Below are 229,355 nucleotides of genomic sequence, written 5' to 3' on the forward strand. Positions count from 1 at the left end.
CGGTGCGCCGAAAGTCAATGGTTCCGGATATTCAGGCGCAACTTCCCATTATAGGGAGTTGCGCGCCCGTGGGGCGCCCGCGAGGCGGCCGTACGGCCGCCCGGGCAGGTCCACCCGCTTCGGGCCAGTACCGGCAGGCCACGAATTGCGGCGCCGGAACCGTTTTCTGCTGCGAAGTAGACCCGCCCCCTGGGGGTGCCCGTGGTCATGACCAAGTAAAGCTCCCGCGGGTGCGGCAACCTGGGAAGGACCGGGGACTGCCGGAGTCTGCGCGGTACGCAACCCTCCGTTGCCCCTCAATGCTACGGGGGCGGGCCGATCTGTCAACCGAGCCGTGACCTGCCGTTTCGTCTGTCGGCGCAGTTCAGGGCGGGGGCGCGGGTGGAAATGTTTCCGCTCCGTCCGCTGGATGACGGGCCGGATCAGGCGCCAGGTGTTCAGGCGTGGAGGGCGCCGCTGGCATAGAGTTCCTGGCCGTTCCGTACCGTCAGGAGGCAGGCAGGATCGCTGCCGGTGTCCAGCGCCGGCAGCAGCGGGGTGCGGGCGCGCGGGTCGGTGCTCCACGACTGCACGCGCCCGTCGGCCACCTGGACCATGAGCTCCTCGACCTCCCAGACCGCAAAGCTGGCCGGAGCGCCCGGCACCAGTTGCCCGGCCATGGGGTTGGGGTAGCGGGCTGCCCGCCAGCCGGCCCGCGTGTGGCCGAGGAACGCGGCGCGGGCGGAGATCTGTTCGGCGGGATTGGTGTGCTGCAGGCATGCGCGCACGCTGGACCACGGCCGGAGCGGCGTCACCGGACTGTCGCTGCCGAAGCAGATCGGCACACCGGCCGCGTAGAGGCTGCCAAAGGCATTCATTCCCAGCCGGCGGGAGCCGAGGCGCTGCTGGTACAGGCGGTCCCCGCCACCCCACAGGGCGTCGAAGACCGGCTGCGCGCTGACGCTGACCGAATAGCGGGCCAGCCGGCTGATGGCCGCGGCATCGGCGAGTTCGACGTGCTCGAACCGGTGCCCCGCGGCACGGACGCGCTGCTCCCCCACCTCAGCCGCGGCGAGGTCGAGGGCGTCGAGGGCCGCGTCCAGGCCGGCGTCGCCGATCACGTGGAAACCCGCCTGGATCCCCAGGAGGGAGCACGCCGCGAGGTGGGCGGCTGCCTCGGCCACGGAGAGGTACAGGCTGCCGCGCTCTCCGGGCGCGTCGGTGTAGTCCGCACGCAGGGCGGCAGTCCGTGAGCCGATCGAGCCGTCGATGTTCAGGTCACCGGCGAGGCCCAGTACAGGCAGGCCCAATTCGTCCAGGATGGACTGGGCGTGTTCGGCGGATCCGGCGAGCTCGCCCCAGTACGGCAGGATCTCCGGCACTGCCACGCCGTCCACCCCGTTCGGTCCGCCGCCGGAGGTGCTGTTCCAGGCCACCGCGAGCCGCAGGTCCTCGATGCTTCCGATATGCGGCGCGGCCATCTCGGCGAGGGCCACGTAGCCGTTGGCCGCTGCCTCGGCGAGGGCGCGCTGCTGGTATGCGCGCAGGGCGTCCGCCGGCAGCCGGCGGGCCGCCAGGCGGGCCGCGGTGTGGGCGTCGCGTTTGACCTGGCTTCCGGCGCCGCCGCCGTCGAGCCCGTCCAGTCCGGCCGACGCGGCCAGGGAGTTCGATACCAGGGCCGAGTGGACATCGACGCGGGACAGGTAGACCTGGCGGCCGCCGGCCGCGCGTTCGATTTCGTCCCGGGAGGGCAGGGCGGGATCGGCCCAAGTGGTCTCGTCCCAGCCGTGGCCCAGGACGGGACCGCCCGCGCTGGACGCGGAGGCGGCGGCGACGGCGTCGAGGAGTTCAGCGGAGGAGCGCACCCCGGCCAGCTGGAGGCCCTCCAGCGCGATTCCGGTTTCCGTCAGGTGGAGGTGGGAGTCGACGAAACCGGGGGCCAGGAGCGCGCCCTGCAGATCGATCACCTCCATGGAGGCATCGGCGATGGATGTGGCGGCCTGCTCGGAACCAACCCAGGCGACGGTGTCGCCGTCGACCAGCATCGCAGTCGCAAAGGGATCGGCAGCTGTGTAGACCGAGCCGTTGCGGTACAGCGTGACGTTGCGGGGGGCGGGGGCGGCCGGCGAATCGGTCATGGGGCGGGAACTCCTTGTTGCTGGGGGCCGGCCGAGCGCCGGCGGGTTCGAAAATCTGGGAGGCCGCGGTAGCGGGCCAGCGAGTGGTGCAGGGAGCGGGCCGGTCCGGCCCGCTCCCTAGGCCACGGAGGAATAGGCGACGACGCCGCGTTTGATGAGCTTGATGGCCTCCGCGCACAGCCGCGCAATCCGGGGGTCGAGGTTCGGGATGTCGGCGAGCTGGTCCAGGAGGTCGATCACCTGCTTGACCCAGCGGACAAAGTCGCCCGCGGCCAGGTCGGTGCCGCTCAGCACGTCCTGGAGGTGCCGGCCCTTGGCCCATTTGAAGATCGGCCACACAAGGCCGAGCTCGGGCTCGCCAGTGAGGGGCAGCTTGTTGGCTTCCTCGACGTCCTCCAGCGCGGACCATTCGCGGACCACGGTGTCTACCGCGGATTCCAGGGACACGCTCGGCATCTTGGGCCGCAGGCCGCGGTCCTCACGCTTGGCCTGGTAGACGAGCACACTGGCCAGCGCGGCGATCTCGGCGGCGTCGAGGTCGTTGAAGGCCCCCATCCGCAGTGACTGCGAAATCAGCAGGTCCTTTTCGCCGTAGATCCGCCGCAGGCGTTGCCCGTCCGGGCTGATGGACAGCGCGCCCGTGTCCGAGGTTTCCAGGTAGCCGTAGCCCGTCAGGACGCCGCACACACGGTCGAACGTCTTGGCGATGGTGTTGGTCCGGCCCTGGATCTGGCGGATGAGCCCGTCCGTTTCCTGGCGGAGTTTCCACCAGCGTTCGGACCACCGGGCATGGTCCTCGCGTTCACTGCAGCCGTGGCAGGGATGGGCGCGCAGTTCCCGGCGGAGCTCGGCGATCCGCTTCTCCTGGTTGGGTGCAGCGGAGGCCCGGCCGAAGTCGTCGTCGCGGCGCGGCGGCGCCGGCGGCCGGTTCTCGCGGATGGCGTTGCGCACCGAGGACGCCAAGTCGCGGCGGGACTTGGGAACCTTGGCGTTGAAGGTCTTGGGAATCCTGATCCGCGTGATCGGCGACAACGGACCTTCGACGTCGTGCAGGCCAATCCGGCGGAGCTGGTTGTCCAGCGTCATGACGGCGGGGCGGGGCTCGCGGGATTCGTGGTCGGAGCTGAGCACCACCGCGAGCCCGGGCGACTTCCCCGCCGGAACATCCACTACGTCGCCGGGAAGCAGCCTGCTCAGGGAGTCCTCGGTCAAGGACTTCCTGGCCCGGGACGTGCTCCGCGAGGCCATGGTTTCGGCATCGCCCAGGGCCCGCCGCAGCCGCGCGTATTCGGTGAAGTCGCCCAGGTGGCAGGTCATGGCCTTGCTGAACCCGGCAATGGATTCTTCCCGGCTCCTGACCTGCCGGGCCAGTCCCACCACGGATCGATCCGCTTGGAACTGGGCAAAGGATGATTCGAGGATCTCCCGGGCGCGCGGCCGGCCGAACTGCGCCAAAAGGTTGATCGACATGTTGTACGTGGGCCGGAAGCTGGAGTTCAGCGGGTAGGTCCGCCGTGAGGCCAGGCCGGCGACGGCGGCCGGATCCGTTCCGGGCTGCCACAGCACGACGGCGTGGCCCTCGACGTCGATGCCGCGGCGGCCGGCGCGGCCCGTCAGCTGGGTGTACTCCCCCGCCGTGATGTTGACATGGGCCTCGCCGTTGAACTTGTCGAGCTTTTCGAGCACGACGCAGCGGGCCGGCATGTTGACGCCCAGGGCGAGTGTTTCGGTGGCGAAGACGGCCTTGACCAGCCCGTCGACGAACAGCTTCTCCACAACCTCCTTGAAGGTCGGCAGCATGCCGGCGTGGTGCGCGGCGAGCCCGCGGAGCAGGCCGTCCCGCCAGCTCCAGAAGCCGAGCACATCGAGGTCATCCGAGGGGATGTCCTGGGCGGCCTCGTCGACGCGCCGGGCGATGATCTGCTGTTCGGCCTCGCTGGTCAGCCAGAGTCCGGCCGCGACGCACTGGGCCACGGCGGCATCGCAGCCGGCGCGCGAGAAGATGAATGTGATGGCCGGCAGGAGGTCCTGCCGGTCCAGGCTGGCGATGACCTGCGGCCGGCTGGCCTTCCGCACCGGGCTGCGCTGGGCGCCCTGCGGTTCGTCCCGCTGGCTGCGTTGCTGGCGGCGCTGGTTCCGGCCGCCGTGGCCGAAGCGGCCACGGAAATTCATCTGGCTCTCGGCCCGGGCCATGGACAGCAGTTCCGGGTTGACCTCGAAGCCGGCCCGCCCTGGCGCTTCCGAGGTGACGGCGGCCGCCGGGCCGCCGACAACAGCATCGGCTACGGCGGATGCCTCCCCGGCAGTTGCCTCACTGGCAGTTGCCCCACCAGGCAGGGCGATCTCGTCAAAGCTCGTGTCGCCGGCAAACAGGTCCACGATCTTCCGCCCCACCATGACGTGCTGCCACAGCGGCACCGGGCGGTGCTCGGAGACGATCACATCGGTCTGCCCGCGGACGATGTCGAGCCACGCACCGAACTCCTCGGCGTTGGAGACCGTGGCACTCAGGGACGCCACCTGGACCTCGCTGGGCAGATGGATGATGACTTCCTCCCACACGGCGCCGCGGAAGCGGTCGGCGAGGTAGTGGACTTCGTCCATGACCACGAAGCCGAGATCATCCAGGGTGTCCGAATCCGCGTAGAGCATGTTGCGGAGCACTTCGGTGGTCATGACCACCACCGGGGCGTCGCCGTTGATGCTGGTATCTCCGGTGAGCAGTCCCACCTGGGCGGCGCCGTACTTGGCGGCCAGTTCGGAGTACTTCTGGTTGCTCAGGGCTTTGATGGGGGTGGTGTAGAACGCCTTGAGCCCACGCTGGAGGGCCAGATAGATGGCGAACTCCCCCACAATCGTCTTCCCGGCGCCGGTGGGGGCGGCCACCAGCACGCCCCGGCCGGCCTGCAGGGACAGGCATGCTTCGCGCTGGAAGTCATCGAGTTCAAATTCGAGCGAGCGGATGAACCCGCCCAGATAGGTCTTGGCTTCAGCAGCCCGCTCGACGCTGGCGCGGTAACGTTCGGACGGTGATTCCGGCCCGGGGTGTGAGGACATGTTTCCAGCCTAGTGCGCGAAAGGCTAGAGATTCTCCAGCTCGGAGCTGGGGGTGGCGTGGTCGGCGGTGGCTTCGGTCTCGGCGTCGCGTTTGACGGCGCGCCGCTCGCGCCGGCGATCGTTGAGCAGGCACAGCCCGATCGCGGCGAAGAACAGCGCCAGCATGGGTCCGGCCAGGTAGAACATGCTCATGGCGTCGGCGCCGGGAGCGGCCATCGCGGCGAACAGGCAGACCAGGAAGACTGTGATCCGCCAGCTCTTGAGCAGCTGCTGGCCCTTGATGAGTCCGGCCAGGTTCAGCCCGAACAGGACCACCGGGAGGAGGAAGGCGATGCCGAAGGCGAGCAGCAGCCGCAGCACAAAGGACAGGTACACCTGGGCGCTGATGAAGTTGGAGCCGCCCGACGGCGTGAAGTCGGTCAGGACGCGGACCGCGTTGGGCAGCACGAGCCAGGCCAGCAGGACGCCGCCGACGAAGAGCGGCACGGCCGCCGCCACGAAGGACAGGGCCAGGCGGCGTTCCTTCTTGTGCAGCCCCGGCACGATGAAGGCCCAGAGCTGGTAGAGCCAGACGGGGCTGGCGATAATCAGGCCCAGGAATACGGAGACCTGGATCATGAGGTCGAACGAGCTCGCGACGCCGTCGAAATTCAGGGTGGCCTGGCGGCCTTCATGTTCATTCAGGTCGCGGATCGGCTTGATCAGCGCCGCCAGCATTGGCTGGTAGACAAGGAAACCCACTACCGTCCCAAGGACGACGGCGATTGCCGCCTTAAAGAGCCGGTTGCGCAGCTCTTTGAGGTGGTCGAGGAGCGCCATCCTCCCCTCGGGGTTCGATCGACGGCTCATGGTTACTGCCATGCGGTCTTAGGCGCGGGTCGACGGCGGAACGTCGGTTCCGTCGCCCGTGCGGCTTTCCGCTGCGCCGGTCTGCGGGTGGTTGATGACCCGTCCTTCAACCGGCTCGGAGCCATCCTTGGCATCGGTGGTGCCGTCTTTCTTCATTTCCCGGACTTCCGACTTGAAAATGCGCATCGACTGGCCCAGGCTGCGGGCCATGCCCGGCAGCTTCGGCGCAGCGAACAGCACCAGTGCCAGAACGATGATGATGATGAGATGCCAGCCTTCAAGCCTCATGGGGAGAGGTCCTTTCGTTTGAATACATCCTATGTCTAACGCGTTTCGATGTCGCGCAGCGCCTGGGGTTGCCCGCGGTCCTTCTTGCGTTGGATGCGGCGCAGCCGGCGGGCGTTTTGCCGGGCGAGCTTGGATGCGTGGTAATCATGTCGCATCCGCGCGGGCGAGGCAAAAATGGCGTCGCCGGGCGCCGGCCGAAGGGATTCGTCCGCGCTGCCCGGGTCACCGGCGCCGGTCGCTGTCGAACCGGCCGCTGAAACGGTGCCGGTGCCCGCTGGTGAAGGAAGGGTGGAAAAGCGGTCCGCGGCTTCACCCAATTCGGTGAGCGTCGTCGTGGCTTGCCGGAACAGCCGGAAGCCGAGCACGCCGAAGAACAACAGCGACAACGCGACAAGCGCTATCCAAATAACGATCCAGGACCACCAAGGCATGCTGATCAGTCTATCGGGCGATCCGGGAAGGCTTCGTATTGCGTCAGGGCCGCGGCGAGCCACTCCCGCGACGCGGCCGCGAGGGCCTCTGGCTGCAGGATCCGCACCATCCCGCCGTGCTGGGCCACGAACATCGGCAGCCAGTCCGTGCTGCCAAACCGGATTTCGGCGAGCATGCCGCCGCCTGGCAGGGCCGCGGTCCGCTCGGCGTAATAGTCGTCAGCAAGGCCGGTGCCGCGGGGCGCGAGTTCCACCAGGACCACCGTGTCGTCGTCGTTTGGGGTGAACAGTTTCACCGGAAAGCTGTCCGCCGGCTTTGCCGTCGCGGCCGCCCGCCGGCCGTTGGGCTCAAGGGCTTCGATCCTGTCCAGCCGGAAGTTGCGGAGGCCCTGGGCGGAGTGGCAGTAAGCCTCGAGGTACCACGTGTTGTCCAGCGAATAGAGCCGCAGGGGGTCCACGTCACGTTCGGACACGGCGTCGCGCTGCGCCGAGAAGTACCTCAGGTGCAGCTGCGCGCCGGATTCGAGGGCGGCGCGGGCGGTGTCAAGGATGGCGGAATCGCCGGGGGCCACCTCGGGGCCGGAGAGCGCGGCCGCTTTGACGCCTTCCTCCCCCGCCGCGGCCATGAGTTTGAGCGTCACCGATTCCAGGGCGCCGCCTTCGGCGAGCTCGGGCAGGCTGTTGAGCGTCTCCAGGCCGGTCAGGAGCGCACAGGCCTCGTCCACGGTGAACCGTACGGGGCGGGTCAGGTCCAGGGCCTGGGTGATGAATACGTGGTCATCGTCCCACTGGATGTCCAGCAGATCGTCGGGGTAGCCCTCAGGGAGGCCCGAGCAGATCAGGATCCGCAGGTCGTCCTCGAGTGCCTTGCGGGTGATGCCAAACCTGGCGGCGACCTCGCTGATGTGCAGTCCCTGGTTGTGGACAAGGAACGGGACGAGTTGCAGCATCCGCTTGAGCTGGTCCTCCGAGGTTCGTTTCCGGGTGTGGCCGGCGCGGCCCGCCGCCGGGAAGGCGACGACCGGCAGGGGCCTGTCGGCGAACTCGGCGGCTGCCGCGAGGCGGCGGTGGACGGCGCCGGCGAGTTCGGGGGGTGAAATCACGGTGACGCGGGGACCGTAGGAGGCCAGCTCCTCGCCCAGGGTCTCCGCATCGCGGAAGGGCACCGCGAGGCGGTCCGTCCCGGCCGGGCGCCCCGGTGTTCGGGCTTCCGGCGCTGCGTCCGGAAGCGGCTGGGCGCGTTTGCGGAGGCCCAGGAGCCGCCCGTGTTCGACGTCGACCACGGCGCTCTGCACCGGCAGCTCGGCCAGGCCGGCCAGCTCGGCGCGGACGTTGAACCCTGCCGGCGGCGTGAAGGTCTCCTTCTCCAGGACGGTCACGGCGGACGTCAGGCGGGACAGGCGGAAGAACCGTTTGTCCCCCCGGCCCCGGTCGTGGCCCACGAGGTACCATTGGGCGAAGCGGCTGCCCAGGCCCCAGGGCTCCACCAGGCGTTCCTGCTCCTGGCCGGTGCTGCCGGCGAGGTAGCTGAACCGGACCGGGTGCTGGGCGTGTATCGCGGCGACCAGGTCCTCGAAGGCCTGGCCGGCGGGGCGGATGCGCGGCTGGACGCCGGTGGGGAGTTCGGCGTCGACCAGGCCGCCGGCGGCCTGCAGCTTCCGGACCGCGTCGACGGCGGCGGAGCCGAGGGCGGCGTGCTCCCAGAGCTGGGCCGCGAGGATCAGGACCGTGCACTCTTCGGGGGTGAGGCTGACGTCGGGCAGCCGGTTCGATTCCTTACCGATCCGGTAGCGGGTGGTTGCCGGGTCGTCGGAGCCCCAGCCCGTGTCCGTCACGGTCTCCACGTCGAAGCCAAACTGGCGCAGCTCGCCTTTGTCGCGTTCGAACATGCGGCCGAAGGCGACGTCACTGCTCGTCGTGTCGTGATAGACCTTTTCGCGCAGCTCGCTGCGGCGCAGGCCGTACTTGGTGTTGAGCAGGGCGATGAGCAGGTTCAGGAGGCGTTCTGTACGTGAGGCGGACACCCCGCAAGGGTACTAAAGCCGGTCCCGGAAAATGACGAAAGCGCGGCAACAGCCGGAAGAACTTTTCCGATTGTTACCGCGCTTCCTGCATGTCGGCAGCATATTCAGCCTGCTGGTACCACCGGCCGGTGGGCCCACGACCGCCGGGTTCCCTGTCCGAGCTTGCGAGGATAGGGGGCGGGTGGGGACTAGCGGACGGCGACGAGGTCCACGACGAAGATCAGGGCCTCGTTGGGGCCGATCGCCCCGCCGGCGCCACGGGAGCCGTAGGCAAGCTCGGACGGGATCTCGAGCCGGCGGCGGCCGCCGACCTTCATGCCCAGCAGGCCCCGGTCCCAGCCCTGGATGACCTGGCCGACGCCGACCCGGAAGTCCAGCGGCGCGCCGCGGCCCCAGGAGGCGTCGAATTCTTCACCGGTGGACCAGGCGACGCCCACGTAGTGGGTGGATACGGTGTCGCCGGCTTTGGCCTCGGCGCCGTCCCCTTCGATCAGGTCGGTGATGACCAGTTCGGTGGGGACGTCTCCTTCGGGGAAGTCAATTTCCGGCTTCTCGCGGTCGAGGTTGCGCTGTCCAAATGACATGGTTGCTCCTTTGAGGTGGCGTGTAGTGGTTGCAGGTGTAGCGGTGGGTTACTTGACGCCGAGGATATCGACGACGAAGACGAGGTCGCCCTTCGCGTCGCCCTGGCCCTGATCTCCGTAGGCGAGGTCCTTCGGGACGACCAGAAGGACACGTGAGCCGACCGTCTTGCCGGTCAGGCCCTGGGTCCAGCCCTTGATGACGCCGGTCAGCGGGAAGGTGGCCTTCTTGCCACTCTCGAAGCTGGAGTCGAAGACCTTGCCGGTGGCGAGGGCGACGCCCACGTAGTTCACGGTGATGGTGTCGGTCTGCTTGAGGGCCTGGCCCTTGCCGGTGATCAGGTCCTGGGAGACGAGCGCGGTCGGCGCCTTGACGCCGGCGACGGAGATTTCCGGGACGCCCTTGTCGTTTTCCTTGACGGTCGGCAGTCCGGCCGGCGGGGTGACGGCGTCGCCCTCGGGCTTGTCCAAAACCGGCGGAGCGTCCTTGGCGGAGAGCACCTTGACGATCAGGAGCTGGGTCGGCTTGGCCGCGGTACCCTCGGCTGCGGCCTGGCCGGGAACGGCCAGGGCGAGGTGCGAGCCGATCTTGGCGCCCACGAACGCGTTGTAGATGACGGGGCTGCTGCCCTTGAGCTCGTCGTTCAGCTCCAGCGGCTCGGGATCGTTCGGGAACGTGTCTTCGAGGGTGGAACCGTCGGTGCCGTTGAAGGCCACGATCGAAATGTTGGCGATCTGGTTGGCCTTGACCCGCTCGCCACCGCCCTCGGTGACCACCTTGACGGTGGGTTCCTTGACGTCGAGCGGCTTGGTGAAGTTGACGCCGGGGGCTTTCTTGTCACCGTTCTCAGTCAATTTGACCGAGTCCAGCTTGGCGGTCTCACCCGCGGACTGGCTGGTGGGTTCCGGAGCCGGAGGCGCTTCGCTGCCGCCGCAGGCGGTCAGCAGCAGCAGGCCGGGCAGAAGAATTGCTAGTAGTCGGCGCAATTGGAAACTTTCGTCGAGGCAGGGTGGACTCAGTGCCGTTCGGTTTCCCGTGGCAAAGAAAGCGGCGGCCGCAGGGCGGCCCTACCCCAGAATAACGTGCGAAGCTGGGTATCAGCCCATCGAGTCCAGCAGCGCATCCACCCGGTCGTCCACGCTCCGGAAGGGATCCTTGCACAGAATGGTCTGGTGGGCGCGGTCGTTCAGCTTCAGATGGACCCAGTCCACGGTGTAGTCGCGGCCGAGTTCCTGGGCGCGCCGGACGAAGTCGCCGCGGAGTTTGGCGCGCGTTGTCTGCGGCGGGGCATCCACCGCGTCCTTGACCGCGGTGTCGTCCACCACCCGGCGCACGGCCCCGCGGGCCTGGAGCAGGTAGAAGAGGCCGCGGCCACGGGAAATGTCGTGGTAGGTCAGGTCCAGCTGCGCAATCCTGGGAGCGTCAAGGCCCAGACCATGCCGTTCCCGGTAGTTGTCCATGAGCTTCTTCTTAATGGCCCAGTCCACTTCGGTATCGATCGTGCTCGTGTCGCCGCTTTCGATGGCGTCCAGCGTGCGCTCCCAGAGGTTCAGGATCAGCGGCACGTGGGGGTTGTGCGCGCCGTGTTCGGCCACGAACGCGGTCACCTTGCCCAGGTATTCGCGCTGGATTTCCAGGGCTGTGAGCTGCCGGCCGTTGGCGAGCCGGACCAGGGCCCGGCCGCTGAGGTCGTGGGATATTTCCCGGATGCTCCGGATCGGGTTCTCCATCCGCATGTCGCGCATGATCACCCCGGCCTCGATCATCCGCAGGATCAGGTCCACCGTGCCGACCTTGAGCAGCGCCGTCGTTTCGGACATGTTGGAGTCGCCCACGATCACGTGCAGGCGCCGGTAGAACTCGGCGTCCGCGTGCGGCTCGTCCCGGGTGTTGATGATGGGCCTGGAGCGGGTAGTGGCGGAGGAAACGCCTTCCCAGATGTGGTCGGCCCGCTGGGAGAACGCGAAGGTCGCCCCGTGCGGGGTCTTGAGGATCTTGCCGGCCCCGGCGATCAACTGGCGGGTCACGAGGAACGGGATGAGGATTTCGGCGAGCCGGGAAAATTCGCCGCGCCGCGGGATGAGGTAGTTTTCGTGGCTTCCGTAGGAGTTCCCGGCCGAGTCCGTGTTGTTCTTGAACAGGTATACGGTGCCGTTGAATCCCTCCGCCGCCAGCCGTTCCTGGGCTTCGTCCACGAGGTCGCACAGGATCAGTTCCCCGGCACGGTCATGGGCGATCAGCTGGGCCAGGTCGTCGCACTCGGCGGTGGCGTATTCCGGGTGCGACCCGACGTCCAGGTAAAGGCGCGAGCCGTTGGTCAGGAAGACGTTGGAGGACCGTCCCCAGCTGACCACCTTGCGGAAGAGGTAGCGGGCTACTTCCTCCGGTGCCAGCGGCCGGGACTCCGGGCTTGAATAGGAAATTCCGAATTCGGTTTCGATGCCGAATATGCGCTTGTCCATCTCAGTTCTCCTCAGCCAGCAATGCCACGATGTCCGGGTCCTCGAGCCGGCGGAACGCCCGGCGGGTGCCGCGGCCGCTTTCCGATCCCCGGTCCAGGACCGCAACTTCCAGTGCGGATACGGGCAAGGTGGTGGTTTCCTTGTCCGCCACGAGCCCGGCGAGGGCCAGGCGGATGGCGCCCGCGAAGTCGAGTTCGCCCTGCCAGCCCGCCGCGACAGCCTCGGAGACCTTGTCCGCCTGGCCGCCCATCACAATAAAGCCGTGCTCGTCGGCGATGGACCCGTCAAAGGTCAGCCGGTACAGATGGTCCGCCTCCTGGGCCTGGCCGACTTCGGCCACGGCCAGTTCGACCTCGAAGGGTTTCTGTTCGGCCGTAAACACCGCGCCGAGGCTTTGTGCGTACACACTGGCGAGGCCGCGGGCCGTGACGTCCTCGCGGTCGTAGGAATAGCCCCGGACATCGGCATACCGCACCCCGGCTTGCCGCAGGCTTTCAAACTCGTTGTACTTCCCGACGGCCGCGAACGCGATTTTGTCGTAGATCTCGCCGATCTTGTGCAGCGACGGGGACGCGTTCTCCGCCACGAGGGCAATCCCGTCCCGGCAACTGATGACCACCACCGAACGTCCGCGGGCGATGCCCTTCCGTGCGAAATCCGCACGGTCCTTCATCAGCTGTTCGGGAGATACATAGAACTGCTGGGTCATCTCAGGCCTCCCGCTGGGCGACGGTGCGGGATTCGATGACGCGGCCGGCCACGGCAGCAAGGTCGCGGTCCGGGACCCGGAAGGCGCCTGTCCGGTTCACGATATACACCACCGGCCATAGCTGCCGGACGGGGTCCGGCCCGCCTGTGGCGGAGTCGTCGTCGGCGGCGTCGTACAGGGCCTCGACGGCGACTGCCACGGCGTCCTGTTCCGAGAGGCCGGGACGCCAGAGTTTCTTCAGCGCGCCGCGGGCGAACATCGAGCCGGAGCCCACCGCGTGGTGCTCCTGTTCCTCGTAGCGGCCGCCCGTGACGTCGTAGGAGAAGAGCCGGCCAAAACCTGCGGGTCGGTCGAATCCCGCGAACAGGGGCACGACGGCGAGGCCCTGCATGGCCATGGGCAGGTTGCCGCGGACCATGGCGCCGAGCCGGTTCGCTTTGCCGTCCAGGCTCAGGAGGGTGCCCTCGATCTTCTCGTAGTGTTCGAGTTCAACCTGGAACAGCCTGGTGATGTCCAGGGCGATGCCGGCGGTCCCGGCAATGCCCAGCACTGAGTACTGGTCGGCGGGAAAGACCTTCTCGATGTGCCGGCTCGCGATCACGTTGCCCATGGTGGCGCGGCGGTCCCCGGCCATCAGCACTCCCCCGGCGTAGGTCATCGCCACGATCGTGGTCCCGTGCGGGGCCTGCAGCGGTGCTCCTGGCTGGCCGGCGTGCCCGCCGGCGGGCAACTGGCTGAAAGGCACTTGGCCGAACGGCATCAAATCGGGCCGTTCGCGCTGCAGATGCTCGGTGAATGAGGACGTCGCGTTGGCTGCTACTCGGTTGGCTGTTGTTTCCTGCACTAACGCTCTCCCTCAACGTGGTGGATCAACGACTCTTCCGGCCCTTAGCCCCTCCCGCCGCCCTCATCCGGCGGCCGGCGGCGCTCCTACTGGCCGCCCTTTTGGACGAATGCGCGCACGAATTCCTCGGCGTTGGACTCCAGCACGCCGTCGATCTCATCGAGGAGATCATCGACGCCCTGGGTGGCTGCCGACGCCTGGGCGTCCGCCGGGGCCGGCGGCGCGGCGGGGACGTCCTCGTCAACCTCGGTGTCCCGCGACTGCGGCTGCTGCTGCTCCTGGCCTGCCATTGTTTTCTCCTTCATGTCCGTCCCTTTTCTCCTAAGGGACATCCTGTAGCAATAGTGCCACGCCCGGGGCGCCCGCGGGGGGCTTTGTTTTCAGGAACCGGGGCTGAGTCCGAGCAGTTCTGCCAGGAACGTCCCGGCCTCCCTGTGCCGGGCAAACAGGCCGCCGGTGAGGGCTTCGGTCCCGCGCAGCGGCTCGCGGGTTGGGACTCGCTGGAGCCTGCCGCGGCCGGGGACATCGAAGATCACCGAGTCCCAGCTGGCCCCCGCGAGGTCTGCACCGAACCTGCTGACGCAGCGCCCGCGGAAGTACGCCCGCGTGTCCGACGGCGGTTCGGTCACCGCACGGGCAATCGCGGCGTCGTCGACGATTCGGTGCATCCGGTCGCGGGCCAGCAGCCGGTAGTAGAGCCCTTTTTCGGGGCGGATGTCGGCCCACTGCAGATCCACGAGGCCCAGCCGCGCGTTGTCCCAGCCCAGGCCGTCACGCTGCCGGTAGCCCTCGAGCAGGGACAGTTTGGCGAGCCACTCGACTGACGATGCGGCCGCCGCCCGGTCACCGCCGAGTTCGCTCAGCGTGGCGGACCACCGCTCCAGGACCTCGTGGGTGTGGCCGTCACCGTCCACGGCGTCCGCGACGCCGGTGTCCTGCGCGTGCTTGGAGGCGGCCTCGAAATAGATCCACTGGAGGTCCAGGGCGCTGATCCGCCGGCCGTCGCCCAGGCGCAGCAGCCCGGTGAGCGAGGTGTCGTGGCTGACGGCCTGCAGCGCGGCGACGGGCTCATGGACTTCGATCCGCGGCGCCAGCCCGGCCTCGATCAGGCTCAGGACCATCGCGGTGGTGCCGAACTTGAGGAAGTTGGACGCCTGGCTGAGGTTGGCGTCGCCGATGATGACGTGCAGCCTGCGGTATTTGTCCGCGGTGGCGTGGGGCTCGTCCCGGGTGTTGATGATGGGGCGGCGGATGGTGGTTTCCAGGCCCACTTCGGTTTCGAAGAAGTCAGCGCGCTGGCTGATCTGGTAGCCGGCCCGGGCGCTGTCCTGACCGAGGCCCACCCGCCCGGCACCGCAAATGATCTGCCGGGTGACGAAAAACGGCGTGAGGCCGCGCACGATTTCGCCGAAGGGCACCGAGCGGGGCATCAGGTAGTTCTCGTGCGAGCCGTAGGAGACCGATTTATTGTCCGTGTTGTTCTTGTACAGGTTGATCGGCGGCAGTTCGGGATCCGCGGCGAGGCGCCGGACCGCGGCCAGGGCCACGAGGTCGCCGGCGGCGTCCCACGTGACGGCGGCGCGGGGGTTGGTCACCTCGGGGCTGGAATACTCCGGATGGGCGTGGTCCACATACAACCGTGCGCCGTTGCCCAGCACCATGTTCATCAGCAGCGTGCCGGACTCGTCCTCGCCGTCGGCCTCGAGTTCCTGCCGCCCGTAGGCGAGGGCGATCGCCTCGGCGTCGAGGACGGGAGGCTGGTCGGTGAGTTGTTCCGGGTCCGCGCTGCTCCGCTCCAAGGTCCAGCCGCGGGCGTCGTGCAGCGGTTCCTCGTCCGTGTAGTCCCAACGGGTCTCGGCGCCGCCGGCGGCCCGCTGGCGGGTCACCTGGGCATACGCCTGAATGACCCGGGCTGACATCATCGTGGCGTTTGCTCCCGGGGCCGAGGGCGCGTGGATGCCGTATTCGGTCTCCGATCCCATGACCCGCATCGCCCCGCCGACCGGCAGCCCGCCCGCAGTGTCGGCGGGCTTGCCGGGGACAACAGCCGTCACAGGTACTGGCCTGTACTGGGCATCGTCTCGATGGACTTCCCGGGCTCCTGGCCGGCCTTGCCCTGGACGATGGTGCGGATGTACGTGATGCGCTCGCCCTTCTTGCCGGAGATGCGTGCCCAATCGTCCGGGTTGGTGGTATTGGGCATGTCCTCGTGTTCACGGAACTCGTCAACGACCGCCCGGAGTAGATGGTCGATCCGCAGGCCCTTCTGGCCGATGGTCAACAGGTCCTTGATGGCGTACTTCTTGGCCCGGTCCACGACGTTCTGCACCACGGCGCCGGAGTTGAAGTCCTTGAAGTAGAGCATTTCGGTGTCGCCGTTGGCGTAGGTGACCTCGAGGTATTCGTTGGACTTCTCGGTGGAGTACATCGCCTCGACGGTGCGTTGGACCATGGCGTCCACGGTCGCCTGCACGTCGCCGTTGTGCTCTCCGAGGTCGGACTCGTGGAAAGGCAGGTCCGTGGTGATGTACTTGTTGAAGATGTCGGCCGCGGCCTCGGCGTCGGGGCGCTGGATCTTCACCTTCACGTCCAGGCGGCCCGGGCGCAGGATCGCCGGATCGATCATGTCTTCCCGGTTCGAGGCGCCGATCACGATCACGTTGTCCAGCCGTTCGACGCCGTCGATCTCGCTGAGGAGCTGCGGGACGATGGTGGTTTCGACGTCGGAGGAAATGCCGGTGCCACGGGTGCGGAACAGCGAGTCCATTTCGTCGAAGAACACCACCACCGGGCTGCCCTCGGACGCCTTTTCCCGGGCGCGCGCGAAGATCAGGCGGATGTGGCGTTCGGTCTCGCCGACGTACTTATCGAGCAGCTCTGGTCCCTTGATGTTCAGGAAGTAGCTCTTCATGTCCGTCTTGCCGGCGCGCTCGGCGGCCCGGGCGGCCAGCGAGTTGGCCACGGCCTTGGCGATCAGGGTCTTGCCGCAGCCGGGCGGGCCGTACAGCAGGATGCCCTTGGGCGCCTTGAGCCCGTGCTCCCGGTACAGGTCCGGGTGCAGGAAGGGCAGTTCGACGGCGTCGCGGATCTGTTCGATCTGCGGGCCCAGTCCGCCGATGTCCTGGTAGGTGATGTCCGGGACTTCCTCGAGCACGAGGTTCTCCACCTCGGAGCGCGGGATCTTTTCCAGCGCGTACCCGGTCCGGGAATCAATCGAGAGCGCGTCGCCGACCCGGAGCCGCTGGGCGAGCAGGGCGCCGGAGAGGCGGATGACCCGCTCCTCGTCGGCGCGGCCCACCACCAGGGCACGGTCGGGCCCCAGCATTTCCTTGAGCGTGACCAGGTCCCCGGCCCGCTCGTAGCCGAGTCCGGCGACCACCATCAGGGCCTCGTTGAGCAGGACTTCCTGCCCGACGGCGAGCTGGCTGATGTTGACCAGCGGGCTGATCCCAACCCGCATCTTGCGGCCGGCGTTGAAGATATCCACGGATTCCTCCGTGGCCGCCTGGCCGCTGTTCCCGGCCGTCGGCTGCCGTTTCGGGTTGAGCTGCAGGACGGTGCCGAAGCTGTACGGCGGCTGTCCCTCCTGGTCGAGGGCGTTCTTCAGCCGCAGGATCTCGGCCTTGGCCGTTTCCAGCATGCTGACCAGTTTGGAGTTGTTCTGCGTCGCGGCGGCGAGCTGGCGGTCAATGTGGCGGAGCTTGTCCCGAAGGATGTTGACCTGCCGCTCGGCGACGGACAGTTCATTGGCGGCATACCGGTCACCCTCGCCGGCTGCGGCGCGGGCCGCATCCGTGCGGGCGGCAGCATCCGCTGCGTCCTCGGCCGGTGTGCGGCCCGGGTCAGTATTCGGAGTCTCCATCGTGCATCAGCCCCTTCCTGCTCTTCTGTTAAGACCATAGCCCTAAGAAGGCGGGTGCCGCTGGAGACATCCGAAATATGCTGCCTAGTTCGTTATCTCCGGGGCGTCGACGACGTTCGTTCCGGCAATTGCGTCGCGGGCGGCGCGGCGCAGCTTTTTGTCCGAGACCGCACGCTCGCCCACAGCGCCCGGGGTCCAGGCGTTGACGTCTTCTTCGTTAAAGTCGGTCTTAGAGGGGCGGCGCTTTACCGAAATTCCCGTGACGCCGTCGGCGAGGCGGCGGGTTACCAGCAGGAAGCCCGTGTGGGCGACCATGCGGTGGTCCGGGCGGACGGCCAGGCCTTCGAGATGCCAGCCGCGGACCATGGATTCCCACGCGTCGGGTTCGGTGAAGCGTCCGTCCGCACGGATGGCTTCGGCTGTCCGCGAAAGTTGCGTCACAGTCGCGACATAATTGATCCACACGCCGCCGGGGGCCAGGACGGTGGCGACGGCGTCGAGGCATTCCCACGGCGCGAGCATGTCCAGGACCACGCGGTCCACGGAGCCGGGTTCCTCGGTGCGCACCACTTCCTCCTGGAAGTCGCCAAGGGAGATCTTCCAGGCCGGGTGCGGGCCGCCGAAGATGGTCTCGACGTTGCCGCGGGCGATGTCCGCGAACTCCTGGCGGCGTTCGAAGGAATGCAGGTAGCCGTTGTCCCCCACCGCGCGCAGCAGGGAGATGGACAGGGCGCCCGAGCCGACGCCGGCTTCGACAACGCGTGCGCCCGGGAAGATGTCCGCCATCGTCACGATCTGGCCGGCGTCCTTCGGGTAGACCACGGCCGCGCCGCGGGGCATCGAGAGCACGAAGTCCGAGAGTAGCGGACGCAGGGTTTGGTACTGCTGTCCGACGTTGTTGACCACCACTGAGCCGTCGGGCTTGCCGATGATCTCGTCATGGTTCAGGAAGCCCCGGTGGGTGTGGAACGCCCCGCCGACTTCGAGGGTGATCGTGTTCATGCGGCCACGCTCGTCCGTGAGCTGGACGCGTTCGCCTTCACGGAAGGGTCCGCGGCGGCGCGCCGCGCCGGTGGCACCATTCGCGCCGGCGGCACTGCTGGCCCCGGCGGTGGGAGTGTCAGTGCCTGCGGCGGCGGTGGTGTTGGCAGTGTTAGTGCCTGCGGCGGTGTCGCTGCTCATGAAGATGTTCCTCGCTCCTGTAAAGCTGTGTGGCCGCGGACATGCCGGCGGGCACCGGTCCTTGCGCGTGGGGGCCGGAAATTCACGACCGCCCAGTAACTCTACCGGTTCTGCCCCTGGTTCTGGCGTTCGTTCCGGTACTTGCCCGTTATGGCCCGGACGACGGCGGCCTGGCGCAGCAGCCCGGTGACGGCGCCCTCGCGGTTCACCACCGCGTACTCCTGGCCCTCGAGCTGGGCCAGGTACTGGACGAGCTCCTGGCCCTTGGACCATTCGGGGACATAGGCGCCCGCGCCAAGGGGGTAGGAGACCGCGGTCAGGGCGGTCGCTGCGGCCAGTCCGGCAGGCACGCTGGCGGCGGCGCCGGCGTCGACGATGGCCACGGGACGGCCGTCCCGGTCGCACAGCACCACGGCGGGCTTTCCGCCCGGCGCCCGGTCCAGGAGGTCCGCGACCGTCGCGGTTTCCGGAAGGCCGAGGGCGGGTTCGGCGAGGGCCGCGGCGTCGACGAGGTGCAGCCGGCCCCGCAGGCGGGCCTGCTGGATCGAGGCCGACGCCCCCATCCACAGGAAGCTGCCCACCAGGGCGGTGATGAGGGTGAAGGAAATATCCGGCCGTGCGCCGCTGACCAGCGGCAGGACAATGAACCACAGGGCGAGGGCGATCACGATGATCCGGCCCGCCCAGCCTGCCGCAATTGTGCCCTTCTCCTGGCTGCCGGTGGCTTTCCACACGGCGGATTCGACCAGCCGGCCGCCGTCCAGCGGAAGGCCGGGAAGGACGTTGAAGATGCCGATCAACAGGTTGGCCCAGACGAAGATGTTGGCCAGGATGTCGGCCACGCCGTTCAGGTCGCCGTAGGCAAGCGGGAGCCAGCCTGCGCCGGCAAGGACGAAGTTCGCGGCCGGGCCGGCCATCGCCACCAGGACGGAGCGGCCGGGTGAGGCCGTGAAGCTCTGGAACTGGGTGTGGCCGCCCCAGAGGTTGAGGACAATTTTCTCCGTGGGCCAGTGGAACAGCTTCGCGGTCAGCGCGTGCGCGAGTTCGTGGGCCAGCACGGAAATCAGGAGCAGCAGCGCGTAGGCGAAGGCGACGAAGAAGGCGGTGACGCCGAGGCGCGGATTGTTGCTCTGCAGGACCGGCCCGTAGGCGATCACCGTGAAGGCCGCGATGATGAACCAGGAATACGCCAGAAATACCGGAATGCCGGCGATCCGGCCCAGCGGGATCCCTTCCCGGCGGTTAGCCGGAGTCTTGCCGCGTTCCCCCTGGCTGCCGGTGTCAGCCACGGGAGCGGCCCGCGGTCGAGAGCGTGGTCGAGACCGTACTTAAGCGGCCGGTTGGGTCCGCGGCGGCGCCGAAGGTGGCGTCGGGGAAGTCGTGCCGCAGGGCCACGAGCTCCTCCAGGTCAGCGACTGTCCGGCCTTCCAAGGTGTTCCAGGTGGCGCGGCGGGGATCGTGCGGTAGGGGCAGGATGTGCGGGATGGCGACCGTGACGACGCCGGAGGCCACGGCAGCGGCGACACCCGGCACGGAATCTTCCAGGGCCACGCAGTGGTGCAGGCCGAGCTCGGGATCCTGCTGCTGCAGGAGCTCGACGGCCGTGAGGTAAGCCTCCGGGTGCGGCTTGCCCTGGGTCACAGTGTCTCCCGTGACCAGGAACTCGAAGTAGGGCTCGGGCAGGCTCGCAACGATCTCCCGGGCCAGCGGGGCCTCGGACATGGTGACGAGGGCGCAACGGACGCCGGCGTTGTAGAGTTCGTCGAGCAGTTCGCGGGCCCCGGGGCGCCAGGGAATGGAACTCCGGACCTGGCTGATCACGTGGCCGGTGAGGGTGTCGATGATCTCGCGCCGTTCCAGGGCCACGCCGGCTTCCTGCAGGATTCCCGCGGAAAACATCAGGGACTGTCCCACGAGCTGCATGGCCTGTTCGTGGGACCATTGTCCGCCGTGGGCTTCGACGAGTGCGTGTTCGGCTGCGATCCAGTAGGGCTCGGTGTCGACAATGGTGCCATCCATGTCCCAGAGCGCTGCTTTAAGGAGGGGCCGGGAAGCTGAGGATCGCATGCCTTCCAGTCTACGGGGAAGCCCGCGGCCGGGCGCCCGCGCTACGCCTACGGCGAATTCCACGCGCCCGACCGTGGGATTCCGGGCGGAAATTGCGGTCCCTTGGCGCTCGATTGCCTGCGCTCGGCGGGTTCTTGGACGTAGGGTGATGGCATGAACAGCTTCGAGGCAGACCCCACCGAACCAGGCGCCGTCTCCGAGCCGGAGCGGCTGCTGCAGCCAGTCCCCGAGGGCCGGCGCATCACCGTCATGCTCGCGGCCTTCGAAGGCTGGAACGACGCCGGAGAGGCCGCCAGCGATGCCCTGCGCTACCTGAACAAGCTCTGGGGCGGCAAGAAGGTCGGGGCGATCGACGCCGACGAGTACTACGACTTCCAGTTCACCCGGCCCACGATCCGGCGGACAGCGGCCGGTGAGCGGAAGATCAAGTGGCCGTCCACACGGATCTTCAAGGCCAGCGTCCCCGACTCGAACGTGGACGTCATCTTCGTCCAGGGCACCGAGCCGTCCTACAAGTGGCGTGCCTACACCGCGGAACTGCTGGTGCACGCCGAGGCCCTGCATGTCGACTACGTCATCCTGGTCGGTGCGCTGCTGGCTGACGTGCCGCACAGCCGGCCCATTCCGGTCAGCACCTCCACGGACGACGCCGCACTGCGTGAGCGGATGGACTTGGAGGCCTCGCAGTACGAGGGCCCGGTAGGGATTGTGGGCGTGCTCGGCGAGGTGGCCCTGCTGGCCGGGCTCCCGACCGTGTCGCTCTGGGCGGCCGTGCCGCACTATGTAGCCCAGGCCCCGTCGCCGAAGGCGCAGCTGGCCCTGCTGCACCGGGTCGAGGAGCTGCTCCAGGTCCCGCTGGACACCACGGAACTCGTGGAGGAGGCCGACGCGTGGGAACGCGGCGTGGACGAGCTCGCTACAGAGGATCCGGAAATTGCGGCGTATGTGCGCCAGCTCGAGGAGGCCAAGGACACCGCCGACCTCCCGGAGGCCAGCGGTGAATCGATAGCCCGCGAATTTGAGCGCTACCTCAAACGCCGGGGCAAGGACAAGCCCTAGCCCGCGTCCCGCTTTCCCCGGACCAGAGTCTTATGACCCTGACGGCGGGCGCCCGTCGCGGCGAGAGTTGGACCTGGCCGCGACGCCGGCCAACACCGAGTGGAGGGCACACCATGACAGATCACAACTACATCTTGTTCGTGTCGTCGTACGCCGACGAGGACTCGGCGGCAGAGGATTTCAAGGCCATCAAGGGCATGGACGACGCGGCCGTCGCGGCTGCCGTCGTCCTGTCGCGTGACTCCTCGGGCAAGAGCGAGGTCAAGGAGCACGGCGGCGGACTGGTAGCCGGCGGCACTAAGGCCGGCGCAGTCGGCGGGCTGGTGGTCGGACTGTTCGCTCCGCCGCTGCTGCTGTCCGGCGTGATCGGTGCCGGGATCGGCGCTGGTGTGGGTGCCATCAGGAAGCGGCATGAGGAAAAGTCCATCGGCGTCAACGCGGAGGAGTTTCTGCCGCCGGGCTCCTCGGCGATCGTTGCCATCGTCGAGGACCTCTACCTCGACCGCGTCGACAAGGCGATCAGCAAGGCCACCAAGAAAGTCAGCAAGGCTGTCGAAAGTGGTGACTACGACGCCGTCGTCAAAGCCGTGAACGAGGGCGACGAGAAGATCATCGAGGCCGCTTCGTCCTGACCGGCCGACGCAGCCACCGTGGAGACGGCCGCTGGGATTTGGGATCTGCTCCGGTCGGGGCCGATCGAAAACCGGTTAGAGTTCGACGCCGAGCAGGGCGTTGACGGCGTCGCTCACCAGCGCGGCGTCCGTGGCCGATGCCTCCCCAGGGGCTGCCAGGGCGGCCTTCGCCCAGGCATCGACAGCGGCGAGTGCGCCGGGCGCGTTCAGGTCGTTGGCGAGTTCGGTCCGCAGCCCGCCAAGCAGGGCCGCGGCGGAGCCTTCCGGCGCCACGGCGAGGGCCTCGCGCCAGGTGCGGAGCCGGTCTTTGGCCTCGGCGAATCCGGCGGCGGTCCAGGACCAGTCCGTGCGGTAGTGGTGGGCCAGGATCGCGAGGCGGATCGCGGCAGGTTCTTCCCCGTCAGCCCGGAGCCTGGAAACAAGGACAAGATTGCCCTTGGACTTGCTCATCTTCTCCCCGTCGAGGCCCACCATGCCCGCGTGCGCGAAGTGGCGGGCCAGCGGCACGCCCGCCAGCGAGTACGCGTGGCCGGCGCCCATTTCGTGGTGCGGGAATATAAGGTCCGAGCCGCCGCCCTGAACGGTAAACGGCTTGGGCAGGTACTCCTGGGCGATCACGGTGCATTCGACGTGCCAGCCGGGCCGGCCCTCCCCCAGCTCGCCACCGGGCCAGCTGGGCTCGCCCTCGCGGGCAACCCGCCAGAGCAGCGGATCCAGCGCCTGGCGCTTCCCGGCCCGGCCAGGGTCGCCGCCGCGTTCGGCGAAGAGTTCCAGCATTTCGGCGTCGGAGAGTCCGGAAATGGATCCCAGGGTCCAGGCGTCGACGTCGTCCGTCGAGTGCTTCCCGGCGGCTTCGACGTCGTAGTAGACGTCTCCGTCGGGCTCGCCGCCGGTGCCGGGGACGCGGTACGCGAGTCCGTTGCGCAGCAGGCGCTCGATGGCGGGAACGATCAGGGGAACGGCCTCGACGGCACCGATGTAGTGGTCCGGGGCGAGGACGTTCAGGGCCTCCATGTCGGTCTGGAACAGCTCGATTTGGCTCGCGGCGAGATCGCGCCAGTCGACGCCGGTGGCCGTGGCGCGCTCCAGGAGGGGATCGTCGACGTCGGTCACGTTCTGGACGTAGGCGACGTGCTGGCCGCCGTCCCGCCACGCGCGGTTGAGGAGGTCGAAGGCGACATAGCTGGCCGCGTGGCCCATGTGCGTGGCGTCATAAGGGGTGATGCCGCAGACATACATGGACTGCTCACCCGTGGCCTCCAGGGTGACAATTCCGCCCTTGGCGGTATCGAAGAGGCTCAGGGCGGGCATGCTGCCGGGGAGCTGGGCAACAGGGCGGGAGGTCCAGGATTTCACAGACCAAGCCTAGTGCTAGGCGCTGATGACATTGAAACCGAGGAGCAGGAACAGCGACATTCCCAGGATGATCCGGTACCAGACGAAGAGCCGGTAGCCGCGGGTGGAGACGTATTTCAGGAACCAGCCGATGATGACGTATCCCACAATGAAGGCGATCACGGTGGCCAGGGCAGTTTCCGGGAGCCCGTACGGGCCGGTGATGCCTTCCTTGGAGACCACTTTGTACAACTGGTAAAGTCCGCTGCCGAACACGGCGGGGATGGCCAGCAGGAAGGAGTAGCGGGCCGCCGCCTCACGGGTGTAGCCCATCAGGAGCCCGGCGCTGATCGTGCCGCCGGAGCGGGACACACCGGGGAACAGGGCCAGGGCCTGCGCCAGTCCGTAATAGAGGCCATGTCTGTAGGTCAGCTGCGTCAGTTCACGGTCCTGCCGGCCGATGGTGTCGGCTACCGCGAGGACCATGCCGAAGATAATCAGCATGGTCGCGACGCCCCACAGGCTGCGGAGTACCGATTCGATCTGGTCCTGGAACAGCAGGCCCAGGACGATGATCGGGATGCTGCCCAGGATCACCAGCCAGCCCATGCGCGCATCCGGGTCCTGCCGGGAGACTTTGCCGGTCAGCGAACCGGACCAGGCGCGGATGATCCGCAGGATGTCGCGCCAGAAATAGACGATCACCGCCGTCTCGGTGCCCAGCTGCGTGATGGCCGTGAAGGCGGCGCCGGGATCGGACGCTTCCGGGAGGAAGGCGCCGACAATCCGCAGATGGGCGCTCGAGGAAATCGGGAGGAACTCGGTCAGCCCCTGTACCAGGCCCAGCAGAGCCGCTTGTATCCAGTTCACGTTTATAGACCCTACGTTACGAAGCAGCCCGACCCCGTAAGCTAGCTGACATGCAGCAGCGTTATGTCGGCAACAGTGGGTTGCGCGTGTCCGCCCTATCCCTCGGCACCATGTCCTGGGCCAGGGAAACCGAGGAACAGGATGCCGCCGCCCTGGTGCGCTCCTTCGTCGATGCCGGCGGAACCCTGATCGATACGGCGGCGTCCTACGCCGACGGGCAGGCCGAGGCGATGCTCGGCGGAATACTGGGCGACGTCGTGGCGCGCTCCGAAGTGGTGATCTCCACAAAGGCCGGACTGACGACGGCGGACGGTCGCCGCAGCGTCGACACATCCCGCAACGGCATGCTCTCCGGGCTGGACGCGAGCCTGGCCCGAATGGGAACCGATTACGTGGATCTCTGGTTCGCGCACGCCTGGGATCCGAATGTTCCGCTGGAGGAAACCCTGTCAGCGCTGGACCACGCGGTGCGGTCCGGCCGGGCGCGTTACGCCGGTGTCTCCAATTTCAACGGCTGGCAGACTGCAAAGGCCGCCGCAATCGCGGGCTTCCCCCTCGTGGCCAACCAGTCCGAATACTCGCTCCTGCAGCGCAACGCGGAGATTGAGCTCATTCCGGCCATCGAGGACGCGGGGCTGGGCCTGATGGCCTGGGCTCCGATGGGACGCGGCGTCCTGAGCGGCAAATACCGCGGCCACATCCCGGCTGATTCCCGGGCCGCCAACCAGCGGTTGGCGACGTACGTGGAACCCTATCTCGAGGGACCGGCGTCCAGCGTGGTGGAAGCCGTCGCCATGGCGGCGAAGGGGCTCGGCCGGACTGCCCTGGATGTGTCGCTGAGCTGGCTGTTGTCCCAACAGGGGGTGGCAACCGCCGTCGTCGGTCCCCGGACACCGGTTCAACTCAAGGAGATCCTGGATTCGGCGCTCGCGCCGCTGCCGCCGGAGATCGCGCAGGCGCTCGAAGACGTGTCCGACCCCGGCTGAGGCCGCGGAGATCCGCAGGTCCCCTTAGTTCTCGGAATTCTCGAGGATCTCGAGGTCCTCTTCGTCGTCGACATCGTCTTCGTCGCCGTCTTCGTCGCCGTCGATCACTTCGAGCGGCGTCACTTCCCCATACGCCTCATACAGGGCATCGTCGTAGACTTCAAAGGCATCGGCAACGGCGAAGAACGCCGCCTCGACCGCGGGATCCCCGTCACTTCTGCGGGCGGAGGCCGCCGCCAGGTGTTCTTCCAGTGCAGAGGTCAGGGACTGAAGCGCGACACGCGGATCGATGCTCATGACTTCACGTTAGTCGGAAAAAGACGAAAATGGAGAGCAATGAAAGAACATTTTCTGAGCAGCTCGGTCCGGCGGGAACGGGACTATGTCAAGCAGTACGAGTACCTCGTTCTGACGGTCGGTCCTGAGGATTCGCTCCCCGAGGCCCGCCGCCGGCTCGTGGAGCATTCCGAGTACGGCAAATGGGAACTGGAACGCAGCCGCCTCTACGTGGGCGGCGGGCGGCGTTTCTGGCTGCGCCGGAAAGTCATCCAGGTCCAGCGCACCGTCTAGGCCGCACACGGATCCCGGCCGCGCATCAGCTGGGATCGGCAGCCGCGAACGCCGCGGGGAGTCCTGGGCCCTCTAGGGTGTCTCCAGCGGGCCCAGCCAGGCGTTCGCCACGGTATTGTGCGCCGATTCGTCATCTGATGGGTGGAACATGCCGGCGAGCACGTCCCGGTACAGCCGCTCGAGCTCGGAGCCGCGGAAGTAGCTGGAGCCGCCGGATACCCGGATGGCGAGGTCCACCACGGTGCGGGCCGTCTCCGTGGCCCGGACTTTGAGCCCCACGAGCCGGGGGAACCATTGGCTGCCGTGGTCCGCGAGGCCGTCGACGTCGGCCGCTACGGAGGAGAGCTGCGGGTAGAGCGCATCCATGGCCATCGCCGCTTCCGCCACCTTCCAGCGGATGTCCGGGTCCTGGGCGTAGCTGCGGCCGCCGTTCTTGAACGATGTCCGGCGCTGCACGGCTTCCACCCCGAGCGTGAGGGCCCGTTCGCCGATTCCGGTGTACACCGCGGCGAGGAGGGTCTCGAAGCAGGCGAAGATCGCGAAGATCAGCGGGTCTGCGTTGGGGCCCACCGGCAGTTTCCGGAAGATCCGTTCGGCCGGGACGACGGCGCCCTCCAGCAGGGTCGTGTTGGACTGGCTGGCCCGCATGCCGAGCGTGTCCCAGTCGGGCAAAATCTCGTAGCCGGGGGTTTCCCGGGTGATGAACCCGTGGACCAGTTCCCCGGCGCCGTCCGCGGCGTGGGCGTCCTTCCCGAAGATGCCCAGCCGTGTCCACGCCGGTGACAGGCTGGTGAAGATCTTGCGGCCCGTGAAGCTGTAGCCGCCGCCGGGCAGCGGGACGGCCTCCGTGCGGGAATCGAACAGCACGGAGTCGTTGCCTGCCTCCGAATTGCCGAAGGCGAAGACCTCACCCTGTGCCGCCTCCTGGAGGATGAAATCCAGCGAGGAGTCACCGCGGGCGGCAAGGACGTGGGCGACGCCGGTCCACACCAGGTGCATATTGACGGCCAGCGCGGTGGCCGGCGCCGCGGTCGCCAGCCTGCGTTGCAGCTGCGCCGCTTCCGCCAGCCCGAGTCCGAGTCCGCCGTCGATCACCGGGACGAAAAGTTTCAGGTAGCCGGCCGCCGTGAGGTCCGCCAAGTCCTCGTGGAAGAAGGCGTTGTCGCGGTCGTAGCCGGCGGCGCGGCCGCGGATCCGTTCCAGCAGCGGACCGCTCAGGATGTCCTCGGGCGTCATGGCAGGCGGTCTCCGCTCAGTAGTTGGTGAGCAGGGTGTCCAGCACCCGTGCGCCGAATTTCAGGGAATCCGCCGGGACCCGTTCGTCGACGCCGTGGAACATGCCGGTGAAGTCGAGCTCGTCCGGCAGCATCAACGGGGCGAAGCCGTAGCCGGTGATGCCGAGCCGGCTCAGGGACTTGTTGTCGGTCCCGCCGGAGAGCGTGTACGGCAGCACCTTGGCGCCCGGATCCTCGGAATGCAGGGCATCGATCATCGAATCGACGAGGTTGCCGGCGAACGGCACCTCCAGCGAGACGTCGTTGTGCACGTAGCTGATGTCCACTCCGGTGCCGGCGAGTTCGCGCACGATTTCCAGCACCTGCTGTTCCTGCCCGGGCAGGGTGCGGCAGTCGATGAGGGCCTCGGCCGATTCCGGAATGACGTTGTGCTTGTAGCCGCCTTTGAGCAGGGTGGGGTTGGTGGTGTTCTGCAGTGTGGCGCCGACGAAGCGGGCCACCGTGCCGAGTTCCTTCAGGATCTTCTCCGGATCGTCGGGATCGAATTCGACCCCGGTGAGTTCGGTGACGCCGTCGAGGAACTGCCGCGTGGTGGGCGTGAGCTCGATCGGCCAGTTGTAGGCACCAATCCGGGAGACCGCGCCGGCAAGCCTGGTCACGGCGTTGTCGGTGTTGATCTGGGAGCCGTGGCCCGCGCGGCCGTGGGCCACCAGGCGGAGCCAGGAGAGGCCCTTTTCCGCCGTCTGGAGCAGATAGGTGCGCTGGCCGCCGATGGTGGCGGAGAAGCCGCCGACTTCGGAGATCGCCTCCGTGGCGCCCTCAAAGAGTTCGGGCCGCTTCTCGACGGCGTAGCGGGCGCCGTAGGTGCCGCCGGCTTCCTCATCGGCGAAGAACGCGAAGATGAGGTCGCGCTTGGGTTTGCGTCCCGTGCGGGCGAAATTGCGCAGCACGGACAGGATCATGGCGTCCATGTCTTTCATGTCCACGGCGCCGCGTCCCCAGATCAGGCCGTCCTTCAGTTCGGCGCCGAAGGGGTCAACCGACCACTGTTCGCGCAGGGCCGGGACGACGTCCAGGTGGCCGTGGACCACCAGGGCGCTGGCGGAGGGGTCCTCCCCCGCCAGCCGGGTGACTACGCTGGCTCGGCCGGGTGCTGCTTCGAAAATTTCGGCGTCCAGCCCGACTTCGGCCATGAGCCCGGCGGTGTATTCGGCGGCCGCGCGTTCACCGGGGCCGGAGCCGTCGCCGTAGTTGGACGTGTCGATCCGGATCAGCTCCTGGCAGATCCTGACGACCTCATCCTCTGGCCTGGTTTCGGTCCGGTTGTCAGTCATAGCGGCTCCTCGTGGCGGGTGGCTCAATTGCTTGCTTCAGCCTACCCACACCACCCCCGCGGACCCCGATTATTTGTTTCCGGAAAAGTCGTGCTAGAGTCTTTCTCGCTGCTTCCGAGAAAAGCAAAACGCTGAAAGGCGAAACGAACTCGGAATTACCACCTGCGCGGGTGGCGGAATGGCAGACGCGCTAGCTTGAGGTGCTAGTCCTCGAAAGGGGGTGGGGGTTCAAGTCCCCCTCCGCGCACAAGGGAAAACCCTTGGAATCCACGGATTCCAGGGGTTTTTTTCGGCTTCCCCGCAGACGGGCTACGGCGTCGCCCCCGCTGCCGCTGAGTAGCAATACCCGCTGCCCCGGCCAGGAGCCCACCGGACGTGCCCGCCAAAGGATGGCCGCACAGCGTTCTCGCCTCGTGGTCGCCGGCGTAGAGTCTGCGCAAGAGACTTGCAAGCAAATCGAGGGATGACAAATGACAGTTAAAGGCTGGAACCCGCTGGTGCTTTTGCCCGTCGCGTTCATCGTGGTCTTCGTGGTTTGGGCAGCTCGACGGGCCCGAGGCCGGACGTCCAAGGACTAGCGACCCGCTGAGCGGGGAGCGCATCGTCTCCCGCGGCGGCCGCCGTCGACAGGAACACTGGGACCTCACGCCGCCGGGCCAACCAAAAGACCGCATCCCTGCCGGCCCCCCAAAAGCTCCTGCAGGAATGCGGCCGTCGTGGCGTCAGCCGGAGCGCGGCTCCCCTGACGGGCAACTCTTAGGCTGCGTGCCTCCACTATGGAGGCGGTACCGGAGGCGTGGCCCGGCTCCCCTCCGGTGCAGAAATAGACATGTCCAATTCTGTTTTCAGAGGGTAATGCAAAATTATTGGACATGTCCAATCGGATGATATTGTCTTCTGGTTCCACCCTTCGACCTCAGAAAAGGAGCCGCGCGATGAACGACGCGTCAGTCGATTCCGGGCCGGGCGCGGCACTCGCAAGGAAGCTGAACCTTCTCCTTGATTCTTCGGAAGCCGCCGGGAAGAAGATCACCTTCAACGACGTCAGCGCCGCCATGAAGGCGGCCGGTACTCCGATCTCCCGCGCCCGCTGGCACTACATGCGCACCGGGTCCGGGCCCGAGGTGAAGAAGACCGAGCTCCTGCAGAACCTCGGAAAGTTTTTCGGCGTGAACCGCGACTACCTGCTGCACGACCAGGACGAGCTGCCCCAGAAAGTCGAAGCCCAGCTCGACCTCCTGGCCAGCATGCGGGCCAACAAGGTCCGCAATTTCGCTGCCCGGCAACTCGGCGGCCTGTCACCCGAGACGCTCCTTCAGATCCGGGACCTCATCGACGAGCAACTGGCGGAGACGAACGTCACTTCTTCCGACACGCCGGGCGCCGGAAAGGCCCCTGAACAGGGCTGATACGCTCCTCCTTGGAGTCGGAGGGACTCCGGCCCCTTATCGGACCATCCCAAGGATCAGCTCCATGGATTACAGCGTCGCCCGAGCGCGGGCCCGGACTGCGGAAGAAGGCCTGCGGCTGCAGGTACCGGTCTCCATGGGTTCCATCCAGACCCACCTGGAGACCGCGAGCGGGCGTCCGATTGTCATCAAGCCGATCGAGAACACCCCCACCGACAAGGTCTGTGGCCTGTGGTTCGGCATGGACGGCCTGGACCTCATCCTCCACGCCAAGGCGGCGTCAGAGGTGCACCGCCAGCAGATCGTCCTGCACGAGTTCGCCCACATGATCCTCCGCCACGAGCAGGAAGTCCTCTCGCACGACTACGCCCAGGTCTTCTTCCCGGACCTCGACCCGGAGCGCGTCGTCTCGGCCCTGAAACGCACCGACTTCGCCGACGAGCTCGAGGTAACGGCCGAACTCCTTGCCGACCGGCTTGCCTCCCGCATCCGCCGCTCCTACCAGCAGCCGGACGCGGAGCCGGGCAACTTCGGGGCGGTCTTCGGATGATGCAGTTCCTGATGGCCGCGGCGCTGTTCCTGTTGGCCGGTGCCCGCATTCCCGCCCTGCTTCGCAGCCGGAGCGACCTGGTGTTCACCTGTGCCGTGTACGGAGGCGTGGGCTCTTTGCTCATGTCCCCGGTTGTCTACGTCCCCGTCGATACGGCCCTGGGCGGCATGAACCTGGTCAAACTGGTTCTGAACTCCCTGATGATTGTCTCTCTCTGGTATCTGCGCCTCGCCGCATACGCCGCCATCGCCCCGGAAGCCGGCGGCCGCCGGTCCTGGTGGACACGCACACTTCCGTTGACGCTCACGCTGAGCCTGCAGACCGCGTTCTTCCTCCTCGCAGGACCCACCGTCACGACCCCCGCCTGGGGCATCTACGAGGACCGTTTCCCGGCTCTCCTGTTCTCACTGATGCTCACCCTCTTCATCTGTTCGATGAGCGCGGAAATTGCCGTGATCTGCTTCCGCTACGTCCCGCGGATGAGCCGCCCGTTCCGCGTCGGTTTCTCCATGCTGGGCGCCGGCTGCATCATGGGCTTCCTGGTGATGGCCGAGATGTGTCTGTCCCTCTTGGCCCGGCACCTGACATTCCTGGCCGTACTGGTCAGGCCTGACTTCCCGTACCATCAGCTGGAACTGGTCGCGACCGTCCTGGCCGGCGCCGGACTCACGATCCCGGCGGTTGCCGGCAGGGCTGCCCGCAAAAACCTGCACCGCCGGAACACCGAAACCCTCGCACGCGTCGAGGCCATCTGGTCCAAGGCGCTGCAGAGCACGTCGCTTGACCGGACCCTTGAGGCCGACCCCCAGGCGCCGGTACAGGACAGGCTGCACCGGATGGTTGTCGAAATCCGGGACGCTGAACTCGCTGCGGGCACTTCGGCGACCTTCCTGACCGCGGAGGAGCGCAGCTACCTGCTCTCCGTTGAAGCAAAGCTCCATAACTCCCCTGCCCCGGCATAGCTTGCGACAGCTACGGAAAGCCCCCATGCAACTCCTCACGCACCCGACCCGCCGAACACGCCCGAGCGGTAAGGACATGTACGGGATCTACCGGAACATGGTCCTCTTCGATTTCAAGACTGAAATCCATTCGGGCTTCTTCGTCGCCTACTACCGCAACTTCGCCATCCCCTCCACAGCAAGGACCCTGGCGGCGACCGGGGAGATGAAATCCCGGCCGATGAAGCGCTCCTACGACACCGGCATCGTCCTCCACGAGATCATCGCCAACGGGTTCGAGCACGAACGCAGCCAGGCCATGATCAACCTGCTCCGCCGGGTCCACAAGGGGGTGCCCGGTACCCCGGACGACTTCGCCTACGTCCTCATGACCTTGCTTGTGCTGCCGCTGCGCTGGACCGAACGTCACGGCTGGCGCCGGCTGACGGAGCTGGAGAAGCGGGCCGCCACGGACTTCTACGCCGAACTGGGCCGGCGGATGGGGCTCGAGGGCATCCCGGCCACCTTCGCGGAGGCGGAGCGGTTCCTGGACGAATACGAGGACCGGAACATGGGCCCGAGCCCCGAGGGTTCGATGCTGTTCAATGCGACCGTCGCGGCCTTCGCCAGCCGTATCCCCGCCCTGCTTCGCCGGTTCACCCCGACCATCCTGGCGCTGATGATGGACAAACCCCAGGTCGCTGTGGCCCTGGGCCTGAAACCTGCCCCGGCAGTGCTGCGCGTGCCGTTCAATGCGGTGCTGCGGTTCCGCTCCCTCAAGGCCAGGCTGCGTCCGTTGCCGACCGAGCCCATATTCGTGCCGGGAAGGATGAACGTCGTGGCATACCCGGACGGATACACCCTGGACCAGATCGGCCCTTGGGGGAAATCAGCCAACGTCTGAGGCCCGGGGACCGGGTGTGAGCTTAGACACGGGTCGCAGGACACGGACAGCCCCGCCGGAATCGGAACTGCTCAAATCCCGGCGGGGCTGTTCGTTGTGGTCAGAGTGCGCTCTGCCTACCCCACGTGGATGGCGGGCCGGAGTGCCTGGTCGGGCTCTGTCTCGCGGAGGATTTCGCGCACCAGCGGCGCGGTGTCGCCCTCACCCAGGAACAGGTACCGCATGAGGTGGCCGACGGGGTTGCCCTCGGACCACTCGAAATAGCACTGGGGCTTCGTGCCGGTCGAGTCGCGCATGGCCAGCAGGACGGCCGCGATCGCGTTCGGCACGGCCGGGGACTTCACCCGCAGGACCCTGTAGCCGTCCACTTCGACGCCTTCGACCCGGAGCGTGTGGCTGAACGCCGAAGGATCGGAGATTTCCACTTCCAGGAAGATGACATCCGCCGGGCCCGGGACGGGGTTCAGCCCGCGCTGTTCGTACTCTTTGTCCGCGTATTCAGCCTTGTCACCGGCCTGGCGTTTGTTGGCGATGACGTTCAGTTGCCCGTCGAAGGCAATCGAATCGGTGATGAACTGCCGGGCTGCCTCGTCGAACTCGATGGTTTCCAACCGCAGTTCGGTGGTGCGCTGGACCCGGGAGATGAGCGAGACGACGATGATGCCGGCGATGAAGAACGCCGAGATCGCAATGCCGTCGGGCTTTTCGATGACATTGGCGGCCAGCGCGTACAGCAGGACCAGGGTCAGCGCACCGAAGCCGATGGTGCCGGCGCGGCTGTGCCGGCGGATCGCGGAGACGGTCACGGCGACGGCTCCGGAAACCATCATGGCCAGGATGCCGGTGGCGTAGGCACCTGCCTGGGCGTTGACGTCGGCGTTGAAGGCGATGGTGATGCCGACGCTCAGTACGGTGTAGACGATCACGACCGGGCGGACGGCCCGGCCCCATTCCGGCGCCATGCCGTAGGCCGGCAGGTACCGGGGCACGATGTTGATGAGCCCGGCCATGGCGGAGGCTCCGGCGAACCAGAGGATCAGGGCGCTGGAAATGTCGTATACGGTGCCGAACCCGGCGCCGAACAGGTCGTGGGCGAGGAACGCCAGGGCGCGGCCGTTGGCCTGTCCGCCCTCCTCGAACTCCTTGGCCGGGATCATGACCGTGGTGAGGAAGCTGGTGGACATCAGGTAGACGCTCATGATGGCCGCCGCCGTGGTGAGCAGCTTGCGGGTGTTCCTGACCCGGGACGCCATGACCTGCTCGGGGCTGTCGCCGGTGGCCCTGATCAGCGGCATCATCGAGACGCCGGTCTCGAACCCGGACAGGCCCAGGACCAGCAAGGGGAAGGCGATGACGGCCGGGCCGATCAGGTCCATGGGGCCGCCGCCGGCGCTGGCGAGCAGCCGGTCGGTCCAGCCGGCGATCAGGGACGGATCGGAGAAGACGTGCATGAACCCGGCGGCGACGACGGCGGCGTTCAGGAGCAGGTAGACGGCCACAAGCGGAATGGCGACGCCCACGGCCTCATTGAAGCCGAGCAGGAACACCCCGCCCAGGATCAGCAGCAGGATCACCGTGATGATCACGGCACTGCCTTTCAATCCCGCAGGGACGATCGGGTTCTCCAGCAGGTGCACCGTCGCGTCGGCTCCGGAGAGGGTGATGGTGATGATCCACGAGGTCGCCACGAACCCGAGCAGCAGCAGCACGAAGAACTTGCCGCGCCAGAACGGAAGCAGCTTCTCCAGCATGGCAACCGAGCCCTGCCCGTGCGGGCTCTCCTGCGCGACCCGGCGGTACATGGGCAGCATGCCCAGCAGGGTCAGGGCCACAATGAGCAGGGTGGCCAGCGGCGACAGGGCACCGGCGGCCAGGGCGGCGATACCGGGAAGGTAGGACAGGGTTGAGAAATAGTCGACGCCGGTCAGGCACATGACTTTCCACCAGGCGTTGGGCTTGTGATCTTCCTCGGCTTCGGGGCCGGCGGGTGCGACCTGGTTGGCCAGTAGCCAGCGGACCAGGGGCTTGTGGTCCGGGCGTTCGGCCTGCTTCAGGTCAACTTGGGCCGGGACGGCGTGGTCAGAAGTGGTCTGCATCGGATCTTTCTGTTGGTGGCCGGGCGTGTGCCGGGCAGGAGCAAGTCCTGGGAACCGGTCAATTGTAGTGCCGGGCCCCCCTTGCAGCGGCCAGCTGCAGGCAGCGTCCGGAACGGCGAGGCTACCGCGGCTCTGGTCCGGGCAGCTCTGGTCCGGGCAGCTCCGGCCCGGGCGGCTCAAGTCCGGGCAGCGGGTCCTTGCCGGTCCATGTCTTCACGACCGTCCACGTGACGGCGGTGATCGGCACGGCCAGCAGCGCGCCGACAATGCCGGCCAGTATGGTGCCGGCAGCCAGGACGAGCAGTATCGCCAGGCCGTGGATGCTGAGGACCCTGCCCATCAGGACCGGCTGCAGGAAGTGGTGTTCGAGCTGGTTCACGCCGATGACCACGGCCACAACAATGAGCGCCTGGACCAGTCCGTTGGAGACCAGCGCGACGACAATGGCGAGGGTGCCAGCGACGGTAGCGCCGACGATCGGGATGAATCCGCCGATGAAGATGAACACTCCCAGCGGCAGGGCCAGCGGCACTCCCATGATGGCGAGGGTGATCCCGACGACGAGACCGTCAACCGCGGCCACCATGGCCGTGCCGCGGACATACCCGCCCAGTACGACGGTACTGCGATCCGCCGCCAGCCGTGCCTTGGCGCGCTGGTCGGCCGGCAGCATGCCAATGAGAAAGGCCCGGATTTCGGGCCCGTCCTTGAGGAAGAAGAACAGGGTGACGGCCATCAGCACCGCGCCGGTGAAGATTTCCACCGCGGTGCGGGCACCGGTGAGGGCTTCTGCACTGAACGTGCTCGAGGTGAAGAACTCCCGCACCGAGTCCATGACGGCGGTGATCTGTTGGTCGCTGACAGGGACAGGTCCGTGGTTCAGGAATGAGTGCAGTTGTTCGACCCCCGCAGCGGCCCGGGCCGTGAGCTCGCCCCACTGGTTGGAGACCAGAATGACGATGCCGGCGATGACGCTGCCGAAAACGGCGAGAATGGCCACGAACGAGGCAACCACCGCGAGGGCGCGCGGCCACGCGTGCCCGGTGAGCCAGCGGACCAGCGGGGAGATCGCTGCGGCCAGGATAACGGCGATGAGGACGGGGATGATGACGAGCGGGATGCGGCTGGCGGCCCAGATGATCGCCCATGCGAGGGCGGACACGGCGAGGACCTGCACGGAGCGGATGCTGGCGCGGCCCAGTCCGTCCGACCAGATGGCCGGCATTGCGCTGCGGGGTTCGATCATAGGGGTTCTCCCGGCGTTCGGACGCGGTGGCTAGGCCCAGCGCAGGGGTTTCGGCCTGGACTGTTGCCACGCATCGTAGAACCGCAAGCGGGCTTCGTTGCCGCGCTGCTGCTCAAGGGCGTGCAGGCGCCCGAAGGTAAATCCGGCGCCGGGGCCAGCCGCGGCTTGCCCCGCCAGCACCAGTAGGGTTTCCCGGGTGACGACGCTGTCCTGGAAGTCTCCGAGGATCTCCTGGATGCCCTCCGCGGCCCGGGCAACGTTCGTTGCTTGAGTGCCGAAAATGGGGGCAGCCGCCTCTGCGGCATAGCGCAGCCGCTTCGCAGCCTTCCGAACTTCATGCAATGCGGCATCCTGCGGTGTCCCGCCTGCGCCGCCGTCAAGGGACCGGACCGCCGCCTTGAGGCGTTTTCGTTCCGCGGAGACGAGCCGGCCAACCGTCCCCGGCGCATCGTTGCCTGCCCCGCCGTTCAGCGGAGGTACCGCAAGGAAGGCATCGAGGGCATCGAGGAGGCGGAAGTAGCGGGTGCTGTCCAGCGCCGCCAGGCCGGCGGCAAGGCCCTGTTGCTGGACGGTGCCGAGGTGCTCCTGGATCTGCTGCGCGACTGGTCCGATTAACAGCTCCGGAGGTTCGGCACTGATCATGTCCTTTAGCCGGGCACGGATGACCTCGGCGTCCCGGGCCTGGCCCACGTTGCCGGCGAGCCACTGGAGCTCGCCCCTAAGAAACCTCGCCGACGTCGTATCTGTGAGCGTTCGAAAGGTTGCCAGTGCCGACCGCAACCGGCGGGCGGCCACCCGGAATTGATGCACGGCATCGGGCGCATTGACCCGGACGCGAGGATCATTCAACTTCACGGCGCGTACCTGTTGGGATACGTACGAGAGCATGACGTCCGAGGCCGGCCCGTCCCGGCTCGGCTTTGGAGCCGTGGCCGGATTCTCCGGATAGTCCGGTCCGAGGGACCGGGCGAGCTTGGACGGATGCGTGGCGATGGTGACTCCCTCTGCGGCGCACAGAGCGTCAGCGTCCTGCAGCAGTCGACGGGGGCCGTCGGCGAGTTCCAGTTCCCATTCCCGCCACCGCGACGGTCCCGCGCGGGTTAGCAGGGATTGGGCCTCGACACGGTCGTCACTGAAGTTGGCAAGGACTGCGCCGTCGGCGGCGTATAACGGCGTCAACCTCCGGCTGGTCCGGATATGTGCAACCGGAATCAGCGGGTGGCAGCGGGTGTGGACGAGGACCAGCTGCCGCAAATATTCCGGCACGGCATCCTGATCGCCGCCAAGCGGCTCCCGTATAGCCCGGCGCTCCCCCACGGCGACCGGCAGTTTGAGGTGCCATCCTGCATCCGGACCGCCGGACCGCCGGCACAGGGTGATCCGGTGCCTGGCCAATGCCAGTGCTTCGGTATCAAAGTAGACGGCGTCCAGCATTTCGTTCACGGGCTGCCCGGCGCGATCCACCCCTGGGATGGATGCCAGTGGCGGGAGGGCGTCGGATTCCGAAGGGCTGTACTTGCGTTCCACCTCGATCGCGTCGGCGGCCATGCTTCATTTTAGGAACTCCTGCACGCGCCGGGCGTGTGCCCAAAGGCCCCTATCGGGGGAGATTGTCACTGGAACCGGGTGCTGGGGGTCGGGCGGCCGCCCAGTTCAGGGCCACGGCCCTGCGGAAGGCGCACAGACGCGGCGGTATGAGGCTGGAAAAATGACTTGCCCGGACATGCGGCGGCGAGTAACTTTCGGAGCAGTGGGCCGCCGGACCGCTGGCCCCCTGCGAGAGGAACGCCATGCCAACCATAATCGGCCACCACGATGTCAAGGACAAGGATCATTGGCTTGCCTCGCCGAAGCGCGAAGAGGTGTTCGGCCCACTGGGGATCACCAACATTCGTACGTTCGTCAACCCCGGGAACCCGACGCAAGTCGCAGTGATGATGGATGTCCCTGACCTGGATGCCCTCATGGCCGCGATGCAAAATGAGGTAACGGGCGAGGCGATGGCCAGCGACGGCGTACTGCCCGAGACGCTGGTCATCCTCGTCGAGGCCAAGCCCTAGCTTCACCCGGGCGGACACCGCCGGCGGTGCAGGGGGATGTGGCGAAGCTCCGGTCAAATAGCGGTTGACCGGAGCTTCGGGTCCATTATGGGCAGTGGTTCCTGTGTATTGGCTGGGAATAGGCTGACCGCTAGTGGTTCAGCAATTGGCCCATGAGGGGCGCGTTGCGGACATCGTCGGTCAGGGGGCTCAGCCCCCACACGTCCTCGATGGTGTGCAGCAAGGAATAGTGCGAGTAGGCGGCATTGGATGTGAAGTGCTTCCGCGCCGCGGGGCCGGCAAAAACCGTAGCCACCCGGTTGTCGTCTTTGCTGCCTTCATCCCACGTGAGCACCAGCAGGGAGTTCTGCGCCGTGAAGGCCGGGGACCCCAGAATCCTGGGCACTTCGCGGGCGAGCCAGTCGTCTCCGGTGCCGATGGAGCAGTCGTGGGTGTCGTGGCACATGTCCGGGCTGATGAAAGCGTAGTCCGGCAGGGTCGACGGCGACTGCAGGTCCTGTCCCAGCCGGTCATACGGAACAACATGGTCCGAGCAGGAGGCCACGTCGTCCGTCACGGCAGGGTAATACATGAACGGATTATGCTTCACCGCATACCGGCGGGAGTCATGCGCGGCGCAGGGCGCGGGCATGCCCTCGGCATACATTTTCCAGGTCCGTCCGGATTGGGTGATCTCATCGGCGATCGAACGCACATCGGCGGTGCACGAGTCCGGTTTGCAGTCGCTGGTGATCCCCGCGCTCGTTCCGCTCGTGAGGGCGAGATAGTTGGGCAGGCTCGGGTGGGTGATGGCCCGGTAGTTGGCGGCCACCGAGAATTCCGCCGCAAGCTTGTTGAAGTAGCCCGCTTCGCTGGCGCCCATGATCTGCGAGGCCGCCTTGTTCTCCTGGACGATGACCACGATGTGCGCGATTCCGCTGCTGGCCTGCCCGCCCGGGGCGGGGTGCGGGGCCGGCTGCGCGAAATACGGGGATGGTGGTGGGGCCGCGGCGGTCGTGTCCTGGCCGGGGGACGCGGGCGGCGATTCGGTCCCCGCCGGCCCGGCAGGCAGGGACCCGGCCGGTGGGGACTCGGCAGATGAGGACTGAGAAGGCGGGCCGGCCTGGAAGGGGTGCACCGACGTGCACCCCGCCAGCAGCATCGCCAGCGCCCATCCGCCGGCCAGGGAGAGTCGGCCGATCCGCGTCATCGGTCCATGCTAGCGGCCGGTATTGGTGCGGCCAATGCTGTCTGCATTCCCGGCCTCAGGCCAGGCTCAGGTCAAGAAACTACCCGCACCCGGTCCAGGGCCCGGCTCCCCCGTGTCCGGTCACCCTCCGGGATGCATCGCGCCGCGGACGGTGCCCAGCAGGGACAGGAACCGCTCGTTGTCCGGCAGGTCATCGATCAGCACCACACCCTCAGGAGCGGCCAGCGGAATGCGCCAGTTCGGGTATTCGGTGCTGGTGCCCGGCTGGTTCTGGGTCCGGGTCTCCCCCACGGCGTCGACCAGCGCCACCCCCAGCAGCGCTGACGGGGCCAATGCCGTGTAGGCGTACAGCGCCTCCACCGTGGTCCGGACGTCTGTGCCGTTTTCTGCCAGCAGGCCGCGTGCCCGGACCCGGGCCAGCACGGCCTCCTGCTCGGCCGCAGCCTCGGCGCGTTCTTCCGCCACGGGCCGCCGCAACAGCCCGAGCGATTCGCGCAAGGTGACGTGTTCACCGGCGAGGTAGCCCGCCGTCGGGGGGAGATCGTGGGTGTTGACGCTGGTCAGGCACTGCTCGCGGTAGTGCTCCGGCGGAATCGGGCCATCGGCGTCGTGTTCGAACCAGAGAATCGACGTGCCGAATATCCCCCGCTCAGCCAGGTAGCCGCGGACCCACGGCTCGAACACCCCCAGGTCTTCGCCAATCACGATCGCCCCGGCCCGTTGCGCCTCGAGGGCAAGGATGCCGATGAGCGCCTCGTGGTCGTAGTGCACATAGGTGCCGCTCTCCGGCCCCCCGCCCTCGGGGATCCACCACAACCGGAACAGGCCGAGGATATGGTCCACGCGGATGCCGCCCGCGTGCCGCAGCACGGTACGGAGCATGTCCCGGTAGGCGGCATAGCCGGATTCGGCGAGCCGGCCCGGATGCCATGGCGGCTGCGACCAGTTCTGGCCCAGCTGGTTGAACATGTCCGGGGGCGCACCAACGCTCACGCCCCGGGCAAGAACGCCGGAGAGGGTCCAGGCGTCGGCACCGCCGGGTTTTACCCCGACAGCGAGGTCATGGACGACGCCGATCCCCATCCGCGACTGGCGTGCCGAACGCTGGGCCGCCTCGAGCTGCTGGTCGCAGAGCCACTGCAGCCAGCAGTGGAATTCGATCCGGGCTGCCAGCCTCGGCCGCTGCTCGACACAGTACGGCGACGCCGGGGATGCCGCCGCTCCGGCCCATTCCGGTGCCGACGGCGGCAGCTCTTCGGCGAGCGCAGACCACAGCGCAAAGTCCTCGAGCCCCTGCCCCTGCTCGGCGCAGAAGTCGGCGAACTGCCGGGTGCGCGCCGGCCCGCGGCGGACCGCAAACACGCGTTCCAGCGCCGAGAGCTTTGCCGCGTAACTGGCGTTGCGGTCCAGGAGGTCCCGGGAACGGTTGGCCGCCTGCTGGCCTTCGGCCAGGCGTGCCACCTCGGCCCGGCCGGCTGCGTCCAGGTAACCGTATTCCGGGATTTCCTCCACCCGCAGGTAGAGCGGGTTGAAGAAGCGCCGTGTGGTGGGCAGGTACGGGGAGTCCTCGACCGGCGGCACTGGTTCGGCGGCATGCAGCGGATTGACGAGCACAAAGCCGGCCCCCTGCTCCCCGGCAACCTCGGCGAGGTCCCCGAGATCGGCGAAGTCGCCAATCCCCCAGGACCGGGAGGACCGCACGGAGTACAGCTGGGCCGTCAGTCCCCAGGTGCGGCGTTCCTTGAGCAGGGCCGAGGCCCGGAGCCGGCCGGGCGTAACTACCAGCGGACACTGCGCCGCCGTGCCCGCGGCGTCGGCTCTCAAGGTATGCCAGCCGAGACCGAGGCCGCCGGGTATCGCGAACGTGGCACGTCCCGTGAGGACGCCGTCGACGTCGACCGGCTGGTCCCAGTTCTCCCGCTGGGCGGCCTCATAGCTGCTGCCGTCCTCGGCGTCGATCCAGACGCGGACTTCGCTTCCGTGCGGGACGTGGACCTCGACGCGGGACTCCTGTCCCTCCCTCACTACAAGGACCGGGGGCAGGATGCGCCGCCAGGGTGCCAGCCGGGACTCGGCCAGGGAGCGTTGCTGCTCCTGGGGCCCGTTGGCGGGGACCCCGAGGGCCGCCAGCACGTCCTGCAGGGTCCCGGCGGCCACGGAACGCTGCACTCCGTCCCAGCCCCAGTAGCTGGTGTCGACGCCATGGGCTGCGGCGAGTTCGCGCAGGAGCGTGTCGGCCGTATTAGTGTCCCCGGTCTGCCCGGGACTTTCGGGGGCCGCGGCGTTGCCGGCGTCTGCAGGATGATTGGGGTTTGGACGGTCGGGGTTTGGGCGGCCCTCGGGCGTTGCGGGGGTCTCGGGGTGCGTCTGGTCCACCATGCGCCCACTCTAGACGCTGCCCCCACCGCCCGCGCCCGTTCCGTGGATGTGGGAATCATCTACCAGTTCGTTGAGTCCTTGGCCGGCACCCGGCGCGGACGGCTCCTTCAGCCCGTTTAGGCGCCGCTACAGCGGCCGCGCTAGCCTTGAAGCCTATGGTTGACGTCGAACGGTTCCGGATCCTCCTGCGCGAGGAACGTGACCGGAAGCTTGCCCTCCTGCCCGCCCTCCGCCGGGACATCACCTCGGTCAATGCCGCCCGCCTCGACTCCAACGTCGACGACGAACACGACCCCGAGGGCACGACGATCGCCTTCGAACTATCCCAGGCCTCCGCGCTCCTGGAACAGAGCAGGGCTTCCCTGCTGCAGATCGATGCCGCCCTTGCGCGGATGGACGAGGGCACCTACGGAATCTGCGCTGTCTGCGCCACCCCGGTCCCCGAGGACCGGCTGGAGGCCAGGCCCTGGACCGCGTACTGCATCGCGCATGCCTCGGGCAAGGCATGACTCCGCCCGGCCTGCTGGGGGAACCGAACCTCGCCCTGACATGGTGGGAGCGGATCGTTGCCGGATTCACCCACGCCCCCAGCCCGCACGTGAGCAGTATTGAGCTCGTGGCGGTGATCCTGCTGGCAGTGGCCGTCTCCCTGCCCCGCCTGTCCTGGCGCTACTTTGGCCTGCTCGCCACCGTGACCCACGAACTCGGCCACGCGTTTGCCGCCCTCACCACCGGCCAGCGGATCGGCGGCATCCGGCTGGGCATGGACCACTCCGGCACCACCACGACGTACAGCAGGAGCCGCCTCTCCGCCGCCTGGTCGACGTTCTGGGGCTACCCCGTGCCCGCCGTCGTCGGGGCGGCGATGGTCTGGTGCGGTTTCAACGGCTGGGGGCCGGCCGCGATGTCGGTGGGCACGCTCATCCTCCTGGCGTCCTTCCTGTTCCTCCGCAACGGCGTGGGGCTCCTCATCACGGCCGCCGCCGTACTGGCCGCGGCGCTCCTGGTGCTGTTCGTGCCGCCGGTGTTCAACGGCCACGTGATGATCGTGCTGGGCCTGGCGCTGCTGGTCGCTGCCGTCAGGGACCTCGGCAAACTGGCCAACGTCCATTTGCGGCACCGGGACAGGCTCCCGACGTCGGACGCGTACCTGCTGGCCCGGGCCACCTCCATCCCCGCCGCGGTGTGGATTGCCCTCTTCGCCGTGGTTGTGGCCGGGGCATGGTGGTTTGCCTGGCAGCCGATGGCCCCTGTGTTCACGGCCGCGTTCGGGCCGTTCCCTTCCCGGCCTTAGGCTGGGACCATGAGCCTGAGTACCCACACCGACGATCCGGGATTCAGCACCAAGGGCGCGTATGTGACCGGCGGCGAGGAATTCACCCGGGATACCAACTACATTGAGGACCGAATCACCCGGGACGGTGCCACGGGCGCCCACGGCGAGCCCGGCTGGCCCGTGGAACCTGGCCGCTACCGCCTCATCGCAGCGCGCGCCTGCCCGTGGGCCAACCGCACGGTGATCGTGCGCCGGCTCCTCGGCCTGGAGGCAGTCATCTCGCTCGGCCAGCCCGGCCCCACCCATGACGCCAGGTCCTGGACGTTCGATCTCGACCCCGACGGCAGGGATCCCGTCCTCGGAATCGAACGCATCCAGGACGCCTACTTCCGCCGCTTCCCCGACTACCCCCGCGGGATTACCGTCCCGGCAATCGTGGACGTCCCCAGCGGGCAGGTAGTCACCAACAATTTCCCCCAGATCACGCTCGACTTTTCCACGGAGTGGACCCAGTACCACCGCGCCGGCGCGCCGGAGCTGTACCCGGAGCACCTCAGGGAAGAAATCGACGCCGTCAACAAGCGTGTCTTCACCGAGGTGAACAACGGCGTCTATCGCTGCGGCTTTGCCGGTTCCCAGGAGGCCTACAACGCTGCCTACGATCGGCTCTGGACGGCCCTGGACTGGCTCGAGGAACGCCTGGCGGCCCAGCGGTACCTGGTGGGCGACACGATCACGGAGGCCGACGTCCGCCTGTTCACCACACTGGCCCGCTTCGACGCCGTGTACCACGGCCATTTCAAATGCAACCGGCAAAAGCTCAGCGAGATGCCGGTCCTGTGGGCCTACGCGCGCGACTTGTTCCAGACGCCAGGGTTCGGCGACACCACCGACTTTGTGCAGATCAAGCAGCACTACTACATCGTGCATGAGGACATCAATCCCACCGGAGTGGTCCCGCGCGGACCGGAACTGGGCAACTGGCTCTCGGAGCACGGCCGCGAATCCCTCGGCGGCCGGCCGTTCGGCGACGGCACGCCGCCCGGACCGGKCCGGGCCGGCGAAGAGGTCGCCCCGGGACACGGCGCGGCCTGATGCCGACGGCGGCCGTCTCGGCCGGGTTTGCCGCCCCCGGTTTCGCGGGTGTGCGTGAGCTCTTCGACTCTTTCCTTTCCGAGGATCCGGGCTACAGCGCGCAGCTGTCGGCCTACCACCACGGCACCAAGGTGCTGGACCTCTGCGGCGGACCGGGATTCGTCCCCGGCGACATCACGGGCACCTACTCCTGTTCCAAGGGAGTCGCCGCCTTCGTCATCGCCCTCCTCGTCCAGGACGGCCGGCTCGACCTTGACCGGACCGTCGCGTCCTACTGGCCCGAGTTCGGCGTCCACGGCAAGGACCGGCTCACGGTGCGGCAGGCCCTATCCCATCAGGCGGGGCTGCCCGGCGTCGCCGGCGGGTTTCCCCTGGCGGAGTTCGCCACCCCGGCCGCGGCGCGGCGTCTCGCGGCCTCGGCGCCGTTGTGGCGCCCGGGCACGGCCTTCGGCTACCACGCCCTGACCATAGGGATCCTGATGGAGGAGCTCTGCCGCCGCGTCACGGGGATGACGCTGCAGGGGCTCTACGACGAACGCATCCGCCGCCCGTGGGGCATCGACTTCTTCCTGGGCCTGCCCGAGGACCAGGAACCCCGGTACCGCGAGGTGCTCTACGACCCTGACCCGGCCCAGCCGTGGCTGGACCCGCTCAGCCTCGACGKGCTGAACAGCAACGCGCCGGTCAGCACCATCATGGAACTGCCCAACCACCGCTTGGTGCGCGCCTCGGGCATGAGCAGCGCAGGTGGTGTGGGGTCAGCCGAGGGGCTGGCCAGGCTCTACGCCGCCGCCACCACCGGAGTGGACGGCGTTCCCGCTTTCCTCAACCCCGCCACCATCGAGCTCATGGCCGCTGAGCAGGTCTGGGGACTGGACCGGTGCTCCGGGCAGGACAACGCCTTTGCCGTCGTGTTCATGAAACCCCAGCCAGGGCGGAACTTCGGCAGCCAGCTGGCCTTCGGGCACGAGGGAGCGAACGCGGCCCTCGGCTTCGCGGATCCCGGCTACGGCCTCGGGTTCGGGTATGTGCCCCGCCGCAGCGAGGAAGGCCGGACAGGGGGGCGGGCCCAGCGACTGTCCGCGGCGGTGCGGCGGGCCGCCCMCGCGGCGTCCTGACCGGCCCCGTTTCGGCTTGGGCGGCCCGCTCCGGGGTTCGTCCAGTTGTCGCACGAGCCTCCCGGCCCTAGGGTAAGCCGAATGGCCATTCCAGAAAAGCAAGCCGGCAACCCGCCCTCCCTGCTGCGCCGATGGACCCGCACCGCGGGCAGCGCTGTCGCCGCGGCGGTGCTGTGGCCCCGGCTGCAGCTGGCCCTGAAAGCCGGGCTGGCCGCGGGCGTCGCCTTCGCGATCGCACCCTTCATGCCGGGCTCAGCGGCCGACTATCCGTACTACGCCCCGCTGGGCGCCTTGGTGGCCATGTACGAGAACGTTGCCGGCTCCATGCGGCAGGGCGTCCAGACGCTCGTCGGACTGGCGATCGGGGTGGGCCTTGCGTTCATGCTGTTCAGCCTCGGCTCGCCGTCGCCGTGGACGGTCGCGGTGGTCATGGGACTCGGCGTTATCCTCGCCGGCCTGCCCAAGATCGGTTCGGGCCGGGACTGGATCCCGACGGCGGCGCTCCTGGTGCTGTTGGTCGGCGGCCATAATCCGGACACGTTCTCCTTCGGATACCTGTTCCAGATGGGCGTCGGCGTCACGGTGGGCATCGTCGTGAACCTGCTGGTCTTCCCGCCGCTGCACTTCCGGGCGGCAGAGCTAAGTATCGCGGAACTGCGCCAGGCCCTCGCCCAGCAACTCTGGGACATGGGCAAGGCGCTGAAGGAAAGCTGGCCGCCGGAACATGTTGACTGGTCCCGCCGCTCGGAAGCGCTCGCAGCCCACGCCCGCTCCGTGCGGCTCGCCGTCGAAAAAGCCGACGCCAGCCGCCAGGCAAATCCCCGACGCCACCTGCATCCGCGCGACCTGAACCTCGACTACCGGAACCTGCGGGATCTCGAGCGCCTGACCTTCCACGTCCAGGACGTGACCCAAGTGCTCTCGGATGTCATCTGGGCCGAGGACACCCCCTTTGTGGTCCCCGACGAATACGCAGTGCCCCTCGGGGACGCCATGGCTTCCGTCGGCGACGTGCTGCGGGCTCTGGAAGAGGAACAGCCCGAACGCCAGACCGAGCTGGCGGCTGCCGCCGATGCGGCGATCAGCGAACTGACCGCCCGGATTGGCTCCGAGCAGCACAGCACGGACGCCCCGAGCGCGGTCGAATCCATCCTCTTGAGCCTGCACCGCATGCTGCGCGTGGCCACGCCCGGGCGGCCGGAGGCCAAACCGGCCACGGCGCCGGCAGACTAGGAAATACTCTCCGTCTGCCGGCGGGGCGGCCCGGTCTGACCCGGTCGGTCTGTCTGTCCTGCCCGGCTGTGGCAGCGCCGGCTATGGCAGCGCCGGCTGTGGCAGCGCCGCGACAGAGCCGCTGAAGTGCCGGCGCCCGGACAGCGGGTTCCATGCCACGTAGTCCGAGCGCTCCCACCCGCCGCCGTCCGCCTGCACGGTGCTGATGTCGAGCGCCACGCGGGCCGGCAGGAACACGGGGGCCTCGAAGGCCACCTCCCAGGTGAACGAATCCCCCCGGACGGCACCGACGTCGGCCAGCGCCCGGGACGCCAGGTACATGCCGTGGGCAAGGGACCGCCGCTGCCCGAGGGCCTTGGCGGTCAGGACGCTCAGGTGGATGGGGTTGAAGTCCCCGGACACAGCCGCGTAGGCACGCCCGGTATCGACGCCCAGCTGCCACAGGGCCGTGGGATCCGGCACGGAGAATGGCGGCGGCGGCACGGCCACCGAGGCCTTGTCGATCCCCGGAAGGAACACCCCCTTGGCCAGGTAGGTCGACACCCCGCGCCAGCGGACCTCTTCCTGCCCGGCGGCGCGGACCTCGGCGACGACATCGAGCTGCGTGCCGGCGCGGTGTCCGCGCAGGTTCTCCACCCGGGCCCGGATATCCAGGGCCTGGGTGAACAGGACCGGCGCGGACTGCACCACGGTGTTCGTCAGATGGATCATGCCCAGCAGGGGCAGCGGAAAATCGTCCCGGTTCATCACGCTCATGGCCAGCGGAAACGCCAGGGCATGGATGAAGCCGGCGGGCAGGACGTCGCTCGCGCTCTCGCCGATCAGGTGCTGGAAGGCGGTCAGGTTGGCGACGTCGGCCTTCACGCCACGGACCTCGTGGGTGTAGGCCGGCAGTTCGGTGCCGCCATGGGTGCCCAGGACCCGGCGCCGTGCCGCGGCGGCCGCCGCGTTGACGTAGAGCTTGGACAGTGCGGGCATCTCGCCCAGGATGACGGTCTGGGATCCGCTCATGCGCCGACCAGGTTCTGCCCGCAGACGCGCAGCACCTCCCCGGAAATCCCACCCGCGGCGTCGCTGGCCAGGAACGCGATGGCCTCGGCGACGTCGCCCGGCCGGCCGCCCTGCTGCAGGGAGTTGAGCCGGCGCGCCACTTCGCGGGTGGCGAAAGGGATCCTGGCGGTCATCTCCGTTTCAATGAAGCCGGGCGCGACGGCGTTGATGGACCCGCCGCGTTCGCCGATCAGCGCCGCCGTGGCGCGGACCATGCCGATCACGCCGGCCTTGGACGCGGCATAGTTGGTCTGGCCGCGGTTTCCGGCGATCCCGCTGGTGGAGGCCACGGACACGATCCGCGGCGAGTCGCGGAAGTGCTCCGAGGCCAGCAGGGCTTCATTGATCCGCAGCTGCGCGGCGATGTTGACCGCGAGCACGGCGTTCCAGCGGCCGGCGTCCATGTTGGCCAGGAGCTTGTCCCGGGTGATCCCTGCGTTGTGGATCATGATGTCCAGCCGGCCATGCCGTGCCGCGGCGTGGTCGATGATCCGCTGGCCGGCGTCGTCGCGGCTGATGTCCAGCTGCAGGGCCGTCCCATGGACCTCGTTGGCCACTGCCGCCAGATGCTCTCCCGCCGCCGGAATGTCGACGAGGATGAGCGTGGCGCCGTCGCGGTACAGGGTGCGGGCAATTGCGGCCCCGATGCCGCGCGCTGCGCCGGTCACCACAGCCACCTTGCCGGCCAGCGGCTTCTCGACGTCGTCGGGCAGCTGGCCGGCGCCGGAGCTGACGGCCAGGAACTGCCCGTCCACGAACGCCGAGCGGCCCGAGAGGAAGAACCTCAGCGCCCCCAGTGCTGCCGGGCTCGTGGTCCGGGTGCCGTCGGCGAGCAGGATGCCGTTGCCGGTGGCGCCGGCACGGAGTTCCTTCGCCAAAGACCGCAGGAGACCGTCCACGCCCTGCCTGGCAGCCGCCGTTGCCGGTTCCGTGGCCGAGCCCGCCGTGCGGGACATAGTGATGACGCGGGCGTTCGGGGCGAGGTCACGCAGCGACGCGGCGGCGGTGAGGACCGGCTTCTCAAGATCGCCGGGGTGGGCCAACTCGTCCAGCACCAGGATGATGGCGCCGAGCTTCTCCTTGGGTATCGCGTGGCGACGGACATCGAGGTTCCAGTCCAGCAGGGTGGCGGCGAGCTCGTCGGCGCCGCCGGTTGATCCCTGGACCAGGACCGGTCCGTCGATGAGGGGGCGGCCGGGCTCGTGCCGCCGGAGGACCACTGGCTGCGGGAGGCCGAGCCGCTTGGCGAGGTCCTTGCCGATTCCGTGGCTGACCAGCCGGGTGTACTTGTCGCTCATCCGGTTCTCCCTAGAGTGCTTCGAGGATTGCGACGACGCCCTGGCCGCCGGCGGCGCAAATGGACACGAGGCCGCGGGCCGGACGCCCGTTGACGTCGCCCTTTTCGTGCAGCATTTTGGCCAGCGAGGCCACGATCCTGCCACCCGTGGCCGCAAACGGGTGTCCGGCGGCCAGCGAGGAGCCGTTGACGTTCAGCTTGGCCCGGTCGATGCTGCCGAAGGCGCCGTCCAGGCCCAGGCGGGTGCGGCCGAATTCGTCGTCCTCCCATGCCGCGAGGGTGCTCAGCACCGTGCCGGCGAAAGCCTCGTGGATCTCGAAGAAGTCGATGTCCGCGAGGCTGAGATTGTGGCGTGCGAGCAGCCGGGGCACCGCGAAGGCGGGGGCCATGAGCAGCCCGTCCTTGCCGTGGACAAAGTCGACGGCGGCAGCCTCGCCGTCGATCACCGCGGCGAGCTTGGGGAGGTCGTGGGCGTCGGCCCATTCCTCGGACGCCAGTAGAACGGTGGAGGCGCCATCGGTCAGCGGGGTGGAATTGCCGGCCGTCATGGTCGCCTCGGCGCCCAGGTTCTTGCCGAAAACGGGCTTGAGGGTGGCCAGTTTCTCCGGGCTCGTGTCGGCGCGCAGGTTGGAGTCGCGGCTCAGTCCCCGGTAGGGGGTCAGGAGGTCATCGAAGAAGCCTGCGTCGTAGGCCGCGGCCAGGTTCCGGTGGCTGTTGAAGGCCAGTTCGTCCTGGGCCTCGCGGGTGATCGTCCACTGCGCCGTGGTCAGCGCCTGGTGCTCGCCCATCGACAGACCGGTGCGCGGCTCCCCCGTGTTCGGCGCATCGGGAGCCAGATCCTTGGGACGGAGCCGGCTGAGGACCTGCAGTTTCCGGGACATTGTCTTGGCGCGGTTGAGGTCAAGGAGCACCTCGCGGAGTCCTTCGCTGACGGCAATGGGGGCGTCAGAGGCCGAGTCCACGCCGCCGGCGATCGCGGAATCGATCTGGCCCAGCTTGATCTTGTTCGCCAGGCCGAGCACCGTTTCCAGGCCGGTGGCGCAGGCCTGCTGGAGGTCATACGCCGGGGTCTCGGCGGAGAGGGCCGAGCCGAGCACCGCTTCCCGGGTGAGGTTGAAATCCCGGGAGTGCTTGAGGACCGCCCCCGCAGCCACTTCCCCGATCCGTTCGTCCTGCAGGCCGAAGCGGGCGATCAGGCCATCAAGGGCGGCCGTGAGCATGTCCTGGTTGGAGGACTTCGTGTACGCGCCTCCGGTCCGGGCGAACGGGATGCGGTTGCCGCCCACGACCACGGCCTTGCGGAGTTGTGCCGGGCCTGCGCCGGCGTGCTGTGTCTTCCCGGCGGCGGATGCGGCGGCTGGCTGGGGGCGGGGCACTGACTGTCCGTTGACGGACATGGGCTGTCTCCTTCGATCAAAGCGATTACCGATACCCAGCGTACCTGATACGCTGGGTACCGTGAACATCCCCAAAGCTACCGTGCCCGCCGGGCAGGCCGCCGTCGACGGCCGCGCTTCCCGCTGGCAGTCCCACCGCGAGGAACGGCGGCGGGAGCTGATCAAGTCCGCCCGGAAGGCGGTGCATGCCCTCGGGAGCGACGCGTCCATGGAGGAGATTGCCGCTGCCGCGGGAACGTCGAAGTCGGTGTTCTACCGCTATTTCGGCGACAAAGCCGGACTCCAGCAGGCCGTGGGCGAGGTGGTCCTGAGCCAGATGCAGCGGCGCATTCAGGAGGCGGCCCAGAGCGCCCAGACGCCCCGCGAAGGCCTGTTCGCCATGGTGTCCGCGTACCTGCAAATGGCCGAGACCAGCCCGAATGTCTACACGTTCGTGACACGCCATGCTTCCGGCGAGGCCGAAACGGCCGGCCCGTCCATCTCCACGGCGGGAGCCTTGAGCCACTTCTTCGCCGCCATCAGCGACATGATTGCCCGGCCGATGCGCAGCCATCTGGGCGGCGGCCAGGACAAGGAAGCCGTGATCGGCTACTGGCCCAACGCCGCGATCGGCCTGGTCCGGAATGCCGGCGAACAGTGGCTCGCCAGCCCGCCCGGACCGGCCAAGCCCGGCCAGGAGGCCATGGCGCGGCAGATCACGGATTGGCTCTGCTTCGGCATCGCCCCCGAGCTGCAGGCACCTCGTCCCGACGAAGCAGCACAAACGGAACGAACGGACCCGGCAGGCCAGGTCGCGCCGTAGCAGCGGCACGCCGGCCCCCGCCCGCGACCTGAACTGTCAGCACTAAAGATTGTCAGAACCACAGAAGGAAACGACATGACTGAACTAGCCGACCGCACCACCGGCAACGCACCCCGCCGCCGGCCGCAACCACAACAGACGGCGGCAACCACGGCAGCCGGCCGTTCCGGCCAGCCCGGTTCCCCTGGGGCGCCCGCCGTCGACGTCGCGGCCCTTGGCGAACAGCTGCTCGGCAAGTGGGCCGACATCCGGCTGAAGTCCAGGGGCCTCGCCGGCCGCCCGGAACTGAACAAGATCGAGGGCCAGACCCACACAGAACACCGCCAACGCGTCTTCGGGCAGCTCAGGATCCTGGTGGACAATGGCGCCGTCCACCGCGCATTTCCGGAGTCCGTGGGCGGCTCCGATGACCACGGCGGCAACGTGGCCGGCTTCCAGGAGCTGGTCATCGCCGACCCGTCGCTGCAGATCAAGGCCGGCGTGCAGTGGGGCCTGTTCGGCTCCGCAGTGAACCACCTCGGCACCGCGGAACACCACGAGAAATGGCTGCCCGGCATCATGAGCCTGGAGATCCCAGGCTGCTTCGCCATGACCGAGACCGGGCACGGCTCGGACGTGGCCAGCATTGCCACCACCGCCACCTACGACCCAGCCGCCGGAGAGTTCGTGGTCCACACACCGTTCCGGGCCGCGTGGAAGGACTACATCGGCAACGCCGCCACCGATGGCCTGGCCGCCGTCGTGTTCGCCCAACTGGTGACAAAGGGCGTCAACCACGGCGTGCACGCGTTCTACATGGACCTCCGGGACCCCGGGACCAAGGAGTTCCTGCCGGGCATCGGGGGCGAGGACGATGGGGTCAAGGGCGGCCTGAACGGCATCGACAACGGCCGGCTGCACTTCACGAACGTCCGGATCCCGCGCACCAACCTCCTGAACCGCTACGGCGACGTCGACCCCGAGGGCAACTACACGTCCCCCATCGCCAGCCCGGGCCGCCGCTTCTTCACCATGCTCGGCACGCTGGTCCAGGGCCGGGTTTCCCTCGACGGCGCCGCCGTGACGGCGTCGAAGCTGGCCCTGAAAACCGCCATCCAGTACGCCACCGAACGCCGGCAGTTCAATGCCTCCTCCCAGACCGACGAGGAAGTGCTGCTGGACTACCAGCGGCACCAGCGCCGGCTCTTCACCCGGCTGGCCACCACGTACGCCGCCAGCTTCGCCAGCGAGCAACTGCTGCAGAAATTCGACGACGTCTTCTCCGGCCGCCATGACACCGACCAGGACCGCCAGGACCTCGAAACCCTGGCCGCGGCCCTGAAGCCGCTGAGCACCTGGCACGCCCTGGATACGCTGCAGGAATGCCGCGAGGCCTGCGGTGGTGCGGGATTCCTGATCGAGAACCGGTTCGCCTCCCTCCGCGCCGACCTCGACGTCTACGCCACGTTCGAAGGCGACAACACGGTCCTGCTGCAGCTGGTCGCCAAGCGCCTGCTGGCGGACTACGCCAAGGAATTCCGCACCGTCAACGTCGGCGTGCTGGCCCGCTATGTCGTGGGCCAGGCCACCGGCGCGGCGATCCACCGCACCGGACTGCGCGGCGTCGCCCAGTTCGTGGCCGACACCGGATCAGTGCAGAAAGCTGCGCTGGCGATCAAGGACGAAGCAAGCCAGCGGACCCTGCTCACGGACCGTGTCCAAACCATGGTCGCGGAGGTGGCCACGGCCCTCAAGGGCGCGAACAAGCTCCCGCAGCAGCAGGGCGCCGCCTTGTTCAACGCCCACCAGCACGAACTCATCGAAGCCGCCCAGGCCCATGCGGAGCTGCTGCAGTGGGAGGCCTTTACCGAGGCCCTCGGCAAGGTGACAGACCCGGGCACGCACAAAGTCCTGACGTGGCTGCGCGATCTCTTCGGCCTGTCCCTGATCGAGAAGAACCTGTCCTGGTACCTCATGAACGGCAGGCTGTCGATGCAGCGCGGACGCACTGTGGGCGAATACATCAACCGCCTGCTCGTGAAGATCCGTCCGCATGCCCTGGACCTGGTGGACGCGTTCGGGTATGGCCCGGAGCACCTCCGCGCTGAGATCTCCACCGGCGCGGAGAAGGTCCGCCAGGACGAGGCCCGGGACTACTTCCGCAAGCAGCGGGCCAGCGGCCAGGCGCCCCTGGACGAAAAGATCCTGCTTGCCCGCGCCGTTCACGGCACAAAAGCTCACGGCACAAAAGCTCACGGCACAAAAGCTCACGGCACCAAAGCCCGCGGCTGACCCAGCCGAAATGCGACGACGGCGCCCCCCCCCCCGCCGGGGGGGCGCCGGCGGCGACCTCGAGCGTGGTCTCCGTGATGGATTCCCAGGAGAAGTGCTCCTCGGCCCTGCGCCGGCCGGCTTCGCCCATGGCGCGCGCCCGGGCAGGATCAGACACCACTTCGATGAGGGCCTCGGCAAAGTCGGTGACGAATTTCTCCGGGTCCAGAGGGATTCCCGTGCCGTCCGTGACCTGCTCGATCGGAACAAGCAGTCCGGTCTTGCCGTGGTCGACGACCTCCGGGATACCGCCGGTGGCGCTGGCCACCACGGCGGCACCGCACGCCATCGCCTCAAGGTTGACGATGCCCAGCGGTTCGTAGATGGACGGGCACGCGAACGCCGTCGCGTGGCTGAGCACCTGGATGACCTCGTTGCGGGGCAGCATCCGCTCGATCAGGATCACGCCGCTGCGCTGGCTCTGCAGCTCCTCGATCAGGCGTGCCGTCTCGGCCGCCAGTTCCGGGGTGTCCGCGGCACCGAGGCACAGCACCAGCTGGACGTCGGCCGGGAGCTTGGCGGCGGCCCGCAACAGGTACGGCACGCCCTTCTGCCGGGTGTTCCGGCCCACAAAAACAACGCTGGGGCGCTCCGGATCGATTCCGAGCGGACGGATGATGTCATCAGCCTCGTCCCGGTTCCACTGGCTGACGTCAATGCCGTTGTGGACCACCTTGACCTTGGCCGGGTCAACGTCCGGATAGCTGCGCAGGATGTCCTGGCGCATGCCTTCCGAGACGGCGATGATGGCGGCGGCGGCCTCGTAGGCGGTCTTTTCCACCCAGGAGGACACCGCGTAGCCGCCACCAAGCTGCTCGGCCTTCCACGGGCGCAGCGGCTCCAGGCTGTGGGCGCTCAGTACATGCGGGATGCCGTGAAGCAACGACGCGATGTGTCCGGCCATGTTGGCGTACCAGGTGTGGGAGTGGACCAGGTCCGCGCCGGCGACGTCCGGAACGATCCTCAGGTCCACCCCGAGGGTCTGGATGGCGGCGTTTGCGGAGCCCAGGTCTTCAGGCACGGAATACGACGTGACAGTCGCTCCGTGGTACCCGGGCTCGCGGGGCGCGCCGAAGGCACGCACCTGAAGGTCCACGCGTTGGGCCAGCACTCGGCTGAGCTCGGCCACATGGACACCGGCGCCGCCATAAATTTCCGGCGGGAATTCTTTGGTCACAATATCTATTCGCACATGCACCAAGGTAGTCGTTACGGTGGAACTGATCTAGTGTGAAGACGTTCGGGCATGCCGGACTGTATTGGGGAGTAACGAAGGCGTTCAGGAGCTATCACCATGCCGCATCAAAAGAGAGTTTTGGCAATTGTCCTCGCAGGTGGCGAGGGAAACCGGCTCATGCCGTTGACGGCGGACCGGGCCAAGCCTGGTGTCCCGTTTGCCGGAAGCTACCGGCTCATTGACTTTGCCCTTTCAAATCTTGTGAATTCCCGCTATCTGCAAATTGTGGTGTTGACGCAATACAAGTCCCACAGCCTTGACCGGCACATTTCCGAAACGTGGCGGATGTCCACGCAACTGGGCAACTATGTGGCCTCGGTTCCGGCTCAGCAGCGCGTCGGCAAGAGCTGGTTCCTCGGCAGCGCCAACGCCATTTATCAGTCGCTGAATCTCATTCACGACGCCAACCCCGACATCGTGGTCGTGGTCGGCGCAGACCACGTCTACCGGATGGACTTCTCCCAGATGGTGGAGCAGCACGTCGCGAGCGGGGCCAAGGCCACGGTCGCCGCGGTCCGCCAGCCGCTGCACATGGCGGACCAGTTCGGCGTGATCGAAACCGATGCGGACAACCCGGAGAAGATTGCCGCGTTCGTGGAGAAGCCGTCGTCAACACCGGGCCTCGCGGCCGACCCCAGCCAGTTCCTGGCCTCCATGGGCAACTACGTCTTCGACGCCGATGCCCTTATCGAAGCCCTCCACGTTGACGCCGAGCGCCTCGATACCAAGCACGACATGGGCGGGGATATCATCCCGTACTTCGTCAACCAGGGCGAGGCCGGCGTCTACGACTTCACCCTTAACGACATTCCGGGCTCCACCGAACGGGACCGCACCTACTGGCGCGACGTCGGCACCATCGATTCTTTCTACGACGCCCACATGGACCTGATCTCCCCTGTTCCGGTCTTCAACCTCTACAACTCCGAGTGGCCGATCTACACCCGCCAGACCATCTCCCCGCCGGCCAAGTTTGTCCGCGGGAAGTCCAACACCGTGGGCACGGCACTGGATTCCATCGTGGCCAGCGGCGTCGTCGTCTCCGGCGGCATCGTGGAAGGCTCCGTGCTCTCCAACGACGTCTACGTCGGCACCTCGAGCCGGGTCCTGGACTCGGTCCTGATGGACAAGGTCAACGTCGGCGAAGGCGCGGTGATCAAACGCGCCATCATCGACAAGAACGTCAAGGTGCCGGCCGGGGCCGCGATCGGACTCGACCCCGAACTGGACCGCGCCCGCGGCTTCAAGGTCACGGACTCCGGAATCACGGTCCTGTCCAAGGGCCAGCACGTCCCGGACCCGAGCGATGCGGAACGGGCGCTCTCCGCGGCCAACCTGCGCCTGGTGCCCGACGCCGTCCGCACGGCCACCGAGAACTGGCCCGAACTGCGGGACTCCGTGGACAAGGTGGCCGACGTGCAGGCCGCCGCGGTCGGCGCGGACGCACCGGTCAAGCAATCCCCCACGGCATAGGCAGGCGGGGGCCCGGCAGGTACGTCCGGCCGGGCTCCCCGCACCCTGTAAAATTAGGGCAATGAGCTCCCCCGATCTGTCCTCCGACTTTCCCTCCGCCGAGCTTGGTCTAGCCGATCTTGGTCTTGCCGAGTTGACCTCGGAGGAAATCCAGGCCTGCCTGAAGGTCCTGAACACGATCCACGCCTATGACGAGGAGCACCCGGACTACGTCTCAGTGCGCCGCGCCACCGGGAAAATGTTCAAGGCCGTCAAGCGCCACCGGCGGGTCAGCAAGCGCGACGAGATCGCCGAGGCGGACCGCGCCGTGATCGCACAGACGGCGACGGCGGCCCCCGACAGGATCGACGACGAAACGCGCGGCAACAAGCTCGCCACGTCCGCCACCGGGGAAATCGCCGGCCACCTGATCAGGTCCCGGCCGTGCTACATCTGCAAGCAGCACTACAACCAGGTGGATGCCTTCTACCACCAGTTGTGCCCCGAGTGCGCCCTGTTCAGCCACAGCAAGCGCGACGCCCGCACCGATCTGACCGGCCGCAGGGCCTTGCTGACCGGCGGCCGCGCGAAGATCGGCATGTACATCGCGCTCCGGCTCCTGCGGGACGGCGCGCACACCACCATCACCACCCGGTTCCCGAAGGACGCCGCCCGCCGCTTCGCTGCCATGGAGGACAGCGCGGACTGGCTGCACCGGCTCCGGATCGTGGGCATCGACCTCCGCGACCCGTCCCAGGTGATGGCCCTGACGGATTCCCTGGATGCCGCAGGACCGCTGGACATCATCATCAACAACGCGGCCCAGACGGTGCGGCGCTCCGGCAACGCCTACAAGCCGCTCGTCGACGCCGAGGACGAGCCGCTGCCCGCCGCCCTCCAGGCTGCCAACGGGGGCCCGGAGCTCGTCACGTTCGGCCACGCCCACGACAAGCACCCGCTTGCCCTCGCCAGCAGCGTGCTCGACCATCCCGTGCTGGCCGGTGATGCGATCACGTCCCTGGCCCTGTCCACCGGGTCGGCGTCGCTGGAGCGGATTGCCTCCGGCACGGCGATCGATGCGGGCGGACTGGTCCCGGACCTCGCCAGCATCAACAGCTGGACCCAGGTGCTGGACGAGGTGGACCCGCTGGAGATGCTCGAAGTGCAGTTGTGCAACGTGACGGCTCCGTTCCTGCTGGTCAGCCGGCTGCGGGGCGCCATGAAGCGCTCCACCGCGCGGCGGAAGTACATCGTCAATGTCAGCGCCATGGAAGGCCAGTTCTCCCGCGCCTACAAGGGCCCCGGGCACCCGCACACGAACATGGCCAAGGCTGCGCTGAACATGATGACGCGAACGAGCGCCCAGGAAATGCTCGACGCCGACGGCATCCTCATGACAGCCGTGGACACCGGCTGGATCACGGACGAGCGCCCGCACTACACCAAAGTCCGCCTCATGGAAGAGGGCTTCCACGCGCCCCTGGACCTCGTTGACGGCGCCGCCCGCGTGTACGACCCCATCGTGATGGGCGAATCCGGCGAGGACCAGTACGGAGTGTTCCTCAAGGACTACAAGCCCAGTCCCTGGTGACCCCCAGTCCTTGGTGACCGGCGCCGACGGGCCGCGGCATCCGTCACATACGTGTCCGCCGCGGGACCTATGGCCCTAATCGGGGTCCGGGGCGGCCCGTATCGTGGCTCGACATGGACTCAACCACGCCCTCGCCGGAATACTCGCTGACCATGGACCAGTGCTGGGCGCTGCTCGACACCGAAGTCGTGGGGCGCGTGGCGCTGATCGTAGACAACCATCCGGAGATCTTCCCGGTAAATTTCGTCCTCGAACGGCGGGCGATAGCCTTCCGCACCGCCGGCGGCACGAAGCTGTGGGGTGCGATCACAGGCAAGCCGGTTGCATTCGAGATCGACGGCTACGACGCCCGCGACGAGACGGCCTGGAGCGTGATGGCGCGCGGGGAAGCCGAGGTCATCGAGAGCCAGGAGGAGAAGGACGAAATTGACTCCCTGCTCCTGGAGCCCTGGCAGCCCGGCGAGAAGGCCTACTACGTGCGGGTGGCTCCCAAAGCCCTGACCGGACGACGCTTCAAGGTCAACCGGCCCGATGTGTGGAGCACCCGGCTCTCGGATCCGCGCCGGGCCACGTTCGAATAGAATCCTCCGGCAGGATTGCGGCGTCAGCCGTGTTCTGGCGAGTGGACCACCAGCACCGGGCAATGCGCATGTGCCACACAGGCGGAACTCACCGATCCAAGCAACAGCCCACCGAATCCGCCGTGGCCGCGGCGGCCCAGCACGAGCATGTCCGCGGCTTTGCTCTCCTCGATCAGCACGCGGCGGGGGTGCCCCTGGATGAGGCGGGCCTCGACGTTGTCCGGGGTGTCCGGGCCGAAAGCCTTCGCCACCGCCTCGGCCAGGATTTCGCCGGCCCGGACATCGAAGTCGTCGATGCCGACGGCGACATAGCCGTCGTACACCGGCGGGTAGTCCCAGCACGCCAGCGCGACGACCTTGGCGGCCAGGGGCACCGCGAGGCCCTGCGCATGCCGCAGCGCGGACACCGAAGCGTCCGAGCCGTCAACGCCTACCACGATCGTGCGGACGTCCCTGACTTCGTTCATTGCCATCCTTTGCCCTCGTACCGGCCGAGCCTCCCGCGCCAGATGGCGACGCTCCCATGATTTCCTTCGCCCGGCCAGGCGCCTAGGGCCAAAAGGCATGCACGCACCCCGGCCGGCGGGCGGCCCGGAAGCCCTCCGGGCAACGGGCCGGAGGCGGCCCGTTGGGCACTATGACCCTTGTCCGCGCCGCCCCGGTGCACAAGAATGGCAGAGGCTGGGGTCAACAGATGAAAGACAGCATCTCGTTACAAGAATCAGCGTGTTACTAAGAGCATCGAGCGGCCCCGCAAGCGGCCGGACGGGAGAATCATGATTGCCTGGGCAGACGCAGGTCTCACTGCACCTGATGGCGGGCAGGCGGTGATCCGAGTCTTTATCCTTGATGACCACGAACTTGTCAGGCGCGGGCTGCAGGAACTTCTCGAAGGCGAGGGGTTTGCCGTCGTCGGCAGTTCCGGATCCGCGGTGGAGGCGACCCGGCGGATTCCCGCACTGCATCCTGATGTCTGTGTGCTGGACGCCCGCCTGCCGGACGGGACCGGCATCGAGGTCTGCCGGGACGTGAGGTCGGTGGACCCGTCCTTGAACTGCATCATCCTGACGAGCTTCGACGACGAACAGGCCTTGCGCGGCGCCGTCCTGGCCGGGGCAAGCGGATACGTGCTGAAGGAGATCGGCGGCACGGACCTGATCGGCGCCCTGCGGCGGGCTGCAGCGGGCGAGTCCCTCTTCGAGGAAGGCGTGGCCGCCGGCGTCGTGGACAGCCTGGTGGAGGCCGAAGAGGTCGACCCGCGCACGTCCTCCCTCACGCCCCAGGAACGCAAGGTCCTGGAGCTGGTGGGCGGCGGACTGACCAACCGGCAGATTGCCGCCGAAATGTTCCTGGCGGAAAAGACCGTCAAGAACTATGTGTCGTCCCTGCTGGCCAAGCTCGGATTCGAACGCCGCACGCAGGCCGCCGTCTTCATCGCCAGCCCGGCATTTCCGGCGGCCGCCGTCGGGAGAACCGGCGAAGTAATCCGGCCCCGCAGCGTCGGGTAGGCTCCGCGGAAACCGGACCTTCGGGCGTGCCGGCTACAGCGGCACCGACCATTCCAGGCTGGTACCGGAGTCGGGCGCGCTCGTGATGGTGCATTCGCCGTCGAGCATGCGCGCCCGGTCCTCGAGGTTGCTTAGCCCGTTGCGTTTTGCGGGTTGGGCGAATCCGGCGCCGTTGTCGTTGATCACCACCGTCACCCGGCCCCTGACGACCGCAACCGAGACCGAGATTATATCCGCCCCGGAGTGCCGGATGGCGTTGCTGAGCCCCTCGGAAACCACGGCCACGACGTTGTCGGCCTTGTCCGGTGTCACAGCATCCACGGGTCCCGTAATGGTCAGGCGCGGCGGGAACGGCATGGACTTCGACGAACTGCGCGTGACACGACGGATCCGGCCGCTCAGCAGTTCGATCTCGCCGGTGTTGCTCTTGAGCGAGTAGATGGTGTCCCGCAGGCTGCGGATCGCCTCGTCGAGTTCGCCGGTGATGTTGCGGATGCGCTCCAGCGCCAGATCCTCCTTAGTGAAACGGGTCAGGCTCTGCACGCTCAGCCCGGCGGCGAACAGCCGTTGAATGACGAGGTCATGCAGGTCCCGGGCGATCCTGTCGCGGTCGGTGAAGACCAGAAGCTCCTCGCGCAGCCGGTGCACCCGGGCCAGTTCCAAGGCGAGGGCCACGTGGGAGCCGAAGACGGCCCCCATTTCGATGTCGGTCCGGGCGTAGCGCACCGACTCCTTGTCCCGTGCCAGCAGCAGGAGGCCATGGTGGGCACCCTGGGTACTCAGCGCCACTGCCAGCAGCGGGCCGGTGACTGCGCCGTCGACCTCCCCCAACACTTCGGATGCGTCGTCGAACAGCACCGGCTCGCCGCCTTCGAGGACACCTTCCAGGAGCTCTGAGTCCAGATGCAGTGACCGTCCCGAAAACGCGGTGCCACGCTCACCGGCAACGCCGATCACCACGTGGGCCACGCCATTGGCGGCGGGTGCCACCAGCAGGGCGAGTGAGGACGCGGACTCCTGGAGCGCCCGGCCCGCTATCGGGTCCAGGCCGCCCGAGGTGTAGTCGCGGTCCGTGCTCAGCATCAGCCCGGAGACGTCCATGCAGGCCTCCAGCCAGCGTGCCCGGCGGCGGGCGTCGTCGTAGAGCCGGGCATTTTCGATGGCGACGCCGGCCGCCGCCGCCAAGGCGACGGCCAGGGCCTCGTCTTCGGCGGAAAAGTCCTCCCCGCCTTCTTTTTCCGTGAGGTAGAGGTTGCCGAACACCACGTCCCGGACCCGGACCGGGACCCCCAGGAAGGACTGCATGGGAGGATGGTGCGCGGGGAATCCGTAGGCCTCGGGGTGCTTGCTCAGTTCATGCAGCCGGAGCGGCAACGGGTCCGTAATGAGGAGGCCAAGGACGCCGTGGCCGGTCGGCAGCGGACCGATTTGCCGTGCCAGCTGGCCATCGATGCCCACAGTGATGAAGTGGCTTAACGCGTGGTCATCACCGATGACACCAAGGGCGCCGAACCGGGCATGCAACAGCCGGCACGCTGATTCGACCACGCGCTCCAGGACGGCATCCAGACTCAGGTCCTCGGCCAGGGCGACAACGGCTTCCAGCAGGCCGGCCATGCGTTCCTTGGATTGAAGCAGCTCTTCCGCCCGTGCGCCGAACCCCGTCAGTAGCTCCTCAACTACGGGATTTGGCTCGGACACGGTATGGCCTGAGCCCTCACCCGTTGAATGCATGTCATTGCCCCCAGTTCGTTCCGGCCAATGTAGACGCTGACGGCCCTCTGCCAGAATAGCGCGAACGACTCAGGAAAGCCTCAGAATTCGGAGATTAACCCGGCGGCTGGGTCCATTTGCCCTAGCCGCCGTCAGCCCGGCCGCGTACGCTCGCCGGCATGAGCACTGAATCGAGCCCGGGCCGTCACGAGCCAAAGGACCAGACCCACGCTGTCGAAGACCTCGACCACCACGAATGCTGGCGGCTGTTGCGCAGCGTCTCCGTCGGCAGGCTGGCGGTCTGGGTGGACGACCACCCCGATATCTTCCCGATCAACTACAAAGTGGACCACGGCACGCTGGTGTTCCGGACCGCGGAGGGCACCAAGCTGCAGGCGGCCACCGGCGGCACGCCGGTGGCGCTGGAGGCCGACGGCATCAACGCGGACACCGGAGTCGCCTGGAGCGTCGTCATCAAGGGCCAGGCCGCGCCGGTGCAGAACCCCCAGGAAGTCATGGACACCGTGGGTCTGTTGCTGTTCCCGTGGCAGGCCGGAAAGAAGGAACATTTCGTCCGGATTACGCCGGAGACCGTCACGGGCCGGCGGTTCAAGGTGGTGCCGCCCCAGACCTGGTGGACCCCGTTGGACGACGCCACGCGCTCCGGCCTCGAATAACCTGCATCCCCCAAAAAAAACATCTTGCGCTTTCAGATCGGGCTGCCCTGAGGGCTTCAGGGCAGCCCGATTTGACAGTGCAACGTGGGGCGCAGCGTGCGGTCAGGCGACACGGGTGATCTCCACGCTGACGCTGAGGGCCGATCCCCCGCCGCCGGACAGGATACCCTTGAGCGGCGGCACGTCGCGGTAGTCGCGGCCCCGGGCCACGGTGACGTGGAAGTCCCCCGCGGGTTTGTGGTTGGTCGGGTCCCAGCTGCGCCATTCGCCGTCCCACCACTCGAGCCACGCATGCGACTGGCCGGCGACTGTCTCGCCGAGCTCCGCCGTCGAACGCGGGTGAAGGTAACCGGACACGTAGCGGGCCGGGATACCGCAGCTGCGCAGTGACCCGATGGCGAGGTGCGCCAGGTCCTGGCAGACGCCCTGCCGCTGGTTCCAGGCCTGTTCGGCGTTGGTGGTGACGCCGGTGGAGCCCAACATGTAAGTCATTTCACCGCGCATCCAGGCAAAGACCGCCATGGCGGCCTCGTGCGACGATTTCCCCTCGACGACGCCGGGAATGATGGCGAGCACCTCGGAGCCGGGACCTGTGAGCTGGGACTGGGGAATCCAGTCGCTGAACTGGTTCAGGCGTTCCGGTGCGGCCAGGACGTCCCAGCCGACGATGTCGGCCTCGGTTGCGATCTTCTCGACCCGGTGCACCTCGACGGTGGTGGTGGACAGCACCTCGAGGTGCTCGTGCGGCATCTGCATGTCGAAGGCGGTCACCCGGGTGCCCCAGTAGTCGCGGTAGCTGCTCAGGGCCGCCTGCGAGGGCGAAACCTTCATGGAGGATTCCAGTACCACCTGCTGCGGGTCCGTCAGCGGGGTCATCCGGGCCTCGTTGTAGGACAGGGTGACGCGTTTGTTGTACTTGTAGGCCGTCTTGTGGACGATGTTCAGCCGGGTCATGAAACTTCTCCCACCCAGGCCAGTTCGTCTGCCTGATTGAAGTACTTACGGGAAATGGCGTCCGAGGCCTGCGACACGGCCTTTTGCACACGCTCCATGTGCTCCGGCAGCTCCGACATGAGGTCATCGGTGCGGTGGAACTCCAGGAAGGTGCGGGCCTGCCCGACGATCCGGCGGGCGTCGTTGATGAAGCCGACGCGCTGGGCCGAGGGGTCGAGCTTCGCCAGGCACTCGTCGGCGTCGCGCAGCGCGTAGACGATGGACCGCGGGAACAGCCGGTCCAGCAGCAGGAATTCGGCCGCGTGCTGGTCCCCGAACGCCGCCCGGCGGGTCCGCAGGAAGGATTCGTAGGCCCCGGCGCAGCGGAGCATGTTCACCCAAGACATGCCGGCCGAGAGGACATCCCGGGTGGAGAGCATGCGCGCGGTCATGTCCGCACGCTCCAGCGACCGGCCCAGGACCAGGAACTGCCAGCTCTCGTCATGGCTGACGGTGGTGTCGGCCAGGCCGCTGACCATGGCGGTGCGCTCCAGGACCCAGTTGCAGAACCGGTAGGTGCCCACCACGTCCTTGCGGTGCTGGTTGAGCCCGTAGTAGGTCGTGTTGAGGCTTTCCCAGAGCCCGGAGGAGACGGTCTCGCGGGCGCGGCGGGCGTTTTCGCGGGCGGCACCGAGGGAACCGGCAATGGAGGTGGCACTCTGCTTGTCGTAGGCGAGGGCGTTGAGCAGTTCGGGCAGGCCGAAATCGTCACTTTGTGCGCGCGCACCCATGACGGCGAGGAGCTCCTGTGCCACGCTGCGCTGTTCCTCCATAGGCAGATGGTTGAGCCGTTCGAGGTGGACATCGAGGATCCGGGCGGTGCCGTCGGCCCGTTCCACGTAGCGGCCGATCCAAAACAGTGACTCGGCAATACGGCTAAGCATTCGCGGTTACCTCCTGCGCGTCAGAAATCTGCTGCTGCTGTTGCTGCTCTTTCTGGCTGTCGCGCCAGTTGCTCTCCACCGGCCAGACCGAAACCCGCTCGCGAACTGCGATGGTGGGCCTCGGGATCACTTCGACGGGGACCTGCGGGGAATCGGCCAGGACCCAGGTGTCCTTGGAACCGCCGCCCTGGCTGGAATTGACGATCAGCGAGCCCTCCTTGAGCGCCACACGGGTTAGTCCGCCGGGGAGAACCCAGACGTCCTCGCCATCATTGACGGCGAAGGGGCGCAGGTCCACGTGCCGGGGGCCGAACTTGTCGCCGCTGAGCGTCGGCACAGTGGACAGCTGCAGGACCGGCTGGGCGATCCATCCGCGGGGGTCGGCGATGATCCGCTTGCGCAGGGCGTCGAGTTCATCCCTGGACGCGTCCGGGCCGATCACGAGGCCCTTGCCGCCCGAGCCGTCCACCGGTTTGACCACGAGCTCATCCAGGCGGTCCAGGACGTGTTCCCGGGCCTCCTTTTCTTCGAGCCGGAACGTGTCCACGTTGGCGATCACGGGCTCCTCGTTAAGGTAGTACCGGATGAGGTCGGGCACGTAGCTGTAGACCAGCTTGTCATCGGCGACGCCGTTACCCACGGCATTGGCGATCGTGACGCCGCCGGCGCGGGCGGCGTTGACCAGGCCGGGGCAGCCGAGCATGGAATCGGCACGGAACTGCAGCGGGTCCAGGAATTCGTCGTCGATGCGTTTGTAGATGACATCCACGCGCTGCTCACCCGCCGTGGTGCGCATGTAGACCCGGTTGCCGCGGCAGATGAGGTCGCGGCCCTCGACGAGTTCGACACCCATGAGTCCGGCGAGCAGGGTGTGCTCGAAGTAGGCGCTGTTGAACACGCCGGGGGTCAGGACCACCACGGTGGGATCGTCGACGCCGGAGGGCGCCGTCTTTCGCAGGGCTGACAGGAGCCGGCGGGGGTACTCCTCGACCGGACGGATGAGCTGCTGGCCGAAAGCCTCCGGCAGGCCCTTGGCCATGGCCCGGCGGTTCTCGAGGACGTAGCTGACGCCCGAGGGCACGCGCACGTTGTCCTCCAGGACCCGGAACGTGCCCTCGGCGTCTCGGACGACGTCGATTCCGGAAATGTGGACCCGGACGCCGCCGGCCGGCTCAAAGCCGTGCACCTGGCGGTGGAAGTGCGCGCTCGTCGTGACGAGCTGGCGCGGGATGACGCCCTCGGAGACCACGGTCATCTTGTCGTAGACGTCATTGAGGAAGGCTTCAAGGGCGCGGACGCGCTGGGCCACACCGCGTTCCAGGACGCTCCACTCATCGGCGGGGATCACGCGGGGGACGATGTCCAGGGGGAAGGGCCGTTCCTCACCCGCGAAGTCGAAGGTCACGCCGCGGTCCAGGAAGGTCCGGGCCATGGAATCGGCGCGGGCGCTGACGTCAGCCAACGAGAGTTCGCGCAGGGCCAGGGCCACCTGCCCGTAGGATCTCCGGGCCTGCTGGCCGGGGGCAAACATCTCGTCGTAGGCGCCGGTGCGGCCGGCGGCCTCGGAGTATTCCTGGAATAGGTCAGACATGGTCACTAGCCAACCACTTTTTTGTTCCGAAATCATTTCGGCGGCCCGCGGCGCGGCGCTCGGCGCTGGCCTCGCAGTCCGGGCCGCCCGGCAGGACGGCCGCGGTTACGGCTTTTCCGGCCGGGTACGGCAATGTAGGGGCGTGCCCCCCAAGAGATCCGCCACCGCCTCCGCCCTGAGAGAGGCCGCGCCAGGCCTGGCCGGCGCCGCAGCGGCCGTCGCCGTCGCCGTCGCCGCCCACCTGCTCCTTCCCGCGCTGCCGGCGATGACAATGGCCGTGCTCCTCGGGCTGCTGGCGGCCAACCTGCCGGGCGTGTCTGGCTGGACCGCCGGGCCGGCGCGGCCCGGGCTGGACTTCGCCGGCAAGCACCTCATGCGGGCCGGGATCGTGCTGCTGGGCCTGAAAGTCAGCCTCGGCGATGTGCTGGGCCTGGGCTGGGCCGCGCTGCTGCTCGTGACCGCCGTGGTGCTGGCCGCTTTCGCCGGGACATACGGGATCAGCAGGCTCTTCCGGCTGCCGCCCCGCGTGGCGCTGCTGGTGGCCACGGGATTCGCCATCTGCGGGGCGTCCGCGATCGGGGCGATGGCCGCCGTGCGCAGAATCCGGCAGGAGGAAACCGTGCTGCCGGTGGCGCTCGTGACCCTGTGCGGCACGCTGGCGATCGGTGTGCTGCCGTTGCTCGCGCGGCCGCTGGGCCTGGGTCCGGAGATCTTCGGGGCGTGGACCGGCGCCTCCGTGCACGACGTCGGGCAGGTGGTCGCCACCGCCCAGACCGCCGGTACCGCGGCGCTGGCCGTCGCCGTCGTCGTCAAACTCACCCGGGTGATCCTGCTGGCGCCGATGGTCGCCGCCGCGGGCTTCCATCACCGGCTGGGCACCGCAGCCGACGGCGCCAAGCGCCCCCCGGTGGTCCCGCTGTTCGTCATCGGATTCGTGGCCCTGGCGGGCCTGCGCACCAGCGGGTGGCTCTCCCCCGCGGCCCTGGACGCGGCCGCCACCGTCCAGGACCTCCTGCTCGGCATGGCGCTCTTCGGGCTGGGCTCCGCCGTCCGGGTGGGCCAGCTGCTGCACACCGGCGCACGCGCGCTGCTGGCCGCGCTGGCGTCCTGGCTGCTGATCGCCCTGCTCGGGCTGGCGGCCGCCTTCCTGATGTTCCCGCCGGCGTGACCGGGCACACACGCTCCCGTGATTAGATAGCGGGGTGTCAAACCAGAATCTGAGCCGCGACGAGGCCGCGGACCGCGCCGCCCTCATCACCACTCACAGCTACGATGTCTCCCTTGACGTCCGGCAGGCGGCCGACCCGAGCGTCGCCGGCTACACGAGCCGCAGCATCATCTCCTTCTCGGCCAGCGAACCCGGGGCGACGACCTTCGTGGATTTCATCGCCGGCAGCGTGCACAGCGTCTTCCTCAACGGCAAGGGACTCGCCGTCGCCGACGTCGTGGACGGTTCCCGGATCCGGCTCGAGAACCTGCAGCCGGAGAACCAGGTCACCATCACGGGAACCGCCCTGTACAGCACCTCCGGTGAAGGCATGCACCGCTTCGTCGATCCCGCCGACGGCAAGTGCTACCTCTACACGCAGTATGAACCCGCCGACGCCCGCCGGGTGTTCGCGAACTTCGAACAGCCCGACCTGAAGGCCGAGTTCACCTTCCACGTCATGGCCCCCTCCGACTGGCAGGTGTCCTCCAACGGCGCCGAGGTGCTGCGCACCCAACTGACGAGTGATCCCGCCACGAGCCGCTGGGACTTCGCGCCCACCAAGGCGATGTCCACCTACATCACCACCGTCCTCGCCGGACCGTACTTCAAGGCCGAGGACGCCTGGCGCGGCACGCTCGCCGACGGCACCGTGCTGGACGTACCGCTGGCGCTCTACTGCCGCGCCTCCATGGCCGCATCCTTCGACACCGACGCCCTGTTCCGCCTCACCAGGAACGGACTGTCCTTCTTCAACGAGCTCTTTGATTTCCCCTACCCGTGGGGCAAATACGAACAGGCGTTCGTCCCCGAGTACAACCTCGGCGCCATGGAAAACCCGGGCCTGGTGACCTTCACCGAAAGCTACGTCTTCACCTCCCGGGCCGCCGATTCGCAGTACCAGGCCCGCGCCAACACGCTCCTGCACGAGATGGCGCACATGTGGTTCGGGGACCTCGTCACCATGAAGTGGTGGGATGATTTGTGGCTCAAGGAATCCTTCGCGGATTACATGGGCACCCTCGGCGTGGACCGGACCACGGACTGGGACACGGCCTGGGTGAACTTCGCCAACAACCGCAAGGCGTGGGCGTACGTCCAGGACCAGCTGCCCACCACACACCCGATCGTCGCCGACATCCCGGACCTGGAAGCCGCGAAGCAGAACTTCGACGGCATCACCTACGCCAAGGGCGCTTCGGTGCTTAAGCAGCTGGTGGCCTACGTCGGGTTCGAGGCCTTCATCGCCGGGTCCCGCCAGTACTTCCGGGACCACGCCTACGGCAACACCACCCTCGCCGAACTGCTGGCCGCCCTGAGCGCGGCGTCCGGCCGCGACCTCAGCGAATGGGCCCGCCAATGGCTCCAGACCTCCGGCATCTCCACCCTGTCCAGCGAGATCACCGAATCCACCGAATCCACCGAAGACAGCAGCGCGCTCAGCTCCGTCGCCGTCCTGCAGGACGCCGTGGATCCCACCACCGGCCGGCAGGAGCCCCGTCCCCACCGGCTGCGGATCGGCCTCTACGATTTCGACGACGCCGGCGCCCTGGTCCGCACGGACAGCGTCGAGACCGATGTCCGCGGCGCCCGGACCGACGTGACCGCGCTGGTCGGCAAACCGCGGCCCGCGCTGCTGCTGGTCAATGACGAGGACCTCAGCTACGCCAAGGTCCGGCTGGACCCGCATTCCGAGGCCACTGTCCGCGGCTCCCTGGACAAGCTGGAGGACCCCATGGCGCGGGCGCTGTGCTGGACGGCGCTGTGGGACTCGGCCCGGGATGCCGTCACACCGGCCGCCCTCTATGTTGACGCCGTCGGGCGCTTCGGGCCCGCGGAGCCCGGCATCGGCGTCCTCCTCAACGTGCTGGGCAATGCCTCGACGGCGGTGGAACGCTACGTGCCCCGGGGCCAGCGCGATGCCGTGCGCCACGGCTTCCTCACCACGGCCGCCGAACAGCTGCAGGCGGCAGCCCCGGGTTCCGACCAGCAATTGGCCTGGGCCCGGACCCTTGCCGCAACCAGCCGCGACGACGCCGGCCGGCTGGACCTGCTCCGGGGCATCCTGGACGGCAGCATGGTGACCGAAGGCCTCGCGGTGGACGCCGAACTGCGCTGGAATCTCTGGCATGCCCTGGCGGCCAACGGCCAGGCCTCGCAGGAGCAGCTCGACCAGGAGCTCGCCCGGGACAACACGGCGGCAGGCAAGTCCGGGCACGCCACGGCCCTCGCCGCGCGCCCCGAGGCATCCGTCAAGGCGGCCGCCTGGGAGGCCGCCGTCCACGGCACCGGCCTGTCCAACCAGCTCCTCGGCGCCACGATTGCCGGGTTCAACACCGGCGCGGCCTCCCTGCTGGCCGGGTTCATCGACCCGTACTTCGAATCCCTCGAGGACGTCTGGGCGGACCGGAGCATCGAGATCGCCAGCCGGATTGTCCGCGGCTTCTACCCCGCGGCACAGGACCTGGACGGCGGAACGCCCGAAACCCACGCCGTGATCGTCCGCACCGACCAGTGGCTGGCCGCCCACCCTGATGCGCCGCGTGCCCTGCGCCGGATCATCATCGAACAGCGCAGCCAGCTGCACCGTTCCCTCAGGGCGCAGGCTCTGACGGCACCGGCCCAGGCGACGAACCCACGTCGCTAGGGGACCCGGTGCAGCCACTCCGCGGTGCCAAACTTGGTCTCCACGCGGCGGCGGGCGGCCTCCAGCTCGGCGTCGGTGAGGACGGACGGTGTCGCGCCGTAGCGTTCGGCGAAGACGTCCATCATCGCTGCAACGATTTCGGCGCGGGCCAGGCCGGTCTGGCGGCGGAGCGGGTCCACGCGCTTCTTGGCGCTCCTGGTGCCCTTGTCGGACAGTTTCTCCTTGCCGATCCGCAGGACCTCCACCATCTTGTCGGCGTCAATGTCGTAGCTCATGGTGACGTGGTGCAGCATGCCGCCGTTGGCGAGCCGCTTCTGCGCGGCACCGCCGATCTTGCCGTGCTCGGTGGCAATGTCATTGAGCGGCACGTAGAAGGCGCTGATGCCGACCTTTTCCAGGGCCGCCATCACCCAGGCGTCGAGGAAACGGTAGGAGTCCGCAAAGCTGATGCCGTCCACGAGGGTCTGCGGGAGGTACAGCGAGTAGGTGATGCAGTTCCCGGCCTCCATGAACATCGCTCCCCCGCCGCTGATCCGCCGGACCACGCTGATGCCGTGCCGGGCCACGCCCTCGGGATGGAGTTCGTTGCGGACGGACTGGAAGCTGCCGATCACCACGGAGGGCTCCTCCCAGTCCCAGAACCGCAGGGTGGGATTGCGCCGCCCGGCGCCGACTTCCTCGGTGAGGACCTCATCCAGGGCGACGTTGACGTGGGTGGGGAGGACGGACGGGGCGATGATGTTCCAGTGGTGGTCCGCCCAGCCGGTGGCCTTCGCCAGGGCGCGGCGGACGGTGACGGCGACGGCGTCGGCGGAAAAACCGAACAGCACGGTGCCTTCGGGCAGCGCCGCCGTCACGGCGTCCGCGATGTCCGCGGCGCTCGTCTCGACGGGCAGCCCGGTGAGCGCCCGGTTGATCTCCGGCAGCGCCTCGTCGGGTTCGAGGAAGAAGTCCCCGCTCAGTGAGACGTGGGCCAGGACGCCGTCGACGACGTCGAAGTCGGCGACCACGAGCTTGCCGCCCGGGACCTTGTACTCGCCGTGGTGACGGCCGCCGTCGTCGGCGTAGGGGCTGGGAGCGGTGGCCGCAGGATGGGATGTCATGACCTCCATCCTGCCGCATGCACCCGGGAACCCGGGTCACCCGGTCAGCCGGAAGGGCAGCAGAGATGCAGAAAGCCCGCACCGTTGCCGGTGCGGGCTTTCCATAAGACCTTGGGGAAGAAAGTTACTTCTTGCCGCCGAAGCCCTTGAAGCGAGCGTTGAAGCGCTCGACGCGGCCTGCGGAGTCCATGATGCGCTGCTTGCCCGTGTAGAACGGGTGGGACTCAGAGGAGATTTCGACGTCGATGACCGGGTAGGTGTTGCCGTCTTCCCACTCGATGGTCTTCGAAGAAGATACGGTGGACTTGGTCAGGAACTTGACGCCGGAAGCCAGGTCGTTGAAAACAACAGCTTCGTACTTCGGGTGAGTATTAGACTTCATAATTGGACCTTTGTTCGCACAACTGGATTTTGCCAGTTGCCAGGTATGAATGGGATGGCCGGCGGAAAGCACCGGACGGCCAGCTATCAATGATAGCCGATCCCCGGACCGCTGACGAACAGCATTGGCGCACGTCAGCGCGGCGCGGCCGCCGCACGATGCAGGGCGCCTCAGTCCTTCGGGCGGAGCTCCCAGAACGCCACCGCCGACGCCGCGGCGACGTTGAGCGAATCGACGCCCGGGCGCATCGGGATTTTCACGGCGAGGTCGACGGCGGCCAGGGTTCCTTCGCTCATGCCCGCGCCTTCCGTCCCAAGCACCAGGGCCAGCCGCTCCGGGCGGCGCGCCGCGAGCACGTCGAGGTCCACCGCGTCCTCCGTGAGCTCCATGGCCGCCACGGTGAAGCCTTGCTCCTGCAGCGCGGCCAGGCCTTCCGCCCAGTCCTCCAGCCGGGCCCACGGCACCTGGAACACGGTGCCCATGCTGACCCGCACGCTGCGGCGGTAGAGCGGATCCCCGCAGCGCGGCGAGACCAGGACGGCGTCCACGCCCAGGGCCGCGGCCGAACGGAAAATGGCTCCGACGTTCGTGTGGTCCACGATGTCCTCCAGCACCGCAACCCGGCGGGCTCCGGCGAGCAGGTCCGCCAGCGGCACCGGGGCGGGCCGGTGCATGGCGGCCATGGCGCCGCGGTGCAGGTGGAAGCCGGTGATTTGCTCCAGCAGAGCCGCGGGGCCGATGTAGGCCGGCACCTCCGGGTACTGCTCAAAGACATCGGCGAGGTCCCCGGCCCACTTCTCGGCCAGGAAGAAGGACCGCGGCCGGTGCCCTGCGGCCAGAGCCCGGCGCAGGACGCGGGAGGACTCGGCGATGTACAGGCCCTCCGCGGGTTCCCTGATTTTGCGCAGGTGCACGTCCGTGAGCTGGGTGTAGTCCGCAACCCGGGGGTCGTCGGCGGATTCAAGAAGGTGAAAGGTCACGGTCAGGTCATTCCTGGGAGGCTGTTGGAAAGGCTATTTGAACAGGTTGGCGATCATGAACCCCAGCGCCACCAGGCCCAGGGTGAAGATGACCCCGCGCAGGACCGCCGGGGAGAGCCGGCGCCCCACCCTGGAGCCAATCACGCCGCCGATCAGGGAGCTCACGGCGATCAGCCCGACCACACCCCAGTCGATCCGGTCGAAGGCGAACAGGAGGTAGGAAGCTGCGGCCACCACGTTCACGCCCAGGACCAGGAAGTTCTTCATCGCGTTGGCGTTCTGGATGGTCCCGGTCATGAACACGCCCAGGATGCCGACTAACAGGATGCCCTGGGCCGCGACGAAGTAGCCGCCGTAGACGCCGGCGAGGTACACCAGGACAACGAGCAGGACACCGTGGCGGCGGTCCCGGATCGCGTGCTCGGGGTTCTCCTCGCGGTTCCTCACCCACCGTTGCAGCCGCGGCTGGAAGACCACCATCAGCAGGGCCAGCACGATCAGGACGGGGGCGGCGTAGTAGAAGACTTTCTCGGGCAGGTGCAACAGCAGATAAGCGCCGGTGACGGCACCCAGCAGCGAGGCCGGCAGGAGCCGGAGCAGCTGCTTGCCGCGGCCCTCGAGTTCTTTCCGGTAGCCCCAGGCGCCGGTGGCGTTGCCGGCCACGAGCCCCATGGCGTTGCTGATGGAGGCCGTGACGGGGGCGTAGCCCAGGGCGATCAGCACCGGGAACGTGACCAGGGTGCCGGATCCGACGACGCTGTTGATGGTGCCCGCCCACAGCCCGGCGAAGAATATGAGGGCGCTATTGAAGAGCTCCACGCGCGGTCAGCGGCCCCGTCAGCGGCTGGCGGTCGCGGTGTACCGGCCCGCGTTGACGCTGACGTCCAGCGGCAGGCCGAACGTTTCGCTGAGGTTTTCCGCCGTGAGGACCTCCGGCAGCGGGCCGGAAGCCACGACGCCGCCGTCGCGCATGAGCATCGCGTGCGTGAAGCCCGGCGGCACTTCTTCGAGGTGGTGGGTGACCAGGACGATCGCCGGGGCGGCGTCGTCGCGGGCGAGTTCGCTCAGGCGCTGGACCAGGTCCTCGCGGCCGCCGAGGTCGAGCCCCGCGGCCGGCTCGTCCAGGAGCAGGAGCTCGGGATCGGTCATGAGGGCGCGGGCAATCTGGACGCGCTTGCGCTCCCCCTCGGAAAGCGAGGCGAAGGGGCGGTTGAGCAGCGGGCCCATCCCCCACTCGTTCAGCAGCCCGAAGGCGCGCCGCTCGTCGTCCTTCTCGTAGCCCTCGCGCCAGCGGCCGGTCACGCCGTACGCGGCGGTGACCACCACGTTGAGGACCTTCTCGTGCTCGGGGATCTGGCTGGCCAGCGCAGCGGAGGACAGCCCGATCCGGGGGCGGAGCTCGAAGACGTCGACGGCGCCGAGGACTTCCTCGAGGATGCCGGCCATTCCGGAGGTCGGGTGGATGCGGGCCGCGGCCAGCTGGAGGAGTGTGGTCTTGCCGGCGCCGTTGGGGCCCAGGATCACCCAGCGTTCGCCCTCTTTGACCTGCCAGTCGACCTTGTCCAGGAGCGTCTTCGCCCCACGTACAACACTGACCCCGGCCATTTCAAGAACATCACTCATAGGAGTAGACACTAGGACAAAAAAGCGGGCGACTGATAACCGGCGCCGCGCCCTGCCGTGGAGCGTCACGCGGCGCCTGCCCGGGCGCAACGAATTCGGGCCGCCCGCGGCCCGCTCGCTAGGATTGAGGCCATGAGTTCGAACGTGACCGCAGTGAGCTATGGCCTGAAACTGTCCCTTCCCGACATCCAGCGGCTGCGTTCGCTCCTGACGGCCGCCGGGCTGGGCATCGGGACGGAAACCCGGACCGGCGACGCCCGCTTCGAGGTGTACGCCGTCGACTGCGCCCTGGACAGCGTGCAGGGCGCCTCACTGGACGCCTCCCGGGACGCCTCCCGGGGCGGCGGAACGGACAGCCGCCCGGACACCGGACGGGACGGGCGGACTGCCGACGCCGCCACAGCCGCCGCGGTTGCGGAAGCCCGCCTGGACGGTGCGCGCCGTGCGCTGGCGGCCGCCGGCATCGAGGGCGTCGACACGGCGCTGGTTCCGGCAGCACTGCGCAGCGCGCCCCGGAAGTTCCTCATCATGGACGTGGACTCCACCCTCATCCAGCAGGAAGTGATCGAGCTCCTGGCCGCCTACGCCGGCCAGCGCGAGGAAGTGACGGCGGTGACCGAGGCGGCCATGCGCGGCGAGCTGGACTTCGCCCAGAGCCTGCACGCCCGGGTGGCGGTCCTCGCGGGGCTGCCCGCGGACGTCGTCGAGTCGGTCCGCGCCGAGGTCAGGCTGACCGAGGGCGCTGCCGAGCTGGTGGCGGCGTTCCAGGCCGCCGGCCATGCCGTGGCCGTCGTGTCCGGCGGCTTCAACCAGATCCTCCGGCCGATCGCCGAAGACCTTGGGCTGCACTATTGGATCGCGAACGAACTCGAAATCGTCGACGGCGCCTTGACCGGCAAGGTGCTCGGGGACGTGATCGACCGGGCGGCCAAGGAGAAGTACCTGCGCGAATGGGCTGCGGCCGAGGGCATCCCGATGGAACACACGATCGCCGTGGGTGACGGCGCGAACGACCTCGACATGCTGGGCGCCGCCGGGATCGGCATCGCCTTCAACGCGAAGCCGACCGTCCGCGCTGCCGCGGACGCCGCCGTCAACCTTCCCTATCTCGACGCCGTGCGGTACATCGCGGGAGTCTGATGCATTAACCGGGAAGGCACGTGCCGGCAACTCGTATCCGCTGCCTGGTCTGCGGTCTTACCGAAATAATCCGCACCGCCGACGTATTCGGTGTGGCCGGTTTCGACGTCGGCCGAGGCCATCTTGGCGACCTCCGCGGCAAACTCCTTGACCGAGTACAGCTTGCCGGCTTCTGCGCGGCGGGCCTCGATGGCGCCGGGGTTGGACCGGTCAAGCAGGGTGGCCGTGACGGTACCCTCGATCATGTCGCCGGAGACGACCACGAGCGTGATCCCCTTCTCGGCCAGGTTCGGGACCAGTGCCCGGAGTGCGTCCTCGCCGGCACGCTTGCTGCGGGCCACGGGCTCGTACTCGGGCATGGTGGGCACCGTGTCGATGAAGTGGGCCTGGTGGCTGGTCACGAAGACCACGCGCGAGCCGTGGGGCATGAGCGCGACGGCGGCATTGAGCATGTTCACCTGGGCGTCGCGGTTCAGCTTCAGCGCGTAGCCCTCTTCCATGCCGGTCTCCATGCCGCCGGAGGCGTTGAGGACCAGGAGGTCGAGCGAGCCGAAGTTCTCCATCGCGGCGCTGGCGAGGGCCTGGACGCCTTCCTGGGTGGTGAGGTCCGCCCCGATGGCCGCGGCACGGCCGCCGTCGGCTTCGATCTCGGCGACAACTTTGTTAGCGCGCGGCGCCTTCTGGCGGTAGTTGACGACGACGGCCGCACCCTCGGCGGCGAGGATTTTGGCCACTTCGGCGCCGATTCCGCGCGACGAACCGGTCACGATCGCAGTCTTGTTCTCCAGCAGTCCCATACGAGCTCCTTTGTTCCAAACGTCCAAATACTGTGGGTCTGCAATCCATCATGCCAGCGGACCGCGCCATTACAGTTGTTCAGCATCCACAAAGAAGCCCCGGCGGCGTAGTTCCGTCGTCACGTGGCCTGGACGTGCCTGGGGTTGGTCAGCCGCGGTCGATCCGGATCTTCGTCGTCGCTTCACCGGTCACAACCTTGGGCGCCGGTGCGCGGACTTCCAGGACGCCGTCCTTGTACGTGGCGGTGATGTCTTCTTCCCTCACCCCCGCGGGCAGCGCAATGCTCCGGGCGGCCCGGCCGTAGCGGAACTCCGAGCGGTAACCGTCCTTGCTCTTGTGCTCGGACGACTCCCGCCGCTCCACCGCAATATTCAGCACGCCCTCGCCGACCGAGACGTCGACGTCCCGGTCCGGGTCGATCCCCGGTGCTTCCGCCCGCACCACCAGGGTGGTGCCCTCCTGGAACTGTTCGATCTTGATCCCTGGCGCTATGGACAGATCACCGTCAAGGAAGCGGCGGACCGGTTCCAGCATGTCCGAGGGCGTCCATTTGCTGAGATCACTCATGATTTCCTCCTGAGTCCACGCCCCTGCCGCGGCATGGTCAGGGGCTGTGAGCCCATTACACGCTCCAGGAGCCCCGGAGCCAAGGGCAAAAAGGCCCGGCGCGGAACCCGGCACGGAACCCGGCGCGGAAAACTGTGCGTCTCCATCGGCCCGGTCCGGGTTGCAGCAGACAGCGGACACAAGACAAGCGGACACGAGACAAGCGGACACAGCACAGCGGACGAGGACGCCTCGTCGCTGGCGATCCAGCGCACGACGTTGGCGACCTCGGAGGCCTCGGCGAAGCGGCCGGCGGGAACCTTGGTCAGGTAGTCCTTCTGCGTGGCCTCGGGCAGCTCGGCCGTCATGTCGGTGTTGATGAAGCCGGGCGCGACCACATTCGCGGTGATCCCGCGCGCCCCGAGCTCGCGGGTGAGCGACCGGGCGATGCCCACCAGGCCTGCCTTGGAGGCAGAGTAGTTGATCTGGCCCGGCGCGCCGTAGAGGCCGGAGACGGAGGAAATCAGCACCACGCGGCCCTTGCGCGCCCGGATCATGCCCTTGGATGCGCGCTTGATCACCCGGAAGGCGCCCGTGAGGTTCGTGTCGATCACCGAGGTGAAGTCGTCTTCGCTCATCCGCATCAGGAGCGTGTCCTTGGTGATGCCGGCATTGGCCACAAGGACTTCCACCGGGCCGTGGGCGGCTTCGACTTCCGCGAACGCGGCGTCCACCGACGCTTCGTCCGTGACGTCCGCCTTGACGCCGAGGATGCCCTCGGGCAGCGACGATTCGCTGCGGAAGGTCACGGCCACCTTGTCGCCGTTGGCCAGGAAGGACTCGGCGATGGCCAGGCCGATCCCGCGGTTTCCGCCGGTGATCAGAACGCTGCGGCCAGTGGTGGATGTGTCAGTCATATGGGGCTCCGGGATTCTGCGGCAGGGAGGGCCGCGCTGGGGGCTGGAATTTTCCTGCCTCCGATCTTAGCGCCCGGTGCGCTTGCGTTTGGGCGGCTCCGCCGATGGTGAGAGAATCGAAGTAAGCCTTGGGAGCGTGATCTGACAGCCGTGACACTCAAAAACCGACCCGGTGCGCATGTGCCCGGGAGGCCGGACTCCGAGTCCGGCGGTACCGAGGTGCACAGCATCACCGACGCCGCTGCTGCGCACTCGGACGAGATGCACCAGCGGATGGTGAAGTATGCCATCGCCATGGGCATCCGCATGGTCTGCCTGATCCTGATTTTTGTCGTGGATGGCTGGTTCAAGCTCATTCCGATTGCCGGCGCCGTCTTCCTGCCCTGGGTGGCGGTGGTGATCGCCAACGGGAGCGACAAGGCGGAAATCCACAGTGACTCGCTCCTGGACTATGCTCCGCTCGCAGAGCTGGACGCACCGGACACCGCGGGCCCCGCCGGACAGGATCCAAACGGGCAGGATCTGAGCGACGGCGCAGACGGTTCAGGGACGCTGCTGCAGGGTGAGCTGATCGAAGATGAGAACGACGACGACCACGGACGGGCAGCTTCATGAATCTCTTTGACCTGGCCGGGACCGGTGGGGACACGGCCGCGGCCCCGGGCACTGTCTGCTCGCGGAAAGCCTGCCGCGCGGCGGCGGAATGGCAGCTGCTGTGGAACAATCCCAAGATCCACACCCCGGAACGGCGCAAGATCTGGCTGGCGTGCGGGGAGCATCGCGCCTGGCTTGAGGACTACCTCCAGACGCGCGGACTGTGGAAAGAGACTGTGGTCCTCGGCGCAGCGACCGTCCCCCTCCCGGGAGTGACCGCCCCTCTCGACCCGTCAGGCAGGATCGGCTGAATGTACCGCTTTCTCTTCTCCAGTAAATGGCTGGGGTACTTGTTGCTGGCCGCGATCTTTGCTGCCGGCTGCGTTGGGCTGGGCCGGTGGCAGATGGACCGCCGCGCCGAGACCCTGGCCGAAATCAACCGGGTGGTCTCCAACTACTCGGCCACCCCCGTGCCGTTCGCCGATGTCCGGGACCAGTTCAGCCGGCTGAATGCGGAACGGGAGTGGACCCAGGTGGAACTGAAGGGCAGCTACGACGCCGCCGGACAGCGCATCGTCCGCAACCGCCCGCTCAACGGCCAACCCGGCTACGAGGTGGTGGTTCCCTTCAAGCTCCAGTCCGGCGAAACCGTGGTGATCGACCGTGGCTGGCTGCCCATCGGCAACAACACCCCGGGACGGCCCGACTCAGTGCCTGCCCCGCCGCAGGGGCCGGTGACGGTGGTTGCCCGCCTCAAGCCGGCCGAGCCCGAGCTGCAGCGCGGCGCCCCTGACGGACAGCTGGCTTCGATCGACCTCTCCGCCTATTCCGCGCAGCTGGGCTATCCGCTGCTGACTGGCGCCTACGGACAGCTGGCCTCCGAGTCGCCGTCGGTGCAGGACATGCCGTTCCCGTTCCCCAAGCCGACCACTGATGAAGGCACCCACCTGTCCTACTCCCTGCAGTGGTTCGCGTTCGGCGTGCTGATGTTCGTCGGGTTCGGCTACGCGGCCAGGCAGCAGGCCCGCAACGCCGCGATCGACGCGGAGGACGCCGAAGCCGAGGCCGCCGAGGGCGTGTTCCTGCACTCCAGCGGCCCGGTGGCCCGCCGTCGTCCTGCCCCGCGGAAGCGCAAGAACGCGACGGCGGAAGAAGAGGAAGACGCCATCCTCGACGCCCAGGGGTTCTGAGCGATGAGCCCTGACGCCTTTCCCGGCCCGGTGGCCAACGTCAAGCGTGCCCTCACCGCCCTGGGCGCCCAGGACACCGTGACGGTGTTCGATGCGAAGGTGCCGACGGCGGCAGCGGCCGCCGCCGCGCTGGGCTGCGATGTCGCGGCGATCACCAACAGCCTGGTGTTCGAGCTCGAGGGCACCCCGCTGCTCATCCTGGCCAGCGGCGCGGCCAAGGTGGACGTCCGCAAGGTCGCGGACCGGCTGGGCACGGGCAAGATCCGCCGCGCCTCCCCCGAGTTCGTCCTGGCCCACACCGGCCAGGAGGTGGGCGGCGTCGCCCCGGTAGGCCACCCGGAGAAGATCCGGACCCTGCTGGATGAGTCGTTGTCGGCCCACCGCGTGCTCTGGGCGGGGGCAGGGGACCACAACTCGATGTTCTCCATCAGTTACGCGGATCTGCACCGGATCACGGGCGCGGAAGAGATGCCGGTCCGCTGATCCGGCTGCGGGTCGGTTGGGTGACTTACGCCAGCGTGATGAGGTCCAGGTAGTCTTCGTTCCAGTGGTCCTCGATGCCGTCGGGAAGCAGGACGACACGCTCCGGGTTGAGCGCCTCGACGGCGCCCTCATCGTGGCTCACGAGGACGACGGCGCCGGTGTAGTTGCTCAGGGCCCCGAGGATTTCGGCGCGGCTGGCGGGGTCCAGGTTGTTGGTGGGCTCGTCGAGGAGCAGCACGTTCGCGCTCGAGGCCACGATGGTGGCCAGCGCCAGCCGGGTCTTCTCGCCGCCGGAGAGCACACCGGCGGGCTTGTCGACGTCGTCGCCGGAGAACAGGAACGAGCCCAGGATGTTGCGGACTTCCGCGTCGTTCATGTCCGGGGCGGAGGAGCGCATGTTCTGCAGGACGCTGCGGTCCACGTCGAGCGTCTCGTGCTCCTGCGCGTAGTAGCCCACCTTCAGGCCGTGGCCCGCAACGACTTCGCCGGTGTCCGGCTTGTCGACGCCGGCCAGCATCCGCAACAGCGTGGTCTTGCCCGCGCCGTTGAGGCCCAGGATGACCACCTTGGACCCGCGGTCAATGGCAAGGTCGACATCGGTGAAGATCTCCAGCGAGCCGTAGGACTTGCTGAGGCCGTCCGCGGTGAGCGGGGTCTTGCCGCAGGGCGACGGGTCCGGGAAGCGCAGGGCTGCCACCTTGTCGTGCGCGCGCACTGCCTCGAGGCCGCCGAGCAGGCGCTCGGCACGCTTGGCCATGTTCTGGGCGGCGACGGCCTTGGTGGCCTTGGCGCGCATCTTGTTGGCCTGGTCGATGAGGACCTGGGCCTTCTTCTCCGCGTTGGCCCGCTCACGCTTGCGGGCGCGCTCGTCCGTTTCGCGCTGGTTGAGGTAGCGCTTCCAGTCCATGTTGTAGAAGTCGATCTGGGCGCGGTTGGGATCGAGGAGGAAGACCTTGTTGACGGTCGCTTCGAGCAGTTCGGTGTCGTGGCTGATGACAATCAGCCCGCCCTGGTGGTTCTTGAGGAACTCACGGAGCCAGGAGATGGAATCGGCGTCGAGGTGGTTGGTGGGCTCATCGAGGAGCATGGTTTCGGCGTCCGAGTACAGGATGCGCGCAAGCTCCACGCGGCGCCGCTGTCCACCGGACAGGGTCTTGAGCGGCTGGTTCAGCAGCCGGTCCGGCAGGGCGAGGTTCGAGCAGATCGCTGCCGCTTCGGCTTCGGCGGCATAGCCGCCGGCGGCCAGGAATTCGGATTCCAGCCGGTCATAGCGGTTCATCGCCTTGCGCTGGACCGCGGGGTCCTCGCTGGCCATCTCTTCGTGCGCCAGGCGGAGCTTGCCCACGGCAATGTCCAGGCCGCGGACGGACAGGATCCGGTCCCGCGCGAGCTGCTCCATGTCCGGGGTGCGCGGATCCTGCGGCAGGTAGCCGATTTCGCCGGTGCGGGTTACCTTGCCAGCGGCGGGCAGGCCCTCGCCCGCGAGCACCCGGGTCAGCGTTGTCTTGCCTGCACCGTTACGGCCGACCAGACCGATCTTGTCTCCCTTGTCGATCCGGAAGCTCACCTGGTCCATGAGGAGGCGGGCGCCGGCGCGCAGTTCGAGATCCTGGACGGTAATCAATGCAGCTAAGGCCTTTCACAACAGGGAATGCCGCGGCACGACGGGTGGAGTCTGGACGGGGCCGGGGCAGGGCGATGCGAGAGCACGGCCTGCTCAAGTCTACCGGCACTGCCCCGGCTCCATGACATGGGCACCTATGGCAGTGGCCGGCCGCCGTCGCCATGCTGGTCCCGCCTGCTGGCGGTGTTCGTTGGCGGCGTCCTCCAGCTTCCGGGCCGCCGGTTAGTGGGGCGCCTACAAAATACAGCCCCCGCCGCGACCGTACAGTCGATATCACAATCCATATTTCCGCCGCAGCACCCCGACAGGAACATCATGACGCAAACCCACCGTCCCGCCGCAGCCAGGACCCCGCGCCGCCGGGACCGCTGGAATGCCACCGACCTTGGCCTCATCGCCGTCTTCGCCGCCCTTGTGGCCGCTTCTGCCCTGATCGCCGCCATCCCCGTCGGCGGGCTCGGCGTGCCCATCACGCTGCAGACCCTTGCCGTCATGCTCACGGGGCTGGCTCTCGGCCCGGGCCGGGCCTTCGCCGCCGTCGGACTCTACCTGCTTTTGGGCTTCGCGGGCCTGCCGATCTTCAGCGGCGGCCGCAGCGGCCTGGGCGTGCTCGCCGGCCCCTCCGCCGGCTACATCATCGGATTCCTCCTGGCCGCCACGGCCGTCGGCTGGCTGACCGTCGTCGTGCTCATGCGGACCGCCAACCGCACCGGCAAGCTGCGCGCCATCCTCCTGTTCGCCGCCGCCATGGTGAGCAGCATCATCTTCATCCACGGCCTGGGCATCCTGGGCATGATGGTCAACGCCAAGCTGGACTTCTCCAAAGCCTTCCTGGCCGATCTCGCGTTCTACCCGGGCGACATCATCAAGAACGTCCTGGCCGTCAGCATCGCGTTGGCCCTGCACAAGGCCTTCCCGGACCTGCTGCTGCGCCGCGTCCGGACGGTGGACACCCGCCCGTGAGCATCATCGTCCTGGACCGTGTTTCGGTACGGGTGCCGGTTGATGGCCGCCCCGCTCCCAAGACGCTGCTCCAGGAGCTTTCGCTCGACCTCACGGAACGGCGGATCGGGGTTATCGGGGCCAACGGCTCGGGCAAGTCCACCCTCCTGCGGCTCCTGAACGGGCTCGTGGCACCCAGCGACGGCACCGTGCGGGTCGACGGTGCCGATACGGGCCGGGCCGTCCGGGAGGTCCGCCGCCGGGTGGGCTTTGTCTTCACCGATCCGCTCTCCCAGCTCGTCATGCCCACCGGACGCGAGGATGTGGAACTGTCCCTGCGCCGCTCCATCCGTAACGCCCCTGAGCGCCGGGCGCACGCGGAGTCGGTGCTGGAACGGTTCGGCCTCCTCCCGCTGGCGGACCAGAGCATCTACGAGCTCTCCGGCGGCGAACGCCAACTCCTTGCGCTGGCCGCGGTCCTGGCCGTTAATCCGGAGGTGCTGGTCCTGGACGAGCCGTCCACGCTGCTGGACCTGCGCAACCGCGAACTCCTGCGGCGCACGCTCGCCGGGCTCCGCCAACAGGTGATCCTGTCCACCCACGACCTCGAGCTGGCCCTGGACATGGACCGCGTCCTGGTGGTGGACGCCGGGAAGGTGGTGTTCGACGGCAAGCCGGCGGCCGCCGTCGCCCGTTACCGCGCCCTGAGCGCGGCGGGCCTGCCAGCAGCTGACGGCGTCCCAGCCGGCGGTGGGCTCGGCGGCGTAGCCGGCGGCCGGCTGGAGCGGGCCGTGCCCGACCAGGCCCGGCGGGAGCAGGCGTGAGCGGCCACGGCTTCCTGCTGGCGGCGTATGTGCCGGGCTCGTCCCTGGTACATCGTGCGCCGCTGTGGCTGAAGTTCCTGCTGGTCATGGGGTGCGGAATGACGTCTTTCCTGATCGCGGACTGGGCCGTGTCGGCCGCCATGTTGGTGCTGCTCTGCGGACTCTTCCTGCTCAGCGGGGCCGGCCCGGCCCGGCTGTTCCGCGCGGTGCGTCCGGTTCTTCCGGTACTCGTGGCGATCGGGCTTTTCCAGTGGTGGCAGCTGGGCGCACCGACCGCCGCCCGGATCGTGCTCAACGTCTTGGTCTGCGTCGTCGCTGCGTCCATCCTGACCGCCACCACTCCTGTGCAGGCACTGCTCGACGGCGTGGCGTCGCTTGCCCGGCCGTTCCGGCGCTTCGGTGCGGACCCGGAACGCTTCGCCCTGACCATCGCCATCATGCTCCGCAGCATCCCGTTCGTTGCCGGGGCCTACACGGACGTGCGCGACTCGGCCCGGGCCCGCGGACTCGAACGCAACCCGCGGGCCCTGGTGTTGCCCGTCTTCATCAGCACGGTGGCCTTCGCCCGGCAGACCGGCGAAGCCCTCGCCGCCCGTGGGCTGGGCGAGCCGGAGGACCCGGAGGATTAGCCCCGGATGGCCGGGCCGGGCTCCCCTGTTCAGCTGGTCAATGGACATGCCCTCCCCAAGCCGCGGCCAGTGGACATATGGCCCCAATGCCCACACGTGGTGCCCAAGAATGGACATGTCCCGCTTAGGTGGCCCGCGGAGTGGCCGCCCGCAGGTTCGGAAAATGGACATGCCTCCCCTGGCAGTCCGCAGGCCAGCAATTGGCCGCTTCAGACGCCCCCGATTTGGCGGGCGGCCTCGCGGCGCCTTGTCCTCCCGTAGCCTGGGCGCTTCCTGACGGACACAGTCCGCAGTTGTTCCCGCAGCGTCAAAGTGCTGCTCCGGCTGACCACGATCACCGAGCACAAGCCGGTGAGCAGCACGATGGAGCCGCCGGCGGCCACCGACCAGCGCGCGCCGAATTCAGTGCCGATCCACCCCATGAGGGGCGCCCCGACGGCGGTCCCGCCCTGCAGGACCGCCAGATACAGCGCCAGCACACGCCCCCGGAACTGCGGTTCCACCGAGAGCTGGATACTTGTATTGCAGCTGTTCAGGAAGGTCATTGATGCAAGGCCAACCGGAACCAGGACGGCTGCGTAGAGCCAAAACGAAGGGGTCACGCTGCCCACTAGCGTGAAGAACCCCAGGCCAAGGGCGCCGCCGAGCAGGAAGCGCAGCCGCGGCCCGGACCTGCGGGCTGCCAGTAACGCGCCAGCCAAAGTCCCCACAGCCATGATGGAGCCCAGGAGCCCGAACTCCCCCGGCCCCATCCCGAATTCCGCGGTGGACATCAGTGCGTTGGTGATGGCGAAGTTCATGCCGAATGCTCCCAGGATCCCGACCATGACGAGAATGAGCACCAGATCCGGGCGCCGCCTTACGTACCCCAAGCCCTCCGCGACCGGATGCTTGCCATTGCCTGCCGGCACCACCGCGAACAACCCGGACGGACGTATGCGCCACAGGGAGACGATGACCGCGGCGAAGCTGGCTGCGTTGAGCAGGAAAACGGGTCCCGTGCCCACCCAGGCAATGAGCACACCGGCAATGGCGGGTCCAGTGAGCCGGGCGGTGTTGAAGGAGGCGGAGTTGAGCGCCACGGCATTTGAAATGTTGTTCTGCCCCACAAGTTCGGAGACGAAGGCCTGGCGCGCAGGCCCGTCTATGGCGCTGGCCACCCCAAGGCAGAGGGCCGCCACATATACCTGCCACAACTGCGCCGAACCGGTCAGGACCAGGAGCCCGACCAGCAGTCCGCACAGGCCCATGGCCGTCTGCGTCCACTTGAGGATCACGAGCTTGCGGTACCTGTCCGCAAGCACGCCCGCGTACGGGCCAAGGAGCAGCATCGGAAGGAACTGCAGTCCCGTTGTGATGCCGACGGCGGTACCGGAATGGTCGGTCAATACTGTCAGTACCAGCCAGTCCTGCGCCACCCTCTGCATCCATGTGCCGATGTTGGATACCAGGGCCCCGCCCGCCCACATCCGGTAGTTGCGGTTCCCCAGGGCCCGGAACATGACACTCATCTGGCGCTCAACTCCTGCATGATGCGGGCGGCGCGGCTCAGCGTCAGACGGTCCTCGTCACTCAGAGTCGCGACGCGCTGCGCCAGCCACGCTGTCCGCTGGCTGCGGGCCTCATTCAGGACGGCCTCACCGGCCGGAGTAATCCAGACGAGCACCTGACGGCCGTCCTCGGGATGGGCTGACCGCGACACGAATCCCTGATCGGTCAGCGCGTTGACTATCCGGGTCATCGACGGCGCCTGAACATGCTCCCGTTCGGCCAGCTCGCGAAGGGTTTGGGAGCCGCTGCGAAGATGTGCCAGGACTGTGTACTGCCCCGGCGTAAGAACATCACCGCTTGCCTCGATGCGGAGCCGGCGGGATGTGCGCATAACGGCGGTCCGAAGCTCGATCGCCAAAATGTCCGGCCGGATGCTGTCTCCTGCGTGACGGGAATCGCGGGTGGTGGTCATAGCGCCTCCAAGACCTGCACGGCAGCAATAGTTAGCTGCGCTAATTAGCATTGCTAACTACTATTCTACCGTTCCATCCACGAAATTACATGGCCGCTGTCGGGGCAGGCCCAAGGCCGCCCTGACGGCTCGTTCGCTCGTGGTTCAGTGTGCGGCGGGCAGGCCCGGTGCTGCGCCGGCCCGCACCGTCGCGCTGGGTCACGTCACTGCCGTGGCGTTCGCAGGTGACCCGGTGCCGCCGGTGATGTTCAGCGGTTTGATGCTGACGAAGGCGTCCCAGGTTCCGGCCTTCTTCATGTGTCGGCTGAGGGGTCCCAGCTTCCAGAGTTCGCCGAGCGGCATGCCGAGTTTGGCCAGGAGCTGTTGGTGCATCATGCCGTGGTCGTTGGGCGCCGATTGCAGAAAGGGGCTTTCGGGAATGACGGGCAGGCATTCGAGGGCGAAGTTGTCTGCGGCAATCAGCGCGAGGCGGTGGTCCCATGCCCAGGCGACGAATTCCTGTGATTGGGCGATGCCGGTGGCGCGGCGGCTCTCCCGGGTCTGTTGCTTGTCCGCCATGGCCAGGGCCAGGAACCATTCACACCATCCGGTGTGGAGCATGAGGATGTCGCCGGGCTGGATGGTGAGGGATTGGGCCTGGATGGCTGCCTGGATCAGGTCAAGCGCGAGGGGCTCACCTGCTGTGTGGTCAATGGGAGTGCCTTCGCCGGTGCGGTAGCCATCGAGGTCGACGAGCACTCCCCTGCCGACGATGGGTTTGTCAGCCCATTCCTGGATGCCGAGGTCCGGGGTGCCTTCCGTAATCCGGTCATCGGGGGTGCCGTTGTAGAAGCCGATGTCGTCTGCCCGGCGGTGCCGGAGCCCGTCGACCTGCGTGGATCCCTGGAGGTAATACCCGTCCAGGTAGTCGTCCCGGTGGGCCGGGTGGGAGGAGTAGATGGTGTGACGAGGGGCGCTGCGCTTGAGTGACATTCCGGGATCGAAGGCATCGGCCGGGTAGTCCAGGCCGAAGACCACGCCGGTCCTGATGCAGTTCCTGGCCTCCAGGGTGGTGTCCTGCGTGATGAAGGACGGCGTTCCGCGGTCAGGTTGGGGAAACAGCCCCCACGACGTCCCGGATAGCGCGCCCTCCCGTTCGAGAAGTTCGGTAAAGGACGGGTAGGTTCCGGATTCCCTGGTGTCGGTCATCGCGTCGCTGCCTTCTGGGGAGTCTGTTCTTTGTTCTCGTAGCGCTTGTAGTTGAGGAAGAACCCGGCGATCGCACAGATCGATGCCGCAAGGCACATCGGGGGCTTGACGGATTCGTTGAAGAATACGAGCCATTCGCTCTGGCCGGCGGCAAGGGCGATGGCCTGGCCCGTCACGAACAGGACTCCGCCGGCGAGAAGGGCGGCGAGGCTCAGGACGAAGATGACTTCGATGGCTCGTCTGATCTTGTGCATGTCGCAGTTCCTTTTAGATCGGCAGGATGCCGAGGATGATGAGCACGCCGATGCCCAGCAGGGGCAGGGCGTAGTGGGTGAGCAGTCGGGCGAAGGTTTTGATCGGGTCCACGTCCGCGATGCCGCAGGCGACATACAGGGGCGCGCCTCCGGGGGGAACGGCGGCTTCGCAGGATGAGAAGACGAGCACGGCGACTGCGGCGGTGGTCGCCGGAACACCGGCGCTAACGAGTGTGGCGACACCGACGGTTCCGACGGCGGCCATGGTGGCCGTGGCGGAGAGGGGCGCGGCGACGGCGATGACGATCAGCCCGATGAGGATGGCGAGGAGCCACAGGGGCAGGTTCATCCGGTTGAGCAGTGCCGTCATTTGCTGGGGCAGGCCGGTGGCGGCGAGGGCGTTGGCGCCGGCGAAGGCAAAGACGACAGTGATGCCGACGATCCCGAACCTCGGGGCGGACTCCTGCAGCAGGGTCCACCAGCCCCGGCCGCTGCGTGGGAGGTTTTTTCGGCCGAGGACGGCGCCGGTGATGATCAGGACCACCGGGATCCAGACGATGACGCTCAGGGACTTGGTGATGTCTCCGCCGGTCCAGTCCGACAGCGCGGTGGCGATGAAGGCGGAGGTGATGATCAGTGGGATGGCCACCACGACGAACAAAAGCAGGGTGGCCCAGCCGCGGCCGAACGCCGCCCGGACCGGCAACCGGTGCGCGGCATCCAAGGGTGTCATCCCGCTCCTGCGGATCAGCAGCCAGGTGACGATCAGCCGGTGCAGGAAGCACCACAGCCCGCCGATGAACAGCGGAAGCACGAGTTCATTGACGTTCAGCAGGGGCCCGACTGTGGCGGAGCCGACCAGGACGAACATCGAGGCGCTGAACGGGAAAGTGATGCCCATTCCGGCGTTTCCCGCCACGAGGGTCGCGGCCGCGGGCTTGTCGAGCCGGGACTTTTCCATCCACGGGATGGTCACGGAACCCACGGTCGCGGCGATCGCCGCCTGGTTGTGGACCACCCCGCCGAGGCCTGCCGACGCCACGGTGGACACCCAGGCGGGGCCTCCCCTGGTACCGCCGATCAGTGAGTTCAACAGGTCGATGAGCCGGTCCAGCACTCCGGTCTTGTCCAGCAGGTACCCCATGAAGACGAACGCCATGGTGGCATAGACGATTTCATCAGTCACCGCCGTGTAGAGGGAGGACCAGCCGATCTGCGCCGCTGTGACCCCCGTGAAAGGCAGGACGACCAGGAATCCGAGGATCATGGCCTCTCCAACGCTGCGCTTGAGAAGGGTCGTCCACAGCAGGATGACGGCCAGATAGGCTGCCAGGGCCCAGATGCCGATCATGCTGCTGCTCCTGACGGGGTAGTGCTGGTTTGCGGATGGTTCATCATTGATTCCTGTAAACGATTCTGCCTGAGGTCGGGGTCAGCGCAAGGCCGGCGCCGGCTGTGCTGATTCCTCGGCGATGCGCGTAAGTGCCGCAGCGGAGGCTGTAGTCATTTCGGCGGGGACTCCGAGGTCGGTGAGGTAGCCGGCAGTGTCCTGCATCTCCTTGGAACGGCGCAGGGCGTGCTTGGCTGTGCCGGTGAGGAACCTGTCGATGACTGCCTGGCCGTCCCCCGCCAGCTGCCTGGCGATCTGACTCCGGATCCAATCTTCCAGTCCCGCGGCCCGTCCCGCCGTGACGGCTTCGACCACCACGGAGGCCAGGCCTTTCATCAAGACGCTGCGGAGCAGTTTGTGGGCCATCGCGGCCCCGGGCTCGCCGTCGGCGATTTCGATCTCGGCACCGAGCGGCGCCAGGAGATCGGCAACGGCCCGGGACCCCGGGCCACTGACCATCAGCGGGGTCTTCTCGCCCAGCGCGGCTACGGGCCCAAGGATGGCGACGTCAACGAAGAGTGCCGGACTGGGCAACTGCCCAAGTTCCCGCATGACGTGCGGTGAGGACGAGGTGAAGTCGGCATAGCAGCTGCCCTCCGGCAAAACGGGCAGGCATTCCTGGGCCACACTGCGGGCTGCGGCCGCTCCGGTGAGGACCAGGACAACGTCTGCGCCAAGGCACGCCTCGGCCGCGGTTGCTGCCCTGGTGACGCCGGCCGGGGTGGATGGTGCGACGGGATCAAATCCTGTGACGCTGTGGCCTGCCGCAATGAGTGCAGTCGCGTAGGTGGCTCCGGCTTCGCCGAGGCCGATGATGGTGCACGCGGTCATAGTTTTCTGTCTTTTCTGTCTAGTGGCGCTCGGCGATGATCGCGGCGCGGCGGCTGGTTTCGTCAGCGAAGACGGCTTCGGCGGCTTCCGCCACGGCCGCCGCCTGTTCCCGGGGGATGACGACGACGCCGTCGGAATCGCCGATGATGACATCACCTGGGAGTACTGGGACCCCGCCGAAGGAAATCGGGGTGCCGAGACGGGAGGGTCCGTTCTTATACGGTCCGGCCGGGGTGATGGCGCGGGCGAAGACGGGCATGCCGATCTCGCGGAGGGCTTCGGCGTCGCGGGCGGCGCCGTCCAGGGCGAACCCGGCGAGGCCGAGGTTGATGGCGCGTTCGCCGATGAGTTCGCCCAGCAGTGCCCGGGATTCGTCTCCGCCGCCGGCGACGACGATCACGTCCCCGGGGCGGGCGTGCTGCAGGGCGCGGTGGATTCCCTGGTTGTCCCCGGGGCGTGTCCAGACGGTGAAGGCCGGTCCGGCGAGGCGGGCGCCGGGCCAGATGGCCTGGATGGCTGAGTCCGCGATGCCGAGGCGGTCCATGGCGTCGCCGATGTTGGCGGCGGGCAGTTCGGCGAGGCGGCCGATCAGGTCGCGGTCGGGGCGGACGAAGTCGGCGTCGATGTCCTCAAGGACAGGAGTTGTCATGGTGGATTCTTCCGTGGTTGGCGGCTGGTGGGAGGGCTAGTCTTTTTTCTGGACCAGCGGGAGGACCTTCTTGAAGTCCTCTTCCTGTCCGGCCCAGAACTTCTCGTAGTCGGTGCCGGAGAGGTAGCTGGTCTGCAGGCCGAGGGCGCTCATCTTTTCCTTGACGGCAGGATCCTCGATGGCCTTCTGCAGGGCGGCTTCGAGCTTCTTGGCGACGGCCTCAGGCAGGCCGGCCGGGGCGGAGTAGCCGCGGACGGTGCCGGCTTCCACTTCGTAGCCGGATTCCTTGAAGGTGGGAACGTCCGGCAGCGAGGGTGAGCGTTCGGCGGTCATGATGCCCAGGACGCGGGCCTTGCCCTGTTTGGTCAGGTCGGTTACGTCGCTGACGTTGGCGACGAGGACGTCGACGTGCTTGCCAAGGAATGCGGTGGTGGCCTGGGATGCGCCTTCGGAGAAGTGCACCGGGGCGAACTCGGAGCCGGTGGCCTCCTGGATCTGGGCCAGCGCGAAGTGTTCGCCGGTCTGCAGGCCGGTGGTGCTCGCGGTCATGGACTTCGGGTTGGCTTTAACCGCGTCGAGGAGGTCCTTCAAGGTCTTGTAGGGGCTGTCGGGCTGGACGGCAATGACGGCGGGGTCGATGACCTGCCGGCCGAGGGGCTGGAAGCTGGCGCGGGTGTATTTGGCGCCGCGGCTGGGATCCAGTGGTGAAACCACGACGGAGGGGGAGCCGGTTGCACCGATGGTGTATCCGTCGGGCTTGGCGCTGGTCAGTGCGGTGTAGCCGATCTGTCCGCCGGCGCCGGGCTTGTTGATGACCTCGACGTTGGTGCCGAGTTCCTTTTCCAGGATCGGCTGAACGAGGCGGGCTGCGGTGTCCACGGCTCCGCCGGAGCCGAAGGCCACGATGAGGTCGATGGACTTGCCCTTCTTCGGAAAATCGTCCCCGGAGGCGGCGTTGTTGGCGCTGGCGTTGGCGCCGCAGCCGGTGAGGGCGATAAGGGCTGCTGCTGCGAGGGCTGCGGTGATTTTCTTGGGTGACAAGGGTCTTCTCCTTTGAAGAAATGCATTGGTGGCTGGTGGGTAGTCGGACGGTGGATTAGGAGGGTCAGGCTTCGGGGTCCTCGGTGAGGGCCTTGGGTTTGCGGAACTTGAGCAGCGGACTGCAGATGATCAGCACGCCAAGGCCGATCAGCACCGCGGAGATGGGGCGGCTGGTGAAGACGCTGAAGTCACCCTGGGAGATTTCCAGGGACTCGCGGAGTGACCGTTCCATCAGCGGGCCGAGCACCAGGGTGAGGACCATCGGTGCCAGCGGGATGTCCAGGTTCCTCAGGGCAAGGCCCAGGAGGCCGAAGCCGATCATCACGAACACGTCGAAGACGCTGAAGTTGATGGTGTAGGCGCCGATGACCATGAAGAGCAGGATCAGGGCGGTCAGAATCGGCGTGGGGACGCGCAGGATGGAGGTCCAGAGACCGACCAGCGGTACGTTGAGCAACAGCAGCAGCACGTTGCCGATGAAGAGGCTGGCGATGATGGCCCAGGCGATCTCGGAGTGGTCGGTGAACAGGGCGGGCCCGGGCGTCAGGCCCTGCTGGAGGAACGCGCCCATCAGCACGGCGATGGTCGGGGATGCGGGGATGCCGAGGGTGAAAAGCGGGATCAGGGCGGCATTGGCGTGGGCGTTGTTGGCCGTTTCGGGACCGGCGACGCCTTCGACTGCGCCCTTGCCGAGCTGGTGGCGGAAGCGGGAGAATTTCTTTTCCGCGGCGTAGGACAGCAGGGATGAGACTGATCCGGTCATGCCGGGAATGAGGCCGAGTCCGAAGCCGACGCCGGTGCCCCGGGCCATGGCGGGGGCACTGCGGCGCCATTCCGTCCGGGTCGGGAGCAGTGAGCGCATGCCGGGGGCATGAACCAAGGGAGTCTCGGCGCCCTTGCGGTAGGAGAGGATTTCGGAGAGCCCGAAGACGCCGACGATGACGGCGACGAAACTGACGCCGTCCAGGAGCCGGTCCATCCCGAAGGTGAAGCGCGGGGCGCCGGCGACCGGGTCGATGCCGACCATGGAGATCAGCAGGCCCAGGGCGCCGGAGATGATGGCCTTGATCATGGACTTGCCGGCCAGGGCAACCAACAGGGAGATCCCGACGACCATGAGCGCGAAGAACTCCGGCGGCCCGACGAGCAGGCCCAGTTCGCCCAAGGGTTTGGCGGCGGCGACCAGGCCGATCGTGGCGATGGTTCCGCCGACGAAGGATCCCACGGCGGCCAGGGTCAGCGCCGCACCGGCCCTGCCGAGTTTGGTCATCGCGTAGCCGTCGATGGTGGTGATCGCCGACGACGCCTCACCCGGAGTGTTCAAAAGGACGCTGGTGATGGTTCCGCCGTACTGGGTGCCGTAGAAAATGGCACACAGCATGATGATCGAACCGGTGGGATCCAGGTTCAACGTGAGCGGGATGAGCAGGGCTACACCGGCCACCGGGCCAACTCCGGGAAGGACCCCAATGATGGTGCCCAACAGGCAGCCCAGGAAGGCGAAGATCAGATTTTGCCAGGTCAGGGCGGCTGCGAAGCCGCCGAGCAGTTCGTTGAGTGTGTCCACGTCTAGAGTCCGATCAGGTTCAGCGGAGCGAATGCCGAGACGGGGAGTGCGACGTTCAACCCGTAGTTGAAGGCATAGAACGCACCGACGCTTCCGGCAAGGGCGATGATCAGCGAGGACACCCAGGTCCGGCGGCCCCGCAGTTTCAGGTGGTAGAGCAGGAACAGGAACATGCTCAGCTGAAAGCCCAGCAAATCCATGACGGACGCCAGGAGCACAAGGCTGACCACGACCGCGATCACCAGACCCCTGTCGATCCCCTCGGCCCTCTCGCTCGGCCGGCGCAGCTCCTGGACCAGCCAGAGCGTCGACATCGCGACCAGGACCCCTCCCATGGCGAACGGGAACAGGCCGGGACCTGGCCCCAACGACGTCCACAGGCCGAGGCCGACCGAACTGACCAGAACATAGACGCCGACGGCGGTGAACGTGCCGATGCCTGCAAGCACCGACGGAGCGACGCGGATGGCGCGCTCGGGTTTAGTCAGTAGTGACTCCGTTGTCATCGTTTTCCTTCTTACGTTTCGCGATACTTCATTTCATAGAATGAAAGAATATTTCGTCTGAAGAAATAGTGACAGGAGACACAAATGCTGTCAAGCGCAGTGCAGTTACATAGAATGAAACAATGACAGTGACTTCGACTCATTCGGCCGGCTCCGCTGATGAGGGCGGCCCCAAGGCCGGGAACATGCGCTCCCTGTCCAGGTCGATGGAGGTTTTCGCCGAACTCCAGCGTGCGGAGCGGCCCCAGCGCCTCAGTGACCTGGCCAGGACCTGCGGCATGAGCCTGCCGACGACGTTGCGGATCCTGCGGGTCCTTCAGGATTTCGGCATGGTCAGCCAGACGGACAAGTCCTACCGGATCGGCCCCGCGGTCCTGCCCGCGGCCCGGAGCTACCTGGAGAACGACCCCCTCGTGGTTGCCGCGCGGCCGATCCTCCAACAGGTGGCCTCCCAGACGGGACTCACGGCCTCGCTGTACACCAGGCTCGGCTTTGAAAGGATCCTCGTCGCACGTGTCGACGGCGACTCGCCCCTCCGCTACGACCTGCCGCTGGGTAAGCGGCTCCCCCTCACCGTCGGAGCGGCCGGGAAGATCCTGCTGGCCACCGTTACCGATGCGGAGCTCGGGCAAGTGGTAGCCGCGGCCGTCGCATCCGGCCATGAGGAGAGTACGTTTACCGCCGACGAGCTCCGCGCACGCCTGCCCGAACCCGGCGTCGATTACGCGTATTCGGCCGATGAGCGTGCCACCGGCGTGCTGTCCGTCGCCGTCGCTGTGCCGAACGGAACCCGACGCCCCAGTGAGTCCATGGCACTAACCAGCCCCGTTGAGTCAGCCACCGAAGCCGGCCTCGAGGCCGGCGTTCCTGAACTCCGGCGCGCCGCCAGCCGACTCTCAGAACTCTTGGAAGGTTCCGTCTACTAGGCACGGCTTCACCGCCGCCACGCCGCGGCCGTGCCCGCTCCTCGTGCCCAAAAATGGGCATGACCCTTCCCCGAGGCCATGGCAGAGCATGCCCGCACCGGGCACGGGGGCATGCCCTCCCCTGCCGGCCGCCAGTGGACATGTGGCCCATATGTCCACCCTGCGCGGTGAAGAATGGGCATGTCCGCCGAGGGGCTAGTCGAGGCGCGCGTACCCCAGCAGCGCGGCCGTGCCCATGCCGCCTGCGATGCTGATCATCGCCAGGGCAAGCTGCCCCGGCTCCGGGGACCTGCGGGCCTGTGCGAGCAGCCGGGTGACCAGTACCGCGCCCGAGGCTCCATAGGCGTGACCGAGGGCCAGGGCGCCGCCGTCGAGGTTGGCCCGGTCCGGGTCGATTCCCAGCTGGTCAAAGCACGCGAGCGTCTGGGCCGCGAAGGCCTCGTTGAATTCCACCAGGCCCACGTCCGCGGCACTCAGTCCGTGCGCCGCCAGGAGCCGTTCGGCCGCCGCGGCCGCGCCGATGCCCAGCAGCTGCGGCGCCACTCCGGCAGTGTCGGTTCCCAGGACCAGCAGCCCGTCGGCGGCGCCCAGCTGCCGGGCCCGCTCCATGGACGTGACAACGACGGCGGCGGCACCGTCGGCGTCGAAGCAGGAGTTACCGGCCGTGACCGTGCCGCCGCTGGCAAAAACGGGCGGGAAACGGGCCATCAGGGCCGGGCCAAGACTCGGCCGCGGCCCGTCGTCGACTGCCGCGGACGCGCCGGAGCCGGCGGCGAGGGGCACGATTTCGGCGTCGAACGTCCCGGCGGCCGCGGCTGCCAGGGCGCGTTGGTGGCTGCGGAGCGCGAAAGCGTCCTGGCGTTCCCGGCTGATGCCGAAGCGGGCGGCGACGTTCTCGGCCGCCACCCCCATGTCGGGATCGCCGAAGCTGAGCGGCGCGAACTGGGCCCGGCTGTAAAAGTCGGGGCTGCCGTCGTCGTTGCGGTGGGCGCGGAGCGGAGCCGTGCTGATGCTCTCGACGCCGCCCGCGAGGTACAGGCCGCCGCCGCCGCCCGCCGCGACCAGCCGGGAGGCCAGGACGATCGCGTCCAGACCGGAGCCGCATTGCCGGTCCACGGTGACGCCGGGGACGGTGACCGGCAGGCCTGCCTCCAGCGCGGCGAGCCGGGCCACGTTTCCGCCGCCGCCCACGGCGTTGCCGATCACGACGTCGGTCACGGATTCCCCGGTGCCGTCGCCGGCATCGGCGAGCAGGCTGCGGAGCACCGGGGCCAGGAGTTCGTGGGCGCGGAGCCTCTTCAGTGCCCCGTTGGCGCGGCACAGCGGCGTCCGGCGCGCGGCGATGATCACCGGCTGCCTGTCCTCAGGCAGCAGTCCCGGGAAAGACGGCCCGGGGAACGACGTTGCGCGGATCGGCCGCCCGGGTGCTGCCGGCCCGCTGCCCGCGCGCGGCTCAGCCAAGACGCCGGATCCTGGGATCGTTCCGGGCCAGCCAGTCCAGCAGCAGTTGCCGGCTGATTTTGCCGCGGTCCGTCAGGGGCAGCTCCGTCAGCACGAAGTACTCCAGGGGGCGCTTGTTCCGGGCCAGCACATCGTCGATCCCGGACCGCAGCTGGGTGGCGGTGACCGCTCCGTGCGAGGGCACGACGCCGGCCACGACGCGCTGGCCGCGAAGATCGTCAAGCATGCCGGCCGCCACGGCCGCCGCGACGCCCGGGACGGAGGCCAGCGCCATCTCAACCTCATGCGGGTAGACGTTGGTGCCGGCGGTGATGATCATGTCGGAGCGGCGGCCCAGCATGTGCAGGGTCCCGTCGGAGAGGTAGCCCTGGTCCCCCACTGTGTACCAGCCGTCGAAACAGCGCAGCGCCTGGCCGTCGTCACCCCACAGGTAGCCGTTGCTGACCATGCCGCTGCGGACGCAGATGTTGCCGTCGCTGCCGTCCGGGAGTTCGGCGCCGTCGTCGTCGAGGATGCGGATTTCGACGCCGGGAAAGGGCTTTCCGATGCCGGTCCCGCCCGGCTCGACGGGCTCGCCCGGACGCAACCCGGCGCCCGAGACGAAGCTGAGCTCGGAGGCGCCGTAGTACTCGAAAATGGTCGCGTTGGGGGCCCAGCGCCGGGCCGCCTCCAGCGTCCGGGCGTCCAGCTTGGAACCGGCGCAGATGATGCTGCGGATGCCGGAGGCATCGACACCGCCGGCCAGGCCCCGCTCGCTGAGCAGCCGGAGCATGGTGGGCACCAGGACCAGTCGGGTGATGCCGTCGTGGCTGACGGCCGCGTGGGCGGCGCCGACATCGAAGTGGTCCAGGCTGTGGAACTCGGCGCCGGCGTACAGGCATTCGGCGAGGGCGTAGAGGTTCAGGCTTGCCGCGAGCGGCCCGGGAGCCAGGGACTTGTCGTCCTGCGTCAGTGCGAAGAATTCAATGGAGGCCTCGAAGGATTCCTGCCAGGACCGCCGCGAGCGGGTGAACGCCTTGGGCACCGAGGTGGTGCCGGACGTCAGGCCGACCAGGAACGAGGTCTCCGGCGGCCCGTCGGCCAGCCCGGTCCCCGGCCCGGGAACTGCGCGCGCCGGACGCGTTTCCGACCCGGCGATGCGGGCGGTGATGCCGTCCTGGAGTTGCTGGGGCCAGGCCGGGTCCAACACGGCGCACTGCCGCTCACCAGCGACGGCCGCGGCGAACGCTACGGCGAAGTGGGTTGAATTTTGTTCGGACAGCACGGTGATAGCCGGCGCCGAGGGCACCAGGGCCGCCGCTTTGTCCCGCAGGCCGGACCAGCTGAGGTGCTCTCCGGCCACGACGACGGCTGTCTCGTCGGGACGGTCATCGGCCCAGCGCTGGAGTCTGTCGAGAAAAGGCATCGAACCAACTTTAGCGTTGCCGGGCGCCGCGGCTGCGTGTGCGGGATATTGTGACTCCATGAGCTTTAACGACAATGCCCCGCTGGACCCGTCACAAGTCCAGGACCGTCGCGGGATGGGCCGCGGCCCGATGATCGGCGGCGGGATCGGCGGCGGCATCATCCTGCTGCTGGCAGCCCTCTTTGGCATCAATCCCCAGCTTCTCGAGGGTCTGGCCGGCACCGTCCAGGAGCCGCAGACGCAGAGCCAGGGCTCTGCCCCCGCGTGCCAGACCGGCGCCGACGCCGACGCCCGCCTCGACTGCAGGATCACCGGCACGGTCAACAGCCTGAACGCCTTCTGGCCGGCCTACCTGGCCCAGTACAACACCAAGTACCCGCGGCCGAAGGCGGTGATCTTCACCGGCGGAACCAACACCGGCTGCGGCGCCGCCACCTCGGACGTGGGGCCGTTCTACTGCCCTGTCGACACCACGGCGTACTTCGATCCCGGCTTCTTCCAGGAGCTGGTGGACCGGTTTGGCTCCTCCGGCGGCCCCCTGGCGCAGGAATATGTGGTGGCCCACGAATTCGGCCACCACGTCCAGAACCTGCTTGGCGACCTCGACCGGGCGCAACAGGATCCGCAGGGACCCGGTTCCGGGGGTGTCCGGGTTGAGCTCCAGGCCGACTGCTACGCAGGGCTGTGGGCTCACTATGCAACAACGCAGGCGGATCCCAAGACCGGCCAGCCCTATCTCGACCCCTTCACTGACCAGGACGTGAAGGACGCCCTGTCGGCGGCCTCGGCCGTCGGTGATGACCGTATCCAGAAGGCCGCCACGGGCCGCGTCTCACCGGAGGCATGGACCCACGGGTCAAGTGCCCAGCGGCAAAAGTGGTTCTACCAGGGGTACACCACCGGGGACATCAACAAGTGCGACACGTTCGCGGTGGCAACGCCTTAGCCCCACCCCCCTGGTCCCAGCCCTCTGGTCCCAGCTCTCCGGCCTACACCCGAGGCCTCACCCGCGCGGCCGGCGCCGGACCGGGACCTCGACATAGCTGAGGAATCCGGCGTGGCCCAGGTGCCGGTGCTTCGCGTGCCACACGGGCCGGTACTGGTGCCCGAAGGGGTCGGTCACCAGGACCGAGTCCAGGCGGTCGTTTCCGGCCAGGAGGCGGTCGACGTCGGCCAGCGCATTGCGCCGCGTCGCCAGACCGTCAATGTCCAGGCTCCAAAGCCCCAGCTCAGCATCGGTTCCGCGTTCCAGCTGCAGCGTCTCGAACAGTCCGGCCACGAGCCCGGCGAGCCCGGCGGGGTCCACCCGCTGCAGCCGGTGGGACTCGGGATGCACGTCACGCGCCTCGGCGAGGGCCTGGCGCAGCCAGTGGAACTCCACCGATCCCAGGGGCGGTCCCATGCGCAGGTGGCGGTTCTCGTCCAGCTCCAGGCGGTACGTAGCGGCGCTGCGGTCCATGATGCACGGAGCTTCGCCGACATATTCGAAGTCGGCCAGCAGGGCTTCCCTGGACCGGTAGTAGGAGAAGTCGCCGCTGTCCTCGACAACCACGAAGTCCTTGCCGGCATCGGAGGGCCGCGGCGGTGACGTGGCATCCATTCGCGTGTGCCTCCTGTTCGACGGCGTGCCCGGCCCGAAGCGCGTGGACCCGTTGTCTTTATCAGACCACCGCCGGGACGATATGGGAACGGCGGCGGGAATGCCGGAAGGAAATGACGGAGAGAAATAACGACGGCGGCCCCGCCTCAATGAGGTGGGGCCTCCGTTCCGGACCCCATGGCGGCATCCACACCCAGTTGAGCCGCCAATCGTCGACGATCCCGTCCAGGGCCTTGCCGACCTGCTCCTCGATCACGTCGGTGAGCGGGCATGCGGCGGTGGTGAGCGTCATGTCGATCAGCAGGGCGCCGTCGTCGTCGGAGTATTTCAGACCGTACAGCAGGCCCAGATCAACGATGTTCACCCCGAGTTCCGGGTCGATCACATCCTTGAGCGCCTCTTCGACATCCTCGAGGCCCGTGCGGGCCACATTGAGTTCGGTCATTGCGGAGTCCTAACTACGCCTGGGCTGCAGCCGAGGCGGCAGCGATGGTGGCCGCCCCTGCGCCGGTGGCGTAGCGGTCGTAGCCTTCGTCTTCGAGGCGGTCGGCGAGCTCCGGGCCGCCCTCTTCCACAACCTGGCCATCGACGAACACGTGCACGAAGTCCGGCTTGATGTAGCGCAGGATCCGGGTGTAGTGCGTGATGAGCAGGGTGCCCATGTTGCCTTCGCCGTGGGCGCGGTTGACGCCCTCGGAGACAACCTTGAGCGCGTCGACGTCCAGGCCGGAGTCGGTCTCGTCGAGGATGGCGAACTTCGGCTTGAAGAGCTCGAGCTGGAGGATCTCGACGCGCTTCTTCTCGCCGCCGGAAAAGCCTTCGTTGACGTTGCGCTGGGTGAAGTCGGCGTCGATGCGCAGCTGCGCCATGGCGGCCTTGACGTCCTTGGTCCACGTGCGCAGCTTGGGGGCTTCGCCGTCGATCGCGGTCTTGGCGGTGCGCAGGAAGTTGGTCATGCTCACGCCCGGGACCTCGACGGGGTACTGCATGGCCAGGAACAGGCCGGCGCGGGCGCGCTCGTCGACGCTCATGGCGAGGACGTCTTCACCGTCGAGGGTGATCGTGCCGGAGGTGACGTTGTAGCGCGGGTGCCCGGCGATGGTGGACGCCAGCGTGGACTTGCCGGAGCCGTTGGGGCCCATGATGGCGTGCGTCTCGCCGGTCCTGATGGTCAGGCTGACGCCCTTCAGGATTTCCTTGGTGCCCTGCTCGGTGTCAATGCTGACGTGCAGGTCCTTGATCTCAAGAGTCGACATGTGTCTTGTTCTCCTCTGCACCGTGCCCTCGGCACTGTGCGTTTTCTTGGCGATAAGTTTTCTTGTGCGGGATGCCGGCTGCAGGCAGCTAGCTGAAGTTTGGAGCCTCGGCGCCGTTCAGGACGTTGGTGAAGTCCACGTAGACCTCGTCATCCAGGACGGTCACGGCAAACACGGGAACGGGATCATAGGCCGGCAGCTGGAGCGGCTCGCCGCTGCGCAGGTCGAACTGGGAGCCGTGGCCCCAGCATTCGATCTTGCAGCCTTCGACTTCTCCTTCGGAGAGGGAGATGTCCGCGTGCGAGCAGGTGTCGCCGATGGCGTGGATCTCCCCCATCGAGTCCTTCACGATCGCTACCGGGTAGTCGTCGATCAGGATCCGCAGCGCCTGCTTGAGTTGGATCTCGCTGGCGTTGCAGACTAGCTCGCCCTTTGGCTGTTCAGTCATTGATGTCGTCCGTGTTCTCTCGTGCTGCGCACTAGTGGTTGGTCGCCGCGAGTTCGCGCTCGACGGCTTCCGTGAGGCGCTCTTCGATGGCGGGAACGTGGATCTTCTGGATGATTTCGTTCAGGAACCCGCGGACCACCAGGCGGCGGGCCACCTCTTCCGGGATACCACGGGCCATGAGGTAGAACAGGTGCTGATCATCGAATCGTCCGGTGGCGCTGGCGTGGCCGGCGCCGGCGATCAGGCCGGTCTCAATCTCAAGGTTCGGCACGGAATCGGCGCGGGCACCGTCGGTCAGGACCAGGTTGCGGTTGGCCTCGTAGGTGTCGGTGCCTTCTGCTTCCTTGCGGATCAGAACGTCACCGACCCACACGGTGTGCGCGTTGCGGCCCTGCAGGGCGCCCTTGTACAGGACGTTGGACTTGCAGTTGGCCACGGCGTGGTCCACGAACAGGCGCTGCTCGAGGTGCTGGCCGGCGTCGGCGAAGTACAGGCCGAACAGTTCCACTTCGCCGCCCGGGGCGGTGAAGCGTGCCGAGGGTGTGACGCGCACGAGGTCGCCGCCGAGGCTGACCACGATGTGCTTGAACTTCGCGTCGCGGCCGAGCTTCGCCTGCTGGGAGGAGGCGTGGACGGCGTCGTCGTTCCATTCCTGGAGCGAGATGACGGTCAGCTGCGCGCCCTCCTCAACGAGGATTTCGATGTTTTCCGAGACGACAGCGGTGCCCTGGTGGTCCAGGACGACGACGGACTTGGAGAACTTTTCCGCGACGATCACGACGTGCTGCGCGGAAGCTTCGGTGCCCTGGCCGGTCAGCAGCACGCTGACCTCGCCGTCCACCTCGACCTCGGACGGGACCGTGATGACGGTGGCCTCGGTGAAGTTCTCCCAGGCGTTCGCGGAGACGCGGTCCTCGGGGATGGCGGCGGAGCCGATCCGGCGGTCGTCACGGCCGACGGTCTCGACCCTGACGCTCTCCGGAGCGGTGACGCGCACGGCCGGCGCCGCACCGGTGAGGACCTCGGTGTGCAGGCCGCGGAGGCGCTTAAGCGGGGTGAAGCGCCAGTCCTCCTCCATGCCGGTCAGCGGTTTGAAGTCCGCCAGCTTGTAGGAGGTCAGGCGGCCGGCGCGTGAGCTGTCCGGTACGCCGACGCCGCCGCCGTGCGAGTGGCGCTTGACGGCCTCGCCGGCCAGCGGCGCCTTGGACTCCGCGGCGTTCAGCGGTGAGAGGCTTTCGCCTTCCTCGGTGAAGCCGTTGATGAACGGCTGGGCTGAGGGCGCGCCGACGCGGGCCTTTTCAGTAGTGATGTCAGTCATTAACCGACCGATCCTTCCATCTGCAGTTCAATCAGTCGGTTCAGCTCGAGGGCGTATTCCATCGGCAGTTCGCGGGCAATCGGCTCGATGAAGCCGCGGACGATCATCGCCATGGCCTCGTCTTCGCGCATGCCGCGGGACATCAGGTAGAACAACTGCTCCTCGCTGACCCGCGAGACCGTGGCCTCGTGGCCCATCGTGACGTCGTCCTCGCGGATGTCGATGTACGGGTAGGTATCCGACCGGCTGATGGTGTCCACCAGGAGCGCGTCGCAGCGGACCGTGTTGGCCGAGTGCTTGGCGCCTTCGCGGACCTGGACCAGGCCGCGGTAGGCAGCACGGCCGCCGCCGCGGGCCACGGACTTGGAGATGATCGAGCTCTTGGTGTTGGGCGCGATGTGGACCATCTTGGAGCCGGTGTCCTGGTGCTGGCCTTCGCCGGCGAACGCGATGGACAGGGTCTCGCCCTTGGCGCCTTCGCCCACGAGGTAGACGGCCGGGTACTTCATGGTGACCTTGGAGCCGATGTTGCCATCGATCCACTCCATGGTGGCGTTCTCTTCGCAGATGGCGCGCTTGGTGACCAGGTTGTACACGTTGGTGGACCAGTTCTGGATGGTCGTGTAGCGGACGCGGGCGCCCTTCTTCACGATGATTTCCACGACGGCGGAGTGCAGTGAGTCCGAGGTGTAGATCGGCGCGGTGCAGCCTTCGATGTAGTGGACGTAGGAGTCCTCGTCGGCGATGATCAGCGTGCGCTCGAACTGGCCCATGTTTTCCGTGTTGATGCGGAAGTAGGCCTGCAGCGGGATGTCCACGTGGACGCCCTTGGGCACGTACACGAAGGAACCGCCGGACCAGACGGCCGTGTTCAGCGACGCGAACTTGTTATCGCCCACCGGGATGATGGTGCCGAAGTACTCCTGGAAGATCTCCGGGTGTTCGCGCAGCGCGGTGTCGGTGTCCAGGAAGATGACGCCCTGGGCTTCCAGGTCCTCGCGGATCTGGTGGTAGACCACTTCAGACTCGTACTGGGCGGCGACGCCGGAGACGAGGCGGCTGCGCTCGGCTTCCGGGATGCCCAGCTTCTCGTAGGTGTTCCGGATGTCCTCGGGCAGGTCTTCCCAGGTGGCGGCCTGCTTCTCGGTGGAGCGCACGAAGTACTTGATGTTGTCGAAGTCGATGCCGGACAGGTCCGCGCCCCAGGTGGGCATGGGCTTGCGGTCGAAGTACTTCAGGCCCTTGAGCCGGAGGTCGAGCATCCATTCCGGCTCGTTCTTCTTGGCCGAAATATCGCGAACAACGTCTTCGTCGATGCCGCGGCGGGCGTTGGCCCCGACGTCGTTCTTGTCGGCCCAGCCGTACTCATAGGTGCCAATTCCGTGGAGCTCGGGATTCTTTTCCAGAATCTCCGAAATCACACTAGAGTCAGCAACCGTCTTCTCTGATAGTTGGTCCGTCATCACGGCCTTTCTTGGAGATGGTTGGATACTTCGTCCGGGTTGACCGGTGCAGCGGGACCGGGAGTCCCGACGGCGGCCGGACGGCCCGTAGGTATGTGGGTGGTGCAGACGTGCCCGCCGCGCGCCAGGGTGGACAGCCGGCGCACATCGACGCCGACCAGCCGGGAGAACACGTCGGTCTCCACGTCGCAGAACACGGGGAACTGGGCAGCCAGGTGCTGGATGGGGCAGTGCCCCTGGCAGAGCTGGACGCTGGAGAGCGCCGCCGGGAGCGGGGCCTTGGCTTCGATCGACTGCGCCGAGGCCACGAACCCGTCGCGGCTCAGCGCCGCGGAGAGAGCCTGGGCGCGGGCCGTGATGTCCGGTCCGGCTTCCCCGATCTCCGGTGCGTAGCGGCGCTCCATGTCGGCGAACCGCTCGACGGCGAACTGCCGCACGGCCTCGGGTCCGGCCGCCTCGCCGAGCCGGCGCAGCGCCACGGAGGCGATGTCGAGGTAGTCGTTGCCCAGGTTCGACTGGCCCTGGGAGCTCAGGACGTAGCGGCGGGCGGGCCGTCCGGCGCCGGCACCGGCGCGGGCAACCCGCTTGACCTCAATCACTCCGGTGCGCGCGAGGTGGTCCAGGTGGCGGCGCACGGCGGCCGGAGTGAAGCCCAGGAGGTCGCCGAGTTCGGCTGCGCTGATGGGTCCGTGTTCCAGTACCGCGTTCAGGACGCGGTCGCGAGTGCGCTCTTCGGCGTCGTGCGTGTGGGTGCCGGCGGCCGCGGGAACGGCGTCCGGAACGGCCGCCACGTGTGCCCGGGCAGGCCTCACGCGCGCGGCGCCGCGCCCGGACGGGACTGCGGACGCAGCGGCTCCGGACACAGCGGCTCCGGACACCGTAGCTCCGGACACAGGGGCGCTCATGGAATACACAACACAATCATGTCGTAATTTAGTCCGGCATTCCAGTAAGGCATGGCTTGCCTGCGGGACCGCCCCTCCGAGGGGCCGACGTACTACATCGCGTAGAATGCTGTGGTGCGATCTCCCGAATCCCCCGTTCTGACCATCAGCGGGCTTGTCAAGGATGTTGGTCCACTGCCCACCCTCGACGGCAAGATGCTGCGCGTGGTCAGCGGCCTTTCCCTCATCGCCGAACGCGGCCAAGTCACGGCCCTGCTCGGCGCCAATGGCGCGGGCAAGACCACCACCATCGAATGCGCCCAGGGGCTGCAAAAGCGCACCGCCGGCGCCATCAGCCTACTCGGCCACGATCCGGATTCGGCCGGCGCGGGCCTCCGCGCCCGGGTGGGCGTGATGCTGCAGGACGGCGGCCTGCCGCCGTCGGCCCGGCCCATCCCCCTGCTGCGGCACATCGCCGGCATGTACCAGGACCCGTGGCCGGTGGATGAACTCATCGGCCGCCTGGGCATCGACTCCTTCAGCCGCACCAACGTGCGGCGCCTGTCCGGCGGGCAGAAACAGCGCCTCGCCCTGGCCGCGGCGCTGGTCGGCAATCCGGAGGTCCTGTTCCTCGACGAGCCCAGCGCGGGCCTCGACCCGCAGTCCCGCCAAATGGTCTTCGATCTCATCTCCGAACTGCGGAACAGCGGCATGGGCATCATCCTGACGACGCACCTGATGGACGACGCCCAGCGGCTGGCGGACTACGTCTACATCATCGACGCCGGCCGCAACGTCGCCGAGGGCACCGTCGCCCAGCTCCTGCGCCACCAGCTCCCGGCCGGCGACGCGTCGCAGCACATCCGCACCTTGTTGTTCGAAACCGAACCCGGCCTGGACTTCGCCGGCGTGCTGCCCGACGGCGTCGACGTCACCGAGGCGCGGGCGGGCAGTTACGCCGTGACCGGAGCCCTGACCCCCGCCGACCTCGCCGCGATCACCGCGTGGTGGGCCCAGCGCGGGATCATGCCCAGCTCCCTGAGCCTTGAAGCGCGCAGCCTCGAGGACGTCTTCCTGGACATCTCCGGAAGGGAGATCCGATGACCCGCGTAACAGGTGGCGCCCCGCTGGAGAGCGCACGCCGTGCCGGCGAGCCCCCTGCCGCGCATGGCAGCGCCCCCGCTTCCCTGCTGCGCCGCATCCTGCTGCAGGGGCAGTACGAGACAGTCACCATGCTCAGGAACGGCGAGCAGCTGATCCTCGCGATCGTGCTGCCGCTGCTGGCCATGGTCGGCCTGACCGTGACTCCCCTGCTGGACGGACTCGGTTCGAGCCGCATCAATGTCGCCGTCCCCGGCATCCTGGCCCTGTGCGCCATGTCCACGGCCTTCACCGGGCAGGGCATCTCCACCGGCTTCGACCGCCGCTACGGCGTCCTGCGCTTTCTTTCCACGACACCCCTGGGCCGCACCGGCCTGATTGCGGGGAAGATCCTGGCCGTCCTGGCGGTGCTGTTCCTGCAGGTGCTCATCGTGACCGCGGTGGCCCTGCTGCTGGGCTGGCAGCCCAATCCCGCGGGCTGGCTGCCCGGGCTGGCCATCCTGGTCCTCGGCGCCGCCGCCTTCACGGCACTCGGGCTGCTGGTCGCCGGGACGGTCCGGCCGGAGGCGACCCTGGCCATCACCAACCTGCTCTGGATCCTGCTCGGCGCGCTGGGCGGAATCGTGATTCCGGCCGAACGGCTCCCGGCGCTGGCCCAGGCCGTGGTGCATTTTCTCCCCTCCGGCGCGCTGGGCCAGGCGCTGAGGGATGCTTTCCTGTACGGCAGCGTCAATGGTGCCGCCGTTCTTGTCCTGCTGCTCTGGACGGCGATCGCCGGCGGCGCAGCAACCCGTTGGTTTAAGTGGAATTGAGAATACTGTGAGCACGGCGTCACGAACTCCCCGGATTGTCTCCGGAATCACCTCCCGGCTGCCAGTCCGCGTCGATAAGACGGTCAGGCGGCTGGCCGTGCTGTCCCTCATTGGCCAGATCGTCCTGGTGGTGACCGGCGGCGCCGTCCGCCTGACGGCCTCGGGCCTTGGCTGCCCCACGTGGCCGCGCTGCACGGAGGGATCCCTGGCGACCACCCCGGAAATGGGGATCCACGGAATCATCGAATTCGGCAACCGGCTCCTGACGTTTGCGCTGGCGGCCGTCGCAGTGATGATGCTGGTCTATCTGTGGAACCTCCGCAAGGAGCGCCGCGACCTCTTCCTGCTGGCCCTCGGCCTGCTCGCAAGCATCCCGGCCCAGGCCGTCATCGGCGGCATCACGGTGCTGACCCAGCTGAACCCGTGGGTCGTTGGCCTGCACTTCCTCGTGTCCATGGCCCTCGTGGTCCTCGCGACCCTTCTGGTGAACCGGGCCTACGACCGCACGGGCAAGGCCCGGACCGTGCAGCTTCCCGCCCTGCCGGGCGTTGCCCGCCCGGTGATGACCGCCGTCGCGGTCCTCTCCGCCGTCGCGGTCTGCCTCGGTGTGGTGGTGACCGGCGCCGGTCCGCATGCCGGGGACGCGAACGCCCCGCGCAACGACCTCGACTGGGACCTGTTCGCGCACATCCACGCCGTGCCCGCCTACCTGGTGACCGCCGGCGCGCTGTTCGCGTTGGTCCTGGTGGTCCGCGGCCGGATTCAGGGGCCGTTCCGCTCCGCGGTGTTCATGCTCCTGGGCGTCACGGTGCTGCAGGCCGCAATCGGCTTCACGCAGTACTACAACGGCATCCCGGCGCTGCTCGTCGGCGCTCACATGCTGGCGGCGGCACTTCTGATGAGCGCGGCGACCAACGCCGCAGACCTCGCCCGCTACAGCCCGGTGGACTAACCAGCCGAAGCACCCTGAACAAAAGCATCGCGGGGTCGCTTACCGCCCTTCCGGCACGCCAGGACGGGCCGTAAGTGGCCCCGCGTTTGCTGTCTGTCGCTGTCTGGGCACTCGTACGGGCGCTGCGGCAACAATGACCAGTACCGCTTTCACCTCCCGGGGGCTGGCCTTGACGGGATTTCCGGGTGGACTATGGGATGGCATGGACATGGATCGTCGCGGCCGTGGGCTTTCCTCGTTCGTTCCCGTGACGCTGACCGGAAGGCCTTCTCTGATGCAAGCGACAGAACCGACCGTGCCTCCTTCACCCTCAGCCCGCCAACGCGCGGCGAGCCTCAAAGAACGCGTCTACATCATCTTCACGAGCCTGGCCGTGGTGTTGGCGCTTCGGAGCCACGCGGACGAGACCACGCCGCTGGCAGCGGCGGCGACGCTCAGCATCGTGGTGATCGGCTCGCTGCTGGGGATTTTCGTCGCCGACCTCCTGAGCCACCTGACTGTTCATTCGAAGCTTCCCACCGGTGAGGAACTGCACCACATGATCACGGTCAGCGCGGGCGGCCTCGGCGTCCTGGTCACCCCGCTGCTCCTCCTCACGGCAGCCGGCCTTGGTCTGTGGTCGACGGCCGTTGCCCTCGGGTGGGCAGTCGCTGTTCTGGTTGTCTCGCTCGGCATCGTCGGGTTCCTCGCGATCCGCCGCCTCGAGATCCCGCTCCGGCACAAGGCTGCCATCATGTTCGCCGAAGTCGTGTTGAGCCTGCTGGTAATTGGGCTGGAGCTGGTGGCCCACAATCTCTAAAGAAGCCTTAAGGCGTCCCCCCTCGACGCCCGGTTACTGGCCAGTCACTTGTCCAAACGGGAAAGATTTCGGAATACTGGATGCTGTGGCCCCTTTTCGGGCCCGCCCTTTAGCTGGGCAACCGCAGAGCCGGGCAGCCACAGAGCTGGCGTCAGGTTTCGTCCAGCCAGGGCGGGAATACTTGGATAGGGCGCAGAACTGGCGCCGCAATCGCATCCATGGATAGACGGACGGCGCGGTTTTGCCTTGATGCAGCTGGAATCGGAACCGGCCAGACTGAGGCACCGGAGGATATGTGGCGTTACTAGTCCGCGAAAGGCCCGCACAGACGGTCCAACATACTGCAAAGCGCCCGCGGCTGGACGGCCTGGACGTTCTTCGCGGTGCCGCCGTGGGCGCGGTCCTGCTCGGACATTCCTGGCCCGGCATATTCCAGGGCGCCGGCATCGTGGGTGTCATTGCCTTCTTCGTGTTGAGCGGTTACCTGATCACCAACGTGCTGGTCGGCGATATCGAACGGCACCGAAAAATTCGTTACGGACGCTTCTACGCGCACAGGGCCTTCCGGCTGGTGCCGGCGCTGGTCTCTCTCCTGGGCGTATACGCGATCGTCGAATTGGCCACCGACGTCCTCGGTGACCGGTCCAAGGGAATCGTGGGCTACACGGTCCTCGCCGGTCTTGGCTACCTCAAAGACCTCCCCCTGCCGTTCGACGTCAGCATGGCGATCGGACCGCTCTGGACGCTGGCGGTGGAAGAACAGTTCTACCTGATCTGGCCCGCGCTGCTGGTGCTCGCCCTGCGGCGCAACCGCCAGGGACGGCTGATTGGCTGGTCCGCCGCCGTCGCGCTGTTCCTCATGTCGGCCAGTGTGCTGGCAATGGTGTCCCTGGCCCCGCAACTTCACTCGCTGGTCTACGCGCTGCCGACCACGTGGGGGCTGGGCCTAATCATCGGTTCGGCCCTGCGGTTGTACAGGGTCCATGTGTTCAACTGGTTCACCGGCCGTTGGCTCCGGCGTGCGGCCCTGCTCGGTTCCGTCGCCGTCCTAACCGCGCTGATCTACTTCCCGAAGGCCAACGAAACGCCGGCCTTCATGTTCATTGGCGGCCCGCTGGCCATGGCCGCCGCGGCTGTCCTGGTCGCACTGGCCGCCTCCCGAACCGCAGTGATGCCGAAGTGGACGGCCCCGGTGCAGCTGCTGGGCACCGTCTCGTACGCCGCGTACCTCTGGAACTACGCCGTCATTCTCTGGCTCAACGGCGGCTCCACGGCCGATCTGCCACCGCTCATCGCGGTGTCCGCCATCGTGGTGACCCTGCTCATTGCGGTCATCAGCTGGCACACCGTCGAACGGCTCGGGCGGATCGCGCGGACCCGCTTCGACCAGCACTATTCGGCCCGCTACCATCCGGACCGGCAGCCGGCCGGCAGCGCCGCTTCCCGGCACGGTTAGTCGGCACCCTTCAGTCGGCTATTCAGTCGCTGCCCGCGTCGTTCTCCAGCGTGCAGGCATCGGTGTTCGCCCCGCAGACGATCACTGCGACACGTTCCCCTTCGGCGGGTGTGTAAGCCCCTGACGTGAGCGCCGCCAACGCAGCCGCAGCCCCGTATTCGGCGGGGATCCGGTAATCGCTCCACAACTGTGACCGTGCGGCGACGATGGCGGCGTCGTCCACCAGCACAGAGGCCGGCGGGACGCGTGAGGCGATGCTGAAGGCGATCCCACCCACACGTCTGGCCCCGAGGGAATCCGCGGCGACGCCCGAAACGGCCACATCGACCGGGCGGCCGGCGTCGAGGGCCGCGTGCAGCGTGGGGATGGTGAAGGGCTCGACCGCGACGACGCGGGCCCGGGCCTCGGCAGCTGCCGCCACGCCCGCATAGAGTCCGCCACCGCCGACGGCGACGACGATCGTGTCGATGCCGGGCTCGTCCTCAAGGATTTCCTCGGCCAGGGTGCCCGCGCCTGCCGCGATTTCCAGCTGGTCGTACGCATGGCAGAACAGGGCGCCGGTATCTTCCACGTAGTGCATTGCGGCCGCGAACGCCTCCGCGTACTCGGCGCCGACCTGCCGGACCGTGGCGTTGTACGCGAGGAGACGCTCGACCTTTACCCGCGGGGCGTTCTCCGGGACGAACACCGTCGCCGGCACACCGAGGACCGCGGCGGCGTACGCGTTCGCCAAACCCGCGTTGCCGCCCGACGCCGCCACCACGCCGATGGCCGGGTCCAGCTCCCCGCGCTCCCGGGCGGCGAGCTGGCGGTTGAAGGCGCCGCGTGCCTTGAAGACGCCCGTGTGCTGCAGGAACTCACATTTGAACCAGAGCGGGGCGGCAGCGGTACCCCCGCGGAGCAACGGTGTGCGCCGCACGTGGCCACTGATGCGGTTCTGCGCCTGAAGTACGTCGCTGCGGTTGATCACGGGCTCCCCCTGGGGTTGTGTCGCCTGGCCGGTTCGTAAGGATACCCCGGGACCGAAAAGGACCGTCCCCCTGATACAGCTGACGCTCCCCCACCAGTGGTGAGGGAGCGTCAGGCAGATGAACGGGGGGATCAGCCGCCCATGACGGCCGAGCCGACGAACGGGTCGACGGCCAGGGCTATGAAGAGCAGGGTCAGGTAGCTGATGGAGCCGTGGAAGACCTTCATGGCTCCCTTGTTGGAAACGTCGCCGGCCTGGGCCCGGTTGTACAGGGCGTGCGACTCGTACAGGAACCAGGCGCCGGCGCCGACGGCGGTCACCGTGTAGACCCAGCCGGCACCGCCGGCCGGGATCATCAGCAGCGAACACGCCACCATGGCCCAGGCGTAGAGGACCACCTGCACCGACACCACCTTCGCACCGGCGATGGCACCCAGCATCGGCACGTTGGCGTTGCGGTAGTCCTCGCCGTAGCGCATCGACAGCGGCCAGTAGTGCGGCGGGGTCCAGAGGAAAATCACCATGAACAGCACGACGGCGGGCCACTCGACGGTGTTGGTGACGGCGGCCCAGGCAATCAGGACCGGGAAACACCCGGCGGCGCCGCCCCAGACAATGTTCTGGGCCGTGCGCCGCTTCAGGATCATGGTGTAGATGACCACGTAGAAGACGATGGCGCCGAGCCCGAGCCACGCGGCGAGCGGGTTGGCCCCGAACCAGAGGATGGCGATCGCCGCCGCGCCCAGCAGCCAGGAGAAGGTGAGGGCTTCGCGGGGTGTGACCTCACCGGTGACCAAGGGCCGGTTCTCCGTGCGGTGCATGAGCTTGTCGATGTCGCGGTCGATGTAACAGTTGAAGGCGCCGGCGGAACCTGCTGCGAACGCGCCGCCCACCAGCGTCGCCAGGATGAGGCCGATCGACGGGAAGCCGCGTTCGGCATAGATCATGGTGGGCAGCGTGCTGACGAGCAGCAGCTCGATCACGCGGGGTTTCGTGAGCGCCAGGTAGGCCTTGGCTTTGCGGCCGAAGCCCATTCTTCCCGAGGCCGGGGAGGCGTTCAGCGGCGTATTAGTTGTGCTCACGGTGGCAGTCACTCTGTTCTGTCTGGCTGTGCAGTTCTGTCTGGCTGGGCAGCCCCGGGTGGATTTCGCAACGCACTGTGCTGCAGACCGGGCTCCGCGCTCGGCGCACACCCGTGTCCTTGCCCCAGTCGAAGGCCACCACCCATCATACCGTGGAGCTCCGGGCCGGACGGCCGCCGAATGCCGCGCCATGATTCCGGCGCGTTAACGCCGGTTCACCGGCCCCGCGGCGGACGGTGATTCATATAAGCGAAATCAGGTCCAATTGGTGAGATATACGCTGACCACAAAGTGGAATGGGACTAGGCTGTCATTAGATCAGCGCACACGGGCACGCATTTAGGCACTTGCCGGAACACGCGGCTCTGCATCTGCGTCTGAATGATAGATCAACGTTTCGATGGTGAACGGCTGGTACGAACCGCAGCGGGCACCGAACTGTGCCCGGGCGGGAAAAGAGCGTACCGCCGGCCGTCAGCACAGAGAGGGGCCCGGTTTTCGTGCCACATTTGGAAGAGCAAGAACTGTCATGGACTGACTTGGACCAGCGCGCGGTTGACACCGTCCGGGTGCTGGCCGCGGATGCGGTGGAGAAGGTCGGAAACGGCCACCCGGGGACGGCGATGAGCCTGGCTCCGGCCGCGTATTTGTTGTTCCAGAAGCTGATGCGCCACGACCCGGCGAATCCGGACTGGCTGGGCCGCGACCGGTTCGTCCTGTCCCCCGGGCACACGTCCCTGACCCTGTACATCCAGCTGTTCCTCTCCGGCTATGGCCTGGAACTGAAGGACCTGGAGGCGCTGCGGACCTGGGGCTCGCTGACCCCGGGCCACCCGGAGTACAAGCACACCAAGGGCGTGGAAATCACCACCGGCCCGTTGGGCCAGGGCCTGGCGTCCGCGGTCGGCTTCGCCTATTCCCAGCGCCGGATGCGCGGCCTGTTCGACGCCGACGCTCCCGCCGGCACGAGCCCGTTCGACCACACCGTCTGGGTGATCGCCTCCGACGGCGACCTGCAGGAAGGCGTCACCTCCGAGGCGTCCTCGCTCGCCGGTCACCAGGAACTGGGCAACCTCGTGGTGATCTACGACGAGAACCACATCTCGATCGAGGACGACACCGATGTGGCGTTCACCGAGGACGTCCTGGCCCGCTACGAGGCCTACGGCTGGCACACCCAGCGGGTCGACTGGACCCGGACCGGCGAATACGTCGAAGACATCCAGGAACTGCACGCCGCACTGCTCGCCGCGAAGGCCGAAACCGGCAAGCCCTCCATCATCTCCCTGCGGACCATCATCGGGTACCCGGCGCCGAAGAAGCAGAACACCGGCAAGATCCACGGTTCCGCCCTCGGCGCTGAGGAAGTCGCAGCCCTGAAGAAGGTCCTGGGCTTTGACCCGGAACGCGCCTTCCAGGTCGACGAGGACGTTCTGGCCCACGCCCGTGCCGTCCAGGGCCGCGGCGCGGCCGCCCGCGCCGACTGGCAGGCCTCGTTCGAGGCGTGGCAGGCCGGCAACCCCGAGTCCGCTGCACTGCTGGAACGCGTCGAAGCGAAGAAGCTCCCGGGCGACTTCGAAGCCGCCCTGCCGGTCTTCGAAGCCGGCAAGGACGTCTCCACCCGGGCCGCCTCCGGGAAGGTCCTGAACGCGATCGGCCCGGTCATGCCCGAACTCTGGGGCGGCTCCGCCGACCTCGCGGAGTCGAACAACACCACGATCGAGGGCTCGCCCTCATTCATCCCCACGTCCCGGTCCACCGCGGCGTGGAAGGGCAACCCCTACGGCCGGGTCCTGCACTTCGGCATCCGCGAGCACGCCGCGGCGTCGATCGTGAACGGCATTTCCCTGCACGGGCGCACCCGGGCTTTCTCCGGAACGTTCCTGATCTTCTCCGACTACCAGCGCCCCGCGATCCGGCTCGGCGCGCTCATGGGAGTCCCGTCGCTGTATGTCTGGACGCACGACTCGATCGGCCTGGGCGAGGACGGCCCCACGCACCAGCCCGTTGAGCAGCTCGCCTCCCTCCGCGCCATCCCGGGCCTGGACGTCGTTCGCCCGGGAGATGCGAACGAGGTCGCCGCGGCCTGGAAGGCCATGCTGGAAAACCATGAAAACCCCGCCGGCATCGTCCTGACCCGGCAGAACATCCCCACCTACGCCCGCGGCACCGGCGTCGCCGACGGCGACACCTTCGGCTCCACCGCCGGCGTCGAGAAGGGCGGCTACGTCCTTGCCGAGGCGTCGAAGGACGGCTCCACCGCCGAAGCGCAGGTCATCCTGATCGGCACCGGCTCCGAGGTCCAGCTCGCCGTCAACGCCCGCGAAGCGCTGCAGGCAGAAGGCATCCCCACCCGTGTGGTGTCCATGCCCTGCGTGGAATGGTTCAACAAGCAGGACGCCGCCTACCGCGACGCCGTGCTGCCCCCGGCCGTGAAGGCACGCGTCTCGGTCGAAGCCGGACTGGCCCTGGGCTGGAAGGAATTCGTCGGCGACGCCGGCCGTTCCATCTCCCTGGAGCACTTCGGCGCGTCCGCGGACTACAAGCGCCTCTTCCAGGAATTCGGCATCACGGCAGAAGCAGTCGCCGCCGCCGCGAAGGAATCCCTCGCCGGCCTCACCAACTGATCCACCACCACGGTTCCGGGGGACGCTGTGCCCCCGGAACCCATGATTTCCAGGAGTTATGAAATGACTACCCCCACCCAGCAGCTCTCCGACGCCGGCGTCTCGATCTGGCTCGACGACCTCTCCCGCGGCCGCCTGCAGACCGGCACCCTGCGCAAGCTCATCGAAGAGAAGAACGTCGTTGGCGTCACCACCAACCCGTCGATCTTCCACGCCGCCATCACCGCCGGCCACGACTACGACGCCGTGATCGCCGCCCAGGCCGCCGCCGGCGCCACCGTCGAAGAGACCGTCTTCGAAATCACCACCACCGACGTCGCCGACGCCTGCGACCTGTTCGCCCCGGTCGCCGCGGCCACCAGGGGCGTCGACGGCCGCGTCTCCATCGAGGTCGACCCCCGCCTGGCCTGGGACACCGCCGGCACCATCGCCGAAGCGAAGCACCTGTACAAGAAGGTCAACAAGGACAACGTCCTGATCAAGATCCCGGCCACCCTCGAAGGCCTCGAGGCCATCACCGCCACCCTGGCCGAGGGCATCAGCGTCAACGTGACCCTGATTTTCTCGCTGGAACGCTACCGCGCCGTGATCAACGCTTTCCAGTCCGGGCTCGAGCAGGCCAAGGACAACGGCCACGACCTGTCCACGATCCACTCGGTCGCGTCCTTCTTCGTCTCCCGCGTCGATGCCGAAATCGACAAACGCCTCAACGCCATCGGCACCGAGGAAGCCAAAGCACTCAAGGGCAAGGCCGGCCTGGCCAACGCGCGCCTGGCCTACCAGGTCTACGAGGAGCTCTTCTCCACCGAACGCTGGGCCCTGCTGGCCGAGGCCGGCGCCCTGCCGCAGCGCCCGCTCTGGGCCTCCACCGGCGTGAAGGACCCGGCCTACCCGGACACCCTCTACGTCACCGAACTCGTCGCCCCCGGCGTCGTCAACACGATGCCGGAGAAGACCCTCGACGCGACGTTCGACCACGGCACCGTCACGGGCGACACCGTCACCCGCGGCTACGACGACGCCAACGCCACGCTGAACTCCCTCGACGCGCTGGGGATTTCCTACAACGACGTCGTCGCCCTGCTCGAATCCGAAGGCCTGGACAAATTCGTGGCCAGCTGGAAGGAACTGCTGGGCGACGTCGAAGGCGCCCTGGCCTCTGCACGGAAGGCTTCCTAACCCACCATGAGCACACTCAGCTACGACGCCACCGGCGCAGCCCGCCAGGCACATGACCAGCACCTCCCGGCACTGCTGGAAGACCGCATTGCCACCCGGATCTTCGCGAAGGACCACACCCTGTGGGGTCCGGAAGCAGAGCAGGAATCCGCTGTCCGGCTGGGCTGGGTCGAGGCGGCTTCCGTCTCCCAGCCGCTGGTCGGCGACATTCTCGAACTCCGCGACGCGCTGAAGGCCGAGGGCGTAACGCGGATCGTCCTCTGCGGCATGGGCGGTTCATCGCTGGCGCCTGAAGTCATCGCGGGCACCGCTGGCGTCGAGCTGACTGTTCTGGACAGCACCGACCCCGAACAGGTCAGTGCCGCGGTGGCGGACCGGCTGGACGAAACCGCGATCGTGGTTTCGTCCAAGTCCGGCTCCACTGTGGAAACCGATTCCCAGCGCCGGATCTTCGAGCAGGCGTTCACCGATGCCGGGATCGATGCGAAGAGCCGCATCATCATCGTCACCGACCCGGGGTCGCCGCTGGACAAGGCCTCCCGGGAGGCAGGCTACCGCGCCGTCTTCAATGCAGATCCGAACGTCGGCGGCCGTTTCTCGGCCCTGACCGCCTTCGGGCTGGTCCCGTGCGGGCTGGCCGGCGTCGACATCCAGGCTTTCCTTGATGAGGCCGAAGAAGCCGCCGAGATCCTCAATGAGGACTCGGAGGACAACATCGGCCTGGCCCTTGGCACCGCCCTGGGCGGCACCAGCCCGCTGCGCAACAAGATCGTCATCGCGGAGGACGGATCCGGGATCGTGGGCTTCGCCGACTGGGCCGAGCAGCTCATCGCCGAATCCACGGGCAAGCTCGGCACCGGCGTGCTGCCGGTCGTCGCCGGTCCTGCCTCCCCGGAAGCCACCCTGGGCGCCCCCGATGTCCTGGTCATCAGGCTCGTCGCGGCGGATGCCGACGTGCAGCTCGGCGAGAACGAGGTCGCCATCGCCGGCGGCCTGGCCACACAGATGATGGTGTGGGAATTCGCCACCGCCGTTGCCGGCCGCCTGCTCGGCATCAACCCGTTCGACCAGCCGGACGTCGAGGCAGCGAAGATCGCCGCCCGCGGCCTGCTGGACGCACAGCCCGCACCGACGCCGGCGAATTTCACCGACGGCGCGATCGAGGTCCGCGGCGGGGAATGGCTCGGCGCCGCCGGCACCGCGGCTGAGGCTGTCAGCGCCCTGCTCGGCGAACTCGGCCCGGACAACTACCTCAGCGTCCAGGCCTATTTCGACCGGCTGGCTTATGCCAGCTTCGAAGGCGTCCGGGACGAACTGGCCGCGGTCAGCGGACGCCCGGTCACCTTTGGCTGGGGCCCGCGGTTCCTGCACTCCACCGGCCAGTTCCACAAGGGCGGACCCGCGATTGGCGTCTTCCTGCAGGTCACGGCCGCATCCGCGGCTGACCTGGCCATCCCGGACCGGCCGTTCACGTTCGGCGAGCTGATCTCGGCGCAGGCCGCGGGCGATGCCCAGGTCCTGTCCGAGCACGGCCGTCCGGTCCTCCGGCTGCACCTGGCCGACCGCGCCGCGGGTGTGAAGCAGCTCCAGGAGCTCGTCACGTCCCTTGCCGGCCAGGCAGCATCCTCCACTGAAAGCTAAGGCACCCACGCAACCATGCCAGAAACCTACAACGGCGGCAGGAACACGGCCGGCCGGGGGCGCAATCCGCTCCGGGACCCCCGCGACCGCCGTCTGAACCGTATTGCCGGACCGGCGTCGCTGGTCTTGTTCGGGGTGACCGGGGACCTCGCCCGCAAGAAGCTCATGCCCGCCGTGTATGACCTCGCCAACCGCGGGCTGCTACCGCCGAGCTTCGCGCTGGTGGGCTTTGCCCGCCGCGAGTGGGAGAACGAGGACTTCGCCGCGGAGGTCAAGGAGTCCGTCAAGGCGTACGCCCGCACCCCGTTCGACGAAACGGTCTGGAAGCAGCTCTCTGAGGGCATCCGCTTCGTGCAGGGCGAGTTCGACGACGACGAGGCGTTCAAGCGGCTCTCCGACACGATCGATGAGCTCGACGAACAGCGCGGGACGCGGGGAAACCACGCGTTCTACCTCTCGATCCCGCCGAAGGCCTTCGAGCAGGTCTGCCGTCAGCTCTCCAAGCACGGCCTGGCCCAGGCCGCGGGCGACAACTGGCGCCGCGTGGTGATCGAAAAGCCGTTCGGACACGACCTCGAGTCGGCCCGGCAGCTCAACGACATCGTCGAGTCGGTGTTCCCGCCGGACGCGGTGTTCCGGATCGACCACTACCTGGGCAAGGAGACGGTGCAGAACATCCTGGCACTGCGCTTCGCCAACCAGCTCTTCGAGCCGCTCTGGAACGCCAACTATGTGGACCACGTCCAGATCACCATGGCCGAGGACATCGGGACCGGAGGCCGGGCAGGCTACTACGACGGCGTGGGCGCGGCCCGCGACGTCATCCAGAACCACCTGCTGCAGCTGCTGGCCCTGACGGCGATGGAAGAACCGATCTCCTTCAACGCGGACGACCTGCGTGCCGAGAAGGAAAAGGTCCTCGCCGCCGTCCGGCTCCCCGAGGATCTCTCCTCCCACTCCGCCCGCGGGCAGTTCACCGGCGGCTGGCAGGGCGGCGAGGAAGTCCTCGGGTACCTGGAGGAGGAGGGCATCCCGGCCGATTCCAAGACCGAGACGTTCGCCGCGATCCGGGTGGACATCAACACCCGCCGCTGGTCCGGCGCGCCGTTCTACCTGCGCGCCGGCAAGCGGCTGGGGCGCCGGGTGACGGAGATCGCCGTCGTGTTCAAGCGCGCACCAAACCTGCTCTTCACTGACCACGGCGAGGACGACTTCGGCCAGAACGCCGTGGTGATCCGGGTCCAGCCTGACGAGGGCGCCACGATCCGGTTCGGTTCCAAGGTTCCTGGCACCCAGATGGAGGTCCGCGACGTCACCATGGACTTCGGCTACGGCCACTCCTTCACCGAGTCCAGCCCCGAAGCCTATGAACGGCTGATCCTGGATGTGCTCCTGGGCGAGCCGCCGCTGTTCCCCCGGCACCAGGAAGTTGAGCTGTCCTGGAAGATCCTGGATCCCTTCGAGGAATACTGGGCCGGCCTGGACGAACAGCCCCAGCCCTACGCTCCCGGAAGCTGGGGCCCTGCCTCGGCCGATGAGCTCCTTGCCCGCGACGGACGAACCTGGAGAAGGCCATGATCGTAGATCTTCCCGACACCACCACCTCCAAGATTTCCAAGAAGATCATGGCCCTGCGCGAGCAGGGCGGCGTGATCGCCCTGGGCCGGGTCCTGACCCTCGTGGTCGTCACCCGCTCCGGGCTGGAAGAGGAGGCCATCGAGGCCGCCAACGAGGCCAGCCGGGAACACCCGTGCCGGATCATCGTCCTCGCCGACGCCGGGGCCTCGGCCCCGACCCGGCTGGACGCCCAGATCCGCGTCGGCGGCGACGCCGGCGCCTCCGAGGTGATCCTGCTGCGCGGCTACGGCGAACTGGCAGAGGAAAGCGAATCCCTCGTCGCGGCCTTGCTGCTCCCGGACGCCCCGATCGTGGCCTGGTGGCCGCACGGCGCGCCCAGGAACGCGTGCCAGACCTCGGTCGGGGGCATCGCGCACCGCCGGATCACCGACTCGGCCAATGAAGCGGACCCGGTCGCGGCGCTGGAGAACATCCGCCGCACGTACAAGGCCGGCGACACGGACCTGGCTTGGACCCGGCTGACCAACTGGCGCATCCAGCTGGCCGCGGTCCTGGACCAGGTGGACGACTCGCCGGTCACGGCCGTCGCCGTCGAGGGCGCCTCGGACTCCCCCAGCACCGTGCTCCTCGCAGCCTGGCTCACCCTGGCCCTGGACGTTCCCGTGACGATCGTGGCGGATCCGGCCGGAACCGGCATCCGTCGCGTCCGGCTGACCCGGCCCGGCGGCGACATCCAGCTCTTCCGGCCCGGGCTCACCATCGCCGAACTGACCCAGCCCGGCCAGCCCGCCCAGCGGATCTCACTGCCCCGCCGCAGCCTCAAGGACTGCCTGGCCGAAGAACTCCGCCGCCTGGATCCGGACGAAGTCTTCGGTGAAGTGATTACTATGGGACTGCCGCGTACCAATCTAAGGAGTGTCCGTCCCAGTGAGCGCTGACCCGAGAGTAAGCATCCATCCTGACTCGACCGTTCTGATGGCGGCGATCGCAGCCCGCCTGATTACCAAGCTGGTGGATATCCAGGACCGGCACGGCGAGGCCACGGTGGTGCTTACCGGGGGAACGATGGGCATCGGCTCGCTCAAGGCCGTGGCCGAATCGCCCGCGGCGCGGGCCGTCGACTGGTCCAAGGTGAACTTCTGGTGGGGTGACGAGCGCTTCGTGGCGGCCGGCGACGCCGAGCGCAACGCCCGCCAGGCCCAGGACGCCCTCCTGTCCCACATCGATGTTGATCCGGCGCGCGTCCATGTGCCCGGCTCCACCGATGATTTCGACAGCCCGGACGACGCCGCGGCCGACTATGCCCGCCGGCTCGCCGAGGCGGCGGCCGCCGAGCACGCCGCGGACATGTCCGACGACAGGCCGGAACAGCCTGCGCGGCTCCCCCGCCTGGACATCGTCCTCCTCGGTGTGGGGCCGGACGCGCACGTCGCCTCGCTCTTCCCGGAGCAGGCCGGCATCCGGGAGAAGGAACTGACCGTCGTGGGCGTCCACAACTCCCCCAAGCCGCCGCCGGCGCGGGTGTCGCTGACGTTGCCGGCGATCAACACGGCATCCGAGGTGTGGATGGTGGTGGCCGGTGATGACAAGGCCGGCGCCGTAGGGCTCGCCCTGGCCGGCGCTAATCCCGTGCAGGTGCCCGCCGCGGGGCCGCGCGGCCGCCGGGAAACGCTGTGGCTGATTGACGAGGACGCGGCCTCACGGGTCCCGGAGCAGCTCGTCCGGAAGGGTCCGTCCGGAGCGTAGACGTTCCAGCGCTCCAGCCAGCACGTCTTCGGCGTCCTGGCTGGAGCGCCGCTCTTTAACGTATTCCAGATGCGTCTTGAAGCCCTCTGTTGGCGTCTCCTCCAGGGCAAACTTTGATTCGTCGCGGGTTGCGGTGCCGCCGCAGCGCCGGCAGTCCCAAACTCCGGGGATCTGTTCCTCCGGAAGCTGTGCGAACACGAGCGAGGTTTCATGGCCCTTGGCGCACCGGAAAGACACACGAATACGGGGCTGGCGTACGCCGGCCCCGTTCAGTGGTTCATGGCGGGGAGTGGCCCCCTCGGTGGCGCCCACACGGATTCCTTTGAATCCGGAAGCAGAATGCAGCATCGGGAACTCCTGGCTACTTAGCTGGTGGAAGTGCAAGACGACAGCCACAGTGTAGTTCGTGAGTTCCCGATGCCGGGAGGGCCATAAGGACCCCATATGAAGTTTTCGAAACGGGCGTCCTAGGAATCGGCGCCTGTGCTGAACCGCATGAGCAGGCCGAGGGCGATGATCACCACGCCCCAGGTGATTCCCAGGATAACCGTGAACCGGTTGAGGTTCCGTTCCGCGACGCCGGAGGAGCTCAGGCCCGAGCTCATGCCGCCGCCGAACATGTCGGACAGGCCGCCTCCGCGTCCCTTATGGAGCAGGATGAGCAACGTCAGCAGGAGGCTGGTGATGCCCAGGAGGACCTGCAGAATGACATGAAGAACGTCCACGACGGCCTTTCAGAAGGATTGGATTGCGGGGGTCAGGCTGTGTCCGGACTAATCCGTCAACAGGTGACTCTCGAACCTGACAATATTAGCAAACTCGGCAGCGTCCAGGCTGGCACCGCCGACCAGCAAGCCGTCGACGTCGCGCTCCTTCAGGATCGAGGCCGCGTTGTTGGCCTTGACCGAGCCGCCGTACAGCAGGCGGGTCTTGGCGGCGACGTCTGCTCCGAAGAGGGTGGACAGTTCGGCACGGATGGCGGCGCACATTTCCTGCGCGTCCTCCGGGCCAGCGACCTCACCGGTGCCGATGGCCCACACGGGTTCGTAGGCAACTACGAGTTCGGCAGCCTGCTCCGGGGTGAGGCCTTCGACGCCGGCGCGCAGCTGGGCGAGGGTGTGGTCCACGTGGGTGCCGGCCTGCCGGATCTCCAGGCCTTCACCGACGCAGAGGACCGGGGTGATGCCGTGCCGGAAGGCGGCTTTGGTCTTGGCGTTGAGCACGGCGTCGGACTCGTTGTGGATGGTGCGGCGTTCGCTGTGGCCGACCAGGACGTAGCTGCAGGCAAGCTTGGCGAGGAACTGGCCGGAAATGTCGCCTGTGTAGGCGCCGGAGTCGAACTGGGAAAGGTCCTGGCCACCATAGGCGACGGCGAGCTCGTCGCCCTGGACCAGGGTCTGGACGCCGCGGAGATCCGTGAACGGCGGGAAGACGGCGACCTCCACCCGGGCGTAGTCGTGCTTGGCGTCGGACAGGGTCCACGCGAGCTTCTGCAGGAGGGTGATGCCCTGGACGTGGTCCATGTTCATCTTCCAGTTGCCGGCGATGAAGGGCTTGCGGTCGAATTTACCGTTGGTTGACGTGGTCACGTGATCTCCAGGAGTTCTTGGTGTGTGGGAGCAGCCGGCAGGGCGCCCGCTTCCCTGCGGAGGGCGCCCTGCCGGCTCAAATACCGGTGCTTTTAGCGGTCAGTGCTTCTAACGGTCCAGGACGCTCAGGCCGGGGAGTTCCTTGCCTTCAAGGTACTCCAGGCTTGCGCCGCCGCCGGTGGAAATGTGGCCGAACGCCTCATCGGCGAAGCCGAGTGTCCGGACCGCTGCCGCCGAGTCGCCGCCGCCAACCACGGTGAACGCGTCCGTCTCAGTCAGGGCCTGGGCGATGGCCCGGGTACCGCCGGCGAAGGCCGCGAATTCGAACACGCCCATGGGCCCGTTCCAGAACACCGTCCGGGCGCCCTTGATCCGTTCCGCGAACGCCGCTGCCGAGACCGGCCCGATGTCCAGCCCGATGCCCTGGGCTCCGAAGCTGCCCGACTCGATGGCGTCGGCGGCAACGGTCTCGTGCTCGGCGTCGGCGGCGAACTTGCCCGCCACCACAACATCGGTGGGCACGACGAACTCGGTACCGCCGTCGGCGGCGCGCTTCAGGTAGTCCTGGACGACCGGGATCTGGTCCTCTTCGAGCAGGCTGCCCGCGACCTTGTGACCCGCGGCGGCGAGGAAGGTGAACAGCATGCCGCCGCCCACCAGGATCGTGTCCGCCTTGCCCAGGAGGTTGTCGATCACAGCGAGCTTGTCGGAGACCTTGGAGCCGCCGAGGACAACGACGTAGGGCCGCTGGGTATCCGTGGTGAGCTTGCGCAGCACCTCGACCTCCGTGCGGACAAGGTCGCCCTGGTAGGACGGCAGCCGCGTGGCGACGTCGTACACGCTGGCGTGCTTGCGGTGCACCGCACCGAAGGCATCATCGACGAAGGCGCCGTTGTCGCCGGTGAGGGCGACCAGCTCGTCCGCGAAGGCGCCGCGCTCGGCGTCGTCCTTGGAGGTCTCCCGCGCGTCGAAGCGCACGTTTTCCAGGACCAGCACTTCGCCGTCCTGCAGCGCCGCGGAGAGCTCCTTGGCCGACTCGCCGACGGTGTCGGTGGCAAGTGAGACCTTGAACCCGGCAAGCTCGGCCAGCCGTGCGGCTGCGGGCTTGAGGGAGTACTTCTCCTCCGGGGCGCCCTTGGGGCGGCCGAGGTGTGCTGTGACCAGCACGCGGGCACCGGCGTCCGTGAGCTTCGCCAGCACTGGGAGGGAGGCCTTGATGCGGCCGTCGTCAGTCACTGTAGAGCCGTCGAGCGGCACGTTCAGGTCACTTCTGACCAGAACGTACCGCCCGCGGACACCATCAGCGATCAGTTCGTTGAGGGTGTGAAATGTCATGAGTCTTACCCTAGCCCAGCTTGGACGCTACAAGCTCCGTGAGGTCCACGAGGCGGTTGGAGTAACCCCACTCGTTGTCATACCAGGACACAACCTTGACCTGGTCGCCGATCACCTTGGTCAGGCCGGAGTCGAAGATGGACGATGCCGGGTCGCCGACGATGTCGGAGGAGACGATCGGCTCGTCGGTGTAGGTCAGCAGGCCCCTGAGCTCCTCGGTCTCCGATGCTGCCTTGAGGGCGGCGTTGACTTCGGCGACCGTGGTCTCGCGGGAAACCGTGACGGTCAGGTCCGTGGCGGAGCCGGTGGGAACGGGCACGCGGATGGCGTAGCCGTCGAGCTTGCCCTTGAGCTCCGGCAGGACCAGACCGATTGCCTTGGCGGCACCGGTGGAGGTGGGCACCATGTTGATGGCGGCGGCGCGGGCGCGGCGGAGATCCTTGTGCGGGCCGTCCTGCAGGTTCTGGTCGGCGGTGTAGGCGTGAATGGTGGTCATCAGGCCACGCTCGATGCCGAAGGCCTCATTGATGACCTTGGCCAGCGGGCCGAGGCAGTTGGTGGTGCAGGAGGCGTTGGAGATGATGTGGTGCGTGGCGTTGTCGTACAGGCCGTCATTGACGCCCATAACGATCGTGATGTCCTCATCCGACGCGGGGGCGGAGATCAGGACCTTCTTGGCGCCGGCATCGATGTGCTTCTGTGCATCGGCGGCCTTCGTGAAGAAGCCGGTGGACTCGATGACGATGTCGACGCCGAGCTCGCCCCAGGGCAGCTTCGCGGGGTCACGTTCGGCGAGGACCTTGATGATGTTGCCGTCGACGACGATGTTGCCGTCCTTGACCTCGATGGTTTCGGCCAGGCGGCCTCCCACGGAGTCGTACTTGAAGAGGTGAGCGAGGGCTTCCGGGCTGGTGAGGTCGTTGACCGCAACGATCTCGAGGTCTGCGCCCTGTGCGAGGGCGGCGCGGAAGTAGTTGCGGCCGATACGGCCAAAGCCGTTGATGCCAATACGGGTCGTCACGTTTTCAGTCTCCTTGGTGCTCTTGCGAGCACGACTAGTTGAGAAGGCGTTCAAGCCAACTAACAGATCCCGCACGCCATTGGGCAGAGATAATTACCAGATCGGAGGGCGACCAGCCACATTGCTGAAGGCTAACCGCCTTCCGTGATCCATCTTACGTTTAACCGGGACTGCCCCCGCAAGTGCAGGGGCAGTCCGTCCACATTTCGGGCCGAAGGGCCCGTAATGTGAGGTTTGTTACAAACGGAAGTCGATTCCGTCACCCTGTGCAGGGTATAGGGACCTGCCTAGAGGGTGATGAGACCCGTCGCGTTCTTGCGCGCGGCGTCGAAGCGCTTGGCGACGTCGGCCCAGTTCACGATGTTCCAGAAGGCCTTGACGTAGTCAGCCTTGACGTTGACGTAGTCCAGGTAGAAGGCGTGCTCCCACATGTCCAGCATCAGCAGCGGGGTGGTGCCGAGTGCGACGTTGCCCTGCTGATCGTAGAGCTGCTCGATGACCAGGTTGCCGCCGATGGGCTCGTAGGCCAGGAAGCCCCAGCCGGAGCCCTGCAGGCCCAGTGCCGCGGCGCTGAACTGCGCACGGAACGCGTCGAACGAGCCGAAGGCGTCGTCAATGGCCGCCGCGAGCTCGCCCTCGGGCTTGTCGCCACCGTCCGGTGAGAGGTTCTTCCAGAAGACGGAGTGGTTGATGTGCCCGCCGGTGTGGAACGCGAGGTCCTTGGAGAGGCGGTTGATGTTGGCGAAGTCGCCCTTTTCGCGCGCCTCGGCCAGCTGGGCCAGGGCGTTGTTGGCGCCGGCCACATAGGCGGCGTGGTGCTTGCTGTGGTGCAGCTCCATGATCTTCGCGGAGATGTGCGGTTCCAGCGCTGCGTAGTCATAGTCGAGCTCGGGCAGTACGTACTCGGTCACAAATTCCTCCAATGTCGTGGACGGGTTGTCCGGTTCGGTAACTCTTTCGATCGTGCATCCGGATGCGGGGCATCCGGAAAATTGCGGTGGGATCCAACGGCGACAACCAGCCGCGGCTCCCGGATATTTCATTCCCCGGGATATTCCTGCTGTTGATTCTAGGGGCGGGCTAGTCGTCGAGCATTTCCGGCGTCACATTGGCTTCCGTGCCCGGGATGCCGAGGTCCTGGGCCCGTTTGTCCGCCATGGCCAGCAGCCGGCGGATCCGGCCGGCGATGGCGTCCTTGGTCATGACGGGGTCGGCGAGCCGGCCCAGCTCGTCCAGGCTGGCCTGTTTGTGCGCGACCCGGAGCTCACCGGCATACTTCAGGTGGTCCGGGACGTCGTCGCCCAGGATTTCCAGGGCGCGGTCCACCCGGGCACCGGCGGCCACGGCGGCCTGCGCGGAACGGCGCAGGTTCGCGTCATCGAAGTTGGCGAGCCGGTTGGCCGTGGCGCGGACTTCCTTGCGCATGCGGCGTTCTTCCCAGACCATGAGCGCGTCGTGGGCGCCCATGCGCGTCAGCAGCGCGGCGATCGTGTCGCCGTCGCGGATCACCACGCGGTCCACTCCCCTGACCTCGCGGGCCTTGGCCTGGATGCCCAGGCGGCGGGCGGCGCCGACGAGGGCCAGGGCCGATTCGGGGCCGGGGCAGGTGACTTCCATGGCCGAGGAGCGGCCGGGCTCGGTGAGCGAGCCGTGGACCAGGAACGCGCCGCGCCAGACAGCTTCGGCGTCCGCGGCGGAGCCGTTCACCACTACCGACGGAAGGCCGCGCACGGGCCGCCCCCGCGCGTCCAGGAGTCCGGTCTGGCGGGCGAGGGCCTCACCGTCGCGCACCACCCGCACCACGTAGCGGCTGCCGCGGCGCAGGCCGCCGCCGGAGACGACGATGATCTCGCTCTGGTGGCCGTACACCTCGGCGATGGCGGCGCGCAGCCGCCGGGCGGTCGATGCGAGGTCGACTTCGGCCTCGATCACAATCCGGCCCGAGATGATGTGCAGCCCGCCGGCGAAGCGGAGCATCGCCGATACCTCGGCCTTGCGGACTGAGGACTTCTTGATATCCAGACGGGAAAGTTCTTCCTTGACTGATGCTGTCAGTGCCATGGCACCTTTCCTAACTATTCCCGAAAATATCGTGATACGCCGTCGCCAGCCGCAACGGATCGTGGACCGGACGGCGACCAGACGCCCCCACTTTACCCAAGACCACCTCGGCACCGAGCATTCCAGCCGCCGCCTCGAAGTCGGGCAGGTTCTGCACCGACGCCGGGTCGGCCAGGATGACGTCGATCGTGAACTCCGGCGCGTATTCGCGCAGCACCCGGAGGTGGTCGGCGGCGGACATGCCGGCCGTCTCCTTGGTATCCGTGGCCAGGTTCATGGTCAGGCACCGGCGGGCAGCCGTGTTGGCGAGGGCCTCGCGCATTTCGGGCAGCAAGAGGTGCGGCAGCACGGAGGTGTACCATGAGCCCGGCCCGAGGATCACCCAGTCGGCCAGCTCGATCGCCGTCAGTGCCTCGGTGCAGGCCGGAGCGTTCTCAGGCAAGAGCCGGACGTGCTCCAGGGATCCTGCCACTGCGCACTTGGCCTGGCCGGTGAGGGTCTGCAGTGCCGTGGCCCCGTCCGGGGCGGTGACCCGGACCTGGCCCTCGATGGTCAGCGGGACGCTGGACATCGGCAGGACTTCGCCGCGCGCGCCGAGCAGGGCGCCGGCCCACTTCAGGCCTGCGACGGTGTCGCCCAGGAGCTCCCAGAGCGTGACGATCAGGAGGTTGCCCATCGCGTGCTCATCGAGGGAGCCGCCCCGGCCTTTGCCGGGGGCGAAGCGGTGCTGCATGACGTCGCGCCACGTGCGGCCCCAGTCGGTGTCGTCGCACAGCGCGGACAGGGCCATCCGGAGATCACCGGGCGGCAGGACGCCGTACTCTTCGCGGAGCCGGCCGGAGGATCCGCCGTCGTCCGCGACCGTGACGACCGCGGTGAGTTCGGAGGTCAGCAGGCGCAGGGCCGACAGCGAGGCGGAGAGGCCGTGGCCGCCGCCGAGCGCGACGACGGAGGGGCCTTTGTCCTGCTGGCTGGCGAAGGCCGCGCTGGCGGGCGGGACAAGGGGCAGCGGGCCGGTCAGCAGCGCCATTACTCGCGGCCCAGGTCCCGGTGCGTCGTGGTCACCGTGACGCGCGGATACTGCGCCAGCCTCCGTGAGAGCTCGACGGCGACCGCCACGGAGCGGTGCTTGCCGCCGGTGCAGCCCACGGCAATGGTGGCGTAGTGCTTGTTCTCCCGCCGGTACCCGTCCAGGACGGGTTCAAGGGCCAGGACGTAGCGTTCCACGAAGTCGCTGACGCCCTGGGCCTCCAGCACGTAGTCGCTGACGTCCTTGTCCAGTCCGGTGTGCGGGCGCAACTGCGGCACCCAGTGCGGGTTGGGGATGAAGCGGGCATCGGCCACGAAGTTGGCATCCACCGGCAGCCCATACTTAAAGCCGAAGCTCATGACGTTCAGCCGCAGCGCCACCGGCCCGGTCTCGCTGAAGAGTTCGGTGATGGCGGTGGCGAGGCCATGGACGTTGAGGGAGGACGTGTCCAGGACGATGTCGGCGGTGTCCCTCAATTCACGGACCAGCTCGCGTTCGGCGGCGATGCCGTCGAGGATCCGGCCGCCGCCCTGGAGCGGGTGGGGCCTGCGGCCCTGCTCGAAGCGGCGCACCAGGACGTCGTCGCTGGCGTCGAGGAACAGCACGCGGAAGCTCACGCCGGTGGCTTCCAGGGCGCGGAGCGCCGCGCGCATGTCGACGAACAGTTCCTTGCTCCGGACGTCCATCACGACGGCGAGCTTGGACATGGAGTGCGGCGTCCGGGACACCAGTTCCGCGAGCGTGCCGAGCATCTGCGGCGGCAAATTTTCCACGACGTACCAGCCATGGTCCTCAAGGGCGTCCGAGGCGGTGCTGCGGCCGGCTCCCGACATTCCGGTCACCACGAGCAGTTCAGCCTCGACGGGTTTGACGGGTGTCATGCCGTCCGCATCCGTCTCGGATCCTGCCGTCGACTCTGCCATCAGTGAAGCCCCATCTCTGCCTGTACGATTTGCTGTTTGTCAGGTTTGCGCGCGGGCCGCGGTGATGCCGCTGCCGTGCCGTACCCAAGTCTTTACCCTAGCTAAGTTTGGCGGCACTAGCTAAGCGTCGAGGATTTCGCCGGTGGTCATGTTGACGGCAGGAACCGTGGCGGCTTCCTCGACGCCGCCGCCAGCGAAGTGCCGGACGATCGCGGCGGCGAGGGAGGGGCCGATCCCCTTGGCACCGGTGAGTTCGTCCTGCGTCGCGGCTTTGATCCCCTTGACGGAGCCGAACTCCGCCAGGAGGGCCTTGCGCTTGGATTCGCCCAGCCCGGGCACGCTGTCCAGGGCGGAGGCCGTCATGGCCTTGCCGCGCTTTTGCCGGTGGAAGGTGATGGCGAAGCGGTGGGCCTCATCGCGGATCCGCTGCAGCAGATACAGGCCGGCCGAGGCGCGCGGCAGGATCACCGGGAAATCGCTGTCCGGCAGCCACACCTCTTCGAGCCGTTTGGCCAGGCCGACCACATACACGTCCTCGATGCCGAGCTTTTCCAGCGCCCGTGCGGCCGCATTGACCTGCGGTTTGCCGCCGTCGACGACGACGAGGTTGGGCGGGTAGGCGAATTTGCTCCGCGGTGTTGGCGTCGTGGAGTCCGCGCCCGCCGSGGCGGKCGCCGCGTCCAGGGCGGCCTGGTGCGCCGGTTTGGCCGCAGCCGCCGCCTGCTCGTCTTTTTCTTGAAGATAGTGCCGGAACCGCCGGGTCAGCACATCATGCATGGCCGCGGTGTCGTCGGTGGCCGCGGCCCCGGTCACGGCGAACTTCCGGTAGTCGGACTTTTTCGGCAGGCCGTCCTCGACCACCACCATGGAGCCGACCACGTTGGTGCCCTGGACGTGCGAGATGTCGAAGCACTCGATCCGCAGCAGCGCCACGGGAAGCTCGAGCGCTTCCTGGATTTCCTGCAGGGCCTGGGAGCGCATGGTGAGGTCGCCGGCGCGCCGGGACTTATGGAGCTTGAGGGCGTGCTCGGCGTTTTCACGGACCGTGGACAGGAGGGCGGCCTTGTCTCCGCGCTGGGGAACGCGGATGTCCACCCGCGCCCCGCGCAGGCCGCTGAGCCATTGCGCGAGCTCCGGGGCGTTGCTGGGCTCGGCAGGCACCAGCACTTCCCGGGGCAACCTGCCCTGGAGCCCGGCTTCCTCGCCGTAGACCTGCTGGAGCAGGTGTTCGACCAGTTCCGGGGTGGTGGAGTCCTCGACTTTTTCCACCACCCAGCCGCGCTGGCCGCGGATCCGTCCGCCCCGGACGTGGAAGACCTGCACGGCGGCCTCGAGCTCGTCTTCGTGCAGGGCGAAGACGTCGGCGTCCGTGCCCTCGGCCAGGACGACGGCGTTACGTTCGAAGACCTTCTTCAGCGCCACGATGTCGTCCCGGAGCCGGGCCGCGCGTTCATAGTCGAGCTCGGCGACAGCCGCGGCCATCTCCCGTTCCAGCCGGTTGACGAAGGGCTTGGCTTCGCCGCCCATGAACGTGCAGAAATCCTCGGCCAGGGCGCGGTGGTCCGCGGCGGAGATCCGGCCGACGCACGGCGCGGAACATTTGTCGATGTAGCCGAGCAGGCAGGGCCGGCCGCTGGCTTCGGCGCGCTTCAGCACCCCGGCGCTGCAGCTGCGGACCGGGAACACGCGCAGCAGGGTGTCCATGGTGTCCCGGATCGCGCCGGCGGTGTACGGGCCGAAGTACCGGGTCCCCTTGCGCCGGTCGCCGCGCAGCACCTGGACGCGCGGGTACTTCTCCCCCATCGTCACGGCGAGGTACGGGTAGCTTTTGTCGTCCCTGAACATCACGTTGAAGCGGGGCGTGAATTCTTTGATCCACGTGTATTCCAGCTGCAGCGACTCGAGTTCGCTGCCCACCACGGTCCATTCGACGCTGCTGGCAGTGTGGACCATCGCATAGGTTTTGGGCATGAGCCCGGCGGGATTGGCGAAATAAGTGTTCAGCCGGGCACGGAGGTTCTTTGCCTTGCCGACGTAGATGACCCGGCCGTGCGGATCGCGGAAGCGGTACACGCCCGGATTGGTCGGAATTTCACCCGTCTGGGGTCGGTAACTCGCTGGATCTGCCACACATCAAGTCTACTGAGCCGCCGGCGGTGCCGCTGCACGTGCACCGGCGCATGCCCGGCGGGGGCCGGGAGCAGGAAGCCGCGCGCTATTCGGCCGACTTGCTCTGGTTGTAGCTGGTGGAGCGTTCCTGGCCGCTCAGGTCCGCGATTGCGTCCATGATGCGGTCCGTGACCTGGCGGCGGGCCGGCAGGGAATGGTCCGGTCCGGTCTTCTCGAAGTACAGCGGCTCGCCGACCTTCATGGTGAAGTGCTGCGGTTTGACGGACTTGCTGTCCGCGGGCTGCAGGTGTTCGGTGCCGATCAGGCCCACCGGGATTACGGGCGCGCCGGTGGTCAGGGCCAGCCAGCCGACGCCGGTGCGGCCGCGGTACAGGATGCCGTCGCGGGAGCGGGTGCCTTCTGGATAGATGCCCACGCCCTTGCCGGAGTCGAGGATGTCCAGCAGCGTTTTCAGCGCCTGGACGCTCGCCGCCTGCTCGCCGCGTTCCACCGGAATGGAGCCCACAGCCTCGAAGAAGGACTTCATGGCTTTGCCTTTGATGCCGCCGGTGGTGAAGTACTCAGCCTTCGCGAAGAAGGCCACGGGCCGCGGCATGAGCGCCTGGACGATCACGCTGTCCAGGAACGAGAGGTGGTTCGGTGCCACGATGAACGGTCCGTCCTTGGGCACGTTTTCCAGGCCGATGACCGTGGGACGGCACGTGGTGGTTACCAGCCCCCGCGTGGTCCAGCGGATTGCGTCAAACATTGCCATCGGTGTGCACCTCGTTCAGGGCTGTGGTCCCCGGGCGTTCGGAGAGCCGGTTGATCGTCGCGTGAAGCGCCGTGGTGTTGTGCACGATCTCGACGGCACCGGCCGCGTGCAGTTCGCCGTCGGGCGCAAACCCCCAGCCTACGCCGATGCAGTCCAGTCCGTTCGCAGCGGCCCCGGCGACGTCCTGCGCCCGGTCCCCCACCATCACGGCCCGGCCTGCGGCCGCAGGGTCCGCGGAAGCGAGGTCCGAGAGCGCGGCGGCGACGATGCCGGCCTTGCCTCCGGGAACAGAGCCTTCGGGAACGGAGCCGTCGGGCACCGAGCCCGCTCCCGGGCTGGCGGCCTCGTCGGCGGCGGAGCCCCGGATGCTGTGGAAGAGTCCGGCGATGCCGTGGTGCGCCAGGACAGTGCGGGCAAGCCCTTCCGGCTTCTGGGTCGCGACTGCGATGGGCCGCCCCGCGGCGACGAAGTCCTCGAGGAGGCCGCGGATTCCCGGGTACAGCCTGCTTTGCGCTATTCCTGTGGATGCGTAGTGCGCGCGGTAGATGCGGATGGCGTCTTCCAGCTGTGCGGCCGGAACGCCGGCGATTTCCGTCAGGGAATGGCTGAGCTTGGGCCCAATCATGGCGTCCATCCGGGACTTGTCCGGAACCGGCAGGCCAAGCTCGATGAGGGCCGCGGCGATACCGTCGGTAATACCCCCGGCGGGATCGACAAGAGTGCCGTCAAGGTCGAAGATCACGGGCACTGTTGTATGCGTCACCGGCTTAGTTTCTCACGAGTGTGCGGTTGCCAGAAATTCGCATACTCCTTCAGGAATACATCAGGGAATACATCGGGAATACATCCGGTGGAAACGTCCCTGCGGGGCGGGGACGCGTGCGGCGGAGGCTTACCTGCCCCGCCGCACGGTCCATGGCGGCCGGTGTTCAGGCGAGGAGCTCGGCGAGGAACGCGGCCGTGTGGCTCTCGCTCGACTTGGCCACCTGCTCGGGGGTGCCGGAGGCAACCACACGGCCGCCACCGGACCCGCCGTCGGGGCCAAGGTCCACGATCCAGTCGGCGCTCTTGATGACGTCGAGGTTGTGTTCGATCGTGATCACCGTGTTGCCCTTCTCCACGAGGCCCTGGAGCACCATGAGGAGCTTGCGGATGTCCTCGAAGTGCAGGCCCGTGGTGGGCTCGTCCAGGACGTAGACGCTGCGGCCGTTGGAGCGTTTCTGGAGCTCGGCTGCGAGCTTCACGCGCTGGGCCTCGCCGCCGGAGAGCGTGGTGGCCGGCTGGCCCAGCCGGACGTAGCCAAGGCCGACGTCGACGAGCGTGTTGAGGTGCCGTGCGATCGGCGAGAAGGCCGCAAAGAACTCGGCCCCTTCCTCGATAGGCATGTTCAGCACGTCCGCGATGGTCTTGCCCTTGTAGTGGACCTCCAGGGTTTCGCGGTTGTACCGTGCGCCGTGGCAGACCTCGCAGGGGACGTAGACGTCCGGCAGGAAGTTCATCTCGATCTTCAGGGTGCCGTCGCCGGAGCAGGCCTCGCAGCGGCCGCCCTTGACGTTGAAGGAGAACCGGCCCGGCAGGTAGCCGCGGACCTTGGCCTCGGTGGTCTCGGCGAAGAGCTTTCGGATGTTGTCGAACACGCCGGTGTACGTGGCCGGGTTCGAGCGCGGGGTGCGGCCGATCGGGCTCTGGTCGACGTGCACCACCTTGTCCAGGTGTTCGAGGCCCTGGACGGACTTGTGCCTGCCGGCCACCTGCTTGGCGCCGTTGAGCTTGTTGGCCAGCACCTTGTAGAGGATCTCGTTGACCAGGGTGGACTTGCCCGAGCCGCTGACGCCGGTGACGGCGGTGAAGAGGCCCAGCGGGAAACTGGCGTCGATGTTCAGGAGGTTGTTCTCCTTCGCCCCGACCACCTTGAGCTCGCGCTTCTTGTCGTATTTGCGCCGCTTCTTCGGAATCTCGATTTTCCGCCGGCCGGAGAGGTAGTCGCCGGTGAGCGAATCCGTGTTTTCCAGCAGCTCCTGGTAGGACCCGGAATGGACCACCATGCCGCCGTGCTCGCCGGCGCCCGGTCCGATGTCAACCACCCAGTCGGCCTCGTGGATGGTGTCCTCGTCATGCTCCACGACGATCAGGGTGTTGCCGAGGTCCCGGAGCCGGGTGAGTGTCTCGATCAGGCGGCGGTTGTCCCGCTGGTGCAGGCCGATCGAGGGCTCGTCGAGGACGTAAAGGACGCCCACGAGGCCGGAGCCGATCTGGGTGGCCAAACGGATGCGCTGGGCTTCGCCGCCGGACAGGGTGCCGGAGGGCCGCTCCAGGTTCAGGTACTCGAGTCCGACGTCGAGGAGGAAGGTCAGGCGGGCCTGGATTTCCTTGAGGACCTGGTGGGCGATCTGGGCCTCGCGGCCGGTGAGGACGAGGTTTTCGAGGAAGCCGGCGCATTCCCGCATGGGCAGTGCGGCGACCTCGGCGATTGACTTGCCGTTGATCAGCACCGAGAGCGACGCAGGGTTCAGCCGGGCACCGTTGCAGGCCGGGCACGGGACCTGGCGCATGTATTCCTCGTAGCGGTCGCGCGCATAGTCGGAATCGGTCTCGCCATGCTTGCGGTGGACGTACTGCACGACGCCCTCAAAGCCGGTGCTGTACTTGCGTTCACGGCCGAAGCGGTTGCGGTATTGCACCACCACCTTGTGGTCCTTGCCGTGCAGGACGGTCTGCCGGACGTCGGTGTCGAGCTTCTCCCACGCCGTCGTCATGGAGAAGCCGAGTTCCTCGGCGAGGCCGGCCAGCAGCCGGTTCCAGTACTCCGTGGTGGCGGTTCCCAGGGACCACGGCGCAATGGCCCCTTCGGAGAGCGAGAGCTCCGGGTTGGGGATGAGGAGTTCCTCGTCGACCTCCAGCTTGGTGCCGATGCCGCTGCAGGCGCTGCAGGCGCCGAATGGGTTGTTGAATGAGAAGGAACGGGGCTCGATCTCGTCGATCGCCAGAGGGTGTTCGTTGGGGCAGGCCAGGTGTTCTGAGAACGCCCTGATCCGCTCGGGATCGTCTGCTTCGAGGTCGACGAATTCGGCCAATATGCGGCCCTCCGCCAGTCCGAGGGCGGTTTCAACCGAGTCGGTCAGGCGCTGGCTGATGCCTTCCTTGACCACGAGGCGGTCCACCACCACTTCGATGGTGTGCTTGAACTGCTTGCCCAGCTTCGGCGGATCACTCAGGTGGACGAGCTCGCCGTCCACCCGGGCCCGCGAGTAGCCCTTGGCTGTGAGTTCCTTGAAGAGGTCCACGAATTCGCCCTTGCGGCCGCGGACCACGGGTGCCAGCACCTGGAAGCGGGTGCCGTCCGGGAGTTCGAGCAGCTGGTCGACGATCTGCTGCGGGGTCTGCTTGGTCACGGGCTCCCCGCAGACGGGGCAGTGCGGCCGGCCCACACGGGCCCAGAGCAGGCGCATGTAGTCGTAAATCTCAGTGATGGTGCCCACGGTCGAGCGCGGGTTCTTGGACGTGGACTTCTGGTCGATGGACACCGCCGGCGAGAGGCCCTCGATGAAGTCGACGTCGGGCTTGTCCACCTGGCCCAGGAACTGCCGGGCGTAGGCGGAGAGGGATTCGACGTAGCGGCGCTGGCCCTCGGCGAAGATGGTGTCGAACGCGAGGGAGGACTTTCCGGAGCCGGACAGGCCGGTGAACACGATCATGGCATCGCGCGGCAGGTCCAGGTCCACGTTGCGCAGGTTGTGCTCGCGGGCGCCCTTGACGACGAGGCGGGTCATGTCCGGACGCTTCAGGACGGGGCGGGACGGGGCCGCATCCCGGACTGCCAGCGGCTCGGCGGCGGAATGGACTTCAACGGCTGGATCTTCAGCTACAGCTTTAGGCACGACTCTAATGCTAATCGAAAACTTCTTCGAAAAACTATTCCGCGCGCCACGGGCGGCGCGGGATGTGCTATTGGCGGTCGTAGGCGGCGGCCAGCAACTGCACGGCCTCGGCGAAACTGGCGCCCTGGGCTTTGGCGGCCGCGGCGAACTCGGCGGCGGCGGCGGACAGCGAACTCCACGCGGCATCGCGGGCACACACCACGGTCCCATTGCGGCCCTTCGTCACTACGACGCCGGCGGCCTCGAGTTCCTTGTAGGCCCGCGCCACAGTGTGCGGGGCGACGCCCAGTTCGCCTGCGAGGCTCCGCACGGCCGGAAGCCTGGTGCCCGGCGCGAGTGTGCCGTTGTCGGCGCGTTCGATCACGTAGAGCCGCAGCTGTTCGAAGAGCGGGACGGAGCTGGCCGGATTGGTCCGCCAGGATCCGGGAAAACGCTCCCCCGCGGCGTCCGCGGGGCTCACTGTTCGGCCTCCTGGACGGCCGGGACCTGTTCGCGGCCGGCGAACTGGGCCTCGTACAAATCCTTGTAGAGCCCCTGCCGGGCCACCAGCTGTTGGTGGGTGCCGTGTTCAACGATTCGTCCGTGGTCCATGACGAGAATTAGATCAGCGTCCCGGACCGTGGACAAACGGTGCGCGATCACGAAGCTCGTGTGACCGTGCCGCAGCCGCTCCATGGCATGCCGGATCTGCACCTCAGTGCGGCTGTCGACGGAGCTCGTCGCCTCATCCAGCACCATGATGCTGCGCCCGGCGAGCTGCGCCCGTGCGATCGAGACGAGCTGGCGCTGGCCCCGGCTCAGGGAGTCGCCGTCGTTGCCGAGCATCGTGGCGTAGCCGGCCGGTAGGGACCGGACAAACTGGTCCACGTGGCTGGCGCGGGCCGCCGCGACGATATCGGTTTCGGTGGCGCCGGGCCGGCCGTATTCGATGTTCTCCCGGATGCTGCCGGTAAACAGCCAGGCATCCTGCAGGACGATTCCGAAGGCGCGCCGCAGGTCGTCCCGCGGGATGGTGGCGATGTCCGTCGAGTCCACCAGGATCCGGCCGGAGTCGAGTTCGTAGAAGCGCATCAGGAGGTTGACCACGGTGGTCTTGCCGGCACCGGTGTGTCCCACGATCGCCACGGTCTGTCCCGGGTCCACCGTGAAGGAGAGGTCCTTCACCACGGGCGTGCCGGGGCTGTAGCTGAAGCTGACGTGCTCGAACGTGACCCGACCAGCCACTGCGCCGGGATCCAGCAGGTCGCCGGGCGTGCCCGGGGCAGGGGCTTTGCGTCCGTTGGAGGATTTGCGCGGGACATGGAGCTTTCGCGCGGCCGTGGCGCCTTGCAGCTTGCCGGCGCCGTTGGCGGAAACGGCCGGCACGGCGCTGTCCGCAGGGATCTCCGGGGCGTCCAGCAGCTCAAACACCCGCTCCGCCGAGGCCAGGCAGGACTGCACGAGCGTCAGCATGCCGCCGATCTGGCTCACCGGCTGGCTAAAGAGACGGGAGAACTGGACAAAGGCCTGGATGCCGCCGATCGTCAAGAGCCCCGCGGTGACCTGCAGCGCCCCCACAACAGCAATTGCGATGTAGTTGAGGTTGGCGACAAACACCAGCAGCGGCTGCACGATGCCGGACAAATACTGGGCGCGGGTGCTCGATCGCGTGAGCTTCTCGTTGCGCTCCCGGAAGCTCGCCGCCGACTCTTCCTGCCGGCCAAAGGCCTTGACCACTTCATGCCCGGTGAAGAATTCCTCGAGTTGGGCGTGCAGTGCCCCCGTGCTGCTCCACTGCTCCTTGAAGTGCGCCTGGGAGTGCCGGGCCACGAGCACGGTGATCATCGTGGACACCGGCACCGAGAGGATCGCGATCAGCGCCAGCAGCGGCGAGAGCCACAGCATCATGGCGAGAGCGGCCGAGAGCATCAGGACGGCCATGATCAGCTGGTTGAGGAGCTGGTTGAGCGCCTGGGAGATATTGTCGACGTCGTTCGTGGCCCGGCTGAGCACGTCGCCGCGGCGCTGTTCCTCGAAATGGCTGGACGGCAGCACATGGAGTTTTTGTTCCACGGAGCCGCGGAGGCCGTAGCTGAGGCGCTGCACCGCGGTGGCGGTCAGGCTGCCCTGGATCCAGCTGAACAGCGACGCCCCGACGTACATGGCCGAAACGGCCAGCAGCCGCTCGGCCAGCTGTTGCTCGTCGAGGGAGCCGCCCAGGAAGCCATCGACGACGACGTCGGTGGCGTCGCCCAGCACCTTGGGCGCCGCCACGTTGAGTGTCACGAACGCGCACGTCGCGGCGATGACGCCGGCCATCCGCCACTTCAGCGGCAGCAGCAGGCCCAGCAGCCGGGCGGCGGTGTGCCATTTGATGCGCTCCGGCACGCCGGGTCCCGCAACGGCCCCGGCGCGGTGTGCCCGCGCGCGGCTCACGGGGCTTCCTCCAGCACCAGCTGGGACGCGGCAATTTCCTGGTAGCTGGGCGAGGACTCCATGAGTTCGCTGTGCGTGCCCTGCGCGACCACCTGGCCGCCCTCCAGTACGAGGATCAGCCCGGCGTCCACGATTGTTGACACCCGCTCCGCCACGATCAGCACGGTCGCCGAGCGCAGCAGCGGCTCGATCGCCGCCCGGAGCCTGACGTCGGTGCCGTAGTCCAGAGCCGAGAAACTGTCATCGAAGAGGTAGGCGGGGGCCCGCTTGAGCAGGGCCCGCGCGATGCACAGGCGCTGCCGTTCGCCGCCGGAAAAGTTGGTGCCGCCCTGGCTTACGGGCGTGTCGAGCCCGAGCGGCAGGGCCCGGACAAAGTCGGCGGCCTGGGCAGCTTCGAGCGCCTGCCATATTTCGGGCTCGTTCGCGGCGGGTGCCCCGAACCGGAGGTTCCCCGCCACCGTGTCCGCGAACAGGTAGGACTGCTGCGGGACTATTGCGATCAGGCCGCGCAGGGCGTCCAGGGGCATCGCCCGCACGTTCTCCCCGCCGATGCTGATCTCTCCGGCCGTCGCGTCGAGGAAACGGGGCAGCAGGTTCAGGAGTGTCGTCTTGCCGCTGCCGGTCGCGCCGATGATCGCCGTCGTGGTACCGGCCCCGGCGGTGAAGGAGACGCCGTCCAGCACGGGTGCCTCGGCGCCGGGGTAGGCGAAGGACACGTTCCGGAACTCGACAGCGCCGGAGCGGCCTGGGGCGCCGGCGACGGCGGCCGCACCGGCGGTCCCCGCCACACCGGCCCCACCGGCTGGAATGGTGGCAGGGGCGGCCCCGGCGGGAACGGCCGGATCCGCGATGGCCGGTTCCGTGTCCAGCACCTCGCGGATCCGTTCCGCGCAGGCCGCCGCCCGGGGGGCGGTCATGAAGACGTACATCGCCATCATGATGGCAATCAGGATCTGCAGGATGTAGGCGATGAACGCCGTCAGCGCCCCCAGCCGCATCTCGCCGGCGTCGATGCGATGGCCGCCGAACCACACCACGAACACGGACGAGATGTTGACCACGAACATGATCATCGGCATCATCGCCGCCACAAGGAGAGCGGATTGCAGATTGTTCCGGGTGAGGTCCCTGTTGGCTTCATCGAACCGGCGGACCTCGTGGTCCTGCCGGACAAAGCCGCGGATGACATTCGCGCCGATGATCTGCTCCCGCAGCACCCGGCCGATCCGGTCCAGAAGACCCTGGCCCTGGCGGTACAGGGGAATCAGGCGGCGGACGATCACCGTCATGATCACCGTCAGGACCGGGATCACCACGACCACAATCCAGGACAGCACCACGTCCTGGTGCACGGCCAGCACGATGCCGCCGATGAAGATCGCCGGTGCGGCAATCAACATGATGAATATTAGGACGGCGAGGTTTTGGATCTGGGCGACGTCGTTGGTGGCCCGGGTTACGAGACTGGGCGCACCGAAACGGCCCACCTCCTGGGAGGAGAAGGACTGGACCTTCGCGAAGAGCTCCCCGCGCAGCTGGCCGCCAATCTCCATGGCGACCACGGCGCCCAGATATCCGGCCGCGACGGCCGTGATCACCTGAACGGCAGCGATTCCGGCCATCCAGGCCCCGAGGTGGAGGATCTCCCCGGTGTCCCCGCCGATGATGCCGTCGTCAATGATCGCGGCATTCAGGGTGGGCAGGAGCAGGTTGGCGGTGGCTTGCACGAGCTGCAGCACGACGATGGCCAGCACGGTCCCCTTATGCGCGGACAACAGCCGCGACATCAGGCCTATAAGCACTGAACCTCCATTACTAGCCCAGGGCCCGGAATGGTGATGAGCCTAACGGCCGCCCCACACCGCCACGTCATTGTAAGCCCCATTCCGGAGTGCTTCGTGTCAACCGGCAGACACGCCGCCTACCCGGTTTTCTGCGCCACCGCGAACGTGCGACGGAACGGGAAGACCGTCCCGTGCCGGCCTGCCGGATATGCGTCGTCCAGCCGTGCCGAATACTCGGCCTCGAACTCCCTCGCCTCGTCGTCGGGGAGAGCCGCGAGGACCGGCCTGAGTCCGGTGCCGCGGACCCACTCCAAAACGGGGTTGGCGCCCGGGAGCAGCTGAAGGTACATGGTCTCCCAGGCGTCGGCGGCACAACCGGCGTCGAGCATGATCTCCAGATATTCCGCTGCCTCCCCCACCACGTCGTCGTGGCGGAGCACCCCGGCGAGCCGCCCCGCCCAGGCCGGAGAGTCGGCCAGCTCCCGCATCAGGGTGTGCGACGGGGCATTGAAGTTCCCCGGCACCTGCAGCGCAAACCAGGCGCCCGGTTTGAGGGCATCGAGCCATAGTGGCAGGAGCTTTCGGTGGCCTGGCACCCACTGCAGGGCCGCGTTGGTGACCACGACGTCCGTGTCCCCAGACGGCATCCAGTGCTCAATGTCGGCCAGCTCGTAGGAAAGATTGGCCGCCGCGGCTGCGTGGTCCTTGGAAGTGGCCAGCATTTCCGGCGACGAATCCAGACCCACCACCTGCGCGCCCGGCCAGCGGTCCGCGAGCGTCGCGGTCAGGTTGCCGGGACCGCAGCCGAGGTCCACCACATGCCGCGGGGCTTCGGCGTGAACCCGCCCGGTCAGATCAAAAAATGGTCTGTCCCGGTAGTCCCCGAACTGCACATATTTCTCCGGATCCCACTTCATGGCTGCCTCCAGTTCCCGGCACATCGTCCTAACCGAAGCCTAGTCCCGGCCCGTGGGCCAGCCAAGGAAGCACGCCTGCGCTGCGGGCGGCTCACGGCGCGCGCCTGCACTGCGTGCGGTGCCGCGGCTACCACACGGGCACTAAGCTGGACAGCAATGAAACTCGTTGATCAGCTCCCCGCCCCGGCCGCCCGTATCCCCGTCAGGACGGGCCTGGACCCGGACGAGCTCTACACCCGGTTTGTCGAGTGGACCGAGACCCGCGGCCTGGCCCTGTACACCGCCCAGGACGAGGCCATCATGGAGCTGGCCGCCGGCTCAAACGTCATCCTGGCCACCCCAACCGGGTCCGGGAAATCCCTCGTGGCCATCGCCGCGCACTTCCAGGCCATGGCCCGCGGGCAGCGGAGTTACTACACCGCCCCGATCAAGGCCCTCGTCTCGGAAAAGTTCTTCGCCCTCTGTGAGATCTTCGGCGCCGACAACGTCGGCATGATCACCGGCGACTCCGGCGTGAACCAGGACGCCCCAATCATCTGCTGCACGGCCGAGATCCTGGCCAACATCGCCCTGCGTGAAGGTTCTGCGGCGCAGCTCGGTGCCGTGATCATGGACGAGTTCCACTTCTACTCGGACCCGCAGCGCGGCTGGGCGTGGCAGGTGCCGCTGCTTGAACTGCCCCAGGCGCAGTTCCTGCTGATGTCGGCGACGCTCGGCGACGTCAGCCGGTTCGAGGACGGCCTCAGCGACCTGACCGGCCGCACGACGACGACCGTCAGCTCCGCGGAACGCCCCATCCCGCTGCACTACTACTACGAACAGACCCCGGTGCACGAGACCCTCGAGGAGCTGCTCGCCACCAAGCAGGTCCCGGTCTACGTGGTCCACTTCAGCCAGGTCGAGGCGATCGACCGGGCCCAGAACCTGATGAGCATCAACGTCTGCACCCGCGAGGAAAAAGACAAGATCGCCGAGCTCATCGCCGGGTTCCGCTTCGCCGCAGGCTTCGGCAAGACCCTCAACCGCCTGGTCCGGCACGGGATCGGCGTTCACCACGCCGGCATGCTGCCGAAGTACCGCCGGCTGGTCGAACAGCTTGCCCAGGCCGGCCTGCTGAAGGTCATCTGCGGCACGGATACGCTCGGGGTGGGCATCAACGTGCCCATCCGCACCGTGCTGCTCACGGCCCTGAGCAAATACGACGGCGTCCGCACCCGGCTGCTGAACTCCCGTGAGTTCCACCAGATCGCCGGCCGCGCCGGCCGCGCCGGCTATGACACCGCCGGAACCGTGGTGGTCCAGGCCCCGGAGCACGTGACGGAAAACGTGAAGGCGATGGCCAAGGCCACGGCCAAGTTCGGCGACGACCAGAAGAAGCTGCGCCAGGTGGTTAAGAAGAAGCCCCCGGAAGGCTTCGTGTCCTGGGGCGAACCGACGTACAAGCGGCTGGTCGAGTCCGTTCCCGATCCGCTGACGTCGAGTTTCACCGTGACGCATGCGATGCTGATGAACCTGATGGAGCGCCCCGGCGACCCGTTCCAGGCCGCCCGCCGCCTGCTCACCGAAAACCACGAGACCCGTCCGGCCCAGCTGCGGCTCATGAAGAAGGCCCTGGGAATCTACCGCGAGCTGCTCGCGGCCGGCGTCGTGGAGCGGATCCCGGCCGCGGAGCAGGGTGCCGACGGCCGCACGGTCCGGCTCACGGTCCATCTGCAGGCAAACTTTGCCCTCAACCAGCCGCTGTCCCCGTTCGCGCTGGCGGCGCTGGAGCTGCTGGACCCGGAGTCGCCGTCGTACGCCCTGGACGTGGTGTCGGTGATCGAGGCCACCCTGGAGAAGCCGCGGCAGATCCTCTCGGCACAGCAGAAGAAGGCCCGCGGCGAGGCGATCGCGGCGATGAAGGCCGACGGCATCGACTACGACCAGCGGATGGCGATGCTCGAGGAGGTCACCTACCCGCAGCCGCTCGCCGAGATCCTCGGCGAGGCCTTCGACGTCTACCGCAAGGCCGCGCCGTGGGTCGGCGACTTCGAGCTCGCGCCCAAGTCCGTGGTCCGGGACATGTACGAGCGCGCCATGAACTTCGGCGAGTTCGTCCAGTTCTACGGCCTCGCCCGCTCGGAGGGGATCGTGCTGCGCTACCTCGCCGACGGTTTCAAGGCGCTCCGCCAGACGGTCCCGCAGGATGCCCTCCGCGAGGACCTCGAGGACCTCATCGCCTGGCTGGGCGAACTGGTCCGGCAGGTGGACTCCAGCCTGCTGGACGAATGGGAAGAGCTCACTTCCGGCGCGGCGCCGACACCGCACGACGCTCCCCCGCCCCCGCCGCCGTCGCTGACCTCCAACATCCGGGCCTTCCGGGTGATGGTGCGCAACGAGATGTTCCGCCGCGTGGAGCTGTTCGCCGATGAGGCCGCCACTGCCCTGGGCGAGCTCGACGCCGGCTCCGGCTGGGACGCCGAGCGCTGGGAAGATGCCCTCGATGACTACTTTGATGAGCACAACGACATCGGCACCGGACCGGATGCCCGCGGTCCCGGGCTGCTGATCATCACCGAGGAACCCGGGGTGTGGAAGGTGCGGCAGATCTTCGACGACCCCGCCCGCAACCACGACTGGGGCATCTCCGCCGACGTGGACCTGGCGGCCTCGGACGAGTCCGGGACCGCCGTCGTCCGCGTCACGGACGTCAACCGGCTCTAAGCGGGACGGCACGGGGGCGGGACGGCACGGGGGCGGGACGGCACGGGGGCGGCCGTCGCCGGCGCCGGCGCCGGTACCCAAGCCTGGGCCATCGCGCCGCGGGTAAACTCGGACAATGAGTGTAATCCGGCCTGCCACGGCGCATGACGTCCCTGCCATCCTGCAGATGATCCACGACCTCGCCCTCTACGAGAAGGAACCGGACGCCGTCCGGAACACCCCCGAGATGCTCATCGAGGTCCTCTTTGGTGACCATCCCAAGGTCTTCGCCACCATGGCGGAGAACTCCGCGGGCGAGGTCCGCGGCTTCGCCCTCTGGTTCCTGAACTACTCCACGTGGGAGGGTGTCCACGGGATCTACCTCGAGGACCTCTACGTCCGGCCGGAGGCCCGCGGCGAGGGCCACGGGAAGGCACTGCTGCAGCACCTGGCGGCGACCGCCGTTGACCGGGGCTACGCGCGCGTCGAATGGAGTGTCCTGGACTGGAACGAGCCCTCCATCAACTTCTACAAGAAGCTCGGCGCCCTGCCGATGGAGGAATGGTCCACCTTCCGTCTCACCGGAGCGGCGCTGACGGCCTTCGGCAGCCGCCCGGCAGTTGCCGGCGCCGGCTCCCCTGCCGGCTCCAGCTCGCGTTCCCGCGAGGCGGCAACCCGTGGCTGATCTCCCAATGACGGGGCTCATGGGAGCCTCCCTGCTGGAGACTGCCTCCAGCGACGGGCGCAAAGTTCCGCACAGCGTCCGGGCGCGTCACACCTATCGGGGAATGCGGACCGCGGAACACTACTTCCAGGTCCCCCTGGACCACTTCAGCGAGGCGGGGCGCCGCGGCGAAACCATCTCCGTGTTCGCCCGCGAATACGTGTCCACCGAACACAGCGAGGCTGAGGCCGCCGGGCTTCCTTGGCTGCTTTTCCTGCAGGGCGGTCCCGGCGGGCGTGGAAACCGGTTCCCGTCGCTGGGTGGGTGGAGCAAGGCCGCCGCGAAGGACTTCCGGATCCTCATGCTGGACCAGCGCGGCACCGGCCTGTCCTCGCCCGTCGACCGCAACACGCTGCCGCTGCGCGGCACCGACGCGGAGCAGGCTGACTACCTGACGCACTTCCGCGCCGACTCGATCGTCGCCGACGCCGAGGCGATCAGGGCAGCCCTGGACTCCGCCCCCTGGACCATCTACGGCCAGAGCTACGGCGGATTCTGCGCGCTCAGCTACCTTTCCTTCGCCCCCGAGGGGCTGCGCGAGGTCCTCGTGACGGGCGGGCTGGCCCCGCTGGGCGGCTCCGCTGACCGTGTGTACCGGGCCACGTTCCAGCGGGTCGCGGCCCGGAACGCTGAATACTTTGACTGGTATCCCGAGGACCGGGCCATCGTCACCCGGATCGCCAGGCACCTGCGGGAAACGGAGGAGGTCCTGCCCGACGGCGGCCGGCTCACGGTGGAGCGGTTCCAGATGGTGGGCTCGTTCCTGGGCGGCAACACCCGGGTGGACGCGCTGCACCACCTGCTCGAGGATGCCTTCGTGGCCACACCGGGCGGCGACCGTCTCTCGGACGCCTTCCTGGAGCAGGTCCGGGGCCTCGTGTCCCGGGCCGCGAACCCGTTGTACGCGTTGATGCACGAATCCATTTACGGCCAGGACGGTCCCACCAACTGGGCCGCCTGGCGCGTGCTGGACGATTTCCCCGCGTTCCGCCCCGACGCCGGCGAACCGCTTCTGACCGGGGAAATGGTGTACCCCTGGTATTTCGAGCAGGACCCGGCCCTGCACCCGCTGCGGGACGTGGCCCGGCTCCTGGCCGAAAAGGACGACTGGGCACCCCTCTACGATCCGGAGCGACTGGCGCTGAACACCGTGCCTGTCGCCGCGGCCGTCTACACCGACGACATCTACGTGGACCGGGAGCTGTCCCTGGAGACGGCGGCCGCGGTCCGGGGCCTGCAGGTGTGGGAAACCGGCGACTTCCACCACGACGGCATCGCGGACGACGGCGAGGCGATCTTCGGGCGCCTGCTGGGGATGGCTCGTTCCGCCAGACGGTGACCCGGCCGCGGCCAGGCAAAGGGCCCGGGCGCCCGGCTTGGCAGGTACGGCTTAAACAGGTACGGCGCCGGACCCATGAGGGTCCGGCCGACGTCGCTCAGGCTCTTGCGGGAGTCCTCTTCCAGCCTGGCATCCAGCTTCGACTTGGACGCCTTGGAGCTCATCAGGCTGGCGACCACCGCGACAACGATGGTGCCGATGATCACACCGAGCGAGACGTAGGTGGGGATCTCGGGGGCCCATTCGATGTGCTGGCCGCCGTTGATAAACGGCAACTCGTTGACGTGCATGGCGTGCAGGACCAGCTTCACACCGATGAATGCCAGGATCACGGACAGGGCGTGCTTGAGGTAGATGAGCCGGTTCATGAGGCCGCCGAGCAGGAAGTACAGCTGGCGCAGCCCCATGAGGGCAAAGATGTTGGCGGTGAAGACGATGAAGGCGCTCTGGGTGAGGCCGAAGATGGCCGGAATGGAGTCGACCGCGAAGAGCAGGTCCGTCATGCCGATGGTCACGAAGACGATCAGCATCGGGGTGAACACCTTCTTGCCGTCGACGACGGTGCGGAGCTTGCCGCCGTCGAACTTCTCGGACATCGGCAGGACCCGGCGGATCCGGGCGATCAGCGGGTTTTCCTTGTCTTCCTCGTCCTCGCCCTCGTCCTGGGCCTGCTTCCAGGCGGTCCAGAGCAGGAAGGCGCCGAAGATGTAGAAGACCCAGCTGAACTGCTCGATCACGATCGCGCCGAGCATGATGAAGATGCCGCGGAGGATCAGGGCGATGATGATGCCCACCATCAGCACTTCCTGCTGATACTTTCTCGGTACCGAGAAGCGCGCCATGATGATGATGAAGACGAACAGGTTGTCGATGCTCAGGCTGTATTCGGTCACCCAGCCGGCGATGAACTGGCCGCCGAATTCCGGGCCGGTGAAGGCGAACATGGCGCCGGCGAAGACCAGGGCCAGGGCCACGTAGAACGCGACCCACAGTCCGGCTTCTTTCATGGAGGGCTCATGCGGGCGTTTGAGGACCATCAGCAGGTCGATGGCCAGAATGACGCCGAGGACGACAAACGAGCCGATCTCGAACCACAGGGGAAGCTCGGGCACGGGGGAAATACCTTTCGTAGGGTACAGCTCAGCGGTGTAAGTCTCTCCGACCGCCGGCGCATGACGCTGCCTGGCTGCCCGCTACGCCCGGCGCGGCATCGTAGCCGTGCGTGTTGACGATCGTAGCGTTTGGGATACTCCCCTACGTTTGACCGAGTTTACCCTAGGCGTGCCCCGCGGATTGCATTTGCCGCAATTCCTTCTTCAGCTCCCCCACCTCGTCGCGCAGCCGGGCGGCCAGTTCGAACTGCAGCTCCCCGGCTGCGGCGTGCATCTGTTCGGTCAGCTGTTCGATCAGCCCGACGAGGTCCTCGGCCGGCGCGGCGGCGAGCCCGTCCGCACGGATGAGCGAGGTGCCCTTGCCCTTGCCGCGGTTCTTCCCGGCCGCGGCCAGCAGCTCGCGGGTGTCCGCATCTTCCTTGGCCAGCTGGTCGGTGATGTCCGCGATCTTCTTCCGGAGCGGCTGGGGATCGATCCCGTTCTCCGTGTTGTACGCCACTTGGATGGCGCGGCGGCGGTTGGTCTCGTCGATGGCATGGGCCATCGAGTCGGTGATCCGGTCCGCGTACATGTGCACCTGGCCGGAGACGTTTCGGGCGGCACGCCCGATGGTCTGGATCAGGGACGTCGAGGAGCGCAGGAAGCCTTCCTTGTCCGCGTCCAGGATGCTGACCAGCGACACCTCCGGGAGGTCCAGGCCTTCACGGAGCAGGTTGATGCCGACGAGGACGTCGAAGACACCCATCCGCAGTTCGCGCAGGAGTTCCACGCGGCGGAGGGTGTCGACGTCGGAGTGCAGGTATTCCACCTTCACGCCGTGGCCCAGCAGGTAGTCCGTCAGGTCTTCGGCCATCCGCTTGGTCAGGGTGGTGACCAGGACCCGCTCGTTCTTCGCGGTGCGGGTCCGGATTTCGCCCAGCAGGTCATCGATCTGCCCCTTCGTGGGCTTGACGACGACCTCGGGGTCGATCAGGCCGGTGGGGCGGATGATCTGTTGGACGAAGCCGTCGGACTTGCCGAGCTCGTACTTGCCCGGCGTCGCGGAGAGGTAGACGGTCTGGCCCACGCGGTCCTGGAACTCGTCCCATTTGAGCGGGCGGTTGTCCATCGCCGAGGGCAGCCGGAAGCCGTGGTCCACGAGGTTCCGTTTGCGGGACATGTCGCCCTCGTACATGGCGCCGATCTGCGGCACTGTGACGTGGGACTCATCGATCACCAGGAGGAAGTCATCCGGGAAGTAGTCGATCAGGCAGTGCGGCGCGGTCCCGCGGGCCCGGCCGTCGATGTGCGAGGAATAGTTCTCGATGCCGTTGCAGAACCCCATCTGCTGCATCATTTCCAGGTCATAGGTGGTCCGCATCCGGAGCCGTTGGGCCTCGACCAGCTTGTTCTGGCTTTCCAGCACGGCGAGGCGCTCGGCCAGTTCGTCTTCGATCCGCTTGATCGCCCGGCCCATCCGTTCCGGACCGGCGACGTAGTGCGAGGCGGGGAAGACGTACATTTCGTTCTCGTCCCGGAGCACTTCGCCGGTCAGCGGGTGCAGGGTCTGGATATTTTCGATCTCGTCACCGAAAAACTCGATCCGGATCGCCAGTTCCTCGTACATCGGGATGATTTCCACAGTGTCCCCGCGGACCCGGAACGTGCCGCGGTGGAAGTCCATGTCGTTGCGGGTGTATTGCATGGAGACGAACTTCCGGAGCAGGTCGTCACGGTTCATCTCAGCCCCCTTGCGGAGGGTCACCATCCCGGCGATGTATTCTTCCGGGGTGCCCAGGCCATAGATGCAGGAGACGGTGGCAACCACGATCACGTCGCGGCGGGTCAGCAGCGCGTTGGTCGCGGAGTGGCGGAGCCGTTCGACTTCCTCGTTGACGGAGGAGTCCTTCTCGATGAAGGTGTCCGTCTGGGCGACGTAGGCCTCCGGCTGGTAATAGTCGTAGTAGGACACGAAGTATTCCACCGCATTGTTCGGCAGCAGTTCGCGGAATTCGTTGGCCAGCTGAGCGGCGAGGGTTTTGTTCTGCACCATCACCAGGGTGGGCCGCTGGACCTGCTCGATCAGCCAGGCCGTGGTCGCGCTCTTACCGGTACCGGTGGCTCCAAGCAGCACGACGTCTTTTTCGCCGTTCTTGATGCGCTCGGTCAGCTCTGCTATGGCGGCCGGCTGGTCACCCGCCGGCTGGAACTCACTGATGACCTCGAAGGGCGCCACGACGCGGTTGATTTCCTGGGCAAGACTCATGTACCTAATCTACCGCCGGGCTGTGACAGGATGCCCTGATTCAGCTTTGGGCAGTACCGGGGCCGGCGGCAGGTGCCGTTGCGGTGGCGCCGCCGGCGGTGCCGGCACCGGTGTCGTCTGCTCCGGCGTCGTCCGCGTACGACGGCGGTTGCCATCCCGTGCGCTGCACCCACGCTTCCATTCGGGGCCACGCATACTCGGTGAACCAGCCCTCCTTGTCGGCCGCGTAGCCGGCGGTGGACTTGTCGACGCCGTGCAGCCCGGCGACCCGCCGCTTTTCGGCGACATAGTCAGTCCGGGCTTTGGGATCGGCGCGCAGCCAGTCGCGGAAGCACAGCGCGTACCGCCAGCCCGGCGAGCCGGCCGCACGGAGGTGGAGATTCACCGGCCGGCCGGGGTCGGCGTTGCCGTGCAGCCGCTTGCCCCAGTCGGCAGGGTCCGGGTGCGAGGGCTTCGGGTTGTCGGCGATGATGCCGGGCCAGCGCGGGAATCCTGCATCGGCCAACAGCGGCGCCATCCGTTCCGCGGCGTCGAGATCCCGGACGCTGAGCTGGAGGTCGATCACATCTTTGGCGTCGAGGCCAGGGACGGCCGTGGACCCGAGGTGGTCGACGGCCAGGACATCCTGCGGGACCGCTGCCCGTAGCCGGGCGATCAGCCGGGCGGCCTGCGCGGCCCAAGCCGGATCGGCCGGGGCGAGGACCGGCCCCGCCGTCCGCGGGGCGATCCTTTGCTCCTTGAGGTTCAGTGCGAACGGCCTGACCCGCTCCTCCCACAACGCGTCGACCGCGTGCCGGAGGTCCTCCGGGGTGCCCGAGTTATCCAGCACGACGTCCGCGGCGGCCAGCCGGTCATCGCGGCCCGCCTGGGCTGCCATCCGGGCGCGCGCCTCGTCGGCGGTCATGTTGCGGTGTTCAGCCATGCGGCGGACCCGGACGTCGTCGGGGGCATCCACCACGACCACCAGATGGAAGTTCTTCCCCTGCCCGGTTTCGACCAGGAGCGGGATGTCCTGGACCACGACGGCGCCGGCCGGGGCGGCGGCGACCATCGCCGCGGCGCGCTCCCGCACCAAGGGGTGGACGATGCCGTTCAGCGCGGCCAGGCGCTCCGGATCGCCGAAGACAAGGGCACCGAGCCGGGCCCGGTCCAACCGTCCTTCCGGGGTCAGGACGGCAGCACCGAACGTCTCCACCACACTGGCCAGCCCGGGCCCACCCGGTTCCACGACCTCCCTGGCCAGCGCGTCGGCGTCGACAAGCACTGCTCCGAGGTCGCGCAGGCGCGCGGCAACCATGGACTTCCCTGAGGCGATTCCGCCGGTCAACCCGATCTTCAACACCTCACCAGACTAAACTGAACCGGTGGCAGATGCGGCGGAAACCCCCGAGAGCAGGACGGCCGTCTACACCACCCTCGCCGCGGGGCTCGGGTTTCGGCACGAAATCGAGGTCAAGCGGTCCCGTTTCATCACTGTGCTGGCCCGCACGGCGGACGAGGACGCCGCCCGGGCGGTCCTGGGCAGGTTGCGCCGGGAATTCCATGACGCCCGGCATCACTGCTTCGCCTTTGTGCTCGGCCCCGACCGGGACATCCAGCGGTCCAACGACGACGGCGAGCCGTCCGGCACCGCGGGCATCCCCATGCTCGAGGCGCTGCTGAAGCGGGAGACCGCACCCGGCGTCGCCGATCTCAGCGACGTCGCCGCCGTCGTCGTGCGCTATTTCGGCGGCGTTCTCCTGGGTGCCGGCGGCCTGGTGCGGGCCTATTCCGAATCGGTGTCCGGAGCGCTGGAGCTCGCTCCCCTCGTGCGGCGCCGCCGGCTGCGCATTTGCTCGGTGCCCGTCCAGCACGCCGTCGCCGGGCGGCTCGAGAACGATCTGCGCGCCGCGGGGTATGTCATGGCCGAAACCCGTTACGAGGCGCAGACTACTGTCCTGAGGCTGGCGCTGCCGGATGATCCGGACGAACTGGCCCGGGCCGCGGACCGCGTGGCCGCCATGTCGGCCGGCAGCGCGTCGCTGCTGCCCGGAGAAACGGAGTGGATCGATGTGCCCATCAGCTGAGCCCGTGCCGGCGGTCGCGCTGCTTGACGTCAGCGAGGACGTGCTGGAACAGCTCCTGGAACTTGCGCTGCGGGACGCCGACGCCGACGAGGTCACCCCGCCGCTGGGCACGACCGCCGGCTGGACCACCGACCGGATCAGCTGGTTCCGCGAATTCCACCGCGCCGCCGCAGCCGGCCTGGACGGTCCCGCGGGGCAGAAGACGTGGGCCATCAGCTGCGACGGGCAGATGGCAGGGTCCGTGCGGCTCAGGCGGATGGACACGGAGCCGGCAGCAGCGGGTGAGGGCTGGGCTGGTGCCGGGGCCGAGGCTGTTGGTGCCGCCGGGGCTGGGCCAGGTGGCGGCGGGGCTGGGCCAGGTGGTGGCGCCGGGGCTGTTGCGGGGGGTGGCGGCTACGCCGGGCCGAGTGATGGCGCCGAAGCTGGTGCAGGTGGCGGCCGGGCGCTGGAAACCGGCATCTGGCTCGCCCGGAGCTTCCGCGGCCGGGGTGTGGGCCGCGAGGCGCTGCGCCTCGTAAAGGCTCGCGCCGCGTCAACCGGGGCAGCTGTCCTGGTGGCCGAGACGACGGCCGGCAACGTGGGAGCCCTCGCGTTGCTGAAGTACGCGGGCGCCGAACTGGTGACCGGTGCCGCCTCGCAGACGCAGACAGTGCCGGTCATAGCGAAGATCCCGCTGCACTGACGGCATGGCATCCGGGGCCGGTTCCGGGCTCCCTCCCACCATTGGACATGCCCTCCGTTGTCAGCGCCTGGCTGCCGTCACGGAGCCTACATTCCATGGCGCGACCCAGTGCCTGTCCTGACAAGCAGGAAGCGCGTGCAACGGCAGCCCGGTGCCCAGGGCCAGGAATGGGCATGTCCGGCGGCCAAGGCACGATGCTGGCAGCCGGCGCTGGACATGTCCCGCGCCCAGGGCCAGGACTGGGCACAATCCATAAATGTCCACGGCCCGGCTCGAAAAATGGGCATGTCCCTGGAGGGAGGGCTTCAAAAGTGGGCATGTCCGGAGGACCGGGCAACCGCAGCTCATGTCCGGTGGACCGGGCAACCGCAGCTCATGTCCGGTGGACCGGGCAACCGCAGCTCATCTCCGGTGGACCGGGCAACCGCAGCTCATGTCCGGTGGACCGGGCAACCGCAGCTCATGTCCGGTGGACCGGGCAACCGCAGCTCATGTCCGGTGGACCGGGCATGGCGCCGGCCTCCCCCGCACCGGACATGTCCCGCGCCCAGGGCCAGGACTGGGCACAATCCATAAATGTCCACGGCCCGGCTCGAAAAATGGGCATGTCCCTGGAGGGAGGGCTTCAAAAGGGACATGTCCCCGGAGGGAGGGCTTCAAAAATGGGCATGTCCGGTGGACCGGGCAACCGCGGCTCATGTCCGGCGACCAGCGCACGATGCGGGCGCCCGGCGCTGGACATGTCCCGCGTTCACGGCCAAGACTGGGCACAATCCACACATGTCCACGGCCCGGCTCGAAAAATGGGCATGTCCCCGGAGGGGAAGGCTTCAAAAATGGGCATGTCCCCCCGGGGCACAAAGAAAGGTGGCCGCCCCCGAGGGGACGGCCACCTTCAAGCTACAAACTGCCTGGCCTCAGGGAGCGGACTCCTTGAGGAACACGGGCAATTAGTTGCCGGTCAGCTTCTCGCGCAGAGCGGCAAGAGCCTCGTCCGAAGCAAGCGTGCCTGCACCGGTCTCGGTTGCGGCCGGCTCGGAGGAGTAGCTGGTGGTGCCGGAATCGCTCTCGCCGGACGTCGCGGCTGCAGCGTCGTCGGCAGCGTGCTGGGCAACCTGCTTCTTGTGTGCTTCCCAGCGGGTCTGGGCGTCAGCGTACTGCTGCTCCCAGGCTGCGCGCTGGTTCTCGTAGCCTTCAAGCCACTCGTTGGACTCCGGGTCGAAGCCCTCCGGGTACTTGTAGTTGCCCTCTTCGTCGTACTCTGCGGCCATGCCGTAGAGAGCCGGATCGAATTCGGTGCTGTCGGCGTCGACGCCCTCGTTGGCCTGCTTGAGGGAGAGCGAGATGCGGCGGCGCTCGAGGTCGATGTCGATGACCTTGACGAACAGCTCGTCACCAACGGAGACAACCTGCTCGGCCAGCTCAACGTGGCGTACGGCGAGCTCGGAGATGTGGACCAGGCCTTCGATGCCGTCTTCAACGCGAACGAACGCGCCGAACGGAACGAGCTTGGTGACCTTACCCGGAACAACCTGGCCGAGGGCGTGGGTGCGGGCGAAGGTCTGCCACGGATCTTCCTGCGTAGCCTTGAGCGACAGGGAGACGCGCTCGCGGTCCAGGTCGACCTCGAGAACCTCGACGGTGACTTCCTGGCCAACTTCGACAACCTCGGACGGGTGGTCGATGTGCTTCCAGGACAGCTCGGAAACGTGAACCAGGCCGTCTACGCCGCCCAGGTCCACGAAGGCACCGAAGTTGACGATGGAGGAAACGACGCCGGGACGGACCTGGCCCTTTTCCAGCTTGTTGAGGAACGTGGAGCGGACCTCGGACTGGGTCTGCTCGAGCCATGCACGGCGGGACAGCACAACGTTGTTGCGGTTCTTGTCCAGCTCGATGATCTTGGCTTCGATCTGCTGACCGATGTACGGAGCGAGGTCGCGCACACGGCGCATCTCGACGAGGGATGCGGGCAGGAAGCCGCGCAGACCGATGTCGAGGATAAGACCACCCTTGACAACCTCGATGACGGTACCGGTGACAACACCGTCTTCTTCCTTGACCTTCTCGATGTCGCCCCAGGCACGCTCGTACTGAGCACGCTTCTTGGAGAGGATCAGGCGGCCTTCTTTGTCTTCCTTGGTGAGCACCAGGGCTTCGACCTGATCGCCAACGGAGACGACGTCTCCGGGGTCAACGTCGTGCTTGATGGAAAGCTCGCGGGAGGGAATGACACCTTCGGTCTTGTAACCGATGTCGAGCAGGACTTCGTCGCGGTCGACCTTGACGACGGTACCTTCGACGAGGTCTCCGTCGTTGAAGTACTTGATGGTGGCGTCGACAGCTGCGAGGAAGTCCTCAGCGGTACCGATGTCGTTAATGGCGACTACGGGGGTACCGGGCTTCTCGGTGGAGGTGATGGTCATGTAGTAGGGGCTCCGTTGTGGATAGTGAGTCGGTCAGGCAAACCGCTTTGCCGGCATTATGGAATGCAGGCCAAGAGCACGGCGTCACAGCAAGCGTTCCGCCGGGTCATCCTGATTTTGTGGATTGTAGATGCGCGCACGTAGTACGCGCCTGTTTAGTCTAGTCGTTTACGCGAACGCCGGTCAAAGCGCACGGGGCCGTCCGTGTCGCCTTCGGCGCCGGAATCAGACCGGAGGCCTAGAAGTGCGTGAGGCAGTGCGGTGAACGTTCGACGGCGAACATGAGCCGCGCTGTCAGCGCCGCCCCGGCCGTGTGCTCGGTGATCCGGCCGGCAGCTTTCAGCGTCACCGGACAAACGGCGCCCAGATAGATGGAGCCGAGGTCCGCGACATCAAGGGACAGGTCCGGCTCAGCCTCCGGAGCCGGCCTCACCGTGGCCTCTCCCCCGCAGACCGTGAGCGCGAAGGTGCCGGCCGCGAAGCCGAGACTGTCCCTGACCGCGAGAACGACCGTCCCGTCGGCCGAATAGCGCCGGGCCCCCAGCACCCGGGCTGGGTCCAGGACCCGCAGCCACAGCATGTCGCGGTGGTCCGATGCCTCGACGCATCGCGGGTCCTCAAGCGCCCAGGTCAGGGGGTCGTCCACCGGTGCATCCTGCCAGCTGATCCGGTCCACGAGGTCGATGCTGCCCAGGAACTGCCAGAGTCCCAGGTACGCGGCGTCATTCGCGGCCACGAGGTCCACGACCTCCATGGTGTACGGCTTGGCGTCCCACCCGGCGAACTTGTAGGACACGTAGCCGTCCACGGTTCCGGCGGCGTCGTAGTGCAGGGCGCAGCGGATTGCCTCGTCCTCGCCGCCGTCCCGGCCGAGCATGCCCGAGGACCGCAGCCGGTACGCTTCCTGCCGCGAGATGGATCCGGGCATGGAAGCGTGGACCTGGCCAAAAACCTTGGGTGCCAGTTCCAGCAGGACCTTGCGGTCCGCAATCTCCACGGTGCCGGCGGGCGCATGGCGCAGCCGGAAGCGCGGCCCGGTGTCGACCTTGATGCTGCGCTCGAAGGTGGCCACGCCGTAACCGAACCGCCCGTAGATCGAGGCTTCCGAGGCGGTCAGTGCCGCCAGCGCGACGCCGTCCGCCTTCGCCGCGGCGAGGTCCTCGGTCATCATCCGCCGCAGCAGTCCCTGCCGGCGGTGGGTCCCGCGCACGGTGACGGCTGTGACCAGCTGGGCTTCGAGCTGACGGCCGTAGCCGATGTTCAGGTCCTTGCGCAGGGTGGCGAAGGTCGCCACCGGGACGTCGGCCGCCAGCGAGTGGGCCGCGACGCCGTCGGCCTGGTAAACGCCGGTCATTTCACGGTTGTCCACGAGATACATGGCCATGATCTTGTCCACGAAGTCGTCTTTGCGCGGCTCCTCGTAGAAGCCGATCCCGACCCCGCGCAGCCACGCCGTGCCTTGCGCGTAGTCCCCCTCGTCCTTCGCGACCGCCCGGAACCGCCTGAGCTCGTACTTATCTGCCACGTACTTCTCCCCCTGAGAATTTCGGGTCCCGGCATAGCCGGAACGAAAACTGCCGGACCGAATAATACTTGCCGGACCGAAACCTTGCCGATACCGGTCCAGCGTTAGTGCCCCGCCTCGTACCAGCTGGAGCCGATGCCGATCTGGACGTCCAGCGGAACGCTGAGGTCCGCGGCCGAGCCCATTTGCTCGGTCACCAGCTTCTCCACGGCCTCGCGCTCACCCGCGGCGACTTCGAGGACAAGTTCATCATGGACCTGCAGGAGCATGCGCGATTTAAGGCCCCGTGCCGCCAGTTCCGCGTGCACACCCAGCATGGCGCGCTTGATGATGTCAGCCGCCGATCCCTGGATGGGCGAGTTCAGCGCGATGCGCTCCGCATTCTCACGCAGCTGGCGGTCGGTGCTGGTCAGGTCCGGGAGGTAGCGCCGGCGCCCCTCGATGGTGGCGGTGTAGCCGTCGATCCGGGCCTGGTCCACCACGCCGCGGAGGTAGTCGCGGACGGCGCCGAACCGGTCGAAGTAGTCCTTCATGAGGGTCCGCGCCTCGTCAACGGAGATCTCCAGCTGCTTGGACAAACCGAACGAGGTCAGCCCGTACGCGAGGCCATAGGACATCGCCTTGACCTTGGACCGCATGGCGCTGGTCACCTCATCGGTGGGCACATGGAAGATGTTCGAGCCCACGAACCGGTGGAGGTCTTCGCCGTCTTTGTAGGCCTGGATCAGGCCGGCGTCGCCCGAGAGGTGCGCCATGATGCGCATTTCGATCTGCGAGTAGTCCGCGGAGAGCAGGCACTCGTAGCCGTCGCTGACCACAAAGATGCCACGGACGCGCCGGCCTTCCTCGCTGCGGATCGGGATGTTCTGCAGGTTGGGGTTGTTGGACGAGATCCGGCCCGTAGCTGCGACGTTCTGCGCGTAGGTGGTGTGGATCCGGCCGTCTTCCGTGACGGACTTCTTCAGCGACTCCAGCATCTGGCGCAGCTTCGACGACTCCCGGTGCGCCATGAGCTGGACCAGGAATTCGTGCCCGGTCTTTTCCAGCAGGTTTTTGAGTGACGCGGCGTCGGTGGTGTAGCCGGACTTGATTTTCTTGGTCTTCGGCAACTGGAGTTCGTCGAACAGCACGGTCTGGAGCTGCTTCGGCGAACCAAGGTTGACCTCGTGGCCGATCGCGGCGAACGCCAGCTCCTGGGCGTTGTCGATCACCTTGGCGAGATCCGACAGCTGCTCGTCCATGCGGGGCATGTCGATGGCGATTCCCGCGAGTTCCATATCGGCGAGGACGCGGCTGACGGGCAGTTCCAGCGTCGTGAGCAGGTCCTGGGCTTTGCGTTCCGTCAGTTCTGATTCGAAGAAGCGGCTCAGGGCCTGGACGACGGCGGCCACGTGGACCAGCGCGCCGGCGGTGGCGGCGTCGTCGCCGTCGAACGCCAGCTCAAGCTGGCCTGCCTTGGCCGCCTCGGTGGACACCGAGATGTTCAGGTGGTGCTGCGCCAGCTCGGCGAGTTCATAGCTGCGGCGGTCGGGCTGGATGAGGTAGCCGGAGATGGAGGTGTCATCCACCACGCCCTCCAGCTGCAATCCGCGGGCGTGAAGGGCCTTCAGGGCAGCCTTGAACCCGTGCATCACCTTGGGCGCCTGGGCGTCCCGCAGCCACGCCGCCAGGACGTTTTCGGCGGCAGCGTCCTGGCTGGCCAGGTCGATATAGACGGCGGAGTCGTCGCGGACGATCGCCACCGCGGCGGCGTCCTCGCCGATCCGGCCGGGCACGAGATCGACCGCCACTGCGGAGCGCTTGCCGGCGCCGGCCGTGAGGAACGCACCGAGCTCTGCTGCGTCCGACGGGACCATGAAGCCGGGCGTTTCAAGGCTTTCCCGCTCGGCTTCCGCAACTTCACTGCCGTAGAGGGCAAAGAGCCGGGTCCGGATGGTCTTGAATTCCAAGGCGTCGAACAACTCCTCGAGGGCGGCCTGGTCCGGCCGCGGGTCAGCGAGTTCCTCCAGCGTCACTGGCAGGTCCAGGTCGGTGTGCAGCCTGTTGAGGCGCCGGTTGCGCTTGACGTCGTCAACGTATTCGCGCAGCGAGTCCCCCACCTTCCCGCCAATCGCGTCGAGGTTCTCCAGGACCCCCTCCAGACCGCCGTAAAGGTTGATCCATTTCGCTGCCGTCTTGGGGCCGACGCCGGGAACGCCGGGGAGGTTGTCCGCGGATTCCCCCACCAGGGCGGCGAGGTCCGAGTACTGGGCCGGGCTGACGAAGTACTTCTCCTGGATGGCGTCCGCGTCCATGCGGGGAATATCGCTGACACCCTTCTTGGGGTACAGGACGAAGACGTTGTCGGTGATGAGCTGGAAGGCGTCTCGGTCGCCTGAGACCAGCAGCACTTCGTAACCGGCCTTTTCCCCCATTGCGGCGAGGGTGGCCAGGATGTCGTCAGCTTCCCAACCGGGCATTTTGATGGTCTTGATGCCCCAGGCGCCCATGACCTTGTCGATGAGGTCGATCTGGCCGCTCATTTCCCGGGGGGTCTCGTTGCGTCCGCCCTTGTACTCGCTGTATTCGGCCTTGCGGTGCGTCGTGTCATCGGAGACGTCGAAGGCGACCGCCACGTGAGTGGGCTTTTGCTCCTTGATCAGGTTGATCAGCATGGACGTGAAGCCGTGGACGGCGTTCGTGTGCTGGCCCGTGGCGGTGGAGAACTTGTCCGCGGGCAGGGCGAAGAATGCCCGGAACGCCATGGAGTGCCCATCGAGCACGAGTAGCCGCGGCTGGTCGGTGATCGGAATCACGGGGGCCTCGGTGGCGGAAACCGACGCCGCGGCCCGGCTGGATTTTCCGGCACGCTTGGCCGCAACCCCTGAATCCGGCTCAGTTGCCAGGAGTTGGTCTGCCGCGGCGTCCGCGGAAAGGGGGGCAGCATTTTGGGGGGCTGCATTCTCGAGGACAAGGGCCGGTTTGGTAGTTTCACTCACAGGTGCCAGCCTAGTTCCCATGATGGACAATTTCACGCCCGGCCCCTACGCGGCCGAGCTCGCGGCGGCCGGTGTTCCCGAGGAGATGCACGATTGGCTGGGCCAGTACGGCGTCGGAGCCCTTGTGGTGAAGATGGGGATCCGCTTCCTCGAGATGAGCCCGGAACGCACTGTGGCCACCATGCCGGTGGCGGGGAACACCCAGGTGGCAGGCATCCTGCACGGCGGGGCCCACGTGGTCCTGGCCGAAACCCTGGGTTCTTTCGCGGCGGGCATGCATGCCGGGCCCAACCGTCAGGCGCTGGGGATCGAGGTCGGCGCGACGCACCACCGGGCGATCTCGGAGGGCACCGTCACCGGCACGTGCACGGCCATCCACCTCGGCCGGACTCTCACCACCCACGAGATCGTGATGACCGACGAGCATGGCCGCCGGCTCTCCACCGCCCGGATCACGAACCTTATCCGCGATATCGCGCCCTAGATCCGCGATATCGCGCTGGGCGACCGGCCCGGCGGCGCCGGATCCGGCTAGGGCCGGGCCGGGAAGCGGTAGCGCAGTTCCACGATGCCCCGGCCCAAGGTGCGGGAAGATGTCAACTCGAGCGGCGGCGTCGGGCCCGCCATGGGCAGCAACTGCTTGCCGCGGCCCAGGACCACCGGAATGACCGAGACAATCAGTTCGTCCAGCAGCCCGGCGTCAGCGAACTGCGCTGCGAGCACGCCTCCACCCACAACCCAGACGTTCCGGCCGCCGGCCGCTTCTTTGAAGTCGTCCACGAACGCGCCTACGGCCCCGCGCACAAACGTCACATCCGCGCCCTTCGGGGCGGCGTGCTCGTGGCGGGTGAAGACCCAGGAGGGTGTGCCCGGATACGGCCAGGTGTCCGGTTCATGCTCCCGAAGCCACGCGTAGGTCTCGCCGCCCATGACGATGCAGCCGACGTCGGCTATGAACGCGTCATAGCTGTCTTGTCCGCCCTCAAAGCCGTCGAACTGCAGCAGCCAGGCCAGATTGTCGCCGGCAGTGGCGATGAACCCGTCGAGTGAGGACGCCACGAAGTACTGGAAGCTAACCATGGCCCCAGCCTAGCCACTGCGGTGGCCGGTGTCCCATCCCCCGAAGGCACGGTCAGCCGACCCCCACGCGGCAGCCGGAAACTCACGGGCAACCGGACCCGGATGCGGGCAGCGGCTTACTTGTGGAAGTAAGGAATGATCAGGTAGAGCCCGAAGAGAATGGCGGCGCCGCACAAAGCGAAGCACGTGTAAGCGAGTGGTCGGGTCCAGGCCGCCGGGGAGGTCCGGGTGTCCCCCGCGATGGCCGTGAGGCGGACGCCGAGGGAGTAGAGAACTACCACGGTGACAGCGGACACAAGCGTGGCACTCGCCACGCTGAACAGTTCCAGCCATTTCATCGCTGGGCACCGCCGTTCTTGATCGACTTGGTGGCGGACTTTTTCTTGCGGAACTGCACGGCCTGGCCGACTTCCTCGATCTCGACGGCGTTGTTGCTGCCCACAGGCGACTTCCGTGAGCGCACAAACATATAGGCCACTGCGGCGGTGCCGGCAGTTGCCGCGATGATCACGCCTACGACCCCGGTCTGCACGAGCAGAGCCGTCAGCGCGCCCATGATTCCAGCGGCCGGCAGCGTGAACAGCCAGCCGATGGCAATCCGGCCGGCGGTTCCCCACCGCACCGTAGTGCCGCGGCGTCCCATGCCGGAGCCCACGACGGAGCCGGAGGCCACCTGCGTGGTGGACAGGGCGAAGCCCAGGTGCGAGGACGCCAGAATGGCTGTGGCGGTGCTGGTCTCGGCGGCAAAGCCTTGGGCGGGCTTCACTTCGGTGAGTCCCGAGCCCATGGTGCGGATGATCCGCCACCCGCCGGAATACGTGCCGATCGCGATGGCGAAGGCACAGGCGGTGATAACCCACCACTCCGGACCGGAGCCGGCAGGCTGGAGGCCGGCGGAGATCAGGACCAGGGTGATGATGCCCATCGTCTTCTGGGCGTCGTTGGTGCCGTGGGCCAACGCCACGAGGCTGGACGTGAAGACTTGACCGGTCCGGAATCCGCCGCGCTTCTGCGTGAGCTTGTCCCCGGTTTCGGGGTCATGGCGGGCGGTCAGGGCGTACGCCAGCCGCGTGCACAAGTAGGCTACGCCGCCCGCGATGACGGGGGCGAACACCGCGGGAAGAATGATCTTTTGGAGGATTGACTCAAAGTTGATCGCGTGGATGCCGATACCGGCAATCGCAGCCCCGATCAGGCCGCCGAAGAGCGCGTGGGAGGAACTGGACGGCAGGCCCTTGAGCCAGGTGATCATGTTCCAGAGAATGGCGCCCATCAGCCCGGCGAAGATGATGTCCGGGGTGATCTGGACCCCGTCCGAGCCTTCCTTGATGATGCCGCCCGAGACGGTCTTGGCGACTTCCGTGGAGAGGAACGCTCCCACGAGGTTCAGCACCGCCGCGAGGGCAACTGCTGTTTTCGGTTTGATGGCGCCGGTTGCGATGGGGGTAGCCATGGCGTTCGCGGTGTCATGAAATCCGTTGGTGAAGTCGAAGAACAGCGCCAGCGATATCACTAGCGCCACCATTACGGTGATTTCCACCTGTTGCCCAATCTGAAGTGTTCACGGTCGGCAGTTCCACATCCCCGTTGCTGCATGGCCACCACGTCCATTCGATGCCTGATCAGATGAATTCGGTGGCGCTAACGCGATTTGAAACCTTATCGATGGTACGTGGGAAAGACGGCTGGGCAAAACATGCCAGAAGTCCCTAAATTTAGTCCTCCTGTGCGGCACGGGCCTTCACCGCGGCGGTGCGATGCCGGTCACAGCTGGCACCGCCCGGCTCCACTGGAAAAGGCCCAGCTCAGACGGCCCGGCGGACGTCAGGCGCCGGGCCCGCGCCAAGCATCGAAGCGATCCTGTCCTCCAGCGCCGCGAGCGTCGCCTCGGGCAGCACGATGAGCCCGTCGAGTTCCCGGCGGGCGCGGCGGTAGGCCGTCTGCCGCTCGGCGGGAGTTGCGGCCGCGTCCGATGCGATCCGCAGAAGTTTCCGGGCTGTCTCGAGCCGCTGGCGTTCGGGACCGGTGAACTTGCTGTCCCTGATCCGTTTGGCTTCCCGTTCGGCGACGTCGAATGCGAGCTCAAAGCTGGTCACGGCCGCCCGGTACTCCGCGAGCCGCGCGGCGGTCCTGACTTCCGCCGGGGCGGCGGGGCGCAGCCCGTCGGCCTCGCGTTTGGCCCGGAGGAAGGCCACGGTGAGGGGCTCCCGGACATCCGTCATGACCGGGTAGTCGATCAGCTTCCCCACGTCGAGTTCGTAATCCAGCCAGCGCTTGTTGACAGTGTCGTGCGCCTTCATGAGGGCCAGCACATCGGTCTGGCTGGCCTGCTCTGCCTGCGCCGCCTGGTTCTTGAGCGTGTAAAGCTCCACGCGGCGGCGGTGCCGGCGTTCGGCGGCTTTGGACCAGGACCGCGCCCACCCGCCGGCCAGTCCGCTCAGGGGAAAGACGAGCCACCAAAAGTGCGTGATGAAATTGAAGAAGGGGTCCACGGCATCATCCTCCCATCCGTTGGCGGCGCCGGAAAGCCCCCTCCAAAAGGGGCCTCTCCGGCCCGTTCCGGGACCTTGCCGGCAACGGGGTGCTTGCCGGGCGGTCAGTCCCCGTGCTTGACCTTATGCACCTTCGTGACGATGGTGGGGCACGGCACGTTCAGGAGCACAGCGTGCGCCGTGGAGCCGAGCACTGTCCGGGAGAACCCGCCACGTCCGCGACTTCCGATCACCAACTCCCTGGCGTCGGCGGCGATATCCACGAGGGCCTTGGCCGGTTCGGTGTTCGTCTCAAGGCGCTGATGGACCACCAGGTCGGGGTATTTGTCGCCGAGCCCGGCGACCGACTCGGCGAGAACAATCCGGTCCTCTTCGACGATGCTCTCGGCGAGACCACTGGTCGGCAGCTGCTTCTCGACCCACCGGGCAGGGCTCTTGAACGCGAGGACCACGGTGAGCTCGTCTCCACCCCGATCAGCTTCGGCGGCCGCGAAGGCGACGGCCTGCAGCGACTCCTCGGAGCCGTCCACGCCGACCACGACGCCCTTTGCCCCGGTGGCCGGTTTCGCCGGCACGACGGCTACCGGGCATTCCGAGGCCGAGACAATCTGCAGGGCCCGGTCCGTCATGGGACCGCCGCCCATCCAATGTTTGTCATGGCCGCCAACCACGATCATGGCTGCCTCCTTGGAGACTTCCCGGAGCACCGAGCCGCCGCTGCCATGACGGAGCTGGATGTCCACAGTGACGTCCGGGGCCTGTTCACGGGCGGCCGTCTCAGCGTCCCGAAGCAGTTCCATCCCCGATTCCCGGATGATCTCGTGGTACTGAAAGTCCGGTGACATCCAGCGGTCGTCCACCGCGTGGACGACCGTGACCGGGAGCTTGTCCCGGGCGGCCCGGTCAAGGGCCCAGGCCAGGGCGGCGTTGCTGCCTGCGGACCCGTTGATGCCGACGATGATTGCTTTGCTCATGCTGATTCCTGCTTTCCTGGAATGCACACCGGCCTAGAATCCGGTGGGCTCGGTCTCGAACTCCGGTTCGCGGGGCGGGCCTTCATGGTGCACCGGACGCAGCGCTGCGGTGTGTTCCAGCCAGATGAGTGCGTCGTAGCGTTCCCCCATCCGGGTCGGAACGTAGTTTCCGGCGTCCCGTTCCGGGTGGTAGACGACGCCGATCGCCCGGTGTCCGAGCCGTGTCGAGAGCCACGGCCCGGTCCGGTCATCGCCGAACACCAGCACTGAGGGCACCCCCAGGGCCTGATGCAGGAAGTCTTCGTGGCTGCCCGGGCGCGCTTCCGGCACCGTCAGGATGCGTTCGGGGCGGCCCCACCCGTCGGAGGCGAGCACGGAGCCGCGGTGGGCTGCGAAGCCGACCAGCAGCACGCCTTCGCCCGCGTGGCGTTCGCGCAGCAGCTGCCCGACGTTGACCAGGCCGTCCTGTGCCATGTCGGTGGCCCGGGCATCGCCGATGTGTGTGTTGTGTTCCCAGATCAGTCCCTTCGACGCCGGCCCGAGGTGCCTGCTGACCCGGTCGATGGTGTCGGCCATATGGTGGTCGCGGACGTTCCAGGACTGCCTGTCGCCGCGGACCATGATGCGGTAGTAGTGCTCGGCGTTGGCCGCGACTTCAGCGTTCTGGACGGCGTCGAAGGCGTCCTCCTCATGCCGGCCGGGGCTGAAGGCCCGGTTCCTGACCTCGGTCAGGAGGGCCACGACGTCGGGCTCGCAGGACTGCGGCACCAGCCGCGTGCTCCAGGCGTACTGGTGCGGGTCCTCGTGGTGGGGCAGGAAGCACTGCCAGGCGCGCTCCGCCGCGGGGACGGCGTCGGGAACGTTGGCCTGCAGCCAGCCGATGATTTCGCGCAGCGAATCCCAGAGCGAGTAGACATCCAGTCCGTAGAAGCCGACACGTTTGTCCAGCGGCCTGGCCAGGTTCCAGCTGCGCAGCCAGTCCAGGAACGCCGCGACTTCCTCGTTGGCCCACATCCAGGTTGGCCAGCGTTCGAAGCCGGCCAGCAGTGCGTGGACGCCCTGGTCCTTCCCCTCCTGGCCGCGGACCCAGCGGTTGATGCGCCAGCAGTCGGGCCAGTCCCCTTCCACCCCAATCCAGTTGTAGCCTTCCTCCGCGATGAGCCGCCTGCTGAGGGTGTCGCGCCAGGTGTAGAACTCGTGGGTGCCGTGGGAGGCCTCGCCGATGGCTACAAAACGGCAGTCGGCCGCGCGCCTCACGAGGCCGCTGAGGTCCCGATCGGTTTTCAGCGGCCGGGCGAGATCGTGGACCTCTTTCAACACGGTGGACCGTGTGACGGCCTCGGGGTTCATCGCGGATCCTCGATGTCGATCGTCTCCAGGTATTCGGGCACCCTGGCCCGCCAGCCGAGTTCGCGTTTGATCCTGACACGCAGGGCGTCCGACGCGTCCGGGTCACCGTGCGTGATGTAGGTCATGCGGGGCGCTGCTTCTGCCGTCCTCATCCACGCGATGATAGCGTCGCCGTCGGCGTGCGCGGACAGGCTTTCCATCTGGATAACCTCGGCCCGCACCTTGACGTCCTCCCCGTAGATGCGCAACTCGCGTTCGCCGGCAGCAAGGGTGGCCCCCCGCGTGCCGCTGGCCTGGTAGCCGCTGAGGATGATGGCGTTTTTCGGGTCGGGGCCGTACGCCGCGACGTGGTGCAGGATCCGTCCGCCCGTCAGCATGCCGCTGGCCGAGATGATGATCATGGGGCCGCCGCGCAGGTTCAGCAACTTGGATTCGTCCACGGTGCGGGTGAGTTTGGCCAGTTTGTACATGTCCACGTACTCCTCCCGCTTGAGCCGGTGTTCTTCGGGGTGGCGCTGGTACATTTCGGAGGCGTCGATGGCCATGGGGCTGTTGAGGTAGACCGGGATGCGAGGAATCGCGCCCTTGCGCACGAGCCGGGAGATGTACAGCATCAGCGTTTCGGCCCGGCCGACGGCGAACGCGGCAAACATGATGACCCCTCCGCGTTTCGCGACGCGGTTGATGATCTCTCCCAGCAGCTTCTCCGGATCCTCCGTGGAGTGTTTCCGGTTGCCGTAGGTTGATTCGGTCACCAGGATGCCGGTTTCGCCGAGCGGACGGGGCGGATACATGAACGGGTCATCGGCCCGGCCCAGGTCCCCGGTGAAGTGCACGGACTGGGAGCCAACCCGGACGTGCACCTGGGCGGCCCCCAGGATGTGCCCGGCCGGCACGAACGTCAACTCCATGCCACCGCCAAGGTCAAGGGGAACATCAAACTCGACGATTTTGAATCTGTTGAGGGACGCGACGGCGTCCGCAGCCGTGTAGAGGGGCAGGGCGGGATCATGCGCGGATGACCCCCGCTGCGAGGCGTACCGGGCCTCCTCCTCCTGCAGGTGGCCGCTGTCCGGCAGGATGAGTTTGCATAGGTCTGTGGTGCCGGCCGTGGCGTACACGGGGCCGCCGAACCCGTCTCTGACCAGAGCAGGGACATATCCGGTGTGGTCCAGGTGCGCGTGGGTCAGCACCACGGCGTCGATGGATCGCGGCGGCACCGGAAAGGGCGCCCGGTTGCGCTCGCGGCTGCGCTTATAGCCCTGGAAGAGTCCGCAGTCCACCAGCACGCGCCCGCCGCCGGCGTCGATCAGGTAGCGTGAACCGGTCACGGTGTCGGTGGCACCAAGGAAGTTCAGGCTCGGCTGCTGGTGCTTCATGGCGCCCCCGTGGACCTTCTTCTTGCGTAAATTGCGCGTTGATGGCGCGCGGACCTGTGACCTGCGCAAACCTGTGACCAGCGTGAACCTGTGTCCTGAACGACCCCAGAGAAGTGCGCGGACCCGCGGCTCGCGGTGTACGCCCCAGCTTCCGCCCGGGCCTGCCGGGTGCCAAGGGCCAAAAGTCACCTCCGGGCCGGCGCCGGCCGCCGCCGGGGCCTCTGCGGCACGCGTCCAGGCGGGGCCGCCCCCCGGTAGGATTTCTTGACGGGCCCGGCCGGGCCCGAGGCCGGCAGCCCGGCACCGCCCAGCACAGCGCAGCCCAGTGGCAAGGACACACCATGAGCACCAAATCCGGAGGGCCCAAGCCTCCCGCCCGCCCCTGGACCCGCCACTACAGCCCCGGGGTTCCCGCCTGCCTCAAGCTCCCGGAAGGGTCCCTCGTCGACCTGATGGACTCATCCGTCCGGCGCTACGGGAAGAAGACCGCCCTGGAATTCTTCGGGGCGCGTACCAGCTACCGGGACCTCGGCACCGCCATCAACAAGGCGGCCGCGGGCCTGAGGAAGCTCGGCGTCCGGGCCGGTGACCGGGTGGCGCTGGTCCTGCCGAACTGCCCGCAACACATCATCGCGTTCCACGCGGCACTGCGCCTGGGCGCCGTGGTCGTCGAACACAACCCCTTATATACGGACCGAGAGCTGCGCCACCAGTTCGAGGACCATGGTGCCACCGTCGCCATTGTGTGGGACAAGGCCGTGGACAAGGTCCGCCAACTGCCGGCCGACGTCGGGCTGCAGAGCATCGTCTCCGTTGAGCTGATTCCGGCGATGCCGCTGCTGCAACGGGTCGCGCTGCGGCTCCCCGTGCCGGCGGCCCGCGCCGCCCGCGCCGCCTTGACCGCCGGCAAGCACACGCCCCGGCCCGTGGCGCAGCCAGCGCGCCGGACCGTGCTGGCGTGGAAAGACCTCCTTGGCGCAGGCGACCTGAAGAAAAAGCATCCGCGCCCGGCCGCCACTGACCTGGCCGTCATCCAATACACCAGCGGCACCACGGGCCGGCCCAAAGGCGCCATGCTGACCCATGCCAATCTGCAGGCCAATGCCGCGCAGGGCCGCGCCTGGGTGCCGGGACTCAAGGACGGCCGGGAAACCGTGTACGCCGTGCTGCCCATGTTCCACGCCTACGGACTGACGCTGTGCATGACGTTTGCCCTGAGCATCGGCGCGAAACTGGTGCTGTTCCCTAAGTTCGACGTCGACCTTGTGTTGAAGGCGCACAGGAAGTCGCCTGCCACATTCCTGCCGGCGGTGCCGCCGATCTACGACCGCATCGCCGCCGCAGCCGCCGAGCGCGGTATCGCGCTGGACAGCATCCGCTTTTCCATCTCGGGGGCGATGAACCTACCGACGGCGACGGTGGACACGTGGGAGAAGGCGACCGGGGGCTACCTGATCGAGGGCTACGGGCTGACGGAAACCTCGCCGATAGCCCTGGGCAACCCCTTCGGTCCCAGCCGGAAACCGGGAACCGTGGGGGTCCCGTTTCCCCTGACGGACATTCGTGTGGTGGACCCGCGGAACGTTCTCCTGGACCGTGCCCCGGGAGAGGAGGGCGAGCTCCTGGTCCGCGGCCCGCAGGTCTTTGCCGGCTACTGGAACCGGCCGAAGGAGACCGAGGAGGCGTTGCTGGAGGGCGGCTGGTTCCGGACCGGTGACATCGTCTCGGTAGATAAGGATGATTTCGTGACCGTCCGGGACCGGATCAAGGAACTGATCATCACGGGGGGCTTCAACGTCTCCCCCACGGAAGTTGAAGATGTCCTCTCCGGGTGCCCCGGTGTCCGGGACGTGTGTGTGGTGGGACTGCCCCGCCCGGGCGGCGGCGAAGACGTGGTTGCCGCCGTCGTCCAGTCCGCGGGCTCCGGGCTGGACCCGGAGGCGCTGCTGGCGTTTGCCCGGGAGAACCTGGCCGCCTACAAGGTGCCGCGCCGCGTTGCCGTGGTGGATGAGCTGCCGCGTTCGCTGATCGGCAAGGTCCTGCGCCGCGAGATCCGGGACACACTCGTGGCCGGCCGGTAGCCTGCCCCGGCCAGGGCAATTGCTTGCGGCGCTCCGATCAAGCTGATAGGCCTGACGGTAAGGTGCAGAGTGGCAGATCAGCACGCCGCCAATCCGGGTGGTGGTTGCAGAAGGGAAGTTCACGTGACTCGCAAGACTCCTCATATCGAGGAACCGTCCGAAAAGGATCTCGTCGTCGGGGACGGGCCGAAAAGCTGGGCCGCCGGCGTCCCGGGCGTGTACCACTCCATGAAGCCGGCCATCGAACAGATGGGACTGAACCGGACCCGCAAGACAGTCATGGCGATGAACCAGAAGGACGGCTTCGACTGTCCGAGTTGCGCGTGGCCGGATCCCCACCACCGCAAGGCATTCGAGTTCTGCGAGAACGGGGCCAAAGCGGTGACCTGGGAAGCGACCCCGGTGGTGGTTCCCGAAACTTTCTGGGCCGAGAATGCCGTCAGCGACCTGCGCAGCCAGACCGAGTACTGGCTTGGCATGCAGGGCCGCCTGACCGAACCGGTGTACAAGGCCGCCGGCGAGGACCACTACAAGGCGGTCAGCTGGGACGAGGCGCTCCGGCTCGTGGCCGACAAGCTCAAGGGCCTGGACTCCCCCGACCAGGCGGCGTTCTACACGAGCGGCCGGACCTCGAACGAGGCTGCCTTCCTTTACCAGCTCATGGTCCGCGGCTACGGCACCAACAACCTGCCGGACTGTTCCAATATGTGCCACGAATCCTCCGGCTGGGCCATGGGCCAGACCATCGGCATCGGCAAGGCGACGGTCAGCGTCGACGACTACGCCAAAGCCGACCTGATCATCATCATGGGCCAGAACCCCGGCACCAACCACCCCCGGATGATGACCGAACTTGAGGCGTGCAAGCGCAACGGCGGCGAGATCGTGGCCGTCAACCCGCTCCCCGAAGCAGGCCTGCGCCGGTACAAGAACCCGCAGCAGGTCAACGGGGTCGTCGGTCACGGCGTCCAGATTGCAGACCAGTTCCTCCAGATCCGGATCGGCGGCGACATGGCGCTGCTGCAGGCCGTGTCCAAGCGCGTGCTCGACGCCGAGGCCAAGAACCCCGGGACAGTCCTGGACCACGCCTTCCTGGCCGAACACTGCGAGGGGCTCGATGAGCTCAAGGAACATCTCGCCGGGCTGGATGAAGGCACAGTGCTTGAGGCCACGGGCCTGCGCAGCGAGGACATCGACGAGCTGGCCGCCCGCTATCTCAAGGCCGAGAAAGTCATCATCACCTGGGCCATGGGCATCACGCAGCAGAAGAAGGGTGTTGCCACCATCAAGGAGATCATCAACCTCCTGCTGCTGCGCGGCAATATCGGCAAGCCGGGCGCCGGCGCCTCGCCCATCCGCGGGCACAGCAATGTGCAGGGCGACCGGACCATGGGCATCTGGGAGCAGATGCCGCAGTCCTTCATGGAGGCCCTCGGCGAGGAGTTCGACTTCGAGCCGCCCCGCGAACACGGCGCGGACGCCGTCGAGACCATCAACAAGATGCGCGCGGGCGAGATCAAGGTATTCGTCGCCCTGGGCGGCAACCTGGTGGGTGCCATCTCGGACACGAACGCCGCCGAGGCTGCGATGCAAAACACGGAGATGACGGTGCAGATCTCGACCAAGCTGAACCGCTCGCACGCTGTGACGGGCCGAGAGGCCCTGATTCTCCCCACGATGGGCCGGACCGAGATCGATATCCAGGAATCCGGTCCCCAATTCGTGTCGGTGGAGGACACCGTCTGCGCCGTGCACCCGTCCTGGGGCAGCGTCGAGCCGGTGTCCCACCATCTGCTCTCTGAGCCGGCCATCGTGAGCCGGCTGGGCAAACTCCTGGTGGGCGACAAGATCAGGGCCGATTGGGACGGCTATGAGAAGAACTACGACCTCATCCGGGACCACATTTCGCGCGTGGTGGGCGGCTGCACGGACTACAACCAGCGGATCCGGCAGGAAGGCGGGTTTATCCTCGCCCACGGTCCCCGCGACTCCCGCACCTTCCCCACGCCCACCGGCAAGGCCGTGCTGACAGTCAATGATCTTGAACTTGTCGAACGGCCGGAGGGAACCCTGATCCTGCAGAGCATGCGCTCCCACGACCAGTTCAACACCACCATCTACTCGCACAACGACCGCTACCGTGGCATCAAGAAGGGCCGCCATGTGGTGTTCGTGAACCCTGACGACATCGCCGAGCTCGGCCTTGCGGACGGGCAGTACGTGGACGTCCGCGGCGTATACGACGACGGTGAGGAACGCGTGGTGCGCAAGTTCCGTGTGGTGTCGTACCCCACGGCACGCGGTTGCGCTGCTGCCTACTACCCCGAAGCCAACGTGCTGGTGCCGCTGAACCACACGGCCGAAGGCAGCAACACGCCAGTCTCGAAGGCAGTCATCGTCCGGCTCGAGCCGAGCCTGGACCAGACGCTCGTCGGCGCGGCAACAGCCCCTGCCCGGGTGGACTCACCCTAGGCACCCGCCAGCCGGGGCCGGGCCAGTCCGCACCACCGGACATGCCCCGCCCCGGCCCCGGCGAGTGGACATAACACCAACATGCCCGTCCCTGCGCCCCACCGCGGAGCATGTCCAGTGGCTGCGGACCGCGCGCATGGCGTGATCCCTGTGCATCAGGTCCCGCGTGCTTCCAGGGTGCTCGCGGGCCGTGCTACTGGGCCCTCTTGGCCCAGCCTTTCTCGTCCGGGCCGCCCGACTCGCCATGTTCGCAGAGCTCGATGACCTTGTTCGACGCGGCGTGCACGGCCTCCTGCGTGCCCTTGCGGCCCTTGGTGGACGCAGTACCCGCCGCGTAGCCCACGATGAACGCACTGATGGCGTCCGCATGCGGCCCGACGGCTTTGACCGATTCCTCTGCCACCTGGACGATCTTTTCGTGGTCGACTTCCAGGTCGAGGATCTGCAGCGCCTGGATCAGCCGGCTGCTCCAATGCCGCAGCGAGCTGTCTTCGTCTCGGGACAACGTCATTGCTACTCCTTCTCGCAGGGTGGATGGATCGTCTAACCCTCAAGGGGTAGCACCCGCCCCGGCCTTGCGCAACGCGACACAGCGGCACGGCGGCAGGCGGCACGTCGGCGGCCCCTCAGCTCCAGAGCGCCACGTGGAACTTGGATCCCCGCCGTTCCAGCCCTCGGGAACCGCCGGGGGCGACCATGGCCGCGGTGGCGTCGGCGGTGCCGGCAAACCGTTGGAGGGTCCGCGCCATGGTGGTGGCCCGGCCGCGGTCCAGGGTACTGGCCCACCAGAGTCCGGAGATCGGCGTTCCGGCTACCGGCACACGGACCAGGGAACCGCTGCGGATTTCAGCCCGGACAATATGCCCCAGCGCCAGCATGGTTCCCTCTCCGGCCCTGACTGCGGCCAGGGCCTCCGTTTCGCTGCTCAACCGGACGATCTCCGGCGCCACCGACTGGGCGGCCAGCCAGCGGCCCTCCTCGCTGGCCGCCTGGATGCCGGCGGGCCCGGCAAACCAGGGTCTGCGCACCAGTTCGGCCGGCGCGACCGGCCCGTGGAGGGCGGCGACCGGATGTCCGGCGGCCGCCACGACGATCCGCTGGTACCGCAGGAACGGGACGGAGTCGATGCCGACGTCGCCAGTGCCGTTGGCAAGGGAGCCGTTGCGGACGGCGGGCCTGGCCCCCAAAGCGATGTCATAGACGCGTTCGAGCATCAGCGAGGCGATGTCCTCGGCTTCCTCCACCACCACATCGACGGAAGCCCCGGGAACCCGGCGGGTGAAAAGGTCCAGGAGGCGCCCCGCCGCGTGCTCGGCAAACGGCGCCGTCGCCACGATTTTCAGCCGCCCGGTCTCGGTCTGGGCATGTGCCACCTCCCACCGGGCCCGGTCCGCCAGTCCCACGATGTCCTGGGCATGTTCGGCGAGCGCCCGGCCGCCGGGAGTCAGCGCAATCCCGCCATGGGCGCGCACGAAGAGCGGGTCGCCCAGATCCTGCCTGAGTGCGGCGAGCGCCGTCGATACTGCCGGTTCGCTGACTCCGAGTTGGACGGCGGCCGCATGGAGGGAACCCAGCTTGGCCACCAGGGCGAACGTCCGCAACTGTCCCAATGTCATCGCCACGGCTTCATAACCTTTCGCTTATGACGATATTGACAGCCCCGCCAGGCCGCGGCAAGACTGACGTCAATCCGGCGCCAGGCAGCCGCTGCTCCACGCCGCCGGCCTTTCGGAGTGAGGTAGGGACTATGCAGATTCCGGCTCCATTTGACTACGTGCGCGCCACTACGGTGGAGAACGCCCTGGAACTCCTTGCCCGGTACGGACCCGAATCGCGGGTGGTGGCCGGGGGGCATAGCCTCCTGCCGATGATGAAGCTCCGCCTCTCCCGGCCCGAATGGCTGATCGACATCAATGACTTGTACGAGCTCGATTTCATCCTCCGTGACGGCAACAAACTAAGGGTCGGCGCCCTGACGCGCCACACCACCCTGCTCGAGTCGGACGAGGTGGCCGGGATGTTCCCCATCGTGCGGGACGCCGAGCAGGTGATCGCCGACCCCGTGGTCCGCAACCGCGGCACCATTGGCGGCTCGCTCTGCCAGGCCGACCCGGCCGAGGACCTCTCCACGGTTTGCGGGGTCCTGGGCGCCGAGGCCGTGATCCGCGGACCAGGCGGCGAGCGCATCCTGTCCATGTCCGAGTTCCACCGCGGCCCCTATGAAACCGCGGTCGGGCACGATGAACTGCTCTGCGAACTCAGGTTCGGCATCCGTCCCCGGTCGGGCAGTGCCTATGAAAAGGTCGAACGCCGGGTCGGAGACTGGGCAGTCGGTGCCGCCGGTGCCGCCGTCACGCTCGCCGCGGACGGCACTGTCGATGACGCCGCCGTCGGGCTCACCGCCCTGGGCATCGACCACCCCCTGACCGGGCCCGCCGCGGTGCTCCGCGGCCTGCATCCGGTCGAGGCGCTGTTCGCCGAGGCGGGCAGGCTGGCAGCGGAGGCCTGCGATCCGGTGGCTGACCAGCGCGGCCCGGTCGACTACAAGCGGCATCTCGCCGATGAGCTCACCCAACGGGTACTGCGGCGGGCCTGTGCCCGCGCCGCCCAGATGCAGGAAGGCTGAAGCCGATGCAGATCAGCATGACCGTGAACGGCACCGACGTCACGAGCGAGATTGAGCCCCGGGTGCTCCTGGTCCACTACATCCGCGAGGTCCTGGGCCTCACCGGTACGCACTGGGGGTGCGACACAAGCAACTGCGGGACGTGCGTGGTCCTGATGGACGGACAGCCCGTGAAGTCCTGCACCGTCCTGGCCGCCATGGCCGCGGGGCACGACATCCGCACCGTCGAGGGGCTGGCCAGCGGCGGCACCCTCGACCCCGTCCAGCAGGGTTTCATGGAAGAGCACGGGCTGCAGTGTGGCTTCTGCACCCCGGGGATGATGCTCACGGCCCGCGCGCTGCTGGATAGGAATCCGCACCCGGACGACGCCGAGATCCGGCAGGCCATTTCCGGGCAGATCTGCCGGTGCACGGGCTACGCCACGATTGTCCGCTCGGTGCAGTGGGCCGCCGCCCATCCGGCCGGCTCCGGCCTGGCCGACACGGACACCGCCGACACCGCCGTCCCGGATGTCGCGGCGGAGACAGAAGACACGGAGGTGAAGGCATGACCGTCATCCGTGACCGGCAGTCAAACCCGGCCGCCGGCGACGAGGACCGCCCGATCGGCTATGGCCGCATCCAGCGGAAGGAAGACCCGCGCTTCGTGCGCGGCAAGGGCCACTACCTGGATGACATCGTGTTGCCGGGAATGCTGCACGGCGCCATCCTGCGGGCTCCGGTGGCGCACGCCCGGCTCGTGTCCATCGACACCACTAACGCCCTCGCGCATCCGAAAGTGGTCGCAGTCATCACCGGCAAGGACCTGCTGGGCCTGAAGCTCGCGTGGGCGCCGACGCTGTCGGCGGATGTCCAGGCCGTGCTGGTGACCGACAAAGTCCGGTTCCAGGGGCAGGAAGTCGCGTTTGTCGTGGCCGAGGACCGTTACGCCGCCCGGGACGCCCTGGAGCTGATCGACGTCGAATACGATGTCCTTCCCCCGCTGGTGGACGCCCGCAAGGCACTGGACGCGGACGCCCCGGTGATCCGCGATGAGATCGAGGGCCGGACGGACAACCGGATCTTCGACTGGGAGATGGGCGACAAGGCCGAAACGGATGCGGTGTTCGCCGCCGCGGATGTTGTGGTCAGCCAGGAGGTCGTCTACCCGCGGGTCCACCCCGCCCCGATGGAGACGTGCGGCGCCGTCGCCGATTTCGACGCCGTCAACGGCAAGCTGACGCTCTACGAGACCACCCAGGCACCGCACGCGCACCGGACCCTGTTCGCGATCGTCGCCGGCATCCCCGAGCACAAGATTCGGATCGTCTCCCCCGATATTGGCGGCGGTTTCGGCAACAAGGTCGGGATCTATCCCGGCTACATCCTCGCCGTCGTCGGTTCGATCGTCTCCGGCCGCCCGGTCAAATGGGTGGAGGACCGCTCCGAAAACCTGATGTCGACCTCGTTCGCCCGGGACTACATCATGCAGGGCGAAATCGCGGCGACCAGGGACGGCAAGATCCTCGCCCTGCGCACCCACGTGCTGGCCGACCACGGCGCGTTCAACGCCACCGCCCAGCCCACCAAGAACCCGGCCGGATTCTTCTCCATCTTCACCGGCAGCTACGACCTCGCGGCCGCCCACTGCTCCGTCACCGGCGTCTATACCAACAAGGCGCCCGGCGGGGTCGCGTACGCGTGCTCGTTCCGGGTCACCGAGGCCGTGTACCTCGTGGAGCGGATGGTCGACATCCTGGCCCGCAAGCTGGACATGGACCCGGCGGAGCTGCGGCTCAAGAACTTCATCAAGCCGGAACAATTCCCCTATGCCAACAAGACCGGCTGGGTCTACGACTCGGGCAACTACGAGGCCGCCATGCGCCTCTCGATGCAGCTCGCCGGATACGAGGACCTCCGCCGCGAGCAGGCCGAGAAACGCGAACGCGGGGAACTCATGGGCATCGGGGTTTCCTTCTTCACGGAAGTCGTCGGAGCCGGGCCCAGGAAACACTTCGACATTGTCGGCCTCGGCATGGCCGACGGCGCCGAACTGCGCGTCCACCCCACGGGCAAGGCCGTGGTGCGCATCTCGGTGCAGAGCCAGGGCCAGGGCCACGAGACCACCTTCGCCCAGATCGTGGCGGAAGAACTCGGCATCCCGCCGGAGGACATCGAGGTGGTGCACGGGGACACCGACCAGACCCCGTTCGGGTTGGGCACGTACGGCAGCCGTTCGACGCCGGTCAGCGGCGGCGCCGTGGCCCTTGTAGCCCGGAAGGTGCGCGAGAAGGCGAAACTGATCGCCGGGGCGATGCTGGAGACCCGCCCCGAGGACCTCGAATGGGAAAAGGGCCGCTGGTTCGTCAAAGGCGACCCGAGCGTCGGCAAGACCATGGCCGAGATCGCCATGGGCGCCCACGGCACCATTGCCTTGCCTGAGGGCGTGGACGGAAACCTCGACGCCGAGGTCACCTACGACCCGCCGAACCTGACCTTCCCGTTCGGCGCCTACATCTGCGTCGTCGACATCGATCCCGGCACCGGGCAGGTCAAAGTGCGGCGCTTCATCGCGGTGGATGACTGCGGCACGAGGATCAACCCGATGATCATCGAAGGCCAGGTGCATGGCGGGCTGACGGACGGTGTGGGCATGGCCCTGATGGAGATCATCGAGTTCGACGAGGACGGCAACTGCCTCGCCGGGTCCTTCATGGACTACCTGATCCCCACGGCCATGGAGGTGCCGGACTGGGAAACCGGATTCACTGTCACGCCCTCCCCGCACCACCCGATCGGGGCGAAGGGCATCGGCGAGTCCGCCACAGTCGGCTCACCGCCGGCGATCGTCAACGCCGTCGTCGATGCCCTGGCGCCGTTCGGCGTCACGCATATGGACATGCCCTGCACCCCGGCCCGCGTCTGGGCTGCCATGCAGGGCCGGGCCCGGCCGCCGATCTGATGGCCTCCACCGCAGGATCCCTGGCCGCCAGGGCCGATGAACTTGCCAGCCGCCGCGAGCCGTTCGTCCATGCCACGGTGGTCCGCGCCCAGCATCCGACGAGCGCCCACGCCGGGGACACCGCCCTGGTGCTGCCCAGCGGAGAGATCCACGGCTTTGTGGGCGGAAACTGCGTGGAGGAGTCGGTGCGCGAGTACAGCCGGCAGGTCCTGGCCTCCCAGGAACCCCTCCTGCTGCGGGTGCTGCCCGGAGAACCGTCCCGCACCGCGGAGGAAGGCGCCGTCGAGGTCACCAACCCGTGCCTAAGCGGCGGGGCGATCGAGATCTTCCTCCAGCCGCGGATTCCGGCGCCCCGGGTCGTGGTGGTGGGCACGACGCCGGTGGCGCAGGCCCTGGAAACGCTCGGCTCCGGCGTCGGCCTCGAAGTCGAACTGACGGACGGCGAATCCGCCGATCCCCGCGGGGATGACGCGGCCTTGATTGTCGCCTCGCACGGAAAAGCGGAAGAGCGCGCCCTGGAAGCGGCCCTGCGGGCCGGCGTCCCCTACGTTGCCCTCGTGGCCAGTCGAACCCGCGGCGCCGCCGTCCTGGAATCCCTCGACGTCGACGACGCCCTGCGGCGGCGGGTTTTCACACCGGCCGGGCTGCAGCTGGGCGCCCGGACCCCCGGGGAGATTGCCTTGTCCATCCTCGCCCAGCTGGTCGGTGAACGGTCCAGGGCGCGGCGCGCCGCCCCGCCCCTTGCATCGTCCGCTGCCGCGGCGGCCACGAGCTTCGGCACGGAGCCCGTACCATCGGAGCCCGCGCCATCCGAGCCCGCACCATCGGGGCCGGCGAGCGCGGTCGACCCGGTGTGCGGCATGTCCGTCCCGGCCCTCGAATCGTCCCTGCACCTGGTTCACGAAGGGGCCGCCGTCTACTTCTGCTCGCCCGGCTGCCGGGCCGCCTTCCGCAAAGATCCGGAACGCTATGCCGTTACGACCTGACCCGTTGCGGGCGGCAGGAAGCCCCGGACCCCGGACCGCCGGCATCATCCTGGCCGCGGGCGGTTCCCGGCGCCTGGGCCTGCCGAAGCAGTTGCTGCCCTACGGCGGGGGCGTGCTGCTCGATGCCGTCCTGGCGACTGCCCGGGACTGCGCCTTCGGCCAGACGGTGCTGGCCCTGGGCGGCGCAGCGGCCGAGGTGGAGCGCACCGTGGACACCAGCGGCTGCGATGTGGTGCTCAACCCGGACTTCGGCGAAGGGTGCGCGTCCTCGATCGCCACGGCGCTCGCCGTCCTCCATCCGGACACCAGCGCCGTCGTCCTGCTGCTCGGCGATCAGCCCGGTGTCCGGGCCGCGAGCGTCCGGGCCGTGCTTGGCGCCCTGCAGCCCACTTCTGCGCGCGCTGCCGGCATCGCGGTGTGCCGCTACGACGACGGCGTGGGCCACCCGATGGCGTTTGCCCGGCGCCTGCTGCCGGACCTGGCCGCCCTGCACGGGGACAAAGCCGTTTGGAAGCTCCTGGCACAGCGGGCGGACGACGTCGTCGAGGTCCGTACATCCGGCCCCGTCCCCCCGGACGTCGACACCGAAGACGACTACCGGCGTCTCCTTGCCGGGCTGCTGGGGGCCCTATGACGGCGGCGGCGCGGGCCGGCGCGGAGGAGGACGTGCGGCGCCGGGTCCCGGATGTCGGATCGCTGATGGCCGCGCTGGACCGGACCAACTACCTGGCTGACGTCGGACTGGCGACGGCGCTGTTCCTGGCTGTCCGTCTGCCGCAGCCCATCCTGCTCGAGGGCGAGGCGGGGGTCGGGAAGACGGAGGCCGCGAAGGCGCTGGCCGAGCTCCTCGACACCCCGCTGTACCGGCTGCAGTGCTACGAGGGAATCGACGCCGGTGAGGCCCTCTATGAGTGGAACCACCAGCGCCAGCTGCTCGGCATCCGGCTGGCCGAAGTCCGCGACACCGAGGTCACGGAAACGGACCTGTTTGCCTCCCAGTACCTGCTGCGGCGCCCGCTCCTGCAGGCGCTGGAACATCCCGGCCCGCGGCCTGCCGTGCTGCTCCTGGACGAGATCGACCGCGCCGACGCCGAATTCGAGGCCTTCACTTTTGAACTGCTGGCCGAATCCGCCGTCACCATCCCGGAGCTGGGCACAATCCGCGCCACCCATCCCCCCATTGTGATCCTGACCTCCAACCGGACCCGGGACCTTCACGACGCCCTGACCCGCCGCTGCCTGTATCACTGGATCGACTACCCGGGACCCGCCCGGATCGCCGAGATCGTGCGCCGCCGGGTTCCTGCCAGCAGCGGCCCGCTGGCCCTCCAGGCCGCTGCCGTCATCACCCGGCTGCGCACCCTGGACCTCGCCAAGCCGCCCGGGATCTCCGAGGCAATCGACTGGGTCTCGGCCCTGGCTGTGCTGGGGGTGGAGCGGATCGACCCCGGCACCACCGAGCAGACGTGGGGCTCCATCGTCAAGAACCGCGATGACCTCGAACTCGTCGGCTCCCGCGGCGCGGCCTGGCTCGTGGACGGCACCGATGGCTGAAGACAACGGCCCCGCGCAAAACAACAGTGCCACCGATCAGCCGCCGCAGCCGCCACTGGTCGAGGCGGCCGCCTTGTCCGCCGCGTTCGTCACGGCCATCCGGAGTGCCGGCCTGGCCACCTCGCCGGACCGGGCGGCGCGGCTGGCTGAGGCGCTCCACCTGATCCCCCCGGCCCGGCTTGAGCAGCTCTACTGGACCTGCCGCGTGGTGCTCGTGTCCGCCCGCGAACAGGTGCCCGTGTTCGATGCCGTCTTTGCGGCCGTGTTCCGCGGGAACGCCGYCCCCGCCCATCCGGGCAGCGTGCCCGGCGCGGCAGCGGCGCCGCCCGCACCGGCGCTCCGGACCAGGCCCGCAGCGCCAGGGAGCCAGACGCCGGGCCCGGCCCCCGGCACGCCGCAGCGGCCGCGCCCGGCCTTCCCCGGCCGGGACGGCTCCGCGGAGGACGGCCGCACGGACCGGGAGGCCGTCCTTGCCATGGTTTCCGCGGACGAACACCTGCAGGTGACATCCTTTGCCGAGCTTTCCGCCGAGGAAGTAGCGGAGGTACGGCGGCTGGCGGCGGCGCTGCAGCCCGCGACGCCGCTGCGGCTGAGCCGGCGCACGCGCACGTCGGCCCACAGCACGGCGAGCCTGGACGTCCGGGCGACAGTGCGTGCCGCCCGCCGGTCCGGGACCGACGCCCCGCTGCTGCTGTATGCCCGCCGGCGCGAGCAGCGCCGCAAACTGGTGTTGCTCTGCGATGTTTCGGGATCGATGGAACCCTACTCCCGGGTCTTCGTATCCTTCCTGCAGGGCGCCGTGACCCGGGCCGGGGCGGAAGCCTTTGTCTTCTCCACCAGGCTGACCAGGCTGACACGGCAACTGGCCCTGCGTGATCCGGACCAGGCCCTGGCCCGCGCCGCTGTCTCCGCGCCGGACTGGGCCGGCGGAACCCGGATCGCCGAATGCCTCCGGCGCTTCGTCGACGAGCACGGCCGCCGCGGACTGGCGCGGGGCGCTGTGGTGGTGGTGTTTTCGGACGGCTGGGCCTACGAGGATCCGGAACAGGTCGCGGCGCAGATGGCCCGCCTGCGCCGGCTCGCCCACCGGATCATCTGGGTGAATCCGCGCAAGGCAGCCCCGCAGTACCGGCCCCTCGTGGGCGGCATGGCGGCGGCCCTGCCCTACTGCGACGCCTTCGTCAGCGGCCACAGCTACAGGGCCTTGGCGCAGGTGGCTGCCGCCATTCGCGGCGAGGGGCCGCCTTCACGGGACACGCACGAACGAGCGAGAGGCAAGGAACCAGCCCATGCACATTGACAGCACGTTCTCGGTGGTCGCACCGATAAGCCAGGTGTGGGACACGCTGATGGACTTTGAACGGGTGGCCGGCTGCCTTCCGGGGGCCAGGATCCTGAACAAGCTCTCGGACGACGCCTACCAAGTGGGCATGACGGTAAAGCTCGGCCCGGTCACGATGCAATACAAGGGCCTGCTGAACGTCATTGAACGAAACGCCCCGGAACATCGTGCGGTCCTTGGCGGCAAGGCCCAGGAGACGCGCGGACAAGGCACCGCCGAGGCCACCGTCACCCTGGTGCTGGCCGAAGACGGAGCGGCCACACGGGGTTCCGTCAGCGCAGACCTGGCGCTGTCCGGCAAGGCAGCGGCCATGGGCAAGGGGGTGATTGGCAGCGTCACGGAGCAGATGATGTCGCTCTTCGCGAAGAATCTGCAGGCCATGCTCACTGAGGGAGCACCCCCTGCGCAGGAAGCCCCTGCCGGACCGACCCCGGCTCGGGTCCCCGCGTCGGCGGCGGAACCGATCCCTGTGCCTGTCTCGGCGGCGGCCGCGCCGGAACCGGTCCCTGTGCCTGGCTCGGCGGCTGCGCCGGACGGCAGCCTGGATGCGCTGAGCCTCGCCAAGTCAATCGCGGCGGAGCAATTGTCCAGTCCGGTGAAGGTTCTGGGCGTTATCGCCATCGTGGCGTGCATCGCGTACTGGGCCGGCCGGCGTTCGGCGTTCCGGCTGCTCCGGCTGTGCGGCAGGCTCTGAGGAGAGCACCGATGCGTGATGTCCTGGCGGCGATGTTGCCCGACTGGCGAAGCGGTGCCACGGCAGGCCTGGCCACCGTCGTGAGCACATTCAGATCTGCGCCCCGGCTCCCGGGGGCGGCGATGCTGGTGACGGCCAGCGGCGAGGCCGTGGGATCCGTCTCCGGCGGCTGCGTCGAGGGGGCCGTGTACGAGCTCGCCACCCAGGTCAAGGACGACGGCGAGCCGACCCTGGTGCGCTACGGGATCAGCGATGACGATGCCTTTGCCGTGGGCCTGACCTGCGGTGGAATCATCGACATCTTCGTCGAACCTGTTTCCCGGCGCCGCTTTGCCGAACTCGACGCCGTCGCGCAGGACATCACCGCCGGGCGCCGCGTGGGCGTCGCCACGATCATCGAACACCCGGATGCCGGCCGCGTGGGGCGGCACCTGGTTGTCAGGCCGGAAAATTGCGAGGGTGACCTGGGCTCGGACCGGACCAACCGCGCCGTCGGCGACGACACCCAGGGTCTTCTCGCCGCCGGCCGGACGGGCATCCTGAACTACGGCGTGGACGGCGAGCGGCTGGACACCGGCATGCGCGTCTTCTTTGCCAGCTATGCGCCGCCGCCGCGCATGCTCGTCTTCGGCGCCATTGACTTCGCCGCGGCGCTGGCGCGGCTGGGCGCGTTCCTGGGCTACCGGGTGACCGTCTGTGATGCGCGGTCCGTATTCGCGACGCCGGCGCGATTCCCCGAAGCCGCCGAGGTGGTCAACGCGTGGCCACACCGGTACCTGAGCGAGCAGTTTGCCCAAGGCCTGCTGGATTCCAGGGCTGTGCTCTGCGTCCTGACCCACGACCCGAAGTTCGACATCCCCGTCCTTGAGGTGGCCCTGCGCGGCAGCCCCGTGGCCTTTGTCGGCGCCATGGGATCCCGGCGCACGCACGAGGACAGGATGGCACGGCTTCGGCAGACGGGACTGACTGAGGCCGAGTTGTCCAGGCTTCACAGCCCTGTCGGCCTGGACCTGGGCGCCCGCACCCCGGAGGAAACGGCGGTGTCCATCGCGGCAGAGTTCATCGCCCAGCAGTGGAGCGGCAGCGGGGAGCCGTTGCGGCAGCTCGGCGAACGGATCCACCACGACGAGCAGTTGTGACTGTGTGGCCATGACGGCGGGCAGCGCCCTGCGCTGGACGCTGGCGGTGCTGCTGCTGGCGGCAACGGGCTACTCGGTCGGCCAAAGCTTACGCGGAGCCGGGCCGGCGGGTCGGGTCGGCTCCGCTGCCCAGGCCGCCTGACCGCCGCTCCCCCCGGCGCGTCGGATCCGACGCACCGGATTCCGGCTACCGCGCGGAGACCGACGCGGGAGCCAGCAGTTCGCGGTACCGGGCGGCGTGCCGGCCGAGTTCGTCGGCGTCCACCCGGGGTGCCGAATGCAGGACGAGTGGCTGGGCCATCTCCAGGCCGCACAAGTGCGCGGTAGCGTCGAGGGGGCGCAGGAGCTCCTCCATCGTGAAGCGGTTGTGTCCTGCCGGCGCGTAGGACGATTCAGGACCGCCGGTCGACAGCACCAGCTGGAGCCGCTTTCCGTGGAGGGCGTCGCCTCCTGCCCCGTACGCGAAGCCGTACGTGAGCACCTGGTCCATCCACTCCTTCAGGACCCCCGGGACGGAGTACCAGTGCCACGGGAACTGCCAGACGATGGTGTCGTGCCCGCGCAGCAACTCCTGTTCCCGGGCGGTGTCGAACCGCCGGTGCGAGTGGGCCGCGGAGAGGTCATGCACTGTCACGTTCTCCAAGTCCATGATGGCTGCGGTGAGGTGCGCGGTGATCCGCGAGCTTTCCAGGTCGGGGTGGGCAACAAGGACGAGCGTGCGCTGTGGGGTCATGGAAGGTTCGTGCTTCTTTCTGAGTCGGATTCGAGGCCGACCAGAGCCGAGCTGACCTGCCAGAGGCGGTCAATATCGGACTGGCTGTAGCTGCGTTTTGATGATTTCTTGGGGGTGCTGTTGGCAAAGTACTGGCCGGTGACGTTTTCGAGCTCCGGCGCCGAGGCAAGGTAGATGGAGGTCCGGGCGCCCTGCTCCGGGGTTTTCATCCACCGCTGAACCAGCGGTGTCAGGAACTCTTGCAGCCGGCCCGGATCTTCGGCTCCGAACGCCGTCGCCACGACTCCGGGGTGGAGCACATTTGCGGTGACGCGGGTGCCGGAGAGACGTGCGGCGAGTCCGTAAGTGAACAAGACGTTGGCCAATTTCGACTGGTTGTACGCCCGCTGCCCCGAGTAGGACCGTTCGGCCAGCAGGTCCGCGAAGTCCATCCGGGCCATGGCTTGGGCGCCGGACGAGACCGTTACGATCCGCGCCGGTCCGCTCTCCTTCAACCGCTTAAGGACAAGGTTGGTGAGCAGGAAAGGAGCAAGGTGGTTGAGGGCGAAGGTGTACTCAAGTCCATCCACGGTGACACGGCGGGTGTTCCAGAATCCGCCCACATTGTTGACCAGCACATCGAGGCGGTCCAAGGTATTCAGCACCTCGTCGGCCAGCCTGCGGACTTCCCGCTGGGAGGAGAGATCGGCGGTGAACACCTCTACGGGGGCCGACGCCACAGCCCGGATCTCCTCAGCTGCCCGCGATGCCCTGTCAGCATTGCGTCCAGTGATGGCAACCCGCGCACCCAGGGCGGCCAGACCCAGAGCCGTGGCCTTGCCGATCCCGCCGGTGCCTCCGGTGATCAGAACTGTCTTTCCTGCCATTGACAGCATTCGGTTCTCGCTCTCGGTGTTCGTTTGCCGCAAAGCTGCATGAGTGGGGTGTAGACAGGTTTGTCTATACCGGGAACGAAGGTATCAGACAGAACTGTCTGTGCACAAGCAGCGGCCGGCCCCGTTCCGCCGCGGGAGATTCGGGTCGGCTGACGGGCTCCGCTGTCGCCGTCCGGGCGGCCGCCGGGCGTATGCTCTTGGCATGGCGAGATACTTCGATGTGCACCCCGAGAACCCCCAGCCACGTTCGATCCTCCAGGCGGTGGACATCGTGCGCTCAGGGGGCCTGATCGCTTACCCCACGGATTCCTGCTACGCGCTGGGCGCTCAGCTGGGTAACCGGGAGGCCCTGGACCGGATCCGGACCATCCGGCAGTTGGACGGCAAACATCATTTCACCCTCGTCTGCAAGGACTTCGCCCAGTTGGGCCAGTTCGTCCAGATCGACAACGATGTGTTCCGCAGCATCAAGGCCGTCACGCCCGGCAGCTATACCTTCATCCTGCCGGCGACCAGGGAGGTCCCGAAACGGCTGCTGCACCCGAAGAAAAAGACTGTTGGCGTGCGCATTCCGGACAACCACGTCGTGCAGGCGCTGCTCGCTGAGCTTGGCGAGCCGTTGCTGTCGAGCACTTTGCTGCTTCCCGATGAGGAAGAGCCACTCACTCAGGGGTGGGAGATCAAGGAACGCCTGGACCACGTGGTGGACGCCGTGATCGATTCCGGCGACTGTGGTGCCGAGCCAACCACGGTGATCGACTACTCCAGCGGCGTCGCGGAAATCGTCCGGCGCGGCATGGGTGATCCGTCGCGCTTCGAGTAACAGTCGCGCTTCGGTTAGCAGAGAACGCCGGCAACGGCATCGCGCCGGCCGGCTGACAGTGCGCCGGGGCGGACCAGGCGGGACGGACTAGGCGGATTCCGCCGTGGCCGCCTGCCGGTTCCGCAGCCACCGGCGCACGAGGTCGATGGCGGCGAGAAGTCCGGCCAGGGGCGAGAGCACCGCTGCGGCGTAGACGAACATCATCCACGTCAGAGTGGTCACCGGGCTTTGGCGGGTGCTCAGGAGGGACAGTCCGCCGAAGAGGCCCAGGACCCAGAACAGGATGACTCCGGACAGCACAGCGGCTGCGGGGAAGTACTCGTTCGTGATGACTTTCTTCAAGGTTTCCATGGGCCCTCCTCACGCCCGGCGGTGGGACTGCCCGCCGGGGATATTCCCAGTATGGGGCCCGGTGCGGCGGAATTCCCGAAGAATCCCGGCCACGTGACGAAGCTAACGCCCGCGTCCCGGTGGCGGCCCTCCCGCTCATCAATTTGGCGCCGCCACTCCACCGGTGGCGCCCCCGCGGGGGTCAGACCGCGGCCCGTACGCGCTGGAGGAAGGAATCAAGCACCCGCCCGGCGTTCTCATGCATGCGCCGGGACTCCGCCGCCGGCAGCTGCCGGCTCTTGGGCCCGTTCAACCGCTCGCCCAGATAGAGCAGCGCCGCCAGTACCTCGGAGAGTTCTGAGTTGCTCTCCGCACGCTGCCGCAGGAGCCGCAGATGAGCCTCCTGCAGGGCCGGACCGGGGCTGCAGCCGAGGTCGCGGTCGAAGAGGCGCCGGCAGCGGTCATACGCCGCGAGGCCCTCCGCCGGCAGGCCTGCCTGTTCATAGGCTGTCACCAGCACCGTCCAGGCCCGCTCGTTCAGGGGCTCCGCTCGAATGGCAGCCTGGACCAGGTTGACGGCATCGTCTGGTTTGCCCAGCAGAGCCGCCGTTTCTGCCGCCAGGATCTGCAGCGCCACCTTCTCGGCTGCATGGCGTGCGCGCGCCTCTTCCGCCCAGTCGGAGGCAAGTTCGAACCCGAGCAGCGGCTCGGCGGAAAGCACCAAGGCCTCGAGCATCAGGGGGTAGGCCTCCTCCGGGGGCAGCTCACCCGCGTCGCGGACCAGGTCATGGAACCGGAACAGATCGAGGTCCACGAGCGTAGGGTCCAGGACGTAGCCACTGTTGGCCGTGCGGAGCGGGCCGGTCTTGGTCTGCCCCGGCTGGATGGCACGGCGGATACCGCTGATATAGCTCTCGAGGGTCGCTACCGAGCCGTCACTGGCTCCTGCGCCCCAGACAAGATCGATCAGGCGGGTCTTGGACACGGGCGTGCCAAGGTTCAGGAGAAGGATTTCCAGTATGTGCCGGGGCTTGCATCCGCCCATGTCGGCGGCGGTGAGCGCCACGCCGTCCCGGCGCACTTCGAATGATCCGAAGAGGCGGACCGAAATGGAAGGTGTTGTTTCCTTTGGGCTATCCACGATGTTCTCCGATTTCCCCAGGTAAAACGAACTCAATCGTCTATGGAGAGCCGGATCAACATCGAAACCAGGCCGTACTGAGGCTCTGTTCCCTCCGGCTTTCCAATGACACCGTGACACGCCCGGCGGGGCGCAACAAGGCATGCCGCTACCCGATCTTTCGCCCAAAGAAAGACGCGTACAGGGGTCAGTACCGCTGAGTAAGCGCGCGGAGCGGAGGGCAGGTGATTGCGGCGCCAACCAAGTAATTCCGCGGGCCGCCGCCATGCGGACCCAAGTAGTTTAGCCGCGCAAGGATTTGGCCCCGGTGGGCAAATTCCAGCGGTTTGAAACCGCCGGTCCGGACCCGGTTCCCTACTGGTTATCGGTCATCTCGGCGGGCACAGCCACCAGTAGCAGGTCCGCGCCGTCCCGGAGCACGGCAAGGTCCAGCGGCTCCCCGATCGCTTCGGCGAACAGCAGTTTCTGCAGGCTCTCGGCGTTGGACACATACATGTGTCCAACCTTCAGGAGGATGTCGCCGGCCCGTAGCCCGGCCCGCTCGGCGGGGGAATCCGGGAGGACTTCGACCACGAGCAGGCCCTCCCTGCGGCCCGTCCGGACGACGGCGCTCGGCTGCAACTGGATCGGTGTGTTGACCAGGCCCAGGTAGGCCCGGCGGACGCGGCCGTCCTTGAGCAGCGACGCGATGATCCGCCGGGACGTCGCGTTGATGGGAACGGCCAGCCCGAGCCCAACACCGGCCACGGCCGTATTGATGCCGACGATCCGCCCGCGGGCGTCTGCCAGCGCCCCGCCGGAGCTGCCGGGGTTGAGGGCCGCGTCGGTCTGGATGACGTCCTCGATCACGCGGCGGCTCCGTCCGGACCAGACGGGGATCGAACGGCCCAGCCCGCTGACCACCCCGGCGGTGACGGAGCCGGCGAGCCCGAGCGGATTGCCCACGGCGATGACCAGCTGGCCGACCCGGAGGGACTCGGCGTCGCCGAGTTCAGCCGGTGCCGCGGTGGGTGCCCTGCCGTGGACCACGGCAAGATCGGAGAGCGGGTCGGCGCCCACCACGTCAACAGCCGTGCTGGTGCCGTCGGCGAAGACTGCGCGGCCGGACTGGGCGCCGCCCACCACGTGGGCATTCGTCAGCAGATATCCGTCCGTGGTGAACAGCACGGCCGAGCCCGCACCGACCCTCACCCTGCCGTTGCGCCCGTTGCCGGTCACCTCGAGCGCGGCGACGTGCTGGGTGACCGCCTCGGCCACGCGGATGACCGTTGCGGAATAGGAATCCAGCGGGTCTTCGGACACATCGGATCCGGAAACCCTGCTGATGGACGCGGCCACGGTGCACCTCCTGCTAAACGGTACTCATCCAAGTCAACCACCGCCGTCCCGGGAGTAGTCCTGGCGGGCCTACGCCGTCAGAGAAATACGCAGGATGAAGCGGCGGTGGTTCAACAGTTCAGCCCGGCGCGGATCCGCGGCTAGGCTCGGACGTAGATCCGCCCGACAGCCCAGGAGAACCCACGTGACACCAACGTCCGCCTCCCCCGCCCCGCTGCCCCTGCCGGGTCTGACCTGGGGCATCAAACGCAGCTTTATGGATTACATTTCGGGACTCCCGGACGGCGCTGTTTCCGCGGCCGACGGCGCCACGGTCACTGCGTCCGGAGAGTTCTGTTTCGCTCCCGCCGGCTCCGAGTACGATCCCGCCAGCGGCACCGGAGTGCTGCGGTTCCGCGGCGATGTCCGCGTCGCCGGTCACCACGGAATGATGTTCGTCCGTCTGCTGGATCCATGGGTCGAGTTCGCGGCCGGGCACGGGGTCCTGTCCATCAGCACGGGCGACGGCGGCGGGACGGACCGCTCGGATGTCGGCACCCTGCGCACTGCCGCGCCCCGCAACATGGAAGGGTTTCTCGTCTGGGAGCGCGTCGAGGTCGCCGTCTCCCAGGCCGGTTCGGAACTGTTCGACGGCCAGTACGCCGACGGCCAGGCGATGGACCCCCTCGTCATCCGGGTGCCGGCTTAGTCAGGACGGCCCACGGCGCGGACGCTAGCGTGGACGCACCGGACGCACCCTCACCGGCGCGATGATCCCGATCAGGGCCACGGCGGTCATGGAACCTGCCGCCATGATCGAGGCGAGCACGACGATCTGGAAGCGGCCCGCTTCCAAGGGTGAAAGGCCGCCGAAGATCGCACCCACAAACGCCCCGGGCAGGGTGACAAGTCCCGTCGTCTTAGTCTGGTCGGTCGAAGGAATGAGGGCTGAATAGACGGCGCGACGGGCCAGCTCCAACGTTGACTGACGCCGCGTCGCCCCCAAAGCCAGCCACGCTTCAACTTCATCCCAACGCTCATTCACCGACTCGGCAAAGTGCCGGCCGGCCAGGGTGGCGATGGTCATCGCATTGCCGATCACGATCCCGCCAATTGCCAGCGCGTAGCGGGGCGTCAGGGCTATGGCGCCCGTGCCGAAAACGATCGCCAGGGTCACCAGGATGCCGGCCGCCATCGAGCCGCCCACTACCGCCAGGCGTCCCCAACTCCACCCCAGACGTCGCGCGGCCGTCACTGCGGCCACCGAAAACATCACGAGAAGTGCGGCACCGACCCAGACCGGACTGGTGATGACAGTGCCCAGTATGAGGCTGATGACAGCCAGTTGCACAGCCCCGCGCAGGATGGCCAGCGCCGGCGCGGTTGGGTGCGGGATCCGGAAAACAGCAAGCAACCCCACGGTGACCAGCATCAGGAGCCCGACGCCCAGCAACGTGGGCAGGAGATCAGTCAGAGCGGTCATCACGCCAGCCTATAGACCTTCCCGGCAGCACCATTGGCGGCATCGGATGCCGGCTGCCTTTCCTCGCCGGACACGGCTGCCGTGCTGGGCACCCGCGCGTCCTTCTGCAAGGATGTGAACGGTCCTCGCGCCGTCGGGGACTGAAACTGGTCAAAGGAGATGCTCCATGGTTGAACCCGCCCTTGTAGCCGACGGTGTCGACAGCGAGGCCCGCCGGCATGTGCTCCGGGCCTTGGCGGCGGGCACGGGCATCGGGTGGGACGGCGCGGACCGGGCCGTCTTCGAAGAGCGCTTCGACCGTCATTTCCCGGCCTTGTTCCGGCTGTTCCACGATCTCTACGGCGCACGGCCGGATTGGCTGGATCAGCTCACCGACCTTGTGATGCAGTCTGCCCGCTCGTGGGCCGAGAGGCCTGCCGCGCTCAAGGGCCTCGACGCCGAACGGGAACACAACAGCGGCTGGTTCCAGTCCAACACCATGCTCGGCGGCGTATGCTACGTCGACAGATACGCCATGGACCTCGAAGGCGTCCGCGCCCGGATCCCCTATTTCAAGGAACTGGGCCTGACCTACCTGCACCTGATGCCGCTTTTCCTGGCCCCCGAACCGCACTCCGACGGCGGCTACGCCGTTTCCAGTTACCGGGACGTCAATCCCAGGCTGGGCACCACGGAGCAGCTGCGTGACCTCGCCGCCGAGCTGCGGGCGAACGGCATCAGCCTCGTGGTCGACTTCATCTTCAACCACACCTCCGACGAGCACGAATGGGCCCGGAAGGCGGCCGCGGGCGAGCCGGCCTACAGCGACTACTACTGGATCTTCCCGGACAGGTCCATGCCGGACGCGTTCGAGCAAACCGTGCGCGAAATCTTCCCGGACGACCACCCCGGCTCATTTGTCGACTTGCCGGACGGACGGTGGGTCTGGACCACGTTCCACACCTTCCAGTGGGACCTGAACTACTCCAACCCGGACGTCTTCCGGGCCATGGCGGGCGAGATGCTGTTCCTGGCCAACCAGGGCGTGGACATTCTCCGGATGGACGCCGTCGCCTTCATTTGGAAGCAGCTCGGCACGCCCTGTGAGAACCTTCCCGAAGCCCACACGCTGCTGCAGGCGTTCAATGCCGTGTGCCGGCTGGCGGCGCCGTCGCTGCTGTTCAAGTCCGAGGCGATCGTCCACCCCGACGAGGTGGCCCGCTACATTGACCCCGCCGAGTGCCAGCTCTCCTACAACCCCCTGCAGATGGCGCTGATCTGGGAGGCGCTGGCCACCCGCGACGTGTCCCTGCTCACCCAGGCCCTGGAGCGGCGCCACAATATTCCGGACGGCACGGCGTGGGTGAACTACGTCCGCAGCCATGACGACATCGGCTGGACGTTTGCGGATGAGGACGCTGCCGAGCTTGGCATCAATGCCTTCGAGCACCGGCGGTTCCTCAATTCCTTCTACGTCAACCGTTTCCCTGGCAGCTTCGCCCGCGGCGTGCCTTTTCAGGACAACCCCCGCACCGGCGACTGTCGGATTTCCGGCACCACGGCGTCGCTCTGCGGGCTGGAGGGCGGAACCGCTGCGGCAGTGGACCGGATCCTGCTGGCCCACTCGGTGGCCTTCAGCACCGGGGGCATCCCGCTGCTCTATCTCGGTGACGAGGTCGGCCAGTTCAACGACTACGGGTACGTCGCCGAGGAAGGCCACGGAACGGACAGCCGCTGGGTGCACCGGCCGCACTACCCGGCCGCAGAGTACGCGCGGCGCGCGGAGCCGGAAACCCCCGCCGGGGCGGTCTTTGCCGGGCTGCGCCGGATGGTGTCCGTACGGTCCGCGACGCCGGAACTGGCCGGGACCAGGCTGGTCGGGTTCGCCACGAACAACCCGGGAGTCCTGGGGTACCAGCGTCCCGGAAATGGAACGCTGATCCTCGCCCTGGCCAACTTCAGCGACGGCCCCCAGAAGGTAACGGCGTTGACGCTCTCCGGCTTCGCGGCCGGCGCCGTCGACGTCCTGACCGGCGCCCATGTGTGCCTCGACGCGGGACTGGTCCTGGACGCCCGGCAGTTCGTCTGGCTCCGGGTGACGCCCCGGCCCTGAGGCGCTGGCCCGCGACTCATCGGCATGGAGTATCGGAAGCGGCTGTTGTCGGCGCCCGCTGCGCCGCTTCGCCCGGGTGCCGTGTCCGGCCGCACACTGGTTGAGGAGAGCGTGCGGCCGGAATCTGTGGACGAACGGCCCATTGGCGGCCGGCGGCCGGTCTTCTGCGGCCTATTTCCACTCTCCCCCATCCCGCTGAGAAGAGACTGAGAGCAGTCTCTCTCCGTGGGGACGGGCGCGCATGCAGGAGCGCTCCGGCCACCGTCGGGGTGCCGGCCGGGCGGGCGGCGTCGGCAATGCGGCCGCGGTGGTTGTCCCGAACCGCGCATTGACGCATTCTTGGAGCATGGCACTGGGCAAACGGGCCCCCTCCGGCACCGGCACGGGCGAGATTCGATGGGGCGTGCGGAAGCGCTCGACGGCGGTCGCCGTCGGCGTCGTAGCCGTGGCGCTGCTGCTCGGCGGCCTTGTCCTTCTGGTCCTGCTGCAGGCGTCCCTGGCGCGGTCGAGCGACGCAGCAGCCCAGCAGAAGGCCCTGGACGTGATCGCCGAGATGGAGGACATGGACATCGAGGATGCCCGCGCCTACATCATCGACACCGCGCATGCGGGCCAGTTCGTCCAGGTGCTGGATGCCGCAGGGTACGTCCTGGCCAGCTCGGACCCCGAGGTCGCCAACGCCCCGCTGTCAGCCCAGCGACCCAGCCAGGGCCAGACCATGACCCAGGACGTCTCGAGCCTTCCGAGCATCGGAGACACCGACGACTACCACATCGTCACCGTGGGAGCACGGACCGGCACGTTGAGCTACACCGTGGTGGTGGCCCAGGCCTCACAGATACAGGCGGACACCATTTCCACCGTCGCGTGGTTCATGCTGGGAGCCACGCCGCTGCTGCTCGGGACCGTGGCCGTGTCCGTATGGCTCCTGGTGGGGCGTTCCCTCCGCCAGGTTGAGCGGATCCGTGGCCAGGTGGCCCGGATCAACGCCGAGCGGCTGGACGGGCGCGTCGACGTCCCGCCCACCAACGACGAAATCCACGCCCTGGCGCTGACGATGAACACCATGCTGGACCGGCTGCAGGCCTCGGACACCGAACAGCGCAGATTCGTCTCGGACGCCAGCCACGAGCTGCGCAGCCCGCTGGCCACGCTGAGGGCCGGAATCGAGATCGCGGCAGCGGACCCGACCGGGGCGATGTGGCTTCAGATGAAGGACGTCCTCTCCGAGGAGACGGCCCGCATGAGCTTCCTCGTGGAGGACCTGCTGACACTGGCCAAAGCCAATGACGGCGGCCTGCGCGTGGAGCAGAAGGACGTCGATCTTGACGACGTGCTGGACCAGGAGATCCGCCGGCTGCGGTCCACCAGCCGGAACCAGATCTCGGTGGAGCTCGTTCCGACCCGGATCCGCGGCGACGCCCGGCGGCTGGCGCAGGTCCTCCGGAACGTCCTGGACAACGCCGACCGCCACGCCCTGTCCCGGATCGCCGTGGATCTGCACACCGCCGGGGACCGGGTCATCCTCACTGTCGACAACGACGGCGACCCCATCCCGGAGGCGGACCGGGAACGGATCTTCGAACGGTTCGTCCGGCTCGATGGCAGCCGTTCCCGGGAAGGCGGCGGCAGCGGACTGGGCCTGGCCATCGCGGCGGGAATTGTGGCCGCCCATCATGGGAGCATCCGTCCGACGGACGGACCGGCGGGTCACTGCCGCTTTGAGATCACGCTTCCCCTTCCGAAACCTGTGGAGCCGGCCGACGTCACTCCTCGCGGCTCCCGGCAGCACGGGGTTCAGGGGTCGGGTCGGCGCTGAGCAGATAGCCCATGCCGCGCACCGTGGTCAGGCTGTGGATCCCGAACGGGACATCAATCTTGCGCCGAAGGTAGCCGATGTACACCTCAACGACGTTGTTCGCGCCCTCGAATGCCGGATCCCAGACGTTTTGCAGGATTTCCGCCTTTGAGACGATCTGGTCATGCCGGCGCATCAGATAATGCAGGAGCCCGTACTCCCTGGCCGTGAGGCTGATGAGGGTGTCGCCGCGGCGCACACTGTGGCTGACGGGGTCCAGGGACAGCGTGCCAAGCGTCATGATGACAGGCCTGGCTGGCGCTCCGCGCCGGATCAACGCCCTGATCCGGGCCACCAGCACCAGGAAGCTGAACGGCTTGGTGAGGTAGTCATCAGCGCCCAGGTCGAAGGCATCGGTCTGGTCGTATTCGCCGTCCTTGGCCGTGAGCATCAGCACCGGAGTCCACACCTTGCGTTGCCGCAATTCCTTCAAGACGTCGTAGCCGTTCATCCGCGGCAGCATGAGGTCCAGCAGGATGGCATCGTACGCGTTCTCCAGCGCCGCCGCGAGTCCCCGCACGCCGTCGTGGGCGACGTCGACGACGAACCCCTCGTTCCTCAGCCCGCGGCGGACTGTTTCCGCCAGGGCGTCCTCATCCTCCACCATCAGGATCCGCAATCCAGCCCCCTCCCTTTGGGCCAGTATGGCCCTTCCGGGGCCGGGCTGGAAGGAACCTCGCCGGTCCAGTGGGAGGGGATGCCCGTCGCAGTTCGGTCAGGCCTGTTGGGGAGGACCGAACAGCCACCCCGAAACGTCGCTGCGCAGGACCACGTGCGGTCCGCCGGTGGAACTGACGCTCCCGTTGGGGACGTAGTAGCCGCGCCCGGCTCCAGGGCCGCCGGCGGCGCGGTCGATGGCGTCGGTCAGGCGACGGGTCAGGTGCCCGCTGGGGCCCAGGGACCGCAGTTCATTGAGTTCGTCCTGCGTGAGCCGTCCCAGCACTGCAGCAATATCGGCCATGGTGAATCCTCCCGACGGATGGTGCGGATGGTGCGGATGGTGCCCAAGGTGGATGGTGCCTAAAGAATCAGGCTAGGGCAGCCAAATTAACGGCACGTGACGCCCCGGTGACCAGTGGCGAACAAAGCAGGAAGGCCGGCCTCGCGGGCGTCCGCTTCCGGGTGTCATGAGCGTCACTGCCGCGACTGCCCCGGTCCCCAGCATTTACACGGCGTCATGCTGTACGGTTCAATCCCGGAGATCCGGAGATACAGAGATCCGTAGATCCGGAGAGACTCCGAATCACACGCCCAGCAACTGAAATGAGTATCACCAGGTGGCAACCGATTATGACGAAGTACGCTCCGACGTCGCGGAATCCCGCAACGCTTCCCTGGAGGCGCTCCGTTCGGCGAATGCGCCTGACGCGCGAAGCGTTGTCCGCGAACTAGACGAGGCCGATACCTCCGAAGGCGTGGAACTGCCGGGGGCAGACCTGTCCGGCGAGGAACTGACCGTCACGGTCATCCCGCAAAAAGAAGACGAATTCACGTGCTATTCCTGTTTCCTGGTGCGGCACCGGTCCCAGCTGGCCAAGGAGAAGGCCGGCCACGCCTACTGCGCAGACTGCCTCAGCTAGAGCCCCCGGCAGGACCGGCTCAGCCGGTCCGGAAACGTACAGCCCGGCAGGTGTGGTTCCGGGACCGGACGCTACCCGCCGGGCCGCCCGTCGAATACACTTCTGTCACATGCTTCACAATAGTGTCGGGAGGCGGCAGGACATGACCAGCCGGGGCACGTTCGGCTACGCTCCTGTTTGACGATGCGGCGACGGCCGGCACACGGCCGGAGGCTGATCATGCGTAAATCCACCAGCAGCTTGGCTGACCCTGCTGCTGCTGCGCCGCCGTCGGCCGCCGACGCCAACGACGCCAATGGACCCGAACGATCCGACGGGCCGGCCATGCCGGCTGAAGGGCCAGCGGCCACCCGGACCCCCGGCACCGGCAAACCCGCCCGCGCAGGGAGCCTGCAGCGCGAATGGTCCAGGGCCTTCATCCTGGTGCTCCTTGCCCTGCTCGCCGGGGCCGCGGTAACCCTGGTCGGCGTCCGTTTTGTCACGGACCAAATCCAGCACGCCGCCGCACAGCACCGCGTCGAGTCGGAGGCCATCGCCGAGCTCCGGACCGGCATCGAGACCCACGAACAAGCCGGACTCCAGCTGTTGTCCGCACCCGCAGATCCGGCCGCCTTTTTGCTGCAACAAAAGGACATCTCCGCCCAGTTCGATGCCACCGCCCGTATCCTGCCGGAGGCGTACGGCATGCGGGCCACAGTCCGCGAGGCCCGGGCCGCGTGGCAGGAGGGACTGTCCGCACACAATCTCTGGGGAAGCCAGGTGGCCACTCTCCACGGCAACCGGGTGGCTGAGGCGCCGGCGTTCGCCGCGTCCAGCGCCAAGGCCCGCGCCCTGCTCGCCGACGTCCGTCGCGCTTCGCTCGACGCGCTGGACGACGGCGTCGCCCGTGGGGCCGGGCTTCAGCAGATGGTATCGACCGTCCGAACGGCCCTCTTTGCGCTGGCGGCAGGCGGGGTTTTCTTTTTCCGCCGGCGGATGACCAAGTACCTGATGCGCCCCGTGGAGGGTCTGTACCGCGGGGTCGTGAAGCTGCAGTCCGGTGATTACAGCCACCGGATCAGCGTTGTCCGCAATGACGAACTTGGCCAGCTGGCCGAGGCCTTCAATTCCATGGCCGCCACCGTGCACGACAACCACCTGGAACTGACCTTCCGCGCCACCCACGACCCGCTCACGGGACTGGCCAACCGGGCAGTCCTCACCGAACGCCTCACGGCCGCGTTCGACTCCGGGGCAAAGAACCCGGAAGCAGCTGGCACCGAGGTCTGCGACGGGCAGGAAGGCCTGCTGGTCATCGACGTCGACGACTTCAAAGACGTCAACGACTCGCTGGGCCATGAGGGCGGCGACGCGTTGCTCATCCAGCTGGCCCAACGGCTGCGGGGCTGCGTGCGCGGGCATGACCTCGTCGCCCGGCTGGGCGGCGACGAATTCGCGATCGTCGTGACGGATGAGGGCGGCACGGCGACGGACGACGTCGCACGGCGCATCCAGGACACGCTGCGGGACCCTTTCTGCATCGACGACGTCCGGCTGAAGGTAACCGTCAGCATGGGCGCCGCCCAGCGCAACGCCGGCACTGCAGATCCGGCCGAGCTGATGCGGCAGGCGGACTTCGCCATGTACATGGCCAAGCACGGCGGCAAAGGCCGCTACCAGCTCTTCGATGCCCGGGGATATGACGAAATGACCTACCGGGCCGCTCTCCGGTCGGACCTCGCCACAGCCGTGCAGGGCGGGCAGTTGCGCCTCGACTACCAGCCCGTGGTGAATCTCGGCACCGGTGAGATCGCCGGGGTGGAGGCCCTGGTCCGCTGGGAGCACCCGACCCTGGGCCGGCTGGGACCGGCCGATTTCATCTCCTTGGCCGAGGAAACCGGCGAGATTGGCCCCATCGGCTGCTGGGTACTGGACACCGCAAGCCGTCACGTCGCCGGCTGGCGCCGGTCCCCGGGCACAGCCGAAGACTTCTGGGTCTCGGTCAATCTTTCCACTCTTCAGCTTTCGAGTGACCGGAACCTGGCAGCCCTGGAGCGCATCCTGGCCCACCCCGCCTCGCAGGCCGACAAGGTGATCCTCGAGGTCACCGAATCGGCCCTGGCCACGAGCGCCGACGGCGGGGTCGCTGCCCTGAACCGGCTGAAGAGCTTCGGCGTCCGCATCGCAATCGACGACTTCGGGACCGGTTTCTCCTCGCTCAGCACGCTCGCTGCGCTGCCCGCGGACATTCTCAAGATCGACCGTGCCTTCCTGTCCGGGCTGCCTGGGGACGCCCCGGCCGCGGCGATGCTCGAGGGCATTCTGGAAGTGGCCCGGAAACTGGACCTGGCCGTCATCGCCGAGGGCATCGAGCACACCGGGCAGCTGGATCTCCTGCGCTCGCTCGGCTGCGACATGGGCCAGGGCTTCCTTCTGGCCAGTCCCAGCCCGTCCCCCGTTCTCGAGGCGCTGCTGGCCTCCGGGGCCCGCCTGCAGCCGCCGGCCGGCATGGACGCGAGGGCGGGCGGCGCCTGAGCCAGCCGAAGGAACGGACAGGCGGCCGGCGTTGTGCTCAACCGGCGGGGAAGTCCAACGAGGGCTCGTCCGCGGTGGCGAGTGTCAGCACGGCCTCTTCCACCGTGTCGTGGTCCTCAAGTTCGCGTTCAACGCGGCGTAGGGCCACGGCGACGTCGTGTTCCCGGAGATCTCCCTGTATGTCCACGGCCGCCACGACGTAGAGCTTGCGCGGGCCGACGTATTCGAGATGCAGGTACGTGATGCGTTCGATCTCTGGGTGTTCGAGGAGGCGGCGGGCCATGGAACCCTCGATATCGCCGGTCACGGCTTGTCCCACCAGGAAGCGCCGGTTCCGCTCGATCAGTACGACGGCAACCACGGCCAGGAGGATGCCCACCAGAATGGACCCCACGGCGTCCGGCACGGAGGACCCCGTGACCTGGTGCAGGAATATCCCGGCGAAGGCGATGAGCAGGCCAACAAGCGCGGCCCCGTCCTCGGCGAAGACGGCGCGCAGCGTGGGGTCGGAGCCCTTGAGGACCTGCTCCAGGGTGTTCCGGTCCAGCTCTCGCGCCGCCTTCCGGTTTTGCCGGAACGCCTGGATGAAGGACACGCCTTCAAGGACGAACGCGATGGTCAGCACCAGGTAGGCGATCCCATAGTCACCTGGCGGTTCCGGGGTGATCAGCTGCTGGATGCCGTGCATCACCGACACCACCGCGCCGGCCGTAAACAGGCCAAAGGCGGCGATCATTGACCATACGTAGGCCTCGCGCCCGTAACCCATGGGGTGGGCTTTGTCGCGTTTCCGCGCGGCTTTCCGTTCGGCGATGAGCAGGAAGACCTGGTTGCCGGTATCGGCCCAGGAGTGGGCCGCCTCGGCAGTCATGGACGCCGAGCCAGAGATGAGCGCGGCCACTGTTTTGGCTGCCGCGACGAGGACGTTCGCTGCAAAGGCAATCAGCACTGTGAGCGATGCTGACCAGGACTTCTTACGCTTCACGCAATTTTCCCTCCCTCGGCTGCAGGATGCATGCCAGTGACTACGCTATCTCCCCGGGCTCTCCCGGACCGGCGTTCGACGCCGACTGGTTCCATTCGTGCCGGTCAGGCGCACAATATAGCTAGTACGTTCATCCGCTCGTTTCCTCAAGCCGCTCGGGGTGGTGCGCAATGAATGCTCGTCGGAAGCTGTCGGCGCTGTTGGTGCTCCTGATCTTGCTGGGCACCGGCGGGTGCGCCGGCGGCAGCGGATCGCCGGCGTCGACGTCGGCGCCCCCACCCGGCCCTGCCTACGGAGCCGGCCCGACGGCGGGCACCGCCGCCGCCACCGCCATCACCATCAAGGACTTCGCCTACGGCGACCCGCTCACCGTGGCCCCCGGCGCGGCGGTCACCGTAACCAACATGGATGCCGCGGCGCACACGGTCACGGCTGACGAAGGCTCAGCGTTCGATGTACAGGTCAATGGCGGCGGCACGGCCACTTTCACCGCGCCGACGAAACCCGGATCCTACGCGTATCACTGCACCTACCATCCGGGCATGCACGGGACGCTGGTGGTCAAATGAGCGCCCAGAGCCCCGGACGGACCGTGCGGGTCCATACGGCCGGCATGACACTGCGAATCCTCACCGCCGTTGCCCTGTTCATTGACGCCGCCGTCCACATCCACCTGGCCCCGGGCTACCAGGCGGGGAACTCCGCGGGAATCGGCCAAGGGAACCTGTTCCTGCTGGAATCGGCTGCCGCTGTGCTGGCCGGGTTGTATGTGCTGCTGCGCGGCAGCAGGGCGGCCTTCGCCGTCGCATTCGTCGTCGCGCTGAGCGCCTTCGTGGCCGTGGTGGCATACCGTTATGTGAATATTCCCGCGTTCGGGCCTTTCCCGGCCATGTACGAGCCCATCTGGTTCTTCGAGAAGTCCGTCAGCGCCGTGGCCGAAGGCGCCGGCGCCGTCCTGGCAGCCATCGGTTTCGTCCGGGCCGGACGGCGGACGAACGGGCAGGGCGCCCAGTCCAAGCACTGACCAACCCCGGGCCGCGGACTTGCTAGCATGTGGGCGGGGTGGTTCAGGCTGAAGTCGTTTGCAGAAGGCACGAAACAAGAGGACGCGGCGTCTACAGCAAACGTGCCCGGAAACCGGCCTGCAGAACCGACGACGGGCACCGCCGCCCCGGCGGCAGGGCAGACCGGTCCGGGATCGGCAGCCGCCCGCCGTGCCGTGGCGGATGCCGGCACCGCCGTCGGCGCCTATCTTGTGGTCTGGGCCTGGCTCGCCGCGGCGGTCCTCACGGATCCTGTTCCCTGGCTCCTGGCCCTGGCGGCGGGGGCCGCGGTGATCACCCGGGCCGCCGGCTCCGTTCTGCGACGGAAACCCCGTTTTTCCACCCCAGCGGACCGCGTCACCCTCGGCAGGGCGGGCATCGTGGCCTGCTGTGCCGCCGAAACGGTGGTGGGGTTGGTCGCCGGAGCCGGACCGAGCCTTCTGGTGGTGGTCCTGGGCACGGCCGCGTTCCTGCTCGATGCCGTGGACGGACGGGTGGCCAGGTTCACGGGCTGTGCCACGGCCGAGGGTTCGCGCCTGGATTCGGATACGGACGCCGCGCTGGTCCTGGTGCTGTCCTGCGCGGCGGCGGGAAAGTTCGGCCTGTGGCCCCTGGGCATCGGCCTGATGTACTACGCGTTCCTCGCAGCGGCCTGGTTCCGGCCGTCCCTGAAGAACCCGCTGCCGTCCAGCACCGTCCGCAGGGTCATCGGAGCCACCCAGCCGGCGGCCCTGCTGTTCGCCCTGTTGCCGGGGGTGCCTCCGGCGCTGGGAGCCATGGTGCTCGGGCTGGCGCTTGGGCTGTTGGCCTTTTCATTCGGGCGGGACGTGGTCAAGCTGGAACGGCTCCGGGCCAGCCGCGCTTCGGCCGCCGGCTCCCCCGCCACACGGGCCGGTTCACCCGCAGGAACCTAACGCGGTGCGGGTCTCGGTGCCAGGTCCATCGTCGCCGGACCCTGGATGACGGCGCCGTCGGCGGCAAACCGCGAGCCGTGACAGGGGCAGTCCCACGTCGAATCGTCCGCGTTGAACGCGACCGTGCAGCCCAGATGCGTGCAGATGGCCGAGACGGCGAGGAGGTCCCCGGCAGCGCCAGCGTAGACGGCGGTCATTTCGCCGTCGATCTCCACGACGGTGCCTTCGCCGGGTCGCAGCCCGGCGACGGCCGGTTGATCCGGCAGCCGGTGTGGGGGCGGCTGGTCCGGTTGCTGCCGCACCCCGCCTGCCTGGCCGGCGGAAGGGCGGTTGGTATCGAAAACCGCGGCCCAGGGGTTGTGCCGGCCCGACAGGGTGTCGGCCAGGATCAAGGCCGCAGCGGTGCCGTTGGTCAGGCCCCATTTTCGCAGGCCGGTGATCACATGAAGGTGCGCCGCCGTCGGAGTCAAAGTCCCGGCGTAGGGCAACCCGTCGACGGGCATGTTGTCCTGCGTGGACCAGCGGAAGCTGGTCTCCCCGGCGCCGAGGCGTTCCCGGGAGAAAACCGCGAGCCGGCGGTACCGCTCGGCGGCATCGCTGGCCTCGGCGGCACGGTGCCCCTCGCCGCCGGTGAGAACGAACCGGGAGCCCTCAATGTCGATCGCCAGGATGGAGCGCATCGGCTCGTCGACGCTGATGAAGGTCCCGTCCAGGGGCACGGCAGGTGCCCGGCTGGCAACGACGTAGGAACGGTGCAGGTAGCAGCGCTCGGCAAACAGGCCGGCGTCACCAACGGGGACGTTGGTGGCAATGATCACCTCGCGGGCCCGGACGGTGCCGCTCCCGGTCCCGACGACGGCGGGCACCCCGTCGCGGACCGAGGTGACGCGCGAGTCCTCCAGCACATGGCTTCCGCTCCCGTCCACGGCGCGGGCGAGTCCTTGGAGGTACTTGACCGCGTGAAGTTGCGCCTGGCCGTCGAACCGGACTGCGCCCCGGGCACCGAACGGCAGCGGCACCTCGGAGGTAAAGACCGCTGGCAGGCCGAGCCGCCCGGCCAGGGCCGCCTCGCCGCGGACCCGGCCGAGGGCGTCGTCGGATTCGGCGTAGGTGTAATTGGATACCCTGCGGAAGTCGCAGTCGATGCCCTCCTCCGCGACGACACGCGCAATGTGCTCGATGGCGGCCTGGTTGGCCTGCCCGTACGTGCCCGCGACGTCCGGTCCGTGCCGGTCCGCGAGTTCGGTGTAAGCCAGCCGGTGCAGGGAGGTGACCTTGCCGGTGGTGTGCCCCGTGACGCCGGTGCCAATCCGGGCTGCCTCCAGGACCGCGACGGTGCTGCCGGCGCGCTTGAGGGCCAGCGCCGCCGTCAGGCCGGCGATCCCTCCCCCGACGACGGCGACGTCGACCTCAAGATCCGTGTCCAGGGAGGGATAGCGGGTGGTACCGGATGTGGCGATCCAGAGCGAAACCTGCCGTCCTTCGAGCCGTTCACCCACGGCGCAGCCATCCGATGAGCATTCGGACTCAGAGGCCCTCAGTGGCTTCCAGCCGCCCCGAGCGAACCGCATCGGCGAAGGCCTCGTAGTCCTTTTCGTTCTGGTCCGCGTACCGCTCGGAGAAGTCGGTGATGGAGCGTTCGAACTTGTCACTCTTACCGAGGTAGGACGCGATCGCGATGGGGTCGCCGGACCGGGCGTGGGCCCGCGCCAGCGTCCAGCCGCAGGCGTCGGCATAGAAGGTCATGCCGAGCGGCTTCATCCCTTCCACAATGGCTGAGCCCTTCATGTCACGCAGTTGGCGCCAATACAGGTACCGGTTGTCCTGTACCCCCTTGGTCCATCCCAGGAAGATGTCACTCGCGGCCTGCATCATCCGCTGCCCCTGCACCACGCGCTCGCCCGGCTGCTTGAACTTGCTCTTCGGCAAATGGTCCTCGAGCACCGACCTCGTCGCCTCCTTGACCTGCAGAAACAGCGGATCCTGCTCATCGCGGCCCTGGAGCAAGGCGATGAACGCCCGCGTGCCGACACTGCCGACGCCCACCACCTTGCGTGCAACGTCGATGACTTCGAAGCGCTCCAGCAAGATCCGTCGGTCGTCTGGCAGCGTGGCCCGGTAGGAACGGAGCTGCTCACGAACCGCTTTCTGGATCCCATCCGCAGACATGCCGAATGATTCACCCAGCTCCCGTGAGGGAATGACGATCGGCGGCTGGCTGACGATCCGGTACTCCCCGTCCACCCGCTCGGCGAGCTTGGAGAGTGCCTGCAGGCTGTCGCGGGTGTGGGCCTTGGCGACGTTCTGTTTCGCCGTCTTTTCCATGCCGTGGGCTGCCTTCTTGAGGGCCTTGCCCTTTTGAGTTGCCACGGCCAGCTCAATGGTTTCCATCAGCTGTTCCTCGGACAGACGGGCGTACCAGATGTCCAGGGTGCCCATCTGTGCGAACTCTGCCATCGCCTCGCGGTAAGCCCGAACGGCGGTGAGTGTCGCGTCGCGCGTTTCTTCCTTGGTGAACGCGTTGTTCCGCGCCGCGATGGTGAAGCTCGCGGCCATGCGTTTGACGTCGTACTCGAATGGGCCGGGCAGAGTTTCGTCGAAATCGTTGAGATCGAACAACAGGGTTCGCTCTGGTGAGGCGAAGACGCCAAAGTTGGATAGATGGGCGTCCCCGCACAGTTGGGACACCAGGCCGGCCCGGGGAGTGTCTTTCAGATCGGTTGCCATGATCTTGGCGGCCCCCCGGTAGAACGTGAAAGGTGAGACCAGCATCCGGCCGTGCCTCACCGGAACGAGGTCCTGTTCGCGGGTGAGGTTCTGTTCCTCGAGCAGCGCGACCGGATCCGGGCGGTCGGACGCGGGAACCCAGCCTGTGTGGCTGGAGACGGGCGTCTTTTCCCGGCGCCCCTTGCCCTTCGCAGCACGCTCCTCGACGCTCGGATGCTTGACTTTTTTGGTCTCGGCCATGATCGGCGACCTCCCTATTAGGTCCGGAACCGCCACCGGCACTGCTTGCCTGGGTCAGTCCCCGCCGAGCGCGCCAATGCGTCCCGGCTCAAGCTACTGCGATTCTGGCCCCGAACCGGCCCATCGTCAACGCATCGCTGATGGATCCCGCAGCGCAGGCTTAAAACGCCATCTGTTCCGCAGCCGGGCGACTGACCAATCGATTCATGCGGTTCGGGTGATGCCACCCCTGGTCGTGGCGGGTTACGTTCATGACGAGTCGGGCCGATCCGCTCACGTCGCGTCACTCGGCGCACAACACTGAAACCAGATGGAGACATAACCATGGCCGAAGAAGAAGCACCTGTTCTCGCCGTCCTCGCCGACATCACCGCCGTTTCGCTCGAACGCTCCACCCTTGAGCCTCGCGAACTGATGCTGGCCCGGATTGCGGCGCTCGCGGCGGTCGACGCCCCGGGCGCCTCCTACCTGTTCAACGCCGGTACCGCCGTGGACGTAGGCATCACCTTGGAGGATGTCCGCGGCGTCCTGATCGCCGTTGCACCCATCGTCGGCACTCCCCGGATCGTGGCGGCGACCACCAATCTCGTCCAGGCGCTGGGCTTTGCCCTCGAAATGGCGGAGGAAGAACTCGAAGCAGGGACCCGGGACTAGTACCCTTACTTACGAACCGCACGTCACGGCGTCGGCAGTTCCTCGTTGCATCTGCCACGATGCCCTGATTAAAGGCGGCCCATGAACAAGAACCGGCTGGAGGCCTTCAGCGACGGGGTGCTGGCGATCGTCATCACCATCATGGTGCTGGAGCTTCACGTCCCCGCCGAACCGACCTGGCCAGCCCTGCTTCACGAGCTTCCGACGCTGCTCAGCTACCTGCTGAGCTTCATCTATGTCGGGATCTACTGGAACAACCACCACCACATGCTGCATCTGGCCGGGCGGATCAACGGTGGGGTGCTCTGGGCAAACCTGCATCTGCTGTTCTGGCTCTCCCTCATTCCCTTCACTACCCGGTGGATAAATGACACGGGCCTGGCGGAGGTACCCGTCCTCGTCTATGGGCTGGACCTGCTGTTCGCCGCCATTGCCTACTACATCCTGAAAACAACCCTGATCCGCCAGCAGGGACGCGGCGGCGCGCTGGACCGGGCCATGGGGCAGGACTGGAAGGGCAAGGGATCGCCCGCGCTCTACATCGCCGGGATGGGGCTCAGCCTGGTGAACCCGCTCTTGGGGATCGCCGCCTATTCGGTGGTCGCCGCGATCTGGCTCATCCCGGACCGGCGTGTGGAGCGGTTCATCGCGCACACGTGAGTCCATAGGCGCATGTGTCCCGGGGCGGCTACTGCCGGACGCGTTGAGCCAGCGAGGCGCTCAGGAACCGCAGATGCGCCGGGGCCGGCGGTACCACGTGGGCCGCGTAGCCGGGGTGCTTGCTTAGGTACTTCTTGATGTAGGGACACACCGGAACGATCGTGAGGCCCGCGGCGATAGTCTCATCGAGTGCCTGCGTGGCCAGCACCCCGGCCAGCCCGCGGCCGCCATATTCCTCGTTGATCTCCGTGTGGTAGAAAATCCGCTGGCCCGCCCCGAGGTCGTCCACGTAAGCGGCCTGGCCGATCACGGTGCCGGCGTCGAGTACTTCGAAACGGCTGCGCTGCGGGTTGCTACTGATGGTGATCGTGGTCAATATGGTCTCCTTGAGCGGGCCGGATTGGCCCGGCAGTCGGGCTTACGGGTGCAGGGCCGGCGGGGCTTGCCAGTATGGGCCTGCCGGAATGGACAGGTCAGCCGCGGGGCCGGATGCGGGCATTCGGCAGGGCCGGGGCCGGGAGAGCGGCGGGGCCGCCGGGCGGGAACGGACCGAACCGCAGGTCGGATGCTCGGCCGCCGGCGTCCCCAGTGCCGGCGTCCGCGCCGATCTCGGACTGCCACTGGGTCCTGTACGCAACGATCTCCTCATGGCTGCGGCCGACGAAGTTCCACCACATCACGATTTTTTCGCCCAGCGGCTCTCCGCCGATCAGGAGAACGCGGGCTCCCTCGCTGCCCGCGACCAGGGTCAGGGACCCGTGGCCTACGGGCAGGTACGCGAGGTTGTCCTTCGGGACCGGCTGCCCGTCCAGGGCAAGGTTGCCCGAGTCCACGAGCAGGCCGTGTTCGAAGGACGCATCTGTTGCGAGCGTCAGCTCCGTCCCCGCTTCGAGCAGGAGCTCGGCACCGAGCAGGGGTGTGTGGGTGGTGACGGGCGAGACGGACCCGGCGAGCGAGCCCAGGAAGACGCGCACGGTCCAGCCGTTTCCGCTGACCGGCTCCGGACGGTAGTGCTCAAAGGTGGGGGCCATGTGGCGTGCCGTGTCCGGCAGCGCCACCCACAGCTGCGCGCCGTGCAGGACGGTGGTGTCCGGGGTGGAAAATTCCGAGTGGCTGATGCCGCGGCCGGCGGTCATGAGGTTCACTTCACCGGGCCGCACCGCTGCGTGGAAGCCGGCCGAATCCCGGTGTTCGATCTCGCCTGTGAACAGCCAGCTGACGGTTTGAAGCCCGGTGTGCGGGTGGCGCGGGACTTTCATGCCGCCGGAATCGCCGACCTGGTCCGGGCCGTAGTGGTCCAGGAAGCACCACGCCCCAATGAGGCTGCGCTGGCGCTGCGGAAGGGTGCGCCGCACATCCATCGCGCGCGGGCCGCCCAGCGGGACCTGCCGCGGAACCAGGAGTTCGACGCCGGCGAAGGTCCCGTCCGTTTCGCAGAGGATTTCCTGGGGCGCGACTTCGGTATTGCTCATGATGACAGCCTAGCTTCGCGCGGTCCGCGGGTCAGCCTTCGGCACACGGCCTGAACTTCCAGGACCGGGCCTCACATCCAGGCCGAACGGCGCAATGGGGGTTCCGCGCCGCCCGGGCGCTGGACCAGGATCTGGTTCACGCCCGTGATGCCGGCCTCGAAGCCGAGAGCGCTCGCGGCCATGTAGAGCCGCCACACCCGGGCCCTTCCCAGCCCGGCCAAGCGCACGGCCTCGTCCCAGTGCTCCTCCAGGTTCCGCACCCACGCCCTGAGCGTCAGGGCATAGTGGGGCCGCAACGCCTCGACGTCCATGATCTCCAGGCCCGCCGATTCGAGTGCCGCGACCATCTCAGAGAGGCTGAGCATCTCGCCGTCCGGGAATACATAACGGGGAATGAAGGAGTCAGGGTCCGGCGGGGTCGCGCCGGCGTTCCAGGAAATCGCGTGGTTGAGCAGCCGTCCTCCCGGCCGGAGCAGGCCTTGCAGGTGGGAAGAATAGTGCTGGATCTGCTCGCGCCCTACATGCTCTGACATGCCGATGGAGCTGATCGCGTCGAACGGCCCGTCGTCCACGTCGCGGTAGTCCTGCACCCGGATGTCCACCCGGTCCGTGAGTCCGGCGTCCGCCGCCCGCTTGCGGGCCAGGGCCGCCTGTTCGACCGAGAGCGTCACGCCGACGACGTCGGCCCCATAGTGTTGCGCGGCATGCAGCGCCAGGCTGCCCCAACCGCATCCCACATCCAGAACCCGCATGCCCGGCCGGAGCCCCAACTTGCGGCAGACCAGATCGAGCTTGGCGCTCTGGGCGGCGTCAAGCCCGGTCTCCTCCGACTCCCAGACCGCGCACGAGTACGCCATGGAAGGGCCCAGGACGAGGGCGTAAAAGTCGTTCCCGACGTCGTAATGGTGGGAAATGGCCGCGGCATCGCGCCCCTTGGAATGCCGCCGCCCGTGCCTGCTCACGCGCGCTTCTTCCGGCGGCGGTGCCGGGTTCGTTCCGAGCGCGCCGAGCCGGACGGCTGTTTTGACCAGCGCGAACACCTCGCCGGGTGTCGGCGGCCGGAACGGGCCGGGCTCGGCGAACTTTCCCGCCGCGCTGATGGCCGCGAAGGCGGCGAAGATGTCGCCGGGTGCCTCGATATCGCCGGCCACGTACGCGCGGCTCAGTCCGAGCTGCCCTGGGGACCACAGCATCCGTCGAAGTGCCCGCCGGGAGCGGAAAACGACGACTGGAGCGTCTTCCGGTCCCGCTTCCGAGCCGTCCCAGGCTTTCAGCCGCAGGGGGATGGCGTCGGTGCCAAGGATGATCGCCAGCGCGTCGGCCAGCCGTGAAGCCGCATTCGTGGATGCCGTCATGTCCAGTGCCTCAATTCCAGTGCCTCGTCTCCGGTGGTGCGGGCTGAGCCGCGCCAGTTCCAAATCTAAGGGCATGACATGCCCGGCAACCAGAGCTTTGGTTCCGATTCCTTTCCCCGTCCCCTCCCCTCCTCCCTGCACACCACGCCTTCCCAAAGCATCAGCGGCGAACGGCTCTGGCGCGTGGCGGTGCTGTTGCCTATGGTGTGTCCTATGTCTGAGTCTTTCTCGTCCCTCGTGGACACGTTCAAGAATGTCGGTGTGTCCCGGGCCTACGGGCCCGCCGTGAACATCGCAGGAGAAGAGATCGTCCCGGTAGCGGTGGTGTCCTTCGGCTTCGGCGGAGGCAGCAGCCCGGAAGACGCCCAGCCCGGCATCGGCGGAAGTGGAGGCGGGGGCGGCGGCTTCGTCTTGCCCCTGGGCGTCTACGCCAAGGGCTCCTCGGGCCGCATGACGTTCCGGCCCAACACCGTCGTCGTTCTGGTGGCGCTGGCCCCTCTGGTGTGCGCCGTTGGCGTGTCGATCCGCGGCATACTTCGCGCCGTCCGTTCCCACCGCTAGACCCGCGGCCGCAGGGCCAAGGATTCCCCAAGCCCGTCCGGGCATCGTTGTCTCTGGCAGCCTGGGTCTCGGGCAGCCCTGTGCTCGTGCGTCGGACGGACGTGATCGACGATGAACTTATTCAGAACTGCATGTGCAGCAAGCTTGGGTGCGGCGCTCCTGATGACGGGTTGCGGCGCTCCCCCGGCCATACCGGGCCCCACAACCACGGTGACGGCGACGGCCCCGCCGTCGGTAGTGGTCTTCGATCCGCAGACCAGCGGCAAGGTTCTGGCAGAACGGATCAAGGCCCGCGCCAAACCCACGGACCCCGGGGTCACGATTTCCGAAGTGGAGTGCAAAAACTTCCCGGACATCAGGGTCAACACGCATACGGATTGCCAGATGGTGGTTAACGGGGTCAAACGCGGGTACCGGGCGACGTTCACCGAGCGGGACGGCCACTACGAAATAAAGGCCCAGGAGCTTACCTGGTAGGGGGCGCGGCGTAGGACATGGCGGGTTCGCGGTCGTCGTCGGCGTCGACCCAGGCCGCGAAGTCCTTCAGCGACATGAAGCAGTAGTAGTCGCAATACCGCAGGTTCTTCTTCTCCGCCTTGCTCATGCACGTAATTCGAGGCGGGCGCGGCCACGGATGGGCCTGCGGCGGTTGCCCGTCCGCGCTATCAGCTTCAGCCGCTGTTGCGCGCCCGGCTGGGCTGCACCCGCGGCGGTTCCCCCGGCATCTTCGGGAAGTCCGGCGGGAACGGCAGCTCCCCCAACCCGGCCTCGAGGTCCCTGTTCCACCATTCCAGCAGAAGATCGACGGAGCCCGCGCCGCCGGCGTGCATGTACTCCCAGGGATCGCCGGAGGCTTTGAGCCGCTCCGGAACGGTGGCGATCGTAAAGTCAGCCGGATCGACGGATCCGAGCTCCTCCCAGCGAACCGGGCACGACACTGTCGCGTTGGCGAGTGCGCGCGGGCTGTAGGCCCCCGCGATCGTGCGGTCGCGGTTCGCCTGGTTGAAGTCGACGAAGATGCGGGCGCCGCGTTCCTCTTTCCACCACGCGGTGGTGACCTGCGTGGGCATGCGACGTTCGAGTTCGCGGGCTGCCGCGATGACGGCGTGCCGCACGTCCAGGAACTCCCGGGTCGGCTCGATGGGGGCAAAGACGTGAAGTCCCCGGTTCCCCGAGGTCTTGATGAAGGCCTCCAGCCCGGCCTCCGCGAGTACGCGCCGCAGCTCCCGTGCAACCGGAACGGCCTCGGCGAAGCCGGTACCGGGCTGCGGGTCGAGGTCGATCCGCAACTCGTCCGGATAATCCGGTTTGCCGGCCCGGGAGGCCCAGGGGTGGAAGACCACCGTATTCATCTGCACCGCCCACACCGCGGCGGCGATTTCGTCAATGACCAGCTGGGGGTGCGTGCGTCCGCTGGGATAGACGACGTCGACCGCGCGGATGAAGTCCGGGGCACCCCTGGGCGGGTTCTTGGAGAAGAACTGCTCGCCGTCCACCGTGTCCTTGAACCGCTGGAGCGTTACCGGCCGGTCCCCGTTCGCGGCCAGGAAGGCGTCCCCGACGTCCACCATGTACCGGGCCAGGTCCAGCTTGGTCAGTCCCGGGCCGGGCCAGACGACCCTCGCCGGGCTCGACACCCGCAACTCCCGGTCGCCGTGCGGACCGCTGACGGTGAGGTGGACTTCTTCCTTGGCCATGGGGACAACCTACCCCGGCGGCGTGAACAGTTGAAGAGCGGAACAGCCGTTCTACCCGGCATGATGGACACATGACAACGCCCGAGTTCCCGATCACCCTTGAAGTCGGCGACGCCGCAGTGTCGGGCGTCTTCGCCGGCCCCGAGGACTCCTCCGCGACCCTGGTTGTTGCCCACGGCGCCGGGGCGGGAATGGACCATCCGTTCCTTGTGGGCTTCACCCGCGCCCTGAACGAGCTCGGCGTGGCCACCCTGCGCTTCAACTTCCCCTACCGCGAGGCAGGACGAAAATTCCCGGACCGGCCGCCGGCCGCCATCGCTACGTGGCGGGCGGCCATGGACGCCGCCGCATCCCGTTCCGCCGGCCGGCCGGTGTGGGCCGCCGGGAAGTCGTTCGGCGGACGGATGGCCTCAATGGCCGTCGCAGAAGGCATGCCTGCCGCCGGGTTGGTCTATCTGGGCTACCCGCTGCACCCGCCGGGGAAACCGGAAAAGCTCCGCGACGAGCACCTCTACGGGCTGACACTGCCGATGCTCTTCCTGCAGGGTACGCGCGACACGTTCGCCACCCCGGAACTGCTGGAGGCCGTGGCGGCCAAAATCGGCCCGTCCGCGACCGTGGAGTGGCGCGAGGGCGGGGACCACTCCTTTGCCGTTGCCGGCGCGAAGCGCAGTGCCGACGAGGCGGGGGCGTCACTGGCGGCGACGGTCGCCGACTTCCTGAAGACACACGGCGATAATCCCGCGGCCGCGCTCCCCTGACCGGTCTGGCGTCACGGCCCGGCCTAACCGACGTCGCCGAACCGGCCCGCCCCGTGCTGCACACGCGCCTCGATGGCGTCGGCGGCAGCCACGGCTCCTCCCGCGTTGCGGACTACGTCGCGCATCGCGGCCAGGTTGTGCCGGACCTGCGCATCCGTATGGACCGCGGTGACCGCGGCCCGGAGCTCGTCGGACCCGACGTCCTCCGGCGCAAGGCGCATGCCGAGACCCAGTTCTTCCAGCCGGCGGGCGGTGGCCGCCTGTTCCGGCTGCTGCGGCACGGCCACCATCGGGACGGCGTAATACAGCGCTTCCATGGTCGAATTCATGCCGGCGTGGGTGATGAAGACGGCGGTCTGGCGCAGTACCTGCACCTGCGGGAAGAACGGCCGGACCCGGACGTTCGGCGCAATCGTTCCGAGATCGGCCAGGCTGGTCTGGTCCCCGACGGCCATCGCGACGTCCCACTCGCTTCCGCCGAAGGCATCAAGGCACATCCGGAAGAAGTCCGGCCGACGGTTCAGCGGGGTGGTGCCCAGCGAAATGAACAACAGCGGTCCCGTTCCCTCACGCTCCCATTCGCCGTCGCTGTCCCGGCCGCCGACGCTGGGACCCACAAACCGGAACCGGTCATCGAAGGTCGCCCCCATGGGCTGGAATTCGCGGGGTAGGAACACGATGTTGAACGGCGCAGGCGGACCATCGAACATCCGCGGTGTCCGCACGCCCTGCCCGGCCGCGAACTCCGCCAGCAATCGGCCCATGGCCAGCGCAACCTTGGCCATCTCATCGGCGCCGTCCGGTGGCGGGGCAGGCATCAGCGATCTCAGCGAGAAGTGCTCGTTGGTGGCATAGGTGGGCATGAGGGCAATGGCCGGGGCGCCGATCTTTTCCGCCGCCATGCTGCCGCTGAGCGTCATCGCGTCAAAGCAGATAGCGTCCGGCGGGTCCTGGCGGAGTTGATCCACCAGCGCCGGAAAGCTGGTTCTGAGGTCCTCGAAGACGCGGTGCATGATCGGCAGCATGAGGTGCGCCTGCGCCCTCTGCCCGGGCCCCAGTGCGGGCATCGATGCCATCCAGTTCCCGCCGGACGCGTGAAAGTCCGCGCCGGCCTTGCGGATCAGCGGTCCGAAGTCGGCGGACGTGAAGTATGTGACCCTGCGCCCCCGGGCCACGAGCTCCGCCACCAGCGGCAGGGTCGGGTTCACGTGTCCGTAGGCGGGAATGGAGACGAACGCAAGGTGCATGGCCATCACTCTTCATCGCGTGGCTGATTTTCTATTTGACGGGCAGGTTTGACCGGCCCGGTTGACCGGCGCCCCGGGCCAGGAGGCCCGGCGGCGTCGTGCTCCTTCATCATGCCCCTGTTGCCCGGGCGGCGCGAGTGGTCAGTTGGCAGCGCCGGGCTGCTGGTCCGGCGTCAGTTCCGCGGCTTGGTCCGGGCGGTCGCGGGCGCGGTCCACGGGTCTTCAGGCCACGGATGCCGCGGATAGCGGCCGCGCATTTCGGCCCGGACCTGGGCGTAGGGCCCAGACCAGAAGGATGCGAGATCGTCTGTCACGGCCAGGGGCCGGCGGGCCGGCGAGAGCAGGTGGAACAGCACCGGCACCCGCCCGTCGGCCAGCCGCGGCGTCTCGGCCCAGCCAAAGCACTCCTGCAGCTTGACGGCCACTACGGGCCGGCCGGTGGCGTCTGCCGCGTCCGGGTAGTCGATCCGGATCCGGGATCCGCTGGGGACCGCCAGCGACTCGGGTGCCAGTTCGTCCAGCCGGGCCGCCTCGGGCCACGGCAGGAGCCGGCTCAGCGGGCCGGCGAGGTCGATCCCGCCCGTGGATGCCCCGCCCGCCAACGCCGCGAGCTCCGGGGCCAGCCAGTCCTGGAGCCGGGCGAGCAGCGCCGGCTCGGAAACGTCGGGCCATGCCCCGCCCAGCTCCCGGTGCAGCAGGGCAAGACGGCGGCGCAGGCCGTCCGCCGCGTTCGACCATCCGATAGTGGCCAGCCCCTCACTGGCCAGGGCGCGGGCCACAGCGGCGCGGCCCTCTTCCGCGGGAGGCCGTACCGGGGTGGACGAGAGCACGATCGCGCCCAGGCGGCGCTCCCGCCGGGCCGAGACCCGGCCCTGGCTAAAGCGCGCCTGCAGCGTGTCACTCAGGAGATTGCCGGCGGCGGCCTCTGCGCTGTCCGCGGTCAGCGGCGCCGCCGAGCGGATGACGGCACCGGTCCCCGCGGCGTCGCGCCCTTGTGCGCGGGACACTTCGGCCACTCCCAGCCATTCGTGCCCGGACAGCGGGCTGCCGGCCGGCAACCCGGCCCGGGTTCCAGAGGTCAGCAGGTATTGTGCCGGCCCCTGGCCCGGAACGCGGCGCGCCACCCGGTCCGGAAAAGCCAGGGCGACGACGAACCCGACGGCCTCCGCGGCACCAACGGCCCTAGCAGACGCAACCGGCGCGGCGCCGGATGGCTCCTGGTGGCCGACACCAGTGGATTCCTGGCGGGCGATTGACTCCATCCGCCGGACGTCCTCCGCCCAGCGCCGGGATCCGGGATCACGGCCCGTCCGCAGCGCGGCAAGCAGCCTGGTGAGGTCTGCGCCCGGTGCGCGCTGGTCCCCCGAGACCAGGGCGACGGCCTCGGCCGCCGTGCGGTAGCCCACCGTGGCGGCGCCGTCCAGCAGGGCGCGGGCCAGCCGGGGGTCAGTCGGGACCCGGGCCAGGGTCTTGCCCACCCCGGTTGCGTGACCGTCCGCGGTGACGGCGCCGAGTTCCCGCAGCACTTCGACGGCTTCGTCCATCGCGGCCCGGGGCGGCGCGTCCGGCAGTGCCAGTCCCCGGCCGCCGGGGGCTCCCCAGCAGGCCAGGACCAGGGCGGCGCCGGTCAGGTCAGCTGCTGCGATCTCCGGCGTCGGGTGCGCCGGGGCGGCACCAAAGGCCCTCTGGTCATAGCAGCGGATCACCGTGCCCGGGCCCTGGCGTGCGGCACGGCCGGCACGCTGGTCCGCGGACGCCCGGGAGCAGGACACCGTCACGAGGCCGGACATTCCGCGGCCGGAATCGCGCCGCGGCTCGCGGGACAGCCCGGAATCGATGACCAGCCGGACGCCCGGAACAGTGAGGGAGGACTCGGCGAGTGCGGTGGAAACGATGATCCGGGCAGTCCCGCCCGGCTCACGCCCGGAGACGGCGCGGTCCTGCTCCGCCGGCGGGGCCTGGCCGTGGAGTTCCAGAATCTCGGCGCGGCTCCGGCCGCGGAGCCGCGCGGCCACGTAGGAAACCTCCCACGCGCCGGGAACGAACACCAGGGCGTCCAGGTCCCGTCCGCCCGCCAGCGCGGCCGTGTGGCCGGCCGCTGCCGTGTCGGCCACGTGGTCCAGGAAGGCCCGGGCCACGCCCCGCTCATCCAGCCGCGGCGCCGACGCGGGTGCCCACTCCACGTCCAGCGGAAACAGCGCGGACGGACAGTCGACGACCGGTGCCGGGCGGCCGCCGTCGGCGTTTCCGTCCGCCGCCCCACCGATCAGCGCGTCTCCGATCAAGGCGGCGAAGCGGGGGGCATCGAGGGTGGCCGACATGGCGATCAGGGCGAGGTCGCCGCGCAACTGGCGGACTTCGGCGAGCATGCCAACGAGGAGGTCGGTCTCCAGCCCGCGTTCGTGGACCTCATCGAGGATCACGGCGTCCGTGCCCTCGAGCCCCGGGTCCGCGAGGAGGCGGCGCAGCAGGATGCCGGGGGTAACGAACTCGATCACGGTACCGGGGCCGGTCTGGCGTTCCCCGCGGACCGTGTAGCCCACGCGGTCGCCGAGCCGGGTGCCGTCCAGGGCGGCCAGGCGCCGGGCGGCCGCACGGGCAGCGACGCGGCGCGGCTGGGTGACCACGATCCGCGGGCGCCCGCCCCTCCCGCCGGCGGCGATGTTGGCGAGCAGCGGCGGCACCAGTGTTGTCTTGCCTGTGCCGGGAGGCGCCTGCACCACCGCGGACGCCCCCGCACCACCGGCGTGCAATGCCGCCGCGAGGGCTCCCAGCGATTCCGCAAAAGCCAGGCCAGCCCCGATGGCGTCGAGGTCGAAGAGCCCCTTCGCGCAGGCTGGGTCCAGGGGTGCGGTCGCGGAAGTCACGCCTCCATTGTCCCTGCAATGGAGTCCTGGCCATCCATCCGGCGCCGCGCCGCCGATCCGCCCGCCGGCGCCCTGCCGGCCCGGGCACGGGTGCGGCCGCGTTCGTGCACGCGGGTGTGCCGGCGCTACGGGTGCGCGGCCAGGAGCGTCTTGCCACTCGCGACGGCACGGATTTCAATGCTGCGGATATCGGCTCTCGGGACAACTGTGGTGGCCGTCGGTGTCGCCACTGTCCCCGGCGTTGCCGTCCAGGTGGCCACCTGGGTCGTGGCGCCGCGGGAGTCGACAACCACCAATCCGTACTCCTCCGGCGCGCGGAGACCGCCCGGCAGAGCGTAGTCGGCCGGGGACGGCGTGTACGTGCACTGCCAGTCGATCTGCGTTCCCCACGGCTGCGTGGTCACGGATCCGGTGGCCACCATGGCACTGTCGGCGACCGGGGTGAAGTTCAGGGCCGTCGCGGATGCGGCCTGGATCTGGGCAGCCGGGGGCGGGGAGGCCGTGACCTCAACGTAAACCGCGCCCGCGGCGGCAGCGGCGCCCAGCATGATCCCGGCGACAGCCAGGCGGGTGCGCCGGCGGCCGCGCTGGACCTTGCGCGCCAGTCCGGGCTGCAACGTCGGTGTCCGCCGTTCGCCGTCAGTCCGCCCGAGGGACTGGGCTTCCTCGGGTGAGAGTGCTGCCAGCAGCGACGGCAGTCCGGCAAGTTCGGCGACGGCGGCCCTGCAGCTAGCGCAGCCGGACAGGTGCTCCTCGAACTCGTGCCGCTCAGAAGAGACGAGGGATCCCAGCACGTACGCAGCATCCCAGCGCCGGTACTCATCGGTTCCGTTCCGGTTCATGGCGTCACGCCTCCCTCCTGCAGGGCCAGCCTCATCGCCCTTAGCGCGTAGTGCAGGCGCGACTTCACTGTTCCCTCGGCCAGTTGAAGATTTTGCGCGATCTCGGCGGTCGTCTCCCGCAAATAGTACGAATGAATGACGACGGCCCGGTGCTCGGCGGACAGCCCAGCGAGCGCATCCGAGACAAGCCACCCGTCCAGGATCCTGTCGACCCGGTCCGCCTCCGGAATCTCTGGCAGCTGGTCGGTTGCCGTTTCGTGCCGGCGGCGGGCGCTGCGCCGGTCATCGATGACGAGGTTGCGGGCGACCGTGTAAAGCCAGGCCCGCACCGCCGTCTCCGGGCGCTGCAGAATCGCCGGGTGTTTCCACGCGCGGATCAGCGTCTCCTGCACGACGTCGTCCGCCAGGGCGCTGTCACGCGTCATTCCCATGACGAACCGCCATAGCGCCGGGCCGTAAGCCTCCTGCAGCGATCGCAGTAATTCGGCCTCCTGATCGGACATTTCCGCCTCCTTGGAGGTAGGACGACGCCGGGCGGCAAACAGTTCACTTGCGCCCGGCGCGGTCAATGGCCGCAGCCCGTGTTGAACCTGCAGGCTGCCGGAACCGTTGTAGGGACAGGTCCGGCCGCCCCTGGCCGGCCATCCCTAAGGAGAGCACAATGAGGATTCTTCGCCCGGCGACTGCCGCCGCGGCGTTGGGCGCCATCCTGCTGCTGGGGGCCTGCTTCGGCGGGCACACAGCGACGCCGGCACCGGCCCCCTACACAGTCCCGTCAGTTCCTGCGACGGGGAACCCCCCACCGTCGCCCAAGGACCCCGCCAGCAACGCGGCTCCGCCGTCGACCGTTGCCCCGCCCATTGCGCCGGCCCCACCACGGTACGCTGCCCCGCCCATTGCGCCGGCCCCACCACGGTACGCTGCCCCGCCCATTGCGCCGGCGCCCATGATCCGGCCGCCGGCGCCCGCCCCGCGGCGCGTCGCTCCACCGGCGCCGCGGCCCATGGTTCCGCCGCCGCCCGCCAGGGTGCCTGCCGGAAACGATCATGATGCCGACAACAACGGAGGACCGGACGACGGTGACGGCAACAGGTAGCAGCCACGGGGCGCTTGGGCCGGGCCCCGGCAGGGGGCTCCTGTTCGGGGTGCCGGCGGCGCTAGCGGCCTTGGCCCTCAGCGCGTGCGGCAGTCCGGCCGGGAACCAGACGGCGGCGCCTGCCTCCGGCCCCACCCCGTTCGCGTGGTTCCGTTCCGGACCGGCCCCGGCAGGATGGCAGCCGCTGGAGCTTCCGGACACGACAGCCGTGCTGGCCATCCCACCTGATGCCGCTCCCGTACCGGGCGACCCCGGCAGCGTGTCCGCGACCGTCACCGCACCCGACGGGGACCTTCATATCTATCTCAATGCCACGCCGCAACAGGGCGACGAGTCGCTGGCCAACTGGCCCGAATTCCGGCTGGCCCATCTCAGAGGCGAGAACGCCGCATCCGCGAGCCGGCTGCAGTACCGCGCCGGAATGGGGTTCCGGGGAGGCACCGGTTCCTGCGTGGAAGACACCTATGTAACGCGGATCGGTGCCCACAAATACCGTGAAATAGCCTGCTTCGTTGCAGGAACCCGGGGAAGCAGCGTCCTGGTTGTGGCCACGCCGGCCGATTCCTGGGACCGCTTCAGCCCCGTGCTGCAGCAGGCGGTGGACGCGTATGCCCCCGAATAGGGGTACGCCCCCATCCCGATCGAGCAGGGTGGCCTGAACCGATGGAGGAAGCCGGCTGGCCGTGGCCGGTTGGTTTAGTCAGAGCGAAGGCGGGAGACTGGATCAACTCGATCACGAAAGTGGGAACCACATGATCAATCTCAAGCAAGACGCCGAGGGGTTCATCCGCATGAACCGGCACTTCCCGGAAAAGTCGCTCATCAGCATCACGTTCACGGACGGCTCAGAACACGTCTATTCCGGGCACCGCCTCAACGGGATCTACGACGAGGCCCTGGCGGAGTACCGGGCGCAGAACCACCTGGATGCCAAGGGGTTCTCGCGGGCCCCCAAGAAAACGGTCCAGCCAGCGAACAAGATCGAGTTCGTTCCGGTGCACGCCGGAATGGACCCGTAGCGGCGCCCCTGGCCACCCAACGTCCGCCTGGGCCGGTCTGCCGCGGCCGGGTCGCCGTGCGCCCTGCCGGATCAGCCGACGCCTACCGCGCCCGGCCCGTGCGCCGGGCGGCGGAGGGCCCGGGCGCGGATCCGGAGGTCGTTGTCGTGCACCCGCCGGTCGACGCCGGGCACCGGCGTCGGAGTGCTTCTCGGCCGCGGTGCCGCCGGACTTGCCGGCGGCTCCGGGCACAGATCACTGATCAGCCCCATGCCGGCATACTCGCGCACCGCGGTGATGCCGGCAACCGCTGCCGGCTTGTCCGCGAAGCCCTTTGACACGGCCAGTACTGCCCCGTCCGGTGCCCTGAGCCGAAACCTGAAGCAGGCATCAGCGTCAACGAAGAGTTCAAATGTGCCGGCCATGACGATCCTCCCGATTCGCGGGCTCCCCGTCCGGGCATCATTGCCACCGGGTGAAGGGGAAAGCGTCGCTGCTGCCCGCTGGTTTGGTTTGTCCCTGAGGCTGAACGGATGACGTCAGCCCGTCATTAAAGTCTCGCTGCGGCCGTGGAACGCCCACAAGGCACGTCATGTAAATCCCAGGTAAATAGAAGCCAACAGCCGTGCGCCGGCAACCGCCGTCTGGGTCCTCCGCGGGCAGGAACACTGCCGCCTCAGCGGTACCCCTACAGGGGCGGCCAATGGTCGCGGCAGTAGTCACCGCGGCTGACGCCGGGAGATCCTTGCTGGATGACGCGGTCCCAGGAGGGGCCGACGGCCTCGCTCCGCTCTGAAGGCTCGGCTGCCGCGGTGCGGCCTGCGTCACCGGGAAGCCAGGTCATGACTGAATCGTTGGACAACGTACCCCCCCATTGTTCTTGGCTGGAGGCGCACCGGCTCGCATTACGGACCGCCATGCGCCTCACGCAAGACTAGCCGGGAGCACTGACACCAAAACAGGGACTTTGGACCGTATCGGCGAAAGGCCGCGGACGCCTACCCGTGACCCCCGCGGGCCGCCGCCAACGGCTTCCCGGCGCCCAACAGCCCGGAGCGACGGGCAGAAGTGTTTCATCCATTGGAAATGGAGGTCGCCGCGGCGGAGAATCAGGGGCAGTCTTGGGGGCAGCCCGCGCTCCACAGACAGGAAAGAAGGATGCGATGTCCCTCAGTGTTGAGGAAATGAACAAAGAGCTCCCGTTGGCGAATGTGCTGCCGGGCGACGCCGTCCCGTACTACATGGCGTCGGGCGAAGGCGCCCGCTATGAGATCAACGGCCAGTTGGTCACGGTGATCGCCCGGGCGGCAGATACTGGCGGCATTTTCAGCGCCGCGTACATCTCCGGCGGCATGGGGGCCGAATCACCGTTTGTGAGCCACGCGGTGGAACACAAAACGCTGTACGTCTTCGACGGCATCCTGCACGTCTGGCTGCTGGGCGAAAGCCGCATCCTGACTCCCGGGGATTCCGTGGTGATCCCGCCGGGAACCCCGCACGCGTACCGGATGGCAAGCCACTACACCCGGTTCCTGAACTGGATGACACCGGGCGGCGCCGAGGCCTACTACGAACGCGTCGGCACACCCATCGATTCGCACGTCCCGCCTGTCACCCCGGGCAGGAAGCCCAGCCTGCAGGAGTGCGCGGCGGTGGGCGCCGAATTCGGCATCACGTTCCCCGACGTCGAACGGGTGGCACCGTCTTTCCGGCAGGACGCCGGGCTGCCGGCGGTTCAGAGCCCGTACTTCCTCAGTGCGGGCGAGGGCGAGCGGATGGTCAGCTACCAGACCATGTTCACGTACCTCTCCCGGCCGGCGAACACGGGAGCGAACTACTTCGCCGTCCACACCAAGGGCGCCAAGTCCCCCTACATTCCGCTGCACTTCCACGAGCAGCACACGGAAAACTTCCTCTGCACCGAGGGCCGGATGTGGATCTACGCCAACGGCCGCGAAGTGCTGCTGACCAAGGGCGACTTCCTCCACGCCCCGGCCGGGACCATCCACTCCTTCGCCTTCGATTCCCACAACACCCAGATGGTCGGGTTCCTGACGCCGTCGGTCTTCAACGGCTTCTTCGAGTACTTCAACAAGCCCACGGAGGATTACATGTACACCGAGGGCGGCGAGCCCTACATGGACATGGAGGGCTTCGGCCGGGCCCAGGCCGAGATGGACCTGACCGTGGTGGGTCCCCCGCCGCAGCGCAGGGCTGCGCTGGACATCTAGGCGGACCTGGCATCTGGCCCGGTTTTCCGGTCCGGCTGCAGGTCCCACACGAATGGCCCGGAACCCCGCGGAGGGTTCCGGGCCATTCGCGTCGGTGGACGGCTTGTCAGCGGTTCATGACGCACGGCCGTTCAGAGCCTGGCACACCAGCTCGCGCCCGTAGTCGTTGCCGTTCGGGGTGCGCAGCACTGTGTGCATGTGGAACGGGGCCGGGGTGTCATTGCTGAGGAAGACGCCTGTGTGGTGGTCCAGTTCCATGACCAGCACGGGGCTCTGTAATCGGAAGTAGAAGGCGTCCTGCGCCTCCCATCCGCCGATCCAGCAAAACCAGGTTTCGTCCCAGTGGGCCGCGATTTCCCGCCGGCGGACGGTCCGCGGCCCGTCGGGGAGGAACGCGATGAAGTCTGCCACGAGCTGGTCCAGGATCGCGCGTGCCGCGGCGGGCATCGCGCTGACCGGGATTCCCTCGTAGGGAATCACGCGGTTGTCCTGGAAGCAGCCCGCCAGGTGACGTTCGTCCCCGGGGTGCAGCCTGCCCTCCGGCATGGCCGGGTCCTGCATGTCCGCGAAAAGCGTGGCCTCGTCCCGCAGCGGCCCGGGCAGGGCTTGCATGAGGCGCCGCGCCAAGGCGATCCGCTCCTTGAAAACGGCCACGCCCTGGTGCGGGCCGACGTCGATGACGTCCGGTTCGGCGCCGAGGAACACCGGCGAGACCACCAGCTGGGTCCCGGCCACCAGGACGTTGAGCGCCACGTGGTGGCCGAAGAGCTGCCAGCCCCACGGGGCCGTCTCCGACGGGTCACCGTAGAGGGCGAAGTTGTAGCTGAACTCGTTCATCAGCTCCGGCAGCTCCACCAGGCCGCCCAGGAATCCATTGATCCGCATCAGGTTACGGACCAGCCCGTAGCCGGCCGGACTCAGGCTCACCGCCACGACGGCCAGGATCTGTTCGCGCACGTCCGGGTCCAGCTCGTCCAGGCGCAGGCCCGTGTCATGTTGCAGGAATTCCGGGTTGGCCCAGCTCTGCCATTCGTGCGCGTCCACACCGTAGCGGAGCTGTTCGGCCTGGGCCGGCGTGAGTCGTTCCAGCAGGTCCCGGGCGGCGGCCGTCATGGCGGCAGCCGGCGCCTCCTCCCCCGCCGGCGCCGGCTCGAGGGGGTACAGCCCGTCCCGGCGGACCCCGTCGCTGGTCACCCCGGTGAAAGGCTCGGGGTATTGGACGGCCCAGCCTTGGATCATGGGACCCGCGAAGGGATCGGTCTTTGCCGCCTCGGCATAGCCGCGGGCATCCAGGCCACGGATCTGCGCCACCCGCGGGTGGTCGGGCGGGTAGAGATAGTCACGGAAGGACGGCACGGACACGTGTTCTCCTGTCGGGGTCTTCGGATGGTGTTGCCAGCGGCCAGCCGGCGGCCACGCCAATGGCCGCGGCGGCCCCCGCGAGGTCGGTCCCCCGCCAGGCGACGTGCTGGTCCGGGCGGACCAGCACCGCGGCGGCCTGCCAGTGCGTGGTCATCGGGGTTCCGTCCTGGTCGGGTCCGACGTCGACGACGGACAGCGGGATTTTGTGGATCGCGGCGGCGGCCACGACCGCCGCGTAGGCCTGCCCGGCGGCCGCGCCACCCAGGCTGTCGCGGTCCACCAGGAGGGTGAAGCCGCTGCCCAGCAGGTCATAGAGCGACGTTGTCGCGTCGAGCCAGGCGTGTGGCAGCAGCGATCCCGGGCTGGCGGAGGGGACGTAGCTGACGGGGTCCTCGGCGGGGACGGGCAGGCCGTCCGGGACCACCAGAGGCGAGGAGCCGTACGTGTAGCCCAGCACCAGTCCCAGCGAGTCGAACTCGCTTTGTTTGACGGCCAGCGCATCCTTGGCGGCCCGCCGGGCTGCCTCGCCGTCCGCATCCGCCCGGCCCAGGGCCGGGTCCGCGAAGTGGTAGGCCAGCGACTTGCCGTTGGCGGCGGCGTCGCGGATGGTCCGGGCCGCGACGGGCCGACGCTCCAGCTCATAGCTGCCGGGCAGGGCCGGGCCGGCCCAGCCCTCCAGGGCGGCGGCGATCTTCCAGGCCAGGTTGGCGGCGTCGCCGATGCACGTGTTGAAGCCGTGCCCGCCCCAGGGCGGATTGAGGTGCGCCGCGTCCCCGATCAGGAACACGCCGTCGTGCCCGTAGCCCGGGGCGAGCAGCATGCGCGCCGTCCAGGGGTCGGTGGCGATGACCTCGACGTCGACGTCGGCCCCGACGAGCGAACGGACCAGGCGTCCGGCGTCGGGTGATCCGCTGCCGTCCACGCCCTGGATGATGGCCCACCAGGTGCTGCCGAGGTCCAGCCGCCCCACCATGCCCGAAACCTCGGGTCCCAGGACCCAGTACTGGACGGCCGGGTCCAGGGTGATCGCGGCGGCGAGGGTGTCGGAACGGAACAGGACACTGATGTTGGAGAGCTCGGCGGAGCCCCCGGCGAGGCGGATGTTCAGCCGGCGGCGGACGGTGGAGGACCCGCCGTCGGCCGCGGCTACGAAGTTGCAGTCCACGGCCTTGCGCCGCCCGGTTGCGTCGGACACCGCCACGCGCGAGCCGAAGCGCGGCCGGCCTGGGCCCGGCGTGCCGCCGCCCTGGTTGATGTCCAGGTCTTCCACGCTCAGGCCGGTCAGCAGCGTGATAAGCGGTGATTCGGCGGCGGCCTCCCGGAGCACGGACTCCATGACGGGCTGCGGGACCTGCTGCCCGCATTCCGGCTGGGGGACATACCGGCCCCGGACGAGCTGGAAGGCCTGGCGAAACCGGGTGACTTCGTGGCCGGTGAGGGCGGAGCAGAAAATGACGTCCTGGGCGTAGGCGACCGGCAGCGGCGCGGCGTCGCGGAGTTTGTCGGCAAGCCCGAGCCGGCGCAGGTGCGTCATGGTGCGGGCGTTCGTGGTCTTGGCGCGCGGCCGGTCCTGGTCAATGGTGGTCCTCGGCTCGATGACGAGGCTGCGGATGCCGCGGTGCGCGAGGTCCAGGGCCAGGAAGAGCCCGCTGGGTCCTCCGCCCGCGATCAGCACCGGCACCCGCTCCGGGAGGTCGCCGAGGGCCGCGTTGTTGACGGCGGTCATCAGGCCCGGGCCCGCAGTGACGGCCCGCCGACGGGCGTGGTGAGCGTTCCCAGGGTGTCGATTTCCACTTCGACCGTGTCGCCGGGCTGCAGGAGCCACGGCGGGGTCCGGACGTAGCCGACCCCTTCCGGGGTTCCCGTGGCGATGACGTCACCGGGATGCAGGGTCATCGTCTGGCTGATCAGGGCGATGATGGCCGGGACGGAGAAGATCATGTCCCGGGTGTTGCCGTTCTGGACCTCGGTGCCGTTGACCCGGGTCCGGACCTGCAATCCCTCGCGAAGGTCCCCGGCCTCGTCGCGGCTGACCAGCGGGCCGAGGGGGCCGCTGAAGTCGCCGTTCTTGCCCAGGGTCCATTGGGCGGTGAGCTTTTGGGCCCGCCGCGCGGTGAGGTCGTTGAAGGTGGAGTAGCCGAAGACGGCTTCCGCGGCGGTGGCCTCGTCCGCGGATTCGACCCGCCGGCCCACGTAGGCGGCGACTTCGCCTTCCCAGTCCAGTCCGGCCTCGCCGGCGGGCACCGGCGCGGGGACGTTGCCGACCGACAGGGACGCGGTCCACCGGCCGAACAGCGTGGGGTGGGGAGGCAGATCCTGGTCCTTGTAGCTGCCTTCCGCGGCGTGGGCCTTGTAGTTCAGGCCGACGCAGATCACCCGCGCCGACGCGGGCACGAGCGGCACCTCGGTGACGTCGCCGCGGTCCACGGCGTCAACGTTGCGAGAGTCGGCTAAAAGGGAGTGCGCTTTCTCCTGCCAACCGGCGGCATCGGCCCAGAAATCCGCAACGGGGGCCAGCGAAACCACCCTTGAGCCGAGAAGGGCCGCCGCCCATGCGCCGCCGTCGTGATTGATTCCTATGTACTGCATTTAGTGGGGCCTTTCTGGTGCCGCCCGGAGAGCGGGGTTTGGTAGGTGGGCGCGGCAGTTAGAGGCCCCGCAGTTGGAGAACCTGCGTAGATGTGTTGGGGGCCGACTACTGGAGTGCGGTTGTGAAGTGGCCGGTCAGGTGGCCGGTCAGGTGGCCTGGGCGTCCGGGGGCCGGGATTGCCGTAGGAAGAAGGAGACGGTTGCTGCCATCGCCTTTTCGGCCGCGGCCTGGCTGTGGTCCGGGAGGATCCACATGTGGTCCGCTTCCTCAATCAGGAGAAGTTCGACGGCGGCGCCGGCACCTTCCAGCGCGGCAGCCAGCGAGGCTGACTGGGCGGGCGGAACGAAGCGGTCGGCGGTTCCGTGGGCCAGGAAGAACGGCGGTGCCGTCCGGCTGGCGTAGCTGATGGGGCTCGCCGCAGACGCCTTCGCCGGCTCGTCGGCCAGCACGGCACCGACAAGGAGTTCCTCCCTGGATCCGGGATCGTCGGCCCTGGCAACGGCGCCCGGCAGGCTCTGTTCGGCCATCCCGCCCAGGTCCGTGGGCGGGTACCAGGCTGCCACCGCGGCGACGGCATCGCCGGCATTGACGCCGTCGGCATTGGTGGTGAGACCCACCAGGCTGGCGAGATGGCCGCCCGCGGAGTCGCCCCACGCGTAGATCCGCTCCGGGTCCACGTTGTAGTCGGCGGCATGGTTCCGCAGCCAGCGGACGGCGGCTTTCGCGTCGTGCAGCTGGGCCGGGAAATGCGCCTCTTGGCTAAGCCGGTAGTCCGCCGATGCCACCACGAATCCTGTGTCAGTGAACGTTTGGAAGGCGCTGTTGCCGAATCCGTCCAGGACCGGGCCCAGGGAAGACCGCTCCCCCATGCGCCAGCCGCCCCCGTGGAAATGGACCACCGCCGGCCGGGGAGCCGCCCCGCCCTCAGGACCGGGAAGGTAGAGGTCCAGCAGCAGCGGGCGGGAACCGTCGTCACCCGCGCGGGCGAATTCGATGCCGCTCAGCACGCGACCTTCCGTCATCGTCGACTCCATCCGTTTTCCTGCGCCGCTTGGCTTGTGCACCGGTTCCGTGATGCCCGGCGTCTCCCCTAAGACTGTCGGATCACCGGACCGGCGCAAACCGCGGATTTCAATCATTGAAAGGGCTTTGCCGAGGCCAGTTCCGCCGCAAGGAATGCCAGCCCCTGCTGCACGATCCCCAGCGCCGCCGAGTGGTTGAGGTACCCGTGCGTCGCCCCCGCTTCCAGCCGGAAGGACACCTCGACGCCGGCCGCGCGGAGCGATTCCCGGAAGAGCTCAGCCGACGGACGCAGGTCATCGTATTCGCAGGCGATGACCGCCACCGGGGGGAGCCCCGAAGGATCGGCACGGCCGGGCAGGGCATACGAGGACGCCATCCCGGCGGGGCCGCCGATGTAGTTCTCCACCATTGCCTGGCAGTCGTCCTCGGTGAAGCGCAGGATCCGCGGCAGGCTGGAAAGCACCCTGCCGTCGGACACCGCGGCCGGCTTCAGAGGGGGAAGCGCGGCGTGCAGGAACGGGTACGCCAGCAGCAGCTTGGCGGGCAGTGCGAGTCCGGCGTCCTTGAGATACATGGCGGCGCCGACGGCGAGGTTCCCGCCGGCGCTGGCCCCGCCAAGGCACAGGTTTCCCGGGGCCACGCCAAGGCCCTCGGCGTGGGCTGCCGCCCAGATCCACGCCGCGAGCGCGTCTTCGTGCGGGACCGGGAAGTGGACGCCGTCGCCGGCCAGCCGGTAGTCGACGGAGAACACCAGGCCGCCGGTCCGGTCAGCTAGTTCCCGGGCGACCTGGTCGGACTCCCGCATGTCCAGCGTCCCTCCGGCGAACCCGCCGCCATGCAGCCACACCAGGCCGGGCAGGGCGGCCCCGGACGCATTCCCCGCCGCGGAACCCCGGTCACCGTCCAGCCGAAGGATGCCGGGGCCGTAGATCCGGACGGGCACGGGTCCGTTGGGCCCCGGCGCCTCCACCGAGCGGATCGGTACGGCAGGGGCCGTGTAGGGCAGATCCGCGCCGCTGAACGCCGCCAGCCGCTGCATCCCGGCAGGATCGGCGAGGAGATCGGCGAAGGAGCCGGCTTCAGCCACGTGGTGCATGAGGCCGGCCAGCTCCACATCCAGGCTCATGGCTGAAACACCGGCTCGCGGGCGCCCTCGGTTGCGGCTTCAGGAACTGCACAGCTGAACGAATGCGTCCCGGAACCGACCTCGACGCCGGTGGTCCCGCCGTCGGGCAGGTACACCGCGGCGGTGCAGCCGGCCGGGACCGACACGGACAGCAAGAACACGTCGCCGTCCAGCTCCCACCGGACCACAGCCTCGCCGTAAGGGGTCTCGTGCCGGGCAGCGGCCCACGCCAGCCCCCCGCCGGGCCTAGGCCGGATGGCGAGTTTCCGGTACCCGGGTTCAGCTGGTGCCAGGCCGGCCACAGTGCGGTGCATCCAATCGGCCACGGCACCCAGGGCGTAATGGTTGAAAGAAGTCATTTCGCCCTCATTGATGCTGCCGTCAGGGAGCATGGAGTCCCAGCGTTCCCAAATGGTGGTGGCGCCCATTGTCACGGGGTAGAGCCAGGACGGGCACTCGGTCTGGAGGAGCAGGCGGTATGCCGCCGTCGTGTGGCCTTCATCGCTGAGCGCGTCGCAGACCAGCGGAGTTCCCACGAACCCGGTGGCGATGCGGTAGCCGTCGGCTTCCACGATGTCGGCCAACCGGGCGGCCGCGGCAGGGTGTTCGGCCGGTTCGAGGAGTCCGAAGCGCAGTGCCACCGCGTAGGCCGTCTGCGTGGATGGCCGGAGCCGGCCGTCGTCATCAAGGTAGCGTTCCCGGAACACCGCCCGGGACCGGGCGGACAGCTCGCGCAACCGTTCCGATTCCGTGTCGTGGCCCAGCAGTCCGGCAGCCTCGCCCGCCACCGACCCCGAGTATGCCAGGTAGGCCTGCGCCACGAGCTGCCAGGGGGTGCGGGCGTCGCCGGGCGAGTCCGGCGGTGCGGCCGGGTCCAGCCAGTCGCCGAACTGGAAGCCGTGCTCAAAGCGCAGCTCCGGGCCGGCGGCCTGGGCCACGGCTTCCAGCCAGGCGATCATTCCCGGCAGCTGCCGGCGGAGGTACTCGAGGTCCCCCGTCCACTGGTACAGCACCCAGGGAACAAGCACGGCTGCATCACCCCACGCGGCCATCACCGGGCGGTCCGGGAATGGCGGCTTTTCGGCCACCACTTCCGGGACCACCAGCGGCGGCGGCCCGTCAGTCCCCTGCTCTGCGGCGAGGTCCTTGAGCCAGGACGTGGTGAAGCCGGGGATCCGGTACAGGAAGGACGCGGTGGCGGCGAAGATCTGGAAGTCGCCGGTCCAGCCGAGGCGCTCGTTGCGCTGCGGGCAGTCCGTGGGCACGTCGACAAAGTTCCCCCGCATCCCCCACACCACGTTCGAGTGGAGCTGGTTCAGCATCGGATCGGAGCATTCGAACGTGCCCGTTCGCCGCAGGTCCGAGTGGATCACGACGGCGGTGAACGCGTCCGGATCCACAACACCTGGCCAGCCGCTCACCTCCACGTAGCGGAATCCGTGGATGGTGAACTCCGGCTCCCACTGCTCGTCCCCGCCGCCGCGCAGGATGTAGCTGTCGGTCTGCTTGGCGACGCGCAGCGGCCTGACGCCGAGTTCGCCGTGCTCCAGAACCTCGGCGTGCCGCAGCACCACCTCGGTGCCGGCCGCACCGCTCACATTGAAACGCACCCGGCCCACCAGATTCTGGCCAAAGTCCAGAATGGTCTTTCCGGACGGCGTTCCCAGCACAGCTTTGACCGGCAGCTCGTCGGTGGCCCGGACGGGCGGGCCGTCGGGTGCGACCAGGACTGCAGGATCGAAGCCGCCAACTACGACGGCGGGCTGCAGCGAGTCGGTACCCGCACCGGTTTCCGCTCCGATCTCAGCCCAGCCACGGCTCCGGAGCCGCGCATCAAAAATTTCGCCATCGTACAGGTCTGCCGACAGCACCGGCCCCCGCCCCGCCAGCCACGACGCATCCGAGCCAATCACGCAAACTGCCCCGCCGGCGTCGGTCATTTCCAGCTGGGCGATCACGGCGGTGCGGTTGCCGTACGTGTTGCGCTTCCCCTGGAAGCCCAGATTGCCGCGCCACCAGCCATCCGCGAACTCAAGGCCGATCACGTTAGTGCCTGGCCGGAGATACTCAGTGACGTCGTAGCTCTGGTAGCGCAGGCGGTGGTGGTAGCTGGTCCAGCCCGGGGTCAGGATGTCCCGGCCCACGCGGCGGCCGTTGATGTGCGCCACGTAGACGCCGTGGGCGCTGGCGTAGAGCCGGGCGGACGCCACGGGCCCGGCCACTTCGAACGTCCGGCTCAGGCGCGCAGCCGGCTCGTTGGCGTCGCTTGCCTCGTCCCAGGCCGGGCGGATCATGGCTGCCTGCCAATCGGACGCGTTCAATAATCCCGCCTCTACGTAGGCAACGGGGCTCCATTCGGAGGGCGCGCCGCCGCCGTTGCCCCAGACACGGACGCGGACGGCGACGCGCTGGCGGCTCTCCAGCGGCGGTGCGGGCCAGGGCTGCAGGAGCTGCTCCCTGGTCTCGGTGCGGCCGTAGCTTGTCAGGCTGGCCTCATCGGGGCCGAGCTGGAGTTCGTAGGCGGCCTGGACCCAGCCGGTCCGGTCGGTGGTGACCTGCCAGGAGAGCCTGGGCCGGTCTTCGCCGATACCGAAGGGCTCCTCGTGGTGTTCGAATCGGACGGCGGAGGGAACGGCGGTCCCCGCGCGGGCGTGGTCCTGGGACGGGAAACGCAGGATGTTGGGAGTCAACGTCGGCTCGATTCATCAGTTGGAGGAAGCTCTAGGGCTCTCCCCAGCGTCCCGGGAACGGCAATGCGCCCGCTAGCGAAGTTTCATTGACTGGAAACCCTGTGCATGGAGCGGCTTGTTGGGCTGCCCGGCTGCCGCCGCCGCCGGGCGTGGCGAGTTGTTTAGTCCACGCAGAGGCAAAAGGGGTGGCTGGCCGTGTCGAGGAATACCCGGAAGCTCGTGCCCGGCTGCGAGTCGGCCTTGGTGGCCCCTAGCTCGACGGCCACCTTCTCGCCCTCATCCAGGTCCTGCACCATCAGGTCCAGGTGCATTTGCTGTGGCACTTCCTGGCCAGGCCATTCCGGGGCACAGTAGCCGTCCACCTGCTGGAACGAAATGCAGTTGCTGCCGTCGTCAGGGCGGATTTCGGCCCAGTCACCGTCGACCTTCACCTGCCAGCCCAGCAGGGCGCCGTAAAAGCCCGCGAGGGCCCCGGCATCGGGGCAATCAATGACGAGACCTGGGAAGCGTGCGATAGCCATAGCGGAATGCTACCGCCGGAAATTGAGCTTGTCGCTAAAGCTCGTGGGCGAAATATGCCACCGCTGAGCCGAGGATCCGGTCCAGCTGGCCTTCGGCGCCGAAAAAGCAGTGGTCACCGCCCCGGATGGTGATGAGTTCGTTGCGGACGTTCGCGTCAACGAGCGCGGCGGCGAGCAGTTCGCTTTGGGAGAGCGGAACCAGGCCGTCGCTGTCGCCGTGGACCAGCAGGAACGACGGCGCGTCCGCGGTGACGTAGCCCAGCGGACTCGCTGAGGCCAGCAGGGCGGCGTCGGCGGTGCCGCCCACCAGCATGGAGCCGGGCTCGAGGGTCATGCCGTCCGGCACCGCCGCGCTCAACGGCCCGGTCATCATGCCCTGGGGAATGTTCATGGCCGGCATGTCCGGCAGCGAAGACACCCCGTAGAAGTCGACTACGGCGCTCACGGCGCTGGAGTGCCCTTGGACTCCGAGGCCACCCTCGAGGTCCTTCCTGGCGCCGGTCAGTCCCAGCAGGGCGGCAAGATGCCCGCCGGCCGACTCGCCCCACGCGCCGATCCGTCCGGCGTCGATCCCCAACATGTCTGCGTGTTCGCGGAGGTACCGGACGGCGGCCTTGAGGTCGTGCAGCTGCGCCGGGAACGGCGCCTCCAGGGCATGGCGGTAGTCCACGGTGGCGCACGCGATGCCGGCTTCGTTCAGCAGGCGGAACACTGAGTCCGGGGCGAAGGTAGGCGGCAGCTCGCGGCGGTCTCCCAGCTGGAACGCGCCGCCATGGATCCAGACAACCAGCGGCACCGGCGTCCCGGCAGCGTCGCGGGGCAGCCAGATATCCATGGCGAGCCGGCGGAAGCCGATAGCGATCGCGTAGCTGACTTCGCGGTGGACGGCAGAGTTTTCCGACACGACTTCGGCCGCGCCCGGGGGCAGGAACGCCGGGAAGGCCGGGGCCGGCAGCCCGGCCGGTGCCGCCTGACCTGTTTCGATGGGGGTGGTTTCCGTGGCTGTGGCGGCGTCCGGGGTCATGATGCACTCCTTGCAAGTTGGGGCTGGTGGTCATTGCCGCCGGCAGGGGCGGTGAAGGTATGGGTTCCGGGCCCGACGACGGCGTTCGGCCGGCCGGTGAGGCGGACTTCCGCTGTGGTGCCGGGCGGGACGGTCGCAATGAGGGTGATCTCGCCGTCGTCAATTGCCCAGCTGACCTCGATGGAGCCCTGCGGGCCCCGGTGCGACGTGGCCGCGGAGGTGATCCCGGCGCCGGGGCGGGGCTCGATGATGATCCGTTTGTAGGCCGCGTTCCCGGGTGCCTGGCGCAGGCCGGCGGTGTAGCGGTGCAGGAACGAGATCACGGCGCCCTTGCTGTAGTGGTTCAGCGACTGGCGCGTTGTTCCGTCCGCGCCTCTTCCGTCCCAGGCTTCCCACATGGTGGTGGCACCGCGGTCCACCATCACCAGCCAGGAGGGTTCGGAGTCCTGCATGAGCAGTTCATAGGCGAGGTCCGGCTGTCCGTTATCGGCGAGCACAGGCAGCAGGTAGGGGGTGGCCAGGAAGCCGGTGCCCAGGTGCGTGCCGGCGTCGCGAACGAGCGTGACCAACTGCTTGACCACCGCCGGCCGGCCGCCGTCCGGAACCAGGTCAAAGGCCAGCGCGCGCACGCAGTTGGCCTGCGTGCCACCGTCCACTGTTCCGTCGGCCCGCAGGTATTCCCGCTGCCACGCGCGGCGGACGTTACCGGAGAGCTCCCCAAGTTCCCGGGATTTGTCCCCCTTGCCCAGGACGGCGGCAATCCTGGCCATGATGGCGGAGGAGTGCCGGTAGTAGGCGGTGGCCACGATGCCGTTGTCGGCAGACCGAGAGGCGAATAGGTCCGGCGCCGGGCCACCCGGTTCCATCCATTCCCCGAAATGGAAGCCGGTGTCCCAGAGATACTGCTCATGCGGGGCCGGCATGGCGTGGGCCTCTGCCCTGGCCGGGTGCCGGTTGCCCTCCGCGGCGCTGCGGATGAAGCCGAGCCAGCGTTCCATCGCCTCCCAGTTCTGTTCCAGGATGCCGGTGTCACCGGTGGCGAGATGGATCTCCCAAGGCACCATGACCACCGCATCCCCCCACCCTGAGGACCCATTCGTAAAGGCCATGAATTCGGCACTGGTTACCTCCGGTCCCGGCGAGGGAGAGATGTTGACCACCACTCCGTTGTCCCACTGATCGGTCCTCACGTCCCTGAGCCACTTCGCCGTAAAACCTGCCACGTCGAAGAGGTAGGCGGCGGTGGGTACAAACAGCTGCCAGTCGCCGGTCCAGCCTGCCTTTTCCCGCTGCGGGCAGTCGGTGGGAACTTCACAGGCGTTGCCGCGGAAGCTCCACTCCACAATGTCGTGCAGCTTGTTGAGCCGGTCGTCGCTGCAGTTGAAAGTCCCCAGGCGTTCCAGCTGGGTCTGGACCATGCAGCCCACGATGTCCGCCGGTTCCAGGTCTGCGTCCAGGCCCTGCACGGCGACGTACTGGAAGCCGTGGGTGGTGTGGCGCGGCTCGAAGACCTCGCCCGGGGCGCCAGATGCCACCACGGAATCCACCTGTCCGGCGCCGAGGAACTGCCCCGGATTGCGGAAATCGTGGGGACGGAGGTGTTCCTGGGTGACGTCGCCGTCAGCGCCCAGGGCTTCGCCGTACACCATCGTGACAGTCTTCCCTGGGGCGCCAAGCCGGCTCAGGCGGATCCAGCCGTTGATGTTCTGGCCCAGGTCCACGATCTGGTTGCCGTTGGCCAGTCGCGTGATGGATACCGGGCTGAGTTCTTCCACGATGCGCGTGGGGGGCGCCACGGGGCCGGTGAGGGTGGTGAAGCTGCCGTCGCGGAGGACTGCGTGCCCGGTTGCCCCGTGGCCGCGGCGGAAATCTACTCGCTGGCCGGCCATGAGATCGGCGCTGACGATCTCCGTCGCGGAAACGTCCCACGAGCCGTCGGTGCCGACGACTGTCCGTTGTCCGCCGGACTCCAGCTCCAGCTGAGCCAGGAAGGCCGTCTGCGGTCCGTACATGTCGGCGTCGCGTGTGTACCCGAACGTGCCGCGGTACCAGCCGTCGGTGAGGACGGCCCGGATGGTGTTGGTACCGGGCCGGAGCATGCGGGCGATATCAAAGGCCTGGACCTGGAGCGTGCTGTGGTAACTCGTCGAGCCCGGTGTGAGCTGTTGGTCCCCCACCCGCACGCCGTTGATGAAGAGCTCGTAGATGCCGTGGGCTGTGGCGTAGGCGCGCGACTTTGCGGGGGCTGCGTCCAGCGTGAAGGTTTTTGACAGAGCATGTCCGGGACGCTCCCCCGGTTCCGGAACCGCCGGTTCGTCGGGGCCGATCCACTGCGCGGTCCAATCCTCCGGGTGCAGCAGGCCCAGTTCCACGGCCATCGGCTCGGACCAGGCGGACAGAA

At 67.9% G+C, this 229,355-nt stretch carries 204 protein-coding genes, 1 tRNA gene and 3 pseudogenes (1 of these 208 cut by a window edge); 79 read left to right on the plus strand and 129 right to left on the minus strand.

What is annotated here, in order from left to right:
• Positions 1-437: 437 nt before the first annotated feature.
• The 17 genes from AC1DZV_RS01065 to AC1DZV_RS01145 all read right to left on the minus strand — a co-directional run bounded on the left by AC1DZV_RS01065 (position 438) and on the right by AC1DZV_RS01145 (position 20,474).
• Entirely contained in the window at positions 438-2,117 is a 1,680-nt protein-coding gene (locus AC1DZV_RS01065; RefSeq protein WP_476952727.1) for an amidohydrolase, read from the minus strand.
• 117 nt (positions 2,118-2,234) lie between these two features.
• Entirely contained in the window at positions 2,235-5,174 is a 2,940-nt protein-coding gene (locus AC1DZV_RS01070; RefSeq protein ID WP_476952728.1) for a DEAD/DEAH box helicase, read from the minus strand.
• A gap of 24 nt (positions 5,175-5,198) precedes the next feature.
• A complete protein-coding gene (gene tatC / locus AC1DZV_RS01075; protein WP_028275586.1) occupies positions 5,199-5,993 on the minus strand; it encodes a twin-arginine translocase subunit TatC in 795 nt (264 codons plus the stop codon).
• Positions 5,994-6,041: 48 nt separating this feature from the next.
• A complete protein-coding gene (gene tatA / locus AC1DZV_RS01080) occupies positions 6,042-6,311 on the minus strand; it encodes a Sec-independent protein translocase subunit TatA (protein ID WP_476949577.1) in 270 nt (89 codons plus the stop codon).
• A gap of 35 nt (positions 6,312-6,346) precedes the next feature.
• Positions 6,347-6,742, minus strand: a complete 396-nt coding sequence (locus tag AC1DZV_RS01085; RefSeq protein ID WP_476952729.1) for a hypothetical protein — start codon at positions 6,740-6,742, stop codon at positions 6,347-6,349.
• Positions 6,743-6,747: 5 nt separating this feature from the next.
• Positions 6,748-8,766: a helix-turn-helix transcriptional regulator gene (locus AC1DZV_RS01090; protein WP_476952730.1), complete on the minus strand. Its 2,019-nt coding sequence runs from the start codon at positions 8,764-8,766 to the stop codon at positions 6,748-6,750.
• Between the two features lie 188 nt (positions 8,767-8,954).
• Positions 8,955-9,350 carry an FKBP-type peptidyl-prolyl cis-trans isomerase gene (locus tag AC1DZV_RS01095; protein ID WP_476949580.1) on the minus strand — a complete coding sequence of 132 codons (396 nt, stop codon included), beginning with the start codon at positions 9,348-9,350 and terminating at the stop codon, positions 8,955-8,957.
• 48 nt (positions 9,351-9,398) lie between these two features.
• Positions 9,399-10,334 (minus strand): FKBP-type peptidyl-prolyl cis-trans isomerase, encoded by a 936-nt coding sequence (locus tag AC1DZV_RS01100; protein ID WP_476949581.1) that lies wholly within the window; start codon positions 10,332-10,334, stop codon positions 9,399-9,401.
• A gap of 111 nt (positions 10,335-10,445) precedes the next feature.
• A complete protein-coding gene (gene pafA / locus AC1DZV_RS01105; RefSeq protein WP_476952731.1) occupies positions 10,446-11,810 on the minus strand; it encodes a Pup--protein ligase in 1,365 nt (454 codons plus the stop codon).
• A 1-nt stretch (position 11,811) separates the two neighbouring features.
• The gene (gene prcA / locus AC1DZV_RS01110; RefSeq protein ID WP_476949583.1) at positions 11,812-12,519 is read right to left on the minus strand and encodes a proteasome subunit alpha; all 708 of its coding nucleotides are present in this window, start codon (positions 12,517-12,519) and stop codon (positions 11,812-11,814) included.
• 1 nt (position 12,520) lies between these two features.
• Positions 12,521-13,363, minus strand: coding sequence for a proteasome subunit beta (prcB, locus tag AC1DZV_RS01115; RefSeq protein WP_476949584.1), 843 nt, complete (start codon positions 13,361-13,363; stop codon positions 12,521-12,523).
• Between the two features lie 86 nt (positions 13,364-13,449).
• The gene (locus AC1DZV_RS01120) at positions 13,450-13,653 is read right to left on the minus strand and encodes a ubiquitin-like protein Pup (RefSeq protein ID WP_026266331.1); all 204 of its coding nucleotides are present in this window, start codon (positions 13,651-13,653) and stop codon (positions 13,450-13,452) included.
• A gap of 90 nt (positions 13,654-13,743) precedes the next feature.
• Positions 13,744-15,417 (minus strand): depupylase/deamidase Dop, encoded by a 1,674-nt coding sequence (gene dop / locus AC1DZV_RS01125; protein WP_476850914.1) that lies wholly within the window; start codon positions 15,415-15,417, stop codon positions 13,744-13,746.
• Positions 15,414-17,225, minus strand: coding sequence for a proteasome ATPase (gene arc / locus AC1DZV_RS01130; RefSeq protein ID WP_476949585.1), 1,812 nt, complete (start codon positions 17,223-17,225; stop codon positions 15,414-15,416). Before arc ends, dop begins: the two co-directional genes overlap by 4 nt.
• 84 nt (positions 17,226-17,309) lie before the next feature.
• Positions 17,310-18,407, minus strand: a complete 1,098-nt coding sequence (locus AC1DZV_RS01135) for a tRNA (adenine-N1)-methyltransferase (protein WP_028275577.1) — start codon at positions 18,405-18,407, stop codon at positions 17,310-17,312.
• A 101-nt stretch (positions 18,408-18,508) separates the two neighbouring features.
• On the minus strand, positions 18,509-19,696 hold the full coding sequence (locus tag AC1DZV_RS01140; RefSeq protein WP_476949586.1) for a site-2 protease family protein: 1,188 nt from the start codon (positions 19,694-19,696) through the stop codon (positions 18,509-18,511).
• Positions 19,689-20,474 (minus strand): HAD family hydrolase, encoded by a 786-nt coding sequence (locus AC1DZV_RS01145; protein WP_476949587.1) that lies wholly within the window; start codon positions 20,472-20,474, stop codon positions 19,689-19,691. The genes AC1DZV_RS01140 and AC1DZV_RS01145 overlap by 8 nt, the downstream gene beginning before the upstream one ends.
• Positions 20,475-20,627: 153 nt before the next feature.
• Between AC1DZV_RS01145 and AC1DZV_RS01150 the strand changes: the two genes are divergently transcribed.
• Both AC1DZV_RS01150 and AC1DZV_RS01155 read left to right on the plus strand, forming a co-directional pair.
• On the plus strand, positions 20,628-21,533 hold the full coding sequence (locus AC1DZV_RS01150) for a PAC2 family protein (RefSeq protein ID WP_018772914.1): 906 nt from the start codon (positions 20,628-20,630) through the stop codon (positions 21,531-21,533).
• A 113-nt stretch (positions 21,534-21,646) separates the two neighbouring features.
• Positions 21,647-22,165, plus strand: coding sequence for a DUF1269 domain-containing protein (locus tag AC1DZV_RS01155; protein ID WP_476952732.1), 519 nt, complete (start codon positions 21,647-21,649; stop codon positions 22,163-22,165).
• A gap of 75 nt (positions 22,166-22,240) precedes the next feature.
• Here the strand turns inward: AC1DZV_RS01155 and mshC are convergent, their stop codons facing one another.
• Positions 22,241-23,521 (minus strand): cysteine--1-D-myo-inosityl 2-amino-2-deoxy-alpha-D-glucopyranoside ligase, encoded by a 1,281-nt coding sequence (gene mshC, locus AC1DZV_RS01160; protein ID WP_476949589.1) that lies wholly within the window; start codon positions 23,519-23,521, stop codon positions 22,241-22,243.
• A 15-nt stretch (positions 23,522-23,536) separates the two neighbouring features.
• Entirely contained in the window at positions 23,537-24,370 is an 834-nt protein-coding gene (locus AC1DZV_RS01165; RefSeq protein ID WP_476949590.1) for an undecaprenyl-diphosphate phosphatase, read from the minus strand.
• A 50-nt stretch (positions 24,371-24,420) separates the two neighbouring features.
• Between AC1DZV_RS01165 and AC1DZV_RS01170 the strand changes: the two genes are divergently transcribed.
• Positions 24,421-25,356 (plus strand): aldo/keto reductase, encoded by a 936-nt coding sequence (locus AC1DZV_RS01170; RefSeq protein ID WP_223916377.1) that lies wholly within the window; start codon positions 24,421-24,423, stop codon positions 25,354-25,356.
• A gap of 24 nt (positions 25,357-25,380) precedes the next feature.
• Here the strand turns inward: AC1DZV_RS01170 and AC1DZV_RS01175 are convergent, their stop codons facing one another.
• Positions 25,381-25,653 carry a hypothetical protein gene (locus AC1DZV_RS01175; protein ID WP_223916379.1) on the minus strand — a complete coding sequence of 91 codons (273 nt, stop codon included), beginning with the start codon at positions 25,651-25,653 and terminating at the stop codon, positions 25,381-25,383.
• A 39-nt stretch (positions 25,654-25,692) separates the two neighbouring features.
• Between AC1DZV_RS01175 and AC1DZV_RS01180 the strand changes: the two genes are divergently transcribed.
• Positions 25,693-25,926, plus strand: coding sequence for a DUF5703 family protein (locus tag AC1DZV_RS01180; RefSeq protein WP_018772920.1), 234 nt, complete (start codon positions 25,693-25,695; stop codon positions 25,924-25,926).
• 72 nt (positions 25,927-25,998) lie between these two features.
• On the opposite strand, the gene AC1DZV_RS01185 is transcribed toward AC1DZV_RS01180, so the two are convergent.
• Both AC1DZV_RS01185 and AC1DZV_RS01190 read right to left on the minus strand, forming a co-directional pair.
• Positions 25,999-27,162, minus strand: coding sequence for an acyl-CoA dehydrogenase family protein (locus AC1DZV_RS01185; RefSeq protein ID WP_476952733.1), 1,164 nt, complete (start codon positions 27,160-27,162; stop codon positions 25,999-26,001).
• Positions 27,163-27,178: 16 nt separating this feature from the next.
• A complete protein-coding gene (locus AC1DZV_RS01190) occupies positions 27,179-28,495 on the minus strand; it encodes a M20/M25/M40 family metallo-hydrolase (protein WP_028275570.1) in 1,317 nt (438 codons plus the stop codon).
• Positions 28,496-28,659: 164 nt separating this feature from the next.
• On the opposite strand from AC1DZV_RS01190, the gene AC1DZV_RS01195 reads away from it, so the two are divergent.
• The 5 genes from AC1DZV_RS01195 (at position 28,660) to AC1DZV_RS01215 (ending at position 32,299) form a co-directional block, all read left to right on the plus strand.
• Positions 28,660-28,742: transfer RNA gene (locus tag AC1DZV_RS01195), tRNA-Leu, on the plus strand.
• A 688-nt stretch (positions 28,743-29,430) separates the two neighbouring features.
• On the plus strand, positions 29,431-29,904 hold the full coding sequence (locus tag AC1DZV_RS01200) for a hypothetical protein (RefSeq protein WP_476949592.1): 474 nt from the start codon (positions 29,431-29,433) through the stop codon (positions 29,902-29,904).
• 64 nt (positions 29,905-29,968) lie between these two features.
• Entirely contained in the window at positions 29,969-30,454 is a 486-nt protein-coding gene (locus AC1DZV_RS01205) for a hypothetical protein (protein WP_476949593.1), read from the plus strand.
• Complete coding sequence (locus tag AC1DZV_RS01210; RefSeq protein ID WP_476949594.1) at positions 30,451-31,416, plus strand: hypothetical protein; 966 nt, start codon at positions 30,451-30,453, stop codon at positions 31,414-31,416. The genes AC1DZV_RS01205 and AC1DZV_RS01210 overlap by 4 nt, the downstream gene beginning before the upstream one ends.
• A 25-nt stretch (positions 31,417-31,441) precedes the next feature.
• Positions 31,442-32,299, plus strand: a complete 858-nt coding sequence (locus tag AC1DZV_RS01215; RefSeq protein ID WP_476952734.1) for an oxygenase MpaB family protein — start codon at positions 31,442-31,444, stop codon at positions 32,297-32,299.
• Between the two features lie 116 nt (positions 32,300-32,415).
• On the opposite strand, the gene AC1DZV_RS01220 is transcribed toward AC1DZV_RS01215, so the two are convergent.
• From AC1DZV_RS01220 to AC1DZV_RS01230, 3 genes are all read right to left on the minus strand, one after another.
• Entirely contained in the window at positions 32,416-34,395 is a 1,980-nt protein-coding gene (locus AC1DZV_RS01220) for an APC family permease (protein WP_476952735.1), read from the minus strand.
• Between the two features lie 121 nt (positions 34,396-34,516).
• Positions 34,517-35,641: an AI-2E family transporter gene (locus tag AC1DZV_RS01225; RefSeq protein ID WP_476952736.1), complete on the minus strand. Its 1,125-nt coding sequence runs from the start codon at positions 35,639-35,641 to the stop codon at positions 34,517-34,519.
• Between the two features lie 30 nt (positions 35,642-35,671).
• Positions 35,672-37,189, minus strand: coding sequence for a CYTH and CHAD domain-containing protein (locus AC1DZV_RS01230; protein WP_476952737.1), 1,518 nt, complete (start codon positions 37,187-37,189; stop codon positions 35,672-35,674).
• Between the two features lie 242 nt (positions 37,190-37,431).
• On the opposite strand from AC1DZV_RS01230, the gene AC1DZV_RS01235 reads away from it, so the two are divergent.
• Positions 37,432-37,701, plus strand: a complete 270-nt coding sequence (locus AC1DZV_RS01235) for a hypothetical protein (RefSeq protein ID WP_476952738.1) — start codon at positions 37,432-37,434, stop codon at positions 37,699-37,701.
• A 130-nt stretch (positions 37,702-37,831) separates the two neighbouring features.
• Here AC1DZV_RS01235 and AC1DZV_RS01240 read toward each other — a convergent pair whose 3' ends face one another.
• Positions 37,832-38,890, minus strand: coding sequence for an alkaline phosphatase family protein (locus AC1DZV_RS01240; protein WP_476949599.1), 1,059 nt, complete (start codon positions 38,888-38,890; stop codon positions 37,832-37,834).
• 120 nt (positions 38,891-39,010) lie between these two features.
• Positions 39,011-41,269 (minus strand): 4-alpha-glucanotransferase, encoded by a 2,259-nt coding sequence (gene malQ, locus AC1DZV_RS01245; RefSeq protein ID WP_476952739.1) that lies wholly within the window; start codon positions 41,267-41,269, stop codon positions 39,011-39,013.
• A gap of 155 nt (positions 41,270-41,424) precedes the next feature.
• On the opposite strand from malQ, the gene AC1DZV_RS01250 reads away from it, so the two are divergent.
• The 5 genes from AC1DZV_RS01250 (at position 41,425) to AC1DZV_RS01270 (ending at position 45,991) form a co-directional block, all read left to right on the plus strand.
• Positions 41,425-41,778: a TraR/DksA family transcriptional regulator gene (locus AC1DZV_RS01250; protein ID WP_028275564.1), complete on the plus strand. Its 354-nt coding sequence runs from the start codon at positions 41,425-41,427 to the stop codon at positions 41,776-41,778.
• Positions 41,775-42,563: a M50 family metallopeptidase gene (locus AC1DZV_RS01255; protein WP_476949601.1), complete on the plus strand. Its 789-nt coding sequence runs from the start codon at positions 41,775-41,777 to the stop codon at positions 42,561-42,563. Before AC1DZV_RS01250 ends, AC1DZV_RS01255 begins: the two co-directional genes overlap by 4 nt.
• A 9-nt stretch (positions 42,564-42,572) precedes the next feature.
• Positions 42,573-43,640, plus strand: a complete 1,068-nt coding sequence (locus AC1DZV_RS01260; protein WP_476952740.1) for a glutathione S-transferase family protein — start codon at positions 42,573-42,575, stop codon at positions 43,638-43,640.
• Positions 43,640-44,758 (plus strand): serine hydrolase domain-containing protein, encoded by a 1,119-nt coding sequence (locus tag AC1DZV_RS01265; protein ID WP_476952741.1) that lies wholly within the window; start codon positions 43,640-43,642, stop codon positions 44,756-44,758. The genes AC1DZV_RS01260 and AC1DZV_RS01265 overlap by 1 nt, the downstream gene beginning before the upstream one ends.
• 81 nt (positions 44,759-44,839) lie before the next feature.
• Complete coding sequence (locus AC1DZV_RS01270; RefSeq protein WP_243177641.1) at positions 44,840-45,991, plus strand: FUSC family protein; 1,152 nt, start codon at positions 44,840-44,842, stop codon at positions 45,989-45,991.
• An 81-nt stretch (positions 45,992-46,072) separates the two neighbouring features.
• On the opposite strand, the gene AC1DZV_RS01275 is transcribed toward AC1DZV_RS01270, so the two are convergent.
• From AC1DZV_RS01275 to AC1DZV_RS01285, 3 genes are read right to left on the minus strand one after another with little or no spacing between them, the layout of a single operon-like run.
• On the minus strand, positions 46,073-47,002 hold the full coding sequence (locus AC1DZV_RS01275) for a MaoC/PaaZ C-terminal domain-containing protein (RefSeq protein WP_476949605.1): 930 nt from the start codon (positions 47,000-47,002) through the stop codon (positions 46,073-46,075).
• The gene (locus AC1DZV_RS01280) at positions 46,999-48,339 is read right to left on the minus strand and encodes a 3-oxoacyl-ACP reductase (protein WP_476952742.1); all 1,341 of its coding nucleotides are present in this window, start codon (positions 48,337-48,339) and stop codon (positions 46,999-47,001) included. Before AC1DZV_RS01280 ends, AC1DZV_RS01275 begins: the two co-directional genes overlap by 4 nt.
• Before the next feature lie 10 nt (positions 48,340-48,349).
• Positions 48,350-49,735, minus strand: coding sequence for an acetyl-CoA C-acetyltransferase (locus AC1DZV_RS01285; protein WP_476952743.1), 1,386 nt, complete (start codon positions 49,733-49,735; stop codon positions 48,350-48,352).
• Positions 49,736-49,796: 61 nt separating this feature from the next.
• Between AC1DZV_RS01285 and AC1DZV_RS01290 the strand changes: the two genes are divergently transcribed.
• Positions 49,797-50,537, plus strand: a complete 741-nt coding sequence (locus AC1DZV_RS01290) for a TetR family transcriptional regulator (RefSeq protein ID WP_476952744.1) — start codon at positions 49,797-49,799, stop codon at positions 50,535-50,537.
• 75 nt (positions 50,538-50,612) lie between these two features.
• The gene (locus AC1DZV_RS01295; RefSeq protein ID WP_476952745.1) at positions 50,613-52,808 is read left to right on the plus strand and encodes an acyl-CoA dehydrogenase family protein; all 2,196 of its coding nucleotides are present in this window, start codon (positions 50,613-50,615) and stop codon (positions 52,806-52,808) included.
• Between the two features lie 55 nt (positions 52,809-52,863).
• Here the strand turns inward: AC1DZV_RS01295 and glgA are convergent.
• Positions 52,864-54,039: pseudogene (gene glgA, locus AC1DZV_RS01300) on the minus strand (glycogen synthase); the annotation flags it as partial.
• Between the two features lie 102 nt (positions 54,040-54,141).
• On the opposite strand from glgA, the gene glgC reads away from it, so the two are divergent.
• From glgC to AC1DZV_RS01315, 3 genes are all read left to right on the plus strand, one after another.
• Positions 54,142-55,557, plus strand: coding sequence for a glucose-1-phosphate adenylyltransferase (glgC, locus tag AC1DZV_RS01305; protein ID WP_476943686.1), 1,416 nt, complete (start codon positions 54,142-54,144; stop codon positions 55,555-55,557).
• A gap of 61 nt (positions 55,558-55,618) precedes the next feature.
• Positions 55,619-57,127 (plus strand): SDR family NAD(P)-dependent oxidoreductase, encoded by a 1,509-nt coding sequence (locus AC1DZV_RS01310; protein ID WP_476952746.1) that lies wholly within the window; start codon positions 55,619-55,621, stop codon positions 57,125-57,127.
• Positions 57,128-57,240: 113 nt separating this feature from the next.
• Entirely contained in the window at positions 57,241-57,708 is a 468-nt protein-coding gene (locus AC1DZV_RS01315) for a pyridoxamine 5'-phosphate oxidase family protein (RefSeq protein WP_459384781.1), read from the plus strand.
• Positions 57,709-57,731: 23 nt separating this feature from the next.
• Here AC1DZV_RS01315 and AC1DZV_RS01320 read toward each other — a convergent pair whose 3' ends face one another.
• Positions 57,732-58,181 (minus strand): universal stress protein, encoded by a 450-nt coding sequence (locus AC1DZV_RS01320; RefSeq protein WP_243177654.1) that lies wholly within the window; start codon positions 58,179-58,181, stop codon positions 57,732-57,734.
• A gap of 303 nt (positions 58,182-58,484) precedes the next feature.
• Between AC1DZV_RS01320 and AC1DZV_RS01325 the strand changes: the two genes are divergently transcribed.
• Positions 58,485-59,216: a response regulator gene (locus tag AC1DZV_RS01325; RefSeq protein WP_028275549.1), complete on the plus strand. Its 732-nt coding sequence runs from the start codon at positions 58,485-58,487 to the stop codon at positions 59,214-59,216.
• Between the two features lie 33 nt (positions 59,217-59,249).
• Here the strand turns inward: AC1DZV_RS01325 and AC1DZV_RS01330 are convergent, their stop codons facing one another.
• Positions 59,250-60,950, minus strand: coding sequence for a GAF domain-containing sensor histidine kinase (locus tag AC1DZV_RS01330; RefSeq protein ID WP_476949610.1), 1,701 nt, complete (start codon positions 60,948-60,950; stop codon positions 59,250-59,252).
• 158 nt (positions 60,951-61,108) lie between these two features.
• Between AC1DZV_RS01330 and AC1DZV_RS01335 the strand changes: the two genes are divergently transcribed.
• Positions 61,109-61,606, plus strand: a complete 498-nt coding sequence (locus AC1DZV_RS01335; RefSeq protein WP_028275547.1) for a pyridoxamine 5'-phosphate oxidase family protein — start codon at positions 61,109-61,111, stop codon at positions 61,604-61,606.
• 102 nt (positions 61,607-61,708) lie between these two features.
• Here the strand turns inward: AC1DZV_RS01335 and AC1DZV_RS01340 are convergent, their stop codons facing one another.
• Genes AC1DZV_RS01340 through AC1DZV_RS01350 form a run of 3 tightly spaced genes read right to left on the minus strand, consistent with a single transcriptional unit; the run spans position 61,709 to position 65,074 of the window.
• The gene (locus tag AC1DZV_RS01340) at positions 61,709-62,560 is read right to left on the minus strand and encodes a transglutaminase family protein (RefSeq protein ID WP_476952747.1); all 852 of its coding nucleotides are present in this window, start codon (positions 62,558-62,560) and stop codon (positions 61,709-61,711) included.
• Positions 62,557-63,483: an alpha-E domain-containing protein gene (locus AC1DZV_RS01345; RefSeq protein ID WP_026266338.1), complete on the minus strand. Its 927-nt coding sequence runs from the start codon at positions 63,481-63,483 to the stop codon at positions 62,557-62,559. The genes AC1DZV_RS01340 and AC1DZV_RS01345 overlap by 4 nt, the downstream gene beginning before the upstream one ends.
• Positions 63,476-65,074: a circularly permuted type 2 ATP-grasp protein gene (locus tag AC1DZV_RS01350; RefSeq protein WP_476952748.1), complete on the minus strand. Its 1,599-nt coding sequence runs from the start codon at positions 65,072-65,074 to the stop codon at positions 63,476-63,478. Before AC1DZV_RS01350 ends, AC1DZV_RS01345 begins: the two co-directional genes overlap by 8 nt.
• 142 nt (positions 65,075-65,216) lie before the next feature.
• On the opposite strand from AC1DZV_RS01350, the gene AC1DZV_RS01355 reads away from it, so the two are divergent.
• Both AC1DZV_RS01355 and pepN read left to right on the plus strand, forming a co-directional pair.
• Positions 65,217-66,242: a YeiH family protein gene (locus AC1DZV_RS01355; RefSeq protein ID WP_476952749.1), complete on the plus strand. Its 1,026-nt coding sequence runs from the start codon at positions 65,217-65,219 to the stop codon at positions 66,240-66,242.
• 34 nt (positions 66,243-66,276) lie between these two features.
• Positions 66,277-68,928 carry an aminopeptidase N gene (pepN, locus tag AC1DZV_RS01360; RefSeq protein WP_476952750.1) on the plus strand — a complete coding sequence of 884 codons (2,652 nt, stop codon included), beginning with the start codon at positions 66,277-66,279 and terminating at the stop codon, positions 68,926-68,928.
• Here the strand turns inward: pepN and AC1DZV_RS01365 are convergent.
• The 5 genes from AC1DZV_RS01365 to AC1DZV_RS01385 all read right to left on the minus strand — a co-directional run bounded on the left by AC1DZV_RS01365 (position 68,925) and on the right by AC1DZV_RS01385 (position 73,016).
• Entirely contained in the window at positions 68,925-70,031 is a 1,107-nt protein-coding gene (locus tag AC1DZV_RS01365) for a lipoate--protein ligase family protein (RefSeq protein ID WP_476952751.1), read from the minus strand. The genes pepN and AC1DZV_RS01365 overlap by 4 nt on opposite strands.
• A 124-nt stretch (positions 70,032-70,155) precedes the next feature.
• Positions 70,156-70,413 carry a type B 50S ribosomal protein L31 gene (locus AC1DZV_RS01370; protein ID WP_018772953.1) on the minus strand — a complete coding sequence of 86 codons (258 nt, stop codon included), beginning with the start codon at positions 70,411-70,413 and terminating at the stop codon, positions 70,156-70,158.
• 170 nt (positions 70,414-70,583) lie between these two features.
• The gene (locus AC1DZV_RS01375) at positions 70,584-71,393 is read right to left on the minus strand and encodes a TrmH family RNA methyltransferase (protein ID WP_476949614.1); all 810 of its coding nucleotides are present in this window, start codon (positions 71,391-71,393) and stop codon (positions 70,584-70,586) included.
• Positions 71,394-71,426: 33 nt separating this feature from the next.
• A complete protein-coding gene (locus AC1DZV_RS01380) occupies positions 71,427-72,212 on the minus strand; it encodes a sulfite exporter TauE/SafE family protein (protein WP_243177666.1) in 786 nt (261 codons plus the stop codon).
• 18 nt (positions 72,213-72,230) lie between these two features.
• A complete protein-coding gene (locus AC1DZV_RS01385; protein WP_026266341.1) occupies positions 72,231-73,016 on the minus strand; it encodes an ABC transporter ATP-binding protein in 786 nt (261 codons plus the stop codon).
• A 132-nt stretch (positions 73,017-73,148) separates the two neighbouring features.
• On the opposite strand from AC1DZV_RS01385, the gene serB reads away from it, so the two are divergent.
• Positions 73,149-74,156 carry a phosphoserine phosphatase SerB gene (serB, locus tag AC1DZV_RS01390; RefSeq protein ID WP_476952752.1) on the plus strand — a complete coding sequence of 336 codons (1,008 nt, stop codon included), beginning with the start codon at positions 73,149-73,151 and terminating at the stop codon, positions 74,154-74,156.
• On the opposite strand, the gene AC1DZV_RS01395 is transcribed toward serB, so the two are convergent.
• From AC1DZV_RS01395 to fabG, 3 genes and pseudogenes are all read right to left on the minus strand, one after another.
• On the minus strand, positions 74,120-74,953 hold the full coding sequence (locus tag AC1DZV_RS01395; protein WP_476952753.1) for an SDR family oxidoreductase: 834 nt from the start codon (positions 74,951-74,953) through the stop codon (positions 74,120-74,122). The genes serB and AC1DZV_RS01395 overlap by 37 nt on opposite strands.
• Positions 74,954-75,101: 148 nt before the next feature.
• Positions 75,102-75,521: an Hsp20/alpha crystallin family protein gene (locus tag AC1DZV_RS01400; RefSeq protein WP_028275538.1), complete on the minus strand. Its 420-nt coding sequence runs from the start codon at positions 75,519-75,521 to the stop codon at positions 75,102-75,104.
• 209 nt (positions 75,522-75,730) lie between these two features.
• Positions 75,731-76,417 (minus strand): annotated as a pseudogene (gene fabG / locus AC1DZV_RS01405) (3-oxoacyl-ACP reductase FabG); the annotation flags it as partial.
• 150 nt (positions 76,418-76,567) lie between these two features.
• Between fabG and AC1DZV_RS01410 the strand changes: the two are divergent.
• Genes AC1DZV_RS01410 through AC1DZV_RS01425 form a run of 4 tightly spaced genes read left to right on the plus strand, consistent with a single transcriptional unit; the run spans position 76,568 to position 78,684 of the window.
• Positions 76,568-77,032, plus strand: coding sequence for a DUF3099 domain-containing protein (locus tag AC1DZV_RS01410; RefSeq protein WP_476949617.1), 465 nt, complete (start codon positions 76,568-76,570; stop codon positions 77,030-77,032).
• The gene (locus AC1DZV_RS01415; RefSeq protein WP_476949618.1) at positions 77,029-77,322 is read left to right on the plus strand and encodes a hypothetical protein; all 294 of its coding nucleotides are present in this window, start codon (positions 77,029-77,031) and stop codon (positions 77,320-77,322) included. Before AC1DZV_RS01410 ends, AC1DZV_RS01415 begins: the two co-directional genes overlap by 4 nt.
• Positions 77,323-78,201 (plus strand): SURF1 family cytochrome oxidase biogenesis protein, encoded by an 879-nt coding sequence (locus AC1DZV_RS01420; protein WP_476952754.1) that lies wholly within the window; start codon positions 77,323-77,325, stop codon positions 78,199-78,201. It begins immediately after the preceding gene.
• Between the two features lie 3 nt (positions 78,202-78,204).
• Positions 78,205-78,684: a YbaK/EbsC family protein gene (locus AC1DZV_RS01425; protein WP_230011473.1), complete on the plus strand. Its 480-nt coding sequence runs from the start codon at positions 78,205-78,207 to the stop codon at positions 78,682-78,684.
• Positions 78,685-78,709: 25 nt separating this feature from the next.
• Here the strand turns inward: AC1DZV_RS01425 and AC1DZV_RS01430 are convergent, their stop codons facing one another.
• Entirely contained in the window at positions 78,710-80,308 is a 1,599-nt protein-coding gene (locus AC1DZV_RS01430) for an ABC-F family ATP-binding cassette domain-containing protein (RefSeq protein ID WP_028275532.1), read from the minus strand.
• A gap of 315 nt (positions 80,309-80,623) precedes the next feature.
• Here AC1DZV_RS01430 and AC1DZV_RS01435 point away from each other — a divergent pair, with 315 nt between their 5' ends.
• From AC1DZV_RS01435 to AC1DZV_RS01445, 3 genes are read left to right on the plus strand one after another with little or no spacing between them, the layout of a single operon-like run.
• Positions 80,624-81,271, plus strand: a complete 648-nt coding sequence (locus tag AC1DZV_RS01435; RefSeq protein ID WP_476949620.1) for a biotin transporter BioY — start codon at positions 80,624-80,626, stop codon at positions 81,269-81,271.
• On the plus strand, positions 81,268-82,074 hold the full coding sequence (locus tag AC1DZV_RS01440; RefSeq protein ID WP_476952755.1) for an energy-coupling factor ABC transporter ATP-binding protein: 807 nt from the start codon (positions 81,268-81,270) through the stop codon (positions 82,072-82,074). Before AC1DZV_RS01435 ends, AC1DZV_RS01440 begins: the two co-directional genes overlap by 4 nt.
• Positions 82,071-82,703 carry an energy-coupling factor transporter transmembrane component T family protein gene (locus AC1DZV_RS01445; RefSeq protein ID WP_476952756.1) on the plus strand — a complete coding sequence of 211 codons (633 nt, stop codon included), beginning with the start codon at positions 82,071-82,073 and terminating at the stop codon, positions 82,701-82,703. The genes AC1DZV_RS01440 and AC1DZV_RS01445 overlap by 4 nt, the downstream gene beginning before the upstream one ends.
• Positions 82,704-82,912: 209 nt before the next feature.
• Here AC1DZV_RS01445 and AC1DZV_RS01450 read toward each other — a convergent pair whose 3' ends face one another.
• The 10 genes from AC1DZV_RS01450 to AC1DZV_RS01495 all read right to left on the minus strand — a co-directional run bounded on the left by AC1DZV_RS01450 (position 82,913) and on the right by AC1DZV_RS01495 (position 92,092).
• On the minus strand, positions 82,913-84,214 hold the full coding sequence (locus tag AC1DZV_RS01450; RefSeq protein ID WP_476952757.1) for an MFS transporter: 1,302 nt from the start codon (positions 84,212-84,214) through the stop codon (positions 82,913-82,915).
• The gene (locus AC1DZV_RS01455; protein ID WP_028275528.1) at positions 84,211-84,666 is read right to left on the minus strand and encodes a MarR family winged helix-turn-helix transcriptional regulator; all 456 of its coding nucleotides are present in this window, start codon (positions 84,664-84,666) and stop codon (positions 84,211-84,213) included. Before AC1DZV_RS01455 ends, AC1DZV_RS01450 begins: the two co-directional genes overlap by 4 nt.
• A 198-nt stretch (positions 84,667-84,864) precedes the next feature.
• Positions 84,865-85,854, minus strand: a complete 990-nt coding sequence (locus AC1DZV_RS01460) for a cyclase family protein (RefSeq protein WP_476952758.1) — start codon at positions 85,852-85,854, stop codon at positions 84,865-84,867.
• Positions 85,851-86,108: a hypothetical protein gene (locus AC1DZV_RS01465; protein ID WP_028275526.1), complete on the minus strand. Its 258-nt coding sequence runs from the start codon at positions 86,106-86,108 to the stop codon at positions 85,851-85,853. The genes AC1DZV_RS01460 and AC1DZV_RS01465 overlap by 4 nt, the downstream gene beginning before the upstream one ends.
• 13 nt (positions 86,109-86,121) lie before the next feature.
• Positions 86,122-87,459 carry a TRAP transporter large permease subunit gene (locus tag AC1DZV_RS01470; protein ID WP_476952759.1) on the minus strand — a complete coding sequence of 446 codons (1,338 nt, stop codon included), beginning with the start codon at positions 87,457-87,459 and terminating at the stop codon, positions 86,122-86,124.
• A gap of 81 nt (positions 87,460-87,540) precedes the next feature.
• Entirely contained in the window at positions 87,541-88,329 is a 789-nt protein-coding gene (locus tag AC1DZV_RS01475) for an NAD(P)-dependent oxidoreductase (protein WP_476949626.1), read from the minus strand.
• Positions 88,330-88,348: 19 nt separating this feature from the next.
• Positions 88,349-88,978, minus strand: coding sequence for an RraA family protein (locus tag AC1DZV_RS01480; RefSeq protein WP_476952760.1), 630 nt, complete (start codon positions 88,976-88,978; stop codon positions 88,349-88,351).
• A 36-nt stretch (positions 88,979-89,014) separates the two neighbouring features.
• Positions 89,015-90,019 carry a tripartite tricarboxylate transporter substrate binding protein gene (locus tag AC1DZV_RS01485; RefSeq protein WP_476949628.1) on the minus strand — a complete coding sequence of 335 codons (1,005 nt, stop codon included), beginning with the start codon at positions 90,017-90,019 and terminating at the stop codon, positions 89,015-89,017.
• Positions 90,020-90,083: 64 nt separating this feature from the next.
• Entirely contained in the window at positions 90,084-91,586 is a 1,503-nt protein-coding gene (locus tag AC1DZV_RS01490) for a tripartite tricarboxylate transporter permease (protein WP_476949629.1), read from the minus strand.
• Positions 91,587-91,588: 2 nt separating this feature from the next.
• Positions 91,589-92,092, minus strand: a complete 504-nt coding sequence (locus AC1DZV_RS01495; RefSeq protein ID WP_476952761.1) for a tripartite tricarboxylate transporter TctB family protein — start codon at positions 92,090-92,092, stop codon at positions 91,589-91,591.
• Between the two features lie 122 nt (positions 92,093-92,214).
• On the opposite strand from AC1DZV_RS01495, the gene AC1DZV_RS01500 reads away from it, so the two are divergent.
• Positions 92,215-93,018: an IclR family transcriptional regulator gene (locus AC1DZV_RS01500; RefSeq protein WP_476949631.1), complete on the plus strand. Its 804-nt coding sequence runs from the start codon at positions 92,215-92,217 to the stop codon at positions 93,016-93,018.
• 195 nt (positions 93,019-93,213) lie between these two features.
• Here AC1DZV_RS01500 and AC1DZV_RS01505 read toward each other — a convergent pair whose 3' ends face one another.
• Both AC1DZV_RS01505 and AC1DZV_RS01510 read right to left on the minus strand, forming a co-directional pair.
• Positions 93,214-94,368 carry a thiolase family protein gene (locus AC1DZV_RS01505; protein ID WP_476952833.1) on the minus strand — a complete coding sequence of 385 codons (1,155 nt, stop codon included), beginning with the start codon at positions 94,366-94,368 and terminating at the stop codon, positions 93,214-93,216.
• Positions 94,369-94,471: 103 nt separating this feature from the next.
• Complete coding sequence (locus tag AC1DZV_RS01510) at positions 94,472-95,884, minus strand: class I adenylate-forming enzyme family protein (RefSeq protein ID WP_476949632.1); 1,413 nt, start codon at positions 95,882-95,884, stop codon at positions 94,472-94,474.
• A 58-nt stretch (positions 95,885-95,942) separates the two neighbouring features.
• Between AC1DZV_RS01510 and ypfJ the strand changes: the two genes are divergently transcribed.
• A complete protein-coding gene (gene ypfJ, locus AC1DZV_RS01515; protein WP_459384799.1) occupies positions 95,943-96,830 on the plus strand; it encodes a KPN_02809 family neutral zinc metallopeptidase in 888 nt (295 codons plus the stop codon).
• Positions 96,831-96,887: 57 nt separating this feature from the next.
• On the opposite strand, the gene AC1DZV_RS01520 is transcribed toward ypfJ, so the two are convergent.
• The 7 genes from AC1DZV_RS01520 to AC1DZV_RS01550 form a co-directional block, all read right to left on the minus strand.
• Positions 96,888-97,484: a hypothetical protein gene (locus AC1DZV_RS01520; RefSeq protein ID WP_476949633.1), complete on the minus strand. Its 597-nt coding sequence runs from the start codon at positions 97,482-97,484 to the stop codon at positions 96,888-96,890.
• Positions 97,485-97,545: 61 nt separating this feature from the next.
• Positions 97,546-97,929 carry a metal-sulfur cluster assembly factor gene (locus AC1DZV_RS01525; protein ID WP_476952762.1) on the minus strand — a complete coding sequence of 128 codons (384 nt, stop codon included), beginning with the start codon at positions 97,927-97,929 and terminating at the stop codon, positions 97,546-97,548.
• 13 nt (positions 97,930-97,942) lie between these two features.
• Positions 97,943-98,740, minus strand: a complete 798-nt coding sequence (gene sufC, locus AC1DZV_RS01530; protein ID WP_026537381.1) for a Fe-S cluster assembly ATPase SufC — start codon at positions 98,738-98,740, stop codon at positions 97,943-97,945.
• A gap of 88 nt (positions 98,741-98,828) precedes the next feature.
• A complete protein-coding gene (locus AC1DZV_RS01535; RefSeq protein ID WP_223917407.1) occupies positions 98,829-99,188 on the minus strand; it encodes a non-heme iron oxygenase ferredoxin subunit in 360 nt (119 codons plus the stop codon).
• A gap of 31 nt (positions 99,189-99,219) precedes the next feature.
• A complete protein-coding gene (gene sufD / locus AC1DZV_RS01540; RefSeq protein ID WP_476952763.1) occupies positions 99,220-100,506 on the minus strand; it encodes a Fe-S cluster assembly protein SufD in 1,287 nt (428 codons plus the stop codon).
• On the minus strand, positions 100,506-101,969 hold the full coding sequence (sufB, locus tag AC1DZV_RS01545) for a Fe-S cluster assembly protein SufB (protein WP_476952764.1): 1,464 nt from the start codon (positions 101,967-101,969) through the stop codon (positions 100,506-100,508). The genes sufD and sufB overlap by 1 nt, the downstream gene beginning before the upstream one ends.
• Positions 101,969-102,874 (minus strand): helix-turn-helix transcriptional regulator, encoded by a 906-nt coding sequence (locus tag AC1DZV_RS01550; protein WP_476952765.1) that lies wholly within the window; start codon positions 102,872-102,874, stop codon positions 101,969-101,971. The genes sufB and AC1DZV_RS01550 overlap by 1 nt, the downstream gene beginning before the upstream one ends.
• 114 nt (positions 102,875-102,988) lie before the next feature.
• Here AC1DZV_RS01550 and AC1DZV_RS01555 point away from each other — a divergent pair, with 114 nt between their 5' ends.
• The 5 genes from AC1DZV_RS01555 to AC1DZV_RS01575 all read left to right on the plus strand — a co-directional run bounded on the left by AC1DZV_RS01555 (position 102,989) and on the right by AC1DZV_RS01575 (position 107,973).
• Positions 102,989-103,957 (plus strand): ABC transporter ATP-binding protein, encoded by a 969-nt coding sequence (locus tag AC1DZV_RS01555; RefSeq protein WP_028275511.1) that lies wholly within the window; start codon positions 102,989-102,991, stop codon positions 103,955-103,957.
• A complete protein-coding gene (locus AC1DZV_RS01560; RefSeq protein ID WP_476952766.1) occupies positions 103,954-104,766 on the plus strand; it encodes an ABC transporter permease in 813 nt (270 codons plus the stop codon). The genes AC1DZV_RS01555 and AC1DZV_RS01560 overlap by 4 nt, the downstream gene beginning before the upstream one ends.
• Positions 104,767-104,773: 7 nt before the next feature.
• Positions 104,774-105,718 (plus strand): COX15/CtaA family protein, encoded by a 945-nt coding sequence (locus AC1DZV_RS01565; protein WP_028275509.1) that lies wholly within the window; start codon positions 104,774-104,776, stop codon positions 105,716-105,718.
• A 295-nt stretch (positions 105,719-106,013) separates the two neighbouring features.
• On the plus strand, positions 106,014-106,517 hold the full coding sequence (locus AC1DZV_RS01570; RefSeq protein WP_476952767.1) for a hypothetical protein: 504 nt from the start codon (positions 106,014-106,016) through the stop codon (positions 106,515-106,517).
• Positions 106,518-106,812: 295 nt separating this feature from the next.
• Positions 106,813-107,973 (plus strand): acyltransferase family protein, encoded by a 1,161-nt coding sequence (locus AC1DZV_RS01575; protein WP_476952768.1) that lies wholly within the window; start codon positions 106,813-106,815, stop codon positions 107,971-107,973.
• Between the two features lie 22 nt (positions 107,974-107,995).
• Here AC1DZV_RS01575 and AC1DZV_RS01580 read toward each other — a convergent pair whose 3' ends face one another.
• Positions 107,996-108,943 (minus strand): threonine/serine dehydratase, encoded by a 948-nt coding sequence (locus tag AC1DZV_RS01580; RefSeq protein ID WP_476952769.1) that lies wholly within the window; start codon positions 108,941-108,943, stop codon positions 107,996-107,998.
• Between the two features lie 131 nt (positions 108,944-109,074).
• Positions 109,075-110,037, minus strand: a complete 963-nt coding sequence (locus AC1DZV_RS01585) for a heme o synthase (protein WP_476949640.1) — start codon at positions 110,035-110,037, stop codon at positions 109,075-109,077.
• 497 nt (positions 110,038-110,534) lie between these two features.
• Here AC1DZV_RS01585 and tkt point away from each other — a divergent pair, with 497 nt between their 5' ends.
• From tkt to pgl, 6 genes are all read left to right on the plus strand, one after another.
• Positions 110,535-112,652 (plus strand): transketolase, encoded by a 2,118-nt coding sequence (tkt, locus tag AC1DZV_RS01590; protein ID WP_476952770.1) that lies wholly within the window; start codon positions 110,535-110,537, stop codon positions 112,650-112,652.
• Between the two features lie 63 nt (positions 112,653-112,715).
• On the plus strand, positions 112,716-113,831 hold the full coding sequence (tal, locus tag AC1DZV_RS01595; protein ID WP_476949642.1) for a transaldolase: 1,116 nt from the start codon (positions 112,716-112,718) through the stop codon (positions 113,829-113,831).
• Between the two features lie 6 nt (positions 113,832-113,837).
• Positions 113,838-115,472 (plus strand): glucose-6-phosphate isomerase, encoded by a 1,635-nt coding sequence (locus tag AC1DZV_RS01600; protein WP_476952771.1) that lies wholly within the window; start codon positions 113,838-113,840, stop codon positions 115,470-115,472.
• Between the two features lie 15 nt (positions 115,473-115,487).
• Positions 115,488-117,050, plus strand: a complete 1,563-nt coding sequence (gene zwf / locus AC1DZV_RS01605; protein WP_476849618.1) for a glucose-6-phosphate dehydrogenase — start codon at positions 115,488-115,490, stop codon at positions 117,048-117,050.
• Complete coding sequence (locus AC1DZV_RS01610) at positions 117,047-117,988, plus strand: glucose-6-phosphate dehydrogenase assembly protein OpcA (protein ID WP_028275501.1); 942 nt, start codon at positions 117,047-117,049, stop codon at positions 117,986-117,988. The genes zwf and AC1DZV_RS01610 overlap by 4 nt, the downstream gene beginning before the upstream one ends.
• The gene (gene pgl, locus AC1DZV_RS01615; RefSeq protein ID WP_459384810.1) at positions 117,978-118,796 is read left to right on the plus strand and encodes a 6-phosphogluconolactonase; all 819 of its coding nucleotides are present in this window, start codon (positions 117,978-117,980) and stop codon (positions 118,794-118,796) included. Before AC1DZV_RS01610 ends, pgl begins: the two co-directional genes overlap by 11 nt.
• Here the strand turns inward: pgl and AC1DZV_RS01620 are convergent.
• The 17 genes from AC1DZV_RS01620 to AC1DZV_RS01700 all read right to left on the minus strand — a co-directional run bounded on the left by AC1DZV_RS01620 (position 118,749) and on the right by AC1DZV_RS01700 (position 138,633).
• Positions 118,749-119,144: an RNA polymerase-binding protein RbpA gene (locus AC1DZV_RS01620; protein ID WP_079549567.1), complete on the minus strand. Its 396-nt coding sequence runs from the start codon at positions 119,142-119,144 to the stop codon at positions 118,749-118,751. The genes pgl and AC1DZV_RS01620 overlap by 48 nt on opposite strands.
• A 119-nt stretch (positions 119,145-119,263) precedes the next feature.
• Entirely contained in the window at positions 119,264-119,521 is a 258-nt protein-coding gene (gene secG, locus AC1DZV_RS01625; RefSeq protein WP_018772994.1) for a preprotein translocase subunit SecG, read from the minus strand.
• A gap of 48 nt (positions 119,522-119,569) precedes the next feature.
• A complete protein-coding gene (tpiA, locus tag AC1DZV_RS01630) occupies positions 119,570-120,385 on the minus strand; it encodes a triose-phosphate isomerase (protein WP_476952772.1) in 816 nt (271 codons plus the stop codon).
• A 108-nt stretch (positions 120,386-120,493) separates the two neighbouring features.
• Positions 120,494-121,720 (minus strand): phosphoglycerate kinase, encoded by a 1,227-nt coding sequence (locus AC1DZV_RS01635; RefSeq protein ID WP_476952773.1) that lies wholly within the window; start codon positions 121,718-121,720, stop codon positions 120,494-120,496.
• Between the two features lie 10 nt (positions 121,721-121,730).
• On the minus strand, positions 121,731-122,741 hold the full coding sequence (gene gap / locus AC1DZV_RS01640) for a type I glyceraldehyde-3-phosphate dehydrogenase (protein WP_476944056.1): 1,011 nt from the start codon (positions 122,739-122,741) through the stop codon (positions 121,731-121,733).
• A 287-nt stretch (positions 122,742-123,028) separates the two neighbouring features.
• Positions 123,029-123,652 carry a superoxide dismutase gene (locus AC1DZV_RS01645; protein WP_028276840.1) on the minus strand — a complete coding sequence of 208 codons (624 nt, stop codon included), beginning with the start codon at positions 123,650-123,652 and terminating at the stop codon, positions 123,029-123,031.
• A gap of 169 nt (positions 123,653-123,821) precedes the next feature.
• Positions 123,822-124,802 (minus strand): DNA-binding protein WhiA, encoded by a 981-nt coding sequence (gene whiA / locus AC1DZV_RS01650; RefSeq protein WP_018772999.1) that lies wholly within the window; start codon positions 124,800-124,802, stop codon positions 123,822-123,824.
• 10 nt (positions 124,803-124,812) lie between these two features.
• Positions 124,813-125,832, minus strand: coding sequence for a gluconeogenesis factor YvcK family protein (locus AC1DZV_RS01655; protein ID WP_028276839.1), 1,020 nt, complete (start codon positions 125,830-125,832; stop codon positions 124,813-124,815).
• Positions 125,832-126,755, minus strand: a complete 924-nt coding sequence (rapZ, locus tag AC1DZV_RS01660) for an RNase adapter RapZ (protein ID WP_476949647.1) — start codon at positions 126,753-126,755, stop codon at positions 125,832-125,834. Before rapZ ends, AC1DZV_RS01655 begins: the two co-directional genes overlap by 1 nt.
• Before the next feature lie 120 nt (positions 126,756-126,875).
• A complete protein-coding gene (gene uvrC, locus AC1DZV_RS01665; RefSeq protein ID WP_476952774.1) occupies positions 126,876-128,885 on the minus strand; it encodes an excinuclease ABC subunit UvrC in 2,010 nt (669 codons plus the stop codon).
• Between the two features lie 85 nt (positions 128,886-128,970).
• Entirely contained in the window at positions 128,971-129,639 is a 669-nt protein-coding gene (locus tag AC1DZV_RS01670) for a lysophospholipid acyltransferase family protein (RefSeq protein ID WP_026266350.1), read from the minus strand.
• Positions 129,626-130,402, minus strand: a complete 777-nt coding sequence (locus AC1DZV_RS01675; RefSeq protein ID WP_476949649.1) for an HAD hydrolase-like protein — start codon at positions 130,400-130,402, stop codon at positions 129,626-129,628. The genes AC1DZV_RS01670 and AC1DZV_RS01675 overlap by 14 nt, the downstream gene beginning before the upstream one ends.
• 166 nt (positions 130,403-130,568) lie before the next feature.
• Complete coding sequence (gene uvrA / locus AC1DZV_RS01680) at positions 130,569-133,517, minus strand: excinuclease ABC subunit UvrA (RefSeq protein ID WP_476949650.1); 2,949 nt, start codon at positions 133,515-133,517, stop codon at positions 130,569-130,571.
• Between the two features lie 67 nt (positions 133,518-133,584).
• Entirely contained in the window at positions 133,585-133,977 is a 393-nt protein-coding gene (locus AC1DZV_RS01685) for a GntR family transcriptional regulator (protein WP_028276835.1), read from the minus strand.
• The gene (locus AC1DZV_RS01690) at positions 133,974-135,815 is read right to left on the minus strand and encodes an ABC transporter ATP-binding protein (RefSeq protein WP_476949768.1); all 1,842 of its coding nucleotides are present in this window, start codon (positions 135,813-135,815) and stop codon (positions 133,974-133,976) included. The genes AC1DZV_RS01685 and AC1DZV_RS01690 overlap by 4 nt, the downstream gene beginning before the upstream one ends.
• 113 nt (positions 135,816-135,928) lie before the next feature.
• Positions 135,929-137,719, minus strand: coding sequence for an ABC transporter ATP-binding protein (locus AC1DZV_RS01695; RefSeq protein ID WP_476952834.1), 1,791 nt, complete (start codon positions 137,717-137,719; stop codon positions 135,929-135,931).
• A gap of 134 nt (positions 137,720-137,853) precedes the next feature.
• Positions 137,854-138,633 carry a trans-aconitate 2-methyltransferase gene (locus AC1DZV_RS01700; protein WP_476949651.1) on the minus strand — a complete coding sequence of 260 codons (780 nt, stop codon included), beginning with the start codon at positions 138,631-138,633 and terminating at the stop codon, positions 137,854-137,856.
• A 156-nt stretch (positions 138,634-138,789) separates the two neighbouring features.
• Here AC1DZV_RS01700 and AC1DZV_RS01705 point away from each other — a divergent pair, with 156 nt between their 5' ends.
• The 3 genes from AC1DZV_RS01705 to AC1DZV_RS01715 all read left to right on the plus strand — a co-directional run bounded on the left by AC1DZV_RS01705 (position 138,790) and on the right by AC1DZV_RS01715 (position 143,378).
• The gene (locus AC1DZV_RS01705; protein ID WP_476952775.1) at positions 138,790-141,336 is read left to right on the plus strand and encodes a DEAD/DEAH box helicase; all 2,547 of its coding nucleotides are present in this window, start codon (positions 138,790-138,792) and stop codon (positions 141,334-141,336) included.
• A 115-nt stretch (positions 141,337-141,451) separates the two neighbouring features.
• Entirely contained in the window at positions 141,452-142,000 is a 549-nt protein-coding gene (locus tag AC1DZV_RS01710; protein WP_476952776.1) for an N-acetyltransferase family protein, read from the plus strand.
• A 19-nt stretch (positions 142,001-142,019) separates the two neighbouring features.
• Entirely contained in the window at positions 142,020-143,378 is a 1,359-nt protein-coding gene (locus AC1DZV_RS01715; protein ID WP_476952835.1) for an alpha/beta fold hydrolase, read from the plus strand.
• 92 nt (positions 143,379-143,470) lie between these two features.
• On the opposite strand, the pseudogene AC1DZV_RS01720 reads toward AC1DZV_RS01715, so the two are convergent.
• From AC1DZV_RS01720 to coaE, 3 genes and pseudogenes are all read right to left on the minus strand, one after another.
• Positions 143,471-144,490: pseudogene (locus AC1DZV_RS01720) on the minus strand (TerC family protein); the annotation flags it as partial.
• A 163-nt stretch (positions 144,491-144,653) separates the two neighbouring features.
• On the minus strand, positions 144,654-146,735 hold the full coding sequence (gene uvrB / locus AC1DZV_RS01725; protein ID WP_476952777.1) for an excinuclease ABC subunit UvrB: 2,082 nt from the start codon (positions 146,733-146,735) through the stop codon (positions 144,654-144,656).
• A 40-nt stretch (positions 146,736-146,775) separates the two neighbouring features.
• Complete coding sequence (gene coaE, locus AC1DZV_RS01730; RefSeq protein ID WP_476952778.1) at positions 146,776-148,077, minus strand: dephospho-CoA kinase; 1,302 nt, start codon at positions 148,075-148,077, stop codon at positions 146,776-146,778.
• 22 nt (positions 148,078-148,099) lie between these two features.
• Between coaE and AC1DZV_RS01735 the strand changes: the two genes are divergently transcribed.
• On the plus strand, positions 148,100-148,801 hold the full coding sequence (locus AC1DZV_RS01735) for an IMPACT family protein (RefSeq protein ID WP_476952779.1): 702 nt from the start codon (positions 148,100-148,102) through the stop codon (positions 148,799-148,801).
• The gene (locus tag AC1DZV_RS01740; protein ID WP_476952780.1) at positions 148,785-149,483 is read left to right on the plus strand and encodes a GNAT family N-acetyltransferase; all 699 of its coding nucleotides are present in this window, start codon (positions 148,785-148,787) and stop codon (positions 149,481-149,483) included. Before AC1DZV_RS01735 ends, AC1DZV_RS01740 begins: the two co-directional genes overlap by 17 nt.
• 950 nt (positions 149,484-150,433) lie before the next feature.
• Here AC1DZV_RS01740 and rpsA read toward each other — a convergent pair.
• The 3 genes from rpsA to polA form a co-directional block, all read right to left on the minus strand.
• Entirely contained in the window at positions 150,434-151,909 is a 1,476-nt protein-coding gene (gene rpsA / locus AC1DZV_RS01745) for a 30S ribosomal protein S1 (protein ID WP_026537355.1), read from the minus strand.
• Between the two features lie 238 nt (positions 151,910-152,147).
• Complete coding sequence (locus AC1DZV_RS01750; RefSeq protein ID WP_476952781.1) at positions 152,148-153,434, minus strand: GNAT family N-acetyltransferase; 1,287 nt, start codon at positions 153,432-153,434, stop codon at positions 152,148-152,150.
• 104 nt (positions 153,435-153,538) lie between these two features.
• Positions 153,539-156,433, minus strand: a complete 2,895-nt coding sequence (gene polA / locus AC1DZV_RS01755) for a DNA polymerase I (protein WP_476952782.1) — start codon at positions 156,431-156,433, stop codon at positions 153,539-153,541.
• On the opposite strand from polA, the gene AC1DZV_RS01760 reads away from it, so the two are divergent.
• Positions 156,432-156,896 (plus strand): hotdog fold thioesterase, encoded by a 465-nt coding sequence (locus tag AC1DZV_RS01760; protein WP_476949660.1) that lies wholly within the window; start codon positions 156,432-156,434, stop codon positions 156,894-156,896. The genes polA and AC1DZV_RS01760 overlap by 2 nt on opposite strands.
• 47 nt (positions 156,897-156,943) lie before the next feature.
• On the opposite strand, the gene AC1DZV_RS01765 is transcribed toward AC1DZV_RS01760, so the two are convergent.
• From AC1DZV_RS01765 to AC1DZV_RS01795, 7 genes are all read right to left on the minus strand, one after another.
• On the minus strand, positions 156,944-157,492 hold the full coding sequence (locus AC1DZV_RS01765; RefSeq protein WP_476949661.1) for a dihydrofolate reductase family protein: 549 nt from the start codon (positions 157,490-157,492) through the stop codon (positions 156,944-156,946).
• A 116-nt stretch (positions 157,493-157,608) separates the two neighbouring features.
• Positions 157,609-157,830, minus strand: coding sequence for a hypothetical protein (locus AC1DZV_RS01770; protein WP_028276822.1), 222 nt, complete (start codon positions 157,828-157,830; stop codon positions 157,609-157,611).
• Entirely contained in the window at positions 157,827-159,032 is a 1,206-nt protein-coding gene (locus AC1DZV_RS01775) for an inorganic phosphate transporter (protein WP_243177754.1), read from the minus strand. The genes AC1DZV_RS01770 and AC1DZV_RS01775 overlap by 4 nt, the downstream gene beginning before the upstream one ends.
• Before the next feature lie 265 nt (positions 159,033-159,297).
• Positions 159,298-159,984: a hypothetical protein gene (locus AC1DZV_RS01780; protein WP_476949662.1), complete on the minus strand. Its 687-nt coding sequence runs from the start codon at positions 159,982-159,984 to the stop codon at positions 159,298-159,300.
• Between the two features lie 104 nt (positions 159,985-160,088).
• The gene (locus AC1DZV_RS01785; protein WP_476949663.1) at positions 160,089-160,958 is read right to left on the minus strand and encodes a universal stress protein; all 870 of its coding nucleotides are present in this window, start codon (positions 160,956-160,958) and stop codon (positions 160,089-160,091) included.
• A gap of 33 nt (positions 160,959-160,991) precedes the next feature.
• Positions 160,992-162,308 (minus strand): erythromycin esterase family protein, encoded by a 1,317-nt coding sequence (locus tag AC1DZV_RS01790; protein ID WP_476949664.1) that lies wholly within the window; start codon positions 162,306-162,308, stop codon positions 160,992-160,994.
• Entirely contained in the window at positions 162,305-163,687 is a 1,383-nt protein-coding gene (locus AC1DZV_RS01795; protein WP_476949665.1) for an MBL fold metallo-hydrolase, read from the minus strand. Before AC1DZV_RS01795 ends, AC1DZV_RS01790 begins: the two co-directional genes overlap by 4 nt.
• Before the next feature lie 341 nt (positions 163,688-164,028).
• Between AC1DZV_RS01795 and AC1DZV_RS01800 the strand changes: the two genes are divergently transcribed.
• Complete coding sequence (locus tag AC1DZV_RS01800; RefSeq protein ID WP_476949666.1) at positions 164,029-165,768, plus strand: long-chain-fatty-acid--CoA ligase; 1,740 nt, start codon at positions 164,029-164,031, stop codon at positions 165,766-165,768.
• A gap of 123 nt (positions 165,769-165,891) precedes the next feature.
• On the plus strand, positions 165,892-168,240 hold the full coding sequence (locus AC1DZV_RS01805) for an FdhF/YdeP family oxidoreductase (RefSeq protein ID WP_476952783.1): 2,349 nt from the start codon (positions 165,892-165,894) through the stop codon (positions 168,238-168,240).
• 193 nt (positions 168,241-168,433) lie between these two features.
• On the opposite strand, the gene AC1DZV_RS01810 is transcribed toward AC1DZV_RS01805, so the two are convergent.
• Together AC1DZV_RS01810 and AC1DZV_RS01815 are read right to left on the minus strand one after the other, a co-directional pair.
• On the minus strand, positions 168,434-168,751 hold the full coding sequence (locus AC1DZV_RS01810; RefSeq protein WP_028276814.1) for a DUF6457 domain-containing protein: 318 nt from the start codon (positions 168,749-168,751) through the stop codon (positions 168,434-168,436).
• Between the two features lie 115 nt (positions 168,752-168,866).
• Positions 168,867-169,856 carry a LysR family transcriptional regulator gene (locus tag AC1DZV_RS01815; RefSeq protein ID WP_476949771.1) on the minus strand — a complete coding sequence of 330 codons (990 nt, stop codon included), beginning with the start codon at positions 169,854-169,856 and terminating at the stop codon, positions 168,867-168,869.
• Between the two features lie 131 nt (positions 169,857-169,987).
• On the opposite strand from AC1DZV_RS01815, the gene AC1DZV_RS01820 reads away from it, so the two are divergent.
• From AC1DZV_RS01820 to AC1DZV_RS01860, 9 genes are read left to right on the plus strand one after another with little or no spacing between them, the layout of a single operon-like run.
• Positions 169,988-170,866 (plus strand): FAD binding domain-containing protein, encoded by an 879-nt coding sequence (locus AC1DZV_RS01820; RefSeq protein ID WP_476952784.1) that lies wholly within the window; start codon positions 169,988-169,990, stop codon positions 170,864-170,866.
• A 5-nt stretch (positions 170,867-170,871) separates the two neighbouring features.
• Positions 170,872-171,417: a (2Fe-2S)-binding protein gene (locus tag AC1DZV_RS01825; RefSeq protein ID WP_476949669.1), complete on the plus strand. Its 546-nt coding sequence runs from the start codon at positions 170,872-170,874 to the stop codon at positions 171,415-171,417.
• Positions 171,414-173,807 carry an aerobic carbon-monoxide dehydrogenase large subunit gene (locus AC1DZV_RS01830; RefSeq protein WP_476952785.1) on the plus strand — a complete coding sequence of 798 codons (2,394 nt, stop codon included), beginning with the start codon at positions 171,414-171,416 and terminating at the stop codon, positions 173,805-173,807. Before AC1DZV_RS01825 ends, AC1DZV_RS01830 begins: the two co-directional genes overlap by 4 nt.
• Positions 173,807-174,793, plus strand: coding sequence for an XdhC family protein (locus tag AC1DZV_RS01835; protein ID WP_476949670.1), 987 nt, complete (start codon positions 173,807-173,809; stop codon positions 174,791-174,793). The genes AC1DZV_RS01830 and AC1DZV_RS01835 overlap by 1 nt, the downstream gene beginning before the upstream one ends.
• Positions 174,777-175,427, plus strand: a complete 651-nt coding sequence (locus tag AC1DZV_RS01840; RefSeq protein WP_476949671.1) for a nucleotidyltransferase family protein — start codon at positions 174,777-174,779, stop codon at positions 175,425-175,427. The genes AC1DZV_RS01835 and AC1DZV_RS01840 overlap by 17 nt, the downstream gene beginning before the upstream one ends.
• Positions 175,424-176,347 carry an AAA family ATPase gene (locus tag AC1DZV_RS01845; protein WP_476949672.1) on the plus strand — a complete coding sequence of 308 codons (924 nt, stop codon included), beginning with the start codon at positions 175,424-175,426 and terminating at the stop codon, positions 176,345-176,347. The genes AC1DZV_RS01840 and AC1DZV_RS01845 overlap by 4 nt, the downstream gene beginning before the upstream one ends.
• Positions 176,340-177,647: a vWA domain-containing protein gene (locus tag AC1DZV_RS01850; RefSeq protein WP_476952786.1), complete on the plus strand. Its 1,308-nt coding sequence runs from the start codon at positions 176,340-176,342 to the stop codon at positions 177,645-177,647. The genes AC1DZV_RS01845 and AC1DZV_RS01850 overlap by 8 nt, the downstream gene beginning before the upstream one ends.
• Positions 177,637-178,383, plus strand: coding sequence for an SRPBCC family protein (locus AC1DZV_RS01855; protein ID WP_476952787.1), 747 nt, complete (start codon positions 177,637-177,639; stop codon positions 178,381-178,383). Before AC1DZV_RS01850 ends, AC1DZV_RS01855 begins: the two co-directional genes overlap by 11 nt.
• An 11-nt stretch (positions 178,384-178,394) precedes the next feature.
• A complete protein-coding gene (locus tag AC1DZV_RS01860) occupies positions 178,395-179,522 on the plus strand; it encodes an XdhC family protein (RefSeq protein ID WP_476952788.1) in 1,128 nt (375 codons plus the stop codon).
• A 187-nt stretch (positions 179,523-179,709) separates the two neighbouring features.
• Here AC1DZV_RS01860 and AC1DZV_RS01865 read toward each other — a convergent pair whose 3' ends face one another.
• On the minus strand, positions 179,710-180,255 hold the full coding sequence (locus tag AC1DZV_RS01865) for an NAD(P)H-dependent oxidoreductase (protein ID WP_476949676.1): 546 nt from the start codon (positions 180,253-180,255) through the stop codon (positions 179,710-179,712).
• Positions 180,252-181,121 (minus strand): SDR family oxidoreductase, encoded by an 870-nt coding sequence (locus tag AC1DZV_RS01870; protein ID WP_476949677.1) that lies wholly within the window; start codon positions 181,119-181,121, stop codon positions 180,252-180,254. Before AC1DZV_RS01870 ends, AC1DZV_RS01865 begins: the two co-directional genes overlap by 4 nt.
• Positions 181,122-181,332: 211 nt before the next feature.
• Here AC1DZV_RS01870 and AC1DZV_RS01875 point away from each other — a divergent pair, with 211 nt between their 5' ends.
• Complete coding sequence (locus tag AC1DZV_RS01875) at positions 181,333-181,953, plus strand: L-threonylcarbamoyladenylate synthase (RefSeq protein WP_028276802.1); 621 nt, start codon at positions 181,333-181,335, stop codon at positions 181,951-181,953.
• Positions 181,954-182,040: 87 nt separating this feature from the next.
• On the opposite strand, the gene AC1DZV_RS01880 is transcribed toward AC1DZV_RS01875, so the two are convergent.
• The 3 genes from AC1DZV_RS01880 to AC1DZV_RS01890 form a co-directional block, all read right to left on the minus strand.
• Positions 182,041-182,304 (minus strand): hypothetical protein, encoded by a 264-nt coding sequence (locus AC1DZV_RS01880; RefSeq protein ID WP_476949678.1) that lies wholly within the window; start codon positions 182,302-182,304, stop codon positions 182,041-182,043.
• A gap of 181 nt (positions 182,305-182,485) precedes the next feature.
• Entirely contained in the window at positions 182,486-183,424 is a 939-nt protein-coding gene (locus AC1DZV_RS01885; RefSeq protein WP_476952789.1) for an AfsR/SARP family transcriptional regulator, read from the minus strand.
• A gap of 354 nt (positions 183,425-183,778) precedes the next feature.
• On the minus strand, positions 183,779-184,762 hold the full coding sequence (locus tag AC1DZV_RS01890) for a S1C family serine protease (RefSeq protein WP_476949680.1): 984 nt from the start codon (positions 184,760-184,762) through the stop codon (positions 183,779-183,781).
• A gap of 184 nt (positions 184,763-184,946) precedes the next feature.
• Here AC1DZV_RS01890 and AC1DZV_RS01895 point away from each other — a divergent pair, with 184 nt between their 5' ends.
• Complete coding sequence (locus AC1DZV_RS01895; protein ID WP_476949681.1) at positions 184,947-185,450, plus strand: HtaA domain-containing protein; 504 nt, start codon at positions 184,947-184,949, stop codon at positions 185,448-185,450.
• Positions 185,451-185,474: 24 nt separating this feature from the next.
• On the opposite strand, the gene AC1DZV_RS01900 is transcribed toward AC1DZV_RS01895, so the two are convergent.
• Positions 185,475-186,224, minus strand: coding sequence for an ABC transporter permease (locus AC1DZV_RS01900; RefSeq protein WP_476949682.1), 750 nt, complete (start codon positions 186,222-186,224; stop codon positions 185,475-185,477).
• A gap of 166 nt (positions 186,225-186,390) precedes the next feature.
• On the opposite strand from AC1DZV_RS01900, the gene AC1DZV_RS01905 reads away from it, so the two are divergent.
• Positions 186,391-188,316, plus strand: coding sequence for an alpha-amylase family protein (locus AC1DZV_RS01905; RefSeq protein ID WP_476952790.1), 1,926 nt, complete (start codon positions 186,391-186,393; stop codon positions 188,314-188,316).
• Positions 188,317-188,662: 346 nt separating this feature from the next.
• Positions 188,663-190,135, plus strand: coding sequence for a sensor histidine kinase (locus AC1DZV_RS01910; protein WP_476949684.1), 1,473 nt, complete (start codon positions 188,663-188,665; stop codon positions 190,133-190,135).
• On the opposite strand, the gene AC1DZV_RS01915 is transcribed toward AC1DZV_RS01910, so the two are convergent.
• Entirely contained in the window at positions 190,083-190,793 is a 711-nt protein-coding gene (locus AC1DZV_RS01915; protein ID WP_028276795.1) for a response regulator transcription factor, read from the minus strand. The genes AC1DZV_RS01910 and AC1DZV_RS01915 overlap by 53 nt on opposite strands.
• A 96-nt stretch (positions 190,794-190,889) precedes the next feature.
• On the minus strand, positions 190,890-191,135 hold the full coding sequence (locus AC1DZV_RS01920) for a hypothetical protein (RefSeq protein WP_230008878.1): 246 nt from the start codon (positions 191,133-191,135) through the stop codon (positions 190,890-190,892).
• 316 nt (positions 191,136-191,451) lie between these two features.
• Between AC1DZV_RS01920 and AC1DZV_RS01925 the strand changes: the two genes are divergently transcribed.
• The gene (locus AC1DZV_RS01925) at positions 191,452-191,754 is read left to right on the plus strand and encodes a DUF4193 domain-containing protein (protein WP_028276793.1); all 303 of its coding nucleotides are present in this window, start codon (positions 191,452-191,454) and stop codon (positions 191,752-191,754) included.
• Between the two features lie 219 nt (positions 191,755-191,973).
• Positions 191,974-194,268, plus strand: coding sequence for a putative bifunctional diguanylate cyclase/phosphodiesterase (locus tag AC1DZV_RS01930; RefSeq protein WP_476952791.1), 2,295 nt, complete (start codon positions 191,974-191,976; stop codon positions 194,266-194,268).
• 37 nt (positions 194,269-194,305) lie between these two features.
• Here the strand turns inward: AC1DZV_RS01930 and AC1DZV_RS01935 are convergent, their stop codons facing one another.
• Positions 194,306-195,253: a cation diffusion facilitator family transporter gene (locus AC1DZV_RS01935; RefSeq protein WP_476949686.1), complete on the minus strand. Its 948-nt coding sequence runs from the start codon at positions 195,251-195,253 to the stop codon at positions 194,306-194,308.
• Between the two features lie 170 nt (positions 195,254-195,423).
• Between AC1DZV_RS01935 and AC1DZV_RS01940 the strand changes: the two genes are divergently transcribed.
• The 3 genes from AC1DZV_RS01940 to AC1DZV_RS01950 all read left to right on the plus strand — a co-directional run bounded on the left by AC1DZV_RS01940 (position 195,424) and on the right by AC1DZV_RS01950 (position 197,210).
• A complete protein-coding gene (locus tag AC1DZV_RS01940; protein WP_476949687.1) occupies positions 195,424-195,822 on the plus strand; it encodes a cupredoxin domain-containing protein in 399 nt (132 codons plus the stop codon).
• The gene (locus AC1DZV_RS01945; protein WP_028276789.1) at positions 195,819-196,277 is read left to right on the plus strand and encodes a hypothetical protein; all 459 of its coding nucleotides are present in this window, start codon (positions 195,819-195,821) and stop codon (positions 196,275-196,277) included. The genes AC1DZV_RS01940 and AC1DZV_RS01945 overlap by 4 nt, the downstream gene beginning before the upstream one ends.
• A 102-nt stretch (positions 196,278-196,379) precedes the next feature.
• The gene (locus tag AC1DZV_RS01950) at positions 196,380-197,210 is read left to right on the plus strand and encodes a CDP-alcohol phosphatidyltransferase family protein (RefSeq protein ID WP_476952792.1); all 831 of its coding nucleotides are present in this window, start codon (positions 196,380-196,382) and stop codon (positions 197,208-197,210) included.
• On the opposite strand, the gene AC1DZV_RS01955 is transcribed toward AC1DZV_RS01950, so the two are convergent.
• Both AC1DZV_RS01955 and AC1DZV_RS01960 read right to left on the minus strand, forming a co-directional pair.
• A complete protein-coding gene (locus AC1DZV_RS01955; protein WP_476952793.1) occupies positions 197,207-198,709 on the minus strand; it encodes an FAD-dependent oxidoreductase in 1,503 nt (500 codons plus the stop codon). The two genes, AC1DZV_RS01950 and AC1DZV_RS01955, sit on opposite strands and share 4 nt — an antisense overlap.
• Before the next feature lie 28 nt (positions 198,710-198,737).
• Positions 198,738-200,177 (minus strand): DUF2252 domain-containing protein, encoded by a 1,440-nt coding sequence (locus AC1DZV_RS01960; protein ID WP_476949691.1) that lies wholly within the window; start codon positions 200,175-200,177, stop codon positions 198,738-198,740.
• Positions 200,178-200,501: 324 nt separating this feature from the next.
• Between AC1DZV_RS01960 and AC1DZV_RS01965 the strand changes: the two genes are divergently transcribed.
• Positions 200,502-200,831, plus strand: coding sequence for a carboxymuconolactone decarboxylase family protein (locus AC1DZV_RS01965; protein ID WP_028276785.1), 330 nt, complete (start codon positions 200,502-200,504; stop codon positions 200,829-200,831).
• Positions 200,832-200,912: 81 nt separating this feature from the next.
• On the plus strand, positions 200,913-201,491 hold the full coding sequence (locus AC1DZV_RS01970; RefSeq protein ID WP_028276784.1) for a TMEM175 family protein: 579 nt from the start codon (positions 200,913-200,915) through the stop codon (positions 201,489-201,491).
• 28 nt (positions 201,492-201,519) lie between these two features.
• On the opposite strand, the gene AC1DZV_RS01975 is transcribed toward AC1DZV_RS01970, so the two are convergent.
• The 3 genes from AC1DZV_RS01975 to AC1DZV_RS01985 form a co-directional block, all read right to left on the minus strand.
• Positions 201,520-201,867, minus strand: a complete 348-nt coding sequence (locus AC1DZV_RS01975; RefSeq protein ID WP_476949692.1) for a GNAT family N-acetyltransferase — start codon at positions 201,865-201,867, stop codon at positions 201,520-201,522.
• A 97-nt stretch (positions 201,868-201,964) separates the two neighbouring features.
• Complete coding sequence (locus AC1DZV_RS01980; protein ID WP_476952794.1) at positions 201,965-202,963, minus strand: pirin family protein; 999 nt, start codon at positions 202,961-202,963, stop codon at positions 201,965-201,967.
• A 71-nt stretch (positions 202,964-203,034) separates the two neighbouring features.
• Positions 203,035-204,318 carry a class I SAM-dependent methyltransferase gene (locus AC1DZV_RS01985; protein ID WP_476952795.1) on the minus strand — a complete coding sequence of 428 codons (1,284 nt, stop codon included), beginning with the start codon at positions 204,316-204,318 and terminating at the stop codon, positions 203,035-203,037.
• 213 nt (positions 204,319-204,531) lie between these two features.
• Here AC1DZV_RS01985 and AC1DZV_RS01990 point away from each other — a divergent pair, with 213 nt between their 5' ends.
• Together AC1DZV_RS01990 and AC1DZV_RS01995 are read left to right on the plus strand one after the other, a co-directional pair.
• Entirely contained in the window at positions 204,532-204,879 is a 348-nt protein-coding gene (locus AC1DZV_RS01990; protein ID WP_476952796.1) for a hypothetical protein, read from the plus strand.
• Between the two features lie 210 nt (positions 204,880-205,089).
• The gene (locus AC1DZV_RS01995; protein WP_079549757.1) at positions 205,090-205,356 is read left to right on the plus strand and encodes a hypothetical protein; all 267 of its coding nucleotides are present in this window, start codon (positions 205,090-205,092) and stop codon (positions 205,354-205,356) included.
• Here AC1DZV_RS01995 and AC1DZV_RS02000 read toward each other — a convergent pair.
• Both AC1DZV_RS02000 and ligD read right to left on the minus strand, forming a co-directional pair.
• Entirely contained in the window at positions 205,346-205,483 is a 138-nt protein-coding gene (locus tag AC1DZV_RS02000) for a hypothetical protein (protein ID WP_476952797.1), read from the minus strand. The two genes, AC1DZV_RS01995 and AC1DZV_RS02000, sit on opposite strands and share 11 nt — an antisense overlap.
• Before the next feature lie 67 nt (positions 205,484-205,550).
• Positions 205,551-206,576: a non-homologous end-joining DNA ligase gene (gene ligD / locus AC1DZV_RS02005; RefSeq protein ID WP_476952798.1), complete on the minus strand. Its 1,026-nt coding sequence runs from the start codon at positions 206,574-206,576 to the stop codon at positions 205,551-205,553.
• Between the two features lie 71 nt (positions 206,577-206,647).
• On the opposite strand from ligD, the gene AC1DZV_RS02010 reads away from it, so the two are divergent.
• A complete protein-coding gene (locus tag AC1DZV_RS02010) occupies positions 206,648-207,337 on the plus strand; it encodes an alpha/beta hydrolase family protein (RefSeq protein WP_476949698.1) in 690 nt (229 codons plus the stop codon).
• Positions 207,338-207,360: 23 nt separating this feature from the next.
• Here the strand turns inward: AC1DZV_RS02010 and AC1DZV_RS02015 are convergent, their stop codons facing one another.
• The 4 genes from AC1DZV_RS02015 to AC1DZV_RS02030 form a co-directional block, all read right to left on the minus strand.
• Entirely contained in the window at positions 207,361-208,584 is a 1,224-nt protein-coding gene (locus AC1DZV_RS02015; RefSeq protein WP_476952799.1) for a macrolide family glycosyltransferase, read from the minus strand.
• A gap of 173 nt (positions 208,585-208,757) precedes the next feature.
• A complete protein-coding gene (gene hrpB, locus AC1DZV_RS02020; RefSeq protein ID WP_476952800.1) occupies positions 208,758-211,451 on the minus strand; it encodes an ATP-dependent helicase HrpB in 2,694 nt (897 codons plus the stop codon).
• A 125-nt stretch (positions 211,452-211,576) separates the two neighbouring features.
• Positions 211,577-212,293 carry an anti-sigma factor family protein gene (locus AC1DZV_RS02025; protein WP_476952801.1) on the minus strand — a complete coding sequence of 239 codons (717 nt, stop codon included), beginning with the start codon at positions 212,291-212,293 and terminating at the stop codon, positions 211,577-211,579.
• Entirely contained in the window at positions 212,290-212,796 is a 507-nt protein-coding gene (locus AC1DZV_RS02030; RefSeq protein ID WP_476949702.1) for a sigma-70 family RNA polymerase sigma factor, read from the minus strand. The genes AC1DZV_RS02025 and AC1DZV_RS02030 overlap by 4 nt, the downstream gene beginning before the upstream one ends.
• Positions 212,797-213,339: 543 nt before the next feature.
• Between AC1DZV_RS02030 and AC1DZV_RS02035 the strand changes: the two genes are divergently transcribed.
• Positions 213,340-214,011: a hypothetical protein gene (locus tag AC1DZV_RS02035; protein ID WP_476952802.1), complete on the plus strand. Its 672-nt coding sequence runs from the start codon at positions 213,340-213,342 to the stop codon at positions 214,009-214,011.
• Between the two features lie 130 nt (positions 214,012-214,141).
• On the plus strand, positions 214,142-214,408 hold the full coding sequence (locus AC1DZV_RS02040; RefSeq protein ID WP_018772760.1) for a hypothetical protein: 267 nt from the start codon (positions 214,142-214,144) through the stop codon (positions 214,406-214,408).
• 71 nt (positions 214,409-214,479) lie between these two features.
• On the opposite strand, the gene AC1DZV_RS02045 is transcribed toward AC1DZV_RS02040, so the two are convergent.
• Both AC1DZV_RS02045 and AC1DZV_RS02050 read right to left on the minus strand, forming a co-directional pair.
• A complete protein-coding gene (locus tag AC1DZV_RS02045) occupies positions 214,480-214,812 on the minus strand; it encodes a YegP family protein (RefSeq protein WP_028276773.1) in 333 nt (110 codons plus the stop codon).
• Between the two features lie 263 nt (positions 214,813-215,075).
• Positions 215,076-215,231: a hypothetical protein gene (locus AC1DZV_RS02050; protein WP_476952803.1), complete on the minus strand. Its 156-nt coding sequence runs from the start codon at positions 215,229-215,231 to the stop codon at positions 215,076-215,078.
• 319 nt (positions 215,232-215,550) lie between these two features.
• Here AC1DZV_RS02050 and AC1DZV_RS02055 point away from each other — a divergent pair, with 319 nt between their 5' ends.
• Positions 215,551-216,618, plus strand: coding sequence for a quercetin 2,3-dioxygenase (locus AC1DZV_RS02055; RefSeq protein WP_476949704.1), 1,068 nt, complete (start codon positions 215,551-215,553; stop codon positions 216,616-216,618).
• Positions 216,619-216,732: 114 nt separating this feature from the next.
• On the opposite strand, the gene AC1DZV_RS02060 is transcribed toward AC1DZV_RS02055, so the two are convergent.
• From AC1DZV_RS02060 to AC1DZV_RS02100, 9 genes are all read right to left on the minus strand, one after another.
• A complete protein-coding gene (locus AC1DZV_RS02060) occupies positions 216,733-217,980 on the minus strand; it encodes a DUF3500 domain-containing protein (protein ID WP_476952804.1) in 1,248 nt (415 codons plus the stop codon).
• Positions 217,958-219,706: an FAD-dependent monooxygenase gene (locus AC1DZV_RS02065; protein ID WP_476952805.1), complete on the minus strand. Its 1,749-nt coding sequence runs from the start codon at positions 219,704-219,706 to the stop codon at positions 217,958-217,960. The genes AC1DZV_RS02060 and AC1DZV_RS02065 overlap by 23 nt, the downstream gene beginning before the upstream one ends.
• Positions 219,706-220,569 (minus strand): fumarylacetoacetate hydrolase family protein, encoded by an 864-nt coding sequence (locus tag AC1DZV_RS02070; RefSeq protein ID WP_476949707.1) that lies wholly within the window; start codon positions 220,567-220,569, stop codon positions 219,706-219,708. Before AC1DZV_RS02070 ends, AC1DZV_RS02065 begins: the two co-directional genes overlap by 1 nt.
• A 147-nt stretch (positions 220,570-220,716) precedes the next feature.
• The gene (locus tag AC1DZV_RS02075; protein WP_476949708.1) at positions 220,717-221,592 is read right to left on the minus strand and encodes an alpha/beta hydrolase fold domain-containing protein; all 876 of its coding nucleotides are present in this window, start codon (positions 221,590-221,592) and stop codon (positions 220,717-220,719) included.
• Positions 221,593-221,705: 113 nt separating this feature from the next.
• Positions 221,706-222,719, minus strand: coding sequence for an alpha/beta hydrolase fold domain-containing protein (locus tag AC1DZV_RS02080; protein WP_476949709.1), 1,014 nt, complete (start codon positions 222,717-222,719; stop codon positions 221,706-221,708).
• Complete coding sequence (locus tag AC1DZV_RS02085; protein WP_476949710.1) at positions 222,716-225,409, minus strand: glycoside hydrolase family 78 protein; 2,694 nt, start codon at positions 225,407-225,409, stop codon at positions 222,716-222,718. Before AC1DZV_RS02085 ends, AC1DZV_RS02080 begins: the two co-directional genes overlap by 4 nt.
• Before the next feature lie 161 nt (positions 225,410-225,570).
• Positions 225,571-225,930 (minus strand): VOC family protein, encoded by a 360-nt coding sequence (locus AC1DZV_RS02090; protein ID WP_476952806.1) that lies wholly within the window; start codon positions 225,928-225,930, stop codon positions 225,571-225,573.
• A 34-nt stretch (positions 225,931-225,964) separates the two neighbouring features.
• Positions 225,965-226,954 carry an alpha/beta hydrolase fold domain-containing protein gene (locus AC1DZV_RS02095; protein ID WP_476949712.1) on the minus strand — a complete coding sequence of 330 codons (990 nt, stop codon included), beginning with the start codon at positions 226,952-226,954 and terminating at the stop codon, positions 225,965-225,967.
• Positions 226,951-229,355 carry the 3' portion of an alpha-L-rhamnosidase gene (locus AC1DZV_RS02100; RefSeq protein ID WP_476952807.1) on the minus strand. The gene runs 265 nt beyond the window's last position, so the window shows 2,405 of its 2,670 coding nt (coding positions 266-2,670); its start codon lies beyond the right edge, outside the window; it ends in the stop codon at positions 226,951-226,953. The genes AC1DZV_RS02095 and AC1DZV_RS02100 overlap by 4 nt, the downstream gene beginning before the upstream one ends.

This window comes from Arthrobacter sp. P1_D12, from assembly GCF_056406175.1.

Coding starts and splice junctions, on each gene's coding strand:
- AC1DZV_RS01065 (WP_476952727.1), bottom strand. CDS start 2,117: ATGACCGATTCGCCGGCCGCCCCCGCCCCCCGCAACGTCACGCTGTAC.
- AC1DZV_RS01070 (WP_476952728.1), bottom strand. CDS start 5,174: ATGTCCTCACACCCCGGGCCGGAATCACCGTCCGAACGTTACCGCGCC.
- tatC (WP_028275586.1), bottom strand. CDS start 5,993: ATGGCGCTCCTCGACCACCTCAAAGAGCTGCGCAACCGGCTCTTTAAG.
- tatA (WP_476949577.1), bottom strand. CDS start 6,311: ATGAGGCTTGAAGGCTGGCATCTCATCATCATCATCGTTCTGGCACTG.
- AC1DZV_RS01085 (WP_476952729.1), bottom strand. CDS start 6,742: ATGCCTTGGTGGTCCTGGATCGTTATTTGGATAGCGCTTGTCGCGTTG.
- AC1DZV_RS01095 (WP_476949580.1), bottom strand. CDS start 9,350: ATGTCATTTGGACAGCGCAACCTCGACCGCGAGAAGCCGGAAATTGAC.
- pafA (WP_476952731.1), bottom strand. CDS start 11,810: ATGGACAAGCGCATATTCGGCATCGAAACCGAATTCGGAATTTCCTAT.
- prcA (WP_476949583.1), bottom strand. CDS start 12,519: ATGACCCAGCAGTTCTATGTATCTCCCGAACAGCTGATGAAGGACCGT.
- AC1DZV_RS01120 (WP_026266331.1), bottom strand. CDS start 13,653: ATGGCAGGCCAGGAGCAGCAGCAGCCGCAGTCGCGGGACACCGAGGTT.
- arc (WP_476949585.1), bottom strand. CDS start 17,225: ATGGAGACTCCGAATACTGACCCGGGCCGCACACCGGCCGAGGACGCA.
- AC1DZV_RS01135 (WP_028275577.1), bottom strand. CDS start 18,407: ATGAGCAGCGACACCGCCGCAGGCACTAACACTGCCAACACCACCGCC.
- AC1DZV_RS01145 (WP_476949587.1), bottom strand. CDS start 20,474: ATGCGATCCTCAGCTTCCCGGCCCCTCCTTAAAGCAGCGCTCTGGGAC.
- AC1DZV_RS01150 (WP_018772914.1), top strand. CDS start 20,628: ATGAACAGCTTCGAGGCAGACCCCACCGAACCAGGCGCCGTCTCCGAG.
- AC1DZV_RS01155 (WP_476952732.1), top strand. CDS start 21,647: ATGACAGATCACAACTACATCTTGTTCGTGTCGTCGTACGCCGACGAG.
- AC1DZV_RS01170 (WP_223916377.1), top strand. CDS start 24,421: ATGCAGCAGCGTTATGTCGGCAACAGTGGGTTGCGCGTGTCCGCCCTA.
- AC1DZV_RS01175 (WP_223916379.1), bottom strand. CDS start 25,653: ATGAGCATCGATCCGCGTGTCGCGCTTCAGTCCCTGACCTCTGCACTG.
- AC1DZV_RS01180 (WP_018772920.1), top strand. CDS start 25,693: ATGAAAGAACATTTTCTGAGCAGCTCGGTCCGGCGGGAACGGGACTAT.
- AC1DZV_RS01185 (WP_476952733.1), bottom strand. CDS start 27,162: ATGACGCCCGAGGACATCCTGAGCGGTCCGCTGCTGGAACGGATCCGC.
- AC1DZV_RS01190 (WP_028275570.1), bottom strand. CDS start 28,495: ATGACTGACAACCGGACCGAAACCAGGCCAGAGGATGAGGTCGTCAGG.
- AC1DZV_RS01200 (WP_476949592.1), top strand. CDS start 29,431: ATGAACGACGCGTCAGTCGATTCCGGGCCGGGCGCGGCACTCGCAAGG.
- AC1DZV_RS01205 (WP_476949593.1), top strand. CDS start 29,969: ATGGATTACAGCGTCGCCCGAGCGCGGGCCCGGACTGCGGAAGAAGGC.
- AC1DZV_RS01210 (WP_476949594.1), top strand. CDS start 30,451: ATGATGCAGTTCCTGATGGCCGCGGCGCTGTTCCTGTTGGCCGGTGCC.
- AC1DZV_RS01215 (WP_476952734.1), top strand. CDS start 31,442: ATGCAACTCCTCACGCACCCGACCCGCCGAACACGCCCGAGCGGTAAG.
- AC1DZV_RS01220 (WP_476952735.1), bottom strand. CDS start 34,395: ATGCAGACCACTTCTGACCACGCCGTCCCGGCCCAAGTTGACCTGAAG.
- AC1DZV_RS01225 (WP_476952736.1), bottom strand. CDS start 35,641: ATGATCGAACCCCGCAGCGCAATGCCGGCCATCTGGTCGGACGGACTG.
- AC1DZV_RS01230 (WP_476952737.1), bottom strand. CDS start 37,189: ATGGCCGCCGACGCGATCGAGGTGGAACGCAAGTACAGCCCTTCGGAA.
- AC1DZV_RS01235 (WP_476952738.1), top strand. CDS start 37,432: ATGCCAACCATAATCGGCCACCACGATGTCAAGGACAAGGATCATTGG.
- AC1DZV_RS01240 (WP_476949599.1), bottom strand. CDS start 38,890: ATGACGCGGATCGGCCGACTCTCCCTGGCCGGCGGATGGGCGCTGGCG.
- malQ (WP_476952739.1), bottom strand. CDS start 41,269: ATGGTGGACCAGACGCACCCCGAGACCCCCGCAACGCCCGAGGGCCGC.
- AC1DZV_RS01250 (WP_028275564.1), top strand. CDS start 41,425: ATGGTTGACGTCGAACGGTTCCGGATCCTCCTGCGCGAGGAACGTGAC.
- AC1DZV_RS01255 (WP_476949601.1), top strand. CDS start 41,775: ATGACTCCGCCCGGCCTGCTGGGGGAACCGAACCTCGCCCTGACATGG.
- AC1DZV_RS01270 (WP_243177641.1), top strand. CDS start 44,840: ATGGCCATTCCAGAAAAGCAAGCCGGCAACCCGCCCTCCCTGCTGCGC.
- AC1DZV_RS01275 (WP_476949605.1), bottom strand. CDS start 47,002: ATGAGCGGATCCCAGACCGTCATCCTGGGCGAGATGCCCGCACTGTCC.
- AC1DZV_RS01280 (WP_476952742.1), bottom strand. CDS start 48,339: ATGAGCGACAAGTACACCCGGCTGGTCAGCCACGGAATCGGCAAGGAC.
- AC1DZV_RS01285 (WP_476952743.1), bottom strand. CDS start 49,735: ATGTCCGTCAACGGACAGTCAGTGCCCCGCCCCCAGCCAGCCGCCGCA.
- AC1DZV_RS01295 (WP_476952745.1), top strand. CDS start 50,613: ATGACTGAACTAGCCGACCGCACCACCGGCAACGCACCCCGCCGCCGG.
- glgC (WP_476943686.1), top strand. CDS start 54,142: ATGCCGCATCAAAAGAGAGTTTTGGCAATTGTCCTCGCAGGTGGCGAG.
- AC1DZV_RS01310 (WP_476952746.1), top strand. CDS start 55,619: ATGAGCTCCCCCGATCTGTCCTCCGACTTTCCCTCCGCCGAGCTTGGT.
- AC1DZV_RS01315 (WP_459384781.1), top strand. CDS start 57,241: ATGGACTCAACCACGCCCTCGCCGGAATACTCGCTGACCATGGACCAG.
- AC1DZV_RS01320 (WP_243177654.1), bottom strand. CDS start 58,181: ATGGCAATGAACGAAGTCAGGGACGTCCGCACGATCGTGGTAGGCGTT.
- AC1DZV_RS01325 (WP_028275549.1), top strand. CDS start 58,485: ATGATTGCCTGGGCAGACGCAGGTCTCACTGCACCTGATGGCGGGCAG.
- AC1DZV_RS01330 (WP_476949610.1), bottom strand. CDS start 60,950: ATGCATTCAACGGGTGAGGGCTCAGGCCATACCGTGTCCGAGCCAAAT.
- AC1DZV_RS01335 (WP_028275547.1), top strand. CDS start 61,109: ATGAGCACTGAATCGAGCCCGGGCCGTCACGAGCCAAAGGACCAGACC.
- AC1DZV_RS01340 (WP_476952747.1), bottom strand. CDS start 62,560: ATGACCCGGCTGAACATCGTCCACAAGACGGCCTACAAGTACAACAAA.
- AC1DZV_RS01345 (WP_026266338.1), bottom strand. CDS start 63,483: ATGCTTAGCCGTATTGCCGAGTCACTGTTTTGGATCGGCCGCTACGTG.
- AC1DZV_RS01350 (WP_476952748.1), bottom strand. CDS start 65,074: ATGTCTGACCTATTCCAGGAATACTCCGAGGCCGCCGGCCGCACCGGC.
- AC1DZV_RS01365 (WP_476952751.1), bottom strand. CDS start 70,031: ATGACATCCCATCCTGCGGCCACCGCTCCCAGCCCCTACGCCGACGAC.
- AC1DZV_RS01370 (WP_018772953.1), bottom strand. CDS start 70,413: ATGAAGTCTAATACTCACCCGAAGTACGAAGCTGTTGTTTTCAACGAC.
- AC1DZV_RS01385 (WP_026266341.1), bottom strand. CDS start 73,016: ATGAGTGATGTTCTTGAAATGGCCGGGGTCAGTGTTGTACGTGGGGCG.
- serB (WP_476952752.1), top strand. CDS start 73,149: ATGAGTTCGAACGTGACCGCAGTGAGCTATGGCCTGAAACTGTCCCTT.
- AC1DZV_RS01395 (WP_476952753.1), bottom strand. CDS start 74,953: ATGGGACTGCTGGAGAACAAGACTGCGATCGTGACCGGTTCGTCGCGC.
- AC1DZV_RS01400 (WP_028275538.1), bottom strand. CDS start 75,521: ATGAGTGATCTCAGCAAATGGACGCCCTCGGACATGCTGGAACCGGTC.
- AC1DZV_RS01415 (WP_476949618.1), top strand. CDS start 77,029: ATGAATCTCTTTGACCTGGCCGGGACCGGTGGGGACACGGCCGCGGCC.
- AC1DZV_RS01420 (WP_476952754.1), top strand. CDS start 77,323: ATGTACCGCTTTCTCTTCTCCAGTAAATGGCTGGGGTACTTGTTGCTG.
- AC1DZV_RS01425 (WP_230011473.1), top strand. CDS start 78,205: ATGAGCCCTGACGCCTTTCCCGGCCCGGTGGCCAACGTCAAGCGTGCC.
- AC1DZV_RS01435 (WP_476949620.1), top strand. CDS start 80,624: ATGACGCAAACCCACCGTCCCGCCGCAGCCAGGACCCCGCGCCGCCGG.
- AC1DZV_RS01450 (WP_476952757.1), bottom strand. CDS start 84,214: ATGAGTGTCATGTTCCGGGCCCTGGGGAACCGCAACTACCGGATGTGG.
- AC1DZV_RS01455 (WP_028275528.1), bottom strand. CDS start 84,666: ATGACCACCACCCGCGATTCCCGTCACGCAGGAGACAGCATCCGGCCG.
- AC1DZV_RS01460 (WP_476952758.1), bottom strand. CDS start 85,854: ATGACCGACACCAGGGAATCCGGAACCTACCCGTCCTTTACCGAACTT.
- AC1DZV_RS01465 (WP_028275526.1), bottom strand. CDS start 86,108: ATGCACAAGATCAGACGAGCCATCGAAGTCATCTTCGTCCTGAGCCTC.
- AC1DZV_RS01470 (WP_476952759.1), bottom strand. CDS start 87,459: ATGATCGGCATCTGGGCCCTGGCAGCCTATCTGGCCGTCATCCTGCTG.
- AC1DZV_RS01475 (WP_476949626.1), bottom strand. CDS start 88,329: ATGACCGCGTGCACCATCATCGGCCTCGGCGAAGCCGGAGCCACCTAC.
- AC1DZV_RS01480 (WP_476952760.1), bottom strand. CDS start 88,978: ATGACAACTCCTGTCCTTGAGGACATCGACGCCGACTTCGTCCGCCCC.
- AC1DZV_RS01495 (WP_476952761.1), bottom strand. CDS start 92,092: ATGACAACGGAGTCACTACTGACTAAACCCGAGCGCGCCATCCGCGTC.
- AC1DZV_RS01500 (WP_476949631.1), top strand. CDS start 92,215: ATGACAGTGACTTCGACTCATTCGGCCGGCTCCGCTGATGAGGGCGGC.
- AC1DZV_RS01510 (WP_476949632.1), bottom strand. CDS start 95,884: ATGCCTTTTCTCGACAGACTCCAGCGCTGGGCCGATGACCGTCCCGAC.
- ypfJ (WP_459384799.1), top strand. CDS start 95,943: ATGAGCTTTAACGACAATGCCCCGCTGGACCCGTCACAAGTCCAGGAC.
- AC1DZV_RS01520 (WP_476949633.1), bottom strand. CDS start 97,484: ATGGATGCCACGTCACCGCCGCGGCCCTCCGATGCCGGCAAGGACTTC.
- AC1DZV_RS01525 (WP_476952762.1), bottom strand. CDS start 97,929: ATGACCGAACTCAATGTGGCCCGCACGGGCCTCGAGGATGTCGAAGAG.
- sufC (WP_026537381.1), bottom strand. CDS start 98,740: ATGTCGACTCTTGAGATCAAGGACCTGCACGTCAGCATTGACACCGAG.
- AC1DZV_RS01535 (WP_223917407.1), bottom strand. CDS start 99,188: ATGACTGAACAGCCAAAGGGCGAGCTAGTCTGCAACGCCAGCGAGATC.
- sufD (WP_476952763.1), bottom strand. CDS start 100,506: ATGACTGACATCACTACTGAAAAGGCCCGCGTCGGCGCGCCCTCAGCC.
- sufB (WP_476952764.1), bottom strand. CDS start 101,969: ATGACGGACCAACTATCAGAGAAGACGGTTGCTGACTCTAGTGTGATT.
- AC1DZV_RS01550 (WP_476952765.1), bottom strand. CDS start 102,874: ATGAGCGCCCCTGTGTCCGGAGCTACGGTGTCCGGAGCCGCTGTGTCC.
- AC1DZV_RS01560 (WP_476952766.1), top strand. CDS start 103,954: ATGACCCGCGTAACAGGTGGCGCCCCGCTGGAGAGCGCACGCCGTGCC.
- tal (WP_476949642.1), top strand. CDS start 112,716: ATGACTACCCCCACCCAGCAGCTCTCCGACGCCGGCGTCTCGATCTGG.
- AC1DZV_RS01600 (WP_476952771.1), top strand. CDS start 113,838: ATGAGCACACTCAGCTACGACGCCACCGGCGCAGCCCGCCAGGCACAT.
- zwf (WP_476849618.1), top strand. CDS start 115,488: ATGCCAGAAACCTACAACGGCGGCAGGAACACGGCCGGCCGGGGGCGC.
- AC1DZV_RS01610 (WP_028275501.1), top strand. CDS start 117,047: ATGATCGTAGATCTTCCCGACACCACCACCTCCAAGATTTCCAAGAAG.
- AC1DZV_RS01620 (WP_079549567.1), bottom strand. CDS start 119,144: ATGCTGCATTCTGCTTCCGGATTCAAAGGAATCCGTGTGGGCGCCACC.
- AC1DZV_RS01635 (WP_476952773.1), bottom strand. CDS start 121,720: ATGACATTTCACACCCTCAACGAACTGATCGCTGATGGTGTCCGCGGG.
- whiA (WP_018772999.1), bottom strand. CDS start 124,802: ATGGCACTGACAGCATCAGTCAAGGAAGAACTTTCCCGTCTGGATATC.
- AC1DZV_RS01655 (WP_028276839.1), bottom strand. CDS start 125,832: ATGGCGCTGCTGACCGGCCCGCTGCCCCTTGTCCCGCCCGCCAGCGCG.
- rapZ (WP_476949647.1), bottom strand. CDS start 126,755: ATGGCAGAGTCGACGGCAGGATCCGAGACGGATGCGGACGGCATGACA.
- AC1DZV_RS01670 (WP_026266350.1), bottom strand. CDS start 129,639: ATGGCAATGTTTGACGCAATCCGCTGGACCACGCGGGGGCTGGTAACC.
- AC1DZV_RS01690 (WP_476949768.1), bottom strand. CDS start 135,815: ATGGCCGGCGTCATCGCCGCGACGTGCGCGTTCGTGACACTCAACGTG.
- AC1DZV_RS01695 (WP_476952834.1), bottom strand. CDS start 137,719: ATGTCGCGGCTGTTGTCCGCGCATAAGGGGACCGTGCTGGCCATCGTC.
- AC1DZV_RS01700 (WP_476949651.1), bottom strand. CDS start 138,633: ATGAAGTGGGATCCGGAGAAATATGTGCAGTTCGGGGACTACCGGGAC.
- AC1DZV_RS01705 (WP_476952775.1), top strand. CDS start 138,790: ATGAAACTCGTTGATCAGCTCCCCGCCCCGGCCGCCCGTATCCCCGTC.
- AC1DZV_RS01710 (WP_476952776.1), top strand. CDS start 141,452: ATGAGTGTAATCCGGCCTGCCACGGCGCATGACGTCCCTGCCATCCTG.
- AC1DZV_RS01715 (WP_476952835.1), top strand. CDS start 142,020: ATGGGAGCCTCCCTGCTGGAGACTGCCTCCAGCGACGGGCGCAAAGTT.
- uvrB (WP_476952777.1), bottom strand. CDS start 146,735: ATGAGTCTTGCCCAGGAAATCAACCGCGTCGTGGCGCCCTTCGAGGTC.
- AC1DZV_RS01740 (WP_476952780.1), top strand. CDS start 148,785: ATGTGCCCATCAGCTGAGCCCGTGCCGGCGGTCGCGCTGCTTGACGTC.
- rpsA (WP_026537355.1), bottom strand. CDS start 151,909: ATGACCATCACCTCCACCGAGAAGCCCGGTACCCCCGTAGTCGCCATT.
- AC1DZV_RS01760 (WP_476949660.1), top strand. CDS start 156,432: ATGATGGACAATTTCACGCCCGGCCCCTACGCGGCCGAGCTCGCGGCG.
- polA (WP_476952782.1), bottom strand. CDS start 156,433: ATGGGAACTAGGCTGGCACCTGTGAGTGAAACTACCAAACCGGCCCTT.
- AC1DZV_RS01765 (WP_476949661.1), bottom strand. CDS start 157,492: ATGGTTAGCTTCCAGTACTTCGTGGCGTCCTCACTCGACGGGTTCATC.
- AC1DZV_RS01770 (WP_028276822.1), bottom strand. CDS start 157,830: ATGAAATGGCTGGAACTGTTCAGCGTGGCGAGTGCCACGCTTGTGTCC.
- AC1DZV_RS01785 (WP_476949663.1), bottom strand. CDS start 160,958: ATGAGCAAAGCAATCATCGTCGGCATCAACGGGTCCGCAGGCAGCAAC.
- AC1DZV_RS01790 (WP_476949664.1), bottom strand. CDS start 162,308: ATGAACCCCGAGGCCGTCACACGGTCCACCGTGTTGAAAGAGGTCCAC.
- AC1DZV_RS01795 (WP_476949665.1), bottom strand. CDS start 163,687: ATGAAGCACCAGCAGCCGAGCCTGAACTTCCTTGGTGCCACCGACACC.
- AC1DZV_RS01800 (WP_476949666.1), top strand. CDS start 164,029: ATGAGCACCAAATCCGGAGGGCCCAAGCCTCCCGCCCGCCCCTGGACC.
- AC1DZV_RS01810 (WP_028276814.1), bottom strand. CDS start 168,751: ATGACGTTGTCCCGAGACGAAGACAGCTCGCTGCGGCATTGGAGCAGC.
- AC1DZV_RS01815 (WP_476949771.1), bottom strand. CDS start 169,856: ATGACATTGGGACAGTTGCGGACGTTCGCCCTGGTGGCCAAGCTGGGT.
- AC1DZV_RS01820 (WP_476952784.1), top strand. CDS start 169,988: ATGCAGATTCCGGCTCCATTTGACTACGTGCGCGCCACTACGGTGGAG.
- AC1DZV_RS01825 (WP_476949669.1), top strand. CDS start 170,872: ATGCAGATCAGCATGACCGTGAACGGCACCGACGTCACGAGCGAGATT.
- AC1DZV_RS01830 (WP_476952785.1), top strand. CDS start 171,414: ATGACCGTCATCCGTGACCGGCAGTCAAACCCGGCCGCCGGCGACGAG.
- AC1DZV_RS01835 (WP_476949670.1), top strand. CDS start 173,807: ATGGCCTCCACCGCAGGATCCCTGGCCGCCAGGGCCGATGAACTTGCC.
- AC1DZV_RS01840 (WP_476949671.1), top strand. CDS start 174,777: ATGCCGTTACGACCTGACCCGTTGCGGGCGGCAGGAAGCCCCGGACCC.
- AC1DZV_RS01845 (WP_476949672.1), top strand. CDS start 175,424: ATGACGGCGGCGGCGCGGGCCGGCGCGGAGGAGGACGTGCGGCGCCGG.
- AC1DZV_RS01855 (WP_476952787.1), top strand. CDS start 177,637: ATGCACATTGACAGCACGTTCTCGGTGGTCGCACCGATAAGCCAGGTG.
- AC1DZV_RS01860 (WP_476952788.1), top strand. CDS start 178,395: ATGCGTGATGTCCTGGCGGCGATGTTGCCCGACTGGCGAAGCGGTGCC.
- AC1DZV_RS01865 (WP_476949676.1), bottom strand. CDS start 180,255: ATGACCCCACAGCGCACGCTCGTCCTTGTTGCCCACCCCGACCTGGAA.
- AC1DZV_RS01870 (WP_476949677.1), bottom strand. CDS start 181,121: ATGGCAGGAAAGACAGTTCTGATCACCGGAGGCACCGGCGGGATCGGC.
- AC1DZV_RS01875 (WP_028276802.1), top strand. CDS start 181,333: ATGGCGAGATACTTCGATGTGCACCCCGAGAACCCCCAGCCACGTTCG.
- AC1DZV_RS01880 (WP_476949678.1), bottom strand. CDS start 182,304: ATGGAAACCTTGAAGAAAGTCATCACGAACGAGTACTTCCCCGCAGCC.
- AC1DZV_RS01900 (WP_476949682.1), bottom strand. CDS start 186,224: ATGACCGCTCTGACTGATCTCCTGCCCACGTTGCTGGGCGTCGGGCTC.
- AC1DZV_RS01905 (WP_476952790.1), top strand. CDS start 186,391: ATGGTTGAACCCGCCCTTGTAGCCGACGGTGTCGACAGCGAGGCCCGC.
- AC1DZV_RS01910 (WP_476949684.1), top strand. CDS start 188,663: ATGGCACTGGGCAAACGGGCCCCCTCCGGCACCGGCACGGGCGAGATT.
- AC1DZV_RS01920 (WP_230008878.1), bottom strand. CDS start 191,135: ATGGCCGATATTGCTGCAGTGCTGGGACGGCTCACGCAGGACGAACTC.
- AC1DZV_RS01930 (WP_476952791.1), top strand. CDS start 191,974: ATGCGTAAATCCACCAGCAGCTTGGCTGACCCTGCTGCTGCTGCGCCG.
- AC1DZV_RS01940 (WP_476949687.1), top strand. CDS start 195,424: ATGAATGCTCGTCGGAAGCTGTCGGCGCTGTTGGTGCTCCTGATCTTG.
- AC1DZV_RS01945 (WP_028276789.1), top strand. CDS start 195,819: ATGAGCGCCCAGAGCCCCGGACGGACCGTGCGGGTCCATACGGCCGGC.
- AC1DZV_RS01960 (WP_476949691.1), bottom strand. CDS start 200,177: ATGGCCGAGACCAAAAAAGTCAAGCATCCGAGCGTCGAGGAGCGTGCT.
- AC1DZV_RS01965 (WP_028276785.1), top strand. CDS start 200,502: ATGGCCGAAGAAGAAGCACCTGTTCTCGCCGTCCTCGCCGACATCACC.
- AC1DZV_RS01970 (WP_028276784.1), top strand. CDS start 200,913: ATGAACAAGAACCGGCTGGAGGCCTTCAGCGACGGGGTGCTGGCGATC.
- AC1DZV_RS01980 (WP_476952794.1), bottom strand. CDS start 202,963: ATGAGCAATACCGAAGTCGCGCCCCAGGAAATCCTCTGCGAAACGGAC.
- AC1DZV_RS01985 (WP_476952795.1), bottom strand. CDS start 204,318: ATGACGGCATCCACGAATGCGGCTTCACGGCTGGCCGACGCGCTGGCG.
- AC1DZV_RS01990 (WP_476952796.1), top strand. CDS start 204,532: ATGTCTGAGTCTTTCTCGTCCCTCGTGGACACGTTCAAGAATGTCGGT.
- AC1DZV_RS02000 (WP_476952797.1), bottom strand. CDS start 205,483: ATGAGCAAGGCGGAGAAGAAGAACCTGCGGTATTGCGACTACTACTGC.
- ligD (WP_476952798.1), bottom strand. CDS start 206,576: ATGGCCAAGGAAGAAGTCCACCTCACCGTCAGCGGTCCGCACGGCGAC.
- AC1DZV_RS02010 (WP_476949698.1), top strand. CDS start 206,648: ATGACAACGCCCGAGTTCCCGATCACCCTTGAAGTCGGCGACGCCGCA.
- AC1DZV_RS02015 (WP_476952799.1), bottom strand. CDS start 208,584: ATGCACCTTGCGTTCGTCTCCATTCCCGCCTACGGACACGTGAACCCG.
- AC1DZV_RS02025 (WP_476952801.1), bottom strand. CDS start 212,293: ATGAACCGGAACGGAACCGATGAGTACCGGCGCTGGGATGCTGCGTAC.
- AC1DZV_RS02030 (WP_476949702.1), bottom strand. CDS start 212,796: ATGTCCGATCAGGAGGCCGAATTACTGCGATCGCTGCAGGAGGCTTAC.
- AC1DZV_RS02035 (WP_476952802.1), top strand. CDS start 213,340: ATGATGCCGACAACAACGGAGGACCGGACGACGGTGACGGCAACAGGT.
- AC1DZV_RS02040 (WP_018772760.1), top strand. CDS start 214,142: ATGATCAATCTCAAGCAAGACGCCGAGGGGTTCATCCGCATGAACCGG.
- AC1DZV_RS02045 (WP_028276773.1), bottom strand. CDS start 214,812: ATGGCCGGCACATTTGAACTCTTCGTTGACGCTGATGCCTGCTTCAGG.
- AC1DZV_RS02050 (WP_476952803.1), bottom strand. CDS start 215,231: ATGACCTGGCTTCCCGGTGACGCAGGCCGCACCGCGGCAGCCGAGCCT.
- AC1DZV_RS02055 (WP_476949704.1), top strand. CDS start 215,551: ATGTCCCTCAGTGTTGAGGAAATGAACAAAGAGCTCCCGTTGGCGAAT.
- AC1DZV_RS02065 (WP_476952805.1), bottom strand. CDS start 219,706: ATGACCGCCGTCAACAACGCGGCCCTCGGCGACCTCCCGGAGCGGGTG.
- AC1DZV_RS02070 (WP_476949707.1), bottom strand. CDS start 220,569: ATGCAGTACATAGGAATCAATCACGACGGCGGCGCATGGGCGGCGGCC.
- AC1DZV_RS02075 (WP_476949708.1), bottom strand. CDS start 221,592: ATGACGGAAGGTCGCGTGCTGAGCGGCATCGAATTCGCCCGCGCGGGT.
- AC1DZV_RS02080 (WP_476949709.1), bottom strand. CDS start 222,719: ATGAGCCTGGATGTGGAGCTGGCCGGCCTCATGCACCACGTGGCTGAA.
- AC1DZV_RS02090 (WP_476952806.1), bottom strand. CDS start 225,930: ATGGCTATCGCACGCTTCCCAGGTCTCGTCATTGATTGCCCCGATGCC.
- AC1DZV_RS02095 (WP_476949712.1), bottom strand. CDS start 226,954: ATGACCCCGGACGCCGCCACAGCCACGGAAACCACCCCCATCGAAACA.